General features: G+C 68.0%; 176 protein-coding genes and 2 pseudogenes. 94 read left to right on the top strand and 84 right to left on the bottom strand.

The genetic code is table 11. The features are described from left to right. Together B9C99_RS14655 and B9C99_RS14650 are read left to right on the top strand one after the other, a co-directional pair. A pseudogene (locus B9C99_RS14655) lies at nt 1–476 on the top strand (glucose-6-phosphate isomerase); the annotation flags it as partial. Nucleotides 477–479: 3 nt separating this feature from the next. Continuing rightward, complete coding sequence (locus B9C99_RS14650) at nt 480–779, top strand: WhiB family transcriptional regulator (RefSeq protein WP_016696178.1); 300 nt, start codon at nt 480–482, stop codon at nt 777–779. A 13-nt stretch (nt 780–792) separates the two neighbouring features. Here B9C99_RS14650 and B9C99_RS14645 read toward each other — a convergent pair whose 3' ends face one another. Beyond that, entirely contained in the window at nt 793–2,196 is a 1,404-nt protein-coding gene (locus B9C99_RS14645) for a PLP-dependent aminotransferase family protein (RefSeq protein WP_088898372.1), read from the bottom strand. Nucleotides 2,197–2,233: 37 nt separating this feature from the next. Between B9C99_RS14645 and B9C99_RS14640 the strand changes: the two genes are divergently transcribed. Next, nucleotides 2,234–3,115 carry a DMT family transporter gene (locus B9C99_RS14640; RefSeq protein ID WP_088898371.1) on the top strand — a complete coding sequence of 294 codons (882 nt, stop codon included), beginning with the start codon at nt 2,234–2,236 and terminating at the stop codon, nt 3,113–3,115. A 3-nt stretch (nt 3,116–3,118) separates the two neighbouring features. On the opposite strand, the gene B9C99_RS14635 is transcribed toward B9C99_RS14640, so the two are convergent. Next, nucleotides 3,119–3,952: an NAD(P)-dependent oxidoreductase gene (locus B9C99_RS14635; RefSeq protein ID WP_088898370.1), complete on the bottom strand. Its 834-nt coding sequence runs from the start codon at nt 3,950–3,952 to the stop codon at nt 3,119–3,121. An 86-nt stretch (nt 3,953–4,038) separates the two neighbouring features. Here B9C99_RS14635 and B9C99_RS14630 point away from each other — a divergent pair, with 86 nt between their 5' ends. The 5 genes from B9C99_RS14630 to B9C99_RS14610 all read left to right on the top strand — a co-directional run bounded on the left by B9C99_RS14630 (nt 4,039) and on the right by B9C99_RS14610 (nt 8,712). After that, nucleotides 4,039–5,616: a methylmalonyl-CoA mutase family protein gene (locus tag B9C99_RS14630; RefSeq protein WP_016696174.1), complete on the top strand. Its 1,578-nt coding sequence runs from the start codon at nt 4,039–4,041 to the stop codon at nt 5,614–5,616. Next, nucleotides 5,616–6,017, top strand: coding sequence for a cobalamin B12-binding domain-containing protein (locus B9C99_RS14625; protein ID WP_088898369.1), 402 nt, complete (start codon nt 5,616–5,618; stop codon nt 6,015–6,017). The genes B9C99_RS14630 and B9C99_RS14625 overlap by 1 nt, the downstream gene beginning before the upstream one ends. Nucleotides 6,018–6,063: 46 nt before the next feature. Further along, nucleotides 6,064–7,020 (top strand): LLM class F420-dependent oxidoreductase, encoded by a 957-nt coding sequence (locus B9C99_RS14620; protein ID WP_088898368.1) that lies wholly within the window; start codon nt 6,064–6,066, stop codon nt 7,018–7,020. Next, a complete protein-coding gene (locus B9C99_RS14615) occupies nt 7,017–8,078 on the top strand; it encodes a CaiB/BaiF CoA-transferase family protein (RefSeq protein WP_088898367.1) in 1,062 nt (353 codons plus the stop codon). Before B9C99_RS14620 ends, B9C99_RS14615 begins: the two co-directional genes overlap by 4 nt. A 181-nt stretch (nt 8,079–8,259) precedes the next feature. Next, nucleotides 8,260–8,712 carry a hypothetical protein gene (locus B9C99_RS14610; protein WP_253250081.1) on the top strand — a complete coding sequence of 151 codons (453 nt, stop codon included), beginning with the start codon at nt 8,260–8,262 and terminating at the stop codon, nt 8,710–8,712. On the opposite strand, the gene B9C99_RS14605 is transcribed toward B9C99_RS14610, so the two are convergent. Next, nucleotides 8,693–9,835, bottom strand: coding sequence for an MFS transporter (locus B9C99_RS14605; RefSeq protein WP_088898366.1), 1,143 nt, complete (start codon nt 9,833–9,835; stop codon nt 8,693–8,695). The genes B9C99_RS14610 and B9C99_RS14605 overlap by 20 nt on opposite strands. 88 nt (nt 9,836–9,923) lie before the next feature. On the opposite strand from B9C99_RS14605, the gene B9C99_RS14600 reads away from it, so the two are divergent. Next, the gene (locus B9C99_RS14600) at nt 9,924–10,496 is read left to right on the top strand and encodes a TetR/AcrR family transcriptional regulator (protein ID WP_229579668.1); all 573 of its coding nucleotides are present in this window, start codon (nt 9,924–9,926) and stop codon (nt 10,494–10,496) included. Between the two features lie 38 nt (nt 10,497–10,534). Here B9C99_RS14600 and B9C99_RS14595 read toward each other — a convergent pair whose 3' ends face one another. Continuing rightward, a complete protein-coding gene (locus B9C99_RS14595; protein WP_088898364.1) occupies nt 10,535–11,554 on the bottom strand; it encodes a ferredoxin--NADP reductase in 1,020 nt (339 codons plus the stop codon). Nucleotides 11,555–11,659: 105 nt separating this feature from the next. Between B9C99_RS14595 and B9C99_RS14590 the strand changes: the two genes are divergently transcribed. The 5 genes from B9C99_RS14590 to B9C99_RS14570 are packed head-to-tail and all read left to right on the top strand — an operon-like array spanning nt 11,660 to nt 16,712. After that, a complete protein-coding gene (locus B9C99_RS14590) occupies nt 11,660–13,069 on the top strand; it encodes a class I adenylate-forming enzyme family protein (protein WP_088898363.1) in 1,410 nt (469 codons plus the stop codon). Then, complete coding sequence (locus tag B9C99_RS14585) at nt 13,047–13,952, top strand: acyl-CoA dehydrogenase family protein (RefSeq protein WP_016696165.1); 906 nt, start codon at nt 13,047–13,049, stop codon at nt 13,950–13,952. Before B9C99_RS14590 ends, B9C99_RS14585 begins: the two co-directional genes overlap by 23 nt. Then, nucleotides 13,939–15,027, top strand: a complete 1,089-nt coding sequence (locus B9C99_RS14580) for an acyl-CoA dehydrogenase family protein (protein WP_016696164.1) — start codon at nt 13,939–13,941, stop codon at nt 15,025–15,027. The genes B9C99_RS14585 and B9C99_RS14580 overlap by 14 nt, the downstream gene beginning before the upstream one ends. 1 nt (nt 15,028) lies before the next feature. Next, nucleotides 15,029–15,796 (top strand): enoyl-CoA hydratase/isomerase family protein, encoded by a 768-nt coding sequence (locus B9C99_RS14575; protein WP_059384014.1) that lies wholly within the window; start codon nt 15,029–15,031, stop codon nt 15,794–15,796. Nucleotides 15,797–15,809: 13 nt separating this feature from the next. Further along, nucleotides 15,810–16,712, top strand: a complete 903-nt coding sequence (locus B9C99_RS14570) for an alpha/beta hydrolase (protein ID WP_088898362.1) — start codon at nt 15,810–15,812, stop codon at nt 16,710–16,712. Nucleotides 16,713–16,758: 46 nt separating this feature from the next. On the opposite strand, the gene B9C99_RS14565 is transcribed toward B9C99_RS14570, so the two are convergent. From B9C99_RS14565 to B9C99_RS14555, 3 genes are read right to left on the bottom strand one after another with little or no spacing between them, the layout of a single operon-like run. After that, a complete protein-coding gene (locus B9C99_RS14565) occupies nt 16,759–17,085 on the bottom strand; it encodes a DUF4286 family protein (protein WP_059384015.1) in 327 nt (108 codons plus the stop codon). A gap of 40 nt (nt 17,086–17,125) precedes the next feature. Beyond that, complete coding sequence (locus tag B9C99_RS14560) at nt 17,126–17,887, bottom strand: SDR family oxidoreductase (RefSeq protein WP_088898361.1); 762 nt, start codon at nt 17,885–17,887, stop codon at nt 17,126–17,128. A 30-nt stretch (nt 17,888–17,917) separates the two neighbouring features. Beyond that, nucleotides 17,918–19,264: a cytochrome P450 gene (locus tag B9C99_RS14555; protein ID WP_088898360.1), complete on the bottom strand. Its 1,347-nt coding sequence runs from the start codon at nt 19,262–19,264 to the stop codon at nt 17,918–17,920. Nucleotides 19,265–19,478: 214 nt separating this feature from the next. Here B9C99_RS14555 and B9C99_RS14550 point away from each other — a divergent pair, with 214 nt between their 5' ends. Then, nucleotides 19,479–20,414 carry a zinc-binding dehydrogenase gene (locus B9C99_RS14550; protein ID WP_088898359.1) on the top strand — a complete coding sequence of 312 codons (936 nt, stop codon included), beginning with the start codon at nt 19,479–19,481 and terminating at the stop codon, nt 20,412–20,414. Between the two features lie 75 nt (nt 20,415–20,489). Here the strand turns inward: B9C99_RS14550 and B9C99_RS14545 are convergent, their stop codons facing one another. Together B9C99_RS14545 and B9C99_RS14540 are read right to left on the bottom strand one after the other, a co-directional pair. Further along, a complete protein-coding gene (locus B9C99_RS14545) occupies nt 20,490–21,239 on the bottom strand; it encodes an SDR family NAD(P)-dependent oxidoreductase (protein ID WP_088898358.1) in 750 nt (249 codons plus the stop codon). Next, a complete protein-coding gene (locus tag B9C99_RS14540) occupies nt 21,236–22,003 on the bottom strand; it encodes an SDR family oxidoreductase (protein WP_016695474.1) in 768 nt (255 codons plus the stop codon). The genes B9C99_RS14545 and B9C99_RS14540 overlap by 4 nt, the downstream gene beginning before the upstream one ends. Nucleotides 22,004–22,067: 64 nt before the next feature. On the opposite strand from B9C99_RS14540, the gene B9C99_RS14535 reads away from it, so the two are divergent. The 3 genes from B9C99_RS14535 to meaB are packed head-to-tail and all read left to right on the top strand — an operon-like array spanning nt 22,068 to nt 25,534. After that, nucleotides 22,068–23,507, top strand: a complete 1,440-nt coding sequence (locus B9C99_RS14535; protein ID WP_026061765.1) for a class I adenylate-forming enzyme family protein — start codon at nt 22,068–22,070, stop codon at nt 23,505–23,507. After that, nucleotides 23,500–24,639, top strand: coding sequence for a thiolase family protein (locus tag B9C99_RS14530; RefSeq protein ID WP_088898357.1), 1,140 nt, complete (start codon nt 23,500–23,502; stop codon nt 24,637–24,639). Before B9C99_RS14535 ends, B9C99_RS14530 begins: the two co-directional genes overlap by 8 nt. 13 nt (nt 24,640–24,652) lie before the next feature. Then, nucleotides 24,653–25,534 carry a methylmalonyl Co-A mutase-associated GTPase MeaB gene (gene meaB / locus B9C99_RS14525; RefSeq protein WP_088898356.1) on the top strand — a complete coding sequence of 294 codons (882 nt, stop codon included), beginning with the start codon at nt 24,653–24,655 and terminating at the stop codon, nt 25,532–25,534. Nucleotides 25,535–25,611: 77 nt separating this feature from the next. Here the strand turns inward: meaB and B9C99_RS14520 are convergent, their stop codons facing one another. From B9C99_RS14520 to B9C99_RS14510, 3 genes are read right to left on the bottom strand one after another with little or no spacing between them, the layout of a single operon-like run. Then, the gene (locus tag B9C99_RS14520; RefSeq protein ID WP_088898355.1) at nt 25,612–26,691 is read right to left on the bottom strand and encodes a dihydrodipicolinate reductase; all 1,080 of its coding nucleotides are present in this window, start codon (nt 26,689–26,691) and stop codon (nt 25,612–25,614) included. 38 nt (nt 26,692–26,729) lie between these two features. After that, nucleotides 26,730–27,545 carry an acyl-CoA thioesterase II gene (locus tag B9C99_RS14515; protein ID WP_088898354.1) on the bottom strand — a complete coding sequence of 272 codons (816 nt, stop codon included), beginning with the start codon at nt 27,543–27,545 and terminating at the stop codon, nt 26,730–26,732. A gap of 46 nt (nt 27,546–27,591) precedes the next feature. Then, a complete protein-coding gene (locus tag B9C99_RS14510) occupies nt 27,592–28,242 on the bottom strand; it encodes a TetR/AcrR family transcriptional regulator (protein ID WP_172414961.1) in 651 nt (216 codons plus the stop codon). A 179-nt stretch (nt 28,243–28,421) separates the two neighbouring features. Here B9C99_RS14510 and B9C99_RS14505 point away from each other — a divergent pair, with 179 nt between their 5' ends. From B9C99_RS14505 to B9C99_RS14495, 3 genes are read left to right on the top strand one after another with little or no spacing between them, the layout of a single operon-like run. Further along, the gene (locus B9C99_RS14505; protein WP_085470207.1) at nt 28,422–29,420 is read left to right on the top strand and encodes an acyl-CoA dehydrogenase family protein; all 999 of its coding nucleotides are present in this window, start codon (nt 28,422–28,424) and stop codon (nt 29,418–29,420) included. Next, nucleotides 29,404–30,579, top strand: coding sequence for an acyl-CoA dehydrogenase family protein (locus B9C99_RS14500; RefSeq protein WP_088898352.1), 1,176 nt, complete (start codon nt 29,404–29,406; stop codon nt 30,577–30,579). The genes B9C99_RS14505 and B9C99_RS14500 overlap by 17 nt, the downstream gene beginning before the upstream one ends. Then, the gene (locus tag B9C99_RS14495; protein ID WP_088898351.1) at nt 30,572–31,363 is read left to right on the top strand and encodes an enoyl-CoA hydratase; all 792 of its coding nucleotides are present in this window, start codon (nt 30,572–30,574) and stop codon (nt 31,361–31,363) included. The genes B9C99_RS14500 and B9C99_RS14495 overlap by 8 nt, the downstream gene beginning before the upstream one ends. A gap of 137 nt (nt 31,364–31,500) precedes the next feature. On the opposite strand, the gene B9C99_RS14490 is transcribed toward B9C99_RS14495, so the two are convergent. Then, nucleotides 31,501–32,268 carry an SDR family NAD(P)-dependent oxidoreductase gene (locus tag B9C99_RS14490; protein ID WP_088898350.1) on the bottom strand — a complete coding sequence of 256 codons (768 nt, stop codon included), beginning with the start codon at nt 32,266–32,268 and terminating at the stop codon, nt 31,501–31,503. A gap of 86 nt (nt 32,269–32,354) precedes the next feature. Between B9C99_RS14490 and B9C99_RS14485 the strand changes: the two genes are divergently transcribed. Continuing rightward, on the top strand, nt 32,355–32,789 hold the full coding sequence (locus B9C99_RS14485) for a nuclear transport factor 2 family protein (protein WP_088898349.1): 435 nt from the start codon (nt 32,355–32,357) through the stop codon (nt 32,787–32,789). A gap of 76 nt (nt 32,790–32,865) precedes the next feature. Here B9C99_RS14485 and B9C99_RS14480 read toward each other — a convergent pair whose 3' ends face one another. The 9 genes from B9C99_RS14480 to B9C99_RS14440 form a co-directional block, all read right to left on the bottom strand. After that, nucleotides 32,866–33,600 (bottom strand): acyl-CoA dehydrogenase family protein, encoded by a 735-nt coding sequence (locus B9C99_RS14480; protein ID WP_232622235.1) that lies wholly within the window; start codon nt 33,598–33,600, stop codon nt 32,866–32,868. A 68-nt stretch (nt 33,601–33,668) separates the two neighbouring features. Beyond that, the gene (locus B9C99_RS14475; RefSeq protein ID WP_016695488.1) at nt 33,669–34,757 is read right to left on the bottom strand and encodes an acyl-CoA dehydrogenase family protein; all 1,089 of its coding nucleotides are present in this window, start codon (nt 34,755–34,757) and stop codon (nt 33,669–33,671) included. Then, nucleotides 34,754–35,179 carry a nuclear transport factor 2 family protein gene (locus tag B9C99_RS14470; protein WP_016695489.1) on the bottom strand — a complete coding sequence of 142 codons (426 nt, stop codon included), beginning with the start codon at nt 35,177–35,179 and terminating at the stop codon, nt 34,754–34,756. The genes B9C99_RS14475 and B9C99_RS14470 overlap by 4 nt, the downstream gene beginning before the upstream one ends. Further along, nucleotides 35,166–36,401: an amidohydrolase family protein gene (locus B9C99_RS14465; RefSeq protein ID WP_016695490.1), complete on the bottom strand. Its 1,236-nt coding sequence runs from the start codon at nt 36,399–36,401 to the stop codon at nt 35,166–35,168. The genes B9C99_RS14470 and B9C99_RS14465 overlap by 14 nt, the downstream gene beginning before the upstream one ends. 177 nt (nt 36,402–36,578) lie before the next feature. Further along, on the bottom strand, nt 36,579–36,767 hold the full coding sequence (locus B9C99_RS14460; RefSeq protein ID WP_016695491.1) for a ferredoxin: 189 nt from the start codon (nt 36,765–36,767) through the stop codon (nt 36,579–36,581). Then, nucleotides 36,764–38,056 (bottom strand): cytochrome P450, encoded by a 1,293-nt coding sequence (locus B9C99_RS14455; protein WP_016695492.1) that lies wholly within the window; start codon nt 38,054–38,056, stop codon nt 36,764–36,766. Before B9C99_RS14455 ends, B9C99_RS14460 begins: the two co-directional genes overlap by 4 nt. A 303-nt stretch (nt 38,057–38,359) precedes the next feature. Further along, nucleotides 38,360–38,686: a hypothetical protein gene (locus B9C99_RS14450; RefSeq protein ID WP_059384037.1), complete on the bottom strand. Its 327-nt coding sequence runs from the start codon at nt 38,684–38,686 to the stop codon at nt 38,360–38,362. Then, on the bottom strand, nt 38,683–39,951 hold the full coding sequence (locus tag B9C99_RS14445) for an aromatic ring-hydroxylating dioxygenase subunit alpha (protein WP_016695494.1): 1,269 nt from the start codon (nt 39,949–39,951) through the stop codon (nt 38,683–38,685). The genes B9C99_RS14450 and B9C99_RS14445 overlap by 4 nt, the downstream gene beginning before the upstream one ends. Before the next feature lie 4 nt (nt 39,952–39,955). Then, entirely contained in the window at nt 39,956–40,423 is a 468-nt protein-coding gene (locus tag B9C99_RS14440; RefSeq protein ID WP_080597775.1) for a carboxymuconolactone decarboxylase family protein, read from the bottom strand. Between the two features lie 365 nt (nt 40,424–40,788). Here B9C99_RS14440 and B9C99_RS14435 point away from each other — a divergent pair, with 365 nt between their 5' ends. The 8 genes from B9C99_RS14435 (at nt 40,789) to B9C99_RS14400 (ending at nt 47,555) form a co-directional block, all read left to right on the top strand. Then, a complete protein-coding gene (locus B9C99_RS14435) occupies nt 40,789–41,100 on the top strand; it encodes a hypothetical protein (RefSeq protein ID WP_026061767.1) in 312 nt (103 codons plus the stop codon). A 79-nt stretch (nt 41,101–41,179) separates the two neighbouring features. Further along, a complete protein-coding gene (locus B9C99_RS14430; RefSeq protein ID WP_026061768.1) occupies nt 41,180–42,346 on the top strand; it encodes an acyl-CoA dehydrogenase family protein in 1,167 nt (388 codons plus the stop codon). Next, on the top strand, nt 42,346–43,113 hold the full coding sequence (locus B9C99_RS14425) for an SDR family NAD(P)-dependent oxidoreductase (RefSeq protein ID WP_088898348.1): 768 nt from the start codon (nt 42,346–42,348) through the stop codon (nt 43,111–43,113). Before B9C99_RS14430 ends, B9C99_RS14425 begins: the two co-directional genes overlap by 1 nt. 26 nt (nt 43,114–43,139) lie before the next feature. Then, on the top strand, nt 43,140–44,378 hold the full coding sequence (locus B9C99_RS14420) for a CaiB/BaiF CoA-transferase family protein (protein ID WP_016692288.1): 1,239 nt from the start codon (nt 43,140–43,142) through the stop codon (nt 44,376–44,378). Next, nucleotides 44,375–45,211, top strand: coding sequence for an enoyl-CoA hydratase/isomerase family protein (locus B9C99_RS14415; protein ID WP_088898347.1), 837 nt, complete (start codon nt 44,375–44,377; stop codon nt 45,209–45,211). Before B9C99_RS14420 ends, B9C99_RS14415 begins: the two co-directional genes overlap by 4 nt. After that, nucleotides 45,204–46,346: a thiolase family protein gene (locus B9C99_RS14410; protein ID WP_088898346.1), complete on the top strand. Its 1,143-nt coding sequence runs from the start codon at nt 45,204–45,206 to the stop codon at nt 46,344–46,346. Before B9C99_RS14415 ends, B9C99_RS14410 begins: the two co-directional genes overlap by 8 nt. A gap of 97 nt (nt 46,347–46,443) precedes the next feature. Then, nucleotides 46,444–47,049 carry a TetR/AcrR family transcriptional regulator gene (locus B9C99_RS14405; protein WP_088898345.1) on the top strand — a complete coding sequence of 202 codons (606 nt, stop codon included), beginning with the start codon at nt 46,444–46,446 and terminating at the stop codon, nt 47,047–47,049. Then, nucleotides 46,956–47,555, top strand: coding sequence for a hypothetical protein (locus B9C99_RS14400; protein WP_253250080.1), 600 nt, complete (start codon nt 46,956–46,958; stop codon nt 47,553–47,555). Before B9C99_RS14405 ends, B9C99_RS14400 begins: the two co-directional genes overlap by 94 nt. A gap of 156 nt (nt 47,556–47,711) precedes the next feature. On the opposite strand, the gene B9C99_RS14395 is transcribed toward B9C99_RS14400, so the two are convergent. Genes B9C99_RS14395 through B9C99_RS14380 form a run of 4 tightly spaced genes read right to left on the bottom strand, consistent with a single transcriptional unit; the run spans nt 47,712 to nt 51,818 of the window. Then, nucleotides 47,712–48,680, bottom strand: coding sequence for an NADPH:quinone oxidoreductase family protein (locus tag B9C99_RS14395; RefSeq protein WP_088898377.1), 969 nt, complete (start codon nt 48,678–48,680; stop codon nt 47,712–47,714). A gap of 26 nt (nt 48,681–48,706) precedes the next feature. Beyond that, nucleotides 48,707–49,486, bottom strand: coding sequence for an enoyl-CoA hydratase-related protein (locus tag B9C99_RS14390; RefSeq protein WP_088898344.1), 780 nt, complete (start codon nt 49,484–49,486; stop codon nt 48,707–48,709). 11 nt (nt 49,487–49,497) lie between these two features. Then, nucleotides 49,498–50,520, bottom strand: coding sequence for a phosphotransferase family protein (locus tag B9C99_RS14385; protein ID WP_253250079.1), 1,023 nt, complete (start codon nt 50,518–50,520; stop codon nt 49,498–49,500). Next, nucleotides 50,517–51,818 carry an acyl-CoA dehydrogenase family protein gene (locus B9C99_RS14380; RefSeq protein ID WP_016692296.1) on the bottom strand — a complete coding sequence of 434 codons (1,302 nt, stop codon included), beginning with the start codon at nt 51,816–51,818 and terminating at the stop codon, nt 50,517–50,519. Before B9C99_RS14380 ends, B9C99_RS14385 begins: the two co-directional genes overlap by 4 nt. Nucleotides 51,819–51,921: 103 nt before the next feature. Here B9C99_RS14380 and B9C99_RS14375 point away from each other — a divergent pair, with 103 nt between their 5' ends. The 3 genes from B9C99_RS14375 to B9C99_RS14365 are packed head-to-tail and all read left to right on the top strand — an operon-like array spanning nt 51,922 to nt 54,075. Then, nucleotides 51,922–52,365: a VOC family protein gene (locus tag B9C99_RS14375; RefSeq protein WP_016692297.1), complete on the top strand. Its 444-nt coding sequence runs from the start codon at nt 51,922–51,924 to the stop codon at nt 52,363–52,365. Between the two features lie 22 nt (nt 52,366–52,387). Further along, nucleotides 52,388–53,221, top strand: a complete 834-nt coding sequence (locus tag B9C99_RS14370; RefSeq protein ID WP_088898343.1) for an SDR family oxidoreductase — start codon at nt 52,388–52,390, stop codon at nt 53,219–53,221. Continuing rightward, nucleotides 53,218–54,075, top strand: coding sequence for a TIGR03619 family F420-dependent LLM class oxidoreductase (locus B9C99_RS14365; protein WP_172414960.1), 858 nt, complete (start codon nt 53,218–53,220; stop codon nt 54,073–54,075). Before B9C99_RS14370 ends, B9C99_RS14365 begins: the two co-directional genes overlap by 4 nt. Before the next feature lie 15 nt (nt 54,076–54,090). Here B9C99_RS14365 and B9C99_RS14360 read toward each other — a convergent pair whose 3' ends face one another. Then, nucleotides 54,091–54,741 (bottom strand): TetR/AcrR family transcriptional regulator, encoded by a 651-nt coding sequence (locus B9C99_RS14360; RefSeq protein WP_088898341.1) that lies wholly within the window; start codon nt 54,739–54,741, stop codon nt 54,091–54,093. Nucleotides 54,742–54,873: 132 nt separating this feature from the next. Here B9C99_RS14360 and B9C99_RS14355 point away from each other — a divergent pair, with 132 nt between their 5' ends. Genes B9C99_RS14355 through B9C99_RS14330 form a run of 6 tightly spaced genes read left to right on the top strand, consistent with a single transcriptional unit; the run spans nt 54,874 to nt 61,415 of the window. Then, nucleotides 54,874–56,172, top strand: a complete 1,299-nt coding sequence (locus B9C99_RS14355) for a hypothetical protein (RefSeq protein WP_088898340.1) — start codon at nt 54,874–54,876, stop codon at nt 56,170–56,172. Nucleotides 56,173–56,175: 3 nt separating this feature from the next. After that, nucleotides 56,176–57,579 carry an acyl-CoA reductase gene (locus B9C99_RS14350; protein ID WP_088898339.1) on the top strand — a complete coding sequence of 468 codons (1,404 nt, stop codon included), beginning with the start codon at nt 56,176–56,178 and terminating at the stop codon, nt 57,577–57,579. Further along, a complete protein-coding gene (locus B9C99_RS14345) occupies nt 57,572–58,591 on the top strand; it encodes an aldo/keto reductase (protein ID WP_253250078.1) in 1,020 nt (339 codons plus the stop codon). The genes B9C99_RS14350 and B9C99_RS14345 overlap by 8 nt, the downstream gene beginning before the upstream one ends. A 4-nt stretch (nt 58,592–58,595) precedes the next feature. Further along, nucleotides 58,596–60,029 carry an aldehyde dehydrogenase family protein gene (locus B9C99_RS14340; RefSeq protein ID WP_172414959.1) on the top strand — a complete coding sequence of 478 codons (1,434 nt, stop codon included), beginning with the start codon at nt 58,596–58,598 and terminating at the stop codon, nt 60,027–60,029. A gap of 10 nt (nt 60,030–60,039) precedes the next feature. Then, nucleotides 60,040–60,495: a carboxymuconolactone decarboxylase family protein gene (locus tag B9C99_RS14335; protein ID WP_088898336.1), complete on the top strand. Its 456-nt coding sequence runs from the start codon at nt 60,040–60,042 to the stop codon at nt 60,493–60,495. Continuing rightward, nucleotides 60,492–61,415, top strand: coding sequence for an NAD(P)-dependent oxidoreductase (locus tag B9C99_RS14330; protein WP_172414958.1), 924 nt, complete (start codon nt 60,492–60,494; stop codon nt 61,413–61,415). The genes B9C99_RS14335 and B9C99_RS14330 overlap by 4 nt, the downstream gene beginning before the upstream one ends. 80 nt (nt 61,416–61,495) lie before the next feature. On the opposite strand, the gene B9C99_RS14325 is transcribed toward B9C99_RS14330, so the two are convergent. From B9C99_RS14325 to B9C99_RS14280, 10 genes are all read right to left on the bottom strand, one after another. Further along, the gene (locus tag B9C99_RS14325) at nt 61,496–62,257 is read right to left on the bottom strand and encodes an SDR family NAD(P)-dependent oxidoreductase (RefSeq protein WP_088898334.1); all 762 of its coding nucleotides are present in this window, start codon (nt 62,255–62,257) and stop codon (nt 61,496–61,498) included. A gap of 184 nt (nt 62,258–62,441) precedes the next feature. Next, the gene (locus B9C99_RS14320; RefSeq protein ID WP_088898333.1) at nt 62,442–63,239 is read right to left on the bottom strand and encodes an NAD(P)-dependent oxidoreductase; all 798 of its coding nucleotides are present in this window, start codon (nt 63,237–63,239) and stop codon (nt 62,442–62,444) included. Then, nucleotides 63,236–64,054, bottom strand: coding sequence for an NAD(P)-dependent oxidoreductase (locus tag B9C99_RS14315; RefSeq protein WP_088898332.1), 819 nt, complete (start codon nt 64,052–64,054; stop codon nt 63,236–63,238). Before B9C99_RS14315 ends, B9C99_RS14320 begins: the two co-directional genes overlap by 4 nt. A gap of 28 nt (nt 64,055–64,082) precedes the next feature. Continuing rightward, nucleotides 64,083–65,012 carry an alpha/beta hydrolase gene (locus B9C99_RS14310; RefSeq protein WP_088898331.1) on the bottom strand — a complete coding sequence of 310 codons (930 nt, stop codon included), beginning with the start codon at nt 65,010–65,012 and terminating at the stop codon, nt 64,083–64,085. Further along, complete coding sequence (locus B9C99_RS14305; RefSeq protein WP_088898330.1) at nt 65,009–66,694, bottom strand: OB-fold domain-containing protein; 1,686 nt, start codon at nt 66,692–66,694, stop codon at nt 65,009–65,011. Before B9C99_RS14305 ends, B9C99_RS14310 begins: the two co-directional genes overlap by 4 nt. Nucleotides 66,695–66,723: 29 nt before the next feature. Next, on the bottom strand, nt 66,724–68,070 hold the full coding sequence (locus B9C99_RS14300) for a cytochrome P450 (protein WP_088898329.1): 1,347 nt from the start codon (nt 68,068–68,070) through the stop codon (nt 66,724–66,726). A gap of 47 nt (nt 68,071–68,117) precedes the next feature. After that, nucleotides 68,118–68,309 (bottom strand): ferredoxin, encoded by a 192-nt coding sequence (locus tag B9C99_RS14295; protein ID WP_088898328.1) that lies wholly within the window; start codon nt 68,307–68,309, stop codon nt 68,118–68,120. A gap of 82 nt (nt 68,310–68,391) precedes the next feature. Then, nucleotides 68,392–69,252, bottom strand: a complete 861-nt coding sequence (locus B9C99_RS14290) for a mycofactocin-coupled SDR family oxidoreductase (RefSeq protein WP_088898327.1) — start codon at nt 69,250–69,252, stop codon at nt 68,392–68,394. Between the two features lie 41 nt (nt 69,253–69,293). Next, complete coding sequence (locus tag B9C99_RS14285; protein ID WP_088898326.1) at nt 69,294–69,998, bottom strand: SDR family NAD(P)-dependent oxidoreductase; 705 nt, start codon at nt 69,996–69,998, stop codon at nt 69,294–69,296. Continuing rightward, nucleotides 69,995–70,804, bottom strand: coding sequence for a TauD/TfdA family dioxygenase (locus B9C99_RS14280; RefSeq protein ID WP_059384060.1), 810 nt, complete (start codon nt 70,802–70,804; stop codon nt 69,995–69,997). The genes B9C99_RS14285 and B9C99_RS14280 overlap by 4 nt, the downstream gene beginning before the upstream one ends. A 210-nt stretch (nt 70,805–71,014) precedes the next feature. Here B9C99_RS14280 and B9C99_RS14275 point away from each other — a divergent pair, with 210 nt between their 5' ends. The 10 genes from B9C99_RS14275 to B9C99_RS14230 all read left to right on the top strand — a co-directional run bounded on the left by B9C99_RS14275 (nt 71,015) and on the right by B9C99_RS14230 (nt 83,371). Beyond that, nucleotides 71,015–72,511, top strand: a complete 1,497-nt coding sequence (locus B9C99_RS14275; RefSeq protein ID WP_088898325.1) for an aldehyde dehydrogenase family protein — start codon at nt 71,015–71,017, stop codon at nt 72,509–72,511. Beyond that, nucleotides 72,508–73,713, top strand: a complete 1,206-nt coding sequence (locus B9C99_RS14270) for a CaiB/BaiF CoA-transferase family protein (RefSeq protein ID WP_088898324.1) — start codon at nt 72,508–72,510, stop codon at nt 73,711–73,713. The genes B9C99_RS14275 and B9C99_RS14270 overlap by 4 nt, the downstream gene beginning before the upstream one ends. 31 nt (nt 73,714–73,744) lie before the next feature. Beyond that, nucleotides 73,745–74,938 (top strand): OB-fold domain-containing protein, encoded by a 1,194-nt coding sequence (locus B9C99_RS14265; protein WP_088898323.1) that lies wholly within the window; start codon nt 73,745–73,747, stop codon nt 74,936–74,938. Then, nucleotides 74,935–76,092, top strand: a complete 1,158-nt coding sequence (locus B9C99_RS14260) for a thiolase family protein (RefSeq protein ID WP_088898322.1) — start codon at nt 74,935–74,937, stop codon at nt 76,090–76,092. Before B9C99_RS14265 ends, B9C99_RS14260 begins: the two co-directional genes overlap by 4 nt. A gap of 300 nt (nt 76,093–76,392) precedes the next feature. Beyond that, nucleotides 76,393–77,346: an ABC transporter permease gene (locus tag B9C99_RS14255; protein WP_088898321.1), complete on the top strand. Its 954-nt coding sequence runs from the start codon at nt 76,393–76,395 to the stop codon at nt 77,344–77,346. Next, nucleotides 77,343–78,245 carry an ABC transporter permease gene (locus B9C99_RS14250; RefSeq protein ID WP_088898320.1) on the top strand — a complete coding sequence of 301 codons (903 nt, stop codon included), beginning with the start codon at nt 77,343–77,345 and terminating at the stop codon, nt 78,243–78,245. The genes B9C99_RS14255 and B9C99_RS14250 overlap by 4 nt, the downstream gene beginning before the upstream one ends. Before the next feature lie 47 nt (nt 78,246–78,292). Then, nucleotides 78,293–79,873, top strand: coding sequence for an ABC transporter substrate-binding protein (locus B9C99_RS14245; protein WP_253250077.1), 1,581 nt, complete (start codon nt 78,293–78,295; stop codon nt 79,871–79,873). A 112-nt stretch (nt 79,874–79,985) separates the two neighbouring features. After that, complete coding sequence (locus B9C99_RS14240; protein WP_253250076.1) at nt 79,986–80,924, top strand: ABC transporter ATP-binding protein; 939 nt, start codon at nt 79,986–79,988, stop codon at nt 80,922–80,924. Then, complete coding sequence (locus B9C99_RS14235) at nt 80,914–81,951, top strand: ABC transporter ATP-binding protein (protein WP_088898317.1); 1,038 nt, start codon at nt 80,914–80,916, stop codon at nt 81,949–81,951. Before B9C99_RS14240 ends, B9C99_RS14235 begins: the two co-directional genes overlap by 11 nt. After that, nucleotides 81,932–83,371, top strand: coding sequence for an MFS transporter (locus B9C99_RS14230; RefSeq protein ID WP_088898316.1), 1,440 nt, complete (start codon nt 81,932–81,934; stop codon nt 83,369–83,371). Before B9C99_RS14235 ends, B9C99_RS14230 begins: the two co-directional genes overlap by 20 nt. On the opposite strand, the gene B9C99_RS14225 is transcribed toward B9C99_RS14230, so the two are convergent. From B9C99_RS14225 to B9C99_RS14205, 5 genes are all read right to left on the bottom strand, one after another. Beyond that, nucleotides 83,365–84,651, bottom strand: a complete 1,287-nt coding sequence (locus B9C99_RS14225) for an MFS transporter (protein WP_253250084.1) — start codon at nt 84,649–84,651, stop codon at nt 83,365–83,367. The two genes, B9C99_RS14230 and B9C99_RS14225, sit on opposite strands and share 7 nt — an antisense overlap. 176 nt (nt 84,652–84,827) lie before the next feature. Beyond that, on the bottom strand, nt 84,828–85,121 hold the full coding sequence (locus B9C99_RS14220; RefSeq protein ID WP_059384069.1) for a DUF3263 domain-containing protein: 294 nt from the start codon (nt 85,119–85,121) through the stop codon (nt 84,828–84,830). A gap of 28 nt (nt 85,122–85,149) precedes the next feature. Then, on the bottom strand, nt 85,150–86,583 hold the full coding sequence (locus B9C99_RS14215) for a FadD3 family acyl-CoA ligase (protein ID WP_088898314.1): 1,434 nt from the start codon (nt 86,581–86,583) through the stop codon (nt 85,150–85,152). Then, a complete protein-coding gene (locus B9C99_RS14210; RefSeq protein ID WP_059384071.1) occupies nt 86,580–87,761 on the bottom strand; it encodes an amidohydrolase family protein in 1,182 nt (393 codons plus the stop codon). Before B9C99_RS14210 ends, B9C99_RS14215 begins: the two co-directional genes overlap by 4 nt. A gap of 35 nt (nt 87,762–87,796) precedes the next feature. Next, complete coding sequence (locus B9C99_RS14205) at nt 87,797–89,338, bottom strand: AMP-binding protein (RefSeq protein WP_088898313.1); 1,542 nt, start codon at nt 89,336–89,338, stop codon at nt 87,797–87,799. A 135-nt stretch (nt 89,339–89,473) separates the two neighbouring features. On the opposite strand from B9C99_RS14205, the gene B9C99_RS14200 reads away from it, so the two are divergent. From B9C99_RS14200 to B9C99_RS14190, 3 genes are all read left to right on the top strand, one after another. After that, entirely contained in the window at nt 89,474–90,211 is a 738-nt protein-coding gene (locus tag B9C99_RS14200; RefSeq protein ID WP_088898312.1) for an enoyl-CoA hydratase/isomerase family protein, read from the top strand. Nucleotides 90,212–90,435: 224 nt separating this feature from the next. Continuing rightward, nucleotides 90,436–91,770 (top strand): cytochrome P450, encoded by a 1,335-nt coding sequence (locus B9C99_RS14195; RefSeq protein WP_088898311.1) that lies wholly within the window; start codon nt 90,436–90,438, stop codon nt 91,768–91,770. Nucleotides 91,771–92,130: 360 nt separating this feature from the next. Beyond that, on the top strand, nt 92,131–92,853 hold the full coding sequence (locus B9C99_RS14190; protein WP_088898310.1) for a M23 family metallopeptidase: 723 nt from the start codon (nt 92,131–92,133) through the stop codon (nt 92,851–92,853). Between the two features lie 85 nt (nt 92,854–92,938). Here the strand turns inward: B9C99_RS14190 and B9C99_RS14185 are convergent, their stop codons facing one another. Further along, nucleotides 92,939–94,909 carry a M13 family metallopeptidase gene (locus B9C99_RS14185; protein WP_088898309.1) on the bottom strand — a complete coding sequence of 657 codons (1,971 nt, stop codon included), beginning with the start codon at nt 94,907–94,909 and terminating at the stop codon, nt 92,939–92,941. 112 nt (nt 94,910–95,021) lie between these two features. On the opposite strand from B9C99_RS14185, the gene B9C99_RS14180 reads away from it, so the two are divergent. Beyond that, entirely contained in the window at nt 95,022–96,227 is a 1,206-nt protein-coding gene (locus B9C99_RS14180) for a serine hydrolase domain-containing protein (RefSeq protein WP_088898308.1), read from the top strand. Here the strand turns inward: B9C99_RS14180 and B9C99_RS14175 are convergent, their stop codons facing one another. From B9C99_RS14175 to B9C99_RS14155, 5 genes are all read right to left on the bottom strand, one after another. After that, nucleotides 96,228–97,196 (bottom strand): protocatechuate dioxygenase, encoded by a 969-nt coding sequence (locus B9C99_RS14175; protein WP_088898375.1) that lies wholly within the window; start codon nt 97,194–97,196, stop codon nt 96,228–96,230. It lies immediately after the preceding gene. Nucleotides 97,197–97,287: 91 nt separating this feature from the next. Beyond that, nucleotides 97,288–98,211 carry a PaaI family thioesterase gene (locus tag B9C99_RS14170; protein WP_088898307.1) on the bottom strand — a complete coding sequence of 308 codons (924 nt, stop codon included), beginning with the start codon at nt 98,209–98,211 and terminating at the stop codon, nt 97,288–97,290. Nucleotides 98,212–98,288: 77 nt separating this feature from the next. Next, nucleotides 98,289–98,900 (bottom strand): DUF1707 domain-containing protein, encoded by a 612-nt coding sequence (locus tag B9C99_RS14165; RefSeq protein ID WP_088898306.1) that lies wholly within the window; start codon nt 98,898–98,900, stop codon nt 98,289–98,291. Nucleotides 98,901–98,979: 79 nt separating this feature from the next. After that, nucleotides 98,980–99,636: a response regulator transcription factor gene (locus tag B9C99_RS14160; RefSeq protein WP_016692346.1), complete on the bottom strand. Its 657-nt coding sequence runs from the start codon at nt 99,634–99,636 to the stop codon at nt 98,980–98,982. After that, the gene (locus B9C99_RS14155; RefSeq protein ID WP_088898305.1) at nt 99,633–100,838 is read right to left on the bottom strand and encodes a sensor histidine kinase; all 1,206 of its coding nucleotides are present in this window, start codon (nt 100,836–100,838) and stop codon (nt 99,633–99,635) included. The genes B9C99_RS14160 and B9C99_RS14155 overlap by 4 nt, the downstream gene beginning before the upstream one ends. Before the next feature lie 116 nt (nt 100,839–100,954). Between B9C99_RS14155 and B9C99_RS14150 the strand changes: the two genes are divergently transcribed. Both B9C99_RS14150 and B9C99_RS14145 read left to right on the top strand, forming a co-directional pair. After that, complete coding sequence (locus B9C99_RS14150; RefSeq protein ID WP_088898304.1) at nt 100,955–101,488, top strand: hypothetical protein; 534 nt, start codon at nt 100,955–100,957, stop codon at nt 101,486–101,488. 118 nt (nt 101,489–101,606) lie between these two features. Beyond that, complete coding sequence (locus B9C99_RS14145; protein ID WP_059384083.1) at nt 101,607–102,071, top strand: VOC family protein; 465 nt, start codon at nt 101,607–101,609, stop codon at nt 102,069–102,071. A 15-nt stretch (nt 102,072–102,086) separates the two neighbouring features. On the opposite strand, the gene B9C99_RS14140 is transcribed toward B9C99_RS14145, so the two are convergent. After that, on the bottom strand, nt 102,087–103,106 hold the full coding sequence (locus B9C99_RS14140) for a sigma-70 family RNA polymerase sigma factor (protein ID WP_059384084.1): 1,020 nt from the start codon (nt 103,104–103,106) through the stop codon (nt 102,087–102,089). A 186-nt stretch (nt 103,107–103,292) separates the two neighbouring features. Here B9C99_RS14140 and B9C99_RS14135 point away from each other — a divergent pair, with 186 nt between their 5' ends. From B9C99_RS14135 to B9C99_RS14105, 7 genes are all read left to right on the top strand, one after another. After that, on the top strand, nt 103,293–104,729 hold the full coding sequence (locus B9C99_RS14135) for an AarF/UbiB family protein (RefSeq protein ID WP_051032991.1): 1,437 nt from the start codon (nt 103,293–103,295) through the stop codon (nt 104,727–104,729). 113 nt (nt 104,730–104,842) lie between these two features. After that, entirely contained in the window at nt 104,843–105,652 is an 810-nt protein-coding gene (locus B9C99_RS14130; RefSeq protein ID WP_016692352.1) for a crotonase/enoyl-CoA hydratase family protein, read from the top strand. Nucleotides 105,653–105,690: 38 nt separating this feature from the next. Further along, a complete protein-coding gene (locus B9C99_RS14125) occupies nt 105,691–106,848 on the top strand; it encodes an acyl-CoA dehydrogenase family protein (protein ID WP_088898303.1) in 1,158 nt (385 codons plus the stop codon). A gap of 2 nt (nt 106,849–106,850) precedes the next feature. Then, complete coding sequence (locus B9C99_RS14120; protein ID WP_088898302.1) at nt 106,851–108,419, top strand: acyl-CoA synthetase; 1,569 nt, start codon at nt 106,851–106,853, stop codon at nt 108,417–108,419. After that, a complete protein-coding gene (locus B9C99_RS14115; RefSeq protein ID WP_253250075.1) occupies nt 108,416–109,024 on the top strand; it encodes a TetR/AcrR family transcriptional regulator in 609 nt (202 codons plus the stop codon). Before B9C99_RS14120 ends, B9C99_RS14115 begins: the two co-directional genes overlap by 4 nt. After that, a complete protein-coding gene (locus tag B9C99_RS14110; RefSeq protein ID WP_088898301.1) occupies nt 109,021–110,166 on the top strand; it encodes an acyl-CoA dehydrogenase family protein in 1,146 nt (381 codons plus the stop codon). The genes B9C99_RS14115 and B9C99_RS14110 overlap by 4 nt, the downstream gene beginning before the upstream one ends. Next, nucleotides 110,163–111,203 (top strand): acyl-CoA dehydrogenase family protein, encoded by a 1,041-nt coding sequence (locus B9C99_RS14105; protein WP_088898300.1) that lies wholly within the window; start codon nt 110,163–110,165, stop codon nt 111,201–111,203. The genes B9C99_RS14110 and B9C99_RS14105 overlap by 4 nt, the downstream gene beginning before the upstream one ends. Before the next feature lie 18 nt (nt 111,204–111,221). Here the strand turns inward: B9C99_RS14105 and B9C99_RS14100 are convergent, their stop codons facing one another. Then, nucleotides 111,222–111,644: an STAS domain-containing protein gene (locus B9C99_RS14100; protein WP_088898299.1), complete on the bottom strand. Its 423-nt coding sequence runs from the start codon at nt 111,642–111,644 to the stop codon at nt 111,222–111,224. Between the two features lie 318 nt (nt 111,645–111,962). Here B9C99_RS14100 and B9C99_RS14095 point away from each other — a divergent pair, with 318 nt between their 5' ends. Continuing rightward, complete coding sequence (locus B9C99_RS14095; protein WP_088898298.1) at nt 111,963–113,189, top strand: DICT sensory domain-containing protein; 1,227 nt, start codon at nt 111,963–111,965, stop codon at nt 113,187–113,189. A 16-nt stretch (nt 113,190–113,205) separates the two neighbouring features. Here B9C99_RS14095 and B9C99_RS14090 read toward each other — a convergent pair whose 3' ends face one another. From B9C99_RS14090 to B9C99_RS14080, 3 genes are all read right to left on the bottom strand, one after another. Continuing rightward, on the bottom strand, nt 113,206–114,267 hold the full coding sequence (locus tag B9C99_RS14090) for a DICT sensory domain-containing protein (RefSeq protein ID WP_088898297.1): 1,062 nt from the start codon (nt 114,265–114,267) through the stop codon (nt 113,206–113,208). Nucleotides 114,268–114,429: 162 nt separating this feature from the next. Further along, a complete protein-coding gene (locus B9C99_RS14085) occupies nt 114,430–115,206 on the bottom strand; it encodes a CoA-transferase subunit beta (protein WP_059384093.1) in 777 nt (258 codons plus the stop codon). Beyond that, nucleotides 115,203–116,120 (bottom strand): CoA transferase subunit A, encoded by a 918-nt coding sequence (locus tag B9C99_RS14080; RefSeq protein WP_085470163.1) that lies wholly within the window; start codon nt 116,118–116,120, stop codon nt 115,203–115,205. Before B9C99_RS14080 ends, B9C99_RS14085 begins: the two co-directional genes overlap by 4 nt. A 71-nt stretch (nt 116,121–116,191) precedes the next feature. Here B9C99_RS14080 and B9C99_RS14075 point away from each other — a divergent pair, with 71 nt between their 5' ends. Next, nucleotides 116,192–117,088, top strand: a complete 897-nt coding sequence (locus B9C99_RS14075) for a LysR family transcriptional regulator (RefSeq protein ID WP_088898296.1) — start codon at nt 116,192–116,194, stop codon at nt 117,086–117,088. Between the two features lie 52 nt (nt 117,089–117,140). On the opposite strand, the gene B9C99_RS14070 is transcribed toward B9C99_RS14075, so the two are convergent. Then, nucleotides 117,141–118,574, bottom strand: a complete 1,434-nt coding sequence (locus tag B9C99_RS14070) for an MFS transporter (RefSeq protein WP_088898295.1) — start codon at nt 118,572–118,574, stop codon at nt 117,141–117,143. A gap of 203 nt (nt 118,575–118,777) precedes the next feature. Between B9C99_RS14070 and B9C99_RS14065 the strand changes: the two genes are divergently transcribed. Further along, nucleotides 118,778–119,998, top strand: a complete 1,221-nt coding sequence (locus B9C99_RS14065) for a CaiB/BaiF CoA-transferase family protein (RefSeq protein WP_016692366.1) — start codon at nt 118,778–118,780, stop codon at nt 119,996–119,998. Between the two features lie 198 nt (nt 119,999–120,196). Continuing rightward, on the top strand, nt 120,197–120,490 hold the full coding sequence (locus B9C99_RS14060) for a WhiB family transcriptional regulator (RefSeq protein WP_088898294.1): 294 nt from the start codon (nt 120,197–120,199) through the stop codon (nt 120,488–120,490). Nucleotides 120,491–120,495: 5 nt separating this feature from the next. Here the strand turns inward: B9C99_RS14060 and B9C99_RS14055 are convergent, their stop codons facing one another. Continuing rightward, a complete protein-coding gene (locus tag B9C99_RS14055) occupies nt 120,496–121,188 on the bottom strand; it encodes an SDR family NAD(P)-dependent oxidoreductase (RefSeq protein ID WP_016692368.1) in 693 nt (230 codons plus the stop codon). A 216-nt stretch (nt 121,189–121,404) separates the two neighbouring features. Here B9C99_RS14055 and B9C99_RS14050 point away from each other — a divergent pair, with 216 nt between their 5' ends. The 3 genes from B9C99_RS14050 to B9C99_RS14040 all read left to right on the top strand — a co-directional run bounded on the left by B9C99_RS14050 (nt 121,405) and on the right by B9C99_RS14040 (nt 125,240). Then, nucleotides 121,405–122,118, top strand: a complete 714-nt coding sequence (locus tag B9C99_RS14050; protein ID WP_088898293.1) for a dienelactone hydrolase family protein — start codon at nt 121,405–121,407, stop codon at nt 122,116–122,118. A gap of 120 nt (nt 122,119–122,238) precedes the next feature. After that, nucleotides 122,239–124,173 (top strand): 2-oxoacid:acceptor oxidoreductase subunit alpha, encoded by a 1,935-nt coding sequence (locus B9C99_RS14045; RefSeq protein ID WP_088898292.1) that lies wholly within the window; start codon nt 122,239–122,241, stop codon nt 124,171–124,173. Continuing rightward, nucleotides 124,170–125,240: a 2-oxoacid:ferredoxin oxidoreductase subunit beta gene (locus B9C99_RS14040; RefSeq protein ID WP_088898291.1), complete on the top strand. Its 1,071-nt coding sequence runs from the start codon at nt 124,170–124,172 to the stop codon at nt 125,238–125,240. The genes B9C99_RS14045 and B9C99_RS14040 overlap by 4 nt, the downstream gene beginning before the upstream one ends. Nucleotides 125,241–125,316: 76 nt before the next feature. Here the strand turns inward: B9C99_RS14040 and B9C99_RS14035 are convergent, their stop codons facing one another. From B9C99_RS14035 to B9C99_RS14020, 4 genes are all read right to left on the bottom strand, one after another. After that, a complete protein-coding gene (locus B9C99_RS14035; protein WP_172414963.1) occupies nt 125,317–125,814 on the bottom strand; it encodes a hotdog fold domain-containing protein in 498 nt (165 codons plus the stop codon). Next, complete coding sequence (locus B9C99_RS14030) at nt 125,814–126,443, bottom strand: TetR/AcrR family transcriptional regulator (RefSeq protein WP_088898289.1); 630 nt, start codon at nt 126,441–126,443, stop codon at nt 125,814–125,816. Before B9C99_RS14030 ends, B9C99_RS14035 begins: the two co-directional genes overlap by 1 nt. A gap of 114 nt (nt 126,444–126,557) precedes the next feature. Next, on the bottom strand, nt 126,558–127,952 hold the full coding sequence (locus B9C99_RS14025; RefSeq protein WP_088898288.1) for an amidohydrolase family protein: 1,395 nt from the start codon (nt 127,950–127,952) through the stop codon (nt 126,558–126,560). Continuing rightward, nucleotides 127,949–129,172, bottom strand: a complete 1,224-nt coding sequence (locus B9C99_RS14020) for a CoA transferase (RefSeq protein WP_088898287.1) — start codon at nt 129,170–129,172, stop codon at nt 127,949–127,951. The genes B9C99_RS14025 and B9C99_RS14020 overlap by 4 nt, the downstream gene beginning before the upstream one ends. Before the next feature lie 58 nt (nt 129,173–129,230). Between B9C99_RS14020 and B9C99_RS14015 the strand changes: the two genes are divergently transcribed. Both B9C99_RS14015 and B9C99_RS14010 read left to right on the top strand, forming a co-directional pair. Further along, complete coding sequence (locus tag B9C99_RS14015) at nt 129,231–130,280, top strand: enoyl-CoA hydratase/isomerase family protein (protein WP_088898286.1); 1,050 nt, start codon at nt 129,231–129,233, stop codon at nt 130,278–130,280. Nucleotides 130,281–130,323: 43 nt separating this feature from the next. After that, on the top strand, nt 130,324–130,737 hold the full coding sequence (locus B9C99_RS14010) for a hypothetical protein (RefSeq protein WP_060650299.1): 414 nt from the start codon (nt 130,324–130,326) through the stop codon (nt 130,735–130,737). A 72-nt stretch (nt 130,738–130,809) separates the two neighbouring features. On the opposite strand, the gene B9C99_RS14005 is transcribed toward B9C99_RS14010, so the two are convergent. Both B9C99_RS14005 and B9C99_RS14000 read right to left on the bottom strand, forming a co-directional pair. Further along, complete coding sequence (locus tag B9C99_RS14005) at nt 130,810–131,829, bottom strand: MaoC family dehydratase (RefSeq protein ID WP_088898285.1); 1,020 nt, start codon at nt 131,827–131,829, stop codon at nt 130,810–130,812. Between the two features lie 5 nt (nt 131,830–131,834). Continuing rightward, nucleotides 131,835–132,713 carry a CoA ester lyase gene (locus B9C99_RS14000; RefSeq protein WP_088898284.1) on the bottom strand — a complete coding sequence of 293 codons (879 nt, stop codon included), beginning with the start codon at nt 132,711–132,713 and terminating at the stop codon, nt 131,835–131,837. A gap of 213 nt (nt 132,714–132,926) precedes the next feature. Between B9C99_RS14000 and B9C99_RS13995 the strand changes: the two genes are divergently transcribed. From B9C99_RS13995 to B9C99_RS13985, 3 genes are read left to right on the top strand one after another with little or no spacing between them, the layout of a single operon-like run. After that, nucleotides 132,927–134,078 (top strand): acyl-CoA dehydrogenase family protein, encoded by a 1,152-nt coding sequence (locus tag B9C99_RS13995; RefSeq protein ID WP_088898283.1) that lies wholly within the window; start codon nt 132,927–132,929, stop codon nt 134,076–134,078. A gap of 26 nt (nt 134,079–134,104) precedes the next feature. After that, on the top strand, nt 134,105–134,851 hold the full coding sequence (locus tag B9C99_RS13990) for a GntR family transcriptional regulator (RefSeq protein WP_016694498.1): 747 nt from the start codon (nt 134,105–134,107) through the stop codon (nt 134,849–134,851). Between the two features lie 28 nt (nt 134,852–134,879). After that, a complete protein-coding gene (locus B9C99_RS13985) occupies nt 134,880–135,332 on the top strand; it encodes a MaoC family dehydratase (protein WP_088898282.1) in 453 nt (150 codons plus the stop codon). Between the two features lie 3 nt (nt 135,333–135,335). Here the strand turns inward: B9C99_RS13985 and B9C99_RS13980 are convergent, their stop codons facing one another. Further along, complete coding sequence (locus B9C99_RS13980; protein WP_088898374.1) at nt 135,336–136,451, bottom strand: sorbosone dehydrogenase family protein; 1,116 nt, start codon at nt 136,449–136,451, stop codon at nt 135,336–135,338. Then, nucleotides 136,451–137,512 carry a D-TA family PLP-dependent enzyme gene (locus B9C99_RS13975; RefSeq protein WP_088898281.1) on the bottom strand — a complete coding sequence of 354 codons (1,062 nt, stop codon included), beginning with the start codon at nt 137,510–137,512 and terminating at the stop codon, nt 136,451–136,453. The genes B9C99_RS13980 and B9C99_RS13975 overlap by 1 nt, the downstream gene beginning before the upstream one ends. 72 nt (nt 137,513–137,584) lie before the next feature. Between B9C99_RS13975 and B9C99_RS13970 the strand changes: the two genes are divergently transcribed. From B9C99_RS13970 to B9C99_RS13955, 4 genes are read left to right on the top strand one after another with little or no spacing between them, the layout of a single operon-like run. Continuing rightward, complete coding sequence (locus B9C99_RS13970; protein ID WP_088898280.1) at nt 137,585–139,405, top strand: amidohydrolase family protein; 1,821 nt, start codon at nt 137,585–137,587, stop codon at nt 139,403–139,405. Beyond that, the gene (locus B9C99_RS13965; protein ID WP_088898279.1) at nt 139,402–140,043 is read left to right on the top strand and encodes a TetR/AcrR family transcriptional regulator; all 642 of its coding nucleotides are present in this window, start codon (nt 139,402–139,404) and stop codon (nt 140,041–140,043) included. The genes B9C99_RS13970 and B9C99_RS13965 overlap by 4 nt, the downstream gene beginning before the upstream one ends. Then, on the top strand, nt 140,033–140,905 hold the full coding sequence (locus B9C99_RS13960) for an alpha/beta hydrolase (RefSeq protein ID WP_172414957.1): 873 nt from the start codon (nt 140,033–140,035) through the stop codon (nt 140,903–140,905). Before B9C99_RS13965 ends, B9C99_RS13960 begins: the two co-directional genes overlap by 11 nt. Nucleotides 140,906–140,909: 4 nt before the next feature. Beyond that, nucleotides 140,910–141,383 (top strand): nitroreductase family deazaflavin-dependent oxidoreductase, encoded by a 474-nt coding sequence (locus B9C99_RS13955; protein ID WP_088898277.1) that lies wholly within the window; start codon nt 140,910–140,912, stop codon nt 141,381–141,383. Nucleotides 141,384–141,390: 7 nt separating this feature from the next. Here the strand turns inward: B9C99_RS13955 and B9C99_RS13950 are convergent, their stop codons facing one another. From B9C99_RS13950 to B9C99_RS26365, 6 genes are all read right to left on the bottom strand, one after another. Next, on the bottom strand, nt 141,391–142,161 hold the full coding sequence (locus B9C99_RS13950; protein WP_253250083.1) for an ABC transporter permease: 771 nt from the start codon (nt 142,159–142,161) through the stop codon (nt 141,391–141,393). A 47-nt stretch (nt 142,162–142,208) separates the two neighbouring features. Continuing rightward, complete coding sequence (locus tag B9C99_RS13945) at nt 142,209–143,381, bottom strand: ABC transporter substrate-binding protein (protein WP_088898275.1); 1,173 nt, start codon at nt 143,379–143,381, stop codon at nt 142,209–142,211. Continuing rightward, a complete protein-coding gene (locus B9C99_RS13940) occupies nt 143,378–144,118 on the bottom strand; it encodes an ABC transporter ATP-binding protein (protein WP_172414956.1) in 741 nt (246 codons plus the stop codon). The genes B9C99_RS13945 and B9C99_RS13940 overlap by 4 nt, the downstream gene beginning before the upstream one ends. Then, nucleotides 144,094–145,143, bottom strand: a complete 1,050-nt coding sequence (locus tag B9C99_RS13935) for an acyl-CoA dehydrogenase family protein (RefSeq protein ID WP_088898274.1) — start codon at nt 145,141–145,143, stop codon at nt 144,094–144,096. The genes B9C99_RS13940 and B9C99_RS13935 overlap by 25 nt, the downstream gene beginning before the upstream one ends. Nucleotides 145,144–145,150: 7 nt before the next feature. Next, nucleotides 145,151–145,666, bottom strand: coding sequence for a DUF4242 domain-containing protein (locus tag B9C99_RS13930; RefSeq protein WP_016694511.1), 516 nt, complete (start codon nt 145,664–145,666; stop codon nt 145,151–145,153). 114 nt (nt 145,667–145,780) lie between these two features. Next, entirely contained in the window at nt 145,781–145,864 is an 84-nt protein-coding gene (locus B9C99_RS26365; protein ID WP_367301599.1) for a putative leader peptide, read from the bottom strand. Between the two features lie 168 nt (nt 145,865–146,032). Between B9C99_RS26365 and B9C99_RS13925 the strand changes: the two genes are divergently transcribed. Further along, nucleotides 146,033–146,563, top strand: a complete 531-nt coding sequence (locus B9C99_RS13925) for a TetR/AcrR family transcriptional regulator (protein WP_253250082.1) — start codon at nt 146,033–146,035, stop codon at nt 146,561–146,563. A gap of 27 nt (nt 146,564–146,590) precedes the next feature. On the opposite strand, the gene B9C99_RS13920 is transcribed toward B9C99_RS13925, so the two are convergent. Next, on the bottom strand, nt 146,591–147,709 hold the full coding sequence (locus tag B9C99_RS13920) for an energy-coupling factor ABC transporter permease (protein ID WP_088898272.1): 1,119 nt from the start codon (nt 147,707–147,709) through the stop codon (nt 146,591–146,593). Between the two features lie 133 nt (nt 147,710–147,842). Between B9C99_RS13920 and B9C99_RS13915 the strand changes: the two genes are divergently transcribed. Beyond that, nucleotides 147,843–149,069 carry an acyl-CoA dehydrogenase family protein gene (locus B9C99_RS13915; protein ID WP_088898271.1) on the top strand — a complete coding sequence of 409 codons (1,227 nt, stop codon included), beginning with the start codon at nt 147,843–147,845 and terminating at the stop codon, nt 149,067–149,069. 166 nt (nt 149,070–149,235) lie between these two features. After that, nucleotides 149,236–149,988, top strand: coding sequence for a TetR/AcrR family transcriptional regulator (locus tag B9C99_RS13910; protein ID WP_253250074.1), 753 nt, complete (start codon nt 149,236–149,238; stop codon nt 149,986–149,988). Nucleotides 149,989–150,004: 16 nt separating this feature from the next. Here B9C99_RS13910 and B9C99_RS13905 read toward each other — a convergent pair whose 3' ends face one another. Further along, nucleotides 150,005–150,817, bottom strand: coding sequence for an alpha/beta fold hydrolase (locus B9C99_RS13905; protein ID WP_088898270.1), 813 nt, complete (start codon nt 150,815–150,817; stop codon nt 150,005–150,007). 22 nt (nt 150,818–150,839) lie between these two features. Then, nucleotides 150,840–152,375 (bottom strand): ABC-F family ATP-binding cassette domain-containing protein, encoded by a 1,536-nt coding sequence (locus tag B9C99_RS13900; RefSeq protein ID WP_088898269.1) that lies wholly within the window; start codon nt 152,373–152,375, stop codon nt 150,840–150,842. Between the two features lie 193 nt (nt 152,376–152,568). Here B9C99_RS13900 and B9C99_RS13895 point away from each other — a divergent pair, with 193 nt between their 5' ends. The 3 genes from B9C99_RS13895 to B9C99_RS13885 all read left to right on the top strand — a co-directional run bounded on the left by B9C99_RS13895 (nt 152,569) and on the right by B9C99_RS13885 (nt 156,937). Beyond that, nucleotides 152,569–154,338 (top strand): penicillin-binding transpeptidase domain-containing protein, encoded by a 1,770-nt coding sequence (locus B9C99_RS13895; RefSeq protein WP_088898268.1) that lies wholly within the window; start codon nt 152,569–152,571, stop codon nt 154,336–154,338. Between the two features lie 78 nt (nt 154,339–154,416). Further along, entirely contained in the window at nt 154,417–156,096 is a 1,680-nt protein-coding gene (locus tag B9C99_RS13890; RefSeq protein ID WP_253250073.1) for an NTF2-like N-terminal transpeptidase domain-containing protein, read from the top strand. Between the two features lie 103 nt (nt 156,097–156,199). Continuing rightward, the gene (locus B9C99_RS13885) at nt 156,200–156,937 is read left to right on the top strand and encodes a sulfite exporter TauE/SafE family protein (protein ID WP_006552709.1); all 738 of its coding nucleotides are present in this window, start codon (nt 156,200–156,202) and stop codon (nt 156,935–156,937) included. 127 nt (nt 156,938–157,064) lie between these two features. Here B9C99_RS13885 and B9C99_RS13880 read toward each other — a convergent pair whose 3' ends face one another. The 5 genes from B9C99_RS13880 to B9C99_RS13860 form a co-directional block, all read right to left on the bottom strand. Further along, entirely contained in the window at nt 157,065–158,537 is a 1,473-nt protein-coding gene (locus B9C99_RS13880) for a peptide MFS transporter (protein ID WP_037191483.1), read from the bottom strand. A gap of 154 nt (nt 158,538–158,691) precedes the next feature. Continuing rightward, nucleotides 158,692–159,072, bottom strand: a complete 381-nt coding sequence (locus tag B9C99_RS13875) for a DUF3054 domain-containing protein (RefSeq protein WP_016694523.1) — start codon at nt 159,070–159,072, stop codon at nt 158,692–158,694. A 134-nt stretch (nt 159,073–159,206) separates the two neighbouring features. Continuing rightward, nucleotides 159,207–159,761: a YceI family protein gene (locus B9C99_RS13870; protein WP_016694524.1), complete on the bottom strand. Its 555-nt coding sequence runs from the start codon at nt 159,759–159,761 to the stop codon at nt 159,207–159,209. A 91-nt stretch (nt 159,762–159,852) separates the two neighbouring features. Beyond that, on the bottom strand, nt 159,853–160,974 hold the full coding sequence (locus B9C99_RS13865; RefSeq protein ID WP_026061639.1) for a YbhN family protein: 1,122 nt from the start codon (nt 160,972–160,974) through the stop codon (nt 159,853–159,855). Between the two features lie 84 nt (nt 160,975–161,058). Next, the gene (locus B9C99_RS13860) at nt 161,059–162,567 is read right to left on the bottom strand and encodes an adenylate/guanylate cyclase domain-containing protein (RefSeq protein WP_019290866.1); all 1,509 of its coding nucleotides are present in this window, start codon (nt 162,565–162,567) and stop codon (nt 161,059–161,061) included. Between the two features lie 174 nt (nt 162,568–162,741). Here B9C99_RS13860 and macS point away from each other — a divergent pair, with 174 nt between their 5' ends. The 3 genes from macS (at nt 162,742) to B9C99_RS13845 (ending at nt 165,320) form a co-directional block, all read left to right on the top strand. Continuing rightward, a complete protein-coding gene (gene macS, locus B9C99_RS13855) occupies nt 162,742–163,881 on the top strand; it encodes a DUF5931 domain-containing protein (RefSeq protein WP_088898266.1) in 1,140 nt (379 codons plus the stop codon). 63 nt (nt 163,882–163,944) lie between these two features. Further along, complete coding sequence (locus tag B9C99_RS13850) at nt 163,945–164,571, top strand: response regulator transcription factor (RefSeq protein ID WP_060650815.1); 627 nt, start codon at nt 163,945–163,947, stop codon at nt 164,569–164,571. A 50-nt stretch (nt 164,572–164,621) separates the two neighbouring features. Further along, nucleotides 164,622–165,320, top strand: a complete 699-nt coding sequence (locus tag B9C99_RS13845; protein ID WP_088898265.1) for a DUF1707 domain-containing protein — start codon at nt 164,622–164,624, stop codon at nt 165,318–165,320. Between the two features lie 60 nt (nt 165,321–165,380). Here B9C99_RS13845 and B9C99_RS13840 read toward each other — a convergent pair whose 3' ends face one another. The 3 genes from B9C99_RS13840 to trmB are packed head-to-tail and all read right to left on the bottom strand — an operon-like array spanning nt 165,381 to nt 170,278. Beyond that, nucleotides 165,381–168,833, bottom strand: coding sequence for an MMPL family transporter (locus B9C99_RS13840; RefSeq protein WP_088898264.1), 3,453 nt, complete (start codon nt 168,831–168,833; stop codon nt 165,381–165,383). Nucleotides 168,834–168,842: 9 nt separating this feature from the next. Then, nucleotides 168,843–169,535 (bottom strand): NYN domain-containing protein, encoded by a 693-nt coding sequence (locus B9C99_RS13835; protein WP_026061641.1) that lies wholly within the window; start codon nt 169,533–169,535, stop codon nt 168,843–168,845. Then, nucleotides 169,532–170,278 carry a tRNA (guanosine(46)-N7)-methyltransferase TrmB gene (gene trmB, locus B9C99_RS13830; protein ID WP_088898263.1) on the bottom strand — a complete coding sequence of 249 codons (747 nt, stop codon included), beginning with the start codon at nt 170,276–170,278 and terminating at the stop codon, nt 169,532–169,534. Before trmB ends, B9C99_RS13835 begins: the two co-directional genes overlap by 4 nt. A gap of 135 nt (nt 170,279–170,413) precedes the next feature. Here trmB and B9C99_RS13825 point away from each other — a divergent pair, with 135 nt between their 5' ends. The 5 genes from B9C99_RS13825 to B9C99_RS26145 all read left to right on the top strand — a co-directional run bounded on the left by B9C99_RS13825 (nt 170,414) and on the right by B9C99_RS26145 (nt 177,044). Next, the gene (locus tag B9C99_RS13825) at nt 170,414–171,061 is read left to right on the top strand and encodes a hypothetical protein (RefSeq protein WP_088898262.1); all 648 of its coding nucleotides are present in this window, start codon (nt 170,414–170,416) and stop codon (nt 171,059–171,061) included. After that, on the top strand, nt 171,058–172,440 hold the full coding sequence (locus B9C99_RS13820) for a hypothetical protein (RefSeq protein ID WP_088898261.1): 1,383 nt from the start codon (nt 171,058–171,060) through the stop codon (nt 172,438–172,440). Before B9C99_RS13825 ends, B9C99_RS13820 begins: the two co-directional genes overlap by 4 nt. Before the next feature lie 38 nt (nt 172,441–172,478). Continuing rightward, entirely contained in the window at nt 172,479–172,856 is a 378-nt protein-coding gene (locus B9C99_RS13815) for a DUF6802 family protein (RefSeq protein ID WP_088898260.1), read from the top strand. Nucleotides 172,857–173,136: 280 nt separating this feature from the next. After that, the gene (locus B9C99_RS13810; RefSeq protein ID WP_006552694.1) at nt 173,137–174,969 is read left to right on the top strand and encodes a phosphoenolpyruvate carboxykinase (GTP); all 1,833 of its coding nucleotides are present in this window, start codon (nt 173,137–173,139) and stop codon (nt 174,967–174,969) included. Nucleotides 174,970–175,142: 173 nt separating this feature from the next. After that, entirely contained in the window at nt 175,143–177,044 is a 1,902-nt protein-coding gene (locus B9C99_RS26145; RefSeq protein ID WP_253250072.1) for an NHL repeat-containing protein, read from the top strand. 36 nt (nt 177,045–177,080) lie between these two features. Here the strand turns inward: B9C99_RS26145 and B9C99_RS13800 are convergent, their stop codons facing one another. Both B9C99_RS13800 and B9C99_RS13795 read right to left on the bottom strand, forming a co-directional pair. Next, complete coding sequence (locus B9C99_RS13800; protein WP_088898258.1) at nt 177,081–178,250, bottom strand: zinc-dependent alcohol dehydrogenase; 1,170 nt, start codon at nt 178,248–178,250, stop codon at nt 177,081–177,083. Next, nucleotides 178,250–178,837 (bottom strand): hypothetical protein, encoded by a 588-nt coding sequence (locus tag B9C99_RS13795; RefSeq protein ID WP_253250071.1) that lies wholly within the window; start codon nt 178,835–178,837, stop codon nt 178,250–178,252. The genes B9C99_RS13800 and B9C99_RS13795 overlap by 1 nt, the downstream gene beginning before the upstream one ends. Before the next feature lie 276 nt (nt 178,838–179,113). On the opposite strand from B9C99_RS13795, the gene cysK reads away from it, so the two are divergent. Next, nucleotides 179,114–180,049, top strand: a complete 936-nt coding sequence (gene cysK / locus B9C99_RS13790; RefSeq protein ID WP_059383775.1) for a cysteine synthase A — start codon at nt 179,114–179,116, stop codon at nt 180,047–180,049. Between the two features lie 8 nt (nt 180,050–180,057). Beyond that, the gene (epsC, locus tag B9C99_RS13785; RefSeq protein WP_006552687.1) at nt 180,058–180,636 is read left to right on the top strand and encodes a serine O-acetyltransferase EpsC; all 579 of its coding nucleotides are present in this window, start codon (nt 180,058–180,060) and stop codon (nt 180,634–180,636) included. 88 nt (nt 180,637–180,724) lie between these two features. Here the strand turns inward: epsC and B9C99_RS13780 are convergent, their stop codons facing one another. Then, nucleotides 180,725–182,173, bottom strand: coding sequence for an aldehyde dehydrogenase (locus tag B9C99_RS13780; RefSeq protein ID WP_088898257.1), 1,449 nt, complete (start codon nt 182,171–182,173; stop codon nt 180,725–180,727). A gap of 114 nt (nt 182,174–182,287) precedes the next feature. Beyond that, nucleotides 182,288–182,768, bottom strand: a pseudogene (locus tag B9C99_RS13775) (nucleoside deaminase). Between the last annotated feature and the right edge of the window lie 134 nt (nt 182,769–182,902).

The following is a 182,902-nucleotide window of genomic DNA, read 5'->3' as shown; positions in this document are numbered from 1 at the left end:
ACCAGGGCACCGAGATCGTGCCGGTCGATTTCCTCGGCCTGGCCCGTTCCGGCGACGACCTGCCCGCCCGCGACGGGCAGACGAGCATGCAGGTGCTGGTGCTGGCGAACATGTTCGCCCAGGCCAAGGTCCTCGCCTTCGGCCACGATGCCGACGAGGTCCGCGCCGAGGGCGTCGACGAGACGTTGGTGGCGCACAAGGTGATGCCCGGGGATCGGCCGTCGACGACGATCCTCGCCCCGGAACTGACCCCGTCGGTGGTCGGGCAGATCATCGCCTTCTACGAACACCAGACCTTCGTCCAAGGCGTCGTGTGGGGGATCGACTCGTTCGATCAGTGGGGCGTCGAACTCGGCAAGACCCAGGCCACCGCCCTGCAAGCCGTGCTCGCCGGTGATGAGACCCCCGACACCGGCGACGCCTCGACCGACCATCTGATCGAGGTCTACCGCACCCTCCGTGACGGAGGGAGGTAGGACATGCCCGCGCTGAAGTTGCTCTATCTGCCGCCTCCCGTTGCCGAGGAATGGGATTGGCAGATGGACGCGGCTTGTCGCGACGCGGACGGCTCGTTGTTCTTCCACCCGGACAACGAGCGGGGCGACGCGAGGGAGAACCGCATGGCGTCGGCCAAGAAGGTCTGCGCTCGTTGTCCGGTGCGGGAGAAGTGCCTTCAGTACGCCCTCGATTCCGGTGAACGCTACGGGATCTGGGGTGGGCTCACGGAGGACGAACGCACTCGGGTGAGGAGGGCCCGCCGGCGCCGCACGAGCCGGTGATGACCGCCCGTCCTCACCCGCCGGAGACGACTTGCCCGATGACCCGGGCGGCCTCCCGGAAGGCCCCCGAATTCGGTCCTGCGAAGTTGAGCCGGAGGTACTGACCGGTGGGCTCCGCCGGGAACCATTCGCCGCCCGCCGCGACGAGAACTCCGGCTGCCTCGCAGTCGCGCGCGACGGCCCGGGCGTCGACGTCGTCCGGGAGCCTGCCCCACAGGTTCAGCCCACCGGGCGGCAGTCCGTCGACATCCACATCCGGTGCAAGCTCGCGAAGTTCGCTCGCGAGGAGGTTGCGGCGCGATTCGAGCTCGCGACGAACGGCCCGCAGATGGGTCTGCCAGGCGGGCTGGGTGACGACGTCGAGCGCGACCGTCTGGAGAACGCCGCTCACATAGACGGATTCGGCCTGCACGTCGGCGAGGATGCGTTCGCGAGCGGGTCCTCGCGCGACGATCGCCGCGACCCGCACCGACGGCGCGACACTCTTGGTCAGCGAGCGGACGTAGACGACGTGGCCGGAGTCGTCGCGTGCGAAGAGCGGAACGGACTCGGTCGAGATCCCGAAGTCGTGGGCCCAGTCGTCCTCGATGACGAATGCTCCTGCATCGCGTACGACGTCGAGGACCCGATCACCGGTCGACGACGACCATTGCGCCCCGGTGGGATTCGCGAAGTTCGGTTGCGCGTAGAAGGCGCGCGCCCGGGTCCGGTCGAAGGCGCGGGCCAGTTCGTCGGGATCGGGTCCGTTGGGTCCGCTGGAAACCGGGACGAGCTGCACACCCGCCTTCGTGGCCGCGAGGATCGCACCCCAATAGGTCGGTGACTCCACGACGAGGGGATTGCCGGCGCCGACGAGCGCGCGGAAGATCGACCCGAGTCCGCTCTGGCTGCCGGGGGTGATGATCACGTCGCCCGCGGACGGCGGGGCGGTACGTGCATCCGCCGCTTCCGCCAGTTCCGCGGCGAACCACGCCTGCAGTTCGGGAAGTCCCGCCGCCGGTGTCCGTCCGACGGCGGCATCGCTGCGGGATGCGCGTGAATATGCTCCGCGGACAAGGCGTTCGGGAAGTAATATGCGGTCGGGGTAGCCGGAGTGGAGCGTGATCACGTCGTTGGGCACGGTGCGCAGGGCGGCGGAGGCGCGGGGAAGTGGCGGTGCCGTTCCGAGCGCTTCCGTCTGCCAGCCGTGGTCGATCGTGTTCGACGTGCGGATCTGCCGGACGAAGGTGCCGACTCCGGTGCGGCTCTCCACGAGACCTCGGGTCTGGAGTGTCTTCAGTGCCTTCTGCACCGTGACGGGGCTGACGCCGTACTGCGCGACGAGCGACCTCGTCGACGGCAACCGGGCGCCGGGTGCGGCGGTGGCGATCCACCGGGTCAGTTCCGCAACGAGCTGGGAACTGCTACTGTTCGACATGAGAGTAAAGAGTAGCGCTATCGTATCCGATCGGCCAGTGATATCGTCCGATCCTCGCGGGCTCGCCTGGGGTCTGCTCGGCGTCGCAGGTTTCTCCCTGACCGTGCCGCTCACCCGCATCGCCGTCGAAAGTGGAGCGATGTCACCGCTGTTCGTCGCTGCCGGCCGTGCGGTCGTCGCAGCGGTTCTCGCCGCTCTGGCACTCGCGTTCACGAGACAACGACTCCCGAACACGCATCAGTGGCGCAGGATCGCCGTCGTCACGGGTGGGGTGGTGATCGGATTTCCCATGCTCACCTCGTACGCCCTGACCACGGCACCGGCGAACCACAGTGCGATCGTCATCGCGATCCTTCCGGCCGCGACCGCGGTGGTCGCGGTGTTGCGGGCCCACGAGCGGCCGCCGATCCCGTTCTGGGTCGCGGCGGGGGCGGGGGCGGTCGCCGTCATGGCCTTCGCGGGCCTGCGTGGCGGAGGTGTCGCGGGATTCGGGCGAGCCGATCTGCTGTTGCTCGGCGCGGTGGTCGCCGCGGCCCTCGGCTACGCGGAGGGCGGACTGCTGTCACGGGAGATCGGTGCGTGGCAGACGATCTCGTGGGCGCTGGTGCTGGGGTCGCCGCTGATGGTGACCCTCACGCTGGTCTCGCTCGCCGACGGAGTGCCGCAGGGTGGGGTGACGCACTGGGCGTCGTTCGCCTATCTCGGCATCGTCAGCATGTTCCTGGGGTTCTTCGCGTGGTACCGAGGTCTGGCCATCGGGCCGATGGCTCGGGTCGGGCAGGTGCAACTGACCCAGCCGATCATGACGGTCGGGTGGGCGGCCTGGCTGCTGGGTGAACCGTTGACCTGGGCGGTGGTGGCGGGCGGTGCCGTCGTCGTGCTGTGTGCCGGCACCGCCGTCCGCGTCCGTCGGAACTGAACGTCACTCCTTGTCGAGGAAGAAGTCCCAGCGCGGGTGGTCGCCGCCGCCGTAACGCGACAGGTCCGTCACCCCGGCCTCAGCGAGGACGTCGGCGTCGACGAAGCACCGCCCGGTGGTCGTCCTCGCCGGTCGCGAGAGGATCTCGACGGCGGCGTCGGCCATGATCTCCGGGCTGCGGGAGGCGGCGAGCAGCGCTTCACCGTCGGGGGTGTTGGCCACAGCGGAGGTCGCGATGTAGGTCTCGGGCCACAGGCAGTTCGCCGCGACGCCGGCGTCGGCGTATTCGGCCGCGAATCCCAGGGTGAGCAGCGACATTCCGTACTTCGACAGTGTGTACGAGGGGTGTACGCCGAGCCAGTGCGGGTTCATGTTGACCGGCGGGGCGATGGTGAGGATGTGCGGATCGGACGACTCCCGCAGGTGCGGCAGTGCCGCCTTGGAGAGCAGGAACGTTCCGCGGCAGTTGATCTCCTGCATCAGGTCGTACTTCTTCACCGAGAGGGATTCGGTGGGTTCGGTGGCGATGGCACTGGCGTTGTTGACGCAGATGTCCACGCCGCCGAACCGCTCGACCGCCGTGTCGACGGCCCGCTGGACGTCGTCCTCCTTCCGGACGTCGCCCACCACCGCGACGGCCTTGCCACCGGCGGCCTCGATGTCGGCGACGGCGGTGTGCACCGTCCCCTTCAGTTTCGGGTGGGGTTCGGCGGTCTTCGCCAGGAGCACCACGTTCGCGCCCCGACGGGCGGCGGCGACCGCGATGGCCAGTCCGATACCGCGGCTCGCGCCGGAGATGACCATGGTGCGGTCGCTGAGGGCATTCTGACTCGACATCGTTCTCCCTGGTCGCCTTCGATTGTCCAGCTCTGTTCTCCGCAATGATATTGGCATTCTCTTTTTCTGCAAGTAATGTATCCGGCGTGAACGACTTCGCAGAAACCTCGTCGGGTATCCCGCTCGAGCCTGTCTACGGGCCGGGCGACCGCGCTGCCGAACCGCCGGCGCCGGGAAGCTTCCCCTTCACGCGCGGGAACTTCCCCAACGGCTATCGGGGCCGGTTGTGGACGTTTCGTCAGTACTCCGGGTTCGGTACTGCGGAGGAGTCCAACCGCCGCTACCGCTACCTGCTCGAGCAGGGCGGAACCGGACTGTCGGTCGCGCTGGATCTACCGACCCAGTGCGGCTACGACTCCGACGACCCCGAGGTCGGTGAGGAGGTGGGCCGCGTCGGCGTCGCCGTCGACACGCTCGCCGATGCGGAGGTGCTGTTCGACGGCATCCCGCTCGACAAGATCAGCACGAGTTTCACCATCAACGGCACCGCCGCGATCCTGCTCGCCTTCTACGTCGCCGCCGCGGAGAAGAAGGGGGTGCCGCGCGAGAAGCTCACCGGCACCATCCAGAACGACATCCTCAAGGAGTACGCCTCCCGCGGCACGTGGATCTGGCCGCCCGAACCGTCGCTCCGTCTCATCGCCGACACCATCGAGTTCTGCGCCGCGGAAGTGCCGCGCTTCAACGCGATCTCGGTGGCCGGCGCCCACTTCCGTGATGCCGGCGCGAACGCGGTGCAGGAAATGGCGTTCACCCTCGCCGACGGTGTCACCTACTGCGACACGGTGGTCGAGCGCGGGCGGATGACCATCGACCAGTTCGCCCCGCAGATCTCGTTCTTCTTCTACACCCACGGCGATTTCTTCGAGGAGATCGCCAAATATCGTGCCGGACGCCGCCGTTGGGCGACGATCGTGCGCGAGCGTTACGGCGCCACCACCGACAAGGCGTCGATGTTCCGATTCGGATGCGTCGCCGGTGGCGCGTCGCTGTATGCGCCGCAGGCGCAGAACAATCTCGTGCGCGTCGCCTACGAGTCCATGGCGTCGGTGCTCGGCGGCGTGCAGTCGATGTTCACCGCCGCCTGGGACGAACCGTTCGCCCTGCCCAGTGAGGAATCGGCGACCCTCGCGCTGCGCACGCAACAGATCCTCGCCTACGAGACCGGCGTGACCCGCGTCGCCGACCCGCTCGGTGGGTCGTACTTCGTCGAGGCGCTCACCGACGCGACCGAGGAGCGCATCGTCGAGATCATGGCCGATCTCGAGAAGCACGGCGGTATGGTCCGTGCGATCGAGGACGGCTACCTGCAGGGCCTCATCGCCGACGAGGCCTACAAGATCCACCAGGAGATCGAGAACGGCGACCGGCCGGTGGTCGGTGTGAACAAGTTCGTCTCCGACGAGCCGCAGCCCGAGATCTCCACCTACGAACTCGACGCCGAAGGCCGCGAGATGCAGTTGAAGCGACTCGCGAAGGTCAAGGCCGAACGCGACCCCGACGCGGTGCGCACCACACTCGCGGCCCTGTCCCGCGCAGCGGAAGGAACCGACAACCTCATGCATGCCCTGATCGATTGCGCCAACGCGTATTGCACGGTGGGAGAGATGGTCTCCGCACTGAAGAACGTGTGGGGCGAGTTCCGGCAGCCGGTGGTGTTCTGATGACCGCCCGCATCCTCGTCGCCAAGCCCGGACTCGACGGACACGACCGCGGAGCGAAGATCGTCGCCCGTGCCCTGCGCAACGCCGGTTTCGAGGTCGTCTACACCGGCATCCGCCAGAAGGTCGAGGACATCGTCTCGATCGCCGTGCAGGAGGACGTCGCGGTGGTCGGTCTGAGCATCCTGTCGGGTGCCCACATCGCACTCACCACGAAGGTCGTCGAAGGCCTGCGAGCGGCGGACGCCGGCGACATCGACGTCATCGTCGGCGGAACGATCCCGCAGGGCGACGTGCCGAAACTGCTCGACGCCGGTGCCGCGGCGGTGTTCCCCACGAGCACACCGCTGGACGTGCTCGTCACCGAGATTCGCAAGCTCACCGGGACGTCCGAGGCGTCCTGAGCCCGGTACACACCCACATCATCGAGTTCGGGAACCTGGAGGAATCGTGCGTATCGGAGTGATGGTCGGCCCGGAACAGGGCGACACCAACCGCAAGGTCGACCGCATGCTGAAGGACGTCGAGTGGGCCGAGTCGGCCGACCTCGACACCGTGTGGGTGCCGCAGATCCCCACCGACTTCGACGCGTTGACGGCCGTCGCCCTGATGGGCACGCGGACCTCGCGCATCGAGATCGGTACGGCTGTGGTGCCGCTGCAGGCGCAACACCCGGTGCACCTGGTGCGGCAGTCGCTGTCGACGCACGCCGCACTCGGCGGTCGCCTCGCCCTCGGCGTCGGCCCGTCGCACCATTGGATCGTGCAGGACATGCTCGGCCTGCCCTACGACAAGCCCGCGAAGTACACGCGCGACTATCTCGAGGTGCTGAACGCCGCGCGCGACCTGCCGGGTTCGATCGACGTCGAGAACGACACCTTCAAGGTCCACAATCCCCTCGACATCGCGCCGGTCGCGCCCATGCCGGTGCTCGTCGCGGCGCTCGGCCCGGTCATGCTGAAGATCGCCGGCGAACTCGCCGACGGCACCGTGCTGTGGATGGCCGACGAACGCGCCATCGCCGAACACATCGCGCCGCGCATCACCGAGGCCGCGGAGGAGGCGGGCAAGCCGAAGCCGCGGATCGTTGCCGGTGTGCCGGTCTGCCTGTGTGCACCGTCGGAGGTCGACGTCGCCCGCGAGCGCGCCAATCGCATTCTCGCCGAGGCGGAGATTTCGCCCAACTACCAGCGGCTCCTCGAACACGGGCAGGCGAAGGACATCGGCGACATGGCGATCGTCGGCGACGAGGATGCGATCCTCGCCGGTTTCCGCCGCTACGAGGAGGCCGGCGTCACCGACCTGTCGATGCGGCTGCTGCCCATCGGCAACACCCGCGACGAGCTGGTCGCGTCGAAGTACCGCACCCGCGAGGTCGTCGCCGAACTCGTGAAGGAACTGCGGTGACGGCAGGTCCGCTCGCGGGAATCAGGATCCTCGAGGTCGGCCACATCCTCGCGGGCCCGTACGCGACGATGCTGCTGGCCGATCTCGGGGCCGAGGTGACGAAGATCGAGCCACCCACCGGGGACCTCTCCCGCCAGGTGAGCGACGCCTACTTCGCGAGCCTCAACCGGGGTAAACGCAGCATCTGCCTCGACCTGACGACCGACGACGGCATGCGCCGCCTCGGCGAGCTCGCTGCCGAATCCCATGCGCTGCTCGTCAATCTCAAGCCGTCGGCCATCCGGAAGTTCGGTCTGACCTACGACGCGCTGCGCAGATGGAACGACAAGATCGTCTGCGTCGCGATCACGGGATACGGGCTCGACGGCGGCGACGATCCGGCCTTCGACTACGTCGTCCAGGCCCAGACCGGTGTCGCGTCGCTGACCGGTGATCCCGACGGCCCGCCGATGCTGCCCGGTTATTCGGCGGCCGACAACTCCACGGGCATGACCGCCGCGCTCGGTCTGCTCGCGCAGATCGTGTCCGGTCGCGGGGGCCAGGTCGACGTGTCGCTGCGCGATGTCATGCTGTCGCAGCTCAACTACCGCGCCTCGGCATATCTGAACGAGGACACCGAACCGCGACGCATGCCGAACGGGGCACACTCGTACTACGTTCCCGCGCAATTGTTCCCGACCGCCGAGGGCACGCTCGCGCTGTTCGTCACGCACGACGGCTTCTGGCGGATCTTCGCGGCCGAGGCCGGGATCGACGGGTTCCCGACCATGGCCGAACGCGCACAGCGACGCGACGAGGTGCTCGCGGTGGTCACCGAGGCGCTCTCGCGCGACACCGCTGCCGGCTGGGAGGCCCGTCTCCGCCCGCTCGGGGTGCCGGCGGCCGCGGTCCGTTCGCTGCCCGACGCTCTCGATGCGACTCCCGAGATGGTCGTCACCGCCGGTGATTTCCGCCTGGTGGGCAGCCCGATCCGGGTGCTCGGCTACGAACCGCAGTACGGACCGCCCCCGAAGCTGGGCGAGCACACCGATGCAACGGTGACGGTGGGACCTGCCTGATCCCTCGGCGGGTTCACTGAACGCACTCGCGACCGACGTCCCCTCCGTAGCCTGGACGTACCACGGGCACGGTGGGGGTGGCGATGAAACGGGCAGTCCTGGCGATGGTGTTGATCCTGGTCGCGGCCTGTTCCGATGCCGGAGACCAGCAGCCGACGAACGTCCCGGCGGTGGATGCGGAATGCGACGCCGCCGACCATGGGAGTTCCCGGACGGGTGGGAGTCCCGGCTGGACACCTCGGCCGTCGCGCAACTGCGAGCGATACGCGAGCTGTGGCAGTCGTGGCCGTGGTGGGAGCTCGTGCCGGACATCGACGAACCGCTCGTCGTCGCAGGTCGCGGCACCCCGTGGACGAGCGACGAGATGATCGACGTCCTCGACGACGAGTACGTCACCGCGGCCCGGACACCGGACGGTTCACTTGCCGTCGTCTATGTTCCGACGCAGCGCACGATCCGGCTCGATCCTGCCCTGGTGCCGGAGTCGGCGACCCTCGAGTGGATCGACCCCGCCGACGCGACCGGGCCGCGGCAGCCGGCCACTCCCGACGGGAACGGTGACATCTCCACCCCGGGGCCGAACGCGGACGGAGACGAGGACTGGCTTCTCATGATCACCGACCGGCAGGCGTGAGAGTGCGCGGCCGGGGGAGCGACACCGCCGGCAGCACCGCAAGGAGACCGACGACGCCCGCCGCGACGAAGGCGGTCGCGGTGGACGTCGAACCCAGCAGGGCTCCGAACACGACCGATCCGGCGGCCTGGCCGACGGCGAGGGCGATGAACAACGCGACCGTGCCCTCGGCTGCGCGTTCGGCGACCGACCGCACGGCCCACACGATGAGCACTCCGCTCATGGCGATGTAGCTCGCGCCGAACAGGGCCACCGAGACGTAGGCGGGGATCGGTGATCCGGGGAGCAGGCCCAGCAGAATGGTGGCCATCGACATGGCGGTGGTGGTGAGCGTCCACGCGACCGGCAGATTCCAGGTCTGCACGATCCGGCCTGCGGTTGCCCCCAGCACCCCGAAGGCGCCCAGCACCATCCACGCGAGCACCGAGTAGGTCTCCCCACCGGTCCCGTCGCTCATGACGGACCGCCCGAACGTCCAGATCGCGGCGCTCGACGCACCGGCCAGCGCCGCGCCGACGAGGGGACGGATCAGCGGGGACAGTTCGCCGATCCGCACAGGTGTGGTGCGTGAGGGATCCCGTCGATCGTCGGAACGTCGGTCGGTACGGAGGACGGCGAGAGCGACCCCGGCGGTGAGGACCGCGATGACCACCCATCCCACACGCCACTGACCGGCGGTGGCGAACACCAGAGCTCCGGCGGCGACGAGGCCCACCCCGGTTCCGGAGTTGACGATCGTCTGCGCGTTCTCCTGCCGCGCGGGTGCGACATTGCGTTCCACGAGGGTCACCAGACCGGGAGTGGCGAAACCGGCCCCGGCTCCGGCGACGACGACACTCAGCGCGAAGACGACCGTGTGCGTCGACGCCGCCACCCCCAGCGCGCCGATCCCCGCCGTCGCCCCGGCGCAGGCCACGACGAGACGCGGGCGTCCGCTCGTCCTCGACGCGACGACCGCCGCGAGGCAGTACGAGAGGAAGCTGCCGGCCTGGACGGCGCCGGCAACCGTCGACCCCATCCCGAACGAGTCGGTGAACTCGGGCAGGAAGAGTCCGTAGCCGAACCGCGCCAGCCCGTAGGTGGTCGCGATCAGAGCTGTGCCGGCGATGACGAGTGGATGCATCGCGTCCCCCGAACGGATCGAAGACCAGAACGACCGTTACTCTACTCCGAAACGATCGTTTCAGCAGAACGAGCGTTACAGTGTGGTCATGTCCACGGCTCGTCCTGCTGCCCGCACCCGTCTGCTCCGGGCCGCCGAGGAGATGCTCTTCGACCGCGGGATCCGGGCGACACCCGTCGACGACCTGCTCCGCCGGGCCGAAGTCTCGGCAGCGTCCCTGTACACGCACTTCGGCAGCAAGGAATCCCTGGTCGCCGAGGCACTGCGGGTCCGGTTGGCGGAGTGGCGCGCGGTGTGGGACCGGCACGTGGTCGATGCCGACGACGACATCGGACGTCTGCTGGCGATCTTCGACGCCCTCGCCGCGTACCGCGACGATTCGGAATCCCCCGCCCGCTGGTGCGCCTTCCTCGCGACCGCGACGGAATTCGCCGAACCCACCGACGAGATCGGCGAGATGCTCGCGGCGGACAGCGACCTGCTCGCCGAGCGACTCCTGCATCTCGCGAAACCGGTGGCCGGGTCGAACGCGCAGGATCTCGCCGACGACGTGCTCACTGCCTACAACGGAACCCTCGCGGGCTTCCTGCGCGGCCGGCCGTCGTCACCGATCGAGGTGGGGCGCAGGGTGGCGCGCTCGGCCGCCCTGTCCTACCGGTGACGATCGGCTCTCGGGGACGACCGGCCTGCCGGTGACGATCAGACGTACTTGACCTTGATGTCCTCGCTGTCGGGTACGCCCTGACAGGTGAGGACGTAGCCGTCGGCGATCTCCTCGTCGGACAGTGCGTCGTTGACGCGCATCGTCGCGCTGCCGTGGGTGACCTTGGCGATGCAGGTCGCGCAGTTGCCGGCCTCGCACGAGAACGGCGGCGCCAGGCCCGCGCGACGCGCGCTCTCGAGCAGTGTCTCACCGGCGTGCCGGGGCACGGAGACGCGCTGGTTGCCGAGCCGGATCGAGACGGTGCCCTTCACCTCCCCGCTCGGAGCGGACTCCGACTCCTGGGCGTCCTCGGCCTTGATGGGTTCGGCTGCGCTGCCGAACCGTTCGCTGTAGATGTTGCCGGGGCCGGGGAGTGCGGCCTCGACCATGTCCATGAACGCTTCCGGGCCGCACAGGTAGCTGTCGGCGCCGCCGTCGGATCCGACGAAGGCGCGCACGGCGTCGGGGGTGAGCAGTCCGCTCTCGTCGTCGAAGTGCCGCACCACCTCGAGGCGACCGGCGTACCGGTCGACGAGCTCGTCGGTGAGGCTCGCGAAGATGGCGGACGCGCGGTCGCGGTCGGCGATCAGCAGGCGCACCGGCCGGTCGGTCGTCGCGAGTGCGCTCTTGGCGAGCGACAGGATCGGCGTGATGCCGCTTCCGCCGGCGAAGCCGAGCACCGGACCGGTTGCGTCGCGGAGAAGGAAAGTGCCTGCGGGTCGGGTGATCTCGACCTCGTCTCCTTCCGCGATGTTGTCGTGCAGCCAGTTCGAGACGGCTCCGCCGGTGACCCGCTTGACGGTGGTCATCATCTCGGTGTCGGTCTCGGGCGCGCTCGACATCGAGTACGAGCGGTACAGGTCGGTGCCGTCGACCTTCACCTTGAAGGTGCAGAACTGCCCTGACTTGTAGGTGAAGGGCCCGTCGAGGGGAGCGAGCACGTAGGTGCGGGCGTCGTCGGTCTCCTTCACGATCCGGGTCACGGTCGCGCGCTGAAACAAAGGTGGTCTCGCCATGGACCGGCTCCTCCTGGTATCAATGTTCTGCAAGAACGAGAGTACTATTCTCATTCAGGAGAGCAAGACCTCTCGACAGGTATTGCTGCGACGCGAGAGAGCACCATGACAGAGCCCACCGTGTTGGCCTTCGAAGACCGCGAGTACACCCTCGCGGAACTCGAGGCGCTCACCTGCGGACTCGCTCGTGTCCTGGCCGATCGCGGCGTCGGTCCCGGCGACCGCGTGGCACTCATGTCGTCCAATCGCCCCGAATTCGTCGTGGCCTACCGGGCCATCGACAGGCTCGGCGCGGTCGTCGTCCTGCTGAGCCCGGCGTGGAGGAGCGGCGAGGTCGAGCACGCCCTCCGGCTCACCGAACCGGCCTTCGCCATCGGCGACACCCCCGTCCTCGCCGCCGCGATGCCGATGCTCGACCTCGACGACCCGATCGAACCCGATCACGGCGACTTCACCGCAGCCCCCGTGGACCCCGACGCCGATGCCCTGCTCGTCTTCAGTTCCGGTACGACGGGCCTGCCGAAGGCCGTGCGGCACACCCGCTCGTCGTTCGCCGCGGCCGTGGCGCACTGGCGGCAGGTCCTCGGGCTCACCGCCGACGACCGGCTCCAGATCGTCACGCCGCCCTCGCACATCCTCGGTCTGCTCAACATCGCCACCGTGCTCGATGCCGGCGGGTGGATGCGGCTGCACCGGCGATTCGACCTCGACGTGATGCTCGAATCCATCGAGCGCGACCGGATCACCGTCGAGATGGCCGTCGCACCGATCGCCCTCGCGATCGCCTCGCATCCGGATCTCGAATCGTTCGATCTGTCGTCGCTGCGCTACATCATGTGGGGCGCCACACCCGTCACCGCGAGTGTCGCGGAGACCGTCACCCGGCGCACCGGCGTGACGTGGCTACCGGCCTACGGAGCCAGCGAGGTCCCCGTCATCACCTGCAATCCGGTGGGCGACGCCCGCCTCGACAGCGTCGGCGTACCCGCGCCCGGCGTCGAACTGCGGGTCGTCGAGCTCGGGACCGACCGCGAGGTTCCGGCCGGCGAGACCGGTGAGATCCAGGTGCGGTCGGCCTCGGCCATGGCCGGATACCTGCCCGACGACGCGACCGCCGAGGCGTTCTGCGACGGCTGGTACCGCACCGGCGACGTCGCGTGGGTCGACGCCGACGGCCGGTTGCGGATCACCGACCGCGCCAAGGACATGATCAAGGTCAACGGCTTCCAGGTCGCCCCCGCCGAGGTCGAAGCGGTCCTGCACGGCCACCCCGACATCGCCGACTGCGCCGTCTTCGGAACGAAGGACGGTGCGGCGGGGGAGACGGTCGTCGCGGCGATCGCCACCACCGCGACCCTCGATCCCGACGACATCTCCACCTATGTGGCCGAACGACTCGCGTCGTACAAGCGACCGCGACGCGTGATCTTCGTGCCCGACATTCCCCGCCTGCCGTCCGGCAAGGTCTTGCGCCGACAACTCGAGGAGCGCCATGGACGTACGTCTGACCATTGAACAACAGCAGTTGCGCGACGCCGCCGCCAAACTGGCCGACGATCTGGGTGCCCGCTCGGTGTCGGATCTGGACGACGCGGCGCGCCGGGCACGGCTGGAGAAGACCGTCGCCTCGACGGGCTGGCGCTCCCTGCGCTCCGACGGTGCGTCGGGAGTCGAAGTCGCCATCGTGGCAGAGGAATTCGGGCGAGGGCTCGTCGACGTGCCGTTCTTCGGTCCGGTGCTCGCCGACGACCTGCACCGGCACTTCTCCGACGACCAGCCGACGCGCGCCATCGCCGTCGGTGCCGACGCCTTCGACGCGCACGGCCTCGATCGCGTCCTCGTCCTCCGGGACCGGACGGTGTCGACCGCGGCCGTCGGTGAACCGGCCCCCGGCGCGGACCTGACCCGTTCGTTCGCCACGTTCGCCGAACCGGACGAGACACTCGGTGAACTCTCCGCCGAGAACGCCGACCGCGCATATGCTCTCGCGCTCGTCGTCACGTGTGCCGACCTCGTCGGTGTGTCGCGGGGTGCGCAGGCGGTGGCCGTCGACTACGCGAAGATCCGTGAGCAGTACGGAAACACGATCGGGTCGTACCAGGCGGTCGCGCACATGCTGGCCGAGAGCGAAGCCCTCATCGAAGGCTCGATCAGCGTGCTGCGGCACGCGGCATGGGCCGTCGACGAACTGACGCCCGAGGAAGCGATCCGCGCCGCGCGCATCGCCGAGATCTACACCGCGCGCGCCGCGCGCACCGTCTGCGAGACCGCCGTCCAGGTGCACGGCGGGATCGGCAACACCTGGGAGTGCATCGAGCACGTGTACCTGCGGCGGGCCCTGACGTCCACCGAACTGTTCCCCGTGAGCCTGGAGGAGATCGACCTTGGACTTTCGTGACTCGCCGGAAGAAGCCGCATTCCGCGCCCGGCTGCGGACCTGGCTCGCCGATCAGGCCGGAAAGTTCCCCACCTCGGGTGACGAGTACTGGGCTCGGCAGGGTGAATGGCATCAGGCGCTCTACAGCGCGGGGTTCTTCGGGCTGTCGTGGCCGAAGAAGTACGGCGGGCAGGATCTTCCGCCCGTCTTCGACGTGATCCTCGACGAGGAACTCGCCGTCGCCGGTTGCCCGCCGCGCCCGAGTCTGGGATATCTGGTGGTCGGCCTCGGCCACCATGCCAGTGACGAACTGTGCGAACGGTTCCTGCCCGGCATGATCGACGGCACCGAACGGTGGTGCCAGGGATTCAGCGAGCCCGGTGCCGGTTCCGACCTCGCGTCGCTCACCACCACCGCGACCCGCGACGGCGACGAGTACGTCATCCACGGCCACAAGGTCTGGACGAGTTACTCCGACGTCGCCGACTGGTGCCTGCTGCTCGCCCGCACCGATCCGGATGCGCCGCGGCACCGCGGTATCTCGGCGTTCATCGTCTCGATGCACCAGGACGGCATCGAGCAGCGACCGCTGAAGATGATCAGCGGCGTCACCAAGGAGTTCGGCCAGGTGCTGTTCGACGGCGCCCGCGTGCCGGCAAGCCGCATGGTCGGAGCGCCCGGGGAAGGCTGGCGGGTCGCGATGACCGTCGTCGGCCACGAGCGCGAACCGTCCACCCTCGGATTCGCCGCTCGCTACGGCAAACTCGTGCGTCAGCTCGCCAAGCGCGTCGACGGTCCGCCCCCGCAGGATCTGGCCTGGGCGGCGGTGCAATCGGAGATGCTGCGTCTGCACGTGCGGCGGCGACTGTCCGAGCAGCTCGACGGTGTCTCGCACGGCTCCGAGGGGTCGCTCGACAAGCTCCTCATGACGTGGGTGGACCAGTCGGTCGGACACGCAGCCCTGGCAGTCGCGGGCAGCCGCGACGAGGAACTCCTCGGCTCGTACATGTACAGCCGCGCCCAGTCCGTCATGGGCGGCACGTCGCAGATCCAGAAGAACATCATCGCTTCGCGCATCCTCGGATTGGGGGTCTGACATGTACGGCATGCCCGACGAGATCGAGGTCCGCGCCGAGGGGCCGCTGCGGATCGTCACGCTCAACCGGCCGTCGAAGTACAACGCGGTCAACGATCCGCTGCACGCGGGACTCGCCCGGCTGTGGCCGCAGCTGAGCGCCGACCGCGAGGTCCGCGCCGTGGTGCTCACCGGTGCCGGCAAGGCGTTCTCCGCCGGCGGGGATCTCGACTATCTCGCCGAACTGGGGCAGGACGCCGAACTGCGGGCGAAGACCATCGCCGACGGACGCGAGATCGTCCTGGGTATGGCGCGCTGCCGCGTGCCTGTGGTCGCTGCGGTCAACGGCCCGGCGGTGGGACTCGGGTGCAGCCTGGTCGCCCTGAGCGACGTCGTCTACATGGGGGAGGGCACCTATCTCGCCGATCCCCACGTGCAGGTCGGGCTGGTCGCGGCCGACGGTGGTCCGCTGACCTGGCCGCTGCAGATCAGCCTGCTGCACGCGAAGGAGTTCGCCTTCTTCGGGGAGCGGATCCCCGCCGAGCGGGCCCGCGAACTCGGCCTGGCGAACCATGTCGTCGCCGATCCGCTCGCCGAGGCACTCGCCTGTGCCAAGCGTCTCGTGGAGCAACCGCAGAAGGCGGTGGAGGCCACCAAGCGGTTGCTGAACATCCACCTCGAGCGGGCGGTGCTCGCGAGCCTCGACTACGCGATGAGCGCGGAGGAGATGACCTTCCAGAGCGACGACTTCCGTGCGAACATCGCGAGGATGACCGCAGGAAAATCGTGATCGGAGAGACCGCGTGATCGGACGGTTGCGTTCGCTGTCGAGCTTCCATCCCGATCTGCGGACCGTGGCGCTGCTCGCCCCACGTCGTGCGGTGACCCCGCGATCGTTGCCGGTGATGCGCATGCTCACCCGCGCGATCCGGGGCACCGACCCGGACGTGTACGTCTTCGAACCGGGAGTGTCGGTCCGCTGGTTCGGTGCTCCGGACCGCGCAGGCACCGAACCCGGTGCGGCCCTGTTGTGGATCCACGGTGGCGGGTACGTCTTCGGTCGGGCCGCTCAGGACGACGCGCTGTGCCGGCGGTTCGCCGACCGTCTCGGTATCGCCGTCGCCTCGGTCGACTACCGATTGGCACCCGAACATCCCTATCCGACACCGCTCGAGGACTGTCTGCGCGCCTACGAGTGGTTGCGGAGCCGGCCGGAGGTCGATCCGGCGCATATCGCGATCGGAGGTGCGAGCGCCGGGGCGGGTCTGGCTGCGGCACTGGCACTTCTGCTCCGGGACAGGGAACTGCCGGCACCGGCCTTCCAACTGCTGGCCTATCCGATGCTGGACGACCGCACCGGCGCCGGTCCCGCGCACACTCGGATGTGGGATGCCTTCAGCAACCGGTTCGGCTGGACGAGTTACCTGGGTTCGGCCGATCCGGAGGACGCGGCGCCGGCGCGTCGCACCGATCTGTCGGGTCTACCGCCGGCCTGGATCGGGGTGGGCACGCACGATCTGTTCCTCGACGAGGACCGCGCGTACGCGGAACGGCTACGGGCCTCGGGTGTCCCGTGCATTCTGCACATCGTCGACGGAGCCTTCCACGGTTTCGACTCGGTGGCCTCGCGCACGGGGGTCGCGCGCGGATTCTTCGACGAACAGTGCGCAGCGTTGGAGAATGCCTTCTCCCTGGAGCGTTCGTAGGGCCGCTACCGAATCCGGCAGCGGTCCTACGGCTTCCGTGTTCCGTTCACGAACGGGGCTTGACGTACTCCGACTTCACTTCCATGATCCGCATCTTCGGGATAGGACCGTAGCTGAGCGAGTCCGACATGTTCAGCTGCTTCGCTGCCGCCGCGGCGTGGACGTTGGCCTTGGCCGCCGCGGGATCACCCTCGAGTTCGTACAGGGTGACCGACGGGCCGCCGTCCGCGTCGGCGGGGGACAGCCGTGTGGCACCGACGAATCCGTCGAGGGCCACCACTTCGGGAATGTGCACCTCGTCGTACCACTTGTTGAACTCTTCCAGCCGCTCGGGATGCGACGGGTACGACTCGACGAGCAGGTAATGCTTCATTCGTGGTCCTGTCTGTGAGAAGGGTTGGTGTACTGGACTTTCAGACCCGGACGACCCAGCCGCCGTCGATGTTGAGGGTATGGCCGGTGACCCAGTCGCTGCCGGACGACACGAGGTACAGCAGACCGGGGATCAGTTCCTCGGGCTCACCGAACGGGAACGGGATGGCGTGCTTGACCATCTCCTTGAGCTCGGGCGGCGACGCGATCGAACCGGCCTCTGTGTTGACCATGCCGGGAGCGATCGCGTTCACACGAATACCGAACGGCGCCAACTCACGTGACAGCGAGACCGTCATGCTCACGAGACCGAGTTTGGTGATGCCGTAGGCCTGCGCGGCCATGAACGCGCCGCTCGAGGACTGATTGACGATCTTGCCGTAGCCGCGCTCCTTCATGTACGGCACCACGGCGCGGGTGCACAGGAGCGGGCCGGTCAGGTTGACGGCGAGGGTGCGGTTCCACAGATCGAGCTCCATCGTCGTGAGGGATCCCTCGCCGACGACCTCGGCCATCAGTCCCGCGTTGTTGACCAGGATGTCGACCGATCCGAAGTGCTCGGCTGCGGTCGCGGCCATCTCGGTCGTGCTGGCTTCGTCGCTGACGTCGACTCCGACGGCCAGGACACGGTGACCGTCCGCCGCGAGTTCGTCCGCCGCGGCCTGAGCGGATGCGAGGTTGACGTCCGCGAGGACGACTACCGCTCCGGCCTCGGCGAGGCCGCGTGAGTAGGCCCGGCCGATCCCGCCACCGGCGCCGGTGACGATGGCGACCTTGCCGGCCAGCTGGGGAGTGTCTGTCATAGGATTTCCTTGTCGGTCGAAGCGGACTGGTTACTTCTGTGCCGTCACCGGCGCTGCGATTCCCTGCTCGTCGACGATCTTCTGGATCCGGACGAGCGTCTCGTCGAGTCCGTCGCCGAGCCGCGGACCGGGCGTGAAGGTGGCCGGAAGCTGCCGCATGCCCTGGATGACTCCGATGGAGTCGTAGTGGACCGTGCCTTCCGGATCGCACCGGAAGTCGGGCATACGGTCGAGCACCGCGAGCAGCATCCGCTTGAACATCGTGCGCGCCAGGTTGGATCCGATGCAGCGGTGCACTCCGAGTCCGAAGCTGAAGTGCCGGTTGCCCTTGCGTTCCAGGTCGATCTCGTTCGGATCCGTGAACAGTTCCGGATCGCGGTTCGCCATCGCCCAGGAGAGCCAGATGCGTTCCCCCTCCTTGAACTCGACGCCGTCGAGCTCGGTGTCGGCGGAGAAGGTGCGTCCGTCGCCGGCCGAGGGGCAGAAGAAGCGCAGGAATTCCTCGGTCGCGGAATCCAACAGCGTGTCGCGCTGCTCGCTGAGGATCTCGCGCTGGTCGGGATTCTGCGACAACCATTCGAGGGCGTGCGACGTCAGGGCGGTCGTCGTATCGAAACCGCCGCCGATGAGCAGGCTCAGCACGCCGAGCAGTTCGTGATCGTCGGGCGTCTCTCCGTCGATGGTGGCCCGGGCGACAGCGTCGACCATGCCGGGACGGGGATTCTCCCGGATCTCGTGGAGGCTGGCGAGAAGATCCATTCCCATCACGCGGTGCAGTTCCGCGACGCGGTGGACGTCGGGTGAGTCCGGCGGCGTGTATATCGCGGCGTGGACCGGCTCGCAGTAGACGTTCCACTTGGCGACCGGGATACCGAGCATCGCGAGCGTGATGACGGCGGGAACGATGTTCACCAGATCGTCGATGAAATCGATGCTGCCGGTCTCGATCTTCTCGTCGAGGCATGCGCGGATCACCTCGTCGATGAGGGGAACCCACTTCTTCACGGCGGCGGGGGACAGATACGGATTGAGTACCGCACGGAACTCCCGATGTTCGGGGTCGTCCATCTCGAGGATCCCGCCGCGCACACCGGATGCCCGGACTGCGGTGGGGATCATGATCCCCTTGTAACCCCGCCGTACTCCCTTGATGTCGTGATCGTTGGAGATGTTCGCCGAGCGTGCGAGGGTGAACACCGCCTCGCTGCCGGCGGCGACCCAGTGACCTCCGTGGGTATCGGACCAGGCCACGGGGCACTTGGAGTGCATCTCCGTGGTGATCTCCGAGAAACGGTCGCGGTAGTCCGGTGCGTGCCTGTCGAACTGGTAGACGGGGGTGCGGTGGTCGGTGTCGACCGAGGCCTCGTCGATGCTCACGGTGTCGCCCTCTCGTGGGTCCGGTGGGGGAGAACGGGTCGTTCCGGAGGGGACCGCGACTCGATCCGTGTTCCCTGTACGCATTTTCACGATCTTTGTTCCAAGAATGCCGTTCCGGTTGAGGAGAACAGTAATGTCACAGGTGTCGGCCTGCAAGGGGTGCGATCGAAGAAGCAGAGCATGAGCGCGGTGCAGATATGAGGACGGTGCGGATATGAAGGCATGGCAGTTCGAAGGAGCCGGGCGACCGATCTCGTTGAACGAGGTTCCGGAACCGGAACCCGGCCCGGGCGAGGTGGTGATCGACGTCGCGGCGGCCGGACTGTGCCACAGCGACCTGATGTACATGGAGGTCGGAGAGGCGACGATGCCGTTCCTGCCCATGACGCAGGGACACGAGAACGCCGGCGTCATCAGCGCACTGGGCGACGGGGTCGAGGGCTGGAGCATCGGTGACGTCGTCGGCGTCTGCTCGTCGGGCGTGCGCCCGCCGCTCGGCATGTTCTCCCACGGTGGGTTCGCCGACAAGCTGGTCGCCGATGCCCGCGATCTCGCCCGGGTGCCCGAAGGGCTGGACCTGTCGCTGGCCGCCCTCGCGACGGATGCGGGAATGGCCTCGTACCACGCCATCATCAAGGTCGGTGGTGCGTCGGCGGGGATGAAGGTCGGTGTGATCGGCTACGGCGGTCTGGGGCAGATCGGAACCCGTGCGGCCGTGCTGGCCGGTGCGGAGGTGCACGTGGCCGAAACGAAGGAATCGGCATGGGATCTCGCCCGGCAGGCCGGCGCGACGGGCGTCGTGCGGGACGCGGCCGAATGGGCGGGCCGGGGATTCGACCTCGTGGTCGACTACGCCGGCTTCGACACCACACAGAAGGCGATCGACGCCGTCGCCCGGGGCGGCACCGTGGTGCAGGTCGGTCTGGGCCTGCCGACGTTCACGGTGAAGACTCCGACGATCCTCGGCAGGACGCTCGTGGGTTCCCTCGGTGGGACCGTCGAGGACATCGAGGAGGTGTACGACCTGTTCGTGAAACGGGAGATCGAACCCGCATACACCGAGATCGGCTTCGAGGAGATCGGCGACGGGCTGGAACGCCTCCGTCGCAACGAGGTGACCGGACGGCTCGTCGCACGGTTGGACCGCTGAACCGTCGAAGCGGGTTCGCACCCGGAAACACGAAGGGAGGCCCGGTACCGGGCCTCCCTTCGTGCGGGAACCTCATCACCTCGCGGACACGAGGCTCTCCGAACGTTGCACGGTGCCGGAGATCCCGTTCGCATCCTGTTGTGCGAGCAGCACCGCGGCGGCGCCCATCGTCTCCGGCGGTTCCACCATCTCGGGCGGGATCTCGCGTCCGCCACCGCCGGCGGTCCAGCCCTCGGTGAGGACGACCCGTGACGGCGCGAGGCAGTTGACCGCGATGTTGTCCTGCCGCAGGTCCGCCGCGAGCCCGACGTAGAGCCGTTCCACCGCGGCCTTGGACACCCAGTAGGCGTTCGAGCCGCGGTCGGTCATCGTCACGCCGCTGGTGGTCACCGCGATCATCGACCCGCCGCCGCGCTCACGCAGATGAGGGATCGCCGCCTTGGTCACGGTGAACACGCCGGTGAGGTTGACGTCGAGGCACAACTGCCAGCGTTTCGCCGGTGTCGTCTCGATCGGCCCCATCCACAGCACCCCGGCGTTCGCGACGAGGATGTCGAGCCCGCCGAACTCGGCGACCGTCGCGGCGATCGCGGTGTCGACGGACCGTTCGTCGGTGACGTCGCACGGCACCGGGAGGGCCCGGCCTCCGGCGTCGGTGATCCGCTCGGCGACCGAGCCGATGGTGCCGGGCAGCTTGCCCTCCTGCGCGGAGCGTGCCGCGACCGCCACAGAGGCTCCAGCCTCGGCGAGAGCGACGGCGATCGCCGCGCCGATGCCACGACTGGCACCGGCGACGAACGCGACCTTCCCTGCGAGCGGGCTCACTTCGGCGGGAACCTCAGTGCACCGTCGAGGCGGATGACCTCGCCGTTGAGGTAGTCGTTCTCGACGATGGACGCGACGAGCGTCGCGTACTCGGCGGGGCGGCCCATGCGCTTGGGATGCGGGATCTGTGGGCCCCAGTACGCCTCGAGCTGGTCGCCGGCCTTGCCGTAGGCGGGAGTGAGGATCGTGCCCGGCGCGATGGTGTTGACGCGGATGCCGAGCGGCGACAGGTCGCGTGCGGCGACCAGCGTCATGCCGATGACGCCGCCCTTCGCGGCCGCGTAGGAGAGCTGCCCGATCTGGCCTTCGTAACCGGCGATGGACGCGGTGTTCACGATGACGCCGCGGGAGCCTTCGTCGTCGAAGGGGTCCTGCTTGGCGATGGCGGCGGCGGCCAGGCGCATGACGTTGAACGACGACGTCAGGTACGACTCGATGGTCTTGGTGAAGTTCTCGAGCGGCATGGCGCTGCCGTCCTTGCCGACGAGGCGTCCGCCGCCGGCCGGACCGCCGTGGCAGTCGACGGAGATGCGCAGCGGCGCGAGCGAGTCCGCTTCCGCGATGGCGGTCGAGACGGATTCCTCGCTGCCGGCGTCGGTGCGCACGTATCGCACACCGAGTTCCTGCTCGAGTTCCTTGCCCTTCTCGTCGTTGACGTCGGCGACGACGACCTTCGCGCCCGCCTCGTGGAGACGCCGGACGGTGGCCTGCCCGAGGCCACCCGTGCCGCCGACGACGATCGCGGAGCTTCCTGCTACCTGCATGCTGCCTCCTTCGAGATCCGAGCTCTTGAAAGTAAAGCTCTCTGTCTGTGAGAATAATGTTCTCATGAACCTAAGCATGATTCTAGAAATGGCCGCAAGCACCGGCGAGCGAGCAGTTGCGACCGTCGGGAACCGGACCCTCACCGCTGCCGGTCTCGACGCCCTCGCACGTCGTGCCGCCGCGCAGTTCCGGAATCATCCGGCGGTGCTCTACCTGGGGTCCAACCACCTCGCGTATCCGGTGGCGCTGTTCGGTTCGGCGCTGGCCGGGGTCCCTTTCGTGCCGCTCAACTACCGGCTCGGCGAACAACAGCTCACTGCACTGAAGGCCAAGCACCCCGGCGCACTCGTGCTCGAACAGGAGGATCTCGACGCCCTCGTCGACGACTCCTACGCCACAGGCGATCCCGAGCCGCCACTCGAACCGCAGTGGGACGGCGACACGGTCGCAGCGATCATCTACACCAGCGGCACCACCTCGGATCCGAAGCCCGCGATCCTGCGGCACCGGCACCTGCTCGCCTACGTGCTCAACACCATGGAATTCGGATCGGCCGCCGAGACCGACGCATCGCTCGTCTCGGTCCCGCCGTACCACATCGCCGGCCTGACCAACCTGCTGTCGAACTTCTACACCGGCCGCCGAGTGGTGTACCTGCCGGCCTTCGACCCGCAGGTCTGGCTCGAGACGGTCCGGCGCGAACGCGTCACCCACGCGATGCTCGTCCCGACCATGCTCGCCCGCATCGTCGCCACCCTCGGCGACGACACGGCCGACACCCCGACGCTGGCGAGTCTCGCCTACGGCGGGTCGCGCACGCCGCGCCCGGTCCTCGAACACGCGCTGCGCGCCTTCCCCGACACCGGCTTCGTCAACGCCTACGGTCTCACCGAAACCGCTTCGTCCGTCGCCGTTCTCGGCCCCGACGACCACCGCACCGCCTTCGACTCCACGGATCCGGCCGTCCGCGACCGCCTCGGCTCGGTGGGCCGCCCGCTCCCCGGCATCGAGATCGAGATCCGTTCCGAGGCCGGCGAACCCGTCCCGGCCGGCGAGACCGGCCTGATCTTCGTCCGCGGCGAACAGATCTCGGGTGAATACGGCAACCGCAGCGTCCTCGACGCCGAGGGATGGTTCTCCACCCGCGATCTCGGCCGGCTCGACACCGACGGATATCTGTACGTCGAGGGCCGCTCCGACGACACCATCATCCGCGGCGGCGAGAACATCGCCCCCGCCGAGATCGAGGACGTCCTGCTCGCCCACCCGGGCATCACCGAGGCCGCCGTCATCGGCGTGTCCGATACCGAATGGGGACAACGCATCGTCGCCGTCCTCGTCGGCGACGGCGATCCGGACGAGATCCGACAGTGGGTCAAGGAACGCCTGCGTTCCTCGAAGACCCCCGACAACATCGTCTTCCGGGACGAACTGCCCAAGACCGAGACCGGAAAGCTCTTGCGTCGCACACTTCTCGCCGAACTGGAGGCCACCCATGCCTGATGCCGTGATCGTTTCCGCCCTGCGCACCCCGGTCGGCACCGCCGTCAAGGGCACGCTCCGCGACACCGACGCGTTCGCCCTCGCGGAGCACATCGTCACCGCGACCACCGAGGATCTCGACAAGAGCCTGATCGACGACGTGATCCTCGGCGAGGGCCTGTACGGCGGCGGCGTGATCGCCCGGCACGCGGCCCTCACCGCCGGCCTGACCCACGTGCCCGGTCTCGCACAGAACCGGCACTGCGCGGCGAGCCTGTCCACCGTGCAGTCCGCCGCGGCGAGTATCCGCTCCGGCATGGACCGCATCGTGATCGCCGGTGGCGTCAACTCCGCGTCGACCTCGCCGCGCTCGCTCATCCGGAAGGGCGAGGAGTGGGTGCCGTGGATGTCGCCCAGCCACCCCGACAGCCCCGAGGCCCCCAACCGCGACATGTCCATCACCGTCGGCTGGAACGCCGCGGTGAAGGCCGGTATCGGTCGCGAGGAGATGGACGCCTGGGCGCTGCGCTCGCACCAGGTCGCGATCCGCGCCATCGACGACGGCCGCTTCAAGGAGGAGATCGTCCCGATCGACACCCCGCACGGCCTGTTCGACACCGACGAACACCCGCGCCGGGAGACGAGCCTAGAGAAGCTCGCGTCGCTCAAGGTGCTGCACCCGGAGATCGAGGGCTTCAGCATCACCGCCGGCAACGCCTGCGGCGGCAACGATGCGGCGGCCGCGCTGGCCATTGCGAGCAGCGATCTCGGTCTGCCCGCGCTCGGCACGGTGCTGTCGTGGGCGTCGGTGGGTGTCGACCCCGCGATCACCGGACTCGCTCCCGTCGAAGCGATTCCGAAGGCACTCCAGCGCGCCGGCCTGTCCATCGGCGACGTCGACCTGTTCGAGATCAACGAGGCGTTCGCCGCGCAGTGCGTCGCGTGCATCAAGCTGCTCGAGATCGACCCCGAGAAGGTCAACGTCAACGGCAGCGGCTGCTCCCTCGGCCATCCGGTCGCCGCGACCGGCGCCCGCATGCTCGTCACCCTCACCCACGAACTGCGCCGCCGCGGCGGGGGCATCGGTGTCGCGTCGATGTGCGCGGGTGGTGGCATGGGCTCGGCCGTCGTGATCGAGGTGCCGGCACCGTGAACCGGGATACGCCGTGAACATCGGTGAACTGGTCGACGCGGCACGCGGGGGCTCCCCGCGTGCCGCGGGTCGATTGCTGACCCTCGTCGAAGGACCGCGCCGGGACGAGGTGCTTGTGCTGCTCGAACCCGCCCGCGCGCGGGTCGTCGGATTCACGGGCCCGCCCGGGGCCGGCAAGTCCACGACAGTGGGGGCGCTCACCACCGCCTACCGCGAACGGGGACTGCGGGTCGCGGTGCTGGCCGTCGACCCGTCGTCCCCCTACAGCGGCGGTGCGCTGCTCGGCGACCGCATCCGCATGGCCGCGCACGTCGGCGACGCGGGGGTGTTCGTCCGGTCGGTGGCCTCCCGCGGACATCTCGGCGGACTCGCGGCCGCCGTCCCCGCGTCGATCCGATTGCTGGCAGCCCTCGGCTACGACGTGATCCTGCTCGAATCCGTCGGGGTGGGGCAGTCGGAGATCGAGATCGCGTCGGTCGCCGAACCCACCGTCGTCATCCTCAATCCGGGTGGGGGAGACGCCGTCCAGGCCGCCAAGGCCGGACTGCTCGAGGTCGCCGATCTCGTCGTCGTCAACAAGGCCGACCGCGACGGTGCGGATCAGACGGTGCGCGACCTCCGCGGCGACGTGAAGGTCCCGATTCTCAAGCTCGTCGCCGCGACCGGCCAGGGCGTCGACGACCTGGTCGACGCGATCGAGGCGCACCAGCGGGCCGACACCGCCGAGCGTCGCGCGGCGCGGGCCCGTAGCCAGATCCTGTCGCTGGCACACACCCTCCTGCGCAACCATCCGGAGTTGGAGGCGCTGGCCGAGGCCGTCGCCGAGGGTCGCGACGATCCGTACTCGGCGGCCGCACGACTCGTCGACGGAGCGGCCGTATCCGCGCAGTCATGAGGTTCGCGCGGTGAAACGGGGTTTGCTACCGCTGTAACCGGCGCCTACCCCGTTTCACCGCGCCAACGTTCGTCGTCTCAGGCCAGAACCGGGACGACGAGCGGTAACTCGACCGTCGTCCGGATCCCCGGCCGCGCCGCGCACACCGCCGCGATCGAATTCACCGCGCGGTTGGCGGTGTAGGACGGCGAGATCTCGCTCATCCGCTCGAGCGGGATGGGGAAACGCATGTCGATGTCGAGGGGCGCGTCGCCGTCGACGGTGACGTGCCAGCCGGTCGCGTGCAGGTCCCAATCGGCGTCGAGCTGATCGGTGCAGTACCAGGTGGGACGGAACCGCATCAGCTCGCGGCCGTCGCGAATGCCCGACACCGTGATGCGTTGCGCGGCCACCGTTCCCGCTTCGATCGTGCCGGCGGCGATGGTGACCGTGGAACGTGCCGTGGCGAGTTCGCCCGTGGTCCGGATGGTGTCGAGGGTCAGGCCGAGCGCGTCGGCCAGGGCGGCCAGCGACGGTCCGAAATTGGACTCCACGTGGGCGAGCCGGACGTCCGCGAACTCTCCTGCATCGCCGCCGAATCCCATGACGTCGAACAGGATTCCGGGGGAGTTCCGTTGAGAGAGGTCGGCGTACTCGTCGATGGCGAGGTGGTCCATCCTCCGCTGGATGGAGGTCAGCACGAGTGGCACGGCCTCCGTGACGAAACCGGGACTGCTGCCGGTGCTGTGGATCGACGTACCGCCGAGTGCGCACGCGGCCTCCACGGCTTCACGCACCACCCGATCCATACCCGCCGGGCGGTGGAACTCTCCACGGGTGGTGACGATGTTCGTGCCGGAGGCGAGGATTCGGCACACCTCGTCGAGGTCGAACAGCAGCGGCATGTACAGCACGCAGTCGGCCCCGAGATCGATGATCTCGTCGGCATCGTTCGTGGCGCGCACACCGACCGGGTCGCGTCCGCACAACTCGCCCGCGTCGCGACCGGCCTTGTCGTCGCTGTGCGCGTACACGCCGACGAGTTCGACGGAAGGATGGTCGATCACCGCGCGCAGCGCGCGGGTGCCGATCGTTCCGGTCGCCCACTGCACCACGCGCAGAGGGCGGGGTGACGGAGTCTCGACGGCGGCATCGTCGGGGGCGGACTGTCGTTGCATGACACCTCGATCTCGATCGGTGTTCGTGGGAGGAACCGTCAGGGCAGGCGCAACAGGGCTTCCTGGGCGAAAGAGGCGACGAGAGAGCCCTTCTCGGTGAGCAGGTCGCCGCGGCCGAAGCACCGTCCGTGGGCGACGAGGGGACTGTGCTGACGCAGCAGCAACCAGTCGTCGCTGCGGAACGGGCGGTGGAACCACAGATTGTGCGAGGTGACCGCGGACGTGAACGCCGTTCCGTTGCCGGTGTGGTCGAAGCCGTCGACGGCAAGAAGCGCGGTACCGATGAGGTTGAGGTCGGTGGCGTAGGCGGCGAGCGCCGGCGCATACGCCTCGTCGACCTCGGGGGTGCGCATCCACATCTCGAACTCGGGTGCGGAGACTCCGCGATCCTCGAGGTCGGTCGTCGTGCGGGTCTCCCACGGGATCAACGAGAACGGGGTGCGTGTGCTCTCGTCGAACACCTGGGGTACGGACGGCACGGTCTGCACCTCGGGGCCGTCCTCGCCGGCGTGCATGGACACCGATGCCGTGGCGAGGACGCCCTTCGACTGGCGCGCGACCGCCGTCAACGTGGCGAAGGTCCGGCCCTCGTGCAGGCGGGTGATCTCGTAGCGGACGGGCTCGTCGGCGCGTCCTTCACGGGCGAAGACGGTGTGCAGGGATTTGATGCTCTTCTCCGGGCAGGTCAGCTCGGCGGCACGCACGAACTGACCGAGCAACTGGCCTCCGAAGAGCCGGTGGTATTCGAGGTGCTGATTGCTGCCCTCGAACACCACCGGCTCGGGGCGCTCCTCGTCCCCGGGAGACGAGCGCAGATCGAGACAGGCGAGGAGGTCGTTCCACAACTCGGTCACGAGCCGAGTGTAAGTGAACTACTCCGATTTGAGAATGATGTTCTCGTCAGTGGGCAGCGAAACCCTGCGAGCAGAAGTTCCAGACCTCGTCGGCCATGATGGGCCGGGTCGTGCTGTCGTCGCCTCCGCTCGACTGAGCGATGAACATCACGGTCTGCATCGTCATGGCGGCCATCCGCTTCGGGTTCAGTCCCTCGCGGAGGCTGCCCTCGGCGTCGACCTTCTCCATCAACTCCGTGAACAGCGCGAGCATCGGTGCGTGCGCGACCTTCACCTCGGCGGGGTGGGTGAGAAGCAGCTGCGGCGCGAAATCGGTGAACAGCGGTCGCTGGGCCGTCGGGTCGGGCCGGGACGACTCGAACAGCAGTTCCACCGCGACGCGCAACTGGTCGAGAGGGGCCTTCTCGCCGGCGGCAGCCGCACGGATCTGATCGGCAGAGCGGCTCAGAGCATCTTCGAAGAGCGCGAGCAACAGCTCGTGCTTACCGTCGAACTGCAGGTAGAAGCTGCGAAGCGACTGCTTCGAACGGTCGACGACCTCCTGGACCGTGAAGTCGGTGCTGCCCTTTTCCGTGATGATCGCCTGTGCTGCGTCGAGGAAGCGCTGTACGCGCTGTTCGGCGCGCAGTTTGGCGGTCCGGATGGAGCGCTCGACTGCGCGTTGCTTCCAGGCCGGTTCTTCGCTGGCGCCCGTCACTGCCCGGATCGCCCTGTGTCGCGTGGAGTGGACATAGGAGCACTGTACCGGAGGGTAGGGGCGCATTGCGGGACTGTCCTTCCGTTTCCCGCACCGATCAGAGACTATTACTATCTTGAAAAGAGAATGTTATTCTCATCGCGATACCAGGCTCAGTGCCAGGAAGGAGGCAAGTCGGAATGCTTTTCGAGTTCGACTCCGATCAGCAGTTGTGGCAGAAGACCGTCCGGGAAGTGACGGCGAAGGAATGCCCATCGACACTCGTCCGCACCGTCGTCGACAACGGCGCCGATCCGGCCCCGTTGTGGAAGACCTACGTGGGCCTGGGATGGACGGAACTGGTCGAGTCCGAGGCCGCGGTGGAGCTCGCGATCGTCCTGGAGGAACTCGGCCGGGCAACCGACCCGACCCCCTTTCTCGCCACCACCACCCAATTCGCCCCGCTCGTCGCCGGCCGGACCCGGCCCGATCGTGCGGGTGCCGCCGTCTACGAGGGCATCTCCGCCGTGCGCGACGCGGACGGCTGGCTGCTCCGCGGCACCGCACACCGGGTGCTCGACGGCGACCGCGCCGACGACATCGCCGTCGTCACCGATGCAGGTGTGTTCACCGTCCGGGCCGATCAGGTGTCGGCCCGCCGTACCTCCGCTTTCGACCCGGTCCTGCACCTGGCCGACATCGTCTTCGACGACGTGCGGGCCGAAGCGGACCCGGACACCGACGTCGACGTGGAGAAGGCACGGCACGTCGCCCTCGCCGGACTCGCCGTCACCATGGTCGGTGCCTGCCGCCGCATCCTGGATCTCGCACTCGACCACGTGCGCAACCGGCAGCAGTTCGGTGTGCCGATCGGGTCGTTCCAGGCCGTCAAGCATCGCGCCGCCGACATGCACGTCGCCGTCGAACGTGCCGGCGCCCTCGCGTATTTCGCGGCACTGACGATCGCGGAGGACGACCCGCGCCGTCGCCTCGCCGCCTCCATGGCCAAAGCCGCTGCGGGAGAATGCCAGTCGACGGTCTTCCGCAGTGGTCTGCAGTTGTTCGGCGCCATGGGCTTCACCTGGGAGAACGACCTGCAGTTCGCGCTCAAGCGTGCCCGGGCGGGGGAGCACATGCTCGGATCCGCCGCGGAGCACCGCGCACTGATCGCCGAGGAGTACCGTGCAACTCTCGTTTGATTCCGACGTCGAGGAGTTCCGCGCCGAGTTCGTGGCCTTTCTCGACGAGCACCTGCCCGATCCGTCCGAGGCCACCGTCCGCGCCCGGTCGAGCGCCGACGTCCCCGAATGGGCACGCCGCTGGCAACGGGTCCAGTTCGACCACGGCTGGCTGCTGCCCGGCAATCCACCCGAGTTCGGTGGCCGCAACGCGACGATCCTGCAGCAGTACGTCCACCTCGAGGAACTGTCGAAGCGGCGGATCTACCACAGCTTCAACCCGCAAGGGCTCGGGATCATCGCGGCCTCGCTGCTGTCGTTCGGTACGGACGAACAGAAGCAACGCTGGGCGGTGCCCATCCTCCGAGCGGAGATCACCGCGGCCCTCGGGATGAGCGAGCCCGGCGCGGGATCCGACCTCGCCTCCCTGCGCACCCGGGCGGTGCGCGACGGCGACCACTTCGTCGTCAACGGCCAGAAGGTGTGGACCTCCGGTGCCCACGACGCCGACGTGCTGCTGACCTTCGTCCGTACCGATCCGGATGCGCCGAAGCACAAGGGAATCAGCGTCCTGCTCATCCCCACCGATCTGCCCGGCGTCGTCCGCAGACCGTTCCCGTCGGTCGCCGACGGCGACGACCGCGACTTCAACGAGGTGTTCTTCACCGACGTGCGTGTGCCCGCCGAAAACCTCATCGGCGAGCTGAACGGCGGCTGGTCGGTCGCGAACGGATCGCTCGGGCACGAACGCACCCTGCTGTGGCTCAGTTTCGCCGACCGGCTGCAGGATTTCGTCGAGGACTTCCGCCCCCGCACGGCGCTCGACCGCGACCGCTACGCCACACTCGTGATGGACCACCAGGCACTGAAGCTGCTCGGCTCGGCCGCCCTCGTCCGCGAATCCCGCGGAGCGCAGGACGTTCCCGCCCTGTCGGTACTCAAGCTCCTCGGATCCGAGGCGGTGCAGACCGCCGCCGAACACGCCCTCGACGCGTCCGGCCAGGACGGTCTCGTCCATCCGGCGACGACATCAGCGTATGTGCCGTGGAATCTCGACAACTTCTCGTCGAGCTGGTTCGAGAGGTTCGTCCGGAGCTTCGCCGGCACCATCGCGGGTGGCACGTCGGAGATCCAGAGAAACATCATCGCCGAACGCGTCCTGGGGTTGCCTCGTGGCTGAGGACTACATCCTCTATGAGGTCGCGGACAGGATCGCAACGATCACGCTGAACCGGCCGGAGGTCGCCAACGCGCAGAACGGCGCCCTCCTGGACGAACTGGACTCCGCTTGGACCCGCGCCGGCGACGATCCCGAGGTCTCCGTGATCGTGCTCCGCGCCGAGGGTAAGCACTTCTCGGCCGGGCACGATCTCCGCAGCGGGGAACCGGTCCCCGACAAGATCACCCTCGAGATGATCTACCGCAACGAGTCCCGGCGTTATCTCGAGTATTCGCTGCGGTGGCGCAACATCCCGAAGCCGTCCATCGCCGCGGTGCAGGGCCGGTGCATCTCCGGTGGTCTCCTGCTGTGCTGGCCGTGCGATCTCATCGTCGCGGCCGACGACGCGTCGTTCTCCGATCCCGTGGTCCTCATGGGTATCGGCGGCGTCGAATATCACGGGCACACCTGGGAACTCGGCCCGCGCAAGGCCAAGGAGATCCTGTTCACCGGCAGGCCGGTCACCGCGGAGGAGGCGGAGCAGACGGGCATGGTGAACCGCGTCGTGCCCCGCGCCGATCTCGACTCCGAAGTACGCACGCTCGCCGAGCAGATCGCGAAGATGCATCCCTTCGGACTGCGGCAGGCCAAGCGGGCCGTCAACCAGACCCTCGACGTGCAGGGTTTCTACGCCGCGATCCAGTCGGTTTTCGACATCCACCAGACGGGCCACGGCAACGCCCTCAGCGTCAGCGGATGGCCGGTCCTGATGAATCTCGACGAGATGAAGGACAACATCCGCTAGCGCACGGGGCATTCGCTACCGTTCTCGTTATCCGCCGCGACAATTGTTGTAGCGCATGGTGATTCCGGTAGCCGATGGACAACGCGGAAACGTGTGGGGCCGCCTCCGAATCCCGGAGCCGGCCCCACACGTATGTCTCAGACCTTACGGGTGACACCACCGTCGACGCGGATGATCGCACCGGTGGTGAAACTCGACGCGTCGCTGGTCAGATGGAGTGCGAGCGGCGCGACCTCCTCCGGCCGGCCCATGCGACGCAACGGCACGAAGGACGCCTCCTCGCCTTCCGGCGGCGCCCAGGCCTTCGACAGGTCGGTGCGGAACGGACCCGGAAGAATCGAATTGACACGCACTTTCGGTGCGTAGGCCTCCGCCAGGCCCACCGTGAGGGCGTTCAGACCGGCCTTCGCGCACGCGTAGGGGAGTTCGCGCACGCTCGCCGTGAGCGACCCGGCGGTGCCGATGTTGACGATCGACCCGCCGTCGTGCTCCGCCATGTACGTGCCGGCGCGGACCGCAAGCCGGAACGGTCCCTTGAGGTTCACGCCGAAGGTCTTGTCGTACAGCTCTTCGGTGATGGATTCGAGATCCTGGTAGAGCGGCGACATTCCGGCGTTGTTGACGAGGATGTCGAGGCGCCCGAAATGGTCGAGGGTCGTGTCGACGAGCGCATTGCAGTCGTCCCACTGTCCGACATGGCAGGCGACGGGCAGCACCTTGCTGCCGGTCGATGCCTCGATTTCCTTCGCGGCGAGTTCGCACGCGTCGAGCTTGCGGGAGGCGACGACGACGTCGGCGCCGTGTTCGGCGAGGATCTGGGCGATGGCGCGGCCGATGCCGCGTGAACCACCTGTGACGACAGCAGTTTTCCCGCTCAGATCGTGAAGAGAGTCAAGTTGTCCCATATACGGATCATGCCTCAGAACAAAGGTCTTGGAAAGGGGGTTCTCTTCTGAAAGAATGAAATTCCGGACGAAGTCGAAGGAGCCTCATGACGCCCGACGAGCTGTGCGACAAGTACGCCATCACCGAACTCCTCTACCGCTATGCGACGGCGGTGGACACCAAGGACTGGAAGAAGATGGAATCGGTCTTCACCGAGGACGCCCATCTCGACTACAGCTCCGTGGGATACCGGCCCGGACCGAGGGACGAAGTGCTCGCGCAGCTGCAGAAGGCGTTGTCGTACCTGCCGATGTCGCAGCACTTCGTCACCAACGTCGAGGTCGACCTCGACGGTGACCGGGCGACGGTGCGGGCGATGTTCTACAACCCCATGCAACTCCCCGGCGTCGACGGCCTGACCTATTGCGGGGGCAACTACCACCACGAGGTCGTGCGGACCTCCGAGGGCTGGAAGAGCTGCCGCCTCACCGAGGAGAGCCTGTGGTTCTCCAATCATCCCGATCCGTCGAAGAACCTGTAGCCGCGCGTCCGGAGGACGAAAGACGAGGACACCCTGCACGACAGGGCGTCCCCGTCTGCTTCGTGTGGACGGACGGTCAGAGGTGCACCAGGCGCGGCGCCGAACCCTCCGCGCGGATGAGGGCACCGGCCTCGCGGGTCAGCTCGCGTGAGCTGCCGAGCAGGCCGTCGAGCACCAGTGCCCGCTTGATGTGCCGGTGCAGATCGTGCTCGGCGGTGAAGCCGATGCCGCCGAGGACCTGCTGGCAGTGCCGTGCCGCGATGATCGCCGCACGACCGGCGGCAGCCTTCGCCAGCAGGGAACCGAGTTCGTCGGTGGCGGCACGCAGGGTGGCCTCCGCGCCCTCGACGGCCACGTACGTCTCCGCGAGCCGGTGCCGCACCGCCTGGAAGCCGGCGATCGGCTTGCCGAACTGCGTGCGGTCGAGAGCGTGCGTGCGGGCCAGGTCGAGCATCGCCCGGCTCGTTCCGACCAGCCACCAGCCGAGCGCACGACGTGCCGCTGCGACCGGCACCGGATCACCGGATCCGACCGTCGCGATCGGCAGTTCCGCGTCGAGTGCGGTGGTGTCCCGGTCCTCGCGTGCCCATTCGATCCACTGTCCGCCGGTGTAGGGGAGGGGTACGACCCCACCGGCCTCACGACCCGCGTCGACGAGCACGACGTCGTTGATCACCGGGGCGTGCGCGCCGGTCTCGCCGAGCAGCCGGAACACCATGGGGATCGTGTCGTCGGGCATCTCGGTGAGCATGTCGTGCCAGCCCAGTCCGACCAGGGCCGCGTCGAGCGCGGCACCGGTCGTGCTCTCCATGGTCTTGCGCAGTGCGTCCTCGAGCAGGCCGAGGTCCGAATCCGGCGCCGGTGCAGTGCTGTAGGTCGTCACTCCGCCCCCAGATCGAGAAGTCGACGCGCGACGATGTTGCGTTGGATCTCGGCGGTGCCGCCGTAGATCGTCGCCGCACGGGAATACAGGAATTCGGTCCGCCATTCGGTGTCGGACAGTTCGAGCACGCCGGGAAGCAGATCCCGTGCGGTGTCGAACAACTGCTGTTCGGCGGTCGCGAGGAGGATCTTGTCGACGGAGGTCTCGGGGCCGAGCGAAGCGCCCGACGCGAGTCGCTGCTGGGTGGCGAGCGAGCGGCACCGCACGGTGTGCAGCGCGAGGTAGGCCGCGCCGAGTTCGTCGTCGGCCGTCGAATCGGTCTCGTCCACAAGACGATCCAACCGGGTGAACAGGTAGGCGATGCGATGCCAGAAGCATGTCGACCGTTCGTGCGGCAGCAGATCCATCGCGAGCTTCCAGCCGTCGCCGGGATCGCCCAGCATACGGTCGGCCGGCACGACGACGTCGTCGAAGTACACCTCCGCGAACTCGTCGACGCCGTGCATCGTGCGCAGCGGCCGGACGGTGACGCCCGGGGTGTCCATGTCGACGAAGAAGGCGGTGATGCCCTTGTGCCCCGGCGCGGTACGGGTGAGCAGCACGCAGCGGGAGGCGAACTGGGCGAGCGACGTCCACACCTTCTGCCCGTTGATCACCCATTCGTCGCCGCGTTGCTCGGCCCGGGTGGACAGCGACGCGAGGTCGCTGCCCGAGCCGGGCTCCGAGAAGCCCTGGCACCACTGTTCCTCGCCGCGGAGCAGTTTCGGCACCATCTCCGCGGCGAGTTCGGGTCGCGCGTAGGTGATCATGGTGGGCGCGAGCACCTCGATCATCGAGTAGATGCCCGGCTCGGCGAGGTCGCGGGTCGCGACCTCCTCGCCGAGCACGGCACGCAGGACGGCCTCGCCGCCGAGTCCGCCGACCTCTTCGGGCCAGCCGTAGCGCATCCAGCCCGCGTCGTAGAGTTCCCGCCGCACGCGGGCGAGTTGTTCGACCTGCGCGTCGAACGAGTGATCCGGTCCGGGGGTCAGATCGTTCTCGTCGAGCCAGGTGCGGACGGTGGTCCTGAACTCGGTGACGTTCATGCCGGTTCGAAGGCGTGGGGGATGCCGGAGTCGTGGGTTCCGCTGCGGCGGATGAAGGTCATCGCGCGGGTGCGCAGACGCCAGCCGTCGGCCGTGCGGACGTAGGTGTCGTTGTAGTAGCCGATCCGCATGTCGTGCGTGGAATGCTCGACGAAGCACAGCGGCTGGGTGCCGGTCGCGGTGTCGCCGTCGATGTCGATGAGGGCCGTGCCCGTCATGAACAGGCCCTTCGGTGCGGCCGCGACGAGTTCGGGGAACCGGTCGAGGGGGAACGCGTCGCCGAAGGCACTGTAGGTGCCATCGGGGGTGAACACCGAGACGACACCTTCGACGTTGTTCTTCGTCATGTTCACCGCGTAACGGGCGAGCAGCTGGTTGATCTCGACGAGGTCGTCGGTGATCGAACGGTCAGTTGTGGACATAGACCTTTCCGCCTTTCATCACGAACCGCACGTTCTGGGTGACGGTGATGTCTTCGGTGGGATCGCCGGGGACGGCGATGATGTCGGCGAGCAGACCTTCGGCGAGGCGACCGCGGTCGTCGACGCCGATGAGTTCTGCCGCATTGATCGTGGCGGCCTGGATCACCGCGAGGGGAGGGATCCCGCGGTCGACGAGGGCGACGATCTCGTCGGCGTTCTTGCCGTGGGGGATGGCCGGCGCGTCGGTGCCGACGGCGATCTTCACGCCGGCCTTGTATGCGGCGAGCACCGAGGTGCGTGCCTTGGGGAACATCTCGGCGGCCTTGGCCTGCAGCTCCGGTGGCGCGTGGGAGGTGTCCATCGCGTCGGCGAGACGAGTCGTGGGGACCAGCCATGTTCCGCGCTCGACCATGAGGTCGATGGTGTCGTCGTCGATGAGGAATCCGTGTTCGATGCAGTCGATTCCGGCTTCGATCGCGTGTCGCACGGCTTCGGCGCCGTGCGTGTGCGAGGCGACCTTCATGCCGCGGCGGTGGGCCTCGTCGACGATCGCCCGCAGTTCTTCGTCCGAATAGTGCTGGGCGCCTGCGGATCCGGTCATCGACATGACGCCACCGGAGACGCACACCTTGATGAGCTGGGCACCGTGCTTGATCTGGTAGCGCACCGCCTTGCGGACCTCGTCGACGCCGTTGGCGATGCCTTCCTCGATCGTCAGGTCGAGGACGCCGGGTGCGAACGCCGCGAACATCGTCGGATCGAGGTGGCCGCCGGTGGGGGTGATGGCGTGGCCGGCGGGGACGACGCGCGGGCCGTCCACCCAGCCCTTGTCGATGGCCGTTCCGAGGGCCACGTCGAGCAGGTATCCGCCGGTCTTGACGAACAGTCCGAGATTGCGGACGGTGGTGAATCCGGCGCGCAGGGTGCGGCGGGCGTTGCCGACGGCACGCAGCATGCGCAGGGGCGGGTCGTCCTGGACCGTCGAGTAGACGGGCTTCTCGCCGCGTCCGCCCATGAGCAGGTTGACCTCCATGTCCATCAGGCCGGGCATGAGGATCAGGTCGCCGAGGTCGATGACGTCACCCTCGGGCGTGTTGCCCGAATTATCACTGTAGGTTTCACCGACTCCGACGATGCGGTCGCCGTCGACGCGGATGATTCCCGGACGGACGATCTCGCCCGTGTCGACGTCGAGCAGTCCGGCTGCCTTCAGGGTCAGCATCGCTCGTCCTTTCATCGGAGAGCGACACATCATGAGAATGTCACTCTCTATCTTGATTACGAGGTTTTCACACAACCCCGGACGGCGTCAATCGACCCACGATGGGAGAAACGAAAAAGGGCGTCGGCCCGGACCTTTCGGTCCGGACCGACGCCGATGTACAGCTTCGATGTGGGCTCAGTCGAGCCGGATCGCCCTTTCGGGGCAACCCGCTGCGGCCTCCCGCACGGATTTCTCGTGCTCGGCCGGGACCTCGGACACGAGCGTGATGGCGTACCCGCCGTCGCTCAGGTCGAAGACCTCCGGGCAGGCGGCGAGGCAGACACCGTGTCCGCGGCAGGCGTCGTCGTCGACGAAGACCTTCACTTCGACTCACCTTCCACCGGCGCGTACTCCAGGTGCAGCGCGAGCAGACCGCGCAGGATGAAGGTCGGCAGGTAGCCGAACTTCCGGTCGTCCTCGGGGCCGTGCACCTTCTCGGAGATCCGGATCTCGCTGGTGCGCTCGAGCAGACGCTGGATGCCCACGCGTCCCTCCGTGCGGGCGAGCGGGGCGCCCGGGCACGAGTGCACACCGCGACCGAACGCGATGTGGGTCCGGGCGTTTCGGCGATCGATATCGAAGTCGTTCGGATCGGAGAACTGACGCGGGTCGCGGTTGGCGGCACCGTTGACCAGCATCATGATGGTGCCGGCCGAGACGTCGACCCCGCCGATGGTGGTGGGGGTCTTCGCGAGCCGGAAGTCGCCCTTGATGGGGCTCTCGAAACGCAGCGTCTCCTCGATGAAGTTCGGGATGCGGTCGGGCTCGCTGCGCAGGGTCTTCTGGAGTTCGGGCTGCTCGGCGATGATCCGCAGCGCGGAGCTCAGCAGACGCACGGTGGTCTCCTGGCCGGCGGAGAACACGTTCGCGGCGATGCGCAGGACGTCGTCGACGGGCGGCAGGGTGCCGTCGGGGAAGGTCGCGGTGGCGAGGCCCGTCAGCACGTCGTCGGTGGGGTTCGCGCGGCGGTCCTCGATGTACTGGCCGAACTTCTTGTACAGGAACTCGAGCGGGTTGAGCTTCAGTTCCTCACCCTCGGTGCTGCCGAGCGAGAAGCCCTTCTCCACCTGGATGTTCAGGCCCTCGATGAACTCCTGGTGGTCGCTCTCCGGCACGCCCAGCAGATCGGCGATGACGAGCATCGCGAACGGCGCGGCGAAGCCGGTGATGTAGTCACCCTCGCCCCGGGCGAGCAGGTCGTCGAGGAGGCGGTCGGCGATGCGCTCGATGAAGGCCTCGTTCTCCTTGAGACGCTTGGGAGTGATGAGCCGCATCAGCAGGCCGCGATGGTCGGTGTGCTGCGGGGGATCCATGGTGGGGAGCTGGTCGTTCATCGGCAGCGAGGGGCGGTGCTCCTCGATGAAGTCGGTGATGTCGTCGCTCTCGGGGCATGCCGGAAGGCCGGAGAACGGACCGGTCACCGAGATGCACGACGAGAAGGTCTGCTCGTCGCTGAGGACCTGGATCGCCTCCTCGTAGCCGGTGACCATCATGACGTTGTGGTGGGGTTCGCGCCTGACCGGGCATCCGTCACGCAGGGCGTCGTAATAGGGGTACGGGTCCTCGACGAGATCCGGATCGGTGAAGAAGTTCTTCGTCTCGATGTCGGTCATGGTTCCTCCCGGGGCAGGCGGTGGGCTGGTGCGGAGTTCGGCCTCGCCGCGCGGCCGTCCCGCGCTCGAAGCCGTGTCTCGCCCGCACATCCAACCATGGGTCGGAAAGTCCGGCGCGAGGGGATGTTTCGTGCATTTCGGACTTGTGATCGATCACGTGACGATGACCGATCAACTGTCTTCGATCTTGAAATACGAACGGCATGGTGCCGAAGAAACGACAACGCGCCCGTACTCGAACCCCGGAGGGTTCGGGTACGGGCGCGAGGTGTGCTCATCGCCGGACTGTCCCGACGGGTGGCATCACACCACCGGTTCCTTGGTGATGGTGACCCAGGCGGCGCCGCTGTCCGGCACGCGGGGCTGCTTCCAGACCTCGACGGGGAACGAGACCATCACGAGCGACTGCATCAGGTGCATGAGCGCGCGGGCATCGTCGTCGAGGTCGTCCAGATCGAACTTGTCGAGGTAGGTGATGGCGTCCTCGAGCCGGCCGAAGGCGGCGTCGTAGAACTGCTGCATCTCGGGCATGCTCGACGCCAGCCGCTTGGCGTAGCGCTCGGGCTCGGTGGCCAGAGCCCAGTCGGCATACGGTTCGAGGTCGGCGAATTCGGTGGGCAGAGTCGTCACTTCTGGTACTCCTTGACGTAATCGGCGACGGTCTTGTGGAGGTGGCGCAGGAGGATTTCCTGGTCGTTGAGCGGGAAATCGGTCACTGCGCGGGTGCCGATCATGGTCTGCGTCGCTTCGAGGGTGTTCGCGTCCTGGAGCGCGTACTCCTTGAAGGTCACCGCGGCGAGTTCCTGCGCGAGGCGGTCGCGAGCGTTCTTCGGCGGGACGAAGTACAGACTCGTCTCGAAGATGTGCTTGTCGACGGCGGTGGGCCAGTAGGTGTAGGTGAGGTACCAGCCCGGCTTCCAGATGAGCAGCGTCATGTTCGGGAAGAACTCGAAGCTGTCCTGGCCCCAGCTGTGGAACTTGGTGGGGTTGACCGCGGGCGGCAGCTGATCCTCGGCCAGGCCCTCGATGTCCGGGACGTCCCACGGACCGAACAGACCCGAACGCAGGACACGCTCGATGGGCTTGACCATGTTGAGGTCCTTGGGCGGGGCCATGCCGCCCCACGAGGAGATCATCGAGTGCGGCGACTTGATGTCGTAGTGCAGCGCCTCGTAGCCGTAGCCGGCGAGCTTCTCGGCCTCGTCCTTGACCGCCTGCTTCATGTGCAGGATCGGTGCGTGGTAGAACTCGGCGAAGGCGTCGATGAACAGCTTCCAGTTCGCGTTGATCTCCGAGCGGTAGCTGTAGACCTCGGTCATCTTGTCGAAGGGGTAGCCCTCGAGGCCCTTGGCGAAGTCGCCGAGGTAGTCGACGAGCGGGGCCGCGTCGTCGTCGAGGTTGATGTAGATGAACCCTTCCCACGTCTCGCAGCGGACCGCCTTGAGTCCGAAGTCCTTCTTGTCGAGATCGAAGAACTCGCCCTCCTGCTGCACGAAGGTCAGATCGCCCTCGAGGCTGTAGCGCCAGGCGTGGTACTTGCAGGTGAACTGCTTGCAGCTACCGGCGGTCTCCTCGTTGGGGAAGTCGTTCCACACCAACTTGTTTCCGCGGTGGCGGCACACGTTGTGGAACGCGCGGATGACGCCGTCGTTGCCCTTGACGATGACCAGCGAGGTGCCGGGCCCGGCCGACGGGATCTCCTTGGTGAAGTAGCTGCCGACGCGGGGCAGCTGCTCGACGCGACCCATGTAGAGCCAGGTGCGCTTGAAGATCGCCTCGCGCTCCGCCTCGAAGAAGGCGGGATCGATGGAGTCGGTGTAGTCGACGGGTGCGGTGCCGAGTTCGGGATAGTGCTCGGTCCAGCTTCCCTCGGCCGGCTTGGTGAAGTGGGGCAAGGTTCTACCTTTCGTCTTCGAACTCGATACCGAAGGTGTTGTAGGCCATGGCCATCAGGCTGTAGCCACCCACGGTGAAGATGAGGTCCATCAGTTGCTTGGTGGTGAGATGCTCCGAGAGCGCTGTCCAGGTCTCCTCGGACAGACGCGAGGTCTCGGTCAACTCCCGAACGGAGTCGAGCAGGCGCTGCTCGAACGGATCCTCGGCCGACCCGTCGACGGCCGCGGCGATCTCGTCCGGCGTGAGGCCGGCTTCGGTGCGCGCGATCTCGATGTGGTGCTCCCGCTCGTACGAGCAGTCGTGCAGTGCGGCGACCCGCAGGATCACGAGTTCGCGCAGCCTGGCCGGGAGTGTGGACCGGAACAGAAGATGCACGCTGAAGCCGAGAAAGGCCTTGGTCAACTCCGGATGGTGGACGAGCGTCGCCATCGCGGTGCCGGCCTGCTCCGGGTTTCTCATGTGCCGGGGCATCAGACCTTTCAGTGCTGCGTCGACGTCCTCGTCCCAGAGTTCCGCCGGCAGCGGGGATAGCAGTGCCACATCAACCTCCTCCCTGTTCGAGAGAATTGCATTCTCATTTCTGATCGATAGATTTCCATGTCCGCGTCGGATAGTCAACGTTCCGCGAGAAATGTCCTGTTTTCCCTGGTGGGAAGCTCGCGCGCGGAGCGGCTGTCGCTCCACGCTTCCGTTGGAGGCATGAGATCTACGTGTCTCCTCCCCTTATGGGTGGCGCTTCGCGAAGGTTGATTCTCCTGAAAAGAGAGGATAGTTTTCATCGCACGAGCCACCCGGGGTCGCGCTCGCCCGTCGAGCGATCGAAAGAGAGGTACGTCGTGACCACACCCGCACCACTTCGTCCAGGAGTGCAGCTCGCCGCCGCGGAAGGTTCCACGAGGGTCGTCGTCGTCCGCGCCCCTGCGGAGAACGCACAGGAACTCACATGCGGTGGCGCCCCGATGATTCCGGCTCCTGCAGGCCGGCCCGAACCGTCGGCCGGCGACGCCGTCACCGTCCTCGGCAAGCGCTACGTCGATGCGGACGACACGGTCGAGGTGCTGTGCACCTCCTCGGGACCCGGGGAACTCGGCTACGGCGGTATCCCCATGACTCTCAAGGCCGCGAAGCCGCTTCCCGCCTCCGACTGACCGACACGAAAGGGACCACCATGAGCCTCGACGACGTGCAGCCCCACCCACAGGGCCGGAGGTGCCGACGATGAGCGGAATGAGTTTCGAACTCAGCGAGGATCAGGAGCTCATCCGCAAGTCGGTGGCCGAACTGACGAAGAGGTTCGACGACCAGTACTGGATGGAGAAGGACCTCGCCCACGAGTTCCCCTCGGAGTTCTACAAGGCCATGGCCGACGGCGGCTGGCTCGGTATCACCATGCCCGAGGAGTACGGTGGGCACGGATACGGCATCACCGAGGCCACCCTGTTGCTCGAGGAGGTCGCGCGTTCGGGCGGCGGCATGAACGCCGCGAGCTCGATCCACCTCAACATCTTCGGCATGCAGCCGGTCGTCAAGCACGGTTCCGACGAGCTCAAGGCCCGCACCCTGCCCCGCATCGTCAGCGGCGACCTGCACGTCTGCTTCGGTGTCACCGAGCCCGGAGCGGGTCTCGACACCTCGCGGATCACGACCTTCGCCCGGCGGGACGGCGACCACTACGTCGTCAACGGCCGCAAGGTGTGGATCTCCAAGGCGCAGGAATCCGAGAAGATCCTGCTGCTGACCCGCACCCAGCGGTACGACGAGGTGCAGAAGAAGACCGACGGCATGACGTTGTTCCTCACCGATCTCGACCGCAGCCGCGTGGACATCCGGCCCATCCGCAAGATGGGGCGCAACGCCGTCACGTCGAACGAGCTGTTCATCGACGACCTGCGGGTGCCGGTGGAGGACCGCGTGGGTGAGGAGGGAAAGGGTTTCGAGTACCTGCTCGACGGCCTCAACCCCGAACGCATGCTCATCGCTGCCGAGGCCCTCGGCATCGGCCGCGTGGCGCTCGACAAGGCGGTCAAGTACGGCAACGAACGCGAGGTCTTCGGCCGCCCGATCGGCATGAACCAGGGAATCCAGTTCCCCCTCGCCGATTCGCTCGCCCACCTCGACGCCGCCGAACTCGTCCTGCGCAAGGCGACCTGGCTCTACGACAACGGCAAACCGTGCGGACGGGAAGCCAACACCGCCAAATACCTCTGTGCCGATGCGGGATTCACCGCTGCCGACCGGGCGCTGCAGACGCACGGCGGCATGGGCTACTCGGAGGAGTACAACGTCTCGCGGTACTTCCGCGAAGCGCGCGTCATGCGCATTGCACCGATCAGCCAGGAGATGATCCTGAATTTCCTGAGCTCACACACTCTGGGACTGCCGAGGAGCTACTGATGGCCGTGAACAACTCTCTCTTCGATCTCACCGGGCGGTCGGCCGTGGTGACCGGCGCGGCCGGCGGCATCGGCTCGGCCGTCGCCGAAGCCCTCGCAGCCGCCGGTGCGGCCGTGCTCGTCACCGACGTGAACGGCGATGCCGCAGCCGCTGTCGCCGAACGGATCTCGGTGAACGGCGGTAAGGCCGACAGTGCCGCGCTCGACGTCCGCGACCGGGACGCAGCCGACGCCGCGATGGCGCGTGCCGCCGGTCTGACCGAGGGTGTGCTCCACATCCTCGTCAACAACGCCGGTGTCACCGACCCGGCGATGTTCGCCGACACCACCGTCGACTCGTTCCAGCGCATCCACGACATCCACGTGCTCGGCGCCTTCAACTGCTCGCAGGCGGCGCTGCCCTTCCTCGCCACCGACGGCAAAGGGCGCATCATCAACGTGACCTCCTCGGCGGGCATCACCGGCACGCTCGGACAGGTGAACTACTCCGCGGCCAAGGCGGGGATCATCGGCATCACCAAGTCGCTCGCCCGCGAGCTGGCCCGCAAGAACATCCTCGTCAACGCGCTGGCCCCGCTCGCCGCGACTCCCATGACGGAGACGATCCGCACCAACGAGAAGTTCGCCGCGAACATGCTCAACCGTATTCCGCTGCGCCGCTGGGCATCCCCGGAGGAGGTCGCCGGAGCGTTCGTCTTCCTCGCCACCGACGCAGCATCGTTCGTCACCGGGCAGGTCCTGCCGGTCGACGGCGGCATGGTGATGTGATGACCGGGACGGTGACAACAGGTTCTGTGGGCTCGGACGGCCCGCTCGCGGGCGTCACCGTCGTCACCCTCGAGCAGGCCGTGTCGGCACCGATGTGCACGCGGACGCTCGCCGACTTCGGTGCGCGGGTCATCAAGATCGAGAACCCCCGCGGTGGTGACTTCGCGCGCGATTACGACGACGTCGTCGGTGGCATGGCCGCACACTTCGTGTGGGCCAACCGCGGCAAGGAATCGGTGACACTCGACCTGAAGTCGGACGACGGGATCGCGGTGCTGCACCGGATCCTCACCCGCTCCGACGTACTGGTGTCGAATCTGGCACCGGGCGCGACCGCGCGACTCGGACTGTCGCCCGATCAGCTCGAGGAACGCTATCCCGAACTGATCTCGGTCGAGATCGACGGCTACGGCCCCGGCGGTCCGCTCTCGCACAAACGCGCCTACGACCTTCTCGTCCAAGCGGAGTCGGGGGCGTGCGCGGTCACCGGCCATCCCGACATGCCGGCGAAACCCGGGCCGCCCGTCGCCGACATCACCACCGGCCTGTACTCGGCCGTGTCGATCCTCGCCCTGCTGTGTGGCAAGGAACGGCACCGTGGCCGCGGCGGCAGCCTGTCGAAGGTCTCGGTGAGTCTGTTCGACACGATGACCGAGATCATGGGATATCCGCTGACCTACACGCGATATTCCGGAGTGAACCAGCAACCGCTGGGCATGTCGTCGCCGGCCGTCTCACCGTACGGGTCGTACCGCACCGCCGACGATCAGGTGGTCGTGCTCGGCACCACCAACGACCGGGAGTGGCAGCGACTCGCACGGGAGATCATCGAACGCGACGATCTGGCCGACGACGAGCGTTTCCGCTCCAACGCCGGTCGCTGCGAACATCGCGCCGTGCTCGACGAGGCGATCGCGCAGTGGTGCGCCCGGCACCCCCTCGCGCACATCCAGAAGATCGCCGACGAGGCCGGTATCGGCAACTCCCGGTACAACCTGCCCAGCGACGTGATCGCGCATCCGCAGCTGCAGGCCCGGGATCGCTGGCGGGAGGTCGCAACCCCCAACGGACCGATCGAGGCGTTGCTTCCCCCACCGGTCGTCGCGGGATTCGAACTCTCCATGGGTGCGGTACCGGGGCTCGGTGAGCACACCGACGCGGTGCTGCAGGACTTCGGCACCACCGGCACCGAGATCGCGCGGCTGCGCGAGGCCGGCGCGATCGGCCCCGCATACCGCGCACCGGGTACGGAGGCGGCCGAATGAGCACTGATTCGCTCCTCGTCGACGACCGCGACGGGGTTCGGACCCTCACGTTGAACCGGCCGCGTCGCAAGAACGCGATCGACGGTCCGCTCTGGCAGGCATTGCACGACGTCCTCGTCGACACCGCCGACGACCCGGACGTACGTGTCCTCGTCGTCACCGGCGCGGCCGGCGCGTTCTGCTCCGGCGCCGATATCGCCAATCCCGGTGTCGCACATCCCTTGCGCAAGCTGCGCAAACTGACGGACGTCGCGTTGCTGCTCCACGAACTTCCCGTTCCCACCGTCGCGAAGGTAGACGGCGTCGCCTACGGGGCCGGCTGGAACCTGGCGCTCGGATGCGATCTGGTGGTCGCGACACCGCGCTCGACCTTCTCGCAGATCTTCGCCAAGCGGGGACTGTCACCCGATCTCGGCGGCACGTGGCTGCTGCCGAGGCTCGTCGGTCTGCAGCAAGCGAAACGACTCGCGTTGCTGGCCGAGGCCATCGACGCCGACGAGGCGCACCGGCTGGGGCTGGTGACCTGGATCGAATCCGAGGGGGGCATCGACGCGTTCGTCGACGAGCTCTGCGCTCGGCTGTCGGCCGGTCCGCCCATCGCCCTGGCCCAGACCAAGGCATTGCTCAACGAAGCCGTCGACCGCGGCCTGCGGGATTCTCTCGCCGGTGAAGCGCGCGCCCAGGCGGTCAACTTCGGGACCGTCGACGCCCCCGAGGCGTTCCGGGCCTTCGCCGAGAAGCGCGAGGTCCGCTTCACCGGCCGGTGGGCACTGAACCCGGAAACACAGACTCCGGAACCACAGACTACGAGTGGAGAAGAAGTACATGCGTGAAGCAGTCATCGTCGAGGCCGTCCGCACGCCGGTCGGCAAGCGCAACGGGGGACTGGCAGGCGAGCATCCGGCGGATCTGTCGGCGCACGTCCTGCAGGCACTCGCCGAGCGCGCGGGTATCGATCCGGCGGTCGTCGACGACGTCGTGTGGGGCTGTGTCTCGCAGGTGGGAGACCAGTCGAGCAACATCGGCCGGTACTCGGTCCTCGCCGCCGGCTGGCCCGAATCGATCCCGGGTACGACGATCAACCGCGCGTGCGGGTCGAGCCAGCAGGCGCTCGACTTCGCTGCGCAGGCGGTGATGTCCGGTCAGCAGGACGTCGTCGTCGCCGGTGGTGTCGAGGTGATGAGCCGTGTGCCGCTGGGTTCGGCGCGGGCGTCGGGTCAGCCGTACGGACCGAAGGCGCTGGCCCGGTACGACGGGTTCTCGTTCAACCAGGGCATCTCTGCCGAGAAGATCGCTCAGAAGTGGGGTTTCTCCCGGACCCGTCTCGACGAGTTCTCGGTGCTCTCGCACGAGCGTGCCGCCGCTGCGCTGGACCGCGGTGCGTTCGACGCACAGATCGTCCCGGTGCCCACCGAGGCGGGCGTGGTGTCGGTGGACGAAGGGGTGCGGCGGGGATCGACCGTCGAGAAGCTGGCCGGTCTGAAGCCCGCCTTCGCCGAGGACGGCGTCATCCACGCCGGTAATTCGTCGCAGATCTCCGATGGTGCGGCGGCGTTGCTCGTGACGACGCCGGAGAAGGCCCGGGAGCTCGGGCTCACTCCGCTGGTCCGGTACCGGGCCGGTGTCGTCGCCGGCGCCGATCCCGTCCTCATGCTGACCGGGCCCATCCCCGCGACGGACAAGGCCCTGGCGAAGGCCGGCATCGCACTGGGAGAAGTCGGTGTCTTCGAGGTCAACGAGGCATTCGCGTCGGTGCCGCTGGCGTGGCTCGCCGAGACGGGCGCGGATCCGGAGAAGCTGAATCCGCTCGGAGGGGCGATCGCGCTCGGTCATCCGCTCGGCGGTTCGGGTGCGGTGCTGATGACCCGGATGATCCATCACATGCGTGATCAGGGCATCCGCTTCGGTCTCCAGACGATGTGCGAGGGCGGTGGGACCGCCAACGCGACCGTCGTCGAACTCCCGTGATCCATCGCGAAACATATATCTGATGAGACCCTTGTCACACTTGGGAAAATGACCTAATGTGCGTTCAGTAGGTTGTTCTTCTTCAACGAAGTGAGGGCTGTTGTCCCAGCGTGCATACGACACTCTCCTCGCCAGAGGTGAGGATCGCAGGGAGCTGATTCTCAGCGTTGCCCAGCGGTTTCTGGCGCGGAACGGGTGGCGGAGCACGAGCCTCGCCCAGATCGCCCGGGAAGCAGGATTGACCCCGGCAGGGCTGTTGCATCACTTCGAGTCGAAGGACCAGTTGTTGCACGCGGTGCTCGACGCCCGCGACATCGACGACAACGCTCGTGTGGATCGGACGGGGGATCTCGTCGAACAGCTCAGGAAACTCCCGAAGCGTTTCGAGGAGTCGCCCGAACTGGTCGGAATGTATGCGGTGCTTCTCATCGAGAACCTGGAACCGGATGCCCCTCTGCACGATCGCCTACTCGGGCGGTATCAGGCGGCTCTCGACGCGGTCGAAGCCGGCATCCGGCGTGGACAACACGCCGGGCGATATCGAACGGATGTGGACCCAGCCGTCAAAGCGGTGGAGATCGTCGCTTTCCTGAATGGAATGGAAACCTCATGGCTGCTCGATCGTTCGCTCCCACTGACCGCAATATTCGAGGACTACATACAGTCGCTCGAGCAACAGCTCATGCCCGCCGCCACATCCTGAGACGAAGGGTCGCCGTCGTCGCGCCCAAGGTCGCCGACGCCGTCCGGTACACCGGTGGCTGGCTGTACGACCAGGTTGCGGCAGGCTGGGAAGTGGTGGTCGTCGTTCCGCAGAGTTCCGATCTGCGTCCGTTCGAGATCCTCGGCGCGACCAAGGCGGTCGACCTCGAGTCCGCTCTGAGTTCTGCACCCTACGGTCCCATGCCCGACATGGTCGCCGTCGCCGCCGATCTCTACGCGTCCGACGACCGGATCCGCAACGGTGTGCTCGAGGCGATGTCGGACAGCCCCACCACGGTTGCGCTGTGGGGCGAGAACGTCCCCTCCGAACTCGACTCGCGCATCGTGCCGCTGCAGCACCGCCTGAGCCGCGCGGCCCAGGTCTTCAAGTCGCATGCCCTCGCCGCTGCCGCGGCACCGGCGACCGCGATCGCTGCCACCGAATCGTTCCTCACCGGAGGTGCCGACACGCTCCGTATGCGCGGCAACCTCGTCTCCATGGCCTGAGCACCACGACGACTGCGGCCCGGTCTCCTTGCTCGGAGGCCGGGCCGCAGTCGTCGTGCCGGAAGTGAATTGCTGCGCCGGTCGATCCTTGCGCGCCGAACCGGGGTTCGCTCGGTGTGTAGGGCGCGCAAGGATCGGTTCGTCGCGCGAGGACGATCAGCGGGACATGTCGATGACGATCTTCCCGACCGCTCGTCCGTCGGCGACGTGACGAAGCGCCCGCGCGGCGTCCTCGAGCGGATAGTCCGCGCCGATGTGCGGAACCGCCGTGCCCGAGACGAGCAGGTCCACGAGTTCGGCCTCGTTCCGCCGGTACTCCTCCGGATCGAGATCCTGGAACTGGAAACCCATGATCCGGATACCCTTGACCAGAACGAGATTCAGAGGGATCCGCGGGATCGAGCCGGACGCGTACCCGATGGTGACGAAACGTCCACCGCGGGCCAGCGACCGGAGCGCCGGCTCCGAGAGTTCGCCGCCCACCGGATCGACGACGACGTCGGCTCCCTCCGGCAGCGCGTCCTTCAACGCCGAACGCAGGTCGCTCGTGCGGTGATCGATCGTGTGCGCGGCGCCGTAGGACGACGCGACCGCGAGTTTGTCGGCCGACGAGGCGACGGCGGTGACCGAAGCGCCCAGCGCCACACCGAGTTGCACGGCCGCCAGGCCGACACCGCCTCCGGCCCCGAGGACGACCAGTCGTTCCCCGGGTTTCAGGCGCGCCACCGACCGGAGCGTGTGATAGGCCGTCCGGTGCGCCACTCCGAAGGACGCGGCGGTGCGGTCGTCGATTCCGTCCGGGATCTTCTTCAGGGCCTTCGTGGGAGCGACCACCTCGTCGGCGAACGCTCCGACCAGCCCGGTGCCGGTGACACGATCGCCCACCGAGAATCCGTCCGCACCGTCCGCGACCTCGACGACCGTGCCCGCGTACTCGCTGCCCGGAACGAAGGGTGGAGGCACGCTGATCTGGTACCTGTTCGCCACGAGGAGGACGTCGGGGAAGTTCACTGCGGCCGCTCCCACGCGCACCCGGACGTGACCGGGGGCGAGCGGGGACGACGGCCGCGACTCCATCCGAAGGGATTCGGGTTCCCCGTATTCGGTGCAGACGACCGCGCGCACGGTGCTCGTCGGTGCGGCCGCGGCAGTCACTGTCCCTGCCAGACCGGCGCCCGCTTCTCGATGAACGCGGTGGCGCCTTCCTTCGCGTCGTTGCTGGTGAAGACGACTGACTGCCAGTGGGAGAGTCGCTCGCCGGCACGCTCGGGATCGGCCTGCGCGAGCCGGACGAGTTCCTTCACCGCGGACAGGCCGAGCGGGGCGTTCGCCGCGATCCGCCGGGCGTAGTCGAGCGCGGTGTCCAGGACCTGATCGGGCGTCACCACGGCATTGATCAGCCCGAGTTCGTAGCCGCGCTGCGCCGTGATCGGATCCCCCGTCAGGGTCAGCTCGAGTGCCGCCCCGACGGGGATGCGGGTGCCGATGGCGGTGCCGCCACCGGCGGGGAAGAGACCCCGCTTCACCTCGGGCAGGCCGAACTTCGCCTCGGAGGACGCCACGATGATGTCGGCGCCGAGGAGGAGTTCGAGCCCGCCGCCCACAGCGCTGCCGTTGGCCGCGCCGACGACCGGGACGGTGAGTTCGCCCTTGGACAACCGCGCGTACCCGGCAGCTTCGTCGGAGTCGGTGCCGATGTCCTCGCCGTCGGCGAACGCACGCAGGTCCATGCCCGCACAGAATGCCCGGTCGCCCGTGCCGGTGAGCACGATCGCCCGGATCTCCGGATCCGCCTCTGCCCGAAGGGCCGCAGCGCCGATTCCGCGGAGCACGGCTCCGTTGAGGGCATTACGCGCCTCGGGCCGGTCGATGTGGAGGACGAGCACCGGTCCGTGCCGTTCCTCCACCAGTCCTTCCACGACAGTCGTCATCGCAGACCCCTTCAGCCCTTGTAGTCCGTCGACTCGGCGAGATCGGCGGCCGACTTCATGAGACTGGTGATGACCGGTCCGTACGACTGCAGCTTGGGATCGTCCCCGGCCCGCTGGAATCCCTGTTCGAGGACGATGGCGAGCTTCCACTTGGCGAGGATCAGGTAGTAGTCGATGTCGTCGACCTGGCGGCCGGAGACCTCGGCGTAGTGCGCGAGCATCTGCGCGCGACCGGGCATCCCGGTCAGGTCGACGTAGCTGACCGCGCTGTCCTCGTTCGCACTCGTGTCCTCGGGCCAGTTCATGAGCATCCAGCCGAGATCCAGCTTCGGGTCGCCGACGGTACCCATCTCCCAGTCGACGAGCGCCGCGAGCTTCGCGGGGGCGCCGTGCTCGAACATCACGTTGGCGAACTGGTAGTCGCCGTGCATCAGACCCGGGATGTAGTCGAGCGGACGGTGGGTTTCGAGCCACTTCGTCGCGACGTCCATGCCCTCGATCTCGCGGGCCTTGATCCGTTCGAAGAAGCGGGTCCACCGGCTCACCTGCCGGTCGTGGAAGCCTTCGGGGCGTCCGAGATCCTGCAGGCCCTGCGCCTTCCAGTCCACCTTCGACAGCAGGGCGATGCCCTCGGCGAGCTGGTAGGCCAGGCCGGCGCGGGCGTCGAGGTCGGTGTCGAACGGCGCGGGCCAGGTGCCGCGGTGATCCATCGGCGACCATCCGTCGACGTGACCCATGAGGTAGAAGGAGCGGCCGAGAACGGACGTGTCCTCACATGCGGCTACGGCTTTCGTGTGCGGGACGTCGGTTCCGGCCAGTCCCTGGATGATCCGCCACTCGCGCATGATCCCGCTGTCGCGGTCGACCGGCGCGCCGGTCGGAGGGATGCGGATGACGCACGTGAAGTCGTCGCGCGTGAGCTTGTAGATCTCGTTCTGTGTACCGCCGGAGAGATACTTCGCGTCGAGCGGCGCGCCCTTGCCGGGCAGGCCCTGCTCGTCCATCCATTCGGCGAGACGCTCGGTGTCGATCACAGGTTCCCCACTTCGAGTTCGATGTAGTCGGCGTACTTCTTCCGGGCTTCTTCCTGCTTCTTCGGGATCCACTCCGAGGGCCACATGTCGTCGACCGGGCTGTAGTCGCGGAGGACCTGCTTGGCGACGGTGGTCTTGTGCACTTCGGTCGGCCCGTCGGCCAGGCCCATCACCGCTGCGCCGTGGATCATCTTGAAGAACGGCATCTCGTTGGTGACGCCCAGTGCACCGTGCACCTGCATGGCGCGCCACGCGATGTCGTGGAGCACGGTGGGCATGATGATCTTCGCTGTCGCTATGTCCTTGCGGACCTTCTTGTAGTCGTTGTACTTGTCGATCTTCCACGCGGTGCTGAGCACGAACAGACGGAACTGTGCGAGTTGCGCGTAGGAGTCTGCGATGTAGCCCTGCACAGCCTGCTTGTCGGAGAGGCGGCTGCCGGCCGTCTCGCGGCTGAGGGCGCGTTCGCACATCATGTCCAGGGCCTTCTGGGCCAGGCCGATGGTGCGCATCGCGTGGTGGATGCGACCGCCACCGAGTCGCACCTGCGCGGCGGCGAATGCCTGGCCTTCCTCGCCGAGGAGCGCGTCGGCGGGCACACGCACGTTGTCGTAGTGAATCAGCGCGTGGGTGCCCTCGTTCAGCGGTTCGCCGTAGAGGCCGACGTTGCGCACGATGTTCACGCCCGGTGTGTCGGTGGGGACGAGGAACATCGACGTGCCCTTGTACACGGGGACGTCGGGATCCGTCACGACCATGACGATGAGGAATTCGGCGGTGCGGGCGTTGGAGGAGAAGAACTTCCACCCGTCGATGACCCAGTGGTCGCCGTCCTTGACCGCGCGGCACCGGAACTGGGCGGGATCGGCACCGCCCTGCGGTTCGGTCATCGAGTACGAGGAGAACACCTCGCCGTCGAGCAGCGGCTGCAGGTAGCGCTCCTTCTGCTCGGGGGTGCCGAAATGGGCGATGATCTCGGCGTTGCCGGTATCGGGTGCCTGGCAACCGAACACGATCGGTGCCCACGACGAGCGCCCGAGGATCTCGTTGAGCAGTGCGAGCTTCAGCTGTCCGTATCCCTGACCACCGAGTTCGGGGCCGAGATGGGTGGCCCACAGACCTTCTGCGCGAACCTTCTCCTTGAGAGGGTCGATGGCCTTGCGGCGGAGTCCGTCGAGAGGGACGAACTGTTCGTGTTCCCACACGAGGTCGAGAGGCTCGACCTCCTCGCGCACGAATGCATCGGCCCAGTCCAGCTTCTTCTGGTACTCGGGCTCGGTTTCGAAGTCCCAGGCCATTGCGCCTCCCTTCCATCGGTGAGAATATCTATCTCGATACCAAGAATCCCATTCTTACACGACCGAAGAGCAATTGGAACATCTACATCCGAAAGGCGCAGACATGAAGGCCGAAGACCTCTTCCACCTCGGGATCGTCACCGACGACCCGCGCGCCGCCCGGGACGAACTCTCGACGTTGCTCGGCTACCAGTGGGGACCGCAGGTGGGCGGAGCCGTCGACGTGACGCTGCCGGACGGCGGCCGGAGCGTCGATCTGCAATGCTCCTATTCGGTCACCGAACCGCGGATCGAGATCGTCTCGGCGGTGCCCGACGCACCCCTGTGGGCCGCGACCTCCGGTATCCACCACCTCGGCTACTGGTCGGACGACGTCGAGTCGGACTGCTGTCTTCTCGAGAAGGAAGGATTCGTCGTCGAGGCCACCCGCGCGCTGCCGGACGGCGGTATGTTCTTCGCATTCGCCCGCAGCCGACGGGGCGTACTCGTCGAACTCGTCACCCGCACCGCCGAATCCGGACTCTCACGGTGCTGGGCGGCATCCTGATGATCCGAAAGGACTGCATGTCATGACCACGGTGGGGATCGCGACCGGAGCCGGTCGCGGAATGGGATACGCGTGCGCGCAACGCATGATCGGCACGGTCGACACCGTGCTGCTCGTCGACCTGGACGCCGACACCGTCCGCGCCACCGCCGACGAGTTGAACGGTGATCGGACACGGGTCGAACCGTTCGTCCTCGACGTCACCGACGTCGACGGGCTCGAACGACTGGCTGCGCGCGTGACGGAACTCGGGACCCTGCGATCGGTCACACACGCCGCGGGCATCTCGCCGACCATGGCCGACTGGCGACGGATCTTCGCCGTCGACCTGGTCGGAACCGCACGGCTCGCCCGGGCGCTCCGTCCACTCGCGACCGCGGGCACCGCGTCGGTCTACTTCGCCTCGATGGCACCGAACATCGGGCGGATGCAGCCGTCACCGGAAGAGATCGCCGTGCTCGCGGATCCGCTCGCCGAGGACTTCCTCGACCGTCTCCGGGAGGTCGTGGGGGAGGCGATCGAACATCCCGGCGTCGCCTATGCATGGGCGAAATACGGTGTGCAGCAGTTCGCACGCGACGAAGCCGTGCGGCTCGGGGCGGTCGGTGCCCGCGCATGCTCCGTGTCGCCGGGCATCATCGACACTCCCCAGGGCCGGCAGGAAGCGGACCACAACGAGTCGATGGGCGAGATGGTACGGGCGACGCCGCTCGGCCGCACGGGCCGTGCCGAGGAACTCGCCGCCGTCGTTGCATTCCTGTTGTCCGACGAGGCGAGCTTCGTCAACGGCACCGACGTGCTCGTCGACGGCGGTGTGGTCGCCTCGCTCGCCGCGCGCGCGGTGAGTTCGGTGTGACGCCACCGCTGCGGGTCGGGATCCACTACGGCGGAACGGAGGATTCCGTACCGCCGGTGGATCTCGCGCGGGCTGCGGAGGAGCGGGGTCTCGACTCGATCTTCGTTCCCGAACATTCGCACATCCCCTCTGTGCGCCGCACGCCGTTCCCGGGCGGCGGGGAGGTCCCCGAGCGCTATTTCGGACTGTGGGATCCCCTGGTGAGCCTGTCGTTCGTCGCGGCATCGACGGGCCTGACCGTGGGGACGTGCACGGCACTTCCGGGCGGGCACGACCCTATCTCGTACGCGAAGGCCGTAGCGACCCTCGACGTCCTGTCCGGAGGTCGTCTCGTACTCGGTGTCGGATTCGGCTGGAACGACGACGAATTCGAGGACCACGGCTTCGATCCGCACGACAAGTACGCAGTCGTCGAGGAGAAGATCGCCCTGATGAAGGCGTTGTGGACCGAGGACGAAGCGGCATACGAGGGGAACCACGTCCGCTTGTCGCCGAGCCGGGTGCACCCGAAACCTGTGCAGCACCCGCATCCTCCCGTGCTGTTGGGGTGTCGAGCCGGCCGGATCGGGTTCCGCCGGATCGCGCGATGGGCCGACGGATGGATCCCGATGGGACACAACGTCGTGGACAGGATCGAGGACGACCTGGAACTGCTCGCCGAGGAGTGGGAGCGGGTGGGCCGGGATCCCGCGGACATCCGGGTCACCGTCCTGCAGGCACCCCGCCCGGATCTCGCCGACGTTCTCGACCGGTTCCGGGGGATGCCCGTCGAACGTGTGGTCGTGGACGTCCCGACCGCCGGCGAGGACGTGGTGCTCCCGGCGCTCGAGGAGATCGCCCGGGCCGCGCAGTAGTCCGAGCGTGATCGGTCACGGCCGTAGGCCGCGCAGGAACAGGTCCACGACGGCCCGCACATGCGCGTCCACGTCCTCCGCCTCGCGCACGATCCCGAACGAGGCCAGACGCGCGGGACCACCCGATGCCATGGCCAGGAACAACTCGGCGAGCGTGTCGGGGTCGTCGGCGACGATGCTCCCCGTCGCGGCGTGCCTGCGGAGCAGATCCGCGACCTGTTTCCTGCGCGGCCAGTAACCGGGGCCGAGAGCCTTGCGGGCGATGTCCGGATAGCGCGAGGCGTAGGCGATGGCGACCTGCTGGAGTTTGATCATCGACGGGTCGAGGGCGCGCCGGACGGCGGCCTCCGCGATGGCGGTCAGTGAGTCCCCGAGATCGTCGTAGTCGGGGATCTCCGGTTCGGGTGCGGGCCAGTCGGTGCGCTGCATGGCCCAGCCGAGGACGTACCGGAAGACGTCCTCCTTGGTCGGGAAACGCGCGTAGAGCGACGGTTTCGTGGTGCCGGCCGCCGCGGCGATGGCGTTCATCGTCGTGCCTTCGTAACCGTTCTCGAGGAACAGTCGGAGGGCGGACTCGCGTACCGCGTCGTCGAGCCGGCTCGCTTCCTCCCTGGTGGGGCGTCCACCACGGCGTCGTGTGTCCTGCTCGCTGCGGATCGGGGTCATGAGGGAAGTGTGCCAAATCGATTCGGGTCTGGACACAAAACTTTCCCCGTGGGTATGGTTGCAGCAATTCTTTATCTATACCTCCAAGTCAAGTTATCGACGTTCCGCATCCAGAGGGCCGGAGGACACCAGATGACAGAAACAACCCTGCAGAAAGACGTCGTCGCGACGCTGAACGCGTACTTCCAAGAGCAGCGCGACCGGGTCCCCGTGCTCGCGCAGCGCGCCGCCGACCAGGGCATCGAGGAGATCCGTTCACGCGAGGACATGATCCCTCTGCTCTTCCCTCACACCACCTACAAGAGCTATCCCGACATGCTCATCGCCAAGGGCCGGTGGGAGCAGATGAACCGCTGGCTCGGTTCCCTGTCGAGCCGCCCGGTCGACGACGTCGACGTCTCCGGGGTCGCCGACGTCGACGACTGGATCGCCGCCCTCGAGAAGGCCGGCCACATGGTGTCGAGTTCGAGCGGGACCAGCGGCAAGGGCTCCTTCCTCAACAAGTCCCAGCGTGATCTCGAGGTCAACAAGCAGAACCTGCTCGACTGCTTCACCGCGCTCGGACTGCCGCCGGAGAAGCGCTGGCACGTCATCCCGGTCGGCCCCGAGACCGGCCAGACGCAGCACAACGGTGTCCGCGACCTGATCATCCGCGAGTTCTCCCGCCCGGACGCCCTTCCGCTGTTCGAGGGGGCGCCCGCCGAGGGCTTCCACCGCTACATGGCCAAGTTGTCGGCCATGCGCCGGGCGATGGCCGACGGCACCGCCGCCCCCGACGACATCGCACGCTTCGAGGCCGAATCCGCCGAGCGCGCCGCCCAGCAGGATCGGCGACTGCACCACTTCGCCGACGAGATCATCGCGCACAGGTCCGAGGACATCCTCTTCAGTTCCCAGTTCCCGCAACTGTTCCGGCTCTGCGAGATCCTGCGGGAGAAGGGCGTCCGCGACGGCGACATCACCGGCAACAACGCGCTCACCAGCGGCGGCGGACTGAAGGGCACGAACCTTCCCGCCGACTACCAGGAACAGATCTACCGGCTCCTCAACATCGTGCCGGAGCGCTTCCTGCACTACTACTCGATGCAGGAACTCAACAACCGCATGTTCAAGTGCCCCGAGGAGGGCCGCTACCACGTGCCGGACGAGATCGTGCTGTTCGTCCTCACCAAGGACGGAAGCGCCCTCGCCGAACCCGACGGCGCCATCGTCGAGGGACGCGCGGCCTTCGTCGACACCACCGTCGACGGCCGGTGGGGCGGAACGATCTCCGGCGACCGGATCACCGTCGATCTCGGAACGTGCCCGTGCGGCCGGCCCGGCGAGACCGTGCTGCCGAACATCGTCCGCTACTCCGATCTCGGCGACGACGACAAGATCACCTGTGCCGGAACGATGGACGCCTACGTCCGCGGACTCTCGGGAGAGTGAGCCATGACCACCACCGCACCGGCCCGTACCCGCATCAAAGTCCCGCACTTCGTCCGCGGCGAGATCGTCTGGGGTGAGGACAGCGAATACCTCTCCCGCGACTTCGGCGTCCCCTTCGTCACGCCGAAACTCGAATACAACGCTCTGTTCGCGCCGCGCTCGGAGGTCGGGCCGGCATTCGACGTGCCGATCTCCGAGATCATCGACTTCCTCGTCGAGACCGCGCAGTACCTGACCCTGGAGAAGAACGAATACCTCCAGGAATCCCTCGAGATGACCGTCCAGGTGAGCGCCCTGCCGCGCCGCATCATCGAGAACACCTTCGCGCGGCCCGGTCAGTTCCTCACCCGGCAGGCCCTCGAATACCGGCTCGAACGCACCTTCGGCGGCCTCGACGTGCTCGACGGCTGGGCCGAGCGCACCGACCCGAACGGCAACGTCAGCCGCGTCCGAGCTTTCCCGCCGCGCCTGGTCCACATGATGGCCGGGAACTCGCCGAGCGCCGCGATGACGACCATCGCCGACGCCGCACTCACCAAGGGCGTCAACCTGTTCAAGGTGCCCTCGGCCGATCCGTTCACCACCGTGGCGGTGCTGCGCACCATGGCCGACATCGCCCCCGACCATCCGGTACTGCGGTCGATGTCCGCCGTGTACTGGCGGGGCGGCGACGAGAAGGTCGAGAACATCCTCTACCGCTCCCAGTACTTCGACAAGCTCGTCGCGTGGGGTGGTGGCTCGGCCATCGAGAACGCCGCGCGCTATGCCGGACCGGGTTTCCAGCTGATCTCCTTCGATCCCAAGGTGTCGATGTCGATCGTCGGCCGCGAGGCCTTCGAATCCGAGGAGACCCTGCGCGAGGTCGCCGAACTGGCGGCCCTCGATGCGACGATCTTCAACCAGGACGCGTGCCTGGCGGCGCGGCACATCTGCGTCGAGGGTGACGACGACCGGATCGACCGGTTCTGTGCCCTGTTGCACGAACGACTCGGCGTGGACCGCGACTTCGCCGAGGCGGTCGGACCGAAGCCCGACGCCGAGATCCGCGACGCCGTCGAGGGAATGCGCTTCCTCGAACCGGATTACAAGGTGTGGGGCAAGCCCGACGGCAGCGGCCTCGTGGTGCGCTCGCCGGAGATGGTCGACTTCCACCCGACCAACAAGACCGTCAACGTCCTGCCGATCTCGACGCTCGACGAGGCCGCCACCTACGCCACCGTGGCCACCCAGACCGTCGGTGTCTACCCGTTCCACCGCAAGGCGGAGATCCGCGACCGGCTCGCCACCGCCGGCGTGCAGCGCATCGTCCGACTGGGCAGCGCGCTGAAGGGCAGCATGGGCAGCCCGCACGACGGCATGTACCCGCTGCACCGCTTCGTCAACTGGGTGGTGGACGACGATGCCTGACGGAATCATGGGGCAACGCGTGCTCGGCTCGTCCGGTATCCGCGTGAGCGAATTGTGCCTCGGTGCAATGACCTTCGGCACCGAATGGGGCTTCGGTGCCGACGAGACCGAATCCCGCACGGTCTACGACGAATACCGCGCGGCCGGAGGCAACTTCGTCGACACCGCGAACAACTACACGAACGGGGCGAGCGAGGAGATGCTCGGCCGGTTCATTGCCTCCGAACGCGACGCGATGGTGGTGAGCACCAAGTACACGCTCCCCACCGACCCGCGCGACGTCAACTCCGGTGGCAGCAACCGGAAGAGTCTGCGCCGGAGTGTGGAGACGAGCCTGCGACGGCTCGGCACCGACTATCTCGACGTGCTCTGGGTCCACGCGTGGGACCGCTGCACGCCGGAAGCCGAAACTCTGCGTGCGCTCGACGATCTCGTCCGGGCGGGCACGGTGCTCGCGATCGGGATCTCCAACACCCCGGCGTGGGTGATCTCCCGGTCGAACGCCATCGCCGAGCTGCGTGGCTGGACGTCGTTCTGTGCATTGCAGGTCGAGTACTCCCTCCTGGCCCGTACACCCGAGCGCGAACTGCTGCCGATGGCAGAGCATCTCGGACTTCCGGTGTATGCGTGGAGTCCGCTCGCGCGGGGCGCGCTGGCCCGCGACCACACGGACGAATCCCTGGCCGCCCTCACTCTCCGGATGCAACGCATCGTGAAGGTGACCCGGGAGATCGCCGACGAACTCGGCACGTCCAGCGCCCGGGTGGCTCTCGCCTGGGTGCGTCGACAGGGACTGCTGCTGTCGGTCGGTGCCCGCACGGCCGAACAGCTCCGCGACAATCTCGGAGCGTTGTCCCTGCAGTTGAGCGACGACCAGCTGGCGCGGCTGGAGGAGGCCTCGGCGATCTCGGCCGGATATCCGCACGATTTCCTGAGCCAACGCCGGGCCATGTTCGAACCGGACGCCTTGCCGTCGATGACCGGTGCTCTCCAGAGCACCGGCGGGAGGTGACATCGTGGAGACACTCGATCATTGGATCGACGGGGCATCGACGGCACCGTCCGGCGGCGACTACCTCGACGTCACCGATCCCGCGACCGGACGTCCCGTCCGGCGTATCGCCCGGGGCAATGCCATCGACGTCGGTGCGGCCGTGCGCGCCGCCTCCGCAGCCGGACCGCAGTGGTTGCGGATCCCCGCACTCGACCGTGGCCGTCTGCTCGTCGACCTCGCACGCGCGATCCGGGCCGACGCACCGAGGCTCGCCGCACTCGAGGTCAGCGAGACCGGGAAACCCGAGAAGGTCGCGCTGGCCGAGGTGGAGAACTCGGCGACCTACTTCGAGTTCTACGGCGGTCTCGTGGGCATGCCCGTGGGGGAGACCCTCGACATCGCTCCCGACCAGCACGTCTACACGGTGCGGGAGCCCTACGGGGTGATCGGCGTGGTCACTCCGTGGAACCTGCCGCTCAACCAGTCGGCGCGGGCGTGCGCACCGGCGCTCGCGGCGGGGAACACCGTGGTGCTCAAGCCGTCCGAGAACACTTCGGCATCGAGCGTGCGCCTCGCGGAACTCGCGAGTGCGGTGGGCTTCCCACCCGGCGTCCTCGGCGTCGTGCTGGGCACCGGTGGGGAGGCCGGTGCCGCTCTCGTCCACCACCCCGAGGTGGCCAAGGTGGCCTTCACCGGATCGGTGCCGACAGGGCGGGTCATCGGCGGGATCGCCGCCGACCGGATCGTGCCCGTCACCCTCGAACTCGGGGGCAAGTCGGCGAACATCGTGTTCGCCGATGCGGATCTCGATGCTGCCGTGGCCGGTGCGGTGCAGGCGTTCACCGCCAACGCCGGCCAGGTGTGCTCGGCCGGGACGCGACTGCTCGTGCAGCGGGAGGTGCACGACGAGGTCGTCCGACGGGTCGTCGACCGCGTGTCGGAACTGCGCGTCGGCGTCGACATCGGTCCGATCATCACCCGGGCCCAGTTCGAGAAGGTGCAGCAGTACTTCGGGATCGTCGAGGCGGAGGGTGTGCGCCTCGAGACGGGCGGAAAGGTCTCCGCCGTGGCCGAGGAGACCGGTGGCTTCTTCGTCGAGCCCACCGTCTACACCGGGGTGGACAACTCGATGCGGATCGCGCGGGAGGAGATCTTCGGACCGGTACTCGTCGTCGTCCCCTTCGACACCGCCGACGACGCGGTGGAGATCGCGAACGACTCCGAATACGGACTCGTCGCCGGGGTGTGGACCCGCGACGTCTCCCGCGCACTCGCCGTGAGCGGGCGCCTGCGCACCGGGCAGGTGTTCGTCAACACCTGGTCCACCGGCTCCGTGCAGACCCCCTTCGGGGGATGGAAGAACAGTGGCTACGGACGCGAGAAGGGCGTCGAGGCGCTGCACCACTACGGTCAGGTCAAATGCGTGACCGTCAAGCTCGATTCGTCGCGGATGTGAAAGGGCAACGATGACAACACAGGTCGCGCTCGACGACACCGTGCAGGCGGCACACCGAACGGTCCTCGACTCCGGGCTCGCGGTACGCCGCGAGGTCCTCGGCGACGAGTACGTCGACGCCGCGCTGTCGCGCAACGCCGGCACCGACGGTGAGGGACTGCAGGAGTACGTCAGCGAATTCGTCTGGGGCGGCGTGTGGACCCGAGAGGGTCTCGAACGCCGCGACCGGTCGCTCGTGACCATCTCGCTCCTGATCGCCCTCGGTCAGCACAACGAACTCGCCACCCACGTCCGTACCGGAATCCGGAACGGATTGTCGCGCAAGGAGATCTCCGAGACGGTCGTCCACGCGACGGCGTATGTCGGATGCCCCGCGGGCATCGCCGCGATGAGCGTCGTGCAGCAGGTCCTCGTCGAGGAACTCGGCCCGCTGCAGGCCGACGAGACGACGGAGGAGGACGCATGAGCGACCGGAGTGCGCCGGTGACCCTCGCGGCCGTGGGCCATATCGGTCTCGGCGCGATGGGACGCCCCATCGCCCGGAACTTCGTCCGCGGCGGCCGGAGCCTGATCGTGCGCGACGCCGATCCCGCCGCCCAGCAGCAGTTCGTCGACGAGCACCCCACCGCGGTCGGTGCCGGTGGCACCGAGGACTTCGCCGACTGCGATGTCGTCGTCCTGATGCTGCCCACGAGCGACATCGTCGACTCCGTCGTGCTGTCCGAGGGCGGTCTGCTGCAACACCTGCGACCGGGTTCGGTCATCGTCGACATGGGCTCGAGCGTGCCGACCCGCACGCAACGCCTCGCTGAGATCGCAGCGGAGAAGGGGGTGCGCCTCGTCGACGCCCCCGTGAGCGGTGGTGTCGCGCGCGCCGAGCAGGGCACCCTCGCCGTGATGGCCGGTGGCGACGCCGCCGTGGTCGACGGGGTGACTCCGCTGCTGCAGGAGACGGGCAGCGAGATCATCCGGATCGGACCCGTCGGATCGGGTCATGCAGCCAAGGCGCTGAACAATCTCCTCGCGGCGAACAACGTGCTCGTCGCGGCAGAAGCCCTGCTGGTGGGGAAGAAGTTCGGGATCGACCCGGCGACCCTGCTCTCGGTCTTCAACGCCGGCAGCGGCCGCAACCAGGCCACCGAGACGAAGTACGAGAAGTTCGTGCTCTCACGCACGTTCGATTCGGGGTTCGCGGCGGCGCTGATGCGCAAGGACGTCGGGATCGCACTCGACCTCGCCCACGACCAGGGGATCAGTCCCGTGCTCGGGGAAGCGATCGGGCAGGTGTGGAACGCCGCCGTCGAGGCACTGGAGCCGGGTGTGGACCAGATGGCGGTGGTGCGCCATCTCGAGCAGGTCCACGGGGTCTCGCTGGACGGCACGTAGAGCGCCGACATGCGAGACGTGCGGACAGATACACCTTTGCTGAAGGCGGGTATCTGTCCGCACGTGCCGCGGATCTCCGATTACCGCAGCACGGTGCCACCGTCCACGTTGACCACCTGGCCGTTGATCCACGAGCCGTCGTCGGACATCAGGTAGGCGACCATGCTCGAGATGTCCGCGGCCTCACCGAGTCGGGTGCTGCGCGTGCGCGCGAGCATGCCGGCCAGCAGTTCCGGTGCCGCTCCGTTCCGGATCTCGTCGGTGAGGATCAGTCCCGGGGTCACCGCGTTGGCCCGGATACCCTCCCGGCCCCATCGTGACGCGACGTGCCGTGCGAGCGCATTGATGCCCGCCTTCGTCGCCGAATAGGCCGGACGTTGCGGGTCGCCGGTGAACGAGGCGATGGACGAGGTGTAGACGATCGCGCCGCCACCGCGCTCGAGCAGCTTCGGGACACTGTGGCGGGTGACGAGCATGTGGCCGCGCAGATTCACAGCGACCGTGCGGTCCCAGATCTCGAGGTCGATGTCGACGACGTCGGTGTCCTTCGTGACGGCCCCCATGTCGCCGGCATTGATGTGGACGGCGTCGAGCCCGCCGTACATTTCGACCGCCTTCGCGACGAGCGCCCGCACGGAGTCGTCGTCCGAGATGTCGAACTCGACCGCGACGGCAGTGCCGCCGGTCTCCGTGATGGACGCGGCGGTGCTCTGTGCCCCGGCGTGGTTGAGGTCGCCGACGACCACCCGGGCACCCTCGCGGGCGAGGCGGCGGGCGGAATCGGCGCCGAGACCCGTTGCGGCACCGGCTACCAGCACGATCTTGTCCTTCAGACCTTCCATGGAATGCCCTTTCGCTTCGACGGGATGCCCCGAGGTGAGCGTTTGCGTATCCCGGGGGACGGAAACTCGGTGTACACCAGGTGCATCTGTCCGCACCGGTGTGCAAACGCGGGAGGCGACGGTGCGGACGGCGTCCCGTGCAGTGGAGCAGGACCACCACCCGGGACGCCTCGCCGGACCGCCTCTACCGGGTGTGTGCGTCGATGGCCGTGTCGAGGACCCCGAGGTCTCCTCCGAGCTCCGACACGGCGGCGCGCACCACCGCCACGTCCTTGGTGAGGAATTCACCCACGGCACTGCGGAATTCCGACACCGATCCGCGCATCGCGATGTTCCCCATGACCTTGCACGACGAACTGCCGTGGGGGAGGGCGGAGAACAGCGCCGCCTCGTCGACCCCGAGCTGCCGGCCCAGTTCGGCCGCTTCGGCGAGCAGACCGATCTCGGCGGCGAACAGGGCGTTGTTGACCAGCTTCACCTTCTGTCCGCCGCCGGGCGCGCCGACGTGCAGGACGGGATCGCCGTAGCTCTTCAGCACGGGCGTCACGGCAGCGACGGCTTCGTCCGCTCCACCGAGGAACAGCGTCAGGGCACCGGCGGCGATGTCGTGCGGGGCACCGCTCACGGCGGCGTCGATCACCGCGACCCCGAACGGCTCGGCCGCGGAGGCCAGGGTCTCCACGGTGCGCGGGCTGATCGTGGTGTGGACGACGAGGGTCGACCCCTTCGGCATACGCTCCAGCACGCCGTCGTCGAGGCACACCTGGCGTACCTGCTCGTCGGTGAACACGCAGACGACGACGAGCTCGGCGTCGGTGCCGACAGCGGTGATGTCGCCGACCGCGGTCGCGCCGGTCTTCTCCACGGCCGCCCGGGCGTCGTCGTGCCGCGCGAGCACGTGCACGTCGTGTCCGTCGGCCACCAGACGCTCGACCATCGGCAGCCCCATACGTCCGGCGCCGACGAAGTGCACGCGGCTCATCGCGGGTGTCCCATCTGCTCGAGGCTCGCATCGGCGGTGGGGAAGGTGATGCCCTCCGTGGCCCCGGCCGCTGCGGCCAGACCGGCCACGAGGCTCACGTCCTTCTTCAACAACTCGCCGGCGTGGCCGCCGATCCGGGTGAGGCTGCCCCCGGCGGACACGACGCGTTCGAGCGCGAAGCTGTTCGCCGAGCCGTGGGAGACGACCTCACCGAGGCGGGCGGGATCGACGCCGAGTTCCGCGCCGAGCGCCAGGGTGTTCTCGGCGAGCGCCAGGTTCGCCGTGAACAACAGGTTGTTGAGGAGCTTGGCGACCAGGCCCGCTCCGATGTCCCCGAGGTGCACCACCGGATCGCCGTAGGTGGAGAACACCGGACGGCACCGTTCCGCGACGTCGCTCTCACCACCGACCATGACGAGCAAAGTGCCTGCGGCAGCGCCCATTCCGCCACCGCTGACCGGGGCGTCGACGAGCGACACGCCGCGTTCGCGTGCGGCCGCGGCGAGTTCGCGGCAGGTGTCCGGATGAATGGTGCTGTGCACCGCGATGATGCCGCCCTCGTTCATGCCTTCGAGGACACCGTTCTCACCGGTGATCACCTGGCGCACGTCGTCGTCGTTCACCACGCACAGGCAGACGAGGTCGCTGACCGCGCCGAGCTCGGCGGGTGACTCCGCGTACTTCGCCGCCGTATCGGCATAGGGGGCAAGCGACTCCGGTCGGCGAGCCCAGAGCGTCGTCTCGTATCCCGACTCGACGATCCGGCGGGCCATCGGCCCACCCTGGCTTCCGAGTCCGATGAATCCGACACGCATCACAGTGCCTCCGATCGGGGGTGGGATGTCATTGGGCCGGTGCCTCCTGGTGCGCGATGCACTCGTCGACGAATGCGAACACCGTCCGGTGGTAGGCCGGCCCGGCGAAACCGATGCTGAGATTGTGTCCACCGCCCGGATGGAGATGCAGGGTCACGCCCGGCGCCGCCGTGAACATCGCAGCGACGTCCTCGAGCGCATGCGGATCGTTGCGCCAGACCTTCTCGTGCTCGGCGGCGGTGAAGTGCACGGGCACGCGGACCTGCGCGGCGAGGGCGGGGAAGTCGACGGTCGGCCAGCCGGCCGTCACGTCGGCCTCGTAGTCGGGTGTGCGTGCGGCGATCACGGCGCCACCGACGATGTCGGGCGGGTACAACTCGGCGGGTGTCCACAGCAGTTCGCCGACCCCGCGAGCGTTCGCGTACCGTTCGCGCGTGCCGAGAATCCCTGCGGCGAGGGCGTGGTGTTCGCGACCCGTGCCGGACAGCTCGATGCCGAGTACCTCGTCGTGCCGGTTCTCGACGGCCATGCGCGTCGTCAGCTCGCTTCCGACCGAGTGCCCCCACAGGAACAGGCCGGCGCCACGGGGTGCCGTGCCGAGCAGCGCGTCGACGGCGCGGTAGGCCAGGTCGACGCGACGCTCGGGGTCGCCGAGCTCGTCGCGGTGCGGCCGCGACTCGCCGTAGCCGGGACGATCCGGGGCGATCACGGTGAAACCGTACGTGACGGCCTCGCGCATCATCGACAGTTCGGGATGACCGGGACAGTCCCAGTAGGCCGCGCGGGCGGCACCGCCGTGCAGTGCCACGATCACGGCGCGCGGTTCGGGTGCCTCGGCGACCAGCGCCGACATCGGGATGCCCTCGACATCGACGACGCGGGCTACGGGTGAGACGTCTCCCGCGTCGTCGACGTGAGCCTCCTCGATCGGTGAGGACTGTGTGCGGACGGTACTCATGCGTCGCTCCGCAGCAGCATCGCGCTGCCGGGTGTGAGCCCGCCACTGCTGACCACGGCCACGCGGGCGTCGCGCACTTGGCGGTCTCCTGCCGTGCCGCGCAGCTGCGTGACCGCTTCGTGTACGAGACCCATGCCGTGAGTGCGTCCGTGCGAGAGCTGGCCGCCGTGGGTGTTGAGGGGGAGGATGCCGTCGCGTGCGATGTTCTTCCCGCCGTCGAGGAAGTCCTTCGCTTCCCCGATCTTGCAGAAGCCGAGCGCCTCGATCCACGACAGGGCGTTGAAGGTGAAGCCGTCGTAGAGCTGGGCGACGTCGACGTCCTCCGGCCGCAGCGACGTGCGGGTCCACAGGTGCGCGGCCGGGCCGAGGACCTGCGGTTCGTGGGTGAGGGTGCTCTGGTCCCATTCGATGCGTTCGACGATCTGCGTTCCCACCGCCTCGACGCGAATGGCGGGCTTGGCGAGGTCGGCGACGGTGTCGACGGCCGAAACGATGACGGCGACCGCACCGTCGCACGGCACGTCGCAGTCGTAGAGACCGAAGGGAGTGGTGACGAGACGTGCCGAAAGATAGTCGTCCATCGTCATCGGGTCGCGGTAGATGGCGGTGGGATTGATCGCGGCGTTGGCCCGCTGATTCAGTGCGATCCAGCCGAGGGTTTCGCGACTCGCGCCGTAGCGATGGAAGTAGCGTTGCGCGTTCTGCGCGAGAGTGTGGGCGGCGGAGGTGCCGCCGAAAGGCACCATCCAGCTGGGCGTGCGTCCGCCGGGCGGACTGATGTCGCCGGCCTTGACGTATTCGCCGTAGGTGGATTCCCACAGCGTGCGGTAGCAGAGCACGTGGCGGGCGAGCCCGGCGGAAACCGCGAGCATCGCAGCGATCACCGACCCACTGGGGCCGGGTGTTTCGAGGCCACCGTTGAACCAGGTCGGTCGTAGGCCGAGTGCGGCTTCGACGGCACCGATACCGCCCTCGCCGAAACCGACGACGGGGCCGGCCCCGGGGTAGGTGGACAGTCCGTCGATGTCGTCGAGCGTCAACCCTGCATCGGCGACGGCACGTTCGCATGCCTGCACGGTCAGTTCGATGGGGTCGACCATCAACCTGCGACCCAGGTCGGACGCGCCGATACCGGTGATCGCGACCTTGTCCTCGAACTTGTCCTGCGTCGCGGGCGGGCGGATATGGAAGCGGATCTGTTCGGGTTCGATCTCGTCCACCGGCAGCGGGGCAGGCTCTCCCTGCTCCGCCGTCGGACGGAAGAGCGGAAGCCACACGTCGCCGTCCTGGTGGAAGACGACCTCCATGCGCATGCCCAGTACGAGCTCGTCGGGCTCGCATTCGATCGCGTTCGTCGTCAGGTGCACCCGAGGATCGTCCTCGAGTGCGACCTGCGCGATGACGAACGGAGGAGGAAGGCCGGGCAACCCGAAACGGTGGTTGACCGTGAACCCGATGAGTGTCGCGAAGCCGGAGACGACGCGCACTCCCATCTGCCGACCCCGGCAGTAACGGCAGATCGGTTGCGGAGGATGGATGAGAGCCGAGCACGACTCGCATTCGCGGATCCGCAACCGGCCGTCTTCACCGGATTTCCAGAAGAACTTGTTCTGAGGCGTCAGCTGGGGCAGGGGACGTCCGGATCTCTTCGTCGCCCCGTCCCGGTTTTCACGATCGACCACCGTCGAGTTAGCCAATTGTGCCGGTTTCCTTACTTCTGTGCCGTGATCGGAGCGGCGAGCTCCTGCTCGTCGATGATTGCCTGCAACTTCTCGAGCGTCTCGTCGAGGCCGGCGCCGAGGCGCTTGCCCGGTGTGAACGTCGCCGGGAGATGCCGCATGCCCTGGATGACGCCGATGGAGTCGTAGTGCACCGTCGTCTCCGGATCGCACGTGTAGTCGGGCATCCGGTCGAGCACGGCGAGGAGCATGCGCTTGAACACGGTACGTGCCAGGTTCGAGCCGATGCACCGGTGAACTCCCAGGCCGAAGCTGAAGTGGCGGTTACCCTTTCGCTCCATATCGATCGAGTTCGGATCGTCGAACAGTGCCGGGTCGCGGTTGGCCATCGCCCACGACAGCCACAGACGCTCACCCTCCTTGAACTGCGTCCCCTTGAACTCGCAGTCGGCGGAGAACGTGCGACCGTCGCCCGGCGACGGGGTGAAGTACCGCAGGAACTCCTCGGTGGCGCTGTCGAGCAGGCTGTCGCGTTCCCGGCTGAGACGCTCGCGCTCGCCGGGGTTCTGGCTCAGCCACTCGAGTGCGTGCGAGGTCAGCGCCGTGGTGGTGTCGAAGCCGCCACCGATCAGCAGGCTCAGGATGCCGAGAAGCTCCATGTCGTCGGGCTTCTCACCGAGCACCTCGACGTCGGCGATCGCGTTGATCAGGCCGGGGCGGGGCTTCTCGCGGATCTCGAACAGGTTCGTGATCAGGTCGATGCCCATGTTGCGGTGCAGTTCGCCGACGCGGGCGATGTCCGGGGAGTCCGGCGGGGTGTAGATCGCGGCGTGGACCGGCTCGCAGTACACCTCCCACTTCTTGATGGGGACACCGAGCATGGCGAGGGTGATGACGGCCGGCACGATGTTCGCGAGATCGTCGACGAAGTCGATCCGTCCGCTCTCGATCTTCTCGTCGAGGCTCGCACGCACGACCTCGTCGATGACGGGGATCCACTTCTTGATCGCCGCGGGGGAGAGGTAGGGGTTGAGCAGGGCGCGGAACTCCCGATGCTCGGGGTCGTCCATCTCCAGGATTCCGCCGCGCACGCCGGAAGCGCGTTCGGCTGTCGGAATCATGATGCCCTTGTAGCCTTTTCGGACACCTTTGATGTCGTGGTCGTTGGAGACGTTCGGGGATCGGACGAGGTTGAACACCTCGTCGCTGCCCGCGGCGACCCAGTGGCCGCCGTGGGTGTCCGACCAGGCCATCGGGCATTTCGACTGCATCTCTTCCGTGATCGGAAGGAAGTTGTCGCGGTAGTCGGGTGCGTGCCGGTCGAACTGGTAGACCGGAGTGCGGTGGGATGTGTCGGCAACGACGTCGTCGACGCTCATGACTGTCCTCTCTGACGCTTCGATCGGGGCTGTCGAAACGTTGGTGGTCAGGAGATCTGAATGGCCTGCTCAGGGCAGGACCGGGCGGCTTCGCGCACGGCCTCCTCCAGATGGGCGGGAACGTCTTCGACGACGGCGGTGGCGTGCCCGTCGATGTCACTGAGTTCGAAGACGTCCGGTGCTGCCATGGCGCACAGGGTGTGGCCCTGGCAGCGCTCGGGGTCGACTTTCACCTTCACGATGTTCCTCCCGGTAGAGGGTGTGAGTTTGTTCGGGCTGTAAACGTCCTCGCATACGCCGGGCCCGTCCGCGACGGGACGGTCAGATATGGAAGTCGTACCACTTGAGATAGCCGCCGCCGTCGACGCGCATCTGCATGCCGGTGACGTAGCGCGACTCGTCGGAGGCGAGGAAGAGCACCATGTTGCTCGAATCCTCGGGTTCGATATACGGAATCGACATCGCCTGCTGCACACCGAAAGCGGGCTCTGCATCCTGCCGGGTGGGCTTGTCGAGGTCGGGACGGAAGGACCGGTACATCGGTTCGCTCTGCAACATGTCGGTATTGCAGTTGGTGGGGTGCAGTGTGTTGGCGCGGATACCACGCGGAGCCAGATGTGTAGCGAGGGTGTGGATGTACTGTGCCAGTGCGCGCTTGGAGAACACGTAGGCGACGCCGCCGAGGTCCTTGCCGGGCTGGTCGACCTTCGAGACGTCCATGAGTGCGGCGGTGGAGCCGGTCGCGATGATCGATGCGCCTTCGGACAGGTGCGGAAGCGCGGCCTGTACGGCGTTCATGGTGCCGACGAGATTGGTGTTGACCACGTCGGTCCACGCCTGGGTCTGGGGTTCGCCCTTCATGCCGGCGACACCGGCCTGGGCGACGACGATGTCGAGCTTGCCGAGCTCGGCGATGCCCTGTTCCACGGCGGCGTTCATCTGCGCGGCGTCGCGCACGTCGGCCTCGATGGCGACGATGCGTCGGCCTTCCTTCTCGACCAGGCGCACCGTTTCCTCGAGGTCCTCGGGCGTCGCCATCGCGTAGCCCATGGAGTCGATGTTCTTGCAGATGTCGACCGCGATGATGTCGGCACCTTCGGAGGCGAGCTTGACCGCGTGGCTGCGGCCCTGACCGCGGGCTGCACCGGTGATGAAAGCGACCTTGCCTTCTACACGTCCCACTGGATTGTCCTTTCGGTTCGGGTTCGGCAGATGGGGATGTCTCAGGTGTTGCGCCCACCGTTGACCCCGAGGATCTGACCGGTGATGTATCCGGCTTCTTCGGAGATCAGGAAGGAACACGCGGCGGCGATGTCCTCGGGCTGCCCGACGCGGCGGACCGGGGTGCGCTGGATGTGTTCGTCGATGGTGCCGCCGAGCAGACCCTTCTCGGCGGAGCGGTGCAGCATGGGGGTCTCGACGAAGCCCGGCGGTACGGCGTTGACGGTGATGCCGGACGGACCGTATTCCAGCGCAAGTGATTTGGTGAGTCCGTTGACGCCGGCCTTGGACGAGACGTAGGCGGTCATGAACTGCTGACCCGACTGCGCGCTCGACGACGAGATGTTGACGATGCGTCCCCAGCCGGCCTCGAGCATGTCGGGCAGGGCGGCCTGCACGCAGTGGAAGACGCCGCCGAGGTTGACGTCGACAACCTTCTGCCAGGTCGCGTAGTCGATGTTGTGGAAGCGCTTGTAGAGCTCGAGACCCGCGCCGTTGACGAGAATCGTGACGGGGCCGAGCTGCTCGCGGATCCGGGTGAAGGCGTCGTCGACCTGTGCGCGGTCGGAGACGTCGACCTTGTACTCGAGCTCCTCACCGGAGGGGTTGAGATCGAGCACCGCGACCTGGTGGCCGTCCTTGCGCAGGCGTTCGGCGATTGCCTTGCCGATTCCGGAGCTTCCGCCCGTGACGACCGCTGTCTTCACTGCCACGGTTCGTCACCGACGATCGTGGTGCGGCGCATGAGGCGCTCGGACGACGGGTCGTAGGGCAGTGCCCGGTGCAGCATGCCGGTGTTGTCCCAGACGACGAGGTCGCCGACCTGCCATTCGTGGGAGTAACAGAAGCGTTCCTGTGTGGTCCACGCGAGCAGCTCGTCGAGGAGTTCGCGGCTCTCCTCGGGGCGCATGCCGACGATGTGATCGGCCGTGGCGCCGATGACGAGGGAGCGTCGTCCGTCGCGGCGCTCCCAGACGAGGGAGGACTCGCGGGGCGGCAGCGCACGCCAGCGTGCGACCTGCTCCTCGGTGGGGTCGGGGTAGACCAGACGCTGGGCGGCCTCGAAGCTGTGGACGACGCGCAGGCCTTCGTACCGCTTCTTCTCGTGGTCGGGAAGATTCTCGTAGGCGGCGTAGGTGCTGGCGAACTCCGTTCCGCCACCGACCATTGCGACGTGGCGGGCGGTGAGTGTGGTGGCCTTCGCCGGCACCTCGTTGGTGGTGTCGTCGATGTGCCAGTGGAACGTGCCCTTGAGGTATTCGGCCGTCGGCGTCTTGGCAGGGTCGAGCGAGACGGTGAAGATCTCTTCGCCCGGGACAGGCATGACGACCTTGCCGAGCTTGCGACTGAAGGCGACCTGGGCCTCGTCGTCGAGGTGGATACCGCGCACGAGAAGTACGCCACGCCATTTGAGTGCCTCGAGCAGCTGGGCGACCACACGCTCGTCGTCGAGGCTGTCCAGGCCGGTGACTTCCACACCGAGTGACGGGCTGAGGGCTGTAGTGCTGATCACAAGAATCTCCCTTCCGGTTGCGAGAACAATACTCTCGCGCAATTGGGAGCCGCAAGACCCGGAGAATTCGCCCATGCGGGCCGCTGTCGCGTGGCGCGGGTCACTCACGGGGCTATCCTGCCGGACTGCTCCTTGCTAAAGTTCTCGAAAGTCGGACAGATTAATTCTCTGATCTGAGAATGTGATTTCCACACGATGCGAGGAGATGGGATGTCAGTGCAGGAGAACGGAGCCACCGCGGTGGCCGACGCCGCGACCACCGAAGTGGCGAAACGGCTGCTGATCGACGGGAAGCTCACCACCACCGAGCGCACCTTCGCTTCCTACAATCCGGCGACCGGTGAACTGGTGGGTTACGCCCCCGATGCGGGTGTCGAGGAGGCGGAAGCCGCCATCCGTGCAGCGCGACGCGCATTCGACACGACCACCTGGTCCACCGACGTCGAGTTCCGGATCAAGTGCCTCGACCAGCTCTACAAGGCCCTGCGCGACAACGTCGAGGAACTGCGCGAGCTGACGATCGCCGAGGTCGGCGCCCCGCGCATCCTCACCCACGGCAACCAGGTCGACGCGCCGCTCGAGATCGTGAAGTACTACGCCGACCTGCTGCGGAACACCGAGTTCACGGAGGACCTCGGCGACGTCGAGTTCCGCGGACAGCCGCACCGCCGCTGGGTGGAGAAGGAAGCGGCCGGCGTCGTCGCCGCGATCGTCGCCTACAACTACCCGACCCAGCTGGCCATGGCGAAGCTGCCGGCCGCGCTCGCCGCGGGCTGCACGGTGGTGCTCAAGGGCGCACCCGACACCCCGCTCGTCACCCAGGCGCTCGCCGAGATCATCGCCGAGCACACCGACATCCCGGCCGGTGTCGTCAACATCATCTCGTCGTCGCAGGTCGCACCGGGCGAGCTCATGACCACCCATCCGGACGTCGACGTCGTCACCTTCACCGGTTCGACCCCCGTGGGCAAGAAGATCATGGCCGCCGCCGCCGACTCGCTCAAGAAGGTCTTCCTCGAGCTCGGAGGCAAGTCGGCCCTCATCGTGCTCGAGGACGCCGACTTCGCGACCGCCGCACAGTTCGCCGCCTTCAGCATCTGCTCGCACGCCGGACAGGGATGCGCGCTGACGACGCGTCTGCTCGTCCCCCGCGACAAGCACGACGAGATCGTCGCGCAGGTCGCCGGGATGATGCAGAACGTGCCCTACGGCGATCCGTCGAACCCGAAGATCTACATGGGCCCGGTCATCAGCGAGAAGCAGCGCGAGAAGATCCACGGCATGGTCGAGCGCGCCGTGGCCGACGGCGCGACCCTCGTCACCGGTGGCGAGAAGGTCGATCCGGGCTGGTTCTACAAGCCCACCCTGCTCGCGAACGTCGACCCCGACAGCGAGATCGCACAGGAGGAGGTCTTCGGACCGGTCCTCGCCGTCATCCCGTTCGACGGCGACGACGATGCCGTGCGGATCGCCAACAACTCCAAGTACGGCCTGTCCGGTGGTGTGCTCACCGCCGACGAGGAGCGCGGCATCGCGATCGGACGCCGGATCCGCACCGGCACCTTCTCCGTCAACGGCGGCAACTACTTCAGCCCCGACGTCCCGTTCGGCGGTTACAAGCAGTCCGGCATCGGCCGTGAGATGGGCAGGGCCGGACTCGAGGAGTTCCAGCAGCTCAAGGCGTTCTCGAAGGTGGTGACGTCGTGAAGCCACTCGACGGCGTCCGCGTCGTCGAGGTCGCGATGTACGGTTTCGTTCCCTCTGCGGGTGCGGTGCTCGCGGAGTGGGGCGCCGACGTCGTCAAGATCGAGCACGCGGTGACGGGCGACCCGCAGCGGGGTCTGCGGCAGACGGGAACCCTTCGTGTCGAAGGTGATCCGAATCCGAATGTCGAGCACGCCAATCGCGGCAAGCGCAGCCTCGGCCTGGACATCTCGATTCCCGAGGGCCGTGAGGTGCTGCTCGAGCTCGTGCGCACCGCCGACGTCTTCCTCACCAGTTTCCTGCCCAAGGTGCGGACCAAGCTGCAGATCGACGTCGACGACATCCGTGCGGTCAACCCGAAGATCGTCTACGCGCGGGGGAGTGCGCTCGGCCCGCGCGGCGTCGAGTCCGGCAAGGGCGGATACGACATGACGGCCTTCTGGGCGCGCGCCGGTGTCGCCGCGACGCTCACCCCGCCCGGCATCGAGGGGATGATCGCACCTCCCGGACCCGCCTTCGGCGACACGATCTCGGGCACGAACCTCGCCGGCGGTATCGCGGCGGCGTTGTTCAAGCGTGAACGCACGGGCGAACCCTCGGTGGTCGACGTCTCGCTGCTCAGCAGCGGGGTGTGGGCGATGGGCCACACCATCGCACTGTCCGCGCATCTCGGGCAGCACATGGAAGCGCCGAAGGCCGGTGGCCACGGCGCCCCGACGAACCCGCTCTCGGGTGTCTACGGCACCGCGGACGGACGCTACATCTCGTTCGTGATGCTGCAGCCGGCGAGGTTCTGGGCCGATGTGTGCACGCACATCGACCGCACCGACCTCATCGACGATCCGCGTTTCGCGGACGCACAGTCGATCGCTGCGAACACCGTCGAGGCCGTCGAGATCCTGCGCGAGGTCATCGGCAGCCGCCCGCTCGCGGAATGGGTCCAGCGGTTCGGCACGCTCGCCGGGCCGTGGGCACCGGTCCAGGACTCGCTGCAGGTCGTGAGCGACCCGCAGGTCCGCGACAACGAATATCTGGTCAAGGCAGGGGAACTCGAGCTCGTCGCCAATCCGGTGCAGTTCGACGTGACGCCGCCGCAGACCGGACCGGCACCCGAGTTCGCCGCCCAGACCGAGGAGATCCTGCAGGAGCTCGGTCTGGACTGGGAGCGCATCATCGAGCTCAAGACAGCGGGCGCAGTCACCTAGTCGGGGGCTGCACCCGGTTCAGGGAGGGCCAATGCCTTACATCGCATCGATCGGAACGTACCTGCCGTGCTGGGGTACTCCCGACGCCAGGATCGCCGGTGACGACGAGGACGCCGTCACCCTCGCCGTCGAGGCGGGCCGCGCCGCGCTCGAAGCGGGCGGATCCGTCGAGTACGTCGTCCTCGTCGGCCGGGATCTGCCGCTGACCGAGAGCAGCAACGCCGCGGTCCTGCTCGCAGGACTCGGACTCGATCCCGAACTCGAGGTGATCGAGCGACTCGGGGGCGCGCCGGCGACGCTGGACGCCCTCGGCTCGGCGCGACCACGGACACTGGTCATCGGGGTCGACCTGAACTCGGCCGGTGCGGCGGCAGCCCTCACCTCCGATCACGGGCTGCAGGTGCGTACCGCCGCACGCGTGTCGCGCAGCCTGCCCGTACGTACGCGGAACGCCTCCGGCGACATCCACGACTACGGGGACCCGAGACTGCTCAGGAAACGGGGATATCTCGCCTCGCTCGCGACGGCCTGGGTGGACACCCCGGCCGTCGTGGCGGGAGTCCCGGCGCAGCACGCCGCCTCGCTCGCGGCCACCCAGACCACGGATCTGCCGACGACGGGCGCGAGTTCGGCGCTCTTCGCCCTGGCCGCGATGGCGGAGTCCGGTCTCACCGGACCTCTCGTCGGAGTCGAACAGGCCAGCCTGTCGGGACTGACCGTCGCGGAGGGAACGGCCGAGGTCCGTCGCCGGGAGAGACCGGCACGGCCCGTGCTCGATTCGGCACAGACCCTGCCCGGCGAGATCCCGATCTCGCTGGCGGCCTACGAGCGGGCCTTCGAAGCCAAGGTGCGATGGGAGGGTGGCCGTTTCCTCGACAGCGACCAGGTCGACTTCCCGCCGCGCTACCGGATCGACGAGGACGGCTCGCTCGACACCGAGTACACCTTCGTCGAACTGCCGCGCACCGGGACGGTCTACACCGAGGTCACCGTGCACGTGCCGGTGCCGGGTCTGCGCACCCCGTACTCGCTCGTCGTCGTCGACCTCGACGGTGTCGGAGTGCGTGCGCTGGTGCGGGTCACCGGCACCGTCGCAGGCAGCGTCGACATCGGTGACCGGGGACGACTGGTGCTCCGCCGTATCGCGGTGCGCTCGGGTGTCCCCGACTACGGGTACGCCTTCGAACCCGATTCGGACCCCGTGGACGAGGAGGAAGCGGCATGAGAAAGGTCGCGATCGTCGGCGCAGGAATGACACCCTTCGCCGAACATTTCGCTCTGGGCATCCGGGACCTGCTTCCGATGGCCTTCGCCGACTGCGCGGCGAGCGTCGACAAGGGCGTGCGGAAGTCGGACATCGACGCGGCATGGTTCGGATCGATGGGGACGACGGACGGTTTCCCGTCCGGGATCCTCGCCGACACCCTGGGTCTGCACGACGTTCCGGTGACGCGGGTCGAGAACTCCTGCGCGACCGGACACGACGCGATCCGCAACGCCGTCTACGGCATCGCGTCTGGGGCGTGCGACGTCGCACTCGTGATGGGTGCCGACAAACTCCGGGAGACGGCCTCGAAGGGCATGCTCTGGGAATGGGAATCCATGACGCGCGACATGGCGTGGGATTTCCCGCTCGGCCTCGCGCAAGCGGGTTTCGCGCTGCACATGCGCCGCTATCTGTACGAGTCGCCGGCCACCCGTGAACACATGGCGATGGTCGCGGTGAAGAACCACCGCAACGCGTTGAACAACCCCAAGGCGTGTCGCCGATTCGAGTTGACGGTGGAGGAGGTACTGGCGGCCGACACCGTGGTGACGCCGTTCGGTGTCTACGACTGCGCGCCGCAGAGCGACGGTGCGGCGGCGCTGATCCTGGTGGCCGACGACGTCGTCGACCGCTACACCGACAGGCCCGTCTGGATCCGCGGCACCGGTCTGGGTTTCGACGCCGTGATGCACCAGCACAAGCGCGATCTCACCTCCTTTGCGGCGACCCGGCGCGCGGCGAAGCAGGCGTTCGGTGCGGCAGGGGTAGCACCGGGCGATATCGACGTCGCCGAGATCCACGACTATTTCACCGGAATCGAGATCATCAGTTACGAGGACCTCGGATTCGCCGAACGTTTCGAGGGTTTCAAGCTCCTCGAGGCGGGAGTCACCGAGGTCGGAGGATCGCTGCCGGTCAATCCCAGCGGTGGCCTGAATACGAAGGGGCACCCGCCCGGCGCGACCGGTGTCGCGCAGTGCGTGGAACTGTTCGGGCAGCTGCGCGGACAGGCGGTCAATCAGGTCGACGGTGCGCGAACAGGTCTCGCGCACAATGTCGGAGGCCCGACGGCCGTTGCCGCCGTGACGATCCTGGAGGGCCCCGGAGGCTGATCCGTACGTCCATCCGGCATCGCTGATCGGCAAGGACCCGTGCACCCGTCCGGTGCACGGGTCCTCGTCGTGCGTACGAGGCGGCCCGTCACCGCTCTTCCGTCTCGTATCTCGAATATCTTGCAGCACTGCAAGATTGCCGTTCTGAATAATTAGCAACTCCATTCGCCTTTTCTGTAATCCATATTGCCGCGGCCACACGCAGGCTCTAATGTGTGGGGCATCACAGGTAGTGCACTCTGCTCGTGTTCTGCGTCGCCGCGATCCACGGCCTCGGTAGTACGACGAAAGTTGAGTCGGATGTTTCTCACAGTTTCGAAGAAGGTGGGCCGCAGCCTGCTGGTGGTCCTGCTGGTGACCATCGCGGTCGTCGGCCTGCTCGGCCTCGCGCCCGGCTCCGTCGCCCAGGTCATCCTGGGGGAGAACGCAACTCCCCAGGCGGTCGCCGAACTGAACGCCAAGCTCGGCCTCGACGCGCCCTTCTGGAGCCAGTACTTCGGGTGGCTGTCCGACGCGGTCCGGGGCGATCTCGGAACCTCGCCGCTGACAGGTCAATCCGTGAGCGAGGCCATCGCCGAACGGCTGCCGGTCACGCTCCAGCTCGCCGCGATGGGTCTGCTCATCGCACTGGTGGTCGCACTCGTCATGGGGGTGATCTCCGCGTCCCGCCCGGGTAGCGCCGTCGACCGCGGCATGAACGCCCTGTCGGCCGTCTTCCTCTCGGTGCCCGCCTTCATCGCCGGCCCCGTCCTGATCTACTTCCTCGCGATCAAGCTCCAGATCTTCCCGGTGATGGGCTGGTCCCGGATCGGAGAAGGTCTCGGCGACAACTTGCGCAGCGCGATGCTCCCGGCGCTCGCCATCGCGCTCACCGAGATCGCGGCCTTCCACCGCCTGCTCCGTACCGACCTCATCGGCACACTCCGTGAGGATTTCATCGCCGCGGCCCGGGCCAAGGGGATGCCCTCCTGGTACGTGATGTTCCGGCACGCACTGAGGCCCTCGTCGTTCTCCCTCATCACCGTCGCCGGCATCAACCTCGGCCGCCTCATCGGCGGCACGGTGATCGTCGAGACCCTGTTCGGCCTACCGGGTCTGGGCCAGCTCGTCGCCTCCTCCATCACCTCCCGCGACGTGATCATGGTGCAGGGGGTCGTGGCCTTCATCGCCGTCGTCTACGTGGGCATCAACACCCTCGTCGACCTCAGCTACCAAGTCATCGACCCGCGGGTCAGGAAGGTGGTCGGAGCATGACGCAGGTCGCGCTCGAGAAGAAGGACGACGCACAGCGGGTCGAGTCGGCCACCCCGGATCTACCGAAGGTACCCGCCGCCAAGAAGACCCGCTCGGTGCTGGTCTACCTGTCGATCGTGTGGCTGGTTCTCATCATCGGTGCCGCGATCTTCGCAAGCGTGCTTCCGCTGGCGCCGTACAGCGTTCCGGTCGGGCCACCGCGGACGCCCCCGAACCTCGACTCCCTCGACACTCTCCTGGGAACCGACACCCTCGGCAGGTCGATCCTGTCCCGCGTCGTCTACGGCGCCCAGGTCTCGCTCGTCATCGGCGCCGTCGCCGGTCTCGTCGGCTTCCTGATCGGATCGTTCTTCGGCATGCTCGCCGGCTACTTCGGCAAGCGCGTCGACGCCGTGATCTCGCTGCTGGCCGACGCGATGCTCGCCTTCCCGCCGCTGATCCTGCTCCTGGCCCTCGCCTCGATCCTCACCCCGAGCGTGCGGACCATCCTCTTCGGTCTCGGCCTGCTGGCGATCCCGTCGTTCATCCGCCTGTCGCGAGCGAACACCCTCGCCTGGTCGTCGCGTGAATTCGTCAGGGCGGCGAAGAACATGGGTGCCGGCAGCGGGCGGATCCTGTTCCGGGAGATCATGCCCAACGTCCTCGCACCCCTCGCGTCGTACATGCCCATCGTGATCGCGGCGCTCATCGTCGCGGAGGGATCGTTGAGCTTCCTCGGCCTGGGCATCCCGCCGCCGCAGCCCAGCTGGGGCGGAATGATCAACGACGGCAAGGACGCCATCGCCACGTCACCGCACCTGGTGTTCGTTCCGGCGCTCGTCATCTTCTTCACGGTGTTCGCCCTCAATCAGGTCGGTGACCACCTCCGCACCAGGTACGACCGCACGCTCCACGACTGAGATCCCGAAAAGCGCTCGTACCCAGACTTTCCGATGAAAGGTCGACCATGATTCGACGTAGAAGAATGTTCGCGGCGGTCGCCGTGGCCTGTTCCGCCGTACTGGTCCTCGGGGCCTGTGGATCGGGCGGTTCCGACACCGCCTCGGCCCAGGACACCGCGGCGGTCGGCGATCCCGTGGCGGGTGGTTCCGCCACCATCCTCCAGGCCGGTGAACCCCGTTCGCTCGATCCGGCCGCGCTGTCCAATACCTGGGCCCATCAGCCGGTGCTGGGCAACGCTCTCTACGGCGAGCTGATCATCACGAACAACGATACTTTCGACGTCGAATATCGCATGGCGACGGACTTCTCGACCGATGACAACGGGAAGACGTTCACACTCGTGCTGCAGCCCGACCTGAAGTTCAGCGACGGAACACCGCTCGATGCCGCCGCGGTGAAGTTCAACTGGGACCGTCTCAAGGATCCCGCGCTCGCCTCGACGACGATCCGTCAGGCGTCGCAGATCGAGTCGACCGAGGTCGTCGACCCGACCACCCTGCGCGTGACGATGGTCGAGCCCAACCCGCAGTTCGCCCAGGCCATCGTGGCCGGTGCACTGAACTGGATCGCCTCGCCGGCAGCCCTCGAACAGGGACAGCAGGCGTTCGACGAGAACCCCATCGGTGCAGGGCCGTTCACGCTCGTGAACTGGACCCGTCAGGACTCGATCCAACTCGAGAAGAACGAATCGTACTGGGACGCACCGAAGCCCTACCTCGACGGACTCACGATCCGGACGGTGGCCGACTACAACCAGCGGTTGAACGCCGCCACGACGGGCGCCGCAGACCTGTCGATGGAGTCGAGCTGGACCAGCCTCAATCGTGCCGAGGCAGGAGGCCTCGCCACCATGGTGACGTCCACCGGCGGCGGTCAGTTCGCCGCGATGAACTTCCGGCGGGCACCGTTCGACGACGAGCGGGCACGCCGCGCGGTGTCGCTCGCGGTCGATCTCGATGCCGTGAACACCGTGGTGTACAACGGCGAGGGCGACATTCCCCGCACGCTGTTCCCCGAGGATTCGCCCTACTACTCCGACATCCCGCTGTCCGAGACGAACGCCGAAGAAGCGCAGAAGTTGTTCGACGAGCTCGCTGCCGAGGGCAAGCCCGTCTCGTTCACCTATCTGGCCTACCCGACTGCCGAGGCGCGCTCTCTCGGCGAAGCCATCCAGGCTCAGCTGGCGAGTTTCGAGAACGTCGACATGCAGGTCGAGGTGCTCGATTATCCCACCCTCACGGCTCGCAACGGTGCGCGTGACTTCGACATGGTCATCTCGTCGGCGATCACGCAGGATCCCGACTTCCCGCTGTCGATCGCGTTCGACTCCACGTCGACCGGCAACTTCACCGGTGTCAACGATCCGGAGCTCGACGCAGCTCTCGAGCGCGGCCGGTTCGGCACGACCGTCGAGGAACGCAAGGAAGCGTACGACGTCGTCCAGCAGCGTCTCGCCGATCAGGTGGTGGGTCTCTGGTACGTCCGGGCCACTCCCTCGGTCGCCTACTCGAAGGATCTGCAGGGCGTGCAGCTCTACACCCTCGGATCGCCGATCCCGGCCGAGTTCTGGCTCAGCAACAACTAGCCGATACAGCCGACAAGACGGAAGGGGCCGGCTCGCCGTGACCACTCAGCCGATTCTCGAAGTGAGAAATCTCCGTGCCTACATCGGCACGCCGCGAGGCACCGTCCGCGCAGTGGACGACGTGTCGCTCGATCTGGACTCCGGACAGGCGCTGGGTATCGTCGGCGAGTCGGGCTCCGGAAAGTCGGTGATGGCCCGGGCGATCATGGGGCTCATGCCGCCCCGCTCGGGCCGATCCGGATCGGTGACCTTCCAGGGCCGCGACCTGCTGGCCCTGACCAAGAAGGAGAAGCGCGAGATCTGGGGCAAGCAGATCGCGATGGTCTTCCAGGATCCGGGCCGCTCGCTCAACCCGGTCGTCCGGGTCGAGCGGCAGCTCACCGAGGGGATGCGCAAGCACCTCGGCGTCAGTAGGTCCGAGGCACACACCCGGGCGCTGAAGCTCATCGAGGAGGTGGGCGTCCCCGATCCGGAACGGCGCCTCCGCAATTATCCCCACGAGATGTCCGGTGGCATGCGCCAGCGCGTGATGATCGCGATCGCGCTGGCGTGCGAACCGGATCTGCTCATCGCCGACGAGCCGACGACCGCCCTGGACGTGACGATCCAGCGTCAGATCCTCGACCTGCTGCGGCGTGTCCAGCGCGACCGGGGCATGTCGATGATGCTCATCAGTCACGACCTCGCGGTGGTCGCGGGTCGCACCGACCGGGTGTCGGTAATGTACGCCGGACGGCTCGCGGAGGTCGGTTCCACCCGTGAGGTGTTCGAGCAGCCGATGCACCGCTACACCCACGCGTTGCTCGGCGCGACCGCGACGATCGACCACGTGCGGCACGCACCGTTGCGGGTGATCAGTGGGTCGCTGCCCGATCCGACGTCGCCACCGGACGGTTGCCGGTTCGCGCCGCGCTGCAACCACGCGTCGGACGAATGCCACACCACGCCGCCCCCGCTCGAATCGGTGGGCGTCGATCATCACGTCGCATGTCTGAGCCCGGTGACCGTTCCGGTCGGGGCCGTTTCCGGAGGTGAATCCCATGGCCGGTAGTGGTGCCACTCATCTGCGCGGCGACGAGGCCCTGCTCAGCGTGCAGGACCTGGTCGTCGAGTACCCCACCGACAACGGCACGGTGCAGGCGGTCTCGAAGATCAGCTTCGACATCCTGCCCGGCGAAACCCTCGGCATCGTCGGCGAATCCGGGTGCGGCAAGTCGACCACCGGTCGTGCGGTGCTGCGTCTGGACCGAATCACCTCCGGCCGTATCCGGTTCGGCGACGAGTGGATCGAGGAGGCGAGCGAGAATCGCATGCGCTCCCTCCGGCGCGACATGCAGATGATCTTCCAGGACCCGGTCGCCTCGCTCAATCCGCGTCGATCGGTCGCCGACATCGTCGTCGAGGGTCTGACGGTCGCGAAAACACCTGCGAAGGAACGGGCGACGACATCGGTGTCGGTCCTCGAACAGGTCGGTCTGCCCGGGGACCGGTTCGCCGGCATGCTGCCCCGCCAGCTCTCGGGTGGCCAGGCGCAGCGCGTCGCCATCGCGCGAGCGCTCGCCCTGAATCCCCGGCTGCTCATCTGCGACGAACCGGTCTCGGCGCTCGACGTGTCGGTGCAGGCCCAGATCCTCAACCTGATCGAGGAACTCAAGGCGGAGTTCGACCTCACCGTCGTGTTCATCGCCCACGATCTCGGTGTGGTGCGCACGGTGAGCGACAAGGTCATGGTCATGTACCTGGGCAAGGTCTGCGAATTCGGTGATTCCATCGAGATGTACGACGACCCGGCGCATCCCTACACGCGCGCGCTGCTCGATTCGGTGCCGCTGACCGACCCGGAGAAGGGTTTCGCCGGACCACCCCTGGCCGGCGACGTGCCGTCGCCACTGGCACCTCCCACGGGTTGCCGGTTCCGCACCCGCTGCCCGATGGCCCAGGATCGTTGTGCCGAAGAGGAACCCGAGATGCGTGAGGTCCGTCCGGGCCAGTACGCGGCATGCCACTTCCCGCTGCCGTCCGTGACCGGACGCGATCTTCCCGAACCCGCCGCCGTCGGTGCCGGTGCGGACGCCTGATCGACCGAAGGGCCGCACGATCCGGGTACTGGTCTTCGCGGGCATCGTCACCACGGTGATGTCGACGCTCGTCATCCCACTGCTCGGTGAACTGCCCGCCCTGCTCGGGACCAGCCCGTCCAATGCATCCTGGGTGGTCACGGTGACCTTGCTCGCGGGTGCCGTCGCGACACCCGTGACGGGACGCCTGGGCGACATGTACGGCGCGCGCCGGATGCTGTTGGTGTGCACGATCCCACTCATCGTCGGGTCGTTCCTGTGTGCACTGTCGTCGTCCCTGGCCCCGATGCTCGTCGGCCGTGCCCTCCAGGGTGCGGGCTTCGGGATCGTGCCCCTCGGCATCAGTGCGTTGCGTTCCCTCGTGCCACCGGCTCGTCTCGGCTCGGCCATCGCCCTGATGAGTTCGTCCCTGGGGATCGGGGGAGCACTCGGCCTGCCGCTCGCTGCGGCCGTCGTCCAGTACACGAACTGGCGGATGCTGTTCTGGGGAGCCGGTCTCGCCGGTGTGCTCGTCGCGGTGCTCATCGCCCGGCTGGTGCGGGACACCCCGGTGCCGGCGGAGGCGGGCCGATTCGACCTCGTCGGCACCCTCGGGCTCTCGGTCGCACTGGTCGCCGGGTTGCTGGCGATATCCAAGGGCGGCGACTGGGGCTGGACGGGTGCGACGATCCCGATCCTGTTCGCGGTCTCGATCGTCGCGTTCGTGGTGTGGGGCCGGTGGGAACTGAGGTCTCCGGCACCGCTCGTCGATCTCCGGGTCTCGAAGGGGAACCGGGTCCTCGTCACCAACATCGTCGCGACCCTGATCGGTTTCTCGATGTACTTCCAGGCGCTGCTGGTTCCCCAGATCCTCATGCTGCCCACGGAGACGGGATACGGACTGGGACAGTCGATGGTGGCCATGGGGCTGTGGTGCGCACCGGCCGGTCTGCTGATGATGGCGATCTCCCCGCTGGGGGCGCGGCTGACGACCCTGCGCGGCCCCCGCACGACCCTGTTCGCAGGCTGCCTGATGATCGCCGCGGCCTATGCCTCCTCGGGACTCCTCATGCGATCGCCGTGGGGTCTCATGGCGCTCACCTGCTGCGTCGCGGCGGGGATCGGACTGGCGTACGGGGCCATCCCCACATTGATCATGGGGGCGGTGCCGCCGACGCAGATCTCGTCGGCCAACAGCGTCAACACCCTGCTGCGTTCGGTCGGAGGCACGGCGTCGGCGGCGGTCGCGGGGGTCGTGCTGGCGCAGACGACCGTCGCCTTCCGCGGAACATCGATCCCGTCCGAGGGAGGACTCCTCACCGGCATGCTGATCGGGGCGGCGTCCGCGCTGCTGGCCGCCGCCGTGACCCTGGCCATCCGTCGTGTTCGACCCGAGGACCGGACCGATACAGAAGCTGCGCCGGCCGTCTCCCGTCAGTGATGGGACAGGGCGGTGGGGTGTGCTTCGTTGTCGATACCCGGGATGCCGCGTCCACGCAGCGACGCCCCCGCGGTCTCCGCCACGAAGTAGAGGGCGACGAGCCCGACCACGCACGCGCCCATCATGTAGAAGGCCGGCATGAGGTCGTTGCCTGTCCGCTCGACGAGCCATTCGTTGATCGCGGGAGCTGTACCACCGAAGATCGAGGTGGACAGGTTGTACGAGATCGCGAACCCGGCGAACCGGACCTGCGTGGGGAACATCGCGGGGAAGGTCGCCGAGATGGTCGACAGCTGCATCACGTACAGCAGGCCGAGCACGGTGAAGCCCAGAATCGCCCAGCCGAAGCCCACCGACATCAACATGTACATCGGCGCGGCGAGAACGAACAGACCTACCAGCGACGCCGCCCAGAGGGGCTTGCGCCCGATCCGGTCCGACAACGCCCCGGAGAACGGGATGACCGCCATCATCGCGAGCTGACCGATCAACACCAGGATCAGCGCCGAGGTGGTCGTCAGACCGATCCGATCCTCGAGATAGGTCGGCATGTAGCTCAGCAACGTGTAGTTGCAGACGTTCAGCGCGATGACCAGACCCATCATCTTGATGATCGGTCGCCAGTACCGGGTGAGCAGGTCCTTGAACTCGGCACCGATGCTGGCCTCCTCCTGGTGCGCCTCCTCGAGTTCCTTGAAGACCGGCGTCTCGTCGAGTTTCGAACGGAGGTAGAGGCCCACCAACGCGAGCGGGCCGGCGACGAAGAACGGCAGGCGCCAACCCCAGGTCGCCATGAAGGCGTCCGTGGACAGCAGGTCGATCATCAGGACGAGGAACGCGCCGGCGGAGAAACCGCCCAGCGTGCCGAACTCGAGGAAGCTGCCGTAGAAGCCACGCCTGCGGTCGGGCGAGTACTCGGCCATGAAGGTCGCCGCGCCACCGTACTCACCGCCGGTGGAGAAGCCCTGGATTATGCGCAGCAGCACGAGCAGCAGAGGCGCCCAGAACCCGATCGACTCGTACGACGGGACCGCGCCGAGCAGCACCGTCGAACCACCCATCAGAAGGATGGTGAGCGCCAGGATCTGACGACGGCCCAACCGGTCGCCGAGCGGACCCCACACGAAACCGCCCAGGGGCCGAATGATGAAGGAGACCGCGAAGACACCCAGCGTGAGCAGCGTCGCGGATTCGAGATCGCCGGGGAAGAACGAATCGGCGATGTAGGTGGCCGTGTAGGCGTAGACGCCGTAATCGAACCACTCGGTGAAATTACCCATGGCCGACGCACCGATGGCGCGGCGTACCTTCTCCGGCGGCTCTTCGTGAGCTTCCGGCTTCGGGTCGACGGAACCGTTCTTCACGATTGTTCCCTCCGATCGAGCTCGGTGCCTCGGCGGATACCCGAGTCGACGGAGGGCGAAACCGATTCCCGTGAAGTTCCTCGAAACCCTGGTCAGGCGGACAATCTGCTGAGCGGATGCGCCGAGGAGGCGTACCGTGCCCGATCACGTCGGCCCGCTGCGGAGGCGATGTCGACGGTGTCGAGTCGCTCGTCGCAGATGCGCACGAGTTGTTCGAGGATGTGCGGTTCCAACCGGTTCCACCGATGCTTGGTCAGCAGGCCGCGGAGGCGGTGGAAGTAGTTCTCGGGGGTGATGCCGAAGGTGACCCAGATGTCCTCGTCGGGACCACCGTTCCAGTGCCGCCACTTCACGGCGAAATCGATCATCGCAGCTTCGTCCGACATGCCGGAACTCCTGTCTGAGGGGGATGTGTCAACGGAGTAATTCTTTGACGACCTTGCCGGTCGCATTGAGGGGGAGCGCGTCGATGTACTCGACGACACGCGGGACCTTGAATCCCGCCATGCGTGTGCGGCTCCAGGCGATCAGGTCCTCGGCGGGGACGGGATCGGACGAGACGACGAACGCCTTGCCCACCTGGCCGAGCCGTTCGTCGGGGATCCCGATCACGGCCACCTGGTCGACGGCGGGGTGTTCGAGCAGGAAACCTTCGATCTCGGCGGGATAGGCGTTGAAACCGCCGACGACGAACATGTCCTTCTTGCGGCCGATGATCCGGAGGTGACCGTCGGCATCGATCTCGCCGAGATCGCCCGTGTGGAGCCATCCTTCGGTATCGACTGCTGCGGCGGTGGCCTCCGGATCGTCGAGATAGCCCTGCATCACGTTGTATCCGCGGATGAGCACCTCGCTGTCGTCGGCGATGCTCACTTCCACACCGTCACAGGGTTTTCCGACGGTCGTGGCGATCTGTTCGAAGGTGTCGCCGCGGCGGGAGGCCGTCGCGGTGCCGGCCTCGCTCAGACCGTATCCCGTCATGATCGTCTCGAAGGGCAGTTCGCTCCGGATCCGCCGGATCAGATCGACCGGGATGTCGGCCGATCCGGTCACCGCCGCGCGCAGCGACGACAGGTCGTGGGTCCGGTCCTGCTGCGCTGCGAGGAGCGAGTGGTAGAGCGTGGGTGGTCCGGGCAGCATGGTCACATGTTCCCGCTCGATCAGGTCGAGGACGGTGTCCGTCTCGAAGACCGGGACGGGAATCATCGTGGCGCCGCGGATGAACGACGCGACGAGGCCGGCCTTGTAGCCGAACATGTGGAAGAACGGGTTGACGAGCAGGTAACGGTCGCCGCGTCGCAGATCGGCCAGATCGCACCACTCGGAGAACATCCGGAGGGTCTGCAGGTGGTTCATCATCACGCCCTTGGGGCGTCCGGTGGTGCCCGAGGTGTACATGATGTCGGCGATGTCCTCGCCGACCACCTCGCGGGTGAAAGGTCTTCCGCTGTCCAAGAAACCGGATGCGATGTCGATCCGGGGGGTGCCGGTCGGCACCGCGTATTCCTGGTCGAGGAAGCCGTCCTGCACGAGGGTCAGCTTCGCTCCGCTGCGCCGGATGATGTCGCCCGCCTCGTCCTCGCGGTAGCGGGTGTTCACCGGGACGAGCACACCACCCGCGGTGAGCAGGCCGAAGGCCGCGACGATCCACGCGGCGGAGTTGGGGGCCCAGATCGCCACCCGATCACCCTTGCCGACACCTGCGTCGGCGAATGCTCCGGCGGCGCGGCGGATTCGATCGGTGAGATCGGTGAAGGAGATCCGGAGGTCCCCGTCGACGACCGCTTCGGCATCACCGAAGCGGTCGCCGGCGCTGAGGACCATCTCGGGGATGGTCCGCCAGCTCATACTTTCAGGAGCCTCGCGAGGTTGCCGCCCATGACCAGCTTCTGGTCCTCGAAGGGCAGGTGCTGGATGTGCTGGATGTAGGTGGTCGGCTCGGCCAGGCCCTCGGGGTGCGGGTAGTCGGAACCGAACAGCACGCGCTCGGCGCCGATGAGGGCGGTGAGCTTGCTGAAGTCCTCCTCCCAGAAGGGGCTGACGTGGATGCTGTTCTTGACCGCCTCCACCGGGTCCTTCATGCCGAAGCCCTCGGGGGCCTTCTTGAAGGTGTCGGCGAGGTTCTGCAGCAGACCGGGCAGCCAGCTCGCGCCGTTCTCGATCACCGCGATCCGCAGCTCCGGGAAGCGGAGGAGTGCACCGTGGCAGACCCACGACGCGACCGCGTCCTGGATCGGACGCCACTCGTTGACCATGTGGAAGGTGTTGGTGACGAACGGCAGCATCTCCTTGTCGGCACCGTCCCACTCCGCCGTGTGGCGGGCGTAGCCGCTGTCGGACGAGTGCTGGGTGACGAGCACATCGAGTTCGACGACACGCTTCCAGAAGGGATCGAACTCCGGCAGGGCGAACGAACGCGGTCCGCGGTAACCGGGAACCGGAGCCGGGCGCACGAGGATCGCCTTCGCGCCGCGTTCGACGCACCACTCGAGTTCCTCGATGGCCTTGTCGACGATCGGCAGGCTGATCACCGGCACGGTGAAGATGCGGTCCTTGTAGTTGAAGGACCACGTCTCGTACAGCCACTGGTTGAGCGAGTGCACGACGGCGTGGATCAGCTCCGGATCGTCACGCATGCGCTCCTCGACGAGGCTGGCGAGGGTCGGGAACATGAGCGTGCGTTCGATGCGGAGTTCGTCCATGAGCTCGAGACGGGCCGCCGGCTCGCGAAAGGCCGGGATCGACTTCATGGACTTGCCGAAGATCTCCCGACGGCTCTTGCCTTCGGGGTTGCCGTTCTTGAAGTAGTCCTCCATGGCGCCCGGCCGGGCGACGACCTCGAAGGTCGGGTTGGGGATGTAATCGCTGATCTGACCGCGGATCGCGATCTTTGTGCGGCCGTCGACCTGCACGTACTTGATCACGTCCTTGTACTTCTCCGGAAGGAACTTCGTCAGCGCCTCCTCGGTCTCGTACAGATGGTTGTCCGCATCGAACAGCTGGTACGGCAAATCGTTCGCGGTCATCAAATCCTCCTTCTCCTGTTACGAGAATACTATTCTCATGTGTGCGCAGCCGCAATATCCTGACGAAGCCGGAACTTCTGGATCTTCCCGCTCGCCGTGCGTGGGAAGTCGTCGACGCGGTGCAGTTCCTCGGGCCACTTCTGCTTGGCGATGCCCGCCTGCCGGAAGTGTGTGCGGATGTCCTCGAGCGTCGGCATCTCGTGCCCGGGCCGCAGGCGCAGCACGGCGGCGGCATGTTCTCCGAGGCGCTCGTCCGGCGCCGACACGACGGCGGCCTCGGCCACCGAGGGCAGGGTCAGGAGCACCTCCTCGACCTCGAGCGCGCTGATGTTCTCCCCACCGCGGATGATGAAGTCGGCCTTGCGGTCGGTGATCGTCAGGAAGCCGTCCTCGTCGACGATCGCGACGTCTCCGGTGTGGTACCAGCCGTCCTCGTCGAATGCGCGTGCCGTGAGTTCGGGGTTCGTGTATCCCATGCACAGATCCGGTCCGCGGCTGAGGATCTCGCCGTCGTCGGCGATACGGATCTCCACTCCCGGGCACGCGTTGCCGTCGGTGAACAGGCGCTTGTCCACCGGATCGGTGACGAGCGAACTCGTGATCGACGGGTGCTCGGTGCTGCCGTAGGCGCGGAACACCGTGATGCCGAGATCGTCGAGACGGCGGGTGACGGCGGCGGGCACGGTCGACCCGCCCAGGCCGGCGTACTTCATGTACTGCAGGTGCCGGTCCGGATCGAAGTTCGGGTGGTCGAGCAGACTGGTGATGAAATAGGTTGCACCGCCGCCGATCACGAGTCCGTCGCTCTCCATCAGTTCGATCGCGCGGGCCGGATCCCAGACATCGAGCAGGTTGATGGGGGTGTGGTCGAGGATCGGGATGAGGAAGGCGTTGACCATGCCGATGAAGTGACCCACCGGCGCGCCCGTGAGCTGTGAGCCGCGGTCGGCGGGATAGCGCTCGGAGAGCTGCCTCGTCTCGAAGCCGAGCGTCCGGTGCGTGTGGATCACGCCCTTGGGATCGCTCGTGGTGCCGGAGGTGAACGCCAGCAGTGCCGGCTGCGAGGGATCGACGGGGAGCACGCCCTCGAAGGGCTCGTCGTCGAGCAGGTCGTCGAAGTCGCGTCCCACGACACCGACGACGGGAACGTCGGCGCACAGTTCGGGCCGGTACTCGGTGTATCCGAACTTCTCGGCGCACACGAACACCTTGGGAGCGGACTCGCGCAGGATGTACCCGAGTTCCTTGGGACCGTAGAAGTGGACGATCGGCACGACCGTCGCGCCCAGGAGGGACGAGGCCCAGAAGACGGCCGCGGCCTCCATCCAGTTGGGGAGCTGGAAGGCCACGACGTCGCCGGGGCCGACTCCGCGGCGGTGCAGACCGGCCGCGAGGCGCCGCGCGACGTGTTCGACCTCGCTCACGGTGCCCGACCACGGTCGGATGGTCGAGTGGATGCGGAACTCGGTGTCGGGCGCGGCCTTCAGGCCGCGCGCCAGCATGTCGCCGATCGTCTCGCGAGTCCACCACCCTTCGCTCTCGTAGCGTTCGACCAGTTCGGAGGGGATCTGCCGCATCTGAAAGCTCCAGTGTCCGGGGTGGCGTCACGCCGCCGTTCGTCGCGGCGCGACCGGTGCAGACCGGCCTTGGCCGGTTGTGGAGATGTTATTCTCCGAAAAGTAGAATTCCAATATCAGTTCGGAGAGCAGACCATGGTGGAGCTGGAGCTCGACGACGGACTCGCCGTCGTCACCATCGATCGCCCGCACGCGCGCAACGCCATCGCCCCCGAGACGATGGACCAGCTCGAGAAGGTGCTCGACGAGGCCGAGCAGGCGCAGACGCGTGCCCTGGTGATCCGCGGTGGTGGCGACCGCGCCTTCGTTTCCGGTGGCGACCTGAAGGAACTCGCCGAGCTCCGCACCCACGAGCAGGCCGCCGACATGGCCCGGCAGATGCGCGCCGTGTGCGACCGGATCGCCGGCTTCCCGGCGCCCGTCGTCGCCGCGCTCAACGGTCACGCACTCGGCGGTGGCGCCGAGGTGGCCGTCGCCGCCGACATCCGCATCGCCGCGGACGACATCAAGATCGGCTTCAACCAGGTGTCGCTGGCGATCATGCCCGCCTGGGGCGGTGCCGAACGGCTGGCGTCGCTGATCGGGCGCGGGCGTGCCCTCATGCTCGCCGGGACCGGCGACATCCTGCGGGCCGAGGAGGCCGAACGCATCGGTCTCGTCGACAAGGTGATCCCGCGGGAGACCTTCGACGAAGGGTGGCGCACTCTCGGCCGCGCCCTCGCCAATCCGTCCTCCGCGTCGATCAAGCGTGTCGTGAACGGCGCGAGCCCCGAGGAGGCGGTCGACGCGTTCGCGCGGTTGTGGATCGCCGATGCCCACTGGGAAGCGGCCGACAAGGTGCTCTCGCGCGGCAAGCAGGCGCGCGGAAAATAGGGCACAGGGAAACCAGGACGGGTAGTTGTCACTGCAGCGCCGAACGTTTGCGCGCCCTGAAGACAGTTGCATGCCGTCCGAAGGCGTGCTTCTGTCCGCGGACCGTGCACGCCTGCTCGTTCCAGGGTTGCGGTGATCTCCCCTGCGGGTCCGGACGGACGTTTGGATGTGCTCCCGACGGGAAGCCTGCATAGGTCCTGTCCCCTCCGACGCCGGGAGCACCTGTGCCTGCATCGACCGCGACCGTTTCGCCCACCGACGCCGCTCGACTCCTCGGACAGGTGGCCGTGCCGTTCGTGGCGGTGGGACCGATCGCTCGTCGGCGCTGGGCGATGAAGCTGCTCGAGAAGAACCAGTCCGATGCCGGCGTGGTCCGCCTGGTCGCCGATCTACGGAAGCGGCACGGTGACGGACCGGTCGTCGTGCCGATCCCCGGCCGCACCCTCGCGATCGTCCTGACGCCCGAGGATGTGGACCGGATCCTGCGCACCGACACGGCGTCGTTCACTGCGGCCAACAAGGAGAAGGTGGCCGCACTCAGCCCGTTTCAGCCCAACGGGGTGCTCATCTCCCGAGGGGACATCCGCGCCCAGCGACGCGCGTTCAACGAGTCGGTCCTCGAACCGGAACACGCCCTGCACCGTCTCGCGGCCGAGTGGGCTCCCGTGATCGAGCAGGAGGCGCAGGACCTGCTCGAGCACGCGAAGTCGCGCGGTGAACTCGACGCTCCCGATTTCGTGAAGACCTGGTGGCGGCTCGTCCGGCGACTCGCGTTCGGCGACGCCGCCCGCGACGACGAGAGCATCACCGACCAGCTGTGGACGTTGCGCTCGAACGGGAACTGGTCGTTCGCGCATCCGCTCCGGCACCGCCTGCGCGACCGCTTCACCCAGAACCTGCACCGTCATGTCACGGCGGCTCCGTCCGAGAGTCTGGCCGGGGTGGTCCGGGACCTCGCAGCGCCGGCGTCCGTCGACCCGATCGGGCAGATGCCGCACTGGTTGTTCGCGTTCGACGCCGCGGGCATGGTCAGCGCCCGAACCCTGGCGGTGTTGTCGACGCATTCCGAACAACGCCTGCGCGTCGAGTCGGAACTGTCGGGGACCGAGGCCGGGACACCGCAGGTCTACGAGTACCTGCGGGCCTGCGTGCTGGACACGACCCGGCTGTGGCCGACCACGCCGGTGATCCTCCGGGACTCCGTGGAAGAGACCACGTGGAGCGACGGTGCGGGTGGCACCTCGACGATTCCTGCCGGTACGGGCTTCGTGATCCTGTCCTCGGCCTTCCACCGCGCCGACGACCTGCCGTTCGCCGACACCTTCGAACCCGAAATCTGGCTCGACGGCCGCGCCGAGCGCTATCCCGCGCTCGTGCCGTTCAGCGCCGGACCGACGGTGTGCCCCGGGCGCAGCATCGTGCTGTTCGCGGCGAGCACCTTCCTCGCGACACTGCTCCGGTCCGCCGAGTTCACCGTGGTGTCGGATGTGAAGCCGGATCCGGCGCGTCCGTTGCCCGCGACGTTCGACAATTTCGGTCTGCGTTTCGCGGTGCGGTAGGACCCTCTCGGCTGGGGCCGCGATACCGCCTCAATACCCCATCGGAGACTGTTTCCCCGTTATCCGATGGCGTGACGTCACTCACTGTTTACCCCGGTTTTGCGACCAACGCATGAGGTCGATGGTGTCGATGTGAATCGAGTAGGGCAAATCGGGCACCTTTTGTCCGATACCGGTCGGTTTGGAGTCAAGGCGACACGCTGAGGTCGTCAAAGGTAGAAGTACTCTGTGATGGAATCGTGACCCTTTCGTTACCGAGGGCCTGTCCCAGAGGAAACTGCTGTGATCCGAAATCCTGAATCCACCCACACCCGAGAAGCCACCGACCTGCGACGGCGCGCAACCCGCGCCGGCAGGTGGATGGCAGTCGCGGTCCTCGCGAGCGCCGTCACCGTCGGCGGAACGACGGTCGCGAACGCTGCAGGCGACCGGGTCCGCGTCGAGTCCGCCACCGCATGGACCGGCGCCGGGGAGAACCTCTCGACCGCACCCCAGGTGCTGAAGGTCGCCGGTGTCGACGCATCGCACTACACCGAGAAGCTGAACCGCGCCGCCGAGCGGGAAGCGCAGCGTGTCGCCGAGGCGATCGCTGCCCAGGAGGCGGCGCAGCGTGCCGAGGCCGAGCGGATCGCTCGCGAGGCCGCCGAGCAGGCCGCTCGCGAGGAGGCCGCGCGTCGTCCCGCACTCGCCTTCCCCGCTGCGGGAACGCTGACCTCGGGCTTCGGCCCGCGCTGGGGCACCAACCACAACGGTGTCGACATCGCGAACTCGATCGGCACGCCTATCGTCTCCGTCACCGACGGTGTCGTGATCGACTCCGGTCCGGCCTCGGGCTTCGGCCTGTGGGTGCGCATCGCGCAGGACGACGGCACGACCGGCGTCTACGGCCACATCGACCGGTCCCTCGTCTCGGTCGGCCAGCACGTCCGCGCCGGCGAGCAGATCGCCACGATGGGCAACCGCGGCCAGTCCACCGGACCGCACCTGCACTACGAGGTGTGGCAGCCGGGCGGCGCCAAGGTCGACCCCATCCCGTGGTTCCACGCGCGCGGCGTTCCGGTGCCGAGCTCGCACCTCGGCTGATCCGGTAGGCGACAGCCCGAGAACGAAACCTGAAAACGACCACTGCCCCGATGCATTCCGCGTCGGGGCAGTGTCGTGCGTGGAGCTACCAGATGCGCACGCGCTCCGAAGGATCGAGATACAGCCCGTCACCTTCGCTGACCTCGAACGCGTCGTAGAACGCGTCGATGTTGCGGATCACGCCGTTGCAGCGGAACTCCGGCGGCGAGTGCGGGTCGACGGCGAGACGGCGTGACGCCTCCTCGTCACGAACCTTCGTACGCCACACCTGCGCCCATCCGAAGAACACGCGCTGCAGCCCGGTCAGGCCGTCGATGACGGGCGCGGGCTTGCCGTCGAGCGCGATCTCGTAGGCCTTCAACGCGATCGACAGGCCGCCGAGGTCACCGATGTTCTCGCCGATCGTGAAGCTGCCGTTGACGCGTTGTCCGGGAAGGGCTTTCGGCTCGAACGCGTCGTACTGCGCGATGAGGGCGGCGGTGCGCTTACCGAACTCTTCGCGGTCCGAATCGGTCCACCAGTTCTCCAGATTGCCGTCGCCGTCGTACTTCGCGCCCTGGTCGTCGAAGCCGTGCCCGATCTCGTGCCCGATGACCGCGCCGATACCGCCGTAGTTCGCGGCGTCGTCGGCGTGCAGGTCGAAGAACGGAGGCTGGAGAATCGCGGCGGGGAAGACGATCTCGTTCATCCCCGGGTTGTAGTAGGCGTTGACCGTCTGCGGCGTCATGAACCACTCGCCGCGATCGACCGGACCACCGAGCTTGCCGAGATCTCGGTCGTACTCGGCGGCGTAGCCGCTGCGGTAGTTGCCCACCACGTCGTCCGCGGTGATCGTCACGGCGGAGTAGTCGCGCCAGGTGTCGGGATAGCCGACCTTGGGCGTGAACTTCTCGAGCTTGCGCAGCGCGGCTTCGCGCGTGGCCGGGCTCATCCATTCGAGGTCGGTGATGGACTGCCGGTACGCCTCGGTGAGGTTGTCGACGAGCACCTGCATGCGCGTCTTCGCCTCGGCGGGGAAGTGCCGTTCGACGTAGAGCTTGCCGACGGCCTCGCCGAGCAGGTCCTGCACGAGCGACACGCCGCGCTTCCAGCGGTCGCGGATCTCCTGCGTGCCGGTGAGCGTGCGGCCGTAGAACGCGAAGTTCTCGTCGACGAACGCCTCGGACAGATACGGAGCCCGCGCGCGCAGCACCCGCCACACCGCCCAGGCCTTCCAGTCGTCGAGGTCCTCGTCGGCCCACAGCGTCGCGAACGTCTCGAGGAAGCTCGGCTGACGGACGACGATCTCGGCCCACTGGTCGGTCGTCGCACCGGTCGCGGTGATCCATCCTGTCCAGTCGAACTGCGGAAGGTCGGTGAGCAGCGAGTCGAGGGTGAGCAGGTTGTAACTCAGGTCGGCGTCGCGACGCTTGACGACGTCCCAGTGCCCGGCGGCCAGCTTCGTCTCGAGCGCGACCACCGTCGCCGCGTCGTAGGGCAGGTCGGCGAGGGCGAACATCCGGCCGATGTGGGCGGTGTACTGATCGCGGATCTCGGCGTAGCGGTCCTCGCGGTAGTACGACTCGTCGGGCAGACCGAGCCCGCCCTGCGAGACGTGCATGAGATAGCGCTCGGAGTTCTTCGAATCGGTGTCGACGTAGTGCGCGAGCGCACCCGTCACGCCGGCGCGCTGCAACCGGCCCAGCACCGCCGCGAGCGCGGCACGGTCGGCAGCCCCGGAGACCGCCCCGAGTTCCTCGCGGATCGGATCGAGACCGGCGGCCTCGATCGTCGCGGTGTCCATGAACGAGGTGTACAGGTCGCCGATCTTCTGGGCGTCGGTGCCCGGCTCGGCGCCGGACGCCGCGGCTTCTTCGATGATGGTCCGCACGTCGACCTCGGCCTTGTCGGCGAGCGTGCGGAAGGCTCCGTCGAGCGCGCGGTCGGCGGGGATCTCGTGTTCGGCGAGCCATCGCCCGTTCACGTGTTCGAAGAGGTCGTCCTGGGGGCGGACCCGTTCGTCGACGTGTCCGAGATCGATGCCGGAGCGAATCTCCGAGTTCTGCGCGAGGGTCATGCTCCCCATCCTTACACCGGATGGGCAGGTCGTGCAGTCGCCCGCGGACCGGACCGCCGTGGAAGTGGGAGAACACCCTCGGGAGCGTTTACATACTCCTAACATCGCCCTCATGACCGAAGGTTCCACGACGGAGCCGCCCGCGGCGACCCCGTCGACACAGATGCTGGTCGATCCCCGCTTCATGCCTGTCGCGGATCTGTTCTTCCGGATGTTCTACAAGCCGAGCCAGGGCGGCGGTGCTCTCGCCTGCTACCTGCACGGCGAACCCGTCCTCGACATCTGGGCGGGCTGGGCCGCACGCGACAAACGGTGGACCCGCGACACCGTCGTGCTGTCGTTCTCCACCGGCAAGGGGGTGGCCAGCACGGTGGTGCATCGCCTCGCCGAGCGTGGCCTGCTCGACTACGACGCGGCCGTGGCCGAGTACTGGCCGGAGTTTGCCGCGGCCGGCAAGGAGACGATCACGCTGCGACAGCTCATGTCGCACCGCGCCGGACTGCACAAGTCGCGCGGGCTCGTGCCCGGCCGGGAGGGACTGCTCGATTCCGAGGCGGTGGCCGCCGCGCTCGCCGCCTCCCCACCCGATCCGCGACGCTTCCACGGGCCGGGTTATCACGCCGTCACCTACGGCAACCTCGTCGCCGAGGTCGCATCGCGCGTGACCGGGGTGCCCTTCCAGGAACTCGTGCGCACCGAGATCGCCGAGCCGCTCGGCACGGACGAATTCTGGTACCACGTGCCCGAGGACCAGCGGCACCGCATCGCCCGGGTGTTCCCCAAGGTCAACTTCCTGCCGGCACCGTGGACGACGGCGTCGGCGGTGCTGTCGCGCGCGCCGGGCGTGCGGGGTCTCGCCGAGGCGGGCATGGCGGAGGGCTTCGACGAGCTGATGCGCAGTCCGTCCGCGCACGACGCCGTCATGCCGGGATGGAACGGTGTGTTCACCGGGCGGGCCCTGGCCCGCATGTATGCGGCGATCGCGAACGGCGGAGCGATCGACGGTGCCCGCCTGTTGAAGGAGGACACCGTCGACCAGTTGCTCGAAGTGCAGACCCGGCGACGCGACTACGTCCTCGGTATCCGGCCCAATTGGCGGCTGGGTTACCACCCGGGTTGGGTCGCCCTGCGGCAGCAGCCGCTGCGGTCGGTCGGGCACTACGGGTTCGGCGGCTCGGGAGCGTTCGCCGACCCGGAGACCGGACTGTCGGTCGCGTTCGTCACCAACCGCATGGGCAACACCTTCACCACGATCTCCGACGGCCGGTTCCCGAGACTCGGCGCGGCGGCGGTGACGGCCGCGCGCCGAACGGGGTGATCAGACGTCGACACCCACGTTGACCGCGGCGAGGACCCGGTCGCCCTGACGTGCGGTGACGGTCGTCCCCGTCGGGTCGTGGATCGAGTCGGTGTCGTTGCGGGTGTCGCGGCCGCTGTGCTCGGTGTACGGCTCGACGGTGGAGAAGATCTCGTCGGTGAGCGCGTCGTCGAAGTACAGCTGCGTGGTGAGCACCGTCGACCGGTCGATGTGCACCTTCAGGTGGATGTGCACGGTGCGGCCGCGGTACCAGCCGGGATAGATCGTGTCGAAGAAGACGATGCCGTCGGCGTTCGTCACCTGCGCGCCGCGCAGGTAGGTGCCGTCGTCGGTGGTCGTGGCCTCCACGTCTCCCGAGCTGTACGAGCCGTCGGAGGTCTCCCCGGAACCCGGTGCCTCCGGTGCTCCTGGCGCCCCGGGCGGCGGACCCATCCCGGCGGGCGGCTGCATGCCCTCCGGCGGTGTCATCCCCTCGGGTGGACTCCCACCGGCCGGCGGAACCGGTCCACCGGGGAAGGCCGTGCCCGATTCGAAGCCCGAGTACTCGCCCCCGGCGTCGCAGTGCCAGATCTCGACAACGGCGTTCGAGATCGGAGCCGCGGACCCACCGGGATCGCAGTTCGCGAGATCCTGCACCCGCACTGCCAGCGTGAGGGGGAGGCCTGGCCGGTCCTCGACGATGTCGCGGCGGATGGAGTCGACGTCGAACCAGTACGGTCCCTGCGTCACCTCGGCACTCATCACACAGCTCGGTGCGTCGTCCAGCATCGCGACGAGCTGTGCGTCGATGCCGGTCGCGGTGGGTGTCGTGGTGGTCACCGCCGATGCGGTGCCGGTCGTCGCGGTGGTGGCCGATTCGTCCGTGCCGCACGCCGCCGCGATCAGCCCACCCAAGCCGATCGTTCCGCCGAGCGCCAACGCCCGTCGGCGGCTGACACGTCTGCGGCTCGCCTCGACGTCCTCGTTCATGATCTCTCCTCCGTGCGTCCTCGTTCCGACCATCGTCCGTCCGGACGCTCGAGACACGGTGCGAGAAGGCTGGGAGATTCCTGCGAACCCGTTACGCGCGGGGGAACAGCTGGACGTTGGCGTGCGCGCGCACGTAGACGGTGCCGTCGGCGGCGCACAGCGTCGTCTCGAAGGACGCGAGTCGCCGTCCGGCCCGCACCGCGTCGGACCGCAGTTCGATGACCGGCCCGGGTACTGCCGGGGAGCGGAGGTAATCGAGACCGATCTCCAGCACGCGGTAGTCCTGATCGATGCCGGTCAGTGTCTGCGCGGCCAGGCCGGTGACGGCCTCCGCCATCGACACGAGCACACCGCCTTGCACCGAACCGATCACGTTGGCCATCCACTCGCGCGGCGACAGCCGGGCCTGCACGACGCCGCGCTCGGCGACCGTCACCTCGAGTCCGAGCAGTCCGGCGAGCGGTCCGCGCGGAAGAGTCCCGGTGGAGATGCCCGTGACGATGTCGAGGCCGGGCAGTTCGGTCAGGATCGCCGCATCGGACCACGGTTCCGGCTCGTCCCGCTCCGGCACGGCCTCCGATGCCTCGGCGCCGAGTTCCATCGGCGTGCGCCCGACGACGATGGAGCGCCCGACCAGGTGCGCGACGAGAGCACCCTGCTCGTCGCGCACGTCGGTGCCCGACACGGCGGTGGACGCGTCGAAGAACAGGCTGCTGCCGTGACCGACGAGGGCGCCCGAGGCGGGGAAGGGGTGGGCGAGCGTCGCCGTCACGTGCGACAACACGGTCTGCGGGCGCTCACCGGTCTCCGCGAACCGGGCGATACCGGCGGGTGCCCCCGCGGCGACGTCGGCGAAGACGCCGATGGAGGCGAGCGTGGTCTGCCCCCGGTGGTCGAAGAGGTGCGATCCGACGGACTGGGTGACCGAGACCGACGCGTCGTCGGCGACCTCGATGCCGACGCCCATGAAACGACCCGGACGGTCGACGGTGAACTGAGCGGTCTCGATTGCCATTCCTTGCTTCTACCAGGAACAGCGCAGGAAAGAGCAATCGGGGAGCGGTTCGCCCAGGTTCACGGTGACCCGTCGCTTCAGCTGCGTGGCGTCTCCGGACCGCGACGACCCTCGAGTTCCCGGATCCGCTTCGACGCCTCCTCGAGCCGCTTCTTCCGCTCGGCGGCCTCCGACTTCTTGAGCTCTTCGTAGACCTTCTCGTCGTCGTCGCTGTACTTCAGGATCAACCGCGGAACGCTGAGCGTGACGATCAGCGACGGCCACACGATCCACGCGTAGCTCCAGTCGAGAGCGATCTGCAGGACGAGGAAGGTCACGAGCGTGACGCCGATGATGATCCAGTCCAGCGTCTCGACCATGCTGCCGCGTTCGCGGAGCGAGGCCAGCTCGTCCTCCGGGGACTGGGGCGCCGCCGCAGGAGAGCTGTCGTGGCGGACCGCCGGTGCCGAGGAGTCGGGGATCATCCGGATGTGCCCGTCGACCTGTTCGAGAGGAACACCGCCGGGCAGTCCCCGGAACGACGGGAGCAACGCCGAAAACGTTCGCGCCGAAGATATCTCCCCGGATCGTTCGTAGAACTCGGCGCTGTCGAGCCGGCCCGCGGCGTAGTGTTCGCCGAGTGCGTTCAACGCGTGCATACGTTCGGCGTCGCTGAGCAGCAGGTCGTCGTGATCGGAATTGCCGGTCATTTCTTTTCCCGCGCTTTCGGAGTCGGTTGTCGAATCCTGGTGCATCCCCGATCCTAGAGCCGATGATCGGGCCCCGATCCTAGAGCCGATGATCGGGCATGTCCCGGGCGAGGATGGCCGCCTGGATCCGCGATTGCAGCCCGAGTTTGTGGAGCACCCGGGCGACGTGCGTCTTCGCCGTGTTCTCGCCGATGCCGAGGCGGGTGGCGATCTGGCGGTTCGACAGTCCCTCTCCGAGACACGCGAAGACCTCCTGCTCGCGTGCGGTGAGGGCATCGAAATCCGGACCGTCCGGAACATCCTCCCGCCGAGTCGTTTTCGAGACGAACGCGTCGATGACGGTTCGCGTGACCTGCGGTGAGAGCACGGACTCCCCGGAGTGCACCGCCCTGATCGCGTCGAGCATGGCATCCGCCGAGGCGGTCTTGAGGAGATATCCGGCCGCGCCGGCACGAAGACTCTCGAAGACGTACTCGTCGATCTCGAAACTCGTCAGCACCAGCACCCGGGCGCTCGTCTCCTCGGTGATGGTGCGGGTCGCGGCGATCCCGTCGACGTGCGGCATGCGGATGTCCATGAGGACGACATCCGGGGCGAGCGCGCGGGCCTGCGACACCGCGACGGCGCCGTCGGCGGCTTCGCCCACCACCTCGATGTCCTCGCTCGTGTCGAGCAGGAGCCGCAGGCCCGCGCGGATGGCGCTGTGGTCGTCGGCGAGCAGCACCCTGATCGTCACGTCGTACTCCTGTTCGCGAGCGGCAGTTGCACGTATGTCCTCCATTCGTTCCCGTCGCGACCGGAGCGAGCGTGCCCGCCCACCGCGGCGGCGCGCTCGGCGATGTTGCGCAGGCCGTGCCCGGCGCCGCGGGCCGGTGACGGATCTGCGATGTCCGGGTCTCCGATGGGGTTCACCACCTCGATCCCGAGCCGGCCCTCGGTGTCGTCGAAACGAAGGGTCACCGGCCGTCCCGGCGCGTGCTTGACCGCGTTCGTCAGAGTCTCCTGGACGATGCGGTAGGCCGTGAGATCGACCTCCGCGTCGAGGTCTGCGGGTGGACGACCGTCGATCCGGACGGAGGTGCCGGCGGCACGTGCGGATGCGGTGAGCGGTTCGAGATCGGCGAGGCGACCCGCCGTGGTGATCTCGTCGTCGGTGTCGTCGCTGCGCAGCAAGCGCACCATCGACTGCATCTCCTGCAGGGCGGCCACGCTGCCGGAGCGCACGGACTCGAGCACGGTCAGCGCTCTGTCGGGATCGGACTCGCGGAGGCGGAGCGCGGCCTCGCTCTGGATCGCGATCGACGACAGGTGCCCCGCCACCACGTCGTGCAGGTCGCGGGCCAGACGCTGCCGCTCGGTGGTGATGGCGGCGCGGCGGTCCAGTTCCGCGACCCGCGAGAGGGCCTCGGCGCGTGCCCGTTCGATCTCGGCGGCGTCCCGATGCGTGCGGACGGATCGGGCCCACCAGATCGGGACGACGATCACGAGCGCGGCGATCGACACGGCCCACACCGCGATGCGCAGGTCCTGGAAGTACACACCGAGCGCGACGGCGCCGACGACGATCGGGACCACCGGGGCGCGTTCGAGGAATCGGCTGGTCCGCGCCGAACCGAAGAGCGCTGCGGCATACAGCAGGTCGCCGTATGCGATCCAGACCGGCAGCGAAGGGCCGACGACGAGGTCGATCAGCACCGGAACCGTGCCCAGCAGGAGCGCGAGAAGCGGTCGCGTGCGGCGCATCGTCATCGGTGCACACACGCAGGCGAGCAGAACGAGCCACACCCACAGCGGCTGCGGCGGGCGGTCCTCGACGAGCACACCGAGATCCAGGGCGTACAACAGTGCGCCACCCGCAAAGTACGCGAGGGCGACGAGCAGGGAGTTGTAGCGCGGGTTCACGAATCCCACTCGAATCTCGGATTCACGGTTGTCCACGGGAACGATTCGACCACAACCGGGAGAGAATCAGGGTCGGCGTCACCCGAAGTGATGAGGCATCTGTCGCCCATCGGGCGACGCGCGCGTAGGGATGTGCGCGCGATTCTGAGGTCATGTTCAGCCACATCGCCGCCTTCATCGTCGGATGCGAGATCGCGTTCTGGGTCGTGCTCGCGGCCGGACTCGTGTTCCGGTACCTGCTCCGGCTCGGCAGGACGGGTGCGGTGCTGCTCGCCCTGATCCCACTGATCGACGTCGTCCTGCTCGCGGCCGTCGCCGTGGATCTGCACAACGGCGCGGAGGTCGGCTGGATCCACCGTGTGGCCGGCATCTATCTCGGTGTGAGTGTCGCCTTCGGACCGAGCATCGTCCGGTGGGCCGACCGGCGGTTCGCCTACCACTTCGCGGGTGGTGCGAAACCGGAACGCGCTCCGAAGGAAGGCCCGGAGGCCTTCCGCAAGGAATGTGCGGACTTCGGGCGATGGCTGCTCGCGGCCGGGATCAGCGCGGCCGCCGTACTCGGACTCGGGTCGACCGTCGCGAACGGCGAACAGGCCTCGGCGCTGTACGGAATCCTCCCCACCCTCGCCACGATCACGGTGATCTGGCTGATCACGGGCCCGGTCTGGATGCTCGGCAAGCAGTGACGACCACATCGCTCCGAGAAATCTCCGGGTGCGCGATGAGTTCTCGCGGGGCGGCCGGTCTGTATCCGTGACATCCGGACCGCGTCCCGCACAGGACGAACCGAACACAGGAGAAAACATGTCGCGCATGCTGTTCGTCAACCTCGCCGTCGAGAACGTCGCCGCCTCCCGTGCATTCTTCGACAAGCTCGGATTCACCTTCAACGAGATGTTCTGCGACGAGAACACCGCGTGCCTGGAGATCAACGAGCAGACCTACGTGATGTTGCTCGAGAAGCCGCGATTCCGCGACTTCATCAACGACGACATCTGCGACACCACGAAGGCCCGCGAGGCGCTGATGTGTGTGTCGGCCGACAGCCGGGAGGGTGTCGACGCGATCGTCGACGGCGCGCTCGCGGCCGGTGGCAGCGAGTGGGTAACGGCCGGCGCGCAGAAGGCGCAGGAGGAGATGGGGGACTTCGCCCATCAACGGGCCTTCCGCGACCTCGACGGCCACGTCTGGGAGGTCATGTGGATGGATATGGCTGCCGCGTCGCAGGCGTGGGCACCGGAGGACGCCGAGGAGAACACCACCGCGTAGGCCCTACCGTGTTGTTCAGCGGGCTGCCGGGTCCTCCGGCAGCCCGAACCGGGCGAACAAGGCCGTGGTGTCGTCGGAGAAGAAGACGGTGGCGTGCGTGACCCTACCGTCGACGATGTCGAGCACCTGCAGTTGGAAAGGGTGGTGGCGGCCGTCCTCCCCTCGCATGTACAGCCCGAATGCCGGCTGGCCGTTGGCCACGGTGGGAAGCAGTACCTGGTCGCCGGGGCCCTTCGCGGGGCACTTGTGCTTGATGAGGGAGACGATCGCGTCGGGGCCCTGGTACCAGCCCTCGAAGGGCGGCATCTCCCAGACGGCGTCCTGGGTGAGCATCTCGACGAGCGAATCGATGTCGTACTTCTCGAAGCCGTCTACCCAGCGCTGCAGCAGTGCCTTGGTCTCGGCGCTGTCGGGTTCGGCGAGGTCGTCGTCGCGGACCTGGGCGTCCTTCAACTGCGCACGTGCCCGCTGCAGAAGACTGTTGACCGCCGCCGTCGACGTGTCGAGCGCGGCCGCGACCTCGGTGGCGCGCCACTGCAGGACCTCGCGGAGCAGCAGGACCGCGCGCTGGCGGGCGGACAGGTGCTGCAGAGCGGCGACGAACGCGAGGCGGACGGAATCGCGGGAGGCAGCGATGGTGGCGGGATCCGACGGATCGTCGGTGGCATACCCCACGGGGAACGGCTCGAGCCACGGCACCTCGGGACGGGTGACCAGATCGTCGGTGGGATCGGAACTGGGCGCGCCGAGCCCGGTGGGCAACGGCCGGCGACTGCGGCCTTCGAGCGCCGTCAGGCACACGTTGGTGGCGATACGGTGCAACCACGTGCGCAGTGAGGAGCGGCCGCCGAAGTTCTCGTAACCGCGCCAGGCGCGCAGATAGGTCTCCTGGACCAGGTCTTCCGCATCGTGCAGCGACCCGCTCATGCGATAACAGTGGGCGAGCAGTTCGCGACGGAACGGCTCGGCGAGTTCCATGAAATCGGTCGACGTCGATGTCGAACCGGCAGATTCTTCGAGCAGTTGTTCGGTCATGAGCGCGATACCCCCGGCTGGTCGGACCCGAATCCGCTACCCGTCAGAGAGTAGTCGGGGGCACCGACAGAAGACAGATGATCGTCGGGTCTCGATCGGGGCGCCGGATGCAGGTACCGTGCACGAAGTCGCGCCGAGGTGAGCGCGTGGTGGACGGAGTGGGGACAGGTCGTGCACGAGTACACGCTGCGCGAAGGCGTATCCGGAGCGCAGGGCCACAGCAGGCCCGAGCGCAACGGCCCCGTCGGCCCCTTCGCCGACGGACTTCCTCCCGGTGCCCTGGACGTCGAGCGGCCTCCGCTCGACCGGTTCGGGCCGGCCGAGCTCGGACGGGCCGTGGTCGTCGCCGCCGTCCTGATCGCTTTCGTGGTGTGGGCGGTGCTGCGGTGGACCGTCCGGCCCCGGCAGCACAGCGTCGTCGAAGCGGCCGCGCACGGCACCGTCGACGCCTTCGAGCATCTCGGGCCGACCTTCGTGAAGCTGGGACAGCTCATCGCGTCGTCGCCCGGACTGTTCCCCGCGGCCCTCGCCGACGCGTGCCTGCGCATGCTCGACGATGTGCCGACCTTCCCCTCCGAACAGGCCCGTGCGGTGATCGAGGAGGATCTCGGACACCGCATCGACGAGATGTTCGAGTCGTTCGACGACGTGCCGCTCGCCGCGGCGTCCGTCGCCCAGGTGCACGGGTGCGTGCTGCGCGACGGCCGCCGGGCCGTGGTGAAGGTGCAGCGGCCGGGGATCGCGCACCGCATGCTCGTCGATCTGCGCGCCGCCTACATGGGCGCGAAGCTGTTGCAGCTCTTCGAGTTCTTCCGCATCGCGAACACTCCGGGGATCATCCGCGATCTCTACAACGCGACGATGACCGAGCTCAACGCGGCGGTCGAAGCGGATCGTCAGGATCGCTTCCGCCGCAACATCTCCGCCTTCGGTGACAACACCTTCGTCACGGTGCCCGAGGTGTACTGGCAGTGGTGCGGTCCGCGGGTGATCTGCATGGAACGCCTGCAGGGCAAGCCCGTCGACCGGGTGGTGCCGGGCCAGGACGATCTCGACACCTCCCTGCTCGTGCGCCGCGGGGTGAAGGTGTGGATGGAGGCGGTGCTCTGTCACGGCCCGTTCCACGGCGACGTGCACGCGGGCAATCTCTGGCTGCTCGACGACGGACGGGTCGCGCTGCTCGATTTCGGCATCGTCGGCGAACTGCCCGAGAAGTGGCGCGCGCTGCTGCGGGCGCTGTTCCGTGCCGCCCTGCTCGACGGCGACTTCACGGCGGTCGCGCAGAGCGTGCGGGCGCTCGGTGTCGCCGCAGACCTCGACGTCGACGACGCGGCGGTCGGCCGGCAGGTTGCCGAGATCTTCGGTCCGCTGCTCGGTCAGGACGTGGGGGAGTTGCGGCTCAGCGAACTGATCGGCGCGCTCGTCTCGCTCGGACGCAAATGGAACACGTCGACTCCCGAGGAACTCGTGTTGTTCGGGAAGCAACTCGGATATTTCGAGCGCTACGCGACCGCGCTGGCACCGGGTTGGGTGCTCGGCCGCGATCCCTTCGTCTTCCGGAACATCTTCCCGGAGGAAGTGGCCATAAGAATCGCCGAATCGAACGTGAGCCTGCCCGACTGAGGCACGGGCCCCTTCGGTCTTTACAGGATGCGACCCGCCCCGTAATTTGAACGATCGTTCGACCAAATTATGGTGCGAGCCACATACCGGCTATCGGAAGGACCGCGACCGCAATGGCAACTTCGCAGGACGTCGTACTGAGCACGCGCGACGGAAACGTCGTGACCTGGACGATCAACCTTCCGGAGGCGCGCAACCCGATCTCGGGTGACGACGTCGTCGACCGTCTCGTCGAACTCGTCGAGGAGGCCAACCGCGACATCGACACCCGCGTCGTCATCCTCACCGGCGCCGGATCGGCCTTCTCCGCCGGCGGCAACGTCAAGGACATGGACGAGCGTCGCGGCATGTTCGGCGGCGCACCCCACGCCCTGCGCGAGGGCTACCGCCGCGGCATCCAGCGCCTGCCCCGGGCCATCTACCACTGCGAGGTCCCGATCATCGCCGCCGTCAACGGACCCGCCGTGGGTGCCGGCTGCGACCTCGCGATGATGTGCGACATGCGGATCGCCTCGTCGAAGGCGTTCTTCGCGGAGAGCTTCGTCAAGCTCGGCATCATCCCCGGCGACGGCGGCGCCTGGCTGCTGCCGCGCGCGGTCGGTGCGGCGCGCGCCGCCGAGATGGCCTTCACCGGCGACCGCGTCGACGCCGCGACCGCCCTCGACTGGGGCATGGTCTCGCAGGTCGTCGAACCCGAACAGCTCCTCGACGCCGCGAACGCGCTCGCCGCTCGCGTCGCCGTCAACCCCCCGAACGCACTGCGCATGACGAAGAAGCTGCTGCGCGAGGGCCAGCGCGTCGATCTCGACACGCTCCTCGAACTGTCGGCCTCCCTCCAGGCGCTCTCGCACCACAGCGAGGACCACCGCGAAGCCCTCTCGGCGTTCCTCGAACGACGCACCGGCGACTTCACCGGCAACTGACCTTCCCTCTCCTTCCCCCACACCCCGGAGGACACACCATGCAGCGGACGATCTTCACCGAAGAACACGAGCAGTTCCGGAAGATGGTGCGCGACTTCATCGAACGTGAGGTCGCGCCGCATCGCGAGGAATGGGACGAGATGGGTCGTCCGCCCCGCGACTTCTTCCGCCGGCTGGGCGAACTCGGCATCCTGGGTATCCAGGTCCCCGAGGAGTACGGCGGAGGCGGCGAGTTGAGCTTCAAGTTCAACACGATCGTCTTCGAAGAGGTTGCGCGCGCCGGAGTCTCGTTCGGCTCCTACACCGTGCACGCCTGCCTGATCCTGCCCTACCTGCTCGAGTACGCGACCGAGGAGCAGAAGCAGCGCTGGCTGCCCGGCTTCGCCGACGGCTCGATCATGACCGCGATCGCGATGACCGAGCCCGGCACAGGCTCCGACCTCGCCAACATCGCGACCTCGGCGAAGCTGTCCGAGGACGGCAAGCACTACATCATCAACGGCGCGAAGACCTTCATCACCGGCGGCGTCACCGCCGACCTCATTCTGACGGTCTGCCGCACGAGCCCGTTCGATCCCGAGAACCGCCGCGGCGGCCTGTCGATCATCGCGGTGCCCACCGACAGCGAGGGCTTCGCGGTGGGCCGCAAGCTCGACAAGATCGGCCTGCACCAGCAGGACACCGCCGAACTGTCGTACACCGACGTCAAGGTGCCGGTCGAGAACCTCCTCGGCGAGGAAGGCGCGGGCTTCGGGTACCTCACCCACAACCTGCCGCAGGAGCGTCTGAGCATCGCCCTGAACCAGGTCGGCTTCGCCGAGGCCGCCATCGCGCACGCGATCGCGTACACCAAGGAGCGCAAGGTCTTCGGCAAGCCGGTCGCCTCGTTCCAGAACACGAAGTTCGTGCTCGCCGAGTGCTCGGCCGAGACCCAGGCCGCGCGTGTCTACGTCGACCACTGCCTCGAACTGCTCGACCGCAAGGAACTGACGGTCGCCGATGCGGCCCGCGCCAAGCTGTTCTGCACCGAGGTCTCCGGTCGCGTCATCGACAAGTGCCTGCAGCTGCACGGCGGTTACGGCTACATCACCGAGTACCCGATCGCCCGACTCTACGCCGACACCCGCGTGACCCGGATCTACGGTGGCACCAGCGAGGTCATGAAGACGATCATCTCCAAGGACCTGGGGCTGTAGGCATGTACCCGGGCCGTTACGCCGCGGTCGCCCCGGACCGGCCCGCCGTGCACGAGGCCGCGACCGGGCGGACGCTCACCTATCGGGAACTCGAGGACGCGTCCGTCCGGTTCGCGCACTGGCTGCGCGCGCACGACGTCGGCAGGGGCGACCACATCGCGGTGATCACCGTCAACGACCTGACGGTGTTCGAACTGTACTGGGGTGCACTGCGTTCCGGTGTCTACATCACGCTGGTGAACAGGCACCTCGCACCCGCCGAGGCCGCGTACATCGTCGACGACTGCGACGCGAAGGTGCTCGTCGTCTCGGCGCCGCTCGCCGAACTCGCAGAGGCGATCGCGCCGCTCAACCCGAAGGTGACGCACCGCATCGCCTTCGGAGGTCGGGTGCCCGGACATCTCGTGTACGAAGAGGAGGTGGCCGGTCTTCCCGTCACCCCCATGGCGGACCAGCCTCGCGGCAGCGACATGCTGTACTCCTCCGGCACCACCGGGCGCCCCAAGGGGATCAAGCCCGCGCTCACCGGTGCGCAGGTGGGGGACGAGCCGGGTTCGCCGCTGCTGAAACAGGTGCGCCGCTTCGGCTTCGACGAGAACACCGTCTACCTGTCGCCGGCACCGATCTACCATTCGGCGCCGCTGCGGTACAGCGTGTCGACGCAGGCGCTCGGCGGCACGGTCGTGCTCATGGACCGGTTCGATCCCGAGCTCAGTCTCGCGTGCATCGAGCGCTATCGCGTCACCCACAGCCAGTGGGTGCCCACGCATTTCGTGCGCCTGCTGAAACTGGCCCGCGAGGTCCGGGAGCGCTACGACCTGTCGTCGATGCGGTGCGCGCTGCACTCGGCGGCTCCGTGCCCGGTCGAGGTCAAGCAGGAACTCATGCGGTGGTGGGGCGAGATCGTCTACGAGTACTACTCCGCGACCGAGGCGATCGGCAACACCCTCGTCACCCCACAGGAATGGCTGCGCAAGCCGGGCACCGTCGGGAAGACCGGTGGCCCGGGCACACTCGGCCTGGCCCGCATCTGCGACGAGAGCGGCAACCGGCTGCCCACCGGTGAGATCGGCACCGTCTACTTCGAACGGGACGACTTCTCGTTCGAATACCACAAGGATCCGGAGAAGACGGCGTCCACGAGGCACCCCTTCGAAGGTAACTGGTACACCACCGGCGACATCGGATATCTCGACGAGGACGACTACCTGTTCCTCACCGGGCGCGACAAGTTCACGATCATCTCGGGTGGGGTGAACATCTACCCGCAGGAGATCGAGAACGTCCTCGCGCTGCACCCGTCGATCGCGGACGTCGCGGTGGTCGGTGTGCCGGACGCGGACCGCGGTGAACGCGTCGAAGCGTTCGTGCAGCTCGTCCCCGGCGCAGAGGGATCGGACGAGCTCGAGGACGAGATCATCGGGTTCTGCCGGGAACGCCTCTCGCGTTTCAAGTGCCCCCGGCACGTGCGGTTCGTCGACGAACTGCCGCGCACGCCGACGGGCAAGATGGTCAAGGGCAGGCTCGGCGAGCTGATCGCGCAGTACGCCGATACGGGAGCGTTGTCGTGAGAGTGCTGTCGCCGAAACAGCGCGTCTTCATCGAGGCGGGCCGGAAGGAATTCGTGCGCAACGGATACGGCTCGTCGTCGATCCGGACGATCGCGCAGGAAGCCGGCGTGAGCCTGTCCGCGCTGTACTACCACTACAAGAACAAACAGGATCTGCTGCTGGCGATCCTGCTCGACGGTGTCGACACCTACGACGCGGTCTGCGACGCCGAACTCGCCCGCGCCGGCGACGATCCCGTCGAGCAGATCCGCGCGTTCGTCAGGGGGAACGTCATCTTCCGCACGCAGTTCCCCGAGCAGGGTCGCATGATCGCGACGGAAGTGCGCAACCTCGAACCCGAGGGTGCGCGACTGTACGAGGAACGCCGGCGTGCCGGCCGGAGACGGATCCGCGACATCATCGATCGCGGTGTCGCACAGGGTGTCTTCACCACGAAGTACCCCGACGACTGCCGCCGGTCGATCCTGGCGATGGTCTCGGCGATCGCCAACTGGTACGACCCCGCGGGCCCGGACGGCCCGGACGAGATCGCCGAACGCTACGCGGACCTGTCGCTGGCGCTGCTGTGTCCCACCATCACCGGTGGAGAAGGAGATTCACGATGAGTGCACGAGTCGTGCCGAGGGCGGGCACTCCCGACCCGGCACTGACGGAACTCCGTGCCGAGGTACGGGCGTTCTTGAAGGAACAGATCGACGCGGGCGTGTTCACCCCGGGCATCGACACCTGGCTGACGCGATGGAACCCCGAGTTCACCCGCGCGCTCGCCGCTCGCGGCTGGGTGGGTATGACGATCCCCGTCGAGTACGGCGGACACGGACGGACCTTCATGGAGCGCTTCGTCGTCACCGAGGAGCTGCTCGCGGTGGGCGCTCCGGTCGCCGCCCAGTGGGTCGCCGACCGTCAGGCCGCACCGTCGCTGTTGAAGTACGGCACCGAGGAGCAGAAGAAGCGGTTCCTGCCGGGCATCGCGGCCGGTGAGATCTGCTGGGCCATCGGCATGTCCGAGCCCGACTCCGGATCCGACCTCGCGAGCGTCAAGACGAAGGCCACGCAGGTGGACGGCGGGTGGCGGATCTCCGGCACCAAGCTGTGGACGTCCGGGGCGCACCACGCCGATGCCTTCTTCGGCCTCGCGCGCTCCGCACCGCTCGATCCGGCGCACCGCCACGACGGGCTGAGCCAGTTCATCGTGCTGCTCGACTCCCCGGGCGTGACCATCCGCCCGATCCTGTCGATGTCCGGCGACCACCACTTCAACGAGGTGCTGCTCGACGACGTCTTCGTCCCGGACGACCTGGTGCTCGGGCAGATCGGTGCCGGCTGGGAACAGGTGACGAGCGAGCTCGGCTACGAGCGCAGCGGTCCCGAGCGTTTCCTGTCGACCTTCGGGATACTCGAATCCCTCGTGCACGGTGTGGCCGACGGCAGCGTCGAGGCGGACACCCGCATCGGAGCGACCATCGGGCGCATGGCGGGCCTGCACCGCATGTCCACCGCGGTCTCCGAGTCCCTCGAACGCGGCGAGAACGCCGAACTCGCGGCGTCGGTCGTGAAGGTGCTCGGCACGAAGACCGAGGGTGATCTGGCAGATCTCGCCGATGAGATCGCGGGATACACCGCGGCCGACAACCATCTGGCCGAGCTCGTCCGGGCAGGTGTCATGCAACGACCGGGCTTCACACTGCGCGGCGGCACGAGCGAGATCCTCCGTGGGGTCATCGCACGAGGATTGGGGATGAGATGAGCGGACAGGACGCACTGCAGTCGACGGAACTACGCGACTTCGCACAGATGCTGTCCGAGGTGTTCACCTCGGGTGACGACCATCGGATCGGTGAGGTCGTCGAACTCGATCGTGCCCTGTGGAGCACCCTCACCGAGCTCGGCCTCGATCGGCTCACCGGTTCGGAGGAGAGCGGCGGAAGCGGCGCGGGATGGTTGGAGGCCGCCCTGTTGCTCGAAGCCGCCGGCAGCGCCGCTGCTGCCGTGCCGGTCGCCGAGAACGATCTGCTCGCGGGCTGGCTCCTCGACCAGGCGGGCCTCGATGCGGCGCCGGCCGTGCGCACTGCCGCGGTGCTCGACGCCGACGGCCGCGCGCGCCACGTGCCGTGGGCCCGGTTCGCGGATTCGATCGTCGTGCTGTGGCAGTCGCCGCAGGGATGGCAGGTCGCCGAGGTCGCACACGGCGACGTCGAGATCGTCGAGGCCGTGAACCTGGCGGCGGAGCCCCGTGATCACGTGCGCGTCGACCTGTCGGCACTGTCGGGACGCGACGTTCCGGCGGGCACCGCCGACGAGTTCCGCTACCGGGGTGCGCTCGTCCGCGCACTGGCCACCGCGGGCGCGATGGATCGGATCCTCGAGCTCGTCGTCGACCACACCACCGCGCGCGTGCAGTTCGGTCGTCCGCTGGGCAAGTTCCAGGCGGTGCAGGCGCTCGTCGCCGACATCGCCACCGAGGCCTCGCTCGTGCACGCCGCCGCGGATGGCGCCGTCGATGCCGTTCTCGCCGGAGGTTTCGGTGACGCGTCGACCCGCTTCGCGATCGCAGCGGCCGCCTCGTGCGCCGGACATGCGGCCTCGGTCGTCGCCCGCAACGCGCATCAGGCGCTCGGCGCGATCGGCTTCACGATGGAACACGAGCTGCATCGGCACGCCAACCGGATCCTGTCGTGGCGCAGCGAATTCGGAACGGTCGCGTCGTGGGACTCCGAACTGCTCGCCGCGGCCGGCGAGGCCGGGGACGTGTGGGCGTTGATCACCGGCGGCCCCACCCGCTGACGGGTATTCGTCGCCGTATCAGGCGGCGGACGCGCTCCCCACGAGGCCGACTTCGGTGCGGTCGGTGACGTCGAGGTCGGGAGCGAGGATGTCGAGCAGCATGCGCACCTGACGTGTGGGTGCGACGACGTGGAAACGGCCGGGCCGGATGTGATCGGCATCGGCGAGTGTCGAGGCGACCTCGGAGTACATGAAGGTCACCTCGGACAGGTCGACGACGACGTGATCGCCCGAGTGTGCGAGGTCGCCGAGAGTGGAGGCGAACTCCGCTCGGGCGGTCATGTCGAGATCGCCCTTCGCTCGCAGGACACTGCAGCGACGGGACGGCGAGTGGACGTCGAGGCGGTAGCGCGGCGCTCGGGGGACGGTCGCTGCACCGGCTCGTGAGAGTGCCCCGGTGTCGGTGATGATCCTGCGGGTGGTGCTCGTACGTGTGCTCATTGCGGTCTCCTGTCGGCGTGGATTCGTGCCGTCCGGTGCGGGCTGGATCATGAGCAGGCGGTCGGCCTGCTGTGGTCATCAGCAGGCGGTCGGCCTGCCGTGGTCACGGTGGGAAGTGGGTCGCGGTGAGAACTCGCCTCGGGCTTGCACAGAGCCTGTCCGACGGAGGTCGCTTCGCGACGACCCGTTCCATAACGGAACGATAACGCAACATCACGATTCTATAACGTAGGCGTTCTGAGCTGCGGAAATATCCTATGTTCCCGGCTCCGTCGGCCCGAGCGGACGATCGGTGGCCGGAGATGGGATGCTGGATCCATGAGCGCTGTTCCTGCCGACGCTGCCGCCGACGCGGAGGCCGCGTTCGGCGGCCTCGTCGTGGAGACGGAGCTTGCCCCGATCCACCGGCTCGACAGCGGTGCGTTGTCCGCCGTCGAACTGCAACTGCGTGGTCCGGAAGGATCATCGTTGCACGACGCCACTGCGCTGAGTGAGGCCGCTCGGGCCATGCACCAGAAGTCGGAGCTGGACCGTATCAAGTGGCGCAGGGCCGGCCTGCATGCCGGGTCGGCGGTCGCGCACCTGGTGACCGTCGATCTCGATTCCCTCGACGAACTCGGCGCGCTCGACGAGCGCCGGAACCCGACGACGGTCGCTCTCATCACCGAGCAGGCACTGATCGCCAGTCCCGCCGAGACGCTGCGCACCATCGCGGCGGCGCGCACCGCCGGCATGCTCGTCGCGGTGGACGGTGTGGGAGCGCGTGCCCAGGCCCTCGCGCTGCTGCCGCTCGTCGAACCGGATGTGATCATCACGGCGCCGGCTCTGATCGCCCGTGCGGCCGACGCCTCGACAGCGAGGATCGCGCACGCCGTCGCCGCGTACATCGAATCCAGCAGCGCGGTCGTCATCGCGCAGGGCGTCGATTCGGAACTGCATCGCCGCCGCGCCCTGGGGCTGGCCGCCGAATACGGGATGGGCGCGCTGTATCCGGCGGTGGCTGCGAGCGGAGATGCCGCGCAATCGGATTCGGACGTCGAGCCCATGTCGCTGCGTCCGCGACCTGCCGTTCCGGACGATCCCGAACTCACCCCCTTCGCCCTGGCGTCCGAAGGGCGCAGGCGCACGCGCAGTTTCAAGCGGCTTCTGGTGTCGATGAGCAAGCTGCTCGAGACCAATGCGGTGGGAGCCGGACCGGAGACGATCGTGCTCGGCACCTTCCAGCGCGCCGAGCACTTCACGCCGACTTCACGGGCACGATGGGCGCAGCTCGCCGAGCAGGTCGCGTACACCGGGGTCTACGGCGTCGGAATCGATCCCTACGTCGACTCCGCGGTGCACCACGCGCCGTTGGACCCGGACGATCCGATGGTCGACGAATGGAACGTCGTCGTCCTCGGCCCGCACTTCGCGTGCGTGCTCGCCGCGCTCGACATGCACACCGACGCAGCGGATCTCGACCGCGAATTCCACTACGTGCTGTCCTACGACCGCGGCACCGTCATCCGGTGCGCCCACAGCATCCTGGCGCGTTTCGAAGGGTGACCCGCGGGGGAGCGGCTCAGGACGACGGCGGGATCTCCAGGGATACCGATCGGGGACGGGACAGGGTCGCGCGCGCCGCACGGGCGACGGCCTCCCGGTCGTAGGAGACGACGTACTCGAATTCCCGCTCACCGCCGGCAGTTCGACGGTGCAGGTCGAGCGCCGAGAGTGCGCACGCGAACGACTCTCCCAGGAGGATGACGTTCCACTCCTCGACGAGTGGATCGTGCGGTTCGATCGGGACGAGGTCCGGGCCCGAGTCGCTCGTGCCGAAACCGACCGCGAAGACCGCCACGTGCGCGAGGGTGTCGGACATCGACATCCATCGCCTGCGCGCAGCTCCGGTGAAGTGGTCGTGGTGTTGGAAGGTGCCGAGGGCCACCGTGTCGGGTCCTGCCTCCCCGGCCCGCGCCTCGAGATCGGCGCTCATGGAGACCAGCAGCCCCTTGCCGCTCCGCACGCGTTCCCGCCCCGCCGACAGGATGCGGAAGGGCGTGGCGGTCGCGTCGTCGAGCGGTGCGCTCCAGGAGGGTTGCCGGAACAGCTCACCGCGCGGCGACGAAGGATCGGCCTCACCCTGTAGCGCTGCACCGCAACCGAAATCGATACCGTGGGCGAGGGCTGCCCGGCGATGCAGGTCGGAGTCGATACCCTCGGCGAGAACGACGGAGTTCGTGCGCTCGCAGTGGGCCCGCAACGACAGCAGGGTCGTGGCGGCCCGCAGGTCGGATGCGACGAGCGCCTCGGCCGGTACGACGACCACCTCGGGCTCCACCAGGGCAAGGACGACCGTGGCGCGGGACGTCGATTCCGCGATGCGGACCGCCACGGCGAATCCGCGCTCGCGCACAGCGGCGATCCCACGCAGGACCGTCGGAGGGTCGGCGAACACCTCGTGCTCGTCGACCAGCGCGACGGCAGCGCGACCGGCCGCACTCTCTGCGGTGCCGTGTGCGAGGCCGGACAACGGCATCAGGACGGGGACGTCCCGACCCCCGCCGGAATCAGCCGCGGTCAAGGGCATCACGGCTGCGACGACCGTGCCGTCCACGAGGTCGTGGATCGCGCTCGCGTGCATCACGTGCCGCCTTCCCGCATCACGGCGGTCCGTCCGCCGGGCATCACACCGGACGCGCACAGGGACCGCCGAGAGCAGGATCCGGTGCGTCGTCCGCTGCGGACATCCTGCCAGCCGCCGCGCCGGTGACATCGACGGCCTTCGGCGGACTCGGCCGGGCGATCACCGCAGATACAGGCGGACCTTGTCGATCTCGTTGCGCAGCAGGTCGATCTCCTCGGCGGTGGGATCCTCGGTCAGCGTCAGCTCGTCGGAGACCTTCAGATCCCAGCCGGTCGCGGTGCGGACCTGGTCGACGGTGACACCGCGGTGGATGCTGGTCAGTTCGAGTTCGTCGAAGGGATCCTGCCGAGACAGCACGCCGAGGCTGGTGAACACCTTCGTCACCCCGCGCCCGCGCGGCATGATGCCGACGCCCGCCTCACGGGCGCGCACCGGACTCGGGGTCGTGCAGAAGTCCAGTTCGGCGGGGAAGGCGCTCGGATCGTGGCGTCGCATGATCACGAACACCTCGCCGGCGTTGGGCATGATCTCGACGGCTCCACCGCCGCCGGGCAGGCGCACGGTGGGCTTGTCCCAATCACCGATGATGCTGGTGTTGAGGCTGCCGTAGCGATCGATCTGCGCCGCACCGAGGAAGCCGACGTCGACGTTGCCGCCCTGCAGCACGTACCCGAACAGCGACGCCATGGACACGACCGATTCGGCGCCGGAGACCACGACGGAATCGGCGATGCCCTCGGCCATCGCCTCGGGATGCGCCCCGCAGACGCCGGATTCGTAGATCAGCTCGACGTCGGGGTTCGAGGTGCGGGCGGCGAGGTCGACGGCGAGGGTGGGCAGACCGACCCCGGCGAAGACCCGGGCCTTGCCGGCCAGTTCCCGCGCGGCGACGGAGACGATCAGTTCGGTGGTGGAGAAGGTTTCGGTGGTGGTCACTTTCGGCTCCCGTAGTCGACGGTCCCGGAGGGGCGCGGGGCGACCTCGAGGTCGGCCCAGTACTCCTCGCCCAGTTTCTCGAGGTATTCGGCGTGGTCGCCGGTGGTGAGGACCCATTCCTTCAACCAGGTGCGCAGTTGCTGGGGGTCCTTGCTGATCGCGGTCCAGCGGCGGTAGAACGCGCAGTCACGGTCGTAGTAGCCCTGCGCGTAGGAGGGGTGCGCTCCGCGCGGGCACAGCACCACCGCGTCCACCGCGTGTGACGGCACGAGGGTACGGCTGGGGTCCGAGCGGATCACGTCGTCGTCGACGATCTCCTCGACCACCACGATGGCCTTCTTCGCGGCGTAGACCGCTTCCTGCTGGACGCCGGCGATGCCCCAGATCTGGACGTTGCCCGAGCGGTCGGCGCGCTGGGCGTGGATGATCGTCACGTCGGGGTTCAGCGGAGGCACGACGTAGACGCTGCCGCCGCCGAAGGGATCGTCGACGAGGCGGATGTTCGGGTTGATCTTCGGCAGGTCGCTGCCGGCGTACGAGCGCAGTGGGAAGAAGGGCAGCCCGGCGGCGCCGGCCTGGTAGCGGCAGACCATGCCGTAGTGGCTGTACTCCTCGACTTCGAGTGCGACGGGGTCGTGGTTCTCGATGCGCCGGCGGATCTCGTAGAGGGATCCGGCCGAGCCGCTCGCGAAGAACGACGCGACGAGCTTCGACACGCAGTCGGCGGCGATGAGCTGATCGGAGATGATGTCGGGGGTCATGCGGCACAACGTCAGGTCGCGCCTGCCCTGCCGGATGATCTCGTGCGCCGCCGCGAACGGGATGAGGTGCGAGAACCCCTCGAGGGCAACGGTCATGCCGTCCTCGACATAGGTGGCGATCGCCTCGCGCATGGTCATGAGTTTGTCCGGCATACCGGTCGTCCTCCGTGTGGTCGGTACTTCGGTGTCGGATATCAGGCGCCCGCAGGCGTGATAATCGACGGGTGGAGATCCAGCAGGTGAAGGCGTTCCTCGCGGTGGCGGAGGAACTGCATTTCGGTCGGGCGGCGCAACGGCTGCACATGGCCCAGCCGCCGCTCAGCCGCACGATCCGCAGACTCGAGAAGGAACTCGGAGCCGAACTCTTCGAACGCAACACCCGCAGCGTGCGGTTGACGGAGAGCGGTCGAGCGCTCGTCGAACCGGCCCGGAACATCCTCGACGCCTGCCGGCTGGCCGAGATGGCGGTGACCGCCGCGGGGTCGGGTCAGACCGGCAGGGTCCGTATCGGTTTCGCCGGTTCGTCCTCGCACTATCTCGTGGGTCGATGGGCGAAGCTCGTGCGACGCACCCATCCCGGTATCGAATTCGTGCTCGACAGTTCGGCGTACGCGAGCGAGGCACTCAACAAACTGGCCGCGGGAAAGCTCGACATCGGCATCGTGCGCCTGCTGTTCTTCCCGCCGGGGATCGCGTCGCGCGTCGTGGCCCGCGAGGACCTCGTCGTGGCGCTGCCCAAGGAACATCCCCTCGCCGACCGGGAGCAGGTCCGGCTCGAGGACCTCGCGGACGAGGCGTGGGTGATGCTGCCCGCCGAACCCGGATCGATGCTGCGCGAGCTGTTGCTCCGCCTCGCCCACGATGTCGGCTTCACACCCAGAATCGTTCAGAGCGCCCCGGATTCGCTGTCGCTGATCGCCCTGGTCTCGGCCGGGGTCGGATGTTCGATGACGGTCTCGTCGGTTGCGGCGAACGTCATCAACCCCGAGGTCGTGTTCGTTCCCCTCGCCGATCATCCCGAGCCGCTCGACGTGCGGCTGGTGTGGCGGGAGGACGACGACAGTGCCGCGCTGCGAGAGGTTCTCCGCCTCTCCGAGGAAGCGCTGCCGACTCCGGAGTGACCGGAGCCGGCCGGCAACTGCGCCGGCCGGCCCCGAGTGCGAGGGATCCGTCCTAGGCATGGACGCGATCTCGTGGGGTGTCGTCGGAGCGAGGGGTGTCCTCGGTGCCCGGCGTACGGCGGTCGCGCTCGGCTGCCTCCGACTGCTCGAGGGCGAGTTCGTCGGCGTCGGACTTCTCGGCGACCGACGGTGCCTTCGGGTCGTATCCGGTGCGCTTGAGCAGCGCCAGGGTGCACACGAGGGAGACCGCTGCGTAGCAGGCCGCCGCGATGGCCACACCGGTGACGTCACCCGACGAGTTGAGCAGGTACTGCGCGAGCACCGGGGTGCCACCACCGACGATCAGCGAGCACAGCTGGTAGGCGAGCGACAGGCCCGAGTAACGGATGTTCGCCGGGAAGGCGCGGGCCAGGATGCCGGCGATCGCGCCGTAGAACATCGAGTGCGGAATCGTCGCGAGGCACATACCGATCGCGGCGATCGCGAAGGTCTCGGTGCGGATCGCGAAGAACATCGCGGGCATGAGGAACAGCTCCGGGACGATCATCAGGAGCATGGCCTTGCGCATGTCGATCTTCGACACCAGCACGGCACCGAAGGGCTGCACGATGAACTGCACCACGAGGGCGATCGCGATGATCGCGAGGAAGGTGCCGCGCTCGTAGCCGAGTTCGCTCGTCGCCCACGACAGCGCGAAAGTGTTCTTGAAGTAGGTCACCTGGGCGAGGGGCAGTGCACCGGCACCGAGCAGGACCAGGACCCAGTGCTTGCGCAGCACTTCCTTGATCGGGAGCTTGACGGTCTTCTTGCGCGCCAGAACGGCTTTCATCGCGTCCGACTCTTCGAGCTTGAGACGGATGATCAGGCCGACGGCGACCAGGACACCGGAGAGCAGGAACGGGATGCGCCAGCCCCACATCATGAACTGCGGGGTGGGCAGCGCGGCGAGGAAGAAGAACGCCATCGTCGACAACAGGTTGCCGGCGGGCGAACCCTGCTGCGCGAACGCCGAATACAGGATTCCCTTGCCCTTCGGGGCGTTCTCGCTGGCGATGAGGACGGCACCGCCCCATTCACCACCGACCGCGACGCCCTGCACGATGCGCAGGAAGACCAGCAGGACCGGCGCCCACATCCCGATCTGCGCGTAGGTCGGGAGCAGGCCGATGCCCACCGTCGCGATGCCCATCATGACGAGCGTGATGACGAGGGTGTTCTTGCGTCCGATGCGGTCGCCGAGATGGCCGAAGATGACACCACCGAGCGGGCGGGCGAGGAAGCCTGCCCAGAGTGTGACGAACGCGAGGAGGGTCGCGACACCGCTCGAGAGTTCGTCCGAGAAGAAGATCTGGCCGAACACCAGAGCGGCGGCCGTGCCGTAGATGTAGAAGTCGTACCACTCGATGGTGGTGCCGATGAAGGAGGCGATGCCGGCCTTACGGGCCTTCTTCGCGATCTCCTGATCGGTGGGTGTGGACGAACTCATGCGCCCTCCGTCTCTTACGCCCCCGACGAGGCGGGTGGAATGTGGTCTGCGTCTCATCAGAGAGTGGCAGGGCTCGGCTTTCCAGTCCAATACCCAATAGAACGCGGATCGATACCCCAGAGGTATTACCGGGGAGTCGGTGTTCGGCCTGGTAGACATACAGCGACGCCGGACGGGAACCGCGGACGCGAAAGGACACACGGGTGACGAGCGACGGAACCAATCGGAGCGAGGTCGAGGTTTCTGCAGGCCTGCCGCTGGAGGGCATCACCGTGGTGAGCCTCGAACAGGCGGTCGCCGCACCCCTCGCGACGCGCCATCTCGCGGATCTCGGCGCCCGGGTCGTCAAGGTCGAACGGGTCGGCGACGGCGACTTCGCCCGCGCCTACGACAGCGCCGTGCAGGGGTTGGCCGCCCACTTCGTGTGGCTCAACCGCGGCAAGGAATCCTTCGCCGTGGACCTGAAGGCGTCCGAGGGCATCGACGCGGTGAAGAAGCTGATCCGCGGCGCCGACGTCTTCCTGCAGAATCTCGCACCCGGCGCGGTGGAGCGTCTCGGACTCGGTGCCGACGACCTGCGTGCGGACCACCCGGAACTCGTGGTGGTCAACATGTCGGGATACGGCACCGACGGGCCGATGCGCGACCGCAAGGCCTACGACATGCTCGTGCAGTCCGAGACCGGCCTGTGCTCGATCACCGGCACGCCCGAGACGGCGGTGAAGACGGGCATCCCCACCTCCGACATCGCCGCGGGCATGTACGCGCTCACCTCGATCCAGGCGGCGCTGCTGCGCCGGCACCGCACCGGCGTGGGCGCGACGATCGACGTGTCGATGTTCGATGCCACCGCCGAGTGGCTCGGCTACCCGATGTACCTGCAGATGTACCAAGGACGCCAGGTTCCGCGGATGGGTCTGTCGCACACCTCGATCGCGCCGTACGACAAGTACCCCACCTCGGACGGCGAGATCCTTATCGGCGTGCAGAACGACCGGGGCTGGCGCACGCTCACCGACGTGCTCGGCATGCCCGAACTGGGCGACGACCCGCGCTACGCCACCAATCTCGAGCGGGTGCGTCGCCGCGAGGAGGTCGACGCGCTGGTCGGGCAGGCCACCAAGCAGTTCACCAGCGCGGAGCTCGACGAGAAGCTCGCCGACGCCGGTGTGCCCGCCGCGCAGTTGCGGGATCTGCGCGGGCTCATCGAGCACCCCCAGCTCGCGACGCGCGATCGCTGGCGTGAGGTGCAGACCGAGGCGGGTCCGGTGCGCGGCATCCTGCCGCCGATGAACTTCCGCGACGTCGAACTGCCGATGGGTGCGGTGCCGGGTCTCGGTCAGCACACCGACACGGTGCTCGCCGATCTCGGGCTGACCGACGAGCAGATCGAGGGCCTGAAGAAGGCCGGCATCGTCGGCTGATCCGCCCTGCCCGGTCCGCTCAACCTCGTCTGCTCACCAAATGTGCGGCCATAGCTTTCGGTGCTTATAGGTATCCGAAGCGACTGGCATCGTCGATTCTGATGGATTCATGCTGCTCAGCGATTGACGATCCCCGCCGGGTACCGAAAAATGGCCGTACAAATACTCGTTCGACGAGTGCGGGTCCGCGATGGCCCGATGGGCAAGGAGGCGGCGATGTACGGATCCGGCGACCGTGACTGGGTGGTCGCGGCGCGGTGCCGCGGGGTGGACACGTCGATGTTCTTCCCTCAGCCCGAGGAGGGCCGCGGTGCGGTGCTCCGGGCCGAACGTCAGGCGAAGGAGGTCTGTCGCTCCTGCCCGGTGATCGACGCGTGCCGAGCGCACGCCGTGCGCACCGGAGAGACGCACGGCGTATGGGGCGGCATGAACTACGCCGAACGGCGAGCGTTCGAACGTGCGATGAAACTCGGTCGCCTCCAGTCGGTCTGACGTTGTCAGCCGACGTTGGTGACGGGGATCAGACCGCCGGTGATGGAGGCGCCCGCATCGGAGATCAGGAACTCGATGACCTTCGCGATGTCGGCCGGCTTCGACCAGCGGCTCGTGTCGGCGTCGGGCATCGCGGCGCGGTTGGCCGGGGTGTCGATGACGACGGGCAGCAGCGCATTGACGCGGATGTGGTCATCGCGGTACTCGAGCGCCATCGTCTCGACCAGCGCCGACACCGCAGCCTTGGAAGCGATGTAGGAGGCGCCGCCCGGGAAGGGATTGAGCGTCGCGGCGGTGGAGATGCAGACGATCGATCCACCGCCGCGGCGGATCAGGTGGGGCAGCGCCGCCTGGCTGACGGAATAGGCGGTGCGCAGGTTGAGATCGAGCTGGGAGTCGAGGACCTCGATCGGGGTCTCGTGCACCCGCGGTCCCGAGGTGAAGCCGCCGACGAGGTTGACGACGCCGAACAGGGGAGCGTCGGGGTCGTCGCACGCCAGGTTCAGGGCATCCTCGAGCTGTTGCTCGTCGGAGAGGTCGGCCTGGACGAGCTGCAGATTCGGATGCGTGCCGACGCGCTCGAGCTCGTCACGGACCAGCCACGGCACCACGACCCGCCATCCGGTGTCGAGGAGATGTTTCGTCACGGCGCTGCCGAGGCCGCCGGTGCCACCACTGACCAATACGGTGCGAGCCATCTGCCTGTATCCCTTTCGAGCGAGCCGTCTGCCGTGCTCCGACCGTACGTCGGTGCGCGAGAGGAACGATACCGCAAAACGGAAATGATGTTCTCATTCTTTTCGGCGTGCGGGACGGACGGCCCCTGAGCTGCAGCGACGGGTGGATGCGCTGCCCGCTGAACGACTTCGTACGAAGATCATGACGAACAAACGACGCAAGTGGAAGGACGGTCGATGACCGACATCGAGGCAGAATTCGTTCACATCGCAGGTCTGCGTGCCTACCTGGCCAGGCCGCTCGGCGGTGCCACCGGAGGAATGCTGCTGCTGCCCATGATCACCGGCATCGACGCCCAGGTCCGCGAGTACGCGCACGACATCGCCGGAACCGGTGTGACCGCGCTCGTCTGGGATCCCTGGCACGGACCGAGCGCCGACGACAGCTCGCGCGAGGAACTCGTGGAATTGATGCGGGGCCTCGACGACGAGAAGTGCCTCGCGGAGATGGCGACCCTGCTCGACCACGCCTTCGGTGAACTACGCCTGGAGAAGGTCGGCGTGATCGGGTGGTGCCTCGGCGGACGCCTCGCCCTGATCCTCGGCGCCCGCGACACGCGCGTCGCGAACGTCGTCGCCTACCACCCGTCGATCGCGGTGCCGCCCGCCCCGAACCACACGATCGACGCCGTCGAGCAGGCAGGTCGCGTCGCGGCACCCGTCATGGTGCTGCACGCCGGCGCCGACACGATCATGAGCGCCGAGACCTTCGCGAACCTGCAGGCGACGCTGCAACAGCGCGAGACCGGCGCGACCATCACCCACGTCTACCCGGGCGCCGAACACGGCTTCTCCTCCCGCGACCGGCACGGCAATCCCGTCAACGCCGACGCCTACGCCGTGTCGTGGCCGCAGGCGTTGAGCTTCATCGGGGACACCGTGAAGTCCTGACGTATTCGCTACAGAATCGGCTTTCCGCTACGGCAATTTGTTGTAGCGGAAAGCCGATCTTGTAGCGGATGGACAGAATTTTCGGGAGAAACGGTTGCACATGCGCGCGTGAGGGCCACGATGGAGCGCATGGCGTCGAGCGCGAAACTCGAACAGGTCGTCATCCGCATCGCCGGCGACTCCGGCGACGGCATGCAACTCGCCGGTGACCGGTTCACCGCCGAGGCGGCCGCCTTCGGCAACGACCTGGCCACACAACCCAACTTCCCCGCCGAGATCCGCGCACCTCAAGGCACTCTTCCCGGGGTCTCGAGCTTCCAGATCCAGATCGCCGATCACGACATCCTCACCGCCGGGGACCGGCCCGACGTGCTGGTCGCGATGAACCCGGCGGCCTTCAAGGCCAACGTAGGCGACCTGCCCCGAGGCGGCACCGTCATCGTCAACAGCGACGAGTTCACCAAACGGAACCTGAGCAAGGCCGGCTACGACGCCGACCCGCTCGGCACCGACGCCGTGGAGCACCTGACCGTCCACGCCCTGCCGATGAGCACGCTCACCACCGGAGCCGTCGAACCGGCCGGCGTCGGTAAGAAGGACGCGCAGCGCTCGAAGAACATGTTTGCGCTCGGTCTCCTGTCGTGGATGTACGGGCGGCCGATCGCGCCGGTCGAGACGTTCCTCGAGCGCAAGTTCGCGTCGAAACCCGACATCGCGCACGCGAACGTCCTCGCCCTGCGCGCCGGCTGGAACTACGGCGAGACCACCGAGGCGTTCGCCGCGACCTACGAGGTGGCCCGCGCGTCGCTGCCACCCGGGACGTACCGGCAGATCACCGGCAACACCGCCCTCGCCTACGGTCTCGTCGCGGCGGGTCGCGCGGCGGGGATGGACGTCTTCCTCGGCACCTATCCGATCACGCCGGCCTCCGACATCCTCCACGAACTGAGCAGACTCGGACGCTTCGGAGTGCACACCTTCCAGGCCGAGGACGAGATCGCGGGTATCGGCGCCGCGATCGGCGCGTCCTACGGCGGTGCGCTCGGGATCACCAGCACGTCGGGTCCGGGGATCGCCCTGCAATCCGAGGCCATCGGTCTGGCGGTGATGACCGAGCTGCCGCTGATCGTCGTCGACGTCCAGCGCGGCGGACCGTCCACGGGCCTGCCGACGAAGACCGAACAGGCCGACCTGATGCAGGCGATGTTCGGCCGCAACGGCGAATCGCCCGTCGCGATCGTCGCACCGCAGTCGCCCGCCGACTGCTTCGACGCCGCACTCGAGGCCGCGCGCATCGCCATCACCTACCGCACGCCGGTCATGCTGTTGTCCGACGGTGCGATCGCCAACGGATCCGAACCGTGGCGGATCCCCGACATCGACGACCTGCCCCGCATCGATCCGCGCTTCGCCGCGTCGCCGGGCGACGACGACCCCGGCTATCAGCCCTACGCCCGCCATGCCGACACCCTCGCCCGCGACTGGGCGATCCCCGGAACCGCAGGTCGCGAGCATCGGATCGGCGGACTCGAGAAGGCCGACGGCACCGGCGACATCTCCTACCACCACACCAACCACGAGCTGATGACCCGACTGCGGGTCGCGCGGGTGGCGGGCATCGACGTCCCGGATCTCGACGTCGACGACCCCACCGGCGACGCCGAGGTACTGGTGCTCGGCTGGGGTTCGTCGTACGGGCCGATCGGGGAGGCCGTGCGCCGTGCCCGGCGGGCCGGGCATGTCGTCGCCCGCGCACACCTCCGGCATCTGGCGCCGATGCCGAAGAACCTCGGCGACGTGCTCGGCCGCTACCGGCGTGTGCTGGTCCCCGAGATGAACCTCGGCCAGCTGTCGTTCCTGCTGCGGTCGCGGTTCGACGCCGACATCCAGCCGGTGACGAAGGTGACGGGCATGGCGTTCCGCGCCGACGAACTCCACGACGCCATCGAGGCCGAGTTCGCCGGAACACTCGCCGACACCGAACGATCCCGGACACCGGCTGCGGTCGCCTCCTCGACGAAACTCGACCCCACAGCAGAGAGGGCACGAGCATGACCGGACTCCTCGGCCACGATCTCGGACTCCGCCCGCACACCGACGCACTCGACGGTGTGCCCCGCACGGACGACCCGCAGAAGGCGAAGGACTTCACCTCCGACCAGGAGGTGCGGTGGTGCCCGGGCTGCGGCGACTACGTCATCCTCGCGACGGTCCGCAGCCTGCTGCCCGAATTGGGTGTCCGGCGTGAGAATCTCGTGTTCGTCTCCGGTATCGGATGCTCGTCGCGGTTCCCCTACTATCTCGACACCTACGGTGTGCACTCGATCCACGGCCGCGCCCCGACGCTCGCAACCGGTCTCGCGGTGACGCGTCCGGATCTGTCGGTGTGGGTCGTCACCGGCGACGGCGACGCCCTGTCGATCGGCGGCAACCATCTCGTCCATGCCCTGCGCCGGAACGTGAACATGCGGATCCTGTTGTTCAACAACCGGATCTACGGCCTCACCAAGGGGCAGTACTCGCCGACCTCGGAGGTCGGCAAGGTCACCAAGTCCTCACCCGGCGGGTCGGTCGACGCGCCGTTCAACACCCTGTCGCTCGCGCTCGGCGCCGAAGCGTCCTTCGTCGCGCGTGCTCTCGACTCCGATCGCGCCGGGCTGACGGAGGTCCTGCGCGCGGCGGCACATCATCGCGGTGCGGCCTTCGTCGAGATCCTGCAGGACTGCCCGATCTTCAACGACGGGTCGTTCGACGTGCTGCGCAAGGACGAAGCGCCGTCGCACCTGATCCCGCTACGGCACGGCGAACCGATCATCTTCGGCATCGACGACGAGCTGTGCGTCGTCCGAAAGGGTTTCGGCCTGCGGGTGGTACAACGCTCCGAGGTGGACGCCGCCGACATCGTCGTGCACGACGCGCACACCGACGACCCCGAATACGCATACGCGTTGTCGCGGCTGTCGGACCAGGACCTTCGCTACGTCGTCACAGGGATCGTGCGGCAGGTCGCGCGGACGACCTACGACGACGCCGAACGCGCCCGGGTGCGGGTCGCGCAGGAGTCCGGCACCGCAGACCTGCAGCAGTTGCTGCGGGGCGACAACACGTGGACCGTGCCCTGACGCCGGCATCCGCTACCGTCCTGGCCATCCGCGACGGCAATCTGCTGTAGCGGAGGGCCGACGTTGTAGCGGGTGTCTATCGGCGGGGCTTCGGCGAGACGTTCATGGTGATGCGGGCCGAGACGAAGACCTTGCCCTCGGCATCCGAGATATCCACGGGGACGACGAGTTCGGTGGGCTCGTCGGGGAAGTCCGGGATGTCGTCGAGCCGGGCGACCGCGGTGACGGCGGTGGTCGCCTTCGACTTGTACTCCACGGTCATCCCGACGGGGATCCAGCGGTGGGTGGCGGGGACGGTGGCGTCGGTCATCATGCCGCCGGCGATCTCGGCCATGTTGCACGACGCGATCGCGTGATAGGTCCCGAGGTGGTTGTGCACGCTGCGCCGATTCGGTGCGGTGACCCGGCACAGACCCGGCCGCAGTTCGTGGATGAGCGGATGGATGCTGCGGAAGTAGGGCGCCTTGAAACACACTGCCTGGGTGAACAGCCAGTTCCCGAACGGCACGCGCTGCAGTCTGTTCCAGATGTCGAGGTTGGTCGTCATGACGGATGTCCTTGTCGGTCGGGCGATCAGCGTGGTGCCGGATCGGGTGGGGTGAGGGCGAGGACGGCTCGAACGGCCGCGGCGAGGCGGTCGCGGACGGCGGGCGTGGGGTCCCGTCGTCCCCGCAGGAGCAGGGCGGCAGGGAGTTCGACGACGCAGTCGCGGATCACCGCCACCGCTTCGCGATCGGCGCGGTCCCACACGCCACGGGCGAGCCGGACGAACAGGGCCGTGAGCGCGTCGTCGAGAGCATTCAGCTGTGTGGCGACGTCGTTCGGGACGTCGCCGGAGCCGAGGACGTCCGCGCGACGCACGGCGAGCAGGAAGTGCCCGGAGACGGGGTAGCGGATCGAGTACTCGGCGGGCGCGTCGGCGGCAGCGACGACGGCCTCGACGGCGTTCTGTGGCGCCGACCCGGTGGCGAGGGTGCGGTCGACGGCGTCGCGTTGCAGGTCGAGGAAGCGCCGGGCCGCGCGCAGCCAGACGTGTCCCATCAGCCCTGCCCGCGACCCGAAGGCGTGGTAGATCGCGCCGTTGGACACCGACGTCGCTTCGGAGAGTGCGCGGACGGTGGCGGCAGCGGGGCCGGATTCCACTGCGAGTGCCTCGGCTGCGTCCATCAGCCGGTCGAGGTTGTGGGTGCGTGTGCGCGCCATGCCCAGACAGTAACAGAGCGCGTGCTCTGGAATGGCCGGAAGAGGTGGATCCGCTACCGTCCTGGATATCCGCTTCGGGACACTGCTGAAGCGGATGACTGGCGTTGTAGCGGATCAGGAGTGGTGGACGACGCGACCGGCGATGACGGTCGCGCGGACCGCGTCTCCGGTGGGGGCCGCGAGGGCGTCGGCCAGGGGACGGTCGAGCAGGACGAGATCGGCCGGCGCGCCGACCCGCACGCGGCGAGCAGCGCCACCGGGGTCGTCGAGCGGCGCCAGATACCGGGCCAGCGCGGTCGCGGCAGGAATGCGTTCGTCCGCCCCGACGGCGTCACCGGTCGGGCACGTGCGGGAGACCGCGGCGGAGATCACCGCCCACGGGTCGGCGGGGCCGTAGGGGGCATCGCTGGACAGCGCGACCGGCACGTCGCCGTCGAGGAGGCTTCGGCAGCGATAGAGGTCGGGCAGGTCGACGGCGGGCACGTCGCGGAGATAGGCGTCGCCGCGGTCGGTGAGGAAGCCTGGTTGGGTGACCACCTGCAGGCCCAGGCGTCGCAGGTCGTCGATCGACTCGGCCGGGATGAGGGCGCCGTGTTCGATACGGTCGCCGGGGACGGTGCCCACCTCGGTGAGGACGGCGAGCAGGATCGCGAACGCCTCGCGACTGACGCAGTGCACCGCCACCCCGCGACCGGCATCGTGGGCACGGCGGATCGTCGTCGCGAGGTCGTCGAGGTCGGGCAGTCCGGAGTCGGCGAGCACGATCTTGTACGGACCCGCGGCGAACGTCTCCGAGCCGACGAAATCCAGTGGTGCACCGAGAAGTCGGATATGTTGCGGGACGCACCTGTCGACGTGGGAAGCGCGGAGGTGCTCGAGGGTCGACGGGGTGAGGTCGGGCGTCGCGTCGGTGAGGCCGGTGATGCCGTAGGACGCGAGTTCGGCGCCCACGTCTGCGAGCGACGGTGGGCCGGTGTCGGGCAGTCGGTCGCGGAGCCACGTGTCGGCGCGCCACACCCGTCCTGTCGGCCGTCGCTTCTCGTCGCGTTCGACGCCGGGGTGATCAGCCGTTGCGAGTCCCGTGAGTGCGGCGGCGGTGGAGTTCAGGAACCACACTGCGCCGCTTCGATGTTGGATGCGCACGGGACGCTCGGTGTGCAACGCATCGAGAGAATCCGAATCCAGCAGACCGGCAACCTCTTCCGAGTAGCCGACACCCCGGATCCATCCGTCGCCGGCCGCGGTTGCGAGTGCGCGGGCAAGTTCGTCGGCGGTGCGGACGGCAGGTGGACCACAGCGGACCGACGCGCGGTCGGCCGCGAGAGCGTGCAGGTGGATGTGGTGGTCGTGCAGACCCGGAAGCAGTGCGCCTCCATTGCCGTCGACGAATTCGGCGTACGCGGGCACCGAGATTTCCGGCCCGATGACCGCGACGACCCCATTGCGGATGAGGACATCGGTTCCGCCGACACCGTCGACCTCGACGTCGCGGACGACGAGGACGCTCACGATCGGATGCCCAGATCGGTGAGTACGCGCTGGGTGTCGCGCCCGGATTCGGCGACCTCACCGGAGATTTCACGCTTCTGTGGTTCGGCGACGGCAACGACGCCGCCCGCTGTCTGCAGCACCCACTGCTCCCCGTCACGGATGGCGGGTTGCGAGATGGTCGTGGGTTCGTCGAGAGTCGCCGCGACGACAGCGGACATCGAGATGTCCCAGAGCTTTCCGCGCTCGTCGGGTGACGCCGACATGGCCAGCGCCGCCGCGGTGAGACCCGTGAGGGGATCGGCGATCGCATCACCGACGAAGACGGGACCCTCCGCGTCGTACGCGATCAATCCGGCGGAGGCGGCGATGTCGTCGCCGAAACCTACACGGTGCGAATCCCGTCCGTGCGCGGTGATCGAGATCCACGTGGTGCCGTCGTCGACGGCCTTCACCGCGTCGAGGCCGAAACCGGCGAGTGCCCGCGGTCTCGACGCTTCGATCACGATGTCGGCCGCTGCCACCAGTTCCGCGAGTTCGCGTCGCTGCGTGTCGTCGGCCGGGTCGAGCACGACCGATTCGTGCCCGCCGTGCAGGAGTCGATAGAAGTCGGCATTGCCGCGACGCGCACCGTCCGGCCGCGACGGCGTCTCGACCTTGACGACGCGCGCACCGGCGAGACCGAGCAGATGCGCACACAGCGGCCCGGCCCACAGTGCGCTGAAGTCGACGACGAGCAACCCGTCGACCGAGCGGGGCTCCGACGGCGTCAGGGAAGCGGCTACACCGTGGACGACAGGCCCCGCCGCGATCCCGAGCAGTTCGGCACGCTCGGCCAGCTCCGCCCCGGTGTGTTCGACGAGCCAGTCGGCGACGGCAAGCCACGGATCGCCGGGGATCTCCTCGCCGATCAGGGCGCCGAGCAGGAGCGGGTCGTCGGGACGCGCGCACGAGACCGCCGCCCACCCGTCGGTCGTCGGCAACAGGCGACACGCACCTCCGGCGGAGACCGCTCCACCACGACGATGACCGGTGAACGCCGCACGCTCGGACAGCAGGCGTGCGCCGTCGATGTCGGCGACGTCACCGGAGGCAGCGGTGATCCAGGCGGAGAGTTCGCGGGCGGCGGTGGCAGCGCGACCGGGTGGGAGCAGTGGGGGACCGTCGACTCTGCCGGTCAGAGAGGCAATTCCGCTGTCGGCCCAGTCGCGTACCGGGTCTGCGGCGAGGTCGGTGGCCACGACCGTGATGTTACATTTCGTGCCGGATGGGGCCTGGTGGAGTACAAGGACGGACCACATGGATACGGCACGAGCGATGCTTCTCTCCGCTGCGGACCTGGCGAACGGCGCGGCAGGAGAGCTCCTTCTCGGTGAGGGCGGTGCCGTGTCCCGGCCGATGGTCGTCGTCGACCTCGACGCAGGCGTTCCCCTGATCGAGCGTGCCGTCGAGCAGGCCGCGCTGGCCGACCGGATCCTCGTCGGCCGCGCCACCCGCGAGATCCCCGCCGAGGTTCGTCCGTTGATCGACGCGCTCGACCTCACCTACGCGCCGGTCGCGCAGTCCCGCGGCGTGGTGGACACACCGGATCCGGACGCGAGCATCGCCGCCTTCGCCGAGGCGGTCGCCGCGAACCCGCAGGCCGCGCTGGTGGCACGGCAGGTCGTGCGGGCGTCCGAGACGCTCGCGGTGCCGGAAGCGATCGACGTGGAGTCGCTCGGCTACTCGACGTTGCAGGGCGGACCGGAGTTCGCCGCGTGGCTCGCCGGGCGCGGCCCGCGGCCCCTGCCGCCGCCCTCGGACGAACCGGTGCTGATCGCGCGCGACGGCGACCTCCTGCACATCACGCTCAACCGGCCCGAGCGCCGCAACGCCTACGGCACGGTGCTGCGCGACGCTCTCGTCGACGCCTTGCGACTCGCGATCCTCGACGACAGCATCGAACGGGTCGTGCTCGACGGGGCTGGGTCGTCGTTCTGTGCCGGCGGTGATCTCGACGAGTTCGGCCGCACGCCCGACATCACGCTCGCGCATTTCGTCCGCACGCGCGGGGGAGTGGGGCGTCTCGTCGCGCAACTCGCCGGTCGCATCGAGGTGCGCCTGCACGGTCACTGCATCGGCGCGGGTATCGAGATCCCGGCCTTCGCGGGCCGGGTGGTCGCGACTCCCGACACGGTCTTCCGCCTCCCGGAGGTCTCGATGGGGCTCATCCCCGGGGCCGGCGGGACGGTGAGCATCCCGCGGCGGATCGGCAGGTGGCGGTCGCTGCACCTGTTCGTCACGGCTGCGCCTCTCGACGTCTCCCGTGCACTCGATTGGGGATTGGTGGACGAGATCCGCGACGTGTGAACAATCTGTTGACAACAAGTTGTTCACACACCATCCTGGGTTCATGTCCGAGGAAGGTTTCACCCCACCCGATCCGAGTCGCGAACGCGCGCACCGTGAGTACGCGGGGCTGTTCCGGATCGCCGAACGACACGGCAGCACTCCCGAACAGCGGGCCAGGCAATCGCATCCCGAGATGCTCGACCCGCTCGGCGCCATCCGTCTCGTCGCGGCACTGGCGGGCGGCGTGCACAGTCCCGGCCCCGACGAACCCGAGGTCGACGACGCCGACGTCATCGCCGCGCTCGGCCTCGTGCCGAAGGCGCGCGCCGAGATGGACCAACTCGAGGCGCTCATCCTCCGCATCGCACGGGAACGCGGGATGACGTGGCAGGAGATCGCCTTCGGCCTCGGCCTGGGGAGCACCCAGGCGGCCCGGCAGCGCTACGAGCGCCTCGTCAAGCGGGTCGACGCGTAACGACGAAACCGACGTTGTTCACGATTTCCCACAGGATGTCGCGAACAACGTCGGCTTCGGCAGCAGTGGCCGTCAGGCCATGAGCGCGGTGAACCGCCAATCCAGCACGGGCGCCGGCTCGGCATCGCCGCGGTCGCCATTCGCGGCACCGCCGCGGTGTGCGTAGACGAGCGACCGCAGGTTCAGCACGCCACCACCTTCGGCGAGGGGCTCGGCGGATTCGACGTGCAGGTCGCTGGTGAGGGTGTCGCCCTCCTGCACCGGACCGGTGTGGTCGCACGACTTCCAGCCCAGCACCGTGACGAGATTCGGCAGAGCGCGCGTCGCCTGCGAGAAGGCCAGGCCGATGGTGTGGCCGCCGTAGACGAGACGACCCGAAGCGCCGACCCGCTCGTCGTGGTGCGTCGCTGCGATATTGAGGCTCAGGCGCGCGAGTTCCGGTGCGCTCGAGACGACGTCGCCGCTGGACTGTAGTACGGCACCGGCGAGGGACTTGTCGAAGTGCTCGCCCGGCACCTTCGACCGGTAGACATCCAGATCCCAGTCGGCGGGCGCGGACCACTGCGGTTCGTCCTGCGGTCCGATGGCCGAGAGGTTGTCGGAGTGCACGACGCGGTCGGGATCGGGATTCTCGCTCAGCGGCAGCATCGCGCAGCGGTAGAAGTCGAGGACGGTGTTGCCGTCCTGGTCGACGGTGTTCATGCGCAACGCCGCGAGACCGGTGGGCTTGCGTCCGGGCTTCGCCGAATTCTCCTTCAACCCCACGACTTCGGTGGTGGTGTAGAGGGTGTCGCCGATGTGCGGGAAGCGGCGGAAACGCAGGCCGCGGTAGAAGAGATTGGCCTTGACATGGTGCGTGACGAGCGTGGACTGCCCGATCGCGATGTCGGTGACGAAGCCGGCGTGCGCGACCGGCCCGCCCGCGACGGCGGCCGAGAGGTGCTTGTCGAGCGGAAGACGCAGGCGGTCACCGAGAATGCTCTGGTGCGCAGCGGCGAGGCCGTCGGTGAGCGTCACGGCGGGGGCGGTGTCGAAGACCTGGCCGACGGTCAGTTCGTCGAAATAGGGTCCGCCGACGTACGAGGTGGTCATGGCTTTCAGGCTCCGATCTTCGACAGGGTGCGGCGGGCGGCGACGGCGACGGCCTCGTCGAGCATCTGCCCGTCGAGCTGGGCGGCTCCGGCGCCGCGGTTCTCGGCTTCCTCGAGTGCGGCGAGGACCTTGCGTGCGGCGTCGACCTGATCGTCGGTGGGGGTGAATTCCGCTGCGGCAGAGGTGATCTGCGCGGGATGGATGACCCACTTGCCGTCGAATCCGAGATCGGACACCCACTGCGCCGAGTGACGGAAGGCGTCGTCGTCGGCGATGCCGAGGAACGGGCCGTCGATCGCCTGGACATCGGCGGCGCGGGCGGCGTGCAGCACGCGGTCCTGCACATAGAGCCAGTGCTCGGGGGCTGCGGTGCGGGCGCGACCCAGGGAGGCGCCGAGGTCGGCGTAGCCGATGATCACACCGGCCACCCGGGGGCCGGCGACGATCTCGTCGATGCACTGCACGCCGGCGGGGGTCTCGATGAGGGCCTGCACGGTGACGGTCGACTCGCTGCCGAGGATGCGGTCGGCCTCGACGAGGTCGTCGGCGCTCTCGACCTTGGGGATCACGATCGAGGCGAGGGCGTCGCCGAGTGCGGCGCACGCACGCAGGTCGTCCTCGAACCAGGGGGTGCCGCGTCCGTTGATGCGCACGGAGACGGTGCGCGTGGCGCCGTGTTCGCGGACCAGGGGAGCGACGAGTTCGCGGGCGGCGTCCTTCTGGGCGGCGGTGACGGCGTCCTCGAGGTCGAGGACGACCTCGTCGGCGGCGGAGGCGAGGGCCTTACCGGCTTTGCGTTCGTCGGAGCCGGGGGCGACGAGAACGGCGCGCCGGCGGAGGTGTTGCTCGGAAGACACGGGGACCTCGGGGAGTTCGGTCGGCAATGACGGCGCTAAATGTACGGCCATTGTTGGCGGTATGCCACCCCACGGAGAGGTGTGCCCATAGGAAGGTGCAGTCGTTCGTATCGGCTAAAACTCTGCAATCACGACGTCGAATGAGTGTCTTCGCGTTGACAACGCCCGAACTTGGTCCACAAAATGGCCGTACAAAGTTTCCCGGGTCCGTGTGGCCCGTCCCCGACGAAGGGTGCCCCCGTGACCTACCTGAACGACGAAGAGACTTTTCTGGTCAAGACCGTCCGCGACTTCATCGATCGGGAGGTCAAGCCGTCGGTGCAGGAGGTCGAGCACGCCAACGAGTACCCCGAGAAGTGGATCGAGCAGATGAAGCAGATCGGCATCTACGGACTCGCCGTGCCCGAGGAGTACGGCGGATCGCCGGTGTCGATGCCCTGCTACGTCCAGGTCACCGAGGAACTCGCCCGCGGATGGATGTCGCTGTCGGGTGCGATGGGCGGGCACACCGTCGTCGCCAAGCTGCTGACCCTGTTCGGCACCGAGGAGCAGAAGAGCAAGTACCTGCCCAAGCTGGCCACCGGTGAGATCCGCGCGACGATGGCGCTGACCGAGCCCGGCGGCGGCTCCGACCTGCAGGCGATGACCACGACGGCCAAGCGCGACGGCGACGAGCTGGTCATCAACGGTGCCAAGACGTGGATCACCAACGCGCGTCGCTCGGGGCTGATCGCGCTGCTGTGCAAGACCGACCCCACCGCGCAGCCGCGCCACAAGGGCATCTCCGTCGTGCTCGTCGAGCACGGCCCGGGCCTGACCGTCTCGCGTGACCTGCCCAAGCTGGGTTACAAGGGCGTCGAGTCGTGCGAGCTGAGCTTCGATGGCTACCGCATCTCCGCCGACGCGATCCTCGGCGGCGAGCCCGGCAAGGGCTTCGCCCACATGATGAAGGGCCTCGAGACCGGTCGCCTGCAGGTCGCCTCCCGCGCTCTGGGTGTCGCGACCGCCGCACTCGAGGATTCCCTCGCCTACGCGCAGCAGCGGGAGAGCTTCGGCCAGCCGATCTGGAAGCACCAGTCCATCGGCAACTATCTGGCGGAGATGGCCACCAAGCTCACCGCCGCGCGGCAGCTGGCGCGCTACGCGGCGGAGAAGTACGACAGCGGCGAGCGCTGCGATATGGAGGCCGGCATGGCCAAGCTGTACTGCTCGGAGATCGCGATGGAGATCGCGCTCAATGCGGTGCGCATCCACGGCGGCTACGGCTACTCCACCGAGTACGACGTCGAGCGCTACTTCCGCGACGCGCCGCTGATGATCGTCGGCGAGGGCACCAACGAGATCCAGCGCAACGTCATCGCCGGCCAGCTCGTAGCACGCGGCGGACTGTGACGACCGGCCGCTAGGATCGGTCCGTCATGGACTACAAGGTGCGGGAAACGGAACCGGCCTACGCGCAACTCGCGCGCCAGCTCCGGGAGGCCGTCGAAGCGGGACGGTACAGCGACGGCACGCGGCTGCCCACCGAAGCCGAACTCGCCGAGGAACACGGCGTGAGCCGGCAGACGGTGCGCCGCGCCTTCCAGGATCTCGTGGCCGACGGCATCGTCTACCGCGTTCCCGGCCGCGGCACCTTCGCGAACGAGTCGGGCCGGCGCTACCGGCGCCAGCTCGGCTCGATCGAGGATCTGCTCGCGTTGTCGGCCGACACGGTCATGCAGATCGTCTCGCCGCTGCGACGCGGAGTCGACATCGACGCCGCGAGCCGGCTGCGTCTCGACACCGACGTGCTGTACACGGCTGTGTTCAAGCGCCTGCACGACGGAATTCCGTTCGTGCTCACCACGGTTCACCTTCCCGAATCCGTCGCCGCGCACGTGCTCGACGCGCCGGAACTCCAAGCGGGCGCGTCGAGCCGCAACACGATGATCGGGCTGCTCGAACCGCATCTCGACAGCCCGATCGTCGAAGCCGCACAGTCCATCACGGTCGCGCTCGCCACCGAACAGGTGGCGACCGAGCTGAACTGCGAAGTGGGACATCCCCTGCTGCGCGTCGACCGGTTGTACTCGAACGACGACGGCGTGCCCACCGAGTTGTCGGTGAGTTACTTTCTGCCCGAGCACTACACCTATCGCGTCACCCTCAGGCGAGCCGGTCTCTGACCGTCGCCGCACATCGACAGGAGCAACAATGCGGGTTATCAACGGAATCGACGAGGTCGAGAAGGCCGTCGGCGAGCACCTCGGCCACAGCGACTGGCTCGAGATCGACCAGAAGCGCATCGACCTGTTCGCCGAGGCCACCGGCGATCACCAGTGGATCCACGTCGACCCCGAGCGCGCCAAGGACGGCCCGTACGGCAAGACCATCGCCCACGGTTACCTCACCCTGTCGTTGCTGCCGGTCCTCGGCACCCAGATCTTCTCCCTCGAGGGACTGAAGATGAAGGTCAACTACGGCAGCAACAAGGTTCGTTACCCCGCGCCGGTCCCTGTCGGCTCGCGGATCCGCGCCGGCGCCGAGTTCAAGTCGCTCGAGCGCACCGCCAAGGGCGCGAACCTCGTCGTCGGATACACCATCGAGATCGAGGGTGGAGAGCGCCCGGCGCTGGTCGCCGAGACGGTCGTCGTTCTCGTCCCCTGATCGTCAGGAGATCTCGATCCGGAGGATGCGATCGTCGTCGCCGGCCGGGCTGCCGCGACCGTCCCGGTTGGACGTCGTCAGCCACAGCGAGCCGTCCGGCGCGGCGACGACGATCCGCAGCCTTCCGTACTCGCCGACGAAGAAATCGGTTGCGGTGGCTGCGGTGTCCTGAACATCAATGCGCCACAAGCGTTCTCCGCGCAGGCCTGCCATCCAGAGGCTGCCGTCGAACCACGCCAGGCCCGACGGCGACGCCTGCGAGACCGGCCACGTGAGGACCGGATCGACGAATTCGTCGGAACCCCCGGCGCCTTCGACCACAGGCCAGCCGTAGTTTGCGCCTGCCGTCACGAGATTCAATTCGTCGACGTCGTTCTGCCCGAATTCCGACGCCCACAACCGTCCCCGGTCGTCGAACGAGAGTCCTTGTACGTTGCGGTGACCGAGCGAGTACGCCGGCGATGCCGGATCGGGATTGCCGGGTGCGGGTTCGCCGTCGCTCGTGATGCGAAGGATCTTGCCGCCGAGCGAATTCGGATCCTGGGCCAGTTCGCGGCGGCCCGCCTCGCCGGTCGCGACGTACAGCATCCCGTCGGGACCGAAGGTCATCCGCCCACCGTCGTGGATCCGGGCGGACGGGATGCCGTCGAGGATCACCTCCGGTTCGGCAAGCGTGGTGCCGTCGAGAACTGCTCTGAGTACCCGGTTGTCGCTGCCGGTGGTCACGTAGAGATAGACGAAGCGGTCGGTGTCGAAGGTCGGCGACACCGCGATCCCCAGCAGCCCCGATTCGCCCTGCGCGAGGGTCTCGCCGACGCGACCGACCTCGCGGACCTCACCGTCGGTGATCTCGACGATCCGGCCGCTGTTGCGTTCGGTGACCAACGCGGAGCCGGTGGGCAGGAAGGCGATGCCCCACGGCGTGTCGAGTCCGGACGCCACCGTCCCGATCACGTGGGGTACTCCGTTCACCTCGGAGACCGCGGAGGCGGTTGCGTCCGTGACGGTCCCGGTGGTCGCCGGTCCGGTGGTCTCGGTGTCCGGCGCGGTCGATTCGGACGCGCACGCACTCAGCGGCAGTACTACCGCCGCGGTCAGGCAGGCCAGACGTCTGCGCATCACGTCGTACATCCTCGCGCGACCACCCGCCAGGTGTCCACCACTTCACCGTTCGAAAGCACGATCAGTTCGTCCGCGAGGTTCACGGCGTTGCACACGTGGTTGGGGATCACCCTCACCTTGTCGCCGAGTCGTGGGCGGGTCGACGCCTCCGGCCACTGCACCGTCGCGTGATGTTCCGACAGTGCGGTGATGCGTGCGTCCGGTTCGCCGAGGATGCGTCCGTACCCGGTGGCCCACGCGGCCCGGTCGGCGCCGAGGACCTTGGAACCGGCATCGAGGACGACCACCTGGTCGCGAGTGGAGACGACGGTTGCCAGCGCGGTCAGTGCGATGTCGGATTCGCTCACCGCGCCGAGTTCGAGTTGCTGGGCGTCACCGAAGATGTACACACCGGGTCGCAGTTCGGTTGCGACCGTAGGTACTTCGAGGAGAGCTGTGGGGGAGGAGCCGCCACTGATCACGGACGGCTCGATCCCCGCTGCTCGTAGCGACGCCGCTGCAACCGCCAGCGCGTCGGCTTCCTCCCGGGCGGCACTGCCCGGCGCGTCGGGTGCGTACGAGTGGCCGGGGAAGGTGAAGACACCACGCACGTCGAGGCCTGCTTCGCGCGCCGCCGACGCCACTGTTCCGGCCTGCTCGGGCAGCACGCCGGTGCGGTGGTGCCCACTGTCGATCTCGACGAGCACCCCGATCGCGGTGCCGGCGTGCTCGACGAGTTGCCGGGCTCCGGTCGCCGAATCGATCCCGACCGTGAGACGCACCCGTCCGGCCAGCGCGCGCAGCCGAGCGCCGCGGGCGGCGTCCACCCACAGCGGATACGCGACGAACAGGTCGTCGAAGCCCTCGTCGGCGAAGACCTCGGCTTCGGAGACGGTCGCAACTGTGAGACCGCGGGCTCCCGCGTCGAGCTGCCGTCGTCCGATCTCGGAGCACTTGTGCGTCTTCGCGTGGGGTCGGAGCGACAGACCTCGCGAGGCGGCGGACTGCGCCATCCGCGCGATGTTGCGATCGAGGATGTCGCGGTCGACGAGCAGTGCCGGAGTGGTGTCGAGATCCATGGCCGAACCGTAGACGGTCGGGACCGGAAATTTAGAGAGTGCGCGACCTCTTTTTCGTGTTACCCTCGCGCCATGAGTGGTGTGGATCACAATCATGGGGATTTCGACGTCATCGTCCGAGGTGGTCTCTGGTTCGACGGGACGGGTGCGCCCGGCGTCGTCCGCAACCTCGGCATCCGCGACGCGGTCGTCGTCACCGCGACCTCCGACAGTCTTCCCGCCGGCCCGGACACCGAGGTCGTCGACGCGCACGGCCGCTGGGTGATGCCAGGCTTCGTCGATACCCACACCCACTACGACGCCGAAGTGCTCGTGGGTCCGGGTCTGTCCGAGTCGGTGCGGCACGGCGTCACGACCGTGCTCATGGGCAACTGCTCGATCTCGACGGTGTTCGTACCGCCGGTCGACGCCGCCGACCTGTTCAGTCGCGTCGAGGCGCTCCCGCGCGAGCACGTCCTCTCGGCCCTCGAGAAGTCCAAGACCTGGAGCACGCCGAGCGAATACATCGAGGCGCTGAACAAGCTGCCGCTCGGACCGAACGTGACGGCCTTCGTGGGACATTCGGACGTCCGCGCATCGGTGATGGGACTCGGACGCTCCACCGAGTCGGCGAACCGCCCGACCCGCGCCGAACTCGCCGCCATCGACGCCCGCGTCGAGGACGCCCTCGACGCGGGCTTCCTCGGCGTGTCGACGATGACGAACCCGTGGGACAAGATGGACGGCGACCGCTACCGCTCGCGCACCCTGCCGTCGACCCACGCGTCGTGGTCGGAATTCCGCCGCCTGCACAAGATCCTGCGCCGGCGCGGCCGCACCCTGCAGGCCGTGCCGAACCTCAACACCAAGTACGACGTCGCATTCTTCGCCCTCGCCAGCACGGGCATCGGACGCAAGCCGATGAAGGCGTCGGTGCTCGCCGCGGCCGACACGAAGGCCGAACGGTGGGTCAACCGCATCTTCGGCCCGATCGCGTTCGCGGCCAATCGGATCGGCAAGGGCGCCTTCCGCTGGCAGCACCTGCCCACGACCTTCGAGGTGTACTCCGACGGCATCGACCTCGTCGTCTTCGAGGAGTTCGGATCGGGCCGTGCCGCACTGCATCTGCAGGATGAACTCGTCCGCAACGACCTGCTGCGCGACGAGGCCTACCGTCGCTGGTTCCGGCAGGACTTCGAGAAGAAGTTCTCACCCCGCGTGTGGCACCGCGACTTCGACGACACCCGGATCGTCGAATGTCCCGACGGCTCGCTCATCGGTCGGTCGATCGGCGACGTCGCGCGCGTGAGGAAACTGCACCCGGTCGACACCTTCCTCGACCTCGTCGTCGAGTACGGCCGGAAGTTCCGGTGGCACACCGTGATCGCCAACGACCGCAAGAAGGTCGCCGACCGGCTCATCCGCACTCCCGATGTCACCGTGGGCTTCTCGGACGCCGGCGCCCACCTGCGGAACATGGCCTTCTACAACTTCGCGATCTGTCTGCTCCGCCGCGTCCACGACGCCGAGAAGGCGGGCAAGCCGTTCCTCACGCTGCCCGAGGCCGTCCACAAGCTCACCGGTGAACTCGGCGACTTCTACGGAATCGACGCCGGCCACCTGCGGGTGGGCGACCGCGCCGACTTCGTCGTCGTCGATCCTGCCGGGCTGAACGCCGACGTCGATGCCTACCACGAGGCTCCGCTCGAGGAGTTCGGCGGAATCCGCCGCATGGTCAACCGCAACGATCGCGCCGTGACGGCGACGGCGGTCGCCGGCCGGGTGGTCTACCGCGACGGCGAGTTCGTGCCCGGCTACGGACGCACCGTCGGCACCGGCCGGTTCCTGCGCGCCGGGGTGGAGGAGCGCGGACCCGCGCCGATCCGCACCCCGGCAGGTGAGCCCGTCGCGTGAGTGCACCCGCAGTACGCCGCACCCAGCAGGAGCGCAGGGAGGAGACGATCGGTCGCATCCTCGACGCGACCATCACCTCCCTCGCCGAGCTCGGCTACACCGCGACGACGATCGGTGAGGTGTGCCGGCGCTCGGGGGTGTCGTCGGGTGGGGTGTTCCGGCACTTCCCGACGCGACTCGACCTGATGATCGCGGCGGCCGATGCGGTCCGGGAACGCCAGTTCGCGAACTTCGAGGCCGGCCTCGCGGCGCTCGGTGACGAGCACGCGGACATCTCCGAGTCGCTGCGGGTGTGCCTCGAACTGCTGCGCACCGCCTGCCGGGCGCCGATGAACGCCGCCTGGTACGAACTGCTCGGCGCGGCGCGCACCGACCCGGCGCTGCGGGAGCATCTGGCGCCGATGGCCGAGCGCTACCACGCCCAGATCGTCGATTTCGGCAGGTCGCTGCCGGTCGAGGCCCGGTTCCCGTCCGACGTCTTCGACACCCTGCTGCTGTCGCTCGTGCACATGTTCGACGGCGAAGCGCTGGCGTCGACGGTGCATCCGCAGCCGGAATTCGACGTGCGACGGATCGAACTGATGGCCCGGATGTTGGCGCTCGTCACATCTGACATAAGTTCGGATGATGAGCAATAACGGATCTGCTCCTCAGTGGTTCGTCGACGCCCTGGCCGCACCCGTCGAGACCGGGAAGGTCGAGGCAGCGGGTGCGACCATCGCCTTCCGGGCGTGGGGCGAATCCGGTCTGCCGGGCGTCGTGCTGGTCCACGGCGGCATGGCGCATTCGGGGTGGTGGGACCACATCGGCCCGCAGCTCGCCGCCGGACGTCGCGTCGTCGCTCTCGACCTGAGCGGTCACGGCGACAGCGACCACCGCGAGCACTACACCCTGGAAGCGTGGTCCGCGGAGGTTCTCGCCGCGGCCCGGGTCGGCGGTATCAGCGGTCCGCCGGTGCTCATCGGCCACAGCATGGGCGGGATCGTGTCGTTCGCGGCCTCCCATCTCCACGGCGACGAACTTGCCGGTGTTGTGATCATCGATTCGCCGATCCGCGACATGACGCCCGAGGAACTCGAGATGCGCGCGAAGGCCGTCGCGAACGCCGGACCGCCGAAGGTCTACGCCGCGGCGGAGGACGCCGTCGCACGGTTCCGCCTCGTGCCGCCGCAGGACGACGCCGAACCCTACGTGCTCGAGCACATCGCCCGCGGGTCGCTGAAGCAGGTCGACGGCGGCTGGTCGTGGAAATTCGACAATCTCCGCATGGGACGTGAGGGGCGCCGTAGCCTCGAGGTGATGAATCCGGGATGCGCCGTCGCCTACTTCCGCTGCGAACGCGGCATCATCGACGACGCGCTCTACGGGCGGATCGTCGATAATCTGGGCCCTGATGCGTTGCTGATCGATCTTCCGGCCTCCGGCCACCATCCGATGATCGATCAGCCGCTGGCCGTCGTCGCTGCAGCCCGGACGCTGCTGGCAGCCTGGGGGAGATAGCCGCATGAATCCGCTCCGACCGGTCGCCGTCCGTATCGGAGCGTTGCCGTGGTTGCCGCGGTATTCACGGCCGATCATCGCGGTGGACAAGACCATCCAACGGGTCACGCGCGGCAAGGTCACCCTGCTCGCGATCGCGGGACTGCCGTCGCTCGTGCTCACCGTGAAGGGCCGCAAGACCGGGGAGCCGCGGTCCACGCCGCTGCTGTGCGTGCCGCACGACGGGGGATGGCTCGTGGTGGGCTCGAACTGGGGGCACCCCAAGGCGCCGTCCTGGGCCGTCAACCTGCGTGCGGCCGACCGGGCGCAGGTGCTGTACGACGGGCACGAATACGCGGTGTCGGTGCGGATCGCGGAGGGCGACGAACGCGAGCGGCTGTGGCAGGTGCTGCTGCAGACGTGGCCGAACTACGCGCTGTACGCGAAACGCACCGACCGGGTGCTTCCCGTCTTCGTGCTGACGCCGCTCGAGTCCTGACCTCAGATCAGAGCGGACGGTCGGCTTCCTCGACGCTCACCGGCTTACGCTGTTCGCGCAGCAGGTGCCGCGCCGCCCAGTCGAGCCAGAACCCGAGGAAACCGATCACGACGATCACGGCCATGACCTGGTCGTAGGCGAGCTGGTCGCGGGCGTTGAGGATCTGGTAGCCCAGACCCGACCGCACGCCGAGCATCTCGGCGGGCACGAGCACCACCCACGCGATACCGAGACCGACCCGCAGACCGGTCTGCACCTGCGCGCGGATGGCCGGCAGGACGACGGTGGTGAGCAGTTCGAGTCGCGTCGCGCCGAACGATCGGGCCACCATCAGATAGCCCTGGTCGATGCCGTGCACGCCGGCCGCCGTATTGATGACGATCGGCCAGATCGCGGCGGCGGCGATGAGGAAGAAGACCGGCTGGTGCCCGATGCCGAACAGCGCCACGGCGATCGGCGCCCACGACAGCGGCGAGATCATCCGCAGGAACTGCATGATGGGCATCGTCGCGCGTTCGACCAGCGGGTTGAGTCCGATCAGCAACCCGAGGGGGATGCCGAGCGTCGCGGCGATCAGCAGACCCACCAGCAGCCGCCACAGGCTCGCGAGGGTGTCGGGCAGCAGGACACCGCGTGCGAACAGGTCGACGATCGCCGGGAAGACGTACTGCGGGGCGAAGTCCCGCACGAGCGAATCCGGCGCGACGAGCACCGTCGTCACGAGCCACCACAGGGCGATCGCGATGACGATGGCGACGGCCTGGGGGACGAGGGGCAGCTGCCGGACGGTGCGGGCCGTCTCCGGCGCCGTGCGGGTCGGGGTGCTCACGAAGGATCGACCTCCTCTGTGCGGGTGAGATCGGCGGGAAGGCCGAAGGCATCGGTGCCGTCGACGCGGGTGAGGGACGTGCGGACGAACCGGTCGTCGACGAGGTCGTCGTGCACGGTCGCAGGGTCGAGGCGCGAGAGGAACCGCGTGTCGCCGTCGACGACGGTGTCGTGCATCGCCTCGATCAGCGCCGCGGTGAAGGTCGGGAAGGGGAACGGCTGGTAGCCGATGCGCTGCGGTTGCCACTGCGGGTGCACCGTGCCGGCCTCGCGATCGGGATAGGTCAGCGCCTTCGTGATCGCGGGCAACGGCTGCGGCAGGTATCCGGCGGACAGCATCGCGGCCGCGGCCGGACGGTCGGCGCCGATCTGCAGCTGGGCGGAGACCACGGAGTCGGTGAGGGCCTGCACGGCGACGGGGTCGCGTTCGATCAGGTCCTCGTGCACGAGCAGGGCGCAGCACGCGTGGTCGCGCCACACATCGCCGAGGAAGCGGTGGATCCGCCCCACCCCGCGAACCTCCGCCGCGGCGTTGAACGGATCGGCGACCGTGAACGCGGCGATCGAGCCGTTCGCCAGGGCCGGGATCATGTCGGACGGACCCATGACGACGAGACCCACGGTGCGCGCGGACTTCGACGGCGCCTCCCGCACGACCGGTGTCAGTCCGTGCGCCCGCAGCAGCTGCTGCAGGGCGATGTTGTGGATCGACCACCAGAACGGGATGGCCACCGTCTGCCCGGCGAGATCGCTCAGATCGGTGATGTGCGGGGCGACCGTCAGCGCCGAGCCGTTGGTGTGGTTCCAGCCGAGGATCCGCACGGAACTGCCGAGGCTGTACCGCAACTGGACGGCCATGGGCATGAGCAGGTGCACGACGTCGACGCGTCGGCTGATGAAGGCCTCCGCCAGCGATGCCCAGCTTCGGAAGAGCACCGGCTTCGCGGAATCGACGACGCCGGTGGGATACAGACTCGACCCGTGCGCGACGAGCAGCGGCGCGGCGTCGGTGATCGGCAGGTAACCGATGCGCAACTGCCCCGTGCGGTTGGCGCGGTCGGTGGTCGCGGTGCGCGCGAGGTCGATCGTGCCGGCGATACCACCGGCAGCCGCGAGGCCGAGCGCACCGCGCATGAGGGTGCGACGGCTGAACAGGCCCGAATCGGTCATGTCGCGGACAGCGACGAATCGCGGTAGTGCGCCAGGATGGCCGGACGCAGCGCGTCGCGGTCGAGCGCCGACATGCCGCCGAGCGTCCATTCCTGCTGCACCACGCCCGAACTCCCGAACAGTGCGATGCGGTCGGCGAGTTCGAGCGCCTCGTCGATGTCGTGCGTGACGAGGACCGTCGTGAAACCGAGATCGCGCGCGAGTTCGCCGAGCCACGACCGCAGATCTGAACGGGTGGCCGGGTCGAGGGCGCTGAACGGCTCGTCGAGCAGCAGCAGTCGCGGACGCACCGCGACGGCGCGGATGACGGCGATACGCTGGGCCTGGCCACCGGACAGCTGGTCGGGGTAGTAGCCGGCGAGCGCGGAAAGGCCGAAACGCTCGAGGAGCGAATCGGCGTAGGCGGTGTCGAACCGCTCGCGGTGCGCGGCGAAACGTCCACCGAAGGCGATGTTCTCGCGCACGGTGAGCCACGGCATCAGGAAGGGCTGCTGGAAGACCATTCCGGTGTGCGGACGGTTGTCGCCCTCGGTGTCGGGCCAGTCGACGGAACCGCGATCGAGGTGATCGAGACCCGCGACGATCCGTAGCAGCGTCGACTTGCCGCTACCGCTGCTGCCCAGCACGACGAGGAACTCGCCGGTCGCGATATCCAGGTCCACCCCCTGGAGGACCGGGCTACGGCGGCCGGCGAAACTCTTGTATCCGTTCGTTATTCGTACTGCGACAGTTCCCACCGAAGCTGTCCTTCCGACGGCGATTGAATGGGCAGGAAGGCCGCCTCACGGAATCGGCGGTTGGTGGCGCTGGCCGTCGCGTATCCGGCGCCGCCGCGCAGTGTCGCCTCGAGGCGGGTCGCGGCGACCGCGACGACCGAACCGTCGAGGCGCAGCCGGATGAATTCCGCAGGAGCGATCGAGGCGGGATCGGTGGCGAAGCGGTACAGCCGTTCGCGCAGCGACTCGTAACGCGCCGAAAGTTCTTCGTACTCACCGGTGAACTGTTCGCCGAGTCCGTGCAGGCGGCCGGCCGCCTCGGTGAGCGACGCGCGTGCGATGCCGACGCAGAACGAGGTCTGCAGCATCATGAAGGTGGGACGGATCGAACCGCAGAAGTTCGCGAGATCCTCGGTGAGGATGTGCGACTGCGGAATCCGCACACCGTCGAACTTCAGCGAGGTCGACGACGTGGCACCGAGCGCGAGCAGTTCGGGTGAATCCGCGATGGTGATGCCTTCGGCATCGGCGCGGACCACGGCGACGAGACGATCGCCGTCGGCGGTGCGGGCCGGGAAGACGATCACCGAGTCGGGAAAGACGTTGGACGCCCAGTGGATCGGTCCGGTGACGGTGATGCCGTCGTCGGTCCGTTCGGCGACGAGGGGGAGTTCGCCGAGACCGGCGAGATGCTTGAGGGCCGCGGCCATGGCGGTGACGCCGATCGTGCGACCGGACGCGAGGTCGTCCCGATAACGATCGCGCAGGAACTGCGGTGCGCGGTCGATGTATTCGAGCGCCATGCGCTGCGCCCACAGCGAGAAGCCGACGGTGAGCGATTCGCCGGCGACCTCGTCGATGACCGCGACCATCTCGGAGAGACACTCCCCGTCCAGCCCCTTGCGGAGCAGGCCGAGCTCGCCCGTGCGGGCGATGTCGGTGCGGATGTCGGTTTCTCCGCGATCGAGAGCAGCGGCGCGATCGCGTACGAATTCTGCGATCGCCGCGCGCTGTTGCTCGCTCGCTCGGTCAATGGCCGCGGTCATCGGATGCTTATCCTTCGAGGGAGTGGAGACGGTCGATGGGCGTGCTGACGACCTCGCGGGCACGCACGACGGCGGCCTCGTCGGGGGCGTTGTAGAAGCACAGGCACTTGTCCATGTCCTCGCGGACGTAGGTGCGCAGGAAGCTCACCTCGGGGACGTCGGCGTACTTCGGCGAGTTCGCCTTCTTGCGCGCGAGGTAGGTCTCCATGTCGATCGTGTCGGGGATGTCCCATTCGACGAGGTAACCGGCCTCGGGGCGGGTGGCCTTGATCTGGTCGAGCTCGGCGCCGACGAGACGGACCTCGTTCGGGCCGACGATCTCGGCGACATCGAGGGAGGCCGACTCGAGCTGCGCGGGGCGGCACGCGTCGAACTCGGCGATCGCGAAGACGCGCGTGCCACCGGTGGTGACCTGCGATTCGATCAGTTCGCCGCCGGCAGCGACGACAGCATCGTCGAAGGCCTTGATGGCAGCCTCGGCCTGGCCTTCGGTGGGGACGAGTTCGTAGAGATACAGCGACATGGGGTCACCTTCCGGGAAAGCGGGTTGGAACTGTGACCGGTCCGGGCACGACGGGGCGCCGTTTCGTCTTCGGACGGGGCGACTACGGCATGCGGTGCACGCAGACGAGGCCGGTCAGAGAGTGGAGCGACAACACGCAGCAGTCGACACCCGCACGAGATCCACGTGCAGGCGGCGAGTCAGAAGGCTGTGTGTCACGTGCTCCACCGTACTGTGAATAGAACGGTCTGTCTATCGCGCGCTGTCCGTTACGCTGGGCACGTGCGTACGTTCGTCGAGAGTGAATCAACCGGCACTCCGAAGGGCACGGCCGGTCCGAAGGGGAAAGCCGAGGGGTCGCCGTCCAAGCCCTCACCCGCCACACGCCTGCTCGACACCGCGAGCGCGCTCTTCGCCGAGCACGGCATCCGCGCGGTGGGCATCGACCGCATCCTCGCCGAGGCCGGCGTCGCCCGCGCGAGCCTCTACTCGTCGTACGGGTCGAAGGATGCACTGGTGCTCGCCTATCTGGACGACCTCGACCGGCGCGACCGGCAGCGGTGGCACGCCGCCGTCGAACCGCTCGACGATCCGATCGCGAAGATCCTCACCTTCTTCGATCTCGCGATGCAGTCGGCGCCGAAAAAGAACTTCCGGGGATGCCAGTACGCCAATGCTGCGACCGAGTTCCCTCAGGAACCTCTCGAACCGGTACTCGCGCACCGGGAATGGCTGAAGACGACGCTCGTCGAACTGCTCGACCTCGCTGGGGTGTCCGAACCCGAGGCCGTGGCCCGGCGCGTGCAGTTGATCTACGACGGTGCCCTGTCGGGCAGCAAGTTCGAGCACTCGGTCGAGCCCATCCGGTTCGGTCGCGACATGGCTGCGGCGACCATCGAGGCGCACCTCTCCCGCTGATCCGTGCCGCCGCGGCAGCCTGCGGACTCAGCCCGCAGAGTTGCTCCGCTGCTGTGAGCGCTGCTCGGCGGTGGTGGTCTTCGCCGGCCGCGGCACGAGAGCGCGGAAACACACGCTGGCCAGGACGAAGGTGCCGAGCGTCCCCACCACCGCGGCCACACCCGTCGAACCGGGACGGTCGTCGATGGTGTAGTCGGCCAGTGCGCTGTCGGCGAGCCGATGTTCCTCGACGTCCCGCGCCATGCAATCGCCTGTGAGATCCTCGGCGAGCGAGTCGATCTCGCAGCCGCGTGAGGTGGCCACCTCGAGAGCGCCGGGGGTGTCGACGGCGAGCGGTGCGAGGATCCCCGCGACGACGAGCGAAGTGAACGCCAGGCCGATGAACAGCGTCCCGCGAGCGCGCGGACGCGGAGGCGGGGGCGGCGAGGTGGTCGCGTCGAGAGGATTGACCGGCAGTCGGGTGAGTTGGACGGATTCCGGGGAGATCCGCGCGACGGCGAGGACGACGGCGGCCGTCACCACACCCTCGACCAGCCCGACGGGAATGTGCGTGGCGTAGAGGAATCCGATGTTCGACACCGGCACCGCATAGGTGCCGCCGAGGGCGTACTCGACGACGAAACCCGTCACCGCCGCGAGGACCGAGACGAACCCTGCGACGAACGAGACCAGGCCGAGCATGACGAACCGCCGCACCCCGTGGTGTTCGCACAGTGCGCGCAGTGCCGTCGCGGTGAGGAAACCGGCGGCGATGGCGACGAGCACCATGTTGGTGACGTTGGCGCCCAGAGCCGACAGGCCGCCGTCGGCGAAGACGAAGGCCTGCACCACCAGGACGATCGTCAATGCGACCGCACCCACGAACGGGCCGAGCAGGATCGCCGCGAGTGCGCCGCCCACGACGTGGCCGCTGACGTCCGGCAGCACCGGTACGTCGACCACCTGCAGGGCGAACAGCAGGGCGCAGACCGCCGCCGCGGTCGGCACCGACCTCTTGTTCAGGTCGCTGCGTGCGTACCAGGCGGCGATGCTGACCCCGATCACGGCGATGACGAAGAACCACGCGGATGCGCGGTCGGCGATCAGACCGTCGCCCATGTGCAGGGCGAGGACGTCCGTGCCGGCAAACCCACTCGAATCGACCATCTCCGATGTCCCTCTCGCCGACGGAGTGCTCTGCGGCGAAGGCTAGTACCGGCACGCTGTACGTGGAGCGTTTTCGACTGCCCAGTGGGACGAAAGGGCGGGAGGGAATCGACACCTGTTCTATGTTCGGTGCATGTACGAGTGGTCCGACACAGACCTCATGTTCCGCGACGCACTCCGCGGATTCATCGAGAAGGAAATCCGTCCGCACGTCGACAGTCTCGAGTCGGGAGAATTGCCGCCGTACGACATCATCCGGAAGTTGTACGCGACTTTCGGCATCGACGAGATGGCCCGCGAGTCGCTCGAACGTGCCCTCGCGAAAGAGGAACGCGGAGAGAAGTCTTCGGGATCGTCCGGAGGTACCGGCGGGTCGCCGGGCATGGCGGCGTTGCTCAACATCGAGATCGCCGGGGTGAGCCTCGGGCTCATCGCCTCGCTGGGCGTCAGCCTGGGTCTGACGGCGGGCACGATCCGTAGCCGCGGCACCCTCGCGCAGAAGAAGCGGTGGCTGCCCGAGCTGGTGACCTTCGAGAAGGTCGGTGCGTGGGCGATCACCGAACCCGATTCGGGATCCGACGCCTTCGGCGGGATGAAGACGACGGTGCGCCGCGATGGGGAGGACTACATCCTCAACGGCCAGAAGACCTTCATCACCAACGGTCCGTACGCCGACGTGATCATCGTGTACGCGAAGCTCGACGAGGGGGATCCCTCGGTGGATCGCCGCGACCGCAAGGTGCTCGCATTCGTGCTGGACAAGGGTATGGAAGGGCTCACCCAGAGCCCACCGTTCAAGAAGATGGGCATGAACTCCTCGCCGACGGGCGAGTTGTTCTTCGACAACGTGCGCCTGACCCGCGACCGGCTGCTCGGGGAGACCGAGGACGGCGGTCGCAGTGACGGCAAGGACAGCGCGCGCGAATCCTTCGCCACCGAACGGATCGGCATCGCCTATCTGGCCTTGGGCATCATCGAGCAGTGCTTGAAGCTGTGCACGGAGTACGCGAAATCCCGGAAGCTGTGGGGCAAGGAGATCGCCCAGTTCCAGTTGATCCAGCTCAAGCTCGCCGAGATGGAGATCGCGCGGGTGAACGTCCGCAATATGGTCTTCAGCGCGATCGAGCGCGCGCAGGCGGGGAAGCCGGTGAGCCTGTCGGAGGCGTCGGCGATGAAGCTGTACTCGTCGCGGGCGGCGACCGAGGTGGCGATGGAGGCCGTGCAACTGTTCGGGGGAAACGGATACATGGCCGAATATCGCGTCGAACAACTCGCGCGTGATGCGAAATCGTTGATGATCTACGCCGGTAGTAACGAAATTCAAGTAACACATATCGCGAAGGGATTGCTCGCACAGTAAGCCCTGCATACGGCCACTCGAAATTCGCAAAAAGGACAATTTCCGGGAGGGGGATGACAATTCCCCCGCTGTGTCGACTATTGTTCGCCATGAGAAAAGTTATGCCGGTCACCGACGAGGGGAGTGACCGGTCCGGAGGGGAATCCGAGCGGAAATCGGGGGAGCGATGTACGCGGAACGAAGGGGCGGCGAAAAGCCGCCGGTCACGACGGACGGCAGGAGCGCTCGTGCAGAGCGCACCCGGCAGGCCGTCATAGAGGCTCATATCGCGCTCATCAGGGCGGGAGAGCTCAAACCCACAGGGGCGCAGATCGCCTCGCGGGCGGGGGTGTCCCTGCGATCGTTGTGGGGACACTTCGGCGATCTCGAGACACTGTTCGCCGCCACCGGTGCCGAACTGATGCGGCGCCAGGACGACGCCTACGAGCCGATCGATCCGTCGCTGCCGCTCGACGAACGGATCGACGCCTATTGCCGGCAGCGGGCGGAACTACTCGAATACATCGCGCCGTTCGCGCGGTCGTCCGAGATCCGCGCGCCGTTCTCGCGCGAATTGCAGCGCAACCGCCTGCGCTATCTCGACCGGGCGCGATACGAGATCAGGGCGTTGTTCTCCGACCAGTTCGAGGGCGTCGACGACACCGTCCGCACCCACATCGAGAACCTGCTGGGAGTGTCGACGACCTGGCCCACCTGGGTATCGCTGCGGGACGTACTGCGCCTGTCGGTGCCCGAGGCCGTCGAGGTCATGAAGCGGTCGGTGTCGGCGTTGCTCGCGGAGGCATCCGGAGCAGGCCGGCAGCAGGCGGTGGCCCGTGCTGCGCAGGAGAAGGCCGTGGTCGCACCGCACCGGAGGGCGCAACAGTCCCGGGCGGTGCCGGCGATGACACCGCGGGAACAGGTCGTCGTCCCGGCCTGAGCGCCCGAACCGAGTATCAGCGCGTGTCGGTCGGTTTCCGGCCGGCGCGTGCCGAGAGGAAGGTCTCGACCGCAGGCAGTGCGGCCGAGACCGTCTCGGCATGGTCCACCCCGCGCAGGATCGCGAGTCGCGCACCGGGGACGGTGCGCGACAACGCGCGGGTGTCCTCGACGCGCAGGCGGTCGTCCGATCCGACGACGGCGAGCACGGGCACGTCGATGCCGGCGAGGGTCTCGTCGCCGATTCCCGGTTCCCGATCCGACCGGCGGAAATAGGCGGCGAGAGCCTGCGCGTCGTTCTTCAGGAAGGCCGAGCGTGTCGCGGGATCGACCGGTGTGCGGCGCCGTTTCTCCCAGGCGCGGATGAAACCGTCCATGCCCTCGCGCTCGAGCACGTCGACGGTGCCGGGGAAGAACATCGCGTCCATCGATCCCTGCTGGGGGCGTGCGCTCCCGCCGAGCAGGGTCAGGCTCGCCAACCGCTCCGGAGCGGCGACGGCGAGCGCGAGTCCCGCACGGGCGCCGAACGAATAGCCGACGTAGTGCACCCGGTCGGCTCCCGCCGCGTCCAGGACGGCGAGCAGGTCCCCGACGATCGCGTCCATCGCGTAGGCGTCTTCGTCGTGAGGGGTGTCGCTGCGGCCGTGGCCACGCAGATCGGGCATGACCAGCCGGAAATCTCCGCCGAGCGCCTTCACGTAGCCGAAGGCCCGCCACACCGCCGACGACAGGGCGCTGCCGTGGACCAGCAGCACCACCGGTGCCCCCTTGGGACCTGCCGTGGTGAACCGGATCCGGGTGCCGTCGGCGGGATTCGTCGCGTGGCTCATCCCAGCAGTATCTCCGAACGGCTCATCTTTCGAGTTCGACCGACCGATCCACCATCACCTCCTCGAGGAATCGTTCGTCGTGCGAGACCACCACGAGCGCACCGCTGTAGGCGCGCAGGGCCTGGGTCAGGTGTGCGAGGCCTGCCAGGTCGAGGTTGTTGGTGGGCTCGTCCAGCAGCAGCAACTGCGGAGCGGGATCGGCCGCGAGCACGATCGCGAGCGCGGCCCGCAGTCGTTCCCCACCCGACAGCGCTCCCACGGCGACCTCGGCGTGACGGCCGCGGAACAGGAAGCGCGCCAGACGTGCCCGTACCTGCTGCGGAGTCAGGTGCGGCGCCCGATCCTCGGCGTTCTCCGCGACCGAACGATCGTCGTCGAAGATGTCGAGCCGCTGCGGGAGCAACGCGAAGGGAACATGGGGTTCCGCCTCGACGATGCGGTGCAGCAGGGTCGTCTTCCCCGATCCGTTGGGTCCGCGCAGCGCGATCCGCTCCGGCCCGACGATCTCGAGCGGGGCGTCCGCCACCCGCCGGCCGGGTGGAACCGCGGTCCCGGGCAGGTCGATGCGGATCTCCGGATCGTCGCGCACCGCGTCCTTCGCGCGGTCCAGGTTCTCCCGGGCAGTGGTCAGATCCTCCTCGTGCTCGCGGCGGAAACGCCCGGCGGATTCCTGCGCCTGCCGTTTGCGCGCGCCCATCACGATCTTGGGTTCGCGCTTCTGCTCGTACATCTTCTGCCCGTAGCGTTGCCGCCGGGCGATCGTGACGTGCGCCGCCGCCAGCTCGCGTGCCTGGCGCCGCACGTCGTTGCGGGCGTCCCGCACCGCGGCCCGCGCCGCCTCCTGTTCCTCCGCGACGATCCGTTCGTACTCGCCGAATCCGCCACCGAACAGGCGCAACGCACCGTTGCGCAGTTCGGCGATCGAGTCCGTGCGGTCGAGCAGTTCCCGGTCGTGTCCGGCGACGAGCACCGTTCCGGAGAATCGGTCGAGCGCGTCCTGCAGGCGCGCACGACCGTCGGCGTCGAGATTGTTCGTCGGCTCGTCGAGCAGCAGCACGTCCGGCTCGTCGAGCAGGCGTGCGGTGAAGGCGAGCAGCACGGTCTCCCCGCCGGACAGCTGACCGACGGTGCGGTCGAAATCCCCGGCGTCGTGCAGGATCCGGTCGAGGCCGACGCGATGCATGAGCGCGAGGGCGCGGTCCTCGATGTCCCACCGGTCGGCGACGACCTCGAAGTCCCGATCGTCGAACGATCCGGATTCGATGCGGCGCAGCGACTTTCGTATCTCTCCGATGCCGAGTACGGAATCGACCGGCACCGTCGGATCGAGGGTCACGTCCTGAGGGAGGTAGGCGACCCGTCCTCGCACCGTCGACGAACCGGAGGTCGGGCGGAGTTCACCCGCGATCAGTCGGAGCAGGGTGGTCTTCCCACTTCCGTTGCGGCCCACCAGGCCGATCCGTCCCGCCGGGACGACGGCGTCGAGATCCTGCACGGCGACGGTGCCGTCCGGATGGGCGTAGGAGAGTGCGGACAGCGTGATACCGGATGAAGACATGATGGCTCCCGAAGGGTGAGGGTCGATTGCGCGAGTGCGCGGGGGACGGGACCTCTCACAGGAGCAACGGACTTCTCCGATCGACGGGTACGGGATGCGAACACCATGGTGATACCGCACCGTCCGGTATGCAACCGAATATTTCACCCCGACTCCTACCTGCGGTAACAGGCACGGGCTCGAAAGTGCAGGCATGATCGGGACCGTGCGGATCCGACTGATTGGTATGGGTGTCGCGGCAGCCACGGTGCTGTCGCTGTCGGCGTGTGCGACCGGCCCCGATCAGCCCGAGACGATCGCGGAGGAGTTCGCTGCCGCTCTCGACGCCGGCGACGTCTCCGGCGCGGCGGCGTTGACCACCGATCCGGTGGCAGCGGAGTCCGCGATCGACGCCCTCTTCGCCGGGCTCGGCCACGACGATCCCACCGTGAGTGTCGCGGGGACGGGCGACGGCGACACCTTCGACCTCGACGTGACGTGGACCTTCGCGGAGGGCCGCGACTGGTCGTATCGCACCACCGGCAGCGCGACGGAGGACCCCGAGGCCGACGCGTGGCGGGTCCGCTGGGACCCCGCGGTGCTGTCGCCGGAACTGGCGGGCGGCGCGTCGCTGGAGTATCTGACCACCGTCGGCGCCCCGCCGACGATCTTCGACCGGGCCGGGCGGCCGCTCATGGGAGAGCAGATCGTCACCGTCGTGAACCTCGACGCCACCGCCGATCCCGCCGCGGTCGCTCCCGTGTTGGCCACGGTCGTCCCGACGATCACGGCGGAGAGCCTTGCCGAGCAGGTCACGGCGGCCGCCGGCGGTACTGCGGGTGTGATCACGCTCCGTGAGGAGGACCTCGCACCGATCGAGGAACGCCTCGCCGCGCTGCCCGGCGTGACGCTCGTGCCGCAGACCCGTCTGCTCACCACCGAGCGCGACCTCGCCTCGCCCGTGTGGTCCGGTCTCGCCGAACTCTGGCAGGAGGGGCAGGACGCCTCGGCCGGCTGGGTGATCCGGCGGGTCGCGGCGGACGGCACGACGAGCCAGGTCGCCGGTGAAGCGGGGCCGGAGGCACCCGACCTGACCAGCACGATCGACCTCGACCTGCAGCGACGGGCCGAGGAGGTCCTCGCGAGTTTCGACACCCCCGCGGTGATCGTCGGGATCGAACCCTCGACGGGCGCGATCCGCACGATGGCCCAGAACGACGCGGCCGACGCCGAGGGGCCGATCGCCGCGACCGGCCTCTACCCGCCGGGGTCGACGTTCAAGGTGGTGACGACCGCAGCGGCGCTCGATGCCGGGCTCGCCGAACCCGACACCGTCCTACCGTGCCCGGGCGTCGCCTCGATCGGTTCGCGCACGATCCCCAACGACGAGAACTTCGATCTCGGTCCCGTGCCGCTGCACACCGCGTTCGCGTTCTCGTGCAATACGACGATGGGGCAGCTCGCTCTGGACCTGCCGCCCGACGCCCTGCGTGCCACCGCGGAACGCTTCGGTCTGGGCATCGATTACGTCACGCCCGGTCTCGACACGGTCACGGGTAACGTGCCGGTCGCCGACACCGATGCTGCCCGCGTGGAGGCAGCGATCGGACAGGGTCAGGTGACGGCGTCGCCGTTCGGGATGGCGCTGGTCGCAGCCTCGGCGGCCAACGGCCGCACGCCGGTTCCGACGATCGTGGAGGGGCAGCCGGCGACCGCGGATCGGGACGCCGCACCCATGCCCGAGAACGTGCTCGCGGCACTGCGAGAGATGATGCGCGAGACTGTGATCGAGGGTACAGCCGGCACGTTGCGCGACATTCCCGATCTGACGGGGAAGACGGGGACGGCGGAGTACGGTGACAACGTCGGGGCGCACGGCTGGTTTATCGGATCACAGGATAATCTTGCCTTTGCGGTGTTCGTGTCGGGGGCGGACGGCTCGGCCCCTGCCGTCGAGGCGGCGGGGCGATGGCTGAGGGGGTAGGACGCGTGGCGCAATTGTGATTGGTTCGTGCACAACGCGTGCTGGTATCTCGTGTGACTGAAGTGAAGGTTGTTACATATGAGATTTCGTGATTGGCGGGGGAAGCGGGGGCGCATCGTCGCGCTGGCCGTGTGCCTCGTCGTGGCTGTCGTCGCTCTGACGACGGTTGTGTTCTCGGATTCTCGAAGCGAGGCGCAACGCCTCGTCGACGACTTCGTCGCCGCCCTCGACGATCGTGATGCGGGCGCAGCGGCGGCCCTGACCTCCTACCCGAACGCGGCGGAGGAAACGATCTCGCAGATGTACGACGGTCTGTCCGACGGCACCGTCGACTACGACGTCACCCAGCTCGTCGAACTCAACGACGACTCGGGATACTTCACGCTCTCCGCCGGCTGGAACTTCGGTGAGGGCAAGGACTGGTCGTATCAGGTCACCGGTTCGGTGCGGAAGCTCGCCGTCGGCTGGCGTGTGTCCTGGGACCCGGAGGTCGTCGTCCCCGATCTGTCGGGCGGACGCACCGTCCATCACGTGCGCACCGACGCCGCGCCGCCGAAGATCTTCGACCGCACGGGCCGCCTCCTCATGGAGGAACAGACCATCAACGCCGTGGTGCTCGACCCGGCGGTGATGCCCGATCCCGTCGACACCACGAATCGCCTCGCGGCGGTCCTCGAGCCGGTCGCGCCCGTCATCACCGCCCAGCTGATGCAGGAGCGGATGGCGGAGAACCCCGGCAACCGGATCACCGCGGTCAAGCTCCGCGACCAGGACTACCAGTTCCTCGAGGACGGCATCGTGTCGATCCCCGGCGTCGAGGTGCTCACGACACCCACCCTGATCAGCGCCGATCGGCGGATCTCCACGCCGCTGCTCGACTCGCTGCGCTCGGCCTGGCAGCTCGAACGCGACCGGACAGCGGGCTGGGCGGTCACCCTCGAGGATCCCGAGGACGGCCCGATCCAGGTGGCCGGCTTCCAGGGCCCGCCGCCCCCGGATCTGCAGGCGACCGTCGACTCCCAGGTGCAGCTCGCTGCGAAGGAAGCGGTCGTCACCGCCGGTACCCCGGCCGCGCTGGTCGCCATCCAGCCGTCGACCGGCGGCATCCTCGCCGCCGACGTCAACAACTGGGCCATGGAACTCGGTCCCGTCATCACCCACGGCCTCTACCCGGCCGGCGGTGTTCTCGATCCGGTCCGGCTCGCGGCCGGCCTCGAGCGCGGTGTCGATCCGAACGACGTGGGGTCCGACGACGTCGCCGCGACCGCCCGTCGCCTCGGCCTCGGCGTCGACTACGACGTGCCGGGCTTCGAGTTCGAGACCTCACAGATCGGCCACAACCGGTCCGGAGTGGTCCAGTTCGCCGGATCGGACTCCGACGAGAACCTGATCACGCCGCTCGGCGCCGCGGTGCTCGCCGCCTCGGTCGCACGAGGCAGTGCCGCTGTCCCCACGATCGTGCAGGGCCAGGAGACGGTCGTCCACGACGCCCCCGAGGCGCTGCCCGGCTCGGTGATCGACGCGCTGCGCGGCATGATGGTCGACAACGTGCAGAACGGCCCGGCGTCCTTCCTCCGCGGACACGCCGGTCTCGCGGGTATCGCCGCGGCGAGCGGCGAGGACCGCTGGTTCTTCGGCTACACCGGCGGCGACCTGGCCTTCGCGGTCTTCGTCGCCGATGCCGACGGCGGCGACCGCGCGATCAAGATGGCCGACACCTTCCTGCGCAAGCTCGGAGAACCCCTGCTCGGGGAGTGACCGCCGGAGCCCGGTCCACGGCACACTGATCCGCCGGAGCCCGGTCCACGGCACACTGATCCGCCGGAGGACGGTCCACGGCACACAGGTACGTTGAGCGATCGTGACCGTCCTCGACCTGGCCCTGCTCGTGGTTGCCGGATTCTTCGCGGGTGTCGTCGGGTTCGTCACCGGCCTGGCGTCGATCGTCTCGTATCCGGCGTTGCTCGCCGTCGGCCTCCCGCCGGTCGCGGCGAACGTCACCAACACCGTCGCGATGGTCGGTGTCGGTGTCGGGGCGCTGACGAACTCGGCGCGGGAGGTCGTCGACACCGGCCCCCGCGTGTGGTGGTGGACGCTCTACGCCGCGCTCGGCGGCGTGGTGGGAGCGGCCGTCCTGCTCGTCGCCCCGCCCGACTCGTTCGAGGCGATCGTCCCCGGCTTCGTCGCGCTTGCCGCTCTCGCGCTGCTGCTCCAGCCACGCATCCGCACCCTGGCCGGCGGCCGCGACCTGCCGCGGGTGTTCTCCGTGGCGGTCTTCGTCGTCGCGGTCTACGGCGGATACTTCGGGGCCGGCGCGGGCGTCGTCTTCTACGCGCTGGTGCTGATCTGCACGTCCGAGCAGATCTGGCGCGCGAGCATCCTCAAGAGCTACCTGCTCGGCGTCGCCAACCTGGTCGCGGCGATCGGGTTCGCCGTCTTCGGACCCGTGCACTGGGGAGCGGCGGCCGCGATGGCCGTCGGCGCGTTCGCCGGTGGCTACTGCGGTCCGCCGCTCGTGCGGCGCATACCCCCGAACCTGCTGCGCGTGGGTGTCGCGCTTGCAGGGTTCGGGTTGGCGGTATGGCTCGCTCTCCGCTGAGCGGTGTCTCTGTGCAGCACTCTGTGCGGCGGTGTCACTGCACTGTGTGCAGCGGTGTCACTGCACCGTGTGCAGCGGTGTCACTGCACCGTGTGCAGCGGTGTCACTGCACTCTGTGCAGTCGGTGTCACTGCACGCCGTGCATGAGCTTCTTGATGCGCGGTGCGAACAGGGCCAGCACGATGCCCACTGCGATCGACGCTCCGCCGATCCACAGGTAGTACGGCACCTCGTTGTTCTCGTCGTAGAACCCGGCGAGGGTGCCCGCCATGGCCGTACCGCACGCGACGGACAGGTAGAACAACGCGACCATCTGCGTGTGGAAGTTCTTCGGCGCGAGCTTCGTCGACAGTGACAGTCCGACGGGGGACAGGAACAGCTCGGCGAAGGTGAACAGCAGCAGGATGAAGACGAGTCCGAGCAGCGGAGCGCTGTTGGGGCCACCACCGGCCATGGGGATGAAGCACAGGAAGGCGATACCCATGATGATCGTGCCCGCGGCGAACTTGATGGGCGACGACGGCTGACGCGGTCCGAGCTTGGTCCACACGGCGGCGAAGACACCCGCGAACAGGATGATGAAGACCGGGTTGATCGACTGCACCCAGGACGGCGGGAACTCCCACCCGAACAGGTCGCGGTTCAGGCGCGTGTCGGCGTAGACGGCGACCATCGTGAACTGCTGCTGGAAGAGCGACCAGAACACCGCGCTCGCGATGAACATCGGGATGAACGACAGCACCCGGCTGCGCTCGACCGGGGTGATCTGCTTGCTCGACAGCATGATGACGAAGTAGGTGATCGTCGCGATGATGGTCAGGGCGACGACGATGTCGGACATGTTGCTCGTCGTGACGAGGCCCGTCAGCGCGGCGACCGCGATGAGGACCACGGCGACCAGACCGATCCCGGCCGCTTTCGTACGGGTCTCGGCGGGCAGGGGATGCGGCGGCACCTTGCCGATGTCGCCGAGATGCTTGCGGTAGATCGTGTACTGCAGCAGGCCGAGGAACATGCCGACCGCGGCGAGGCCGAAGCCCCAGTGGAAGCCGTAGCGCGTCTGCAGGAAGCCGGTGAGCAGCGGGCCGACGAGCGCGCCGATGTTCACGCCCATGTAGAAGATGGAGAAGCCGGCGTCGCGTCGGGGGTCCTGCTCGTCGTAGAGATCGCCGACGATCGACGTCGCCGTGGCCTTCAGGCCACCGCTACCGAACGCGACCAGCACCAGGCCGACACCGACCCCCACGAAGCCGGGAAGCACCGCGAGCGCGATGTGGCCGAACATGATGAGCACGGCACTGTAGAACAGGGTTCGTTCGGAACCCAGCAACCGGTCGGCGATCCACGCCCCGAGAATCGTCGACAGGTAGACCGTGCCGCCGTAAGCGCCGACGATGGAGGTCGCGGCCCCCTGACTGATCCCCAACCCGCCCTCGGATGCCGAGTAGTACAGGTAGTAGATCAGGATGCCCTGCATGCCGTAGAAGGAGAATCGCTCCCACATCTCGACACCGAACAGGTTGGCCAGGGGTAGTGGCTGGCCGAAGAACCGATGGTCGGATCGCGACCCGGTCAGAGTAGGTGGTTCCAGCGTGGACATGATCCTTACTGTTCCACCGCACGGGGCGCGAGCGCGAAAAATTCGCGTATCCCGCGGTCGCAGATCACACTTCGGGTACGAGTGTGAGAAACGAGACCGGAAGGTCGGTGAGCGTCGACCGCGGGGCGGTCGGTGGGCGTCGACCGCGGGGCGGTCAGTGAGCGTCGACCTTGCGGCGCTGGAGCAGCCCGACGACGACGCGCCAGCCCACCAGGAACAGACCCAGGAAGATCGTCGCGACGATGATGAAGGCGGTCGCGGTGCCCTGACCGGTGACGGCACGCAGCAGCATCCCGACGACGAGCGTGCTCACCCATACGAGGAGGCCGGTGGGAACGGCCGCGAAGGCGTCGAACTTGTCGCGGTAGAGCCACGCGGTGAGGAACCATCCGACGGTGAGGCCGCCGAGGAACGGCCACGCCGTTCCTGCGAGCCCCACGAGATCGAGCACTTCGTCGTGGCTGGAACGACCGAGCACGGCGAATACGACGACGAGAACGACGTCGATCGCCAACGCCGGGGTGTACTTCTTCACGGGTCCAGAGTAGCGGCGGCGGGGGGCGCGCCGGAATCTCCGGCGCGTGCTCTCGAGCACGATCCGTGCCGGTAGAGCGGGTGGAACACGACAGCGCCCCTGCCGGAGCAGGGGCGCTGTCTGTGAGAGAGGGGTCAGGCCTGCAGGCCGGCCTCGATCTCGAGGGTGATGGTGATCTTGTCGCCGACGACGGCTCCGCCGCCTTCGAGCGGCATCTCGATGCTGATGCCGAAATCCTTGCGGTTGATGACGGTGGTGGCCTCGAAGCCGGCGACCGGGCCCTGGCCCATGCCGGGGTTGACGCCGTTGAACTCGAGCTTCAGGTCGACCGGGCGGGTGACGCCGTGGAGCGTGAAGTCGCCCGTGACGATGTAGTCGTCACCGTCGGCACGCACGTCGGTCGAGGTGAAGGTGGCGACGGGGAACTGCTCGGCGTCGAAGAAGTCGGCGGAGCGGACGTGTGCGTCGCGGTCGGCGTTCTTGGTGTTGATCGACTTGACGTCGATCTCGGCGTTCACCGATGCGGTGCCGTCCTCGGCGACGGTGATGGCGCCGGAGAAGTTCTCGAAGCTGCCGCGCACCTTGCTGACGACGAGGTGGCGGACGGTGAAGCCCACGTTGGAGTGGACGGGGTCGATGGCCCAGGTGCCGGCGGTCAGGCCCGGGAAGGTGGTGGTCGCGGTCGTCATGGCGGCTCTCCTCGAAGTGGTTCAACATTCAACTGCTTGCCTATGACCATGCCACCAAATAGTTGCGTCCGCAACTAGTATGTGACGTGAATCACGCAGGTTCGGGATTCTCCAGAGGGCGACGCCGCCGCTCCAGGGCGCTGCGCTCGTGTTCCGCGCGCTCGGCGATCGGATCGATCTCGTCGGGTCCGTTGCCCCGGTACATCGCGGCGACGGTGGCCCAGCCCGTCAAAGCCACGAACGCGAAGCTCACCATCCGGTACACGAAGACCGCTGCCAGCGACTGCGACGCGCTCAGTCCGGCAGCGGTGAGCGTCGCGATCAGGGTGCCGTCCACGAATCCGAGACCACCCGGCGCGAGCGGCACGCTGCCCACGGCCTTCGCCGCCGCGAACGCGATGAACAATCCCGCCACCGACGGAGAGCCGCCGACGGCCCAGCACGCCAGTCCGAGACACGCGACATCGGCTGCGCGGTGCACGGCCGACCACGCCACGGCGGCCACGCCGTCGCGACGCGCGAGTTCGACGGCCTCGACCTGCGCGAGGGTGCGTTCGAAGACGTCGAAGCCAGTGTCCCTCGGCTTCCTCGTGATGCGGTTGACCCGATGGAGCACCCAGGTGCCCGCCGCTTCGATCGACGTGGGGTTCTTCGCGACGTATCGCAGGCCGAAGATCAACGCGATCGCGCCGGCGAGCGACAACACGAGCGTGACGGGACTGATCCGGCTGCCGACCGCGAACGCGCCGATCATGCCCACCGACGCCAGGGTCACCGCCGCGATGACGCCCGAGACCGCGAGCTGCCACGAGGCGACCACGGGAGTCGCGCCCCACTTGCGGGTCTGCTTGTAGGTGAAGGCCGTGGAGAAGACCGGGCCTGCGGGCAGGGTCACCGCCATCGCCGTGCTGCCGTAGATCACCGACGCCGACCGCCAGTGCCCGACGCGCACCCCGCCGGCGCGGAGCAGTCGCTGCTGTACTCCCGCGAAGCCGCTGAGAGAGATCATCTGAGCCAGCACGGCCGCCGCGAACCAGCCCCAGTGCATCTCCGTGACCGCGCGCCACGAGTCGCTCATCGTCGGCCACAGGTAGATCGCCTCGACCGTCAGCAGAGCAACGAGGGCGATCGCCGACACCCACTTGATCCACCGGAACGAGCCCCGACGCGGCGTGGCGTCGGGGCATGGAGGATCGTCGTGCGGCTGCGCCACGCTGTTCACCGTAACCGACCGTCGGGTCACGAAGAGGGCGCTATGGCCGTTCCGCGTCGTTCGCGGGCGTCGCGGGACGGGCCGTCACTCGTCCGTCGAAGTGTTCGATTCGTCCGTCCCGTTCGCTTCTCCGGGGGCTCCGGGATAGCGGACGGGCCAAGCGAGATGGGTCATCCGCCGCCGGCCGCGCAGCTGCACCTCGTCGCCGAGTTCCCAGTGGCTGCGCTCCTCGTCGTCCGCGAAGTACAACGCGCTCGATGACGCGAGAACCCTGCTCGGACGCAGTTTCGCGAGCTCGGTCAGGCGCGAGGCCTCGTTGACCGGGTCGCCGATCACCGTGTACTCGAAGCGCTCCGCCGCGCCGATGTTGCCGGCCACCGCGAGTCCCGCCGACACGCCGATCCCGACATCGAGTCCGGTGATCTCGTCCAGAGCGAAACGCAGTTCGCGGGCCGCCGCGAGCGCCGCCGTGGGGGCGTCGGGCCGGTCGAGGGGAGCGCCGAAGATCACCAATGCCGCGTCGCCCATGAACTTGTTGACGAAGCCGTGATGGTGGTCGACCACCTCGACGACGACACGGAAGAACTCGTTGAGCAGTTCGACGACCTCGCTCGGCGGGCGCTCGGCGGCCGTCGCCGTCGAACCCACCATGTCGACGAACAGCACCGCGACGTAGCGCGTCTCACCACCGAGTTCGGTGCCGTACTGCAGGGCCCGGCGCGCGACGTCCTCGCCGACGTGCTGACCGAACAACTCCCGCAGACGTCGGCGTTCGTCGGACTCGGCCATCATGCGGTTGAAGCCGACCTGCAGGCGTCCGATCTCACTGCCGTCGAACACCTCGACCTGCACTCCCGAGGCGCCGCGCTGCACGCGTTCGATCGCCCAGCGCAACTGCTTGATCGGGTCGGAGATCTGCGCCGACGTCAGCAGCGACAACACGAGCGCGAGGCCGATCGACGTCACCGCGAGCGCGAGTACGGACAGGGCGAGCGCGTCGGCGTCGAAGTCGGTGTTGGCGCTCAACTGCGTCACGCACAGCAGCACGATCCCGGCGACCGGCATGAGCGTGCCCAGACCCCAGGTCATGGCCAGGCGCGTACCGACGCCGGGAGCCATCGTCCGGTCGAAGTTCCCCTCGCTCAGCGCCCGCGCGGCGACCGGCCGCAGGATGCGTTCACCGAGCATGTAGGTGAAACCGAAGGTGCTGGTCGCGGCCATCGCGACGGTGACCGACACCGCCACCGCGAGCGACGGCATCTCCTCGGCGGTGAGGAAGACGAAGAGCACGCCGCCGAGCAGCCACAGGCCGAGATGCACGATCGCCTGTCGCAGCGGGGCGTGCAGGGCCGCCATCTGCTCCGCACGAGTGGGCGGTCCGCCGCGGAGCTGCCACCGGACGACCGAGCGCAGCGTGATCGCCGCGGCGCCGAGGCTCACGATGCCGGCGAAGACCAGGTACACCGCGAAGACCGCGAAGTTGCGGACCCGATCCGCGATGATGGCGTCGGTCTCGGCGATGGGGATGCCGTACCGGACGAAGGCGAACACGAGCATCGCACCGAACAGGTTCGACGCGCCCATGGAGACCATGTAGAGCGGCCAACGACTCCGCAAGGTGGCGGCGACAGCTCGGTACGACCTCAGCACGACTTCAAATCAAACCACTGTGCGGACGGTCACAGGATGGGGCGGTCACCGTTGGGGGCGAGGAGTGGTTGGATTCACTCGCCCCACCCACCGTGACGAAAGGTGCGAAACGTACACATGAGGCCGTCTCCGACCGGTCCGGATGCGGATGCGCCCCTGTGGCGGGCCGCCCAGGTCTTCCGGCTCGTGACCGTCGCATACGCGGTGGGATCGCAGTTCTCGACCGTCGTCAACTACACCCGCCCGGGCCTGTCGTGGTTCTTCGTCGGGGTGCTCGTGACGTGGTCGCTCGTCTCGGCGGTGCTGCTCTCCCGCGAGGCACGACTGAGGCGCACGGTCACCGTGGTCGACCAGATCCTCGCCGTCGCGTTGATGGCGGCGACCCGGCTGGTCGCCGACCACGACTGGTACAGCAACCACCAGACCATGCCCACCACGCTGTGGGTCGCCAACGCCGTGCTGTCGGCCGCGATTCTCGGCGGTCCGCTCACCGGCATCGGTTCGGCGCTGCTGATGTCCGTCGTCAGTGCGGTGGTGCGCGATCAGATCAACCTGGACCTGTGGCGGGACGCGACGGCGCCCGTGCTCGTCGCGTGCGGTGTGGCGATGGGGTTCGCCACCACCACCGCGCGCAGTGCGCACCGGCAACTCGAGCAGGCCGTGCGCGTGGCAGCGGCCACCGAGGAACGGGACCGGCTCGCCCGCCAGGTGCACGACGGCGTGCTCCAGGTGCTCGCGCTCGTGCAGCGGCGCGGAGGCGAGCTGGGTGGTGGTGCGACGGAGCTCGCCGAGCTGGCCCGCGAACAGGAGACCGCGCTGCGGCAGCTGATCTCCGAACAGGACACCGACGTCGACCGCGGCGGTGAGTACGCCGACCTCACCGCCCTCGTCCGGGCCCGGGCCGGGACCGGTGCGACGGTGTCCGCGCCCGCCGACCCGATCATGATCCCGCGGGATCGAGCGGAGGAACTCGCGGCGCTCACGACCGCGGCGCTGTCGAACACGCAACTGCACGCCGGCGCCGGGGCCGCCGCCTACATCCTGCTCGAGGATCTCGGCGACGAGATCGTGCTCAGCATCCGGGACGACGGCGTCGGGATCGCACCGGGCAGACTCGACGAAGCTCGCGAACAGGGACGCATGGGGGTGTCCAAGTCGATCGTCGGGCGAGCGGAATGGCTCGGCGGCGTCGCACTGCTCGACAGTGACGTAGGCGAAGGAACCGAATGGGAGATCCGGGTACCGAAGGGGGAATGAGTGGCCGAGATCAACGCGGAAGCACACGAGAACACCGCGGAGGAACGCGGCACCGTCAGCGTGATGGTGGTCGACGACCACCCGATCTGGCGCAACGCCGTCGGACGTGACCTCGAGGAGGCCGGGTTCACCGTCGTCGCCGAGGCCGACGGTGTCGCGAGCGCCGCGCGTCGTGCCGCAGTCGTCCGTCCCGACGTCGTGCTCATGGACATGGCGATGCCCGACGGCACCGGCACCGAGGCGACCCGCGCCGTCCTCGAGGTCTCCCCGGACAGCCGGGTACTCGTCCTGTCGGCGTCCTCCGAACGCGACGACGTCCTCGGCGCGGTCAAGGCCGGTGCGTCCGGTTATCTCGTGAAGAGCGCCTCGGTGCACGAGCTCGTCGACGCCGTCCTCGCGACCGCGCGGGGACAGGCCGTCTTCACCCCCGGACTGGCCGGGCTCGTGCTCGGCGAGTACCGCCGGATGTCGAACGACGTCGCAGACCGCCGGCCCCCGCCGACCCTGACCGGACGGGAGACCGAAGTGTTGCGCCTCGTCGCGAAAGGGTTGTCGGCGAAACAGATCGCCGCACGACTGACGCTCAGCCACCGCACCGTGGAGAACCACGTCCAGGCGACGCTGCGCAAACTGCAGCTCGCCAACCGCGTGGAACTCACCCGCTACGTCATCGAACAGGGCCTCGAATAGCACTCGCACGGCGAGTGAGCCGTACCGATCGTCCCGTTAAGCTCGGGGGCATGGAACCGAGGGATCTGCGGGTGTCGGACGCCGAGCGCGAGCACGTCGGCGAACTTCTGCAGCGGGCGGTCGGGCAGGGGATGCTCTCGCTCGGGGAGTTCACCGAACGGATGGACACCGTCCTCGCCGCCAAGACCCGAGGCGACCTGAACCAGGTGCTCGTCGATCTGCCGGGCATCCAGATCCGGCCCGAGTTCCAGGACCAGAACCTGCCGGGCATGTCGCAGCCGCACTACCCCGCACCGAGCGCGACCGGCTACCCCGTGCCGAGCGCGGCCGGCTACCCAACGCCGAGTGCAGGCGCCTATCTCGCGACCGGCCAGGGCGCTCCTCTCGTGATCAAGGGCCGTGTCTCCGGCATCGAACGCAAGGGACGCTGGCACGTGCCGCCCGCCATCGTCCTCGACACCGTCGCGTCCTCCGTGACCCTCGACTTCACCGAAGCGGTGATGCAGACGCAGGTCGTGCGGATCGACGTCAGCGACTACCTCAGCTCGGTCAACATCGTGCTCCCCGCCGAGGCCACAGCCGATGTCAACGGCGTCGAGAACGTCGCGTCGAGCGTGACGTCGAAGGTGCGCGGCGGAGCGCCGTACGGGCCGCTGCACGTCGTAGTGACGGGCAAGGTCCGCGGCGGGAGCTTCAACGTCACCCATCCGCTGTCCACGCGGCTGCGGAAGTTCTTCAACGGCAGCTGACCGACTCCTCGAACACCCGAGGCGACCCGCATGCGGGTCGCCTCGGGTTCGTTCGGGAGGTCAGTCGCGACGCTGCCGGGCGATCAGCTCACTGACGCTGATCGAACGGCCGCTATCGGGACCGTGGCGTCCACGGCTCCGCGACTCCGCGTCGTTCTGCTCCGGCTGCGATTCGTCCGCTCGCGCTTCCTCTCGCTCGCCGGCCGGGTGGGGCGGCTGCGCCTGCCCCCGGGACCGCGAGGGCAGAGGCGGACGAGGACCGCCCTGAGCCGGAGGCTGCATGCCCTGCGTGGGCGGCTGCTGCGTACCCGGCACGGATGGCCGGGCAGGTCCCTGCGCCGAAGGTCGCGGTGCCTCCGGAGTCGGGGGACGCTGCGATTCCGGTGCTGCGGGTCGCTGGGGCTGCGGCGCCGAGGGTCGCTGGGGCTCCGGTGCCGAGGGTCGCTGCGGCTCCGGCGTCGAGGGTCGCTGCGCTCCGGGGGCCGGCGGACGCGGTGCGTCGGATGTGGATGGCCGCGGTGTGTCGGATGCGGGCCGCGGACGCTGCGCGGACGACCCCCCGCCGGGCGACGTGCGGCGCAACTGCGACAACCAGTTCTCGATCGCCTGCGGATCCCGTCCACGACCGGTGCCGGGCTCGCTCGGACGCGACGCCTGGGCGCCGGGCAGAGGCTCCGCATCGCCCGGAACGGCCGGTGGCCGGACGAACGACTGCGGCAGCGGCGGCGGAACTTCCCCGCGCTGACGGCGGGGGAGCGGAGGCACCGACGACGGCGACGACGGGTCGGACGCACCGCGCTGTGTCTGGTCGAGCGCACCGCGCTGTGTGGCATCGAGCGCACCGCGCTGCGTGACATCGCGCTGCGGCATCTCGGGGGCACGACGTTCGGACTTCTCCGGGACACCCTTCTCCGGGACACCGCGCCCCGGAAGAGCCGAGCCGTTGCGCTCGTCCACCGGCGGCCGACCCTCCGGGCGACGACGCGGCTCCGGGACCGGACGCGACGGACGCCCCGGACCCGTACCGGGCTGCACCGGACGGCTCGCCGGCATCGGACGCCCGGCTGCCGGCGGCACCCGTTCGCCGTTGCGCGGAGCAGCAGGAGGACGACCGGACGCGGGCGCGGCCGGACGGACCGAAGGACGGCCCGGAGCCTGGCGTCGCACCGGCGGCGGCGTGAGATCGCGGAGCTTGCGCTGTTCGGCGGCCGGCCTCGGCGGAGCGATCTTGGGCAGCGGCTGCGTGAGGTCGCTGCCGCCCTCGAAGGCACCTGCCGGGAAGCGGTGCGCGCCCGTGGCCGCGACCGTCGCCGGACCGAACATGCCGACGGTGATGAGCTCGGGAACGTCCTCGGGCATCAGTTCGTCGGCGAGGATCGGCTCGCCCAGGCCGATCTTCTCCTGGACCCGCTTCATCCACGCCGGAGCCCACCAGCAGTCGTCGCCGAGCAGCTTCATCACGGCGGGCACGAGGAACATGCGGATGACGGTCGCGTCGATGATCAGCGCGGCGATCATGCCGAACGCGATGTACTTCATCATCACCAGCTCGGAGAACCCGAAGGCGCCGGTGACGACGATGAGGATCAAGGCGGCCGCGGTGATGATGCGACCGGTGTGGGCGGTACCGATACGGATCGACTCGGTGGTGCTCGCCCCCATCGATCTCGCCTCGACCATTCTGGAGAGCAGGAACACCTCGTAGTCGGTCGACAGGCCGTACACGATCGCGATGATCAGCACGAGTACCGGCGACATGATCGGCCCCGGGGTGAAGTTGAGCAGGTCGGCGCCGTGACCGTCGATGAAGATCCAGGTGAGGATGCCCAGCGTCGAGCCCAGACCCAGGGCACTCATCAACACGGCCTTGACCGGCAGCACGAGCGAGCCGAACGCCAGGAACATCAGCAGCGTCGTCAGCAGCACGACGACCAAGACCATCAACGGCAGGGTGTCGAGCAGGGCCGCGATGGAGTCCTGCTCGATCGCCGGGGTGCCGCCGACGAGCACTTCGACACCCTCGGGCCATTCGGCCGCGTGCAGGTACTCGACGGTGTCGGAGGACTCGTTGCGGTCGGTCAGACCGGCCTTGAGCACGCGGACGCCGTCCTTCGCCGGGCCGGTGATCTGGAACTTCTCGACCAGGCCGGGAGCTTCGCTGGCCGTCGTGATGATCTTGTTGAGGTCGCCGCCCTCGGCGCCGCGGACGACGAGCTTGACCGGCTCGGCGCGCTGGCCGGGGAACAGTTCGTCGAAGGTCTCCTGCGCGACGCGCGTGGGGTGCTCGGGCGGCAGGTAGGTCTCGTTGATGCCGCCGAACTTGATGCCGGTCAGCGGCATGATGAGCAGCAGCAGACCGATGACCGTCGGGATGGTCACCTTCATCGGGTTGACCATCACCCAGCGGCAGAGGCGGCCGAGGAAACTGTTCTCGACCTGCTCGTTCGACTGGATCTGCCCGAAGCGTTTCATGCCGAACCTGTCGATGCGCCTGCCGAGGATGCTCAGGATGGCGGGCAGGATCGTGATCGACAGCAGGGCGGCCAGCGAGACCGCCGAGATCGCGCCGTAGGCGACCGACTTGAGGAAGCCCTGCGGGAACAGCACGAGGCCACCGAGGCTGGTGACCACCATCGTCGCCGAGAACACCACCGTGCGACCTGCGGTGACGACGGTGCGTCGCACCGCCGCCGGGGTGTCGTAGCCCTCGGCGAGTTCCTCACGGAAACGCGACACCATGAACAGGCCGTAGTCGATCGCCAGACCCAGGCCGATCAGCGAGACGACCGGCGCGACGAACGAGTTGACCTCGGTGAAGTTGGTGATCAACCGGACGATGCCGTTCGCCGCGACGATCGTGAGACCACCGGTGATCAGCGGGAGCGCGGCCGCGACGACACCGCCGAAGACGAAGAACAACAGGATTCCGACGGCGGGGATCGCGAGGATCTCCATGCGCTTGATGTCGTTGGCCATCGTGTCGTTCAGCGCGCCGGAGATCGGCTGCAGACCGGCGAGCTGCACGTCGACGCCGTCGATGTAGAACGCGTCCTTGACCTCGCGGAAGTTGCCGGTCAGTTCCGTGTCGTCCTCGCCGGCGATGGCGATCGACGCGATCGCGTGCTGGCGCGACGGGTCGGCCAGGGTCGGCAGCGACGGTGCGTTGTCGGTGGGCCAGTACGCACCGTTGATCTTGAGGATTTCGTCGGGGTGCTCGGCGACCAGCGAGTTCAGGCTGTCGGTGACCTTCGCGGAGAACGCGGGATCGTCGACCGTGCTGCCCTCGGGTGCCGTGTACAGCACCAGCACGTCGCCCGCGGTGTCGCGGCCGAAGGTGCCGTCGGCGAGCTTGGCAGCGGCGACGGACTCCGAACCGGGATCGTCCCAGCCGCTCTGGCTGAGGTGATCGTTCAGGCTCAGCCCGTACCCGGCGAGCGCGAGCAGCCCCGCGACCATCACCGCAATGACGGTGAAGCGCGCGCGGTAGACGAGCTCTCCCCAACGGTCGAACACGTAAGTCTCCTATTCGGCGACGCTCTTGCGCCCCACCAGGAGAGCAGAAAGCGGTCGGAACGGCTGCAGCCAGGCACCCTCGTCGGGCAGCGATTCCAGGCTGACGCGGGGCAGCGGTTCGCGGAACACACCGGGAATGTCCTCGAGATCGAGGAACTCGATGATCTCGGAGGTCACCGCCCAGCTGGCGTGCTCGCGGAAACCGAGCACCTGGGTCGCGATGCCCTCCTGAGCGAGCCGCTCGAGGGGTTCACGGAATGCCTGCCCGTCGGCGGAGGCCACCATGACACCGGCGAGACCCTCCCGGTGCCTCAGCTCGATGTGGTTCAGCATGTCGGAGTCGACATCGCTGTCCTCGTCGATCTTCGGCTTGGCGAACACCGCGAAGCCCACATTACGCAGGGCCTCGACCCAGGGGCGGACGACGTCCGCGCTGCCGGGGGCGATGTTGGTGAACACCGTGGCCTCGGGTTCGAGGGTCGCGGAGTGCAGACGAGACAGTTCGGCGGTGCGCCCGAGCAGCCACCGGCCGAGAGCGTCGAAGCGCGGACGGTAGGCGGCGGTGGGCCGGCCGCCGAGGATCGCGCCGAGGCCCATGTCGAGGTTGGGGGCGTCCCAGACGAGCAGGACCTTACGGACCGGCTCGACGCCGTCGATCGCGGAGGAGTCGGTCACGCCGGGAAGCTCTTCATGGACACTCATGCTCCGATCTTCCCCCAGACGAACTCGTTGATCGCGCTACCCACCTGGTGTGCCTTGTCCTCGAACTTCGTCACGGGGCGTTCGAGACTGATCGGGGAGGTGCCGGTGAAGCGGGCGAGGCGCGGTTCGGCATCGCCCACCTCGGCGATGGCCTCGGCGTACTCGGCGTGGTCGGTGGCCACGTGCAGCACTCCACCGGACTTCAACCGGTCGGCGATCAGGGCGAACGTCGGGGCCTGCAGGAGCCGGCGCTTGTGGTGGCGGGCCTTGGGCCACGGATCCGGGAAGAAGACCCGCACGCCGGTGAGCGACTCGGTGGTCAGCATCTTCTCGAGCACCTCGACGGCGTCGCCGCGCAGGATCCGCAGGTTCCGGATCGGCGCGTCGGTGTCGTAAGTGCGTTCGATGTTCTGCAGTGTCTGGGCGATGCCGGGCTTGTAGACCTCCACGGCGATGAGGTTCACCTCGGGCTCGGCCGCGGCCATGGCGACCGCGGCGGTTCCCGTTCCGGATCCGATCTCGAGGACGAGCGGCGCGGAGCGACCGAACCAGGCGTCGACGTCGAGCGGCTCGTCGCCGACCTCCTTGCCGAGTTCGGGCCAACGACGGTCCCAGCACTGCTGCTGGGGGTCGGTCAGCGATCCACGGCGGGACCGGAAACTCGTCACCCTGGGGTACAGGCGGTTCCCGCGGGTCGGGCGCTCGTCGAGCGTCTCGGTGGTGTGCTGATCGGCTTCGTTCACCCGTCCATTGTCGCGTATTCCGAGAGTGTGTGGCGGGAGTGACCTGAGTGGCCACAGTGTTTTCTCAGGGAAGCGTTCGTTCGGCTGCCTCTCAGCGGTCTCTCTGCGACAATCTCCGCCGACGATCGGGGGATCATGACGGGGGAGTTGTGGCACCACCTCGCCACGCAGGTCGAACAACTGGATGCGCAGGCAGGGCGGTTGATTCGCCGGGCGCTGGCCGAGCATACGGCCGCGCTGCGGGTGCAGGTCGTGGGGCGGGCCGGGACCGGCCGGGAGAGCATCGAGGCGCAGGTACGCGAACTGCTGCTCCGGAGGGCCGAAATCGAGGGTGGGGAAGTAGACGCGGCCGTGGCCGGAGTGGCAGTGGACACGCCGGACGGCCCCGATCCGGTCCTCGACGCCGACCTCGTCGTCTACGTCGTGCCCCGTCGTCTCGACCCGGCCGTCGCCCATCCGGCCGACCGCGCCGCGCTGGCAGCCGTCGATCCCCGCCGCGTCGTTCTCGTGGTGTCCGGCGGGCCGGATGCCGCAGAGTGTGCCGCCGTCGCGTGTGCAGTGGGCGTGCCGCCGCATCAGGTGGTCGCCGACCGCGACGAGGAACTGCTCGCGGAGTCGGTCGCCGCACGTGCGGTCGTGGTCCGCCGCCTGCGCGACGAGGAGTTCGCCCGCGTCGTTGCGGGTGTCCCGGCGGCACCGCAGGTACGCGAACTCGTCGAACAAACCCTCGACCTGGTGGAACTCGACCCCGTGGAGCCCGTCGCCGCAGCGGGACCGCGGTGACACCGCCGGGAGTCGTGGATCCGGCCGAGGACGTCCTGCGCCGGTGGAATCCGCGCGGATGGATGGGACTGCACCGGCCGGCCGCGACCGGCGTGCGGGTCGTCGGTGTGCCCGGTTCCGGCGCCGGCACGCTGGAAGCGGAGTTACAGCATCTGGGCGGGATCGACCTCGCCGACGACGGCCGCGCCGTCACCCTCGTGGTGTTCGACCCGTCGGCGACGATCGGCCGTACCGAACTCGACCTCGTCCGCGCCGCTTCGGCCGAGTCGATCGAGGTGGTCTGCGCGCTGACGGGTATCGACCGCTTCCCCGACTGGCGTGCGGTGCGCGACGCCGACGTCGAGATCCTGCAGCGGCACGCATCCTGGCTGTCGCGGGTCGTGGTCCTGCCCGTGAGCGCCGCGGCCGCGCGGCGGGCACACGAACTCCGGGACGACACGAGCGAGGCGGTCCGGCAGACCCTGCTCACCGCGTCCGGACTCGTCGAACTACGGGACGTCCTGGCCGCCACGGTCCGCTCGTCGCACGACCCGCGACGCGCACGCGCAGCGGTCGTCGCCGCCACCCGGCCGATGATCGAGGAGGAGATCGAGCGACTGAGCGCGGAGGACGAGGAAGGGGACCTGCGTGCGGAGCGCTCCCGCCTCACCGCCGCGGCACCACCCGCGACCTCCGGTCCCGACCTGCGCCGGATGCAGGTGACGCTGTTGCAGGAGGTCGCGGTGCGCGTGCGGTCGGCGTCCACCGCCGCGGTGGAGGTGCTCGAGACCGCGGACGCGGATGCGGTGGTCACGACGATCGACGCCCACGTCGACGATCTGTGCGCGCGGCTCGTCGAGGACACGGCCCGGATCGCACCGGGCACGCCGGCCCCGGAACCCACGCGCACGTCCCGCCCACCGGAGACCGCGCGGTCGATGGAGGACACGCTGACCGTGGTGTTCGGCGCGTCGGCGGGCGCCGGCCTCGGCAGACTGCTCCTCACCCCGTTCGGGGACCTGCCGGGCTGGATGTCGCTGGTGGTCGCGATCGCGTGCGCGGTCCCGGCGGCCGGATGGCTGATGCGGATCCGCAGGCGCATCGCCCACCGGGACCGGATGCGCCGGTGGATCGCCGACGAGCTCGCGACCGTGCGTGCGGAACTCGACACCTGGATCCGCACCCGTATCCACGAGACGGAGCTGCAGTCCACCGCGCTCGCCGTGGCCGCGCGCGACCGGCACGCGACCCGCGTGCGCGAACGCGTCGCCGCGATCGACGCGGAGATCACCCGTCGCCGTGGCGAGCGGCGTGCCCGTATCGCGGCGTGCGAACGCGACCTGGCGGCACTCGGCCACATCCCGGAACCGCAGGGCACCCGCGTGCGTCCAACCGGATAGGAGCGATCCGGCGCGTGCCCGGGTCGGAAAGGGAGACGATGGCCGAACTCGCCGGCTCGGGTGGCGCACCCCAGCCGTTCACCGATCCGTTCGATCCGTCGGTCTTCGATCCGTCCGAGGTGGCCGCCTGGGCCGACGAACTCGACCCGACCACCGACCTCGACGGTGACGGCGCCGCCGAGACCGTCGTCGCCGACACCGAGCGCTGGGGAGTCGGCGGCGACTGGGGTGACGGCCTGGTGGTGGCCACCGACACCGATCTCGACGGCAGCAGCGACCGCCTGACGGTGATCGCGGACGACGGCCGCTACGGCGTGTGGGAATACTGTCGCGAGCTCGACGGATCGGGTCGGTGGAGCCGACTGGACACAGGTAGCCTTGAATACGACGTACACCACGGAGAAGAGTCGAAGTGATTCATATCCGGCTGCGCAGCAGGGGGAGGGGACGGTATTGTGCGCAAGTTCTGAATCGTTTCTGTGAGATTTCCGACCGGCCCCGAGTGACGCCGGTCGGCATTCCGACGTTAACCTCTATGAAAAGGACATCCGGCGCCTACTTCGCCTGTTCGGCCACGGACGAAGTAGGTGGTACCCCTGCCGAGAGGGGCAAGCCCGGGTCTGCCATCGTCCGCACAGAAGAACGTGCAGGTCGGAGGTGGGATCCCGGTTCCGGGCACACCCCAGGAGAGTTTTGATGACCTCAGCGACCATTCCCGGTTTGAACGGTACCGACGACAAGCTCCCGACCCAGCATGCCGAGTTGCTTGCCTGGGTCCAGGAGATTGCCGAGCTCACCCAGCCCGATCGTGTCGTATGGGCCGACGGATCCGATGAGGAATGGGACCGTCTGACCTCTCAGCTGGTCGAGGCCGGCACCTTCACGCGTCTGAACGACGAGAAGAAGCCGAACTCGTTCCTGGCCAATTCCGATCCGTCGGACGTCGCACGCGTCGAGTCGCGCACCTTCATCTGCTCGAAGAACGAGATCGACGCGGGCCCGACCAACAACTGGGTCGACCCCGACGAGATGCGCGCCACGATGACCGAGCTGTACCGCGGCAGCATGCGCGGACGCACCCTCTTCGTCGTGCCCTTCTGCATGGGCCCGCTCGGTGCAGAGGACCCGAAGCTCGGCGTCGAGCTGACCGACTCGGAGTACGTCGTCGTCTCGATGCGCATCATGACCCGCATGGGTAGTGCGGCGCTCGAGAAGCTCGGCACCGACCGTCCGTTCGTCAAGGCGCTGCACTCGGTGGGTGCGCCGCTCGAGGCCGGCCAGCAGGATGTCCCGTGGCCGTGCAACGACACGAAGTACATCACCCACTTCCCCGAGACCCGTGAGATCTGGAGCTTCGGTTCCGGCTACGGCGGCAACGCCCTGCTCGGCAAGAAGTGCTACTCGCTGCGCATCGCGTCGGCCATGGCCCACGACGAGGGCTGGCTGGCCGAGCACATGCTGATCCTCAAGCTGATCTCGCCCGAGGAGAAGGCCTACTACATCGCCGCGGCGTTCCCGTCGGCCTGTGGCAAGACCAACCTCGCGATGATCCAGCCGACCATCCCGGGCTGGCGTGCCGAGACCCTCGGCGACGACATCGCGTGGATGCGTTTCGGCAAGGACGGCCGCCTCTACGCCGTCAACCCCGAGTTCGGCTTCTTCGGCGTCGCACCGGGCACCAGCGCCGACTCGAACCCGAACGCGATGGCGACCATCGAGGCCGGCAACACCATCTACACCAACGTCGCGAAGACCGACGACGGCGACATCTGGTGGGAGGGCATCGGCGGCGAGACCCCGGCGCACCTCACCGACTGGCTGGGCAACGACTGGACCCCCGAGTCCGGCACCAACGCCGCACACCCGAACTCGCGCTACTGCACCCCGATGTCGCAGTGCCCGATCCTCGCCCCCGAGTGGGACGACCCGCAGGGTGTGCCGATCTCCGCGATCCTGTTCGGTGGCCGCCGCAAGACGACGGTGCCCCTCGTCAGCGAGTCCTTCGACTGGCAGCACGGCACCTTCCTCGGCGCGACCCTCTCGTCCGAGCAGACCGCCGCGGCGGAGGGCAAGGTCGGTAGCGTCCGTCGCGACCCGATGGCGATGCTGCCCTTCCTCGGCTACAACGCCGGCGACTACCTGAACCACTGGATCACGCTCGGCAAGAACGCCGACGAGGACAAGCTGCCGAAGATCTTCTACGTCAACTGGTTCCGTCGCGGCGACGACGGCCGCTTCCTGTGGCCCGGCTTCGGCGAGAACTCGCGCGTGCTCAAGTGGATCGTCGACCGCATCGAGCACAAGGCCGGCGCGCAGTCCACGCCGATCGGCTACGTGCCCAGCGCCGCCGACCTCACGCTCGACGGTCTCGATGTCGATCCCGCCGACGTCGACGAGGCCCTGAAGGTCGACGTCGAGGAGTGGAAGTCCGAGATCGACGGTATCGCCGAGTGGTTCGAGTTCCTCGGTGAGAAGGTGCCCTCGGGCATCCGCGACGAGTTCGAGGCCCTCAAGCAGCGCCTGGGCTGAGTCCGTACACCACGACGAATGCCGCTCCCGGTTTCCCGGGGGCGGCATTCGCCGTCTGTGAGGGTGAAATCCGGGAAATCGTCCACAGCGGACATCTCGGTTGTGCCACGCTGACCGGTGACGCAGTTCGACGATGCACTGCAACTGCTTTCCGCCGGCGAGAGGGTCGTCTCGTGCGTGGTTCGAGTCGTATCGGTCGGAAGTGTGCGGCACTGGTGGGGGCGACGGCGCTGGCCTGGGCGCTCCTGGCAGCACCCGCCACAGCACAGAGCGAAGAGCAACTCCGCGGACGTGTCCTCACGTCCGCGGTTCCGTTGCCCGGCTACGAGATATCGCTGTTCGCGACGTCGGCCGACGGTCCGGCCCTGCTGGGTCGCGCGACCTCGGGACCGGCGGGCGACTTCGCGATCGGATACGCACCGCAGCCGGCATCGTCGGTGATCTATGCGGTGGCCGAGAAACCGGGCTCTCCGGTGGTGTTGAGCGGCGTACTGGGCGTGGGGGATTCGCCGACGGACGTCATCCTCGACGAGAAGACCACGGTGGCAGCGGCTTACGCGCTGGCGCAGTTCACCGAGGACGGGAGGGTCGCCGGGCCGGCGCCCGGTCTGCATAACGCGGCGCGCATGGCGCACAATCTCGTCGACCCCGTCACAGGCGACATCGCCCCGGTACTCGGAACTCCCCCGAACGGCCCCGAGACCGAAGCGCTGGCCACCTTCGGTTCCCTCGCCGACATGGTCGCCAACTGCATTGCCCTGCAGCAGGTGTGCGACCAGCTGGTGCGGCTCGCCGGGACGTCCGGTGGGGCACCGGCTTCCGACACCTGGCAGGCCCTGGTGAACACCGCCCGTCATCCCTGGCAGAACGTCGTCGAGTTGTTCGCGGTGTCGAAGACCGGTCCGTCCCCGATCGTTCCCGACCGCATCCTGCCACCGAGTGCATGGACGTTGGCGCTGCGCTTCGTCGGCGACGGTGTGTCGATGGACGGCCCCGGCAACATGACCGTCGACCGTGACGGCAACATCTGGGTGACCAACAACTACGAATATGCGCCCGGCACCGACACTCCCGTGTGCGGCGCGGACAACCTCATCCGCCTCACCCCCACGGGAGAGTTCTATCCCGGATCGCCGTACACCGGAGGAGGACTGAGCGGGGCGGGATTCGGTATCGACATCGACCGCGACGGCAACGTGTGGGTGGCGAACTTCGGGTTCGCGGCTCCCGCTCCCGGTTGCCCGGACGACCGGCAACCCCCGCACAACAGCCTGTCGGTGTTCACGGCGGACGGGCAGCCCATTTCACCCGACACCGGGTTCACGCAGGGCGGGATCGACTGGCCGCAGGGCCTGATCTCCCACAGCAGCGGCGACATCTGGACGGCCAACTGCGGCAACGACAGCGTCACGATCTATCCGGGCGGAAATCCGGCCGCCGGACGCAACCTCACCGACCTCGGCGTGACGAAACCCTTCGCCCTCGCCGAGGGAGCCGACGGCCGGGTGTTCGTCACGGGCAACGGCAGCGACACCGTCGCCGTGCTCGATGCCTCCGGCACCCCGATCGTCCCGGCCATCGGTGGGGCCGGCCTCGAGAAACCCCTCGGGGTGGCCGTCGATTCCGCAGGAACCGCGTGGGTCGCGAACTCGCGGGTCATCGGGATCCCCTGCCCGGACCCCGCGCTGACCCCCACTCTCGAGGGCAGCCTCACCATGATCGACGGGAATCTCACGCCGTTCCCCATCACCGGCGGCGGCCTCCGGGTTCCGTGGGGTGTGGTCGTCGACGGCAACGACAACATCTGGGTCGCGAACTTCGCCGGCCGGGCCGTCTCCCAGTTCTGTGGCAGCAGGGCGGTCGCCTGCCGTCCCGGAACCACTACGGGCGCACCGATCTCCCCGGACGTCACCGGATACGGATTCGACGGCCTCGTCCGCAACACCGGCATCACGATCGACCAGGCCGGGAACGTGTGGGTGGCCAACAACTGGAAGGAGATCCCGATCCAGACCAACCCCGGCGGTTACGAGATGGTGGCCTTCGTCGGGGCCGCCGCGCCCGTGACGCCCTGACCGTCACGCGTTCTGCGATCGCTCGATTGCAGTGATCTATGGACGGAAGACCGCGCGCAGGCAGTCGTCCTCCTTGTTCTTGAACATCTCGTACCCGCGCACCGCGTCGGTGAGCGGAAGGTCGTGCGTCATGAGCCAACTCGGGTCCAACCTGCTCTCGAGGACGTGCTCGAACAGGGTGGGCATGTACCGCTGGCCGTGCTGCTGCGCCGTCCGCAGGGTGAGGCTCTTGTTCGTCAGTACCGCCATCGGGAACTTGTCGGTGACGCCGTAGATGCCGAGCACCGACACGACTCCGCCCTTGCCGCAGGACAGGATCGCTTCACGCAGGGAGGTGGCGCGGTCGCTCTCCATCCGCAGTGCCTGCTTGACCTTGTCGTAGGCCTGCATGACGCCGGTGCCGTGACCCTCCATGCCCACGGCGTCGATACAGGCGTCCGGTCCGCGTCCGCCGGTGCTCTCGCGGAGCGTCTCGTAGACGCTGTCGACCTCGGTGTAGTCCACGGTTTCGGCGCCGACCTTCTTCGCGGCGCGGTCGAGGCGGTCGCGGAAACGGTCGATCACGATCACCCGTTCGGCGCCCATGATCCTCGCGCTCGCCGCAGCCATGAGACCGACGGCGCCCGCGCCCCAGACCGCCACCGTGTCACCCGGGGAGATGTCGCAGAAGTCGGCGCCCATGTAGCCCGTCGGCACCGCATCCGACAGGAACAGGGCCTGTTCGTCGCCGACACCGTCGGGGATCTGGAAGCAGTTGACGTCGCCGAAGGGCACGCGGATGTACTCGGCGTGCGATCCCTGGTACCCGCCGAAGGGGTGGGTGTAGCCGTAGATTCCGCCGGTGGGATAGCCCAGCACGGGTTGCTGCATCGCAGCGTTCGGGTTGGTGGTGTCGCACACCGCGTGCAGGCCGTCGGCGCAGTACGGGCACTTCCCGCACCCGATGAACGACGGCACGACCACCCGGTCGCCGACCCGCACGGTGGTCACCTCCGGACCGGTGTCGACGATCTCGCCCATGAACTCGTGGCCGATCACGTCGCCCTCCCGCATCCCCGGCAGGTACCCGCCGAGAAAGTGGAGGTCGGAACCGCAGGTCGTGGTGAGGCGGACCCGCACGATCACGTCGTGCGGATTGACCAGCCCGGGATCGTCGACCGTCTCCACCGACAACTCGTTCACACCCATCCAGCACAGCGCTCGCATCACGCGTCTCCTTCCGATTCGCGGGCACTCGGACTGCCCTGCAGGGTGGGAATCTCACCGGTCTGCATGAGGGCCCGCGCACGGTAGAGCGCGGTGAAGGTCAGGGCACCGGTGACGAGATCGGGAGCGGGAACCTCGGCGCGCAGGGTCATCGCGGTGCCGCCCCGGGGCGCGTCGGACACCGCGAGCACCACGCGCGGACCCGGGGTGTCCGCGTCGTCCTCGCCGACGAACGCAAGTCCTTCCGAGGTGACGTCGACGCGGGTGTCCCAGGCCGTCGTGCCGCCGGTGCCCTCCCAGGTCCAGCGCAGCCGGTTCGCCTCGACCGTCTCCACCCGGACGTCGTCGCCGAAGACTCTGCTCAGGTTCTCGGGATCGCGCCAGAACTGCATGACCTGCGCTCGCGGAGCCGCGACGGTCACCGTCTGCGGTTTCCGGGCGTCGACGGGCCGGTCGACGGCGCGCCGGACGAATCCGCCCACCGAGTGACCCGCGTCGTCGATCGCCTTGTTCGCGTTCTGCACGACTCGGCCCGCGTTCTGCACGACCTTGTTCGCGTTCTGCACGACCCTGCTGAAGTCGACCACCGTCGTCTCCTCACCGGTACGGACGGACAGATCTGCCGGTCGCCGGATCGAGGACCTACGCCACAGTGGGCGTCGGGAAGATCGAGGCGGCCGATGACGTTGAGTACCCGTGTACGCCGGACCGACAAACCGTCGCCGCTGCACTGTGCCCGCGCATGCGCGTAGCCGGGTGAGCGCACGGCTCCCCGGCTGCACAGCACGTACCAGCAGATGATGCAATGGTGTGACGGAAACGACCCGGTCGTCGCTACGACCGCAAGGAGGGATCGGCCCAATATGAGCGGCATCTACAACAACGTCACCGAGCTGGTCGGGCGCACCCCGATCGTCAAGCTCAACCGTCTGACCGAGGGGGCCGGCGCCACCGTCGCCGCGAAGCTCGAGTTCTACAACCCGGCCAACAGCGTCAAGGATCGCATCGGTGTCGCGATCATCGACGCCGCCGAGAAGTCCGGTGAGCTGAAGCCCGGCGGCACGATCGTCGAGGGCACCTCCGGCAACACCGGTATCGCGCTCGCCATGGTCGGCGCTGCCCGCGGCTACAAGGTCATCCTCACGATGCCCGAGACGATGTCGACCGAGCGTCGCGTCATGCTCCGCGCCTACGGCGCCGAGATCGTCCTCACCCCCGGCTCCGAGGGCATGAAGGGTGCCGTCGCGAAGGCCGAGGAGATCGTCGCGAACACCGAGAACGCCATCCTGGCCCGCCAGTTCGGCAACCCGGCCAACCCGGAGATCCACGAGCGCACCACCGGTGAAGAGGTCTGGAACGACACCGACGGTGCCGTCGACATCTTCGTCGCGGGTATCGGCACGGGTGGCACGCTCACCGGTGTCGGCCGCACCCTCAAGGCTCGCAAGCCCGACGTGAAGATCGTCGGTGTCGAGCCCGCCGACTCGCCGATCCTCACCGGTGGCGAGCCCGGCCCGCACAAGATCCAGGGCATCGGCGCGAACTTCGTGCCCGAGGTTCTCGACCGCGAGATCTACGACGAGATCGTCGACGTGAAGTTCGACGACGCCATCGAGGTCGCCCGTCGCCTGGGCACCGACGAGGGCATCCTCGGCGGCATCTCGGCCGGCGCCAACGTGTGGGCCGCACTCGAGATCGCGAAGCGTCCGGAGAACGCCGGCAAGCTGATCGTCGTCGTCGTTCCCGACTTCGGCGAGCGCTACATCTCCACCCCGCTCTTCGAGCACATCCGGGACTGATCGCCGTCGTGGGTATCCTGCACACTCTCCGGGAGGATCTGCAGTCGGCGCGCGGCCACGACCCGGCCGCGCGCAGCGACGCGGAGAACGCCATCGTCTATTCGGGGCTGCACGCGATCTGGTCGCACCGCATCGCGCACCGGATGTGGCAGGTGCCCGCCCTGAAGGGACCTGCGCGGATCCTCGCGCAGTTCACCCGGTTCCTCACCGGCATCGAGATCCACCCCGGCGCGACCATCGGCCGGCGCTTCTTCATCGACCACGGCATGGGCGTGGTCATCGGTGAGACGGCCGAGATCGGCGACGACGTGATGCTCTACCACGGCGTCACGCTCGGCGGCCGGTCGCTGGCGAAGGAGAAGCGTCATCCGACGCTGGGCAACCGTGTCACCGTCGGGGCGGGGGCGAAGGTCCTCGGCCCGGTGGTGATCGGGGACGACAGCGCGATCGGCGCCAACGCCGTGGTCACCCACGACGTGCCGGCGGATTCGATCGCCACGGGTATCCCCGCGACCGTCCGGTCCCGCAAGAAGCACGAACCGCTCGTGGATCCGACGACGTACATCGATCCCGCGATGTACATCTGAGGTCGCGTCCTCCCGAAACACGAAAAAAGGCGAGGATATGTGCGAGTTCTCCGACGAGAACGCACATATCCTCCCCTTTTTCGGGGGATCAGCCCTCGTAACCGAGCGGGTACAGCACCGACTTGGTCTCGCAGTACGCCTCGACGCCCTCGGGACCGTTCTCGCGGCCGATGCCGGAGTTCTTGTAGCCGCCGAACGGCGAACCCGGATCGAATGCGTACCAGTTGATTCCGTACGTGCCGGTGCGCACGCGTGACGCGACCTCGAGACCCTTCTCGACATCGGTGGTGTACACCGACCCGGCGAGGCCGTAGTCGGAGTCGTTGGCGATCTTCACGGCCTCGTCCACGCTGTCGTAGGGGATCACGCAGATGACGGGTCCGAAGATCTCCTCACGGGCGATGGTCATGGAGTTGTCGACGTCGGCGAAGATCGTCGGTTCGACGAAGTAGCCCGTCTCGATGCCCTCGGGGCGACCGCCGCCGAGCACGAGACGCGCGCCTTCCTCCTTGCCCTTGGCGATGTAGGACTCGACGCGATCGCGCTGCTTCGCGGAGATCAGCGGACCGAGTTGTGCGCCTTCGGTATCGGGCAGTCCGACGGGGAAGAAGGCCGCGGTCGCGGTCATCTTCTCGATCACCTCGTCGTAGCGCGACCGCGGCGCGAGGACGCGGGTCTGCCCGACGCAGGCCTGACCGGTGTTCATCAGGCCGGACATCACCAGCATCGGCATCGTCGAATCGAGGTCGGCGTCCTCGAGGATGATCGCTGCCGACTTGCCGCCGAGTTCGAGCGAGCAGCGCTTGAGTCCGCGCGCGGCGATCTCACCGATGTGACGACCCACGGCCGTCGAACCGGTGAAGGTGATCTTGTCGACGTCGGGGTGCGAGACCAGGTACTCGCCGGTCTCGGCGCCGCCGGGAACGAGTGAGAGGACGCCCTCGGGAAGTCCTGCCTCCGTGAAGATCTCGGCGAGGACGTTCGTCGTCAGCGGCGATTCGGGAGCGGGCTTGAGGACCACCGTGCATCCGGCGAGCAGGGCGGGTCCGAGTTTGTTGATCATCAGGAACAGCGGCACGTTCCACGCGATGACGGCGGCGACGACGCCGACGGGTTCGCGGCTGACGCGGCTGCGACCGAACAGGCCGGTGCGCTCCTCGACCCACGGGAACGAATCGGCAAGCCCCGCATAGTAGTTGATCGTGGCCAGGCCCGACGTCAGCTGCATCATCTCGACCGAGGCCGGCGGCTGGCCCATCTCCGCGGTGAGCGAGGCGCCGATCTCGGCGCGACGCTCCTCGATGAGCTTTGCTGCCTTGCCGAGGATCTCGGCGCGCTCGCTCGGGGTGGTGCGCGACCACGGACCTTCGTCGAAGGCCGTACGGGCGGCGGACACTGCGGCGTCGATGTCCTGCGGTCCCGCGACGGGCACGGAACCGACGCGCTCTTCCGTGGCGGGGGAGAACACTTCGAGTCTCTCGTCGGTCGACGGTGCCACCCATCGGCCGCCGATGAACAACTTGTCGTAGTCGGTCATGTCGCTTCCTCACCTGGCTGTGCTCGTGTATCGGCCGTATTCGTGTGACCTCGAACACTAGAACACGTTACAACTATTGACCAGGGGGTGACCAGACCGGATGGGACAGGAAGACTAATCCCCGAGATGGCAGCGACGGTGCAGGAGCCGAATCTCCTGCTCGAGTTCGGGCGCGGGTCCGTCGACGACGGCATCCGGCACGACCTCGCGGATCGGCAGCGGACGGACCGGTGCCGCCGGCACGCCCATCTCACCCAGCCACCGGACGAGTTGTTCGGAGGACGCCGCGTAGACGATCCGCCCCAGGCCGACCCAGCCGTGCGCGGCCGCGCACATCGGGCAGTGCTCACCGGAGGTGTAGACGGTGGCGGTGGCACGCCGGTCGGGTTCGAGATGTTCGGCCGCCCATCGCGCGAGCGCGAACTCGGGGTGCCGGGTGCGGTCGTCGCCGGCGATACGGTTGCGGTCCTCGGCCAGGACCGTGCCGTCCGCGTCGACGAGCACCGACCCGAACGGCTCGTCGCCGGCCGCGACCGCCTCCTCCGCGAGTTCGACGCACCGCCGCAGGTGGTTGCAGATCCGTGTCGTTCACCATGGATGTCTCCCTAAGTTTGTAGGTGTCTGGGGTTGGTGCCCTGGATGCCCAGAGCGGTGGGGTGTAGCTGATGGATTTCTGCTTCGGTCGAGGCTCGGAAGGACTGGCTGCCCCATCGCGCTGGACGCTCCGAC

The organism is Rhodococcus sp. BUPNP1 (genome assembly GCF_002215235.1).
Classification (GTDB): Bacteria; Actinomycetota; Actinomycetes; order Mycobacteriales; family Mycobacteriaceae; genus Rhodococcus.
Note: the sequence above shows the minus strand (reverse complement) of the source record. Positions and strands in the feature narration are given on the sequence as shown.

Coding starts and splice junctions, on each gene's coding strand:
- B9C99_RS13850 (WP_060650815.1), top strand. CDS start 163,945: ATGGTGGTCGACGACCACCCGATCTGGCGCAACGCCGTCGGACGTGAC.
- B9C99_RS14060 (WP_088898294.1), top strand. CDS start 120,197: ATGGGCAAGGAGGCGGCGATGTACGGATCCGGCGACCGTGACTGGGTG.
- B9C99_RS14390 (WP_088898344.1), bottom strand. CDS start 49,486: ATGACGACTGTCGTGGAAGGACTGGTGGAGGAACGGCACGGACCGGTG.
- B9C99_RS14045 (WP_088898292.1), top strand. CDS start 122,239: ATGGAGCGCATGGCGTCGAGCGCGAAACTCGAACAGGTCGTCATCCGC.
- B9C99_RS13930 (WP_016694511.1), bottom strand. CDS start 145,666: ATGTCGCTGTATCTCTACGAACTCGTCCCCACCGAAGGCCAGGCCGAG.
- B9C99_RS14260 (WP_088898322.1), top strand. CDS start 74,935: ATGAGAAAGGTCGCGATCGTCGGCGCAGGAATGACACCCTTCGCCGAA.
- B9C99_RS14335 (WP_088898336.1), top strand. CDS start 60,040: ATGACAACACAGGTCGCGCTCGACGACACCGTGCAGGCGGCACACCGA.
- B9C99_RS14055 (WP_016692368.1), bottom strand. CDS start 121,188: ATGGCTCGCACCGTATTGGTCAGTGGTGGCACCGGCGGCCTCGGCAGC.
- B9C99_RS14440 (WP_080597775.1), bottom strand. CDS start 40,423: ATGCCCCGGCACATGAGAAACCCGGAGCAGGCCGGCACCGCGATGGCG.
- B9C99_RS14380 (WP_016692296.1), bottom strand. CDS start 51,818: ATGGCCTGGGACTTCGAAACCGAGCCCGAGTACCAGAAGAAGCTGGAC.
- B9C99_RS14360 (WP_088898341.1), bottom strand. CDS start 54,741: ATGACCCCGATCCGCAGCGAGCAGGACACACGACGCCGTGGTGGACGC.
- B9C99_RS14575 (WP_059384014.1), top strand. CDS start 15,029: ATGTACGGCATGCCCGACGAGATCGAGGTCCGCGCCGAGGGGCCGCTG.
- B9C99_RS13845 (WP_088898265.1), top strand. CDS start 164,622: ATGGAACCGAGGGATCTGCGGGTGTCGGACGCCGAGCGCGAGCACGTC.
- B9C99_RS14585 (WP_016696165.1), top strand. CDS start 13,047: ATGGACGTACGTCTGACCATTGAACAACAGCAGTTGCGCGACGCCGCC.
- B9C99_RS14320 (WP_088898333.1), bottom strand. CDS start 63,239: ATGAGCCGCGTGCACTTCGTCGGCGCCGGACGTATGGGGCTGCCGATG.
- B9C99_RS13945 (WP_088898275.1), bottom strand. CDS start 143,381: ATGACCGATTCGGGCCTGTTCAGCCGTCGCACCCTCATGCGCGGTGCG.
- B9C99_RS14650 (WP_016696178.1), top strand. CDS start 480: ATGCCCGCGCTGAAGTTGCTCTATCTGCCGCCTCCCGTTGCCGAGGAA.
- B9C99_RS14215 (WP_088898314.1), bottom strand. CDS start 86,583: ATGAGCTGGCGGACCATCCCCGAGATGGTCCTCAGCGCCGGCGACCGC.
- B9C99_RS14430 (WP_026061768.1), top strand. CDS start 41,180: ATGAGTTTCGAACTCAGCGAGGATCAGGAGCTCATCCGCAAGTCGGTG.
- B9C99_RS14410 (WP_088898346.1), top strand. CDS start 45,204: ATGCGTGAAGCAGTCATCGTCGAGGCCGTCCGCACGCCGGTCGGCAAG.
- B9C99_RS14475 (WP_016695488.1), bottom strand. CDS start 34,757: ATGAACGTCACCGAGTTCAGGACCACCGTCCGCACCTGGCTCGACGAG.
- B9C99_RS14330 (WP_172414958.1), top strand. CDS start 60,492: ATGAGCGACCGGAGTGCGCCGGTGACCCTCGCGGCCGTGGGCCATATC.
- B9C99_RS14225 (WP_253250084.1), bottom strand. CDS start 84,651: ATGGGTAATTTCACCGAGTGGTTCGATTACGGCGTCTACGCCTACACG.
- B9C99_RS14130 (WP_016692352.1), top strand. CDS start 104,843: ATGGCAACTTCGCAGGACGTCGTACTGAGCACGCGCGACGGAAACGTC.
- B9C99_RS14145 (WP_059384083.1), top strand. CDS start 101,607: ATGTCGCGCATGCTGTTCGTCAACCTCGCCGTCGAGAACGTCGCCGCC.
- B9C99_RS14425 (WP_088898348.1), top strand. CDS start 42,346: ATGGCCGTGAACAACTCTCTCTTCGATCTCACCGGGCGGTCGGCCGTG.
- B9C99_RS13935 (WP_088898274.1), bottom strand. CDS start 145,143: ATGACCGCGGCCATTGACCGAGCGAGCGAGCAACAGCGCGCGGCGATC.
- B9C99_RS14185 (WP_088898309.1), bottom strand. CDS start 94,909: ATGACCCTCGCGCAGAACTCGGAGATTCGCTCCGGCATCGATCTCGGA.
- B9C99_RS14600 (WP_229579668.1), top strand. CDS start 9,924: ATGTCCACGGCTCGTCCTGCTGCCCGCACCCGTCTGCTCCGGGCCGCC.
- B9C99_RS14310 (WP_088898331.1), bottom strand. CDS start 65,012: ATGAGTACCGTCCGCACACAGTCCTCACCGATCGAGGAGGCTCACGTC.
- B9C99_RS14565 (WP_059384015.1), bottom strand. CDS start 17,085: ATGAAGCATTACCTGCTCGTCGAGTCGTACCCGTCGCATCCCGAGCGG.
- B9C99_RS13890 (WP_253250073.1), top strand. CDS start 154,417: ATGAGATTTCGTGATTGGCGGGGGAAGCGGGGGCGCATCGTCGCGCTG.
- B9C99_RS14200 (WP_088898312.1), top strand. CDS start 89,474: ATGGTGGAGCTGGAGCTCGACGACGGACTCGCCGTCGTCACCATCGAT.
- B9C99_RS13825 (WP_088898262.1), top strand. CDS start 170,414: ATGACGGGGGAGTTGTGGCACCACCTCGCCACGCAGGTCGAACAACTG.
- B9C99_RS13990 (WP_016694498.1), top strand. CDS start 134,105: ATGGACTACAAGGTGCGGGAAACGGAACCGGCCTACGCGCAACTCGCG.
- B9C99_RS14300 (WP_088898329.1), bottom strand. CDS start 68,070: ATGAGCGTCGACGACGTCGTTGCCGACACATCCCACCGCACTCCGGTC.
- B9C99_RS14315 (WP_088898332.1), bottom strand. CDS start 64,054: ATGCGTGTCGGATTCATCGGACTCGGAAGCCAGGGTGGGCCGATGGCC.
- B9C99_RS14350 (WP_088898339.1), top strand. CDS start 56,176: ATGACCACCACCGCACCGGCCCGTACCCGCATCAAAGTCCCGCACTTC.
- B9C99_RS14255 (WP_088898321.1), top strand. CDS start 76,393: ATGTTTCTCACAGTTTCGAAGAAGGTGGGCCGCAGCCTGCTGGTGGTC.
- B9C99_RS14265 (WP_088898323.1), top strand. CDS start 73,745: ATGCCTTACATCGCATCGATCGGAACGTACCTGCCGTGCTGGGGTACT.
- B9C99_RS14015 (WP_088898286.1), top strand. CDS start 129,231: ATGGATACGGCACGAGCGATGCTTCTCTCCGCTGCGGACCTGGCGAAC.
- B9C99_RS14595 (WP_088898364.1), bottom strand. CDS start 11,554: ATGGCGAGACCACCTTTGTTTCAGCGCGCGACCGTGACCCGGATCGTG.
- B9C99_RS14490 (WP_088898350.1), bottom strand. CDS start 32,268: ATGGGACAACTTGACTCTCTTCACGATCTGAGCGGGAAAACTGCTGTC.
- B9C99_RS14220 (WP_059384069.1), bottom strand. CDS start 85,121: ATGTCGGACGAAGCTGCGATGATCGATTTCGCCGTGAAGTGGCGGCAC.
- B9C99_RS14050 (WP_088898293.1), top strand. CDS start 121,405: ATGACCGACATCGAGGCAGAATTCGTTCACATCGCAGGTCTGCGTGCC.
- B9C99_RS14355 (WP_088898340.1), top strand. CDS start 54,874: ATGACAGAAACAACCCTGCAGAAAGACGTCGTCGCGACGCTGAACGCG.
- B9C99_RS14635 (WP_088898370.1), bottom strand. CDS start 3,952: ATGTCGAGTCAGAATGCCCTCAGCGACCGCACCATGGTCATCTCCGGC.
- B9C99_RS14550 (WP_088898359.1), top strand. CDS start 19,479: ATGAAGGCATGGCAGTTCGAAGGAGCCGGGCGACCGATCTCGTTGAAC.
- B9C99_RS13970 (WP_088898280.1), top strand. CDS start 137,585: ATGAGTGGTGTGGATCACAATCATGGGGATTTCGACGTCATCGTCCGA.
- B9C99_RS14235 (WP_088898317.1), top strand. CDS start 80,914: ATGGCCGGTAGTGGTGCCACTCATCTGCGCGGCGACGAGGCCCTGCTC.
- B9C99_RS14540 (WP_016695474.1), bottom strand. CDS start 22,003: ATGCAGGTAGCAGGAAGCTCCGCGATCGTCGTCGGCGGCACGGGTGGC.
- B9C99_RS14205 (WP_088898313.1), bottom strand. CDS start 89,338: ATGCGGCAGATCCCCTCCGAACTGGTCGAACGCTACGAGAGCGAAGGG.
- B9C99_RS14275 (WP_088898325.1), top strand. CDS start 71,015: ATGTCAGTGCAGGAGAACGGAGCCACCGCGGTGGCCGACGCCGCGACC.
- B9C99_RS14520 (WP_088898355.1), bottom strand. CDS start 26,691: ATGCAACGACAGTCCGCCCCCGACGATGCCGCCGTCGAGACTCCGTCA.
- B9C99_RS14605 (WP_088898366.1), bottom strand. CDS start 9,835: ATGCATCCACTCGTCATCGCCGGCACAGCTCTGATCGCGACCACCTAC.
- B9C99_RS13860 (WP_019290866.1), bottom strand. CDS start 162,567: ATGGTCTCCATGGGCGCGTCGAACCTGTTCGGTGCGATGCTCGTGTTC.
- B9C99_RS14480 (WP_232622235.1), bottom strand. CDS start 33,600: ATGGAGAGCACGACCGGTGCCGCGCTCGACGCGGCCCTGGTCGGACTG.
- B9C99_RS13780 (WP_088898257.1), bottom strand. CDS start 182,173: ATGACCGACTACGACAAGTTGTTCATCGGCGGCCGATGGGTGGCACCG.
- B9C99_RS13960 (WP_172414957.1), top strand. CDS start 140,033: ATGAGCAATAACGGATCTGCTCCTCAGTGGTTCGTCGACGCCCTGGCC.
- B9C99_RS14175 (WP_088898375.1), bottom strand. CDS start 97,196: ATGAACGAGGACGTCGAGGCGAGCCGCAGACGTGTCAGCCGCCGACGG.
- B9C99_RS14210 (WP_059384071.1), bottom strand. CDS start 87,761: ATGACCGCGAACGATTTGCCGTACCAGCTGTTCGATGCGGACAACCAT.
- B9C99_RS14485 (WP_088898349.1), top strand. CDS start 32,355: ATGACGCCCGACGAGCTGTGCGACAAGTACGCCATCACCGAACTCCTC.
- B9C99_RS13900 (WP_088898269.1), bottom strand. CDS start 152,375: ATGTCTTCATCCGGTATCACGCTGTCCGCACTCTCCTACGCCCATCCG.
- B9C99_RS14470 (WP_016695489.1), bottom strand. CDS start 35,179: ATGTCCACAACTGACCGTTCGATCACCGACGACCTCGTCGAGATCAAC.
- B9C99_RS13880 (WP_037191483.1), bottom strand. CDS start 158,537: ATGTCCACGCTGGAACCACCTACTCTGACCGGGTCGCGATCCGACCAT.
- B9C99_RS13915 (WP_088898271.1), top strand. CDS start 147,843: ATGTACGAGTGGTCCGACACAGACCTCATGTTCCGCGACGCACTCCGC.
- macS (WP_088898266.1), top strand. CDS start 162,742: ATGAGGCCGTCTCCGACCGGTCCGGATGCGGATGCGCCCCTGTGGCGG.
- B9C99_RS13835 (WP_026061641.1), bottom strand. CDS start 169,535: ATGAGTGTCCATGAAGAGCTTCCCGGCGTGACCGACTCCTCCGCGATC.
- B9C99_RS14590 (WP_088898363.1), top strand. CDS start 11,660: ATGACAGAGCCCACCGTGTTGGCCTTCGAAGACCGCGAGTACACCCTC.
- B9C99_RS14100 (WP_088898299.1), bottom strand. CDS start 111,644: ATGAGCACACGTACGAGCACCACCCGCAGGATCATCACCGACACCGGG.
- B9C99_RS14400 (WP_253250080.1), top strand. CDS start 46,956: ATGGCTGCTCGATCGTTCGCTCCCACTGACCGCAATATTCGAGGACTA.
- B9C99_RS13870 (WP_016694524.1), bottom strand. CDS start 159,761: ATGACGACCGCGACCACCACCTTCCCGGGCCTGACCGCCGGCACCTGG.
- B9C99_RS13905 (WP_088898270.1), bottom strand. CDS start 150,817: ATGAGCCACGCGACGAATCCCGCCGACGGCACCCGGATCCGGTTCACC.
- B9C99_RS13810 (WP_006552694.1), top strand. CDS start 173,137: ATGACCTCAGCGACCATTCCCGGTTTGAACGGTACCGACGACAAGCTC.
- cysK (WP_059383775.1), top strand. CDS start 179,114: ATGAGCGGCATCTACAACAACGTCACCGAGCTGGTCGGGCGCACCCCG.
- B9C99_RS14125 (WP_088898303.1), top strand. CDS start 105,691: ATGCAGCGGACGATCTTCACCGAAGAACACGAGCAGTTCCGGAAGATG.
- B9C99_RS14560 (WP_088898361.1), bottom strand. CDS start 17,887: ATGACAGACACTCCCCAGCTGGCCGGCAAGGTCGCCATCGTCACCGGC.
- B9C99_RS14040 (WP_088898291.1), top strand. CDS start 124,170: ATGACCGGACTCCTCGGCCACGATCTCGGACTCCGCCCGCACACCGAC.
- B9C99_RS14370 (WP_088898343.1), top strand. CDS start 52,388: ATGACCACGGTGGGGATCGCGACCGGAGCCGGTCGCGGAATGGGATAC.
- B9C99_RS14375 (WP_016692297.1), top strand. CDS start 51,922: ATGAAGGCCGAAGACCTCTTCCACCTCGGGATCGTCACCGACGACCCG.
- B9C99_RS13955 (WP_088898277.1), top strand. CDS start 140,910: ATGAATCCGCTCCGACCGGTCGCCGTCCGTATCGGAGCGTTGCCGTGG.
- B9C99_RS13800 (WP_088898258.1), bottom strand. CDS start 178,250: ATGCGAGCGCTGTGCTGGATGGGTGTGAACGAGTTGTCGGTGGAGACG.
- B9C99_RS14010 (WP_060650299.1), top strand. CDS start 130,324: ATGTCCGAGGAAGGTTTCACCCCACCCGATCCGAGTCGCGAACGCGCG.
- B9C99_RS14645 (WP_088898372.1), bottom strand. CDS start 2,196: ATGTCGAACAGTAGCAGTTCCCAGCTCGTTGCGGAACTGACCCGGTGG.
- B9C99_RS14110 (WP_088898301.1), top strand. CDS start 109,021: ATGAGTGCACGAGTCGTGCCGAGGGCGGGCACTCCCGACCCGGCACTG.
- B9C99_RS14625 (WP_088898369.1), top strand. CDS start 5,616: ATGACCGCCCGCATCCTCGTCGCCAAGCCCGGACTCGACGGACACGAC.
- B9C99_RS14165 (WP_088898306.1), bottom strand. CDS start 98,900: ATGACCGGCAATTCCGATCACGACGACCTGCTGCTCAGCGACGCCGAA.
- B9C99_RS13895 (WP_088898268.1), top strand. CDS start 152,569: ATGATCGGGACCGTGCGGATCCGACTGATTGGTATGGGTGTCGCGGCA.
- B9C99_RS14180 (WP_088898308.1), top strand. CDS start 95,022: ATGACCGAAGGTTCCACGACGGAGCCGCCCGCGGCGACCCCGTCGACA.
- B9C99_RS14455 (WP_016695492.1), bottom strand. CDS start 38,056: ATGACCGACATCGAGACGAAGAACTTCTTCACCGATCCGGATCTCGTC.
- B9C99_RS14505 (WP_085470207.1), top strand. CDS start 28,422: ATGCTTTTCGAGTTCGACTCCGATCAGCAGTTGTGGCAGAAGACCGTC.
- B9C99_RS14120 (WP_088898302.1), top strand. CDS start 106,851: ATGTACCCGGGCCGTTACGCCGCGGTCGCCCCGGACCGGCCCGCCGTG.
- B9C99_RS14190 (WP_088898310.1), top strand. CDS start 92,131: ATGGCAGTCGCGGTCCTCGCGAGCGCCGTCACCGTCGGCGGAACGACG.
- B9C99_RS14465 (WP_016695490.1), bottom strand. CDS start 36,401: ATGCTGACCCTGAAGGCAGCCGGACTGCTCGACGTCGACACGGGCGAG.
- B9C99_RS14345 (WP_253250078.1), top strand. CDS start 57,572: ATGCCTGACGGAATCATGGGGCAACGCGTGCTCGGCTCGTCCGGTATC.
- B9C99_RS14170 (WP_088898307.1), bottom strand. CDS start 98,211: ATGGCAATCGAGACCGCTCAGTTCACCGTCGACCGTCCGGGTCGTTTC.
- B9C99_RS14140 (WP_059384084.1), bottom strand. CDS start 103,106: ATGACCGAACAACTGCTCGAAGAATCTGCCGGTTCGACATCGACGTCG.
- B9C99_RS13910 (WP_253250074.1), top strand. CDS start 149,236: ATGTACGCGGAACGAAGGGGCGGCGAAAAGCCGCCGGTCACGACGGAC.
- B9C99_RS14245 (WP_253250077.1), top strand. CDS start 78,293: ATGATTCGACGTAGAAGAATGTTCGCGGCGGTCGCCGTGGCCTGTTCC.
- B9C99_RS14415 (WP_088898347.1), top strand. CDS start 44,375: ATGAGCACTGATTCGCTCCTCGTCGACGACCGCGACGGGGTTCGGACC.
- B9C99_RS14535 (WP_026061765.1), top strand. CDS start 22,068: ATGAACCTAAGCATGATTCTAGAAATGGCCGCAAGCACCGGCGAGCGA.
- B9C99_RS14070 (WP_088898295.1), bottom strand. CDS start 118,574: ATGAGTTCGTCCACACCCACCGATCAGGAGATCGCGAAGAAGGCCCGT.
- B9C99_RS13815 (WP_088898260.1), top strand. CDS start 172,479: ATGGCCGAACTCGCCGGCTCGGGTGGCGCACCCCAGCCGTTCACCGAT.
- B9C99_RS14150 (WP_088898304.1), top strand. CDS start 100,955: ATGTTCAGCCACATCGCCGCCTTCATCGTCGGATGCGAGATCGCGTTC.
- B9C99_RS14080 (WP_085470163.1), bottom strand. CDS start 116,120: ATGCCGGACAAACTCATGACCATGCGCGAGGCGATCGCCACCTATGTC.
- B9C99_RS13920 (WP_088898272.1), bottom strand. CDS start 147,709: ATGGTCGATTCGAGTGGGTTTGCCGGCACGGACGTCCTCGCCCTGCAC.
- B9C99_RS13985 (WP_088898282.1), top strand. CDS start 134,880: ATGCGGGTTATCAACGGAATCGACGAGGTCGAGAAGGCCGTCGGCGAG.
- B9C99_RS14030 (WP_088898289.1), bottom strand. CDS start 126,443: ATGGCGCGCACACGCACCCACAACCTCGACCGGCTGATGGACGCAGCC.
- B9C99_RS14090 (WP_088898297.1), bottom strand. CDS start 114,267: ATGCACGCGAGCGCGATCCACGACCTCGTGGACGGCACGGTCGTCGCA.
- B9C99_RS14610 (WP_253250081.1), top strand. CDS start 8,260: ATGCGACGCCGCCGACCATGGGAGTTCCCGGACGGGTGGGAGTCCCGG.
- B9C99_RS14095 (WP_088898298.1), top strand. CDS start 111,963: ATGAGCGCTGTTCCTGCCGACGCTGCCGCCGACGCGGAGGCCGCGTTC.
- B9C99_RS14530 (WP_088898357.1), top strand. CDS start 23,500: ATGCCTGATGCCGTGATCGTTTCCGCCCTGCGCACCCCGGTCGGCACC.
- B9C99_RS14325 (WP_088898334.1), bottom strand. CDS start 62,257: ATGGAAGGTCTGAAGGACAAGATCGTGCTGGTAGCCGGTGCCGCAACG.
- B9C99_RS14005 (WP_088898285.1), bottom strand. CDS start 131,829: ATGACCACCTCGTACGTCGGCGGACCCTATTTCGACGAACTGACCGTC.
- B9C99_RS14105 (WP_088898300.1), top strand. CDS start 110,163: ATGAGCGGACAGGACGCACTGCAGTCGACGGAACTACGCGACTTCGCA.
- B9C99_RS13975 (WP_088898281.1), bottom strand. CDS start 137,512: ATGGATCTCGACACCACTCCGGCACTGCTCGTCGACCGCGACATCCTC.
- B9C99_RS14250 (WP_088898320.1), top strand. CDS start 77,343: ATGACGCAGGTCGCGCTCGAGAAGAAGGACGACGCACAGCGGGTCGAG.
- B9C99_RS13980 (WP_088898374.1), bottom strand. CDS start 136,451: ATGCGCAGACGTCTGGCCTGCCTGACCGCGGCGGTAGTACTGCCGCTG.